Genomic DNA, 230686 nt, shown 5'->3' with positions numbered 1-230686 from the left:
ACGCGCGCCCGGCCGAGTCCGACGGGCGGGCCGGCGTGTACGTCCACCGCGCGGGCGGATACGTCGTCGAGGTGACCGACGAGCGGGGCGAGACGAGCGTCGAGCGCGTCAACCCCGGTCCGAACCAGGAGGCCGCCGAGGTCGCGAACGCCCGGACGGGCGTCGCCGGCGTGACTCGGTTCCTCGTCGACTACCTGACCGAGACCCGCGCGACCGTCGAGCGGCTGCTCCGTCGTGGCGGTGCGCGCCCGGCGGACCCGGAGGACGACCAGAGCGAATCGGAGTCGGCGGAGTCGACACCCCGGGGTGACGATGCGGCGGAGTCGACGCCGACCGAGGCACCGAGCGACGGGACGGCCGAGGCGGATGACGACGAGAGCGAGAAGACCGCCACAGGCGAGAACGCGGAGGACGAGGACGCAGACGACACCTCGACGTCGACCGCGACCGGGACACGGACTGCCACGTCGACCGCGACCGGGACACGGACTGCCACGCCGACCGCGACCGAGACACGGACGCCGACAGCCACGCCCGCGGCCGACGCGCCGGTCATCGTCGGGTCGATCGCGGAGCGACTCCGCCAGTTGTTCGACACGGCCGTCGCCCAGGCCGAGGCCGCGAACGCGGCGGCGGTCGACGGCGACCGGGCGGCGACCGAGACGGCGCTCCGGGAACTCCGCGAGACTCTCGCGACGATCGCGGCGCTCGTCGAGGAGGACGCGGTGCCACAGCCGGCGGGGCGCGTCGCCGGTCGGCGGATCGAGACGGCGGACCGGCGGGCGGCGCGTGCGCTCGGCGAGGAAGACGCGGAGTGAGCGCGACCCGCGACCGACGGACGCCGCGAGCACGTCCGCGGGGAGCGCGCAAACGCCACGGTTTTCTCGGGGCGACGCCAGGGACGAAACGATGGCTCTCGTCCCCGAGCGCTACGTGCAGGAGTACCTGGGTAACGGCCCCAGCCTCGTCACCTTCCTCGCGCTCAACGCAAGCGCCTTTCTGGTCGGTGTCAGTTTCTACGTCCACTCCGACCCCTCGCTCGCGGACCTGCCGACCTTTCTGTACCCGCTGTTCGGCGACTCCCCCACGGCGCTCGCGCTGGTGACGCTCTCGATGGCGACGCTGCTGCCGAACCTCGGTCGGCCCGTCCGCGACGCCCCGACGAACCGCCCGCTGGCGTATCTCCACACGCTCGCGTTCGTCTGGCTCGTGAAGTACGGGCTGTGGACGGGCGTGGCGCTTTCGCTCCGCCCCGATCTGTACGTCGGCTTCTCGGGGGCGGCGCTGTGGGACTACTGGGGGATCACCCTCACCCACCTCGGGTTCGTCCTCGAAGCGTTCTTGATCCCCCACTACGGGCGGACGACGCGCGGGGCGCTCGCGTTCGCGCTCGTCGCGCTCCTCGTGAACGACGTCTTCGACTACGGCTTCGGCTACTACCCGCCGCTCCGTTACGAGCCGGGGGCCGTGCTCGTCGTCGTTACCCTGGCGCTGTCGGTGTTCTCGGTCGCGGTGGCCGCCCGCGTCTTCGACCGGATCGAGGCCGTCTGAGCCGCCGATCCGGACGCTGTCGGGCGGTCGATCCGAGGGAGTCAACCTTTTGAGCGTCAGACGCGTAGCTTCGCTCAATGGACTCCGCGGTTCTTCTCGATCTCCTCGGCAACGAGAACCGGCGGCGCATCCTCCGCCTACTCGCACACAAACCGTGTTATGTGACCGAGATCAGTGAGTATCTCGGAGTCTCGCCCAAAGCGGTCATCGACCACCTCCGAAAGCTCGAAGAGGCCGGCCTCGTCGAGTCACGGACGGACGACCAGCGCCGGAAGTACTTCCACATCTCCCGGGACATCCGCCTCGAAGTGAACGTCTCGCGGTACGGCTTCGGGGCGAAGAGCGCCTATCCGGCGAGTCCGAGCCTGGACATGTCCGGGCGGTGTCCGCACGTCTCGATCGACGTCCCCTCGGAGAACGGCGACTCGCTCGCGAGCCTCGCGAGCGAACTCGCCCGACTCGAAGACCTCGAAAACGAGCTCTCGCTCGCCCAGCGGTACGTCCACGGCCGGCTCACGGACGTGCTCGACCGGTTGAACGAGCGGATCGGTGCCAACTCGGACTCGCGGTTCTACGCCGAGGTGCTCGCGGCGGTCGCCACGGGGAAGCGGACCCCGGAGGGGATCGCCGGGGAGGTCGACACCGCGGCCGACGACGTCGAGCGGGCGCTGCACGCGCTGGCCGAGCGTGGCCTCGCCGAACAGCACGGCGACGAGTGGCACGTCGTCGAGTGAGCCGCGGCGTCGCCTCCAGCGATCCGGTTACAGCTCCCGGGTGAGCCCGTCGCGGAGGTCCCGCCCGACGTAGTGGCCGACGAGCGCCGCGAGCGCGCCCACGCCGGCCCCGACCCCGGCGATCGCGATGCCGTACTCCGAGAGGAGTCGGACGGCGAACGGGAAGAACGCGGAGGTGAGCGTGCTCACGACGAAGCCGAGCCCCGAGGCGAGCGCGCCCGCGAGGCCGACTTCGAGGTAGTGGCGGTCGCTCCCGACGACGCCGACGAGGAAGGCGACGGCGAACAGGCCGACGAGACGGCCGACGAAGCCCAACAGGGGGATCGACCCGCCCACGACGACCGCCCCGACCGAGAGCACGAGCGCGATGAGGAACGTCCGGGGCGAGAAGAGGCCGCCGAGTCGGTCACGAACCGACGAGCCGCCGGGACCGCCGCGCGTCGACGTGGCGGCTGACGGCTCCGATCGCCCCCCGTCGTCGCTCACGCCGTCGGTCATGTCGTCGTCGGTCAGCCGCTCGACGTCGGCGAGTAGTTCGTCGACGGACTGTTCGGACTCGTCGCTCCGTTGCATACGAAACGATCAGAGCGCGGGGTGTATGGCTCTTGTGTCCCGAGAAGTAGCGTGTCGAGGTGTCGGGGTGGCGGGAGATATCCGACGGTGGTGGGACGGAGGACTCTCGCGTCGAGTCTGTCGACGGCCGGAGCAGCGGGCAAAGGCGGACGACGACAGCCGCCAGGGGGGAGAGCGAAGCGTTTCGCCGCACACCGGGGACTCCGGCAGGTCCGTCACTCGGCGTTCCCGCCGGTCGAGAGCGCCCACGACGAGTCGGGGACCATCGACGGTGCCGGACTGTCGGCCGATCGCGTCGCTCGGCTCGATCGGTGGGATTCAAGTCCGCCCCCACGATATCTCGGCGTATGAACCCAGGAGACCGCGTCCGCGTCACTCGCGCGGGCGTCACGGACGAGGGCGTCCTCCTTCCCTCGTCGACGCCCGAGACGCTCGTCGTCAAACTCGACGGCGGGTACAACGTGGGCGTTAGCAGGGACGACAGCGACGTCGAGGTGCTCGAACGCGGCGTCTACGACATCGAGAGCGCCCAGGACGGCGACACCTCCTCGGAGATCGAGTTCGACGACGACCTCCCCACCGTCTCGCTCATCTCGACCGGCGGGACGATCGCCTCCACGGTCGACTACCGGACGGGCGCGGTGACCGCGCAGTTCACCGCCGAGGACGTGCTCAGGGCCGTACCGGATCTCGCGGGCCGGGCGAACTACCGCGGCCGCGTCGTCGCCAACATCCTCTCGGAGAACATGGATCCGGGGATCTGGCAGGAGCTGGCGCGGGCGATCCACGAGGAGATCGACGCCGGCGCGGACGGCGTGGTCGTGATGCACGGCACGGACACGATGCAGTTCTCGGCGACGGCGATGGCGTTGATGCTCGATACGCCCGTCCCCATCGTCTTCACCGGGAGCCAGCGTTCGGCGGACCGGCCCTCGTCGGACAACGTGATGAACGCGGTGTGTGCGGTCGAGGCCGCCAAGAGCGACTGTGCTGAGGTGCTCATCTGCATGCACGCGAGCCAGTCCGACACGGCCTGTGCGCTCCACCGCGGAACAAGAGTCAGGAAGAACCACACCTCCCGGCGGGACGCCTTCGAGACCGTCGGCGCGCGCCCCCTCGGCGAGGTCGACTACGAGACCGAGGAGATCGAGTGGCGGCACTCGTACGTAGAGCGGGGCGACCGCGACCTCGCGCTCCACGACGACCTGAACGAGGACGTCGACCTGCTGAAGTTCACCCCCGGGATGGACCTCGATCGGTACGCCGACTTCCTCCGGAGCGCCGATCTGGACGGGCTCGTCGTCGAGGGGACGGGCCTCGGGCACGTCCACACCGACTTCATTCCCGTTCTGGCGGACCTCGTCGACGACGGTACCGTCGTGGCGATGACGAGCCAGTGTCTCTCCGGCCGCGTCTGCGACCGCGTCTACGACACCGGGCGCGACCTCCTCGACGCGGGCGTCGTCGAAGCCGGCGACACCCTCCCCGGCACCGCCAAGGTGAAACTGATGTGGGCGCTGGCGAACCACCCCGACCCGGCGGCCGCGATGGGTGAAGACCTCGTCGGCGAACTCCAGGCGCGGTCGGTCCCCTGGGAGTAACTCCACAGAATTCCTTACTCACTTATTTCAACCCCGAACGGAGCAATCCGCAGGCGTCGGCAGTGGGCCCGGTCGCTCCCCATGGCAACCGCTGAATCCCTGTTACGGGCGTCCAGAACCTCGAACTCGGTGACCGACGGCTCGAATCCCGTCCCACGCGGGTCTGACTCGGAGGTGACACGAGACACCGCGTCGACGTGAGCGAACCGCTCGAAGAGGCGCTCACGCCGGTGCGCCGTCGGTCGGACTCGACGGCCGAGTCGGACCGCTGGCGCGAGCGAGCGACGGGACGCGGTTGCTTCGCACTTAAATTGAGTAATGACTTTCAATAATTTCGTCAGTCGACGACCGTGATCTCCTCGACGGGCCACTGGCTGAGCAGTTCGACGCCGTCGTCGCGAACGACGACCATCTCCTCGACGCGGACGCCCTGTCGGTCGGCGGGTTCCTGGGTCTCGACGGCCATCGTCATGCCCTCCTCGATCTCGATCGGGTGGTCGGGCGAGAGCCCACGCCAGATCAGCGGCACCTCGTACAGCTGGAGGCCGAGCCCGTGCGCCCAGTGGTTCGTAGTGAGCTGCCAGTGTTCGTCCGCGCCGTACCAGTCGGCGTGTTCGCCGTCCATGTCGGGGAACTCGCGTGCGATCTCGGCGGTCGTGACGCCCGGTTCGATGGCGTCCAGGACGCGGTAGAGGTTGTCGCGGGCGGTCTCGTAGGCGTCTTTCTGGGCCCGTGTGGGCTCGCCCACCGAGAACGTCCGATAGTAACACGATCGGTACCCGAGGTACCCGATGTTGTAGAAGTCGGCGTACACTAGATCCCCCGGCCGGATCAGCCGGTCGGTGGTGTTGGCCTGGTGTTTCGGCCACGTGTTCGGCCCGGAGGTGAGATAGCCACCCTGCACCATCGCACCGTGTCGCCAGAGTTCACCCACGGCGTCGGCCCACACCTCCGACTCCCGCCTCCCGGGTCGGAGCCCGTCGACGATCGCCTGAAACCCCGCCTCGCAGATCGCCGCGACCTGTCTGAGGCACTCGATCTCGTCGCGGGTCTTGGTCTTGCGGGCGTCCTCCATCACGGCCGCACAGTCGGCGGGGCGGACCTCGACGCCGTTCGACTCGAACGTGTCGACGAGGCCGGCGTGGCCGGTGTCGATGCCCATCGGTTCGTCGGCGACGCCGTAGTCGTCGAGGGCGTCGCGGACCGTCTCGGCCATCTTCTCCAAGAGGAACGCTCGAGCGGAGTCGCGTCCGGACGCCCGAGGGACGTTGCCCAGGCCGGGACAGGCGTACCGAACGTCGGAGAGCCACGGGCAGTTGTACCGCTCGTTCGCGGCGTGGTCGGCGGTGTCCCAGTGGACGACCGTCCCGTCCTCGACCAGGAGCGAGTAGTGGTCCGCGCCCGACCCGCCGGTCATGGCCAGGCCGGTGACGTACCGGATGTTCGGATCCTCGACGAGGAGCATGCTCCCGAGCCCGGCCTCGCGCATCCGGTCGAGCGCGCGCTCGTGACGGTCGCTCCGCAGCCGCTTCACGTCGATCCGCTCCTCCCAGTCGACCGCCATCGTCCCGCGCGTCCCGCTCATGAACTCCCGCTCGTGAAAGGGCATGCTCGTACGTCGCCCGTGCGAGTAATGAAGGTACGCCCGGTCCGGGGCGTGAGAGCGGTCCGAGTGGCGGGTCGGACACCGCCGGGGATGATGGGGAGTCGATCCGACTGGAGCGGTGCTGGCGTGCCCACGGTGACGGTCCGACATCCCTCACAATTTATTGTGGTCTCCGACGACTCGCGAACGAGTCAGCATGTACAAGCACATAGCCCTGCTTGTCCGCAAGGAGGGGCTCTCACACGAGGCGTTCGTCGACTACTGGCAGACGAACCACACGCCCATCGCGCGGGAGATCGAAGGCGTCGTCCGCTATCACACCGTCCTCCCCGCGGACCCCGCCGCGGCGGAGTTCGACGGCCTCGCCGAACTGTACTTCGCGGACCTCGACGCGCTCCACGACGCGCTCGGGAGCGAGGGGTCGCGGGACTACGACCCCGCGAAGGGGACGGCCAAAGAGGCGCGGGAGGACGTGGACGAGTTCCTCGACGTCGAGCGCCGACCCCGGTTCATCGGCGAGGAGCACGTCGAGAAGGACGATGTCGGCGGCGACACCACGGGACTGTACAAACACTCGGCGTTTCTCGTCCGCAAACCGGGGATGAGCCACGACGCGTTCCTCGACCACTGGGCGACCGAGCACGTCCCGCTCGCGCGGGAGATCCCGGGCGTCGTCCGGTACACCCGGGTCGTCCCGACCGATCCCGACGCGTCGGAGTTCGACGGCGTCGCGGAACTGTACTTCGAGAGCCTCGACGCCCTGCGGGCGGGGCTCGGCCACGAGTCCTCGCGGGACTACGACCCCGACCATCCGAAGGCGCGCGCGCCGCGCGAGGACGTCGACAACTTCCTCTCGATCGGCGACCGCCCGCGGTTCGTCGGCCGCGAGACCGTCCAGAAGGACGAGACGAGATGACCGACTACCGCACCCAGGTCGAGGAGGCGTTTCCCGAACTCGACGACATCGACGAGGCGACCCTCCGCGCACAGGTGGTCGAGGCGTGGTGTCTCGGCCTCGACCGCGGCGGGTGGCGACACGTCGAGGATATCCCCTATGCCTGGAACATCGACGAAGTGTCGAACGTCGAGCACGTCCGCGGCGTGACCCGGATCGCGGTCGCGAGTGCGAGCGAGCAGCGCGATTTCCACGGCGCTAACCCCGACTTCGACGTCGTCCGGGCGGCCTGTCTCCTCCACGACGTCGGCAAGTGCTACGAGTACGTCGACGTCGTCGACGCGGAGCTGGTCGATCCCGACCCCGAGTACGCCACCGAGGAGGTGCCGCACTCCCTGTCGGGCTACGCGCTCGCCCACGAGGTCGGCTGTCCCCTGGCGGTCCAGCGGGCGATCCCGCACTTCATCGGCGAGATCCCGACCCGGACGCTCGAAGCGGAACTGGTCAAGAGCGCGAACTCGGTCTCCTCGAACGCCATCACGCAGGCGACGATGGGGATCAGCCTCCCCGAGTGGGTCGAGGAGTACTCACAGACGCAGTGACGCCACGGCCGGCGACCGAGAACACAAGACAGTTGTGCCCGACGCCGAATCCGTCGCCCGTGTCCCACGCTCGACGAGCCCTCCTCCGAACCACTGTCTCGCTGGTCGCCGTCGCGCTCGGCGGCTGTGCGGCCCCCCGAACCGACGCCGACGGATCGGGTTCCCCGGCCTCCGCGACGCAGACGGCGACCCCGATCGCGGCGTCGACCACATCGGAGACGCCGGCCTCGGCTCCCTCGCCGTCGGCGACGCCGTCACCGACCGCGACGCGCTCTCCGACCCGAACGCCGTCGCTCGCGGACCTCCCAGTGACGGAACGCGACGCCGTCACACGGAGCGTTCCGATGCTGCCGACCTCCGGCGGCGACTTCGGCGACGCCGCCCGGGCGTTCGTCGTCGGCGGGACGGAGTGGGTCGGCGACGACCACCGCCCCCACCAGGTGTGGCTCTGGAACGGCGGCGACGCGCCGCGGAGGGGACGCCTCGTGGTGACCGTGCCGGCGGGCACGGTGCTCGAAGAGTCCGTCGAGATCCCCCCCGACGACGGCGTCGCGGTCGTCTTCCGCCGCCCCGCCGCCTACACGGTCGCGTTCGAAGAGGACGGTGCCGACGCCCCGCTCGTCCAGATCGACGTCGATCCCGAGCGGTTCGACTGTAACGACTCCGCGACGGACGTGGTCGTCACGAGCGACGGCACCACGGAGCGGTCGACCGTCTCGACGGAGTTGGCGTGCCGGTGAGAACACGCCGGGTAACACCTCGCACCGAACGTGATGTCAGAGCATCATGATATAGGGGGCTGGGGGTCGTATGGCCGCACATGACGATCCCCGGCTACGACCCCGACGACCTCGAACGCGAACTCGAACTCGAACTGTCCGAGGGCGACCTCAACAGCTACCTCTCGCCCGACGAACGCGCCCGGTACGACGACGGCGAGAGCATCGTCGAACTCCTCTCGGCGGCGGAGATCTCGGAGATCCTCGACCTGTACGCGGACGAGGCCTGACGCCACCGCCAGCGGTCAGACCGGATCGAGGCCGTGTTCCGCGCGGAGCACGGTGATGTACTCCCGGAAGCCGCGTTCGAGCCCGTACTCGGGTTCGTACCCGAGGTCAGCCTGTGCCTTCGTCATGTCGAGCCGCTGTGTCCAGGGGAGCTGTCCCGCGTCGGAGACGCTGAGATCGGCGTCGGGGAGGAGTCGCTCGACGGTCTCGACGGCCTCGCGGATGGTGGCGAGTTCGCCCCGAACGTTGTAGACGCGCTGGCGCAGTTCCTCGTCGGGGGTGAACGCGGCCCGACGGAACGCCTGGGCGATGTCGCGGACGTGCTGCCAGTCGATCACCTGGTCGCCGTACTCGACCTCGAAAGACTCGCCCAGCGCGGGTTTCTCGACGATGTTCGCGAGGAACGCCGAGCCCCCGGTCTCGCGGTAGGGGCCGTACGCCACGGTGGGGCGGAGCGCGACGTGGGAGACGCCGTGTTCCTCGTGGTACACCCGCGCCTGGTGTTCGTTGTACTCCTTCGTCGCCCCGTAGAGCGTGTCGGGCGAGAGCAGGTCGTCCTCGGTGACGAACCGGTCGCCGTAGCTCGCGGGCGGGGCGTACGCCGCCGCCGAGGAGGCCCACGCGACGCGTTCGACCTGGTCGTCGAGGAGCCGGGCGGCCTCGAAGACGTTGTTCGTCCCCTCGACGTTGACCTGCATCGCCGCGCGGGGGTTCGCCTCGGCCGCCGTCGTGAGGAGCGCCGCCAGGTGGATCACGTGGGTCGCGCCCGTCTCGCGGACCGCGCGGGCGACGTCTGTCGCGTCGGTGACGTCACCGCCCCGGACCTCGACGGCGTCGGCGACGTCCAACTTCTCGAGGATCCGGGGGTCGGTCGAGCGGTCGTAGGCGACCACCTCGTGGCCGTGGTCGAGCAGGTCCGCGGCGACGTACGAGCCGATGAAGCCGGTCCCGCCCGTGACCAGGGTCGTTGCTGACATGGGGGTAGGTGCCCGGCCCGCCGGCAAAAGCCTTTCTCGCGTTCGCACGCCGACGCCCGCCGGGCGACGGGGGCCGCGCCACGGGGTCGACCCACGTTCACTCGTGGAGGCCGCCGACGGACGCGTAAAAGGAGGACTGGAGCGTCGCCGCCATGTCCTCGTCGGGGTCGATCGCCACGTCGACGACCGTGGGGACCGACGAGCGCGTCGCCGCCGCCAGCGCGTCCGCGAGGTCGTCCGGCGCGTCGACCCGGACGCCGTCTGCACCGAACGCCTCGGCGACGCGGGTGAAGTCGGTGTCGGGGAAGTCGACGCCGGCGATGTCGCCCGGTTCGGACTGCATCTGCCGGACCATCCCCAGGCTCCGGTCGTTCAGCACGACGAACGTCGGCGCGACGCCCTCCTGGACGGCCGTCTCGACGCTCGTCATCGTCATGGCGAAGCCGCCGTCGCCGGCGACCGCCACGACGTCTCGGTCGGTCGCGAGCGCCGCCGACACCGCCGCGGGGTTCGCCCAGCCCATGCCGCCGACGCCGCCGGAGCCGAAGTAGGTCCGCACCGCGGGCGTCTGGAGGTAATTGAGGAGCCAGAAGCGGTTGTTGCCCGAGTCGGCGGTGACGACCGTCTCCGCGTCGACGACCCGCTCGATCTCCGTCACCGCTCGCTGGGGGGTGATGGGGGCGGCGTCAGACTCGCACGCGGGGGCGTGGAAGTCCTCGCGGGCCTCGGCCGCGCGTTCGGCCGCCCAGGAGCCGTCGTTGCCGCCCGCGTCCGCGAGGTCGGCGAGGCTCTCGGCGGCGTCGCCGATCAGTCCGACGTCGGCGGGGTAGACCCAGCCCGCGTTGCGCGCGTCGACGTCGGCGTGGACGATCGTCTGCTCGCCCGGCCGGATGAAGTCGGGGGCGGTCCAGTTCGTGTCCATCGGGTTCAGCCGACAGCCGACGACGAGGAGCGTGTCGGCCTCGCTGACGATCCGGTTCGCCCCCTCGTGGCCGAACGAGCCGATAACGCCCCCGGCGAGTCGGTGCGTCTCGGGGATGGTCGACTTGCCGAGGTAAGAGGTGACGACGCACGCCTCGTACGCCTCGGCGACCGCCTGGAGTTCGTCGTACGCCCCCGCCGCGTGGACGCCGTTGCCGGCGACGACGACCGGGCGATCCGCCCCGGAGAGCGCCTCGGCGGCCGCGGCGACGTCGCGCGCCGTCGGCCGCGCGGTCCACGTGCGGGCCTGCGCGCGGTCGCCCCACACGGGTGGCACCGGATCGTCCGGCAGGTCGGCCGTGACGGCGTCCCCGTCGAGGATGACGGCCGTCGGGCCGGGGCGGCCGGCGACGGCGTGTTTGAACGCCAACTGGAGGCTCCTGACCGTCTCGGTCGGCGTACGCGGGAACCAGTGCTCCTTGGTGACGGCATCGAGTATGTCGGGGAGGGCGAGCCCCCCGTAGTCGCCGCGCGACTGCTGATACGGCGCGAGTGTCGAGTACTCGCCCCGTTCGGACGCCTCCGTGATCGTCACCATCGGCGAGGAGGCGAGTCGCGCTTCCATCTGGCCCATGAGTCCGAGGCTCCCGATCCAGGGACCCTGGCCGGTGAGAACTCCTGGATCGCCCGTGAGCCGGCCGTGGACCTCGGCCATGACGCTCGCCTCGCGCTCGTCGCGCGGCCGGACGAGGTCGACGCTCGACTCCGGGAGGTGGTCGAACAGTTCGATGACGCGACCGCCGGGGTAGCCGAAGACGCGCTCGACGCCCAGCGATTCCAGGCTCGTGACGAGTCGTTCGCTCGTGTTCATCGTCGGGTCACGCTCGAAGGGTGACGGACCGTGCGGCGCGGCGGATGCGCGGCGCGGTGCGATGCGGCGATCGCGCGTGCGTTCGACGGCGCGGTGGCTCCGACGACCGGTGGCGTACGGTGTGTGGCACCATCGCGCTTCCTTCTCGTGGCCGGCACTTTGCTCTATCGTCGGCCGTCCCGGACGAAGTCGTTCGAGCTACTCGAACAGATTTATGTCGATCGCCGTGCACGAGACGTCATGGCTCCGGCACAACGACGTCCGGTGAAGACCGTCGAAACGGCGTTCGCCATCCTCGAACGGCTCAAGCGCGAGGGCCCGCTCGGGCCGACCGCCCTCGCCGCCGACCTGGGGATGGCAAAGAGCACGGTCCACAGACACCTGCGGACGCTGGAACGGGAGGGGGCGGTCGTCGGGAGCGACGACGGCTACCGCGTCGGTCTGCGGTTCCTCGACTTCGGTGTCGCCGCACGGAACGCCCACGCTCTGTACGCAGTTGCCGCCCCGAAGGTCGACGAACTCGCCGGGGAGACGGGCGAGAAGGTCTGGTGTATCACGGCCGAGGCGGGACGCGCGGTCCACCTGTACGGCGCAACGGGCGAGGGATCGGTGCGGACGTACGCGCGCGAGGGCGCGAGAACCCACCTCCACCAGCACGCCGCGGGGAAGGCCATCCTCGCACACCTCCCCGACGACCGCGTCCACGAGATCTGCGACCGCCACGGGTTGCCGGCGAAGACCGAACACACGATCACCGACCGCGACGACCTGTTCGCCGACCTGCGGCGGGTCCGCGACCGCGGCTTCGCCCTCAACCGAGAGGAGTCCGTGCCGAAACTCAACGCCGTCGGGGTGCCGATCACGGACGAGTCGGGCCGGGCCATCGGTGCGATCAGCGTCTCCGGCCCCTCGAACCGTCTCGACGGCGACCGTCTCACCGACGGCCTCCCGAACCTCCTGCTCGGTGCCGCGAACGAGATCGAGATCAACCTCAGCTACGCGTGAACCGGCGCCGTCGACCTCGATTCCGCTGAACTACCCGGTCGCGCCGACTCTGTTCGAACTGTTCGAACGAGATACCGGCGGATAAATCGTGTAGAACGAGACACACGTCGACGGGTGCACCGGAATACGTTACACGAGTACGAGTGTAACGAACTCTCGGGCGGGTGGACTAATGTCCGATTCTTCGGCGTATCAACCCGCGGTGTCAGGTGCCGAGCCGTTCGAGCTGTTCGAACACACTCCGATTGGACGAGTGAGACAGCGTCGTGACGGGGACCGGGTGTCGGCCTCAGCGATCGGCCCACACCGGGTCGCGGTCCTCGAGGAAGGCGTCGATGCCCTCGTCCTTGTCCGGGTGGGCGAACAGTTGGGCGAACAGCTCCGCCTCGTAGTCGATGCCCCGGTCGAGATCCGTGCGTGAGGCGGCCTTGACGGCCTGCTTGGCGAACTCCAGCGCGACCGGGCTCTTCTCGGCCATCGACGCCGCGAGGTCGTACACGCGGTCGTCGAACGTCTCGTCACCGTGGACCTCGTCGACGAGTCCGATGTCGGCCGCCTCCGCGGCCGAGACGAGTTCGCCCGAGAGGATCAGCCGCATGGCGTGCCCCTCGCCGACGAGGCGGACCAGCCGCTGGGTGCCGCCACCGCCGGGCATGATCCCGAGGTTGATCTCGGGCTGGCCGAGCTTGGCGCGCTGGTGGGCGATGCGGACGTCGCACGCCTGGGCGAGTTCGCACCCCCCGCCGAGCGCGTGGCCGTTGAGCCGCGCGATCACCGGCTGGCGCAGGTCGTCGACGCGCTCGTACACCCGGGGTCGCTTGCTCGCCTCGCGCTGGGCGAGCATGTCGCGCTCGCGGAGCTCGTTCACGTCGGCCCCGGCAACGAACGCCCGTGCCTCGTCCGCCCCCGTGAGGACGACCACGCGGGCGTCGCTGGCTTCGATCGCGTCGAGGACGCGCCCGAGCTCCGCCCTGAGCGTGGCGTTCAGCGCGTTGCGCGCGTCGGGCCGGTTCATCGTCACCGTCGTGACGCCCGCGACGCGGTCGTCGACCGCGGCGTCGACGGTCTCGCAGTCGGCGGCGACCGACTCGACCCCGGTGTCGCCCGCGTCCGTCATCGGTCCACCTCGCCGCTGACGCCGACGGGTTCGCCGTCCTCCCAGACGTAGAACCCCTCGCCGGACTTCCTGCCGAGTTTGCCCGCCCGGACCTTCCGCTTGAGCACCTGCGGCGGCCGGAAGCGCTCGCCCAGTTCCTCGCGGAGGTACTCGAGGATGTCGAGGCGGACGTCGAGGCCGACGACGTCGCCGAGTTCGATCGGGCCCATCGGGTGGTTGTAGCCGAGTTCCATCGCGGCGTCGATGTCGGGGGGCGAGGCGACGCCCTCCTGGACCATCCGCATCGCCTCGCAGCCGAGCGCGACGCCGAGCCGCGAGGAGGCAAAGCCCGGCGAATCGTCAACCTCGACGGCGGTTCGGTCGACGTCGGCGACGAAGTCGCGGGCGAAGCGGAGAGTCTCGTCGGCGGTCTGTTCGGCGACCACGATCTCGACGAGCGCCATGATGTGGACCGGATTGAAGAAGTGGAGGCCGAGCCCCCGCTCCGGCTTCGAGAGCGCGCTCACGATCTCGGTCACGGAGAGCGACGACGTGTTCGAGGCGATGACCGTGTCGTCGGCCACCAGCCCCTCGACCTCCGCGAGCGTCTCTTTCTTCAGGTCGACGTCCTCGGGGACGGCCTCGACGACGAGGTCGGCGTCGGCGAGCGCCTCCTCCAGCGAGGTGGTCCCCGACAGCCGGTCGAGGGTCGCCTCCAGCTCCGCTTCGGTCACCTTGTCGCGTTCGACGCCACCCCGAAGGTTGGACTCGATCGCGTCGAGGCCGTCGTCGACGTACGCCTCCTCGACGTCCCGCATCGCCACCGTGTGGCCGGCCATGGCCGACACCTGTGCGATCCCGTGGCCCATCGTGCCGGCCCCGAGTACGGTTACGTGCATGGCGGAAGGGCTTCGGCGAACCGTATAACCGTTTGCCTCCGGGCCGAAGAGCGCGAGCCACGAGCCGAACCCGAACCAAGCTTCATACACCGTCCCCTCCAACCCGCGAGGCATGACAGAGACGCCCTGCCGCGCGGTCGTCGTGGACGCAGTTCGGACCCCTCAGTGCCGGAAGGACGGCGCACTGGCCGCGGTCCACCCCGAGGACCTCGTGACGACCGTACTCGACGCGCTCGTCGACCGAACGGGGGTCGACCCCGAGGAGTGGGCCGACTTCCGCCTCGGCTGTGCGAACCAGGAGGGCGAACAGGGTCGGAACCTGGCCCGGCAGTCCCTCCTCGCGGGCGGTTTCCCCGAGTCGGTCCCCGGCGCGACGCTCTCTCGGCTGTGCGGCTCGTCGCTCACCGCGCTGACCGACGCCGCCCGGGCGGTCGAGGCGGGCGACGCCGAGGTGTACCCCGTCGCGGGCGTCGAGCACATGTCGCGGGTGCACTTCTCCGACTGGCTCCACCCCGCGATCGAAGCGCGGTACGACGGCGGCGACGACCTCTCGATGGGACGGACGGCCGAGACGGTCGCCCGTCGCCACGGGATCACGAGGGAGCAACAGGACGCGTTCGCCCTCCGGTCGCACGAGCGAGCGGTCGCCGCCTGGGACGAGGGCCGTTTCGACGACGAGGTCGTCCCTGTCGAGACGCCGGACGGGGTCGCAGCGCGCGACGAGGGGCCGCGCGCGGACACCTCGATAGATGCCCTCGCGGACCTGCCGACGGTGTTCGCCGACGACGAGGCCGCGAGCGTCACGCCCGGCAACGCCTCCCCACTCACCGACGGCGCGGCGGGTCTGCTCGTCACCTCCGAGGCGTACGCCGAGCGTGAGGGCCTGCCCGTCCTCGCCCGCGTCGTCTCGCGCGCGGTCGTCGGCGTCGACCCCGAGGTGATGGGCGTCGGGCCCGTCCCGGCCACTCGCGCCGCGCTCGCCGCGGCGGATCTCGCAGTCGACGACCTCGACCTCGTCGAACTCAACGAGGCGTTCGCGGCCCAGAGCCGTTACTGCGTCCGGGAACTGGGGCTCGACGAGGACCAGCTGAACGTCAACGGCGGCGCGATCGCGCTCGGCCACCCGCTGGGCTGTTCCGGCGCGCGGATCACCACGACGCTGCTGCACGAACTCGCCCGGCGCGGCGGCCGGTACGGGCTGGCGACGATGTGTGTCGGCTTCGGCCAGGGCGTGGCAACCGTGTTCGAGCGGGTGTAGTCGGTGGTGGAGACCGAATCGGACGCAGGCCCACGACCGACCCCCACGTTTTTTATCACAAACAATCGTCGGTTTCCCTCATGGTGTACGACAGCGTCGAGACCGCACCACGGGAGGAACTCCGGGAGATCCAAGACGAGCGCCTCCGGGCGACAGTCGAGAACGCGTACGAGAACGTCGACTACTACAGGGAAGAACTCGACGAACGGGGGATCACCCCCGACGACATCGACGGCGTCGACGACATCGGGAAACTTCCCTTCACGACGAAGGAAGACTTCCGCGACGAGTACCCGACGGGGCTGTTCGCCCGCGACATGTCCGACGTGATCCGCATCCACGCGTCGTCGGGCACGACCGGCAAGCCGAAGATCGTCGGCTACACCCAGGACGATCTCGACGTCTGGAGCCAAGCGGTCGCGCGGTGTCTCGTCGCCGCCGGCGTCACCGCCGACGACATCGTCCAGAACGCCTACGGCTACGGCCTCTTTACGGGGGGGCTCGGCCTCCACCAGGGGATCGAAGAGATCGACGCGACCGTCATCCCCATCGGCGGCGGCAACACCCAGCGCCAGGTCGAACTGCTCGACGACCTCGGGAGCGACGTGCTCACCTGCACGCCGTCGTACTCGCTGTACCTCGCCGAGGTCGCCGAGGAGATGGGCACCGACGTCCACGACCTGCCCGTCCGGCTCATCCTCTTCGGGGCCGAACCCTGCACCGACCCGATGCGCTACGAGATCGAAGAGCGCCTCGGCGTGAAAGGCGTCGACATCTACGGCCTCTCGGAGATCGTCGGTCCCGGCGTCTCGATCGAGTGCATCGAGGCGCAGAACGGCCTGCACATCTGGGAAGACCTCTTTTATCCCGAGGTCGTCGATCCGAGGACGGGCGAACCCGTCGAGGAGGGCGAGGAGGGCGAACTCGTGTTGACGACACTGGCGAAGGACGCGGTGCCCGTCCTCCGGTACCGAACCGGCGATCTCACGACACTCGACTACGACACCTGCGAGTGCGGGCGCACCGCGGTCAGGATGGACAACGTCACCGGCCGGGCCGACGACCTGCTCATCGTCCGCGGCGTCAACTTCTATCCAAGCGAGGTCGAGGACGTCGTCCTGGAGTTCGACGAGGTCGCCCCCCACTACCGCATCGACCTCCACCGCGAGGGCAACCTCGATACGGTCGAACTGACGGTCGAACTCGTCGAGGGGTTCGAGGGGGCCATCGACGACCTCCACGGGCGGATCGGAACCAGGCTGAAGAACGTCCTCGGGTTCACGCCGGACGACCTCAACCTCGTCCCCTACGGCGACATCGCCCGCCAGGAGACGGGGAAGATCCAGCGGGTGTACGACCACCGGGGGCAGTGACCAGTCTCACCCGTCCAGCCGGTAGACGCGCCCGCGGAACGTCGCCACCGGGTCGCCGGCCTCGTCCGTGACGCGTACCTCGTACGCCGCGGTGCGGCCCCCCAGATGCGTCTCCTCGGCGACCGCACGGAGCGTCTCGCCCACCTCGACCGCCGCCAGATACGAGATGTTCGTCTCCAGCGCCACCGCCGTCTTCGACCCCGTGTTCGACGCCGCCGCGAACGCCGCGTCCGCCAGCGTGTACACCACGCCGCCGTGGGGGGTTCCGTGGAAGTTCAGGTGACGCTCCTCGACCGTGAGCACCGTCTCGGCGTAGCCCGGGTGCACGGAGGTGAGGTTCACGCCGACCGTCTCGCAGAAGGGGTCGCTCGCGGCGCGTTCGGCGACGGCAGCGACCGGGTTCTCGCCCGTCTCCTCTCCGCCGCCGTCCGCGTCGGCTTCATCGGCTTCGTCGGGAGCCATAGTTCCGTCTCTCGTTCGTCGGGGAAGTAGGCGTCGCCGCCTCGGGAGGCAGAGAGCGTACACTAGCCACCGCCCCAGCCGAGGCCATCGCTTCGTTCGGTCGCCCTTCGCGCGTCCACCTGCTCACGTCTGTTCGCTCGCGGCCGGACGCCGACCCGCCCGCGGTGGCGTGGCGATCGCGGCTCCGGCCGCGTTCTCCACGAGTCGCGCGAGCGCGAAGCCGCGAGACGGAGATCTCGTCACCCCCCGACGCGAGGGACGGGCGAGTGTCCGGAGAGCACGAGCGAATCGGATGGCGGGGGCCGTGGATTCACCGCTCAGACGGCTACGTCCCCGTGCGCCCCGCGTCGCTCGGTCTCGGTTCGGCCGCCGTGATGGACGAAGGCGTGCGAACGATCGAACACGGTCCGGGGTAAAGCGATTTATCCGATGCGCGAGAGGGACCGGTATGGCGTACAGTTACGAGCCGCACTACTTCGAGGACTTCGAGATCGGCACCGAGTTCGAGACCGTCGGTCGGACGATCACCGAGACGGACTTCGTGATGCACTCGGCGCTGTCGGGCGACTGGACGGAGCTACACACGAACAAGGAGTACGTGGAAGACACGCAGTTCGAGGGTCGGATCGCGCAGGGGCCGATGACGTTCGTCCAGGCCACAGGCCTCGTCTACCGGTCGGGCATCGTCGAACGCACCGCCGTCGCCTTCCTCGGGATGAACTACATGGACCTCCCGAACCCCGTCTACATCGACGACACGGTCTCCCTGGAGATGGTGGTCACCGATCGGAAGGAGCTCTCTCGGGAGGACGCCGGTCTCGTCGTCCTCGACTGTACGCTCACGAACCAGGACGGGACGGTCGTCCTCGAAGGCGACCTGAAGTTCCTGATCAAACGCCGGGACGCAGAGTGACCCGCCCGGCTCACTCGACGAGCGGTTCGCCGCGGACGAACAGCGCCTCGTCGCGGCCGCGGTCGCCGTAGTCGTCGTGGTACTCCATCAACTGGAACAGCGCGCCGGTCGGGTTGTGTGGGGAGACGAACGCCTCGGTCCAGCCGTCCTCGACGGCGTAGCCGACGACCCGCTCGCCGGCGGCCCGTAGTCGAGTGACGGCGGCGTCGACGTCGGTCACTTCGAGGGTGACGTGGTGGAGCCCCGGGCCGTGGTCGGCGAGGAACCGCGTCAGGAACGACGCACCTTCGTCGGTCTCCGTCTCGCCGGCCGCGCCGTCGACCGGAGCGATCAGTTCGATCCGCGAGGCGTCGCCGAGGCCGTACGTCGCCCACTCGAACCCGCTGCTCGCGAGGGTCTCGCGGTAGCGGGGCGTACAGCCGAGCGCGCGGAGCGTCGGTTCGGCGGCGTCGACGTCGCGGACGGCGATGCCCACGTGGTCGACGCGAGCGGGCGGCATCGGCGGCAGGTCCGCCGGGAGATCTGTCATGCGTCCCCTGTCGGCCGCCCAACGCTTAACCGCGGCGGGACAGTGTGGGGGGTATGGAACTCGGCACGGGACTGTTCACCTGCCAGCGACGACCGGACGACGACCGGTCGGGGGCCGAACTGTACGACGAGATGCTGACGCTCGGGCGCGCCATCGACGAGGCCGGCCTCGCGAGCGCGTGGGTGTCGGAGCACCACTTCACCCCGGACGACTACCTCTCGGGGACGATGCCGGCGCTGGGAGCGCTCGCCGCCGTCACAGAGGAGGTCGAGATCGGCACGTGCATCGCGCTTGCGCCGCTGTACGACCCCGTCCGACTGGCAGAGGACGTCGCCACCGTCGACCTCCTCTCGGGGGGCCGAACGACGCTGGGGCTCGCCATCGGTTCGGACCCCCGGGAGTTCGAGGCGTTCGGCGTCCCCACCGACGAGCGGGTCGACCGCCTCACCGACACCGTCGACCTCGTCCGGGCGGCGTGGTCCGACGGCCCGCTCGACACCGAGTCGCGGTTCCACGACGTCACCCCCGACGTGAACGTGACGCCGAAGCCCGCACACGACGTACCCGTGATGCTCGGCGGGTCGGCCAAGCCCGCCGTCCGCCGTGCGGCGCGGATCGGCGACGCGTGGTGTGCGCCGTCGTCGCTCTCGGTCGAGGGGGTGCGCAAGCGCGTGGCGGACATCGAACGAGTGCGCGAAGAGGAGGGAATCGACGGCGAGTTCCAGGTGTACGTCCTCCAGCACGGCTTCGTCGGCGACTCGAAAGAGGCGGCGTGGGACGCGATGCGCGACGGCTACCTCTACATCCAGCGGCGGTACGCCGAGATCTTCTCCGGCGAGACGGTTGACGAACTCCCCGACCAGCGGGTGCGAGAACTGAGAGCGCAGGCCATCTACGGGACGCCCGACGACGTCGTCGCTCGGCTGGAGGAGTACCGCGACGCGCTCGGCGACGACATCCACGTTATTTTCCGGACCTACCACCCCGGCGTCGGCACGGAGCGGATGGCCGAGTGCATCGAGCGCCTCGGGAGCGAGGTCGCACCCGAACTCGCCTGAGCTCGCCGGCGAACGGGCCGCGACTGGGACTCGGTCGGCGCCGGTCGACGTCGGTCGTCATCGCTCGGCGCCGGTCGACGCGGCGAGCGCACGACACGCGCTACCCGCCGCACTGACGCGAACATTTATTAATTATAGATACCCTGGTACGATTACCCATAGCACGTATCATGTCCAGAGACGGAGTTCCAGCGGACGCCGGCCGGGGGCCACGTCCGTCGCGACGGTCGTTCGTACAGGCTGCGGGTCTCGCCGGCGTCGCCGGTCTCGCGGGGGCGAGCGGCTGTCTCGGGGGGACGGCCGGCGGCGGGGCGACAAACAGCATCACGTACGGGGTGATCAGCCCCATGACGGGGCCGTACGGGGGGCTCGCGGTCGGCCAGCGCAACGGCGCGGAACTCGCCATCCAGCACGTCAACGAGGACGACGACCTCGACGTGGAGATCACCGGCGTGTACGAGGACACGGAGGCCGATCCGGCGACCGGACGGCGGAAGGCACAGTCGACCGTCGAGCAGGAGGGGGCCTCCTACCTCATGGGAGCCATCTCCTCGTCGACGGCGCTCGCGCTCAACGAGTTCGCCGTAGAGCAGGAAGTGATCTACAACCCCGGCGGCGCCGCGGTGCCCATCACGGGGTCGAACTGCAACGAGTACGTCTTCCGCGCCGAGACCAACACGGCGCAGATGGCCGAGGCCATCTCCGACTACACCGCGAACGAACTCGGGACGAACGTCTGGTTCCACATCGCCGACTACGCCTACGGCGAGTCGGTGATGAACCGCGTGGAGTCGCGGATGCAACAGGGCCGCGACATCAGCGTGGTCGGCCGCAGTCGCTCCCAGCTGGGCGCGCAGAACTTCAACTCGTACGTTAGCCAGATCGCCAACTCCGACGCCGACGTCGCCGTCCTCGGCATGACCGGCGGCGACCTCATCAACTTCGTCAAGCAGGCCGCCGGCCAGGGGCTGAAAGAGCAGGTCGCGCTGATGTCGCCGACGATGACGTTCGCCGTCGTGCGCAACGCGCTCGGCGAGGCCGCCTACGGCACCTACGGCGGCGTCCGGTACCTCCCGACGCTCGAAACCGGAAACAACCAGGCGTTCGTCTCCGCCTACCAGGAGGCGTACGACTCACCGCCGGACAACTTCGCCCGCGTGGCGTACATGTCGATCACGATGACCGCCCAGGGGATCGCCGAGGCGGGGACGACCGACCCCGCGGAGGTGAAAGAGACGCTGCCGGGGCTCGGGATGGACACCATCCTCGGCGCGAACGAGTTCCGCGCCTGCGACCACCAGGCGATGAACCCCGTGTGGGCAGCCGAACTCGTCCCCCCCGACGGCGGGAGCGGACCAGCGACCGTCAACACGGTAAAGCGGATCGACGGCGCGGACGCCCTGCCCGCCTGCGGCGAACTCGGCTGCGACCTGGGTTGAGATGTCCGTGGTCACGGGGCTCGCGGAGCAGGTGCTCAACGGGCTCACTGTCGGGATGGTGTACGTCCTCCTGGCGGCGGGCCTGTCGATCATCTTCGGCGTCATGGACGTCATCAACTTCGCCCACGGCGAACTGTTCGCGTTAGGGGCGTACCTCGCGTTCGCCATCGCGGGCCCGCTCGGCGGCGCGGGCTTTTGGGTCGCACTCGTCGTCGCACCCCTGCTCGTCGGCGTCGTCGGCATGGGGATCGAGCGGCTCACCGTCAAGCGGCTGTACGACCGCGACCCGCTGTACCACATCCTCCTCACCTTCGGGCTCGTCCTCATCATCAACGACCTCATCACGGCGGTGTGGGGCAAGTCGGCCCAGCCGTTCGCCATCCCCGCGCTGCTCGACCGGCCGGTCGCGCTGTTCGGCTTCAGATACTCGCTGTACAGCTACGCGATGATCTGCTTCGGCGCGCTGCTCGCCCTCGGGACGTGGCTCCTGTTGAACAGGACGCGGTTCGGCATGATCGTCCGCGCGGGGTCGCAGGACCGCGAGATGGTCCGGACCCTCGGGATCGACATCGACAGATACTACACGCTCACGTTCGGCTTCGGCGCCGCGCTCGCCGGCGTCGGGGGGATCGTCCTCGGCGCGTTCCAGAACGTCAGCCCCACGATGGGCTCCTCAGTCATCATCCCCGCGTTCGTCATCGTCGTCCTCGGCGGACTGGGTTCGTTCCGCGGGGCGGTCGTCGGCGGTCTGTTCGTCGGCCTCGTCCAGACGCTCGCGCGGACGTACACGCCGTTTTTAGAGGGGCTCGTGGTGTTCCTCCTCATGATCGGCGTCCTGGTCGTCCGCCCAACCGGGCTGTTCGGGACCGCTCACGAGGGCGGCCACGGCGGCGCGTTGCTCCACGGGGCAAAGGGCGGGGTGCTCTCGGCGGAGACCCGGACGAAGCTCGGGGCCGCCGCCGTGGGCGCGCTCGCGCTCGTCCCCCTGTTCGCCGAACTGACGGGGGCCGCCTACACCGTGACGCTGCTGGAGGACATCCTGATCTGGGCGCTGTTCGCACTCAGCCTCGATCTCGTGTTGGGGTACGCGGGGCTGGTGTCGCTGGGCCACACCCTGTTTTACGGCGCCGGGGCGTACGCCGCCGTGTTGGCGCTTTTGCACGTCTCGTCGTCGATCCCGCTGGCGCTCGTCGTGGCCGTCGGGGTGTGTGCCGCCCTCGCGTGGGGGATCGGCTTCCTCTCCATCCGCGTCTCGGGCGTCTTCTTCGCCATGATCACCCTCGCGTTCGCCGAACTGTTCTACAACGCCGTCTTCAAGTTCGAGTTCACCGGCGGCTCCGACGGGCTCTTCGGCGTCGACGGGGTCTACGGGATCGCCGGCGTCGGGGTCGACCTCTCGACGGTCGAGGTCGTGCTCGGGCCCGTCGTCGTCGACGGCGGCGTCGTCCACTACTATGTCCTCCTCGCGGTCGTCGTCGGCTCGTACCTGCTTGCGCGGCGGCTCATCCGCGCGCCCTTTGGCTCCGTCCTCCAGGCGATCCGCGAGTCCGAACAGCGCGCGTCGTTCGTCGGCTACGACGTCACCGTCTACAAGCGCCGGGCGTTCGTGGTGAGCGGCGGCCTCGCGGGACTCGCGGGCGGGCTGTTCGCGACGAACAACGGCTACGTCGCCCCGACCTTCCTCCACTGGATCAACTCGGGCGAGGTGATCGTGATGACGGTCCTCGGCGGGATGGGGACGCTCTACGGGCCGATGCTCGGAGCCGGCGTGTTCGTCGCCAGCGAGGACGTGCTGTCGTCGTACGTCGAGCAGTGGCGGCTGGTGATCGGGGTCCTCTTCGTGCTGTTCGTGGTGTTCGTGCCGCGGGGGCTGGTGTCGCTCCCGCGGACCGTCCTCGATCACCCGACCGTGCAGTCGTGGCGTCGGGAGCCCGGGACCGTGACCGACGGGGAGGCCGAGCATGAGTGAGCCGCGGTCCCGATCGATCGATGGCGACCCGGACGGCCCGGTCCTCCGCACGGTCGGGCTGACGAAGCGCTTCGGCAACCTCGTCGCCGTCGACGACGTCGATCTCGCCGTCGCTCCGGGGGAGTTCCGCAGCCTCATCGGGCCGAACGGGGCCGGCAAGACGACGACGTTCAACCTGCTGACCGGCGCGCTCGCCCCCTCGGCGGGGCGGGTGCTGCTCGCCGGGCAGGACGTCACCGACCTCGCGCCGCACGAGCGCGTCCGCCGCGGGCTCGGCCGGTCGTTCCAGCTCACGAACGTCTTCGGCGGCCTGACGGTCCACGAGAACGTCCGCCTCGCCGCCCAGGCCGCCCGGGAGGGTGGGTTCAGCCCGCGCGAGGCGTTCCTCCGCCGGGCCGCGACGTTCGACGACGTCGCGGACCACACGGCGCGCGTGCTCGAGCGCTCGGGGCTCGCCGACCGCGCGGGCGAGGTGGCCGACGCGCTCGCGTACGGCGACCGCCGCCGCCTCGAGATCGCGATTGTCCTCGCGACCGACCCCGAGGTCGTCCTGCTCGACGAACCCACCGCCGGCATGAGCGCCGACGAGACCCGGGCGACCATGGAGCTGATCGACGACGTGCTCGCCGACCGGACGCTCGTGCTCATCGAACACGACATCGATCTGGTGATGCGTGTCTCCGACCGGGTGACCGTCCTCCACCGCGGCGCGGTGCTCGCCGAGGGGACGCCGGAGGAGATCGCGGCCGACGAGGCGGTCCGCGAGGCGTACTTCGGAGGTGTCGAGGTGTGACCGATCCCCTCCTGTCGGTCCGCGACCTCGTCTCCGGCTACGGGGCGACGCGCGTCCTCCAGGGGATCGACCTCGACGTCCACCAGGGAGCCGTCGTCGCGCTCATCGGCCGCAACGGCGTCGGGAAGACGACCACGCTCCGGACGATCCTCGGCACCGTCACCCCCACGTCGGGGTCGGTCACGTTCGACGGCCAGGACGTCACGACCCTGTCGGCGGAGCGGACCGCCCAGGCCGGTATCGCGCTCGTGCCCGAAGAGCGGCGGATCTTCCCCGGGCTCACCGTCAGGGAGAACGTCCGGATCGGCCGCCTCGGCGGGCGACGCGACGCCGACAAGCCGACCGTCGACGACGTCGTCGACGAGTTCGAGAACCTCCGGCGGCACCGCGACAGCCGCGGCTCGTCGCTGTCGGGCGGCGAGCAGCAGATGCTCGCCATCGCCCGCGCGCTCGTCGCCGCGCCCGAACTGCTCATGCTGGACGAGCCCACGGAGGGGCTGGCACCGACGATCGTCCAGCAGGTCCGGCGGAAGATCGCGGAACTGAACCGGGAGGGTTCGACGGTGCTCCTGGTCGAACAGAACGTCGGCGTCGCGCTCGACGTCGCCGACTACGTCTACATCCTCGCCAAGGGGCGGGTCGTCCACGAGGGAACCGCCGCGAGCGTGGCCGAGAACGACGCGGTGTTAGACCGGTATCTGGGCGTGTCGACGGTGGAGTGATCGGTGAAGTCGCCCTGTGAGAAGTTGGCTCGTGACGGCGATGCGACGTGTCGTGCGACGTGTGGCAGTGGTACGAGTCCGCAGAAGCCGCTCCGAAGGCCGACGAGCGAGAAGCGGGGACCCGGGGGGTGGAAGCAGAGAGGCGAGAACGTGGGTGTGGAGGTCACGCGGTCGCCAGGGCAGTTGTACCACGGGCCTCCCCAGCCGACTCGCTCGTTCCCGCCGGTCACTCGCTCATCCCTCGCGCGACGGGGCGACCGGAGTAACCCACCTGCGCGACGAGCGGGGGAAACGACGAAGACCCACCGCCACGAGCGAGGGATATGGACATCGAGACGTTCTTCGAGTCGATGCCGTTCGCCCGACTGTTGGGAGTCGAACTCACCGACGTCGGCGAGGGCCACGCCGAGGGGAGGATCGAGATGCGCGAGGAACTGTCGTGGAACGCCGACCAGGTGATGGCCCACGGCGGCGTCACGTTCACCCTCGCCGACACCGTCGGCGGCGCGGCGCTCGTCTCGGAGGTGAACCAGCCCGTCCCCACAATCGACATGCGGATCGACTACCTGAGCGCGGGGACGGGCGATCTCGAAGCCGAAGCTGACGTCGTCCGGATCGGCGGCGACGTGGGGACGGTGGACGTCGACGTGTACGCTGCGGACGACGGGAGCGAACACGTCGCCACGGCGCGCGGAGTCTACAAGACGGGGTGAGCACGCCGCAGGTCGCGCGTCACCTCAACCAAACTTCTCGAACGGCTCCTGGCAGTCCTCGCAGAAGTGCATCGACCGGCAGAGCGAGGGACCTTTCGGATGATCGCGCGTCGTGTTCGTCCCCCCGCAGTAGGGACACTCGGCGCGGTCGTCGTCCCCGGACGTGGTGACGCTCGGGTCGCGGTTCCGGCGCATATCAGATGCTCAACCCGAACTCGCGGAGGTCTTCTTTCCCCTGTTCGGTGACCATCCCGACCGACCACGGCGGGTTCCACACCAGTCGGAGGTCGACGTCGTCGACTCCCTCGACCGAGGAGACGGCCTCGCGGAGGTCGTCCTGTAGCATATCGCGGGCGGGACAGCCCGTGTAGGTAAGCGTCATCTCGACGACGACGCGTCCCGCGGGATCGACGTCGACGCCGTAGATCAGCCCGAGGTCGACGATACTGATCGGCATCTCCGGGTCCTCCACGCCGTAGAGGGCGTCCCACACGTCGCGTTCGAGACCCTCCGTCCCCTCGCCCGTCGCGGGGAGGTCGGGGACGCGCTCGCCGTCGCGATACTCGGTGTAGCCGCAGTACTGCGGCTCCTCGGCGTGCTCACTCGACATCGTCGGGATCCTCCATGAGGTGTGGCGCCTCGGCGTAGTCGAGATCGTGGTACGTGAAGGTGAACTCCTCGAACAGGGCCGGCCAGTGCTCGGTGTGGTCGCCGTCGCGGCCGCGGTGGGCGGGCGGGTCGACGAGCACCTCGCCGTCGTCGACCGGCACGCGCAGGCCGAGCGAGTCGAGGTACGGGACGACCTCGTCGAGCCACCCCTCGCGGAGGTCGTCGACGGAGGCGTCTCTGAGGCCCAGATCGACGATGTCGTTCTCTTCGGCCATCGGCTCGAACAGCGTCAGCGCGTACGGGAACAGCCGGTCGAGCGCCGCCTGGACCTGCTCGCGGCCCGGCGCGTCGTCAGCGAGGTGTTCGAGCCAACTCCGCCCGTGTTCGAGGTGGTACGACTCCTCGCGGCGGATCTTCTCGACCCGGTCGGCGATGCGGGGATACCGCGAGTCCGCGAGCGCCTCCAAGAGGTGGGACTCGTGGACGTCGAACAGGTACCCCCGGAGGACGGCGTCGGCCCAGTCGCCCTCCGCGAAGGGGAGTTCGACCAGGGTCGCGTGTCTGAACTCCGACGGCTCGGCCTCCCAGATGAGCTCCTCCTCGCTGGAACCGAAGTCCTCGAGGAGGTCGTACCACAGCCGGGCGTGGCCGTACTCGTCCTGGGCGATGTTGGCGATAGCGAGGTCCGACTCGAGGGTCGGGCTCTCGACCTGCCACTCGATGTACCGCTCGGCGAGGACGAACTCGTCGTCGGCCATCGAGCGAAGCAGCGCCTCGACGGCGGCCCGTTCGCGCTCGTCGAGATCCCCCGGGGCGTCCATCGTCGTCGACATCAGTCGTCACCCTCCGCTTCTGCGCGGGCGCGGTCGGCCTGTTCCTGTTCGCGCTGTGAGTCGGCGATCTCCTGGGCGAACTCGATGTCGGTGTTGAACGTCATCGCCCAGCGGTACGCCTTGTCGGTCGTGCCGCCGAACGTCGCCTCCTCGTGGTCGACCTCGCCGATCTCCTCCTTGGGGACGACCCACAGCGAGTGCGTCGGCTTGCGTCGGGCGTGCTGGATCTGCGCGAACATGAGCGCCATCTCCCGGTCCGGCGCGTGGACGTTCCCGCAGTGGGTGTGGTAGCCGCCCTTCTTCTCCTGTCGGAACACTTCCCAGATCATGATTACTCAGTCCGCGGCCGCCGGCGCGGGGCCGCCGGCCGGCGTCTCCATCGACTCGCGGACCCACTCGACGGCCTCCTGGGCGGCCTCGCGGGCGTCGATCTGCCCGATTCCGGGCTCGTACTCGTTCTTCGCGACGGTCCAGAACTCGTCCCAGTCGAGGTCCTCTTCGACCACCTCGTACCGCCCCTCGTCTTCGTGGTGGACGATGCGCGGGGTGTCGGGGATCTCCAGCCCGTAGCGTTCGGCCTTCGGGAGGTAGGCGTTGAGGAACTGCTGGCGGAGTTCGTCGTTCGTCATCGTCTTCAGTCCCACCGAGGAAGCGAAGTCGTGGTGCGTGCTCGAGTCGTTCGTCGGGCCGAAGAACTGGAGGATGCGCGGCCACCACTCGTCGAACGCCGCCTGGAGGCGCTCCTGCTGAGCCTTCGACCCCGTGGCGAGCTCCGCCAGGATGGACTCGCCGTGTTTGATGTGAAAGCCCTCCTCGAAGCAGATCTTGTCCATCGCGTGCGCGTACGGCTCCCAGGAGGTGTTCTTCAGCGTGGCCTGCCGCCGCATCGCCGCGCCGTCGACGAAGAAGCCGATCATCGGCACCTCCTCCCACGACTCCATCGGGTAGTGGAAACAGTTGAGGAACTTCCCCCGTCCGTCGGCGAGTTCGTCCAGCATCTCCTCGCGCGTCTTCACGCCGAGGTTCTCCGCGGCCCGATACAGCAGTTGGCCGTGGCCGATCTCGTCTTGGACCTTCGCCGAGAAGGCGAGTTTGCGGTCCAGGGAGGGTGCCTGCCGGATGAACGGTTTCTCGAGGTACGCCCCCATGATCTCGCTGTTCGCGTGGAACTGGATCATCCGGGTCGCCGCCTTCCGGTACTCCTCGGGCATGTCGTCCTTCGGCGAGAACTCCCGCGGCCCCGCCCGCTGTTTGACTGTGTCGAGATCCATTTCTACTTCAATCATCACGATTTTTCCTCATACCAGTTGTCCCGTCTATAGGCGGGTTTTATACGCTCGAGACGAGAAGTCGAGCCGTGATCACGGAGTGTCTCGTCGCGGAGTTCGACGTCGAGGGCGACGACTGCCCGCTCGCGCGAGCCACCGCCGAGGTCGACGTCGCGATCGACGCCGAGCCGCCGCAGTTGCGGGGCGACGGCTACGTCCTCCTGCGCTTTTCGGCCCCCGCGACCGACGCGCTGACCGCGGCGCTGGACGAGGACGACGACCTCCGGTATCTCCACGTGACCCAAAGCGACGGGACGACCAACTACCGCTGTCTCTCGAAACATCCGTGCGTGGTGCACGAACTGGTCGATGCGGGCTTTCTCGTCGAGTCGATGCGGTACCGACGGGGCGGCGCGACGATGCGCGGGGCCGTCGTCGGCTACGACGTCCTTCGGGGGGTGATGGAGGCGGCGGGCCGGACCGTCGGCGTCACGCTCCGCCGGGTCTACCCGCTCCGCAGCGACGACCGCGAACCGATCGCACGGCGGTGGGATCTCACCGACGCGCAGGAGGAGGCCGTCCGCGTCGCCTGGGGACTGGGCTACTTCGACCTCCCCCGCGCCGTGACGGCGTCGGACGTCGCGGCGGAGCTGGGGATCAGCAAGTCGGCGTTCCTCGAACGACTCCGCCGCGCGCAGTCCTCGCTGTTCGGGTCGTTGTTCGGCGGCGACCCGGAGTGAGTTCGTCCCTCCAGCGGATTTCGTCTCCGACACCCCAGCGCGGACTGGAGGCGGGCGTGGGACAAAATCCAGCCGTGCCATCGTCGGTGGAGGTGTACGCTATTGTCCGCTTGACCCGCGCCTGAAGACGCGGGTATGCGCTCGCACTATGTATCATTAGAAATATCTTCCCAAATTTTTATCGGACAGTCTGGCGGTCAGAAGTGGGCGGGAGTCAGAGACGGCCCGGTCGACGCCACGGAGTCGGACCGTGAGGAGTCCGCCGTGTCCGGAGCAGTACGTCTCTTTCGTCGCATCCGGTCCCCGTCCGTGTGCGGCCGGGACGGAGACGACAACCGTATAGGCACCCGGACGAACGCACGAACGATGTCGTCACGCGCCGACTCCGCCCTCCGAACCCGTCGACAGCGGTGGTGTTACGCCCGCCAACGACCCCGAGATGCGCCGGGCCGTGCGGCCACACCGGCCGCGCGGTCGCCGCGCACCCACGACCGAGCGGTCGAGGTCGGCGAGACAGCGCCCGGATGGTCGCGACCGTCCTCGAATATATCGAGCAACTACTTCCGATGAATTCGACACCGACGATCAGGCACGCTCGCGACACCGACGAGGCGGCGGTCGTCTCGTTCACGCGCGACACCTGGGCCGACCGCGACGTCACCGACTACGTCCCCGACGTGTACGCCGACTGGATCGAACGCGACGGCGAGGCGCAGCGGACGTTCGTCGTCGACGTGCGCGACGACACGGAGCCACGGGCGGAGCCGGGGGACGTCGTGGCGATCGCTCAGGGTCACCGGCTCTCGTCGTGGGAGGCGTGGGCTTCGGGGATGCGGGTCGCGCCCGACTACCAAGGGAGCGGACTGTCGGCCGCGCTGACCGACGCCGTCTTCGACTGGGCGCGCGACCGCGGCTGCGTCGTCTGTCGCAACATGACGTTCTCCTGGAACGGGCCCGCGCTCGGCTCGTCCCGTCGGGTCGGGTTCGAGCCGTGTACCGAGTTACGGTGGGCACATCCGACGCCGGACGCCGACGCCCCGTCCGACGAAGTCGACGGTGACCCGGCTCCGGACGGTGCGTGGGCGTTCTGGGCCGAGAGCGCCGCCCGCGAGCGACTCCGCGGGCTCGTGATGGACGAGTCGGAGTCGTGGGCGCTGTCGGCGCTCACGCGCGACCGGCTCCACGCGGCCGCCGACGAAGGACGACTGGTGACGGTCGCCGGTGGTCGGGCGGGGTTCGCCGAGCGCGTCCGGACGTTCGAGCGTGACGCCGACGACGGACGGGGGACGGACGTGTACGCGGAGTACGCCGTGGGCGCGTGGCCGGAGACCGACGCCGACGCCGCGGCCGCGGTGCTCGCGGGCGTCGCACGCGACGCCGCGTCCGTGGACGCCGACCGAACCCGAGTGATGATCCCCGAAGGTGTGACGTGGGCGTCGGACGCGTCGGTCGCGCGCGCGGACATCGCGGACGAGCCGGCGTTCGTGCTCGCCGCACGGCTGTAGCGTTCCGGCGCGGGTCGAGGCCGACACGGAGCACCGTCGCTGGGACGGCGGACGGCCGAAGAAACGGGGTCGAAACGGCGCGGTCGTGGTCGTGGCTCAGTCCGCCAGCGCCACTTTCGTCTCGGCGTCGACCATCGCCAGCACGTCGTCGAAGAAGCCGAGCGAGTCGTGCGGCCCGGGGTTCGCCTCGGGGTGGTACTGACGCGTGATGACGTTCAGTTCGTCGCTCTCGAGCCCTTCGGCGGTGTCGTCGTTGACGTTCACCTGCGTCACGTCGAGGTCGCCGGGGTCGGCGACGGTGTAGCCGTGATTCTGGGTTGTCATGACGACCCGATTCGTCTCGAGGTCGCGAACGGGCTGGTTGACGCCGCGGTGGCCGAACGTCATCTTCTCCGTGGCTCCGCCGAGCGCGTTGGCGACGACCTGCTGGCCGAGACAGATCCCCGCGATGGGGAGTTCGCCGACGAACTGCTCGACGAGCACCTGCGCCTGAGTGAAGTTCTCTGGGTCGCCGGGCCCGTTCGAGATGAACAGGACGTCGGCGTCCGTGGCCTCGACGTCCGCGGCCGACGCGTCGTACGGGAGCAGGTGGACGTTCGCCCCGCGGGCGACGAGCGAGTCGGTGATCGAACCCTTCGCGCCGCAGTCGATCAGGGCGACCGTGGCCTCGGAGCCGCCGTCGTCACCCGGGAAGAACTGGGGTTCGGCCGTGCTGACCTGCGTGCCAATGTCGACGTGCTCGGACATGCCCTTGCACTTTTTCAGCTCCGCTTTCGCGTCCGCCGGAGTCGCGTCGTCGCCGACGGCGATACCGCACTTCATCGCGCCCTGGTCGCGGACGCTGGTGACGATCTCGCGCGTATCGAGGTGGTCGATCGCGGGGACGGACTCCGACGCGAGCCAGTCGACGACCTCGTCGGTGAACTCGCGGGCGATGGCGGCACGCGGATGGACGCGGGACGACTCGAATCGTTCGTCTCGGACGCCATAGTTGCCGATGAGCGGGTACGAGAAGGTGAGGACCTGTTCCTCGTAGGAGGGGTCGGTCAAACTCTCTTCGTAGCCGGTGTATGCGGTCGTGAACACCAGTTCGCCACGTGTGTGCCCCGGAACACGACCACGCGCTTCGATCACGCGGCCGTCTTCCAGCGCCAGGTAGGCGTCCGACATTACGAGAATCACATGTAGGAGAGGGTAATAAGCCTTGCTTTCGAAGCCGAGTTACGAATTTCGTAATCGGTAAGTCACCACGCACGCTCCCTCCCGGTATGGACGACCTCGATCACCAGATCCTCACCATCCTCCGGCGGGACGCACGGACGGCGTACACCGAGATCGCAGAGCGCGTCGGGACGTCGGAGGGGACCGTCAGGAACCGCGTCGAGCGGATGACCGACGAGGGAATCATCGAACGGTTCACCGTGGCCACCCGAACCGGGAACATCAAGGCGATGGTGGAGGTGTCGGTCGCGGTGGACGTGAACACGAGCGAGGTCTCCGAGCGGATGGCCGACTGGGGCGACGTCGACTTCGTCTGGCAGGTCTCGGGCGAACAGGACGTCGTGCTCATCGTCGACGCTGCGGACACGGCCGCGGTGAACGACCTGATCACCCGGGCTCGAGAACTGGACGAGGTGAAGAGTACGAAGACGCGGTTGATACTCGACGAACGGCTCGGGTGAGTCCTACGCGACGGCGAGGAGGACGCCCGTCGCGAGGAGGCTCACGAGGAGCAACAGCGCGGCCACGACCAGCGTCGCCCCCGGCCGCGACTCCACGAACCCCGCGCCCTCGGGCCTCGACTCGGACTCCGGCACCCGGCGGCCCGAGAGCGTGTACCGCTCCCTGGCGTACTCCCTTCCGTACGGGTGGCTGATTACCCCCCAGCGAACGAAGAGACCGGTGATCCGCTGAACGATCCGGCGGTATAGTCGCATATGCAGACGTTCTGTTATAACCACATAAATTCCCGCAGCTAGATATCAAAAAAGAGAATGAGGGCCGGTCAGGGGGACATCACACGCCCGATTGGCGGGTCAGACAGGACGGTCGGGACGGGCGGGGCGTCGCCCAATCACCCGCCCGACGCGAACAGGATGCCCGTCGCGAGGAGGCTCATGAGCAAGAGTGCGACGCCGACGAGCGCCGCCCCGGTCCGCGGACTCAACCGTCCCGAGGTCCGCGTCGATTCGATGTCCGGGGTGCGCCGGCCAGTGATCGTGTACCGTTCCCTGGCGTACTCTCTCCCGTACGGGTGCTTGACCATCCCCCAGCGGACGAAGAGGCCAGTGACCCGGTACACGAGTTGATTCCGGAGTGCCATGTTCGCTCCCTTCGCCGCCACCTAAATAAACCCTCGCCCCAAGATATCAGTATAGATATTTTCGGGTGGGTCGCGAACGCGGAGCGACGCGCCGTCGGACCGGGTCGGGCGGGGTCCGTTCGGTCCGACGGGGGGAGGTGGACCGGCACGCACCGAAGAGGACTTCACCCCCCTCCCCGCATTGACACGTATATGAGTACAGCGGAGGGTCGGTCCGCCTCCACCGAGTCGGACCCCGAAACCGAGTCGGCCGCGGAGTCCGGGGCCGCAGCCCAGGCAGAGACACCTCACAAGAACGCCAGACAGGACGTCATCGCCGTCGACGCCGACGACGAACCACAGGGACTCGTCAACCGCCTCGACGCCCACACGGGCGACGGCGTCCGCCACCGCGCGTTCACCTGTCTCGTCTTCGACGGCGAAGGACGCATCCTTCTCGCCCAGCGCGCGCCGACCAAGCGACTCTGGGACACCCACTGGGACGGGACCGTCGCCTCCCACCCGGTCGAGGGCCAGAGCCAGAAGGAAGCGACCAGACAGCGGCTCGAGGAGGAACTCGGCATCACGCCCGAGCAGTACAACGACCTGCGCGTGACCGACCGGTTCGAGTACAAGCGCTACTACGAGAACGCGGGACTGGAGTGGGAGGTGTGTGCCGTCCTGAAGGTGACGCTGGACGACACGGCGCTGGACCCCGACGAGGAGGAGATCGCGGGCATGCTCTGGGTCGACTACGACCACCTCCACGACCACCCGCAGTGGTACCGCCAGCTCCGACTGTGCCCGTGGTTCGAGATCGCGATGCGGCGTGACTTCGCCTGAACTCCGCTTCGAGCGGGCGGTCCACGATCGCCTCCTCGAGCACGCGCGTGAGGGCGCACCCGAGGAGATCTGTGGCGTTCTCGGCGGGCGGGCGGGGAGCGTAACGCACGCCGAGCGCGTCCCGAACGTCGCGTCGACCCCCGAGACGCGGTACGAACTCGCTCCGGCCGCGACGGTCGAGTCGATCGATCGGCTCGAGACGGACGCGAGCGAACACCTCGGCTTCTACCACTCCCATCCCCGGGGACCGCCTGAACCGAGCGCGATCGACGAGGCCGAGGCGACGTGGCCGGGCTACGTCTACTGCATCGTCTCGGTACCCCAGTCCACCGTGCGCGCGTGGCGGTGGACGGGCGAGGCGTTCGAGCGACTCGCCGTCGCGGTCGAAACGCCACGGTGACGGTCAGGCGAGTCCCTCCTCCTCGTCCCACGCCCAGCCCTCGTCGACCTTCTCGCGCGCGGCCCGCTGGTCGTCAAGGGCGTAGCCGCACTCACCGCACGTGTACTCCGAGCCGAACTCGTTGATGTTCCAGTCGTTCAGCACGGTCCCGCACCGCTCGCACTGATACTCCAGGTAGCCGACGTCGCCCCCGCGGGTCGGCTGAACGTCGCCGCGGGTCGACCGCGCACCCGGCTGTGACGAGGCGTCGAAGCGCCGGGTTCGCTCCGTCCCGAAGACCGTCCCCAAGAGCCAGCCGAACGCGCCGAACGCGAGGCCGAAGAGGCTGAGCAACCCGCCTAGCGACCCGGCGAGGGAGACGGCTCCACTGGTGAGCGACGCCACGGCGACGGAGACGATCAGCCCCGGTACGCTGAGTTTGCCGACCGTCGTCGCGCGGTCGTACTTTCGCTTCGCGATCTTCCACGCCATCGTGTCGGAATACGTGACCTTTTGGCCTAAATCCCGGGGCTGGGTCGAGCGTCGAGTGGCGCTCAGGGCCCTCGGTGGCGGACGCAAGCGGCGGCCAGCGCCGACCGAACGGGAACGTCTTGTGTCGCCGGATCCGACCCCCGGACGTGACGACCACCGACGAACGTGACGTCGAACTGCACGACTCGCTCGACGGGCAGGTAGCGCTCGTGACCGGCGCGAACAGGGGAATCGGCGCGGAGATCGCCCGTCGACTCCGCGACCTCGGCGCGACCGTCTACGCCGGCAGTCGGAGCATGGCGAACGAGACCCCCGACGGCACCGAGCGCGTCCTGCTCGACGTGACCCAGGAGGGCGACATCGAGGCGGCCGTCGATGGGATCTTCAACGAGGTTGGGCGGCTCGACGTCCTGGTGAACAACGCGGGGATCATCGGACCCGACGGCGACGTCGTCGCCGCGCCCACGGTCGAGACGGACCGGACGCTGGCGGTCAACCTCCGCGGGCCGATGCTCCTCTGCAAGCACGCCGTTCCGCTCTTGCTCCAGGGCGACGGCGGCCGCGTCGTCAACGTCTCGTCGGGGATGGGCGCGCTCGGCGAAGGGCAGAGCGGCGGGTCGGCAGCCTACCGGGTCTCGAAGACGGGGCTGAACGGCCTCACCGTCTACCTCGACGGCGAGTACGGCGACGACGGCCTGCTCGCTAATTCGGTCTGTCCCGGCTGGGTCCGAACGGAGATGGGCGGCGAGGACGCCGCGAAGTCGGTCGAGGAGGGTGCCGAAACCCCGGTGTGGCTCTGTCGGTTCCGGCCGGGCGCGCCGTCGGGTCGCTTCTGGCGGAACCGACGCGTCGTCGACTGGTGAGCCACGGTCGGGGGGTCACGTGACGCCGCTCGACGCCGGATACGCCTCGTAGCGGCGCTCGTCGAGGATCTCTTGCAGCCGAAAGACGACCTCCCAGACGTCCACGAACCGAGTGTACAGCGGTGCGGGGCAGACGCGGACGACGTTCGGCGGGCGGTAGTCGACGACGACACCCGCGTCGCGGAGCGCCGCCGACACGCGGTCGGCCTCGGGGTGTTCGACGGCGACGTGGCCGCCGCGTTCCTCGTGTGTGCGCGGGGTTCCGACCGAACACTCGGGCAGGCGCTCGTCCACGAGGTCGATGAGGTAGTCGGTCAGCGCGAGCGACTTCTCCCTGGCCGCCTCGACGCCGCCCGCGTCGGCGAGGACGTCGAGCGCGCCGTCGAGCGGCGCGGCCGCGAGGACGGGCACGGTGCCGATCTGGAACGCGCCGGCGTGGGGAGCAGGGTCGTACGTCATCGCCATGTCGAACTGCGTCTGCTTGTCGTTGCCCCACCAGCCCGCGAGCGCGGGCGTCGCGCCGAAGTGGCGGTCGTTGACGTACAGGCCCGCGACGGCACCCGGGCCGGCGTTGAGATACTTGTAGTGACACCAGACGGCGAAGTCCACGTCCGAGTCGGAGAGCGCGTGGGGGACGACCCCCACGGAGTGTGCGAGATCGAAGCCCGCGAGTGCGCCCGCGTCGTGAGCCGCCTCCGTGATGGTCTCGACGTCGAACAGCTGTCCCGAACGGTACAGCACCGAGGGCAGGAACACCATCCCCACGTCGTCGTCGATGGCGGCGAGGACGTCCTCGGTGGCGACGGTGCGGCCGTCGCGGCTGTCGACCACGCGGAGCGCCTCGTCGGGGTCGACTCCTCTGGACCGAAGCTGGGCGCGGATCGCGTAGTGGTCGGTCGGGAAGTCGAGCGCGTCGACGACGACTTTCGAGCCCCGGTCGCGGTCGTAGAACGTCCCGACGAGCGTGTGGATGTTCACCGTCGTGGAGTTGGCGACGACGACCTCCTCCCGCCGAGCGCCGACGAGCGGCGCGAGTCGCGCGCCGAGGCGCTCGCCGTAGGAGAACCAGTCGGGGTCGGCGTCGGTCCACCCGCGGATGGCGAGGTCGCGCCACTGGTCGACGGCGCGCTCCAGCGCGGCCTCGGCGTCCGCCGAGAGGAGCCCGAGCGAGTTGCCGTCCATGTACAGGTCGTCCGCGGGGAGGTGGAACCGCTCTCGGAGGTCCGAGAGCGGGTCCGCCGCGTCCATGCGGCGGGCGGCGTCGAGGGAGGTGTCCATGCGCCGACTCAGGGGTGGACGGCGCAAGTAGCTTTCCGCCCCCGTCGTGGCTGTTTTACCCTCGCTCGTCCCTCCGTGCGTATGGCCGACGCCGCGGACGAACTCGACGCACAGGCACAGGCAGTGGTCGACGACGTCTCCGAACGGGGCGTGCCCGAGTGGTCCGCGCTCTCCGTCGAGAGCGCCCGTCGACTCGAAGACGAACTGTTCGCAGCCAGCGGCCCACTCGCGTTCGCGCGCGTGACCGATCTGGCGATCGACGGGCCCGGCGGGGAGCTGCCGCTCAGGGTCTACCACCCCGATCCCGGAACCCGGCTGCCGGCGCTCTGCTTCTTCCACGGCGGGCTCTGGGCACTGGGAACGCTCGATTCGATCGACGGCGTCTGCCGGCGGCTCGCCCGCCGCGCCGGTCGGATCGTCGTCTCCGTCGACTACCGGCTCGCGCCCGAACAGCCGTTTCCGGCCGGGCTCGAAGACTGCGTGACTGCGGTCGAGTGGGTCGCCGAGCACGCCGCGTCGCTCGGCGCGGACGGGGGTCGGCTCGCGGTGGGCGGAACGAGCGCCGGCGGCAACCTCGCCGCGGCGACCTGCCTCTTCACCCGCGAGTTCGGCGGCCCCGGGATCGAGGGCCAACTCCTCCTCTATCCGATGGTCGACTGCTCGCTCGACTACCCCTCGTACGACGAGCAGGCGGACGGGCCGCTGCTCACCCGCCGCGACGTGGCGTGGGCGCACGAGACATACCTCCGCTCGCCGGTCGACCGGTACAACCCGTTCGCGGCGCCGATCCGCGCCGACTCGCTCGACTCGTTACCGCCGGCGCTCGTCGTCACGGCGGGGTTCGACCCGCTGCGCGACGAGGGGGCGGCCTACGCCGACGCGCTCGCCGACGCCGGCGTTCCGACCCGACACGACCACGAGCCAGCGATGCCACACGGCTTTCTGAGCCTCGCCGCGGAGGTCGACGCCGCGGACGCGGCGCTCGACCGGGTCGTCGATGTCTTAGAGAGCGGGTTCGCGGTCTGATCCGCCAGCGTCACCGAGAGCGCACCAGTGGTCGCGCTCAGTCGGTCGCCGACGCCTCCGCGAGCGCGGCGTACACTGGCCACGAGGAGTCACCCACCGGCGGGTCGACGGCGTCGCCGTCGAGCGTGACGCCGTCGCCGTCGGCCACGCGCCCGACGACGCCGGCGGGGATTCCTGCCTCCCCGAGCGCCCCGACGACGTCGCCGGTCACCGCGGGGTCAGTCGCGACGACGAGCGTCCCGGCCGTGGTCGCGGTCCAGGGGTCGAAGCCGAGCGCGTCGGCCGCCTCGCGCACCATCGGCCGCCACGGCACCGCCGAGGTGTCGACGTCGAATCGGACTCCGGCCGCGCCGGCCATCTCGAAAAAGGCCCCCAGCAGGCCGCCTTCGGTGGCGTCGTGCATCGCGCGGACGCCGCCGCGGCCGGCCTCGCTCACGACCCGGGCGTCGCGGACGGCACCGGCCTCGTCGAGCCGGGCCTGGGCCGTCGCGAGGTCGTCGCCCGACAGCGGGGCCGCGTCGGGGAACAGCGAGGTGAGGAGGCCGGTCGCCTCGACCGCGGGCCCCTTCGTGACGAGCAGGTCGTCGCCGGGGCGGGCACCGTCCGGCCGGATCACGTCGTCGTGGTCGCCCACGGCGAGGGCGGTCGCGGCACCGACCCAGGGGAACGAACAGTCGGCGTAGCGGGCGGTGTGGCCGGCGGCGATCGAGACTCCCAACTCCCGGGCCTCGTCGCTCCACGCCTCCCAGAAGGTGGCGAACTCGTCGTCGCCGAAGTCGGGCGGGAGCGACAGCGACACCGTGAGGTGCGTCGGCGCGAGCCCCGACACCGCGACGTCGGCGAGGACGATGTCGAGCGCGAAGCGGGCGGCGCGGTCGAAGCCGAGCCGAGGGAGCACCGAGACGGGGTCGGTGGCGACGACGAGCGCCCGCCCGCCGACGTCGAGGACGCCGAAGTCGACGCCGTGGGTCGGCCCCAGACGGACGTCGTCGCGGTCGGCCCCGAGGTTCGGGTAAAGGTACTCGGTGAAGAACTCGCGGTCGACTTTGCCGAGTTCCGTCTCCATGCCCCCGCTGGGGCGGCGACGCTCAAAGCCGTGGCGCTCCGAGACGAGATCAAAGGAGGTGGCCGCGACGGGTGGCTGGCGTGCGGCCGACTTCGCTCATGAAGGGCGCAGGCCTCCAGGCATCCCGTGATCCGTGCGTGGGTTCCCTTCCCTACGCCAGGCGTGACTCGTCACGCCGGGGATATGAATCTCACTAAGTTCGCTCGGTATCTCGGGTGAGCGGAGGGGAGCGGACAATAGATCCGGTGACAGGTCCGGAGTTCTCAACCCCGGGTGGCGACGACGACGGCGACCGTGCCCACGGCGGCGGCGGCGACCGCGGTCGCGACCGTCGAGAGCCGGACGGCGTCCGCAAAGCCCAGGTCGACCCGCGTCGCGGCGACGGCGGCCCCGAGGACGACCGGGGCGGCGGTGCTTCCGAGTCGGCCGACCGACTCGCCGGCGCTCACGAGGCCGCCGCGGACGTCGTCGGTGGCGACCGCGGTGAGCGTGCTCCGGTAGAGCGTGAGGACGACGCCGAAGCCGGCACCGGCGACGACGCTCGCCGCGCCCACGACGACGATCGACGGCGCGACGCCGACGAGCGCGACGCCGCCCGACAGCGCGACGAGCGAGACGAGAAGCGGTATCCGGCGGGAGTCGAAGCGGGCGGTGAGCCGGCCGACCTGCGTCGACCCGAGCGAGGAGGCGACGCTCGCGAGCGCGACGACCGCACCGGCGTGCCCGGGCGTCCCGCCGAGCACCCGAACGACGAGCAGCGAGTTGTGGGTGAGGAAGACGAACCAGAGGAACGAGGGCATGGTCCGGCCGACGAGCGTCGCCGCGACGTCCGGGCGACGGGCGAGCGCGGCGAGCGCCCGGACGTTCCACGACGCCCGACCGCCGTCGGCCGCGACCTCGGGGTCGGTGTCGACGCCGCGGGTCGGTTCCTCGAAGGCGACGAGGACGACGCCGGCGGCGACGAGCGCGACGGCGTAGAGGACGAACGGGGCCTGCCACGCGACGCCGATCAGCACGCCCGAGACGAGGGGGAACACCGTCAGCGAGACGCCGACGGTGGTAAACCGGAGCCCCTGGGCGGTGGCCTCGCGGGCCCCCTCGTAGAGGTCGCCGACGCTGGCGATGAGCACCGGGGCGACGCCCGCGTAGCCGACCCCCTGGAGGAGCCGGAGGGCGAGCACGACCGTGAAGTCGGTCGTCGCCCCGATCGCGACGCCGGCGGTCCCGAACAGCGCCAGTCCCGAGGCGAGGACGGGCTTGCGGCCGTAGCGGTCGGAGACGACGCCGACGACAGGGATGAGCACCACCGCGGGGGCGGTGAAGACGGCCATGAGGAGGCCGATTCGCGCTTCGCCGACGCCGAGTGGGGTCGTGAGCGAGTCGAGGATGGGCGAGATGACGCTCGCACCGAGCGGGGAGGCGACGCTCGCGAGCAGGAGGACCTGGAAGCTGCGGTCGTCGATGACGGAGGCGTCGTCGCCGGCGAGGCGCTCGAACACGGCCGACGTTGTCCGAGGGTGGAATTGAGCCTTGCTATCTTTCTTTGAGGAGAGAACCCCACCTTTCAGGGCGGGAGTGAATCCGACAACTCCTGCACAGACCACTGTCGATTGCAGGCCGGATATTCCACGCTAATCCACATCATTAACTAGAATTGTCTACATAGGCTATGTGTGGCGATTCAGGTCACTCGCACCTACGATGGTTCCATCCAGAACCACCGGCAGGTCTGCGATGGGCTTGATTCGCTCGGCGATTCCGCCTCGAAAATCTGGAACGTCGCACGATGGACAGCCGCCCGCATCTGGGATGTGACAGGCGAAATCCCAGGCGAGGGCGTGCTGAAATCGTATATGAAGAACCAGTCGTGCTGGAAAGACTTGAACGCACAATCTAGTCAGAAAGTCATCGAAGAACTTTCTGACGCTTTCCAGTCATGGTTTGACCTGCGACACAAGTTTGACGAGGCAAATCCGCCCAGCTACCGCAAACACGGCGACAAACGGCCACGAAGCACGGTCACGTTCAAAGCAGACGGGTTCAAACACGACCCCGAGAACGACCGCGTCCGACTCTCGAAAGGGAAGAACCTGAAAGCACACTGGTCGGACTTCCTGCTCTGTGAGTACCAGACTCGACCCGACGTTGACCTCTCGAAAGTCAACAAGGTGCAGAACGTTCGCGCCGTCTGGAACGGCGACGAGTGGGAACTGCACTTCGTCTGCAAAGTCGAACTTGAAACGAATGACTCGGCAGGCGAGGGAGTGGCAGGCATCGACCTTGGCATCAAGAACATCGCCACGGTAGCATTCCCCGAGGAATACGTTCTTTACCCCGGCAACTCGCTCAAAGAAGACAAGCACTACTTCAAACGTGCTGAGTACGAGACTGAGGGGGAGAACGGCCCGTCCGAAACATCGATGTGGGCACGTCAGAAACTCACAGAGCGCGAAACCCATTTCTACCACACGCTGACGGACACCATCATCACAGAGTGTGTCGAACGCGGGGTTGGAACGCTCGCGGTGAGTTGGCCTGAGAAGGTGCGAGAGTCTGACTGGGGCAAGACCGGGAACAAGAAATTGCATACATGCGCGTTCGATCGCATCTACCAGTACCTCGAATACAAGGGCGAGATTCGTGGCGTTGAGGTGCTGAAGGAGAACGAGTGGGATACATCGAAGACCTGCTCGAAGTGTGGTGATGACACGAAGTCGAATCGTAAGCACCGTGGGTTGTACGTCTGCTCGTCGTGTGGGTTGGTCGGGAATGCGGATTGCAACGGGGCGGAGAACATGCGCCAGAAGATAACTCCGAGTCCTCACGGTGAGGAGAGGAGTAACGGCTGTGTGGCACAGCCATCGACATACTTGTTCGACCGCGAGAGCGGGACGTTTCGCACGAGAGAACAGGTCGTGTCGTAGACCGGCAAATATCCCAACGTGCGGTACGGGAAGCCCCGGCGTTCACGCCGGGGAGGATGTCACCTCTCGGTGTCCGTCCCACAGAAGTCGATCAGTTCCTCGGCGACCGCCGTCGCCTCCTCGTGTTGGACCCAGTGGGTGGCCTCCTCGAAGTAGCGGAGCGAGCCCTCGTCGCAGAAGTCGAGGCTCTCGCGGGCCATCGACCGTTCGAGGAACTGGTCCCGTGCGCCCCACAGGATCCGGGTTGGAACGCGGACCCGCTCCTCCCGCGGCGTCGGGCGCTCGCGGACGATCGCGCGGTACCAGTTCACCATCGCCGCGTACGCGCCGGACTGAGACCACGCCGTCCGGTAGCGGTCGAGATCCGTCGCCGAGAACGTCCCCGGGCGGGCCGAGTCGCGGAGCGCTCGGGTGGGGATCGCCCAGTCGTTCAGGCGGGCGATCCGTTCCGGCAGGGAGGGAAGCTGGAAGAAGAGCACGTACCACGACTTCAGTTGTTGGCGCGGGTTCCGGCGGAGGGTTCGCTCGAACACCGTCGGGTGTGGGACGTTCAGCGCCACGACCCGGCCGAGTCGGTCGGGGTGGTGCAGCGCCGTCCACCACGCGACGGCGGCCCCCCAGTCGTGGCCCACGAGGGCGACCTCGTCGTACCCGAGTTCGGAGAGCAGACCGACGACGTCGCCCGCGAGGTAGTCGATGCCGTAGGCGTCGACGCCGCCGGGTTTCGCGCTGAGGTTGTAGCCGCGCTGGTCGGGCACGAGCACGCGGAAGCCCGCGTCGGCGAGCGGCCGGATCTGCCGGTGCCAGCCGTACCAACACTCGGGGAAGCCGTGTAGGAGGACCACGGGCGGACCGTCTTCGGGGCCGGCGACGACCGTGTGAAGCGTGACGTCGCCGACGTCGACGTAGGCGCTCTCGGCGTCGAGTTCGGCGACCGAGTCGGCGGTGAGACCGGGTGGGGCGGACCGCGAGGATCGCGACTGGCTCATACGCGAGTGTGAGGAGCCACGACGGATATACTGTCGGCTCACGGGGCACGACCGCCAACCGGCACTCGGTGGGGACGGTCGGGCCGTGCGGGAGCCGCGACGGCGGGGGAACAGAGAGGCGAACGGAGAGCAGACGGAGGGCGGACGGAGACCGGGCGTCGCGTTTCAGCCGAACAGCCGTTCGCGCAGGCTCCGGTCGCGCTTGCGTTCGGCCAGGAGGACCGAACAGTCCACCTCGTAGAGGACGTCGAGGACGAGCGAGCCGCGGACCAGCCGTCCGAGGAGGCCGCGCTCGGTCGCCCCGATGATGAGCAGCGACGCCGCTTCGGCGTGGCGTTCGATGGCCGCCTCGACGTCGCCCGACTCGACGATGAGGTTCGCGTCGGCGATGTCGTGGTCCTCGGCCCACTCGGTGAGGAACGCCTCGCCCGCCGTGACGTCGTCGGCGACGTGCAGGAGGTCGATCTCCGAGCCGTACTCGTCGCGGAGCATCCGCGCGACCCCCGCCGAGAGGTCGGAGTCGGGGCCACCCGCCGTCGGCACGAGGATGCGGGAGGGATCGAAGCCGCGGTCCTTCAGGACGAGGAAGTCACAGGGGAGCGAGTGGGCGAGTTCGTCGATGGCCGACTCGGCACGCCCGGGCGAGCCGTGGGCGCCCGGCCCCCAGCCCATGATCGTGAGGTCCGCGTCGTAGGTGCGTGCGGCGTCGAAGATCTCCTCGAACGAGCGGTGCGAGAGGACGGTGTGGGTCTCGACGGTGACGCCGAACGTCTCGGCGTCCTCGCGGGCCTGCTGGAGCAGGCCGCGGGCGGCGTCGAAGTCGTCCTGTTGCCGCGCGGATTCGAGGGCCGTCTGGTCGGGCACCTGCACGATGTTCATCGCGACGACCGTCCCGTTGCGCTGTTTGGCGATCGCGGAGGCGAGCGTGATGAGGTCTTTCTCGTGGCCGGGGTTTGCGATCGGCACCATCACGCGGTACTGGCCGCCGTCGGGCTGGACGCTCGTGGCGGCGGAGACGGCCGATTCGGGCATCTCCTCGGAGCGGCTGAGGATGTACTGGCCGAGGATGCCCTGCTTCGTCGCCCGCGACCGAGCGTAGAGTAGATACCACAGCGCCGCGAAGACGACGAACGCCATCGAGAGACCGATGACGAACGGGTTGATGAAGGCGATGAGCGCGAAGGAGATGATCGCGCCGACGATGGGGACGACCGGATAGAACGGGACCGTGTAGGCGGGTTCGTACTCCGCGGGGTCGGCCTCGCGCATCACGATGAGCGCGATGTTCAACAGGCCGTAGATGACCAGGTGCAGGGTACTGCCCATCGTCGACAGCGTCTCGATGTCGCCGAAGAGGATGAACAGTAGGATGAACACGCCCGTGAGCGCGATCGATCGATAGGGTGTCCCGAACCTGGGGTGGATGTTGTTGAGTTTCTTCGTGACGATCTGGTCGCGACCCATCGCGAAGTTGATCCGCGAGGAGGCGAGGATGGAGGCGTTCGCCGACGACGCCGTCGCGAGCAACCCACCGAACAGCAACGCGACCGCGCCGATCGGTCCCAGGAGGAACTGTGCGGCGTCGACGACTGCAGTCGGATTGTTCGCCACGAGTGAGTTGTCGACCGCCGCCAGCACCACGAGGAGGACGAGCGCGTAGACGGTCGTTACGATGAGGACGCTCCCGATGACGGCCCGCGGGAGGTTCTTGCCGGGGTCTTTGATCTCCTCGGCGACGGAGGTGATCTGGACGAAGCCGAGGTAGGAGACGAAGATGATACCCGTCACCGGAAGGAGCGCGGTGTAGCCGTCCGGCGCGAAGGGGCGAAGTGTGGCGAGGTCGGCGTTGAGCGCGCCGAACGCCGTGAACACCGCCAGGATGCCGACGAGCGTGACGACGATGTAGTTCTGGAGTTTCCCCGTCTCCTTCGCGCCGACGTAGTTGACGAAGACGAAGAAGGCCCCGCCCGCGAGCGCGATGATCTTCGCCGACGTCAGGGTGAGCGGCCCCAAGACGAGATCCGGGAAGGTGAAGAACTCGTTGACGTACTGGCCGAAGCCGAACATGTAGAACGCGGAGGCGAAGGCGAGCCCCATCCAGTTGGCCCAGCCGGCGATGGAGCCGAACAGCGGCCCGAGCGCGTGGTTGACGTAGTAGTACGCCCCGCCGGACTTCGGCATCGCCGTCCCGAGTTCGGAGGCAGACAGCGCCGTTAGCAGCGCGATCGCGCCGCCGAGGACGAACGCGCCGGCAGCGAGCGGGCCGGCCTCCGCGACCGCGACCCCGGGGAGCACGAAGATGCCGGCCCCGATCATCGTCCCCACGCCGATCGTCAGCGCGGCGAGGGGACCGAGGTCTTTCGCGAGTTCCTCGTCGCTCACGCCGCTGCACCTCCGTGTCGCGCGATCGTGAGCGGCGCGGCGTCCGAGTCGCCGTCACTCATCGGTGTCCTCCGTGTCCGTCGCGTCGCCGGCGTCGGTGTCGGCGTCGTCGGCCGCTTCCGCGGGGCTCGGCAGGACGACGACCGGCAGGTCGCTCTCGTGGACGAGCGCGTCGGCGACGTCGGCGCTGAAGAGGTCCCACCACCACCTGTGCCCGCGGGGGGTGAACACGATGGCGGTCGCGTCGACGTCGTGAGCGGCCCTCAACAGCGTCTCGGCGACGTCGGTGCCGTACAGGAGTTCGGTCTCGACCGCGACGCCCGCCGCGCTGGCACGGTCGCGGACGAGGTCGAACGCCTCCTCGGCGATCCCCTCGCGCTGTTCCACCGACGCCTTGTCGGGCGCACCGCCCGCCTTCTCGACGACGTGGGCGACCGTTATCCGCCCGTCGGCGGCCGCGATCCGGTCGAGCACCGCGTCGGCGGTGATTCGGGCGTCGTCGACGCTGGCGACGGGAACGAACGGTCTGGAGAGCAGGTTCGACGGGGGAGTGTCGTCCTCAACCACGTCCGGGACCCCCAGGGTCGGCTGTCCGTACGAACGCTCGCGGTCTGTTTCTCGACTGTGGGCTCATTGACGCCGGCTATGAGGTCAGGTGTCTTAGGTCGTTCCCCTCCCGGCGACAGTGTGCCGGGCTGTCACGGGGTCGGCGGTCGTGTCCAGCCCGCACGGGCCGCACGGGCCGCACCGTCCGATGACCGCCCGGGCGGCCGACGACTCGGATCAGATCTGCGTGACCCACGCGCGGTAGTCGTCGTCGCGGCCGTACACCTCGGTGAAGGCGCGGTCGACGAAGCCCGCGAGACGGTTGGCGTCCGACCGGGCGGTGATCCGGAGGTTCGTCCCCTCGCTCTCCTCGGGCGTGTGCACCTCCTCGATGCGGAACTCGCGGAACTCGTCGAGGAGCGCCTTCAGCCGGTCGTGTTCGTCCTCCGTGACGTCGAGGTTGAACGTCTTCTCGGCGAACTGGAGCCACGGTGCCGCGAGCGGGTCGCCGTCGTCGTCCGTGCCGTCGAGGTCGGGGTCGGCCTCGACGGTGATCGTGAGGAACGGGCTCCCGCGCTTGCGGTGGGCCGTGACGGCCTCGGCGAACAGTTTTCGGCGTTCCGCCGGGGTGTCGGCGTCGAAGCGAGTCATGCGCTCCGGTTCGTCGCGGGGGCACAAACCGGTGGCGTTCCGAGCCCGGCGGGCGCTTCGGTGTCCGTCAGTCGTCGCCAACGGCTTCGCGGGCGCTGGGGCCTGCGTCGTCGTCGTCGGGCGAGACGGGGCGGAGGAGCAGCGCCGCGACCCCGGCCGCCACGAGGAGCGCCGCCCCGAGGAGGAACGAACGCGACCAGCCGAGGGCGACGACGAGCGCGCCGGCGACCGTGCCGCCGACGACGCCGCCGGGGATCTTCGCCGTGTACACCGCGGCGTAGTTCTCCGAGGAGCGCGCCGCGCCGTAGTAGTCGGCGACGAGCGTCGGGAAGATGCCGAAGACGGGGCTGCGGAAGAAGGCCGCACAACCGACGAGCGCGACGAACGGCACGGCCAGCCCCCGGGCACCGGCGACGACGCTCCCGGCGAGCGCACAGCCACAGACGACGAGCGACACGCCCGCGGTCCGCTCGCCGCCGAACCGATCGGAGAGGCCGCTCACGATCAACACGCCGGCCCCGTCGGCGAGGGCGATCGACGAGGCGACCGTCGTCGCCACGGTCGCCGAGAGTCCGAGCCCGGTGGCGAAGCTGACAGACTGCCCGACGAGCATGAGCCCGACGCCGTTCACCACGACCAACACGGCGTAGAGCACCCAGAACTGCCACGTCCCGATCGCCGTGCGCCAGCCGACGCCGTCGTCGAACGGCGTCTCCGCGTCCCCGTCGCCGGTACTCTCGACGGCGTCGGACTCGGCCGGGGCGTCACTGTCGTCTGCTTGGTCGCCGTCCTCGCTCGGCCGGTCGCGGCCCACGCGGTCGGGATCGCGGACGAGCCACGCGCCGAGCAGGCCGCCGACGCCGACCACGCCGCCGAGAGCGACGAGCGTGGTGGTGAAGGCGTCGTCGATCGAGCCGCGGAGGAGCGGGATGAAGAGGACGCTGGTCCCGCTGTACGCCATCGTCACGAGACCGGTCGCGAGCCCGCGGCGGCCGTCCTCGGGGATCCACTTGACCGGCGTGTTCACCGCGACGGTGTAGGCGATGCCGGCACCGACGCCGCCGAGGGTGTACGCGACGGCGACCACGGGAAACGAGGTGGCGACGCCGACGCCGGCGTAGCCGACGAACAGACAGGCGGCGGCGACCAGGAGGACGTTCCGCGGGCCGTAGCGGTCGCGGATCCGGCCGGCGGGGAGTTGGGCGAGCGTCTGGGCGGCGACGAACAGCGTGAAGACGGTACCGAGCGCGGGGCCGGAGATGCCGGGGAAGCGAGCGCCGACCGCGCCGCTGATCGACGACCAGACGAACTGGTACGAGCCCGCCGTCCCCATGAGGACGGCGGCGACGCCGACGAGGAGCCAGCGGCGGGAGGGCCGAGCCATCGTTCCGGTCAAGAGCGAACGGGGACAAGTCGGTGTCGGATCGGCTGCACGTCGATCGGCTCCCGTTGGGGGGGTGAGGCTGGCGGCCGAACGGACCCGACGACTCCACACTCGCTCCGTCGTCGGCGCGTGCGGCGACGAACCGATTCTTCAACTCTTTAACCCCGGGGTGGCTCGGTGGAGATATGAGCAAGCACATCCTGCTGCTCGGCGCTCCCGGTGCCGGCAAGGGGACGCAGTCGAAGCGCCTGGCCACCGAGTTCGACCTCGAACACGTCACGACGGGCGACGCCCTGCGCGCCAACAAGGACATGGACATCTCCCACATGGACACGGAGTTCGACACGCCGCGTGCGTACATGGAGGCGGGTGAACTCGTTCCCGACGCGGTCGTCAACGAGATCGTGAAGACGGCGCTTTCGGACGCTGACGGCTACGTCCTCGACGGCTATCCACGAAACCTGGATCAGGCGGAGTTCCTCTCGGAGATCACCGACCTCGACGCGGCGGTGTTCCTCGACGTGAGCGAGGAGGAACTCGTCGAACGGCTCACCGGACGCCGGGTCTGTACGGAGTGCGGGACGAACTACCACGTCGAGTTCGCGCCGCCCGAGGAGGAGGGCGTCTGTGACGACTGTGGCGGCGAACTCGTCCAGCGGGACGACGACACCGAAGAGACCGTCCGCGAGCGGCTCCGGGTCTACTCCGAGAACACCGAACCGGTCGTCGAACACTACCGCGAGCGAGGCGAACTCGTCGAGATCGACGGCGAGGGCACCCCCGACGAGGTGTTCGAGGAGATCGGCGCGGTCGTCGACGAGTAACCGGACGCGTCGGAACGGTCGTTACGCCGCCGGGTCGGCTTGGAGTGGCGCCAGCCACCGGCCGCGGAGCAGTGAGAATCGGGCGGTTGACCTCCTCCCGCGCCTGAAGACGCGGGTATGCGCTCGCACTATGTATCAGAGCACGTCCGCCGGTGGGGAGACGTCCTCGCGGAGAACGGTCGTGCGGAGGTACCGGTCGAGTTCGCGCCGGACCGCGGCGTCGACCGCGTCCATCCGAAGCGCCATCGCTGCCCCCGCGGTGCCGTTGGCGGTCACGAGCAGGTAGCCGGCGACGTCCTCGGGGGCGACGTCGCGGAAGACGCCTTCTTCAGCCCCTTCGCGGAGTATCTCGACGAACAGGTCGATGACGGACTGTTCGTACGCCGTGAGTCGCTCGCGGAACCGGTCGTTGTGCGGGGCGTGCGAGAGCAGTTCCATCATGGCGACGTTGATCCCGCGGTCGACGTCGTCGGTCGGGTCGCCCACCAGCACGTCGAGCGCGTCGTACAGCCGCACGACGGGGTCGTCGTCGAGGCCGGCGAGTCGCTCGCGGTTGCGCTCGATGGCCCAGTCGAGGAAGGCGACGACCAGATCGTCCTTCGTGTCGTAGTGGTAGAAGAAGAACGCCTCGCTCTTGGCGGACTCCGCGGCGACGTTCTTCGTCGTCAGGCCGGCGTAGCCGTGTTTCGACAGTGCGCGCTCGACGGCCCGGACGACCTCCGCCCGGGCGGCCGAGGGGGGGCGATCACTCATCGCTCGTGTACAGCGTTCGCGATTATAAGTGCGTGTTCACTCGTCGACGTGTTGACTGAGCGTTCACTCAAAACGCTTATCACGCCGCGGATTGAGCGTTCACTCAGGATGTCATCTCGATCGATCGCTCCCCCGTCGGCCGACTCTCCCCGGAGAGGCGAGCGAGCGGAGCTCTCGGAACGGACGTCGGCCGTCGCCGGACTGACGACGCTTTCGATCCTCGCGGTCGCGTTCGGGGCGATGGCGCTCGGCGTGCCGTACTTCTGGGTCGCGTTCCCCGTCGGCTTCGGCGGGGTGTTGCCGGTCGTGGTCGCCTACACCGCCCGCCGTGACCGAGACGCCGGTCCCGCAGCGGCCGGAACGGGGCCGGAGAGAGATTCGGACGACGAGGCACTGGATGCCCTCCGGCGTCAGTACGCCCAGGGTCGGCTGACGGACGCGGCGTTCGAGCGCCGTGTCGAACGGTTGTTGGAGGCCGAGACGGTGGGCGACGCGACGACTTGGACGCGATCGACACGAGACGATTCGCTGAACGGCGACCGGATCGACGGAGACAGAACCCACGGGGACAGGATCGACGGCGACGACCCGAACAGGATGTCGGACGTGGACGACGTGACCGACGCGACGCGCGACCGCGCGTAAAAACGATCTGCTGTCTGGACGCGGCGCACCTGAGACCACGTCCAACTCTCCGATCTCGACGCTCGGATACCGCGGCAGGTGACGGGGGTCGAACGGGGAGACGTCCGGCGTCGACGGGTCGTCACGGGTGCGTCGGCCGCGCGCCAGAGTAAAAGCTTCATAACGGCTGGTTGCCTACGTCGGGGCAATGGCACGGACAGAGCAGAAGGTGCGCGACCTCGTCGGCGACGACGACGGCATGCGGGCGGCGGTCGAGACCGTCCTCTCGCACGTCGACGGCGACGCCGAGGGCGAAGTGACGTGGGTCGACGTGAAAGGCGACCTCACGAGCGGGCAGTGGGGCCGGCTCATCGAGCGCGGGATCCTCGTCGAGGGTGACGCCGGCTTCCGCCTCGCCGACACCGAGGAGGTCCGCGCGGGCCTCAACGGCTCGACCGACGCGGCGGCCGCGTCGACCACCACGTCCACCTCCTCGGGGGACGACGAGGTCGAGAGTTCCTCGTGGTCGAAGTACGACAAGGGTGCCGCCGTGGTGACCGTGGCCCTGTTCGCGGGCTACTCGTGGGCCCCGCTGCGGAACCTCATCGGCACGGCCATGGACGTCGCGCTGGGGCCGCTGGCGGAGCTCATGCCGTTTTACGCCGTGGTGATGATCCTCGCGCTGGCGACGGGACTGTACTCGACGCTCCTGCAGGCGAACCTCATGGACATGGAGAAGATGTCCAAGTATCAGGATCGGATGAAAGACATCCAGAACCGGCGGAAAAAGGCCAAAGAGGAGGGGAACGACGCGGAGCTCGACCGCATCCAAGAAGAGCAGATGGAGGCGATGGGCGACCAGATGGGCATGTTCAAAGAGCAGTTCCGCCCGATGGTGTGGATCATGTTCTTCACGATCCCGGTGTTCCTCTGGATGTACTGGGGCATCGGCATCGGCGCGAACGCCGAGGCGCACGTCCCGCTGCAGAACCTCGTGCTCCCGCTCGTGGGCGAGGTCGCCTGGACCGACCAGGTGCTCGGCCCGATCCAGGCGTGGATCGTCTGGTACTTCCTCTGCTCGATGGGCTTCACCCAGATCATCCGCAAGGGGCTCAACATCGACATGACGCCCACCGCGTCGTCGTCCTGATCGGGCGCACGGCGTTCGACGGGGCGACACGCTCGCCCCTCGTGCCGGCGGCTCCGCGTACCGACAGTGTCTTTTAGCACGCCGGGCCGACTATCGATATGTTACTCACCGTCTCCGGGCCCCCCGGCAGCGGGAAGAGCACCACCGCCGCCGCCCTGGCGAAGGCGTTCGATCTCGAGCACATCTCGGGCGGGGACATCTTCCGTTCGCTCGCCGAGGAGCGCGGGCTCTCGCCCGTCGAGTTCAACGAACTCGCCGAGGAGGACGAACAGATCGACCGCGACCTCGACCGACGGCTGTACGAGATCGCGAGCGAGCGCGACGGCGTCCTGCTCGAATCCCGGCTCGCGGGCTGGCTCGCGGGCGACGAGGCCGACATCAAGATCTGGCTCGACGCGCCGCTGAACATCCGCGCCGAGCGCATCGCCGACCGCGAGGACAAGCCGTTCGAGACGGCGTACGACGAGACCCACCGCCGCGAGCGGAGCGAGGCCAAGCGCTATCAGGAGTACTACAACATCGACATCGACGACCGGTCGATCTACGACATCGTCTACAACACCGCGCGGTGGAGTCCCGAAGGAGTGTTGGGGATGCTCACCACCGCCGTCGACTCGTACGATCCGAACTCGGACGAAGGGAAGGCTCCGGTCGACGGCGTCATCTACGAGTTTTAACGCCCGTGTCTCTCCGTGCCCCACCCGCCGATCGCCCGCGGTCGGACGTCGAGACGTTCGGCGTCGTCAACGTCGACAAGCCGCCGGGCCCCTCCGCACACCAAGTCGCCGCGTGGGTCCGCGACCTCGTCGGGGTCGACCGCGCGGCCCACGCGGGGACGCTCGACCCGAAGGTGACCGGCTGTCTGCCCGTCCTCCTGGGCGACGCGACACGCATGGCACAGGTGTTTCTCGAGGGCGTCAAGGAGTACGTCGCCGTGCTCGAACTCCACGGGCCGGCCCCCACCGATCTCGAAAGCGTGATAAAAGAGTTCGAGGGCCCGCTGTACCAGAAACCCCCGCGGAAGAGCGCCGTCACCCGCCGGCTCCGGGTTCGGGAGGTGTACGCGATCGAGGTGCTCGACACGAAGGACAGACAGGTGCTCCTCCGGCTCCGGTGTGAGTCGGGGACCTATATTCGAAAGCTCTGTCACGACCTCGGCCTCGCGCTCGGGACGGGCGCGCACATGGGCCACCTCCGCCGAACGACGACGACGCCGTTCGACGACACCTCGCTCGTGACGATGCACGACCTCGCCGACGCGGTCGCGTTCGCCGACGGGGGCGACGAGGGACCGTTCCGCGACGCCATCTCGCCCGCCGAGCGCGCACTCGTCCACCTCCCACGGGTCACGATCGCGCCCTCCGCCGCCGAGCAGGTCGCGACCGGCGCGCCCGTCTACGCGCCAGGCGTCATCGGCGTCGACCCCGCGCGCGAACCGGTCGCGGAGACCGGGACTGGCGTCGACATCGAGGCTGGCGACCTGGTCGCCTGCTACACACCCGACGGCAGTGTGGTCTGTCTCGGCCGCCTGGTCGGCGATCCCGACGCCGAACGCGGCGAGGTGGTCTCGCTGGAGCGCGTGCTGGTCTGAGGGGTGGATCGGTCTACGTTCCGCCCGGCACGCTCGGGAGGCGAGAAGGCCGGTTCCTCGAACGCGACATCGGATCGCCGAGCGACTGACCCCCGGGTGCGTCTGCGTCGCACGGCGGTAGGGAAGCGAAGCGCTTAACCCGGGGACGGGCTTTCGTCGACATACACCACGCGGGACCGTGGGGTAGTGGTATCCTCTGCGGATGGGGTCCGCAGGACCTGAGTTCGATTCTCAGCGGTCCCACTTCAGTTCTCGCGGCAACACCGACGAACAAAGTGAGGAGCGTGCGCCGCGTGTCGAGTCCACCGGTGAGAATCGGACGAACCGAGTTCGATTCTCAGCGGTCCCACTGCTTCAGCGAAGAATGGGACGGGGAGATGCCCGCCAGGGTATCTCAGCGTACCCCCCGCCCGTTCTCACGAGGCAGCACAGGTGCCGGCTCACGCGGCGCTCCCGATGGTGCTCTCTCCGGAGGGTATCGGGTGTACTGCCGTATCGCTCTCTCGGCGGCCCGAACCTCAAGGGCGAAACCAGTTCGGCGACCAGCGCGTCGTGTCAGTCGCCCGCTCCGTTCGCTCCTCCGCCGTTCTGGTCGTTCTTCCCGTTGCCCTTCTCGTCACCTCGTCCGTTCTCTCCCTTCTCGTCACCTCGTCCGTTCTCTCCCTTCTCGTCACCTCGTCCGTTCTCTCCCTTCTCGTCGTTCCGCCCCCTGCCGTTCTCCTCACCTCGTCCGTTCTCTTTCCCCTCTGGCTCGCCGCTTTCCCCCTCCCGATCGTTTTCTTCCTCGCCCTGATCGTCCGCACCGCGTTCGCCTTCCGCGTCGTCTTCCTCGGTAGATCGGTCCTCCTCGTCGCGTTCGCCCTCGTCGTTTCTCTCACCGGGCTGATCGTCTTCGTCGGCCTCACCGCTCTCACCGCGTTCGCCCTCGTCGTCTTCGGGAGCCTGTACCGTCACCCCGTCCGTTCCGACGATGCGCCTCCCGTCGGTCGTTTCTCCGACGAGTTTCGCCGTCGTCTCGCCGCCGTCGAAGCCGGTGTCAGGCGTGGGGAAGTGGAGCACGAGATCGTCGCCGCCGGTGCCGTCGACGTCTTCGAGGTGCCCGCCGTGTGCGGCTCGGGCACCGTCTCCCTCGCCGACTACGCCCGGAGGTCCGAACCGGAGTGTGCCCACTGCCACGTCCTCCGGGTCGAGCTCGTCGGTGCCGAAGAGCGCGACGGGGACGACGCCCCGGCTCTTCGGATTGATCCGCGAGCGGACGTCGATCTCGGCCTCGACGGTGCTGTCGCACGCTCGTGAACGGATCGTCACTCTCTCGTCGAGCGCGAGCGACGTCCGCTCGGGACTGCTTCGCCCGTCGGGGAACGAGAGGACCTGCCAGTCGGTCACTTCGCCGTCGTAGTAGTTGTCTCCCCAGAGGGCAGCGTCCTCGTTGTACGCGGGGTCGATCGTCAGGTCGAAGCCGTCGCCGAGCGGGCGGAGCGCACCACCGTCGGTTCCCGAGCTGCCCCAGGTCCAGTCGATAGTGTGTGTGTTCCCCGAGACGTCCCAGCGGTCGTAGTTCGAGCCCGCCGGCTCGCCGGTGTCCTGGTCGAGGTAGAAGTCGTCCTTCACGGTCCACTCACCGTCCGCGAGGCTGTCGCCGCGCAGCGTCCAGGAGACGCCCCGTCCGCCGTCGCCGCCGAACGCGCCGTGGACGACGACCAGGCTCAGCCCGTCCGGGCCGTCGTACAGGAACGTGATCGTCGTGTCCTCCTGCTGGAGGTCCTCGGTGCCGACCGAACCGTAGTAGGGTCCGGACCCCGGATCCGTCGCACCGTTGTCCCCGGTGAACCGATCGGGGATCCGCAGGTCGTACAGTTCTTCGACCGGTTGATCGCCCGACAACGGCGTCATCGGGACGCACTGATCCCCCTGGACGGCGGAGTAACCGCCGGAGTCGGCGGCCGCCCGCCCCGTCCCGACCGGGGTTGCGAGCGCGCCGGCGGCGGCCGCGCCACCGATCGTGCGGAGGACGTCCCGTCTGTCGAGGCTGAGCGGCCGATCGCGGTCGCTTCGTTCTTCTGTCATTTTGTTAACCCGTTGTCGAGAGCGAGAGTGTTTCACTTAGTTATAGCCAGTCTACACGGCAGAGTATCAGGTTACGGATACTTTTCGCCGGAGTAGACCGTGTCTAGACGAGACGTTCGGCCCTTTCCGACGGCGACGGTCGTAGTCGTCCGGTACTCCCGGTCGGTGAAGCGCTGCGTCCGTGTTCGGGCCCGACCGGGTGGCGAGCAACGGGCCACCGCGCGACGCCGACGGGGAGACGCGATGGGAACGGCTACGACAGCCGGCCGCTGCCGACGTACGCGAGCCCGAGGCTCCCGGCGAGTATCGACACACCGAAGGCGAGATCCGGGAGCGGAGCGGCCCGCTGTCCGACGGAACCCGCCAGGACGAGCGCGATTGCGGCGGCGGACGGGAGCGGATGGGCGGCCAGTTGCTGGACGAACGCCCGCACCGACCAGTAGGCCGCCTCCAGCAGTGACACGCCGACCCGTCCGACGGGACGTGTTCCGTCGGGGCGGTCGACGCGCTCGAACCCGTCGAGATCGCCGCGGGCGACCGTCCAGATCTCGCCGCTGTGGATCCGCTCGCCGTCGGCGTCCACGATCAAGAGGAGCGTGACGGTCGCGTCGGCCGTTCCGACGACGCGGTAGGCGCCGTCGGGGAGGTCGGCGTCGACCGGTCGGAGGTGATCGTGGACGGACAGGGAGGACATCACCGTACTGGATTCCGTGCACAGTCCCATAAATCCGGTCGGGACCGACAGCAGTTCGTCTCAGCCGTCGCGGTCGACGACGACGCCCGTCTCGTGCGCCGTCCGCACCGCCCCGACCGTGAGCGTGTGGTACGCCTCGGCCAGATCGGCCTCGACCACGAGGTCGTCGAACCCACCCAGGACGGCGACGTCCGAGACGAGGTCGGCGATGGCGTGTGTGACCCCCTCCCCGCCGTCGGGCGACAGGTACGGCGTCGTGCTCGTCGTCACCCGCTCGACGAGCGCGTCGTCGGCTCCTTCGAGAGGGTCGACCTCGACCACCAGCGACGCCTCGCCGTACGACGCCTCGAAGCGGATCCCCGAACCGTACTCTCGCGGGCGAAGTGTGAGCCGACCGCCCCGGGTCTCGGCAGTCACGGGTTCGGAGACGGTCGTCCGGGTCGACGGCTGCCCGACGAGGTCGATACGCCCGAGCGCCGCCGCCAGGTCGGGATTCGGCAGTCCCGCAGGGTGGCCGACGACGCTCGACGGGGGGAGCCCGGTCGAGTAACAAAAGCGGTGTTCGGGGCGGGCGAACGCCCACGTCTCGGTCAGGCCCTCGACGCGAGCGGCCGTCACCCCGTGGAGGCCGAGCGGCCCGAGGACGTGTTCGACGACGAACGCCCGGTTCGTGCCCCGATTCGATCCGTCGGCCGCCGCGAGATCGACCCGGACGTCGGCCTTGACGACGTGGGCGAGGTCGGCCGGGATCCCGTTGATCTCGATCCCCGGCGTCGCCTTCGGTTCGACCCGGACCTCGCTGCCGGCGACGGGTTCGGCGAGCGTCCGGACGTCGGCGTTCGGCGTCACGCCCGCCCCTCCCGACCCGACACGCGCTCTGTGACCCGTTCGAGGAGCGCGCGCGTGCGCTCGAAGTCGTCGCCGTCGAACCGATCGCCGGGCCGCCCGCCGCCGAACGCGACCTTTTCGGCCGAGGGAAGTCGCGAGAAGACGGTCGGCCGCGCGAGCCACTCGTACCCCGCGTCGCCGACGACCGCCCGGTGGGCCGTCTCGACGGCATCGCGGACGTCGACGCTCGGATCGGCGCGTTCGACGCCGGCCTCGAACGTGACGTCGACGCCGCTCGGTTCGAACGCACTCGTCTCGTCGCCGTCGCCGGGGTCGGAGATGGCGAGCGACGCGAATCGCTCCGTGACCTCGCTCCGCGTCGTCGCGGGCGTCGTCGACACGTCGAAGCGGACCCGAAGCAGCCCGCTCTCCCGAATCGTCTCGCGGAACGAGAACGTCGTCATCCCCGTCCGGAACACGCCTCGCTCGTCGTCGGCGACCGGGTAGTGGTCGTGCCGGGCACGGGCGGCCGCGAGCACGGCGTCGAGGCGAGCGCGAACCGGCCGGATCCGGGCCGGCTCGTCGATCGGAACCGTCACTGTCGCCGTCGCGGTGCCGGTCGCGACCGTCGCGATCAGCCCGTCGAGCGGAGCGAGGACGAGCCACGCCCCCTCGGCCGTCAGATCGACGTCGCCGTGGTGGAGCCTCACTCCGGGGGTCGCGTCAGCGACCGACAGCGCCGCGGCGAGGTGGCCACAGGCGACCGCGTCGGGACCCTCGTACCGTCCGTCTTCGAGCGTCGCGTCCCCGTCGGCCGCGGGGTCGGCGACGACGACGTGTGCGGCCGCGCCGTCCCGGTCGTCGGCGGCCGCACGGGCCGCGGCCACGACGGCGTCCGGCGGGCGGCAGAGCCCGGTCGCGTCGCTCACCTCGCGAGCACCCCCATGAGGTCCGCCGTCGAGACGGCCATCACCTTCGCCGCGGTGAGGACCTCCTCGATCGGGACGTACTCGTCGACGACGTGCGCCTGGTCGAGGAGGCCGGGGCCGTAGACGATACACTCCTCGATGCCGGCGTCGTTGACGACGAACCGCTGATCGTCCGAGCCCGGCGAGACGACGAACGCGGGATCGGCGTGGAAGTCGCGGACGTGGTCGACGTACGTCCGTGCCACGGTGCACTCCTCCGAGACGGCGGTCGGTTCGGCGTACATGATCTCGTCGTACGAGAGGTCGCTCTCGAGGGCCGACTCGGTCTCGGCCATGAGCGCGCGGATCTCCTCGCGGGCGGCCTCGACCGTCTCGCCGGGGACCAGGACTCGGTAAAAGGTCGCCCGACACCGGTCGGGGACGACGTTCTCGGAGTAGCCCGCGTCGAGCATCGTCGCCGAGACGTCCGCGTGGCGCGACTCGACGGGCGTCACCGGCAGGTCGGTCGTCCGCCCGTGAAGTTCCTCGCGGTAGGCTTCGATCCGGGTGAGGAAGTCGTTCATGACGGTGATCGCGTTGTGTCCGTCGTGCGCCATACAGCCGTGGGCCTTCGTTCCCGTCGCCGTCACGTGGAACTTGAGGACGCCACGGTGGCCGAGACAGACGCGCGAGGAGTCGAAACACTCGGTGTACACACAGAAGTCCGTGTTGTCGGGCGAGACGTACCCCTCCGCCACCAGGAAGCCAAGCCCGGTGAACCCGCCCGTCTCCTCGTCGACGGTCATGCTCTGGGTGATCGTCCCCGGGAGCGGAGGGCCGACGGCGCGGAGCGCGTCGACGGCGAAGAGGCTCGCGGCGATGCCGGATTTCATGTCCGACGCGCCGCGGCCGTAGATGCGGCCCTCGTCGACGACCGGGTCGTACGGATCGGTCGACCAGTCCTCGCCCGCGGGGACCACGTCGAAGTGGCCGGTGAAGTGAACGTGAGGCCCGTCGTTCGCGTCATCCCCGGTGTCGTGGCCCGTTTCTTCCGCACCGCCGGTCTGTCGCCCGATGACGTTCACGCGCTCGTGGTCGGTCCGGTCGGGGTAGTGACGGGCGACCACGTCGGACGGGACGCGGACCTCCTCGACGTCGTAGCCGCGCCGCTCCATCGCCCCGGCCAGGAACGCCGCCCCCTCGGCATAGTTCCGCCCCGGGGGGTTCTCGGTCTCGATGGCGAGGAAGTCGCGCATGAACGCGACGAGCTCCGCCTCGCGCTCGTCGACCGCGTCGTAGAGTTCGGCTTTCGTGATCATGGGTGGGCCCTGACTGGCCCGTGCGACCAGTCCACGCTCGGGGGGAGTCCGTCCCGCGGCAAAAACCGTTCGGACCGTACGGGTGCCGACTCGGCCGTTCACGGGTGGGAAGACTTATCAACGCGGTTCGGATACTCCGTGTACTGCCATGGGAAGCGACCACACACGAGGGTGGATGACGCCGAGTCGTCGGCGGTTCCTCGCTGGCGTCGGTGTGACCGGGCTCGCGGGGGTCGCGGGCTGTGCCGGTGGCTCGGGAGGCGGGGCGAGCGGCGACGCCGGTGACGACGGTGGCTCGGGAGGCGGGACGGCGGGATCGGCCGACACCGCCGCCGGGACGGACGAGGAGACGGTCGTCAGGATCGGCATCGCCAACGGCGGCTGGGACCTCCTCCCGCCGCGCGATACCGACTTCGACTCGAACAAGGTGTACACGCTGCTGTCCGACAACGTCGTCAATCTCGACGCCGACGCCGGGGTGGTTCCGGATCTCGCGACCGACTGGCGCCGCGAGAGCGACACCCAGTACGTCTTCGAACTCGAGGAGGGCGTCACGTTCCACAACGGCGAGCCGTTCGCCGCCGCGGACGTGAAGTACACCTACGACTGGATCCAGACCAACGAGAACCCGCGGCGGAGCGACCTCGCGGCCGTCGAGGACGTCGTCGTCGAGGACGACCGCACCGTCCGGTTCGACCTCTCCGAGCCGTTCGCGCCGCTTCTGTACAAGATCCACGCCGTGATGTGGCCGCTGTCGAAGACGGCGATCGACGAACACGGCGACGCGTACAACCAGAATCCGGTAGGGACGGGCCCGTTCGAACTCACCGAGTGGGAGTCGGGCAACCGGGCGGTCCTCGAAGCGTACGACGACTACTGGCGGGGCCGACCCGCGATCGATCGGATCGAGTTCCATATCCTCCCCGAGGACTCCTCGAAGGTCGCCCAGTTGGAGACGGGCGACGTCGACCTCGTCGACCGGATGCCGCCACAGTTCACGGAGCGCGTCGAAGCCGCCGGGAACGCGCGGGTGATCACGACGACCGGCGTGAGCGCCGGCCGCGTCGACTTCAACACCGACGTCGAACCGCTCGGCGACAGGCGGGTGCGCCGCGCGCTCGCGTGGGCCATCGACAAGGAGCGCATCGTCGAGACGGTCTTACAGGGGTTCGGGACCCCGGGAACGTCGATCCTCCCCGACTCGTTCCCGCAGTACAACGACGCGGTTTCGGACTTCAACCACCCGACGGGCGACACCGAACGGGCCCGGGCGTTGCTCGCGGATGCAGGCTACGGCGACGGCCTCTCGCTCGAGATCAAGACCTCCACGCAGTCGCGCCACCGGCGCACCGCGACGCTCGTCCAGGCGATGTGGGGAGAGATCGGCGTCGACGCGGAGATCCAGTCCCTCGACGGCAACACCTTCTGGTCGCAGGAGACGAGCGGCGACTTCGAGGTCGCCATCTCGAACTTTACCTGGTTCGGCGACCCGGACACCCTCCTGTATCTGTACCACAGCGAGGGGCTGAACGTCTGGAACGTCGCCAACGACGAGCTCGACGCCCTGCTCGACGACCAGCGCCGCGCGGTCGATCCCGAGGCGCGGGCGGCGCTGATCGACCGCATCCAGCGGCTCACGTACGAGGAGGCGTACTCGATCTACACCGACTACCCACAGCGCATCCAGGGCATCTCGACGCGGATCTCCGGCTTCGAGCAGTACCCCAACGGCTCGTTCCGGTCGCTCGACGCCGCGAGCGTGGAGTGACGAGGCCATCGGGCGGCCGGAACGCGAGGCGGCACCGCGATTTCACCGGGTTTCCATCCAGGCGTACAGGGCGGCGATCGCACAGAGGTACAGCGCCATCCCGCCGACGACCGCCCACGTCAGGGGGTTCGACGGGTCGAAGTTGTCCGGGACGCGGGCAACGCCGACGAGCACCAGTGTGAACCCCAGCAGTTGACTCTGGACCAGGATGCGGGCACCGCTCCAACGCGGATCGAGCACGGTGACGGCGTCGACGACACCGAACAGCGCGAACCACCCGGCGAGGATCCGCGCCGTCAGCGGTGAGACCGTCCACGGCCACGCGTCGATCATCGCGCCGGGGCTGACGAAGAGCACGACGGCGGTGATCGCGAGGACGACGCCCAGGCCGCCACCGAGGAGACGGACGAATCGCGGGAGAGACACCGTCTCCGCCCCGGACGCGCCGGGATCGGTCCGGCGGTTGAGCGCCCAGACGGCGGGCACGACCACCGGTGTGAGGGCGTAGAGCACGACCCAGAGGACGAACGTGTGGTGCCCGTGGTTGAAGTTCTCCCAGTGGAGCACGGTGGCGACGGCCATGAACCAGGTGAACGTCGTGATACCGAGGAAGACGGGCGCGACCGTGTGCCACGCGTCGGCGGTCGACACCCGGTAGAAGAAGTAGACGCCCGCCCCGTAGCCGGCACCCATGACGATGGGCGTCATCTCGGGCCGGATCGTCCACGCGAAGAGCTCGGTCGTCCGGGTCGGGAGGCCGTACAGAACCAGGAACGCGGCGGCGAGGAACGGGACGATGAGGCGTGCGACCCATCGGGTCACGGGAAGGACGCGGTCGTCGCGGACGGCGGGGTCCGTCCGCTGTTGTGTGACGGTCTCCATCTGAACTGCCTTCTCGTCTACTGTTCCACACTGTTCGAGGTGTGGTAACATATGTGTTCCTCCCCTGTCGGACGGTCGGAACCGTCGGTCGAGGGTCGCGAAAGCGGGCAGTCGAGGCCGGTCCCGGGCTCTGTCGACGCCGCCGGCTCGAACGGATCAGCGTGACGGTTCCGACCGCGTCGCGTCGCTGTGGAGCAGACAGGCGACCTCTCGTCCGTCGAGGTCCCCGTCGTCTTCGACCGGGACCAGGTCGGGGTCGCGGCCGTGGCACTCGTCCATCGCTTTCGGGCAGCGCGAGGCGAAGTTACAGCCCGTGGGTGGCGCTTTCGGGTCGGGGATCTCCCCGTCGAGGACGATCCGCTCGGACTCGTCTCCGCGGTCGGGCGACGAGACGGCGCTGATGAGCGCCTCGGTGTAGGGGTGCAGCGGCGTCTCGAACAGCGCCTCGGTCGCGCCGACCTCGACGATCCGCCCGAGATACATCACGGCGACGCGGTCGGACACGTGTCTCACTACTGATAAATCATGGCTCACGAACAGCATCGCCAGGCCGCGCTCGCGCTGGATCCGGTCGAGGAGGTGGAGCACCTGTCCCTGGACGCTCACGTCGAGCGCCGACGTGGGCTCGTCGGCGATGAGCACGTCGGGGTCCACCGCCAGCGCCCGGGCGACGGCGACGCGCTGTTTCTGCCCGCCCGACAGCTGGTGGGGGTACTGGTCCCGCGTCGCCGGATCGAGCCCCACCTCCTCGAGGAGTTCGACGACGCGCGCTTCGGCGTCTCCGTCGCTGTCGTCGTGTTTCTCGACCGCGTACCGGAGGATTCGGCCGACCGTCTGCCGGGGGTTGAGCGACGAGCTGGGATCCTGAAAGACGAACTGAACGCGGCCTCTGAGTTCGGCGTCGGGGACTGCGGTGAGGTCGCGTCCCGCGAAGCGGACCGCCCCGTGAGTGGGGTCGGTGAGGGCGACGAGCAGCCGTCCGAGGGTCGTCTTGCCGGAGCCGGACTCGCCGACCAGCGCCACCGTCTCGTGTTCGCGCAGCGCGAGGTCGACGCCGTCGACGGCCTGCACCGGGGGGTCGCCGCCGGGGAGGAGCCGGTCGACGAGCCCGGACGCGGCGCTGAACTCCTTTCGGAGGCCGAGTGCTTCGACGAGCGTCTCCCCCGGGTTCGCTCCCGCTCGTCGGTCGCGGGTCGCCGGCGGCGTCGGGTCGAGCGCGCCGATCGCCTCCGTTCGGACGCAGGCGACCGCGCGTGCGCCGCGTCCACCGGCGTCGCGTCCGTCGAGCCCGTCCGCGCCGAGGTCACGTTCGTCGAGGTCGTGCCCGTCGAGCGCACTCAACGGCGGGTCGTCGGCGAGACAGGCGTCGGTCGCGTGCGGACACCGCGGGGCGAAGTTACAGCCACGCGGCCGCGACTCGGGCGTGGGAACGCTCCCCGCGAGGAGTTCTGGTTCGACGTCTTCGAGCCGGGGAGTCGCCCGGAGCAGCCCCGCGGTGTAAGGATGTCTCGGCGAGCCGAACACGTCGTCGGTCGCGCCCGTCTCGACGAACCGCCCCGCGTACATGACGGCGACGCGGTCGGCCGCCGCCGCGATCACGCCGAGGTCGTGGGTGATGTGGACGACGCTCAGATCGCGCTCCCGGGCGACTTCGTCGAGGAGGTCGAGGAGTTGCGCCTCGATCGTCACGTCGAGCGCCGTCGTCGGCTCGTCGGCGATGAGCACGTCGGGGTCACAGGAGACCGCGATGGCGACGAGGACGCGCTGGCGCTGGCCGCCCGACAGCTGGTGGGGGTACGCGTCGACGACCGCCTCGGGGTCGGCAATCCGGACCGATTCGAGGAGGTCGACGGCGCGGGCGCGTGCCTCGCGTTTCGTGACGTCCTGGTGGGTCAGGATCGTCTCGACGAGCTGCGTTCCGACCGTGACCACGGGCGTCAGCGCCGCCGTCGGGTCCTGAAACACCATCGCGATTTCGGTGCCGCGGACGCGCTGGAGCCGGCGCTCGGAGAGGGTCGTGAGCTCCGTCCCGTTGAGCCGAACGGACCCGGCTGCGATCCGGCCGGTGTCGTCGAGCAGGCCCACGATCGACCGCGCTGTGACGCTCTTTCCCGATCCGGACTCGCCGACGATTCCCAAGGTCTCGCCGGGGTACAGCTCGAAACTCACGTCCTCGACCGCGCGGACGACGCCGTCGTCGGTCGCGAACTCGGTCGTCAACCCCTCGACGGCGAGCACCGGCTCCGCACCGGTGTCACCCCGTGGAGCCGGTGTCGAGGTGTCCCTGCGAGTCACGATCAGAACCTCCGTTCGGAGACGTCGCGCGGGTCGAGAGCATCTCTGAGGCCGTCGCCGACGAGGTTGAAGCCGAGCACCGACAGGAAGATGGCGCCCCCGGGGAACAGCGAGATCCACGGGGCCGAGGTGAGGTAGCCGCTGCCGGCCGACACCATCGCTCCCCACGTCGGCGTCGGCGGCTGGACGCCGAGCCCGAGGAACGACAGCGACGCCTCGGCGATGATGGCGAAGGCCATGAGCAACGATGCCTGCACCAGCAGGGGGGAGACGCTGTTGGGGAGCACCTCGCGGAAGACGATGTGCGTCCGCGAGTAGCCCAGCACGCGGGCGGCGTCGACGTACTCTTCCTCCGACACCGACAGGGCCGAACTCCGGGCAATGCGGGCGAACTGCGGGACGTACACCACCCCCAGGGCGATGACGACGTTGGTGAGGCTGAAGCCGAGCGCGGCGACCAGCCCGATGGCGAGGACGAGCGCCGGAAAGCCCAGGAGGACGTCCACGAGGCGCATCAGCACCGTCTCGACCGTGCCGCCGGCGTAGCCCGCGACGATCCCGAGGGGGGAGCCGACGACGGCGGCGACGACGACGGCAGTAAGAGCGACCTGGACAGACACTTTCGCGCCGTAGACGGTCCGCGCGAGGACGTCCCGCCCCAGGCTGTCGGTTCCGAACGGGTGGGCGGGAGAGGGCGGGGCGAGCGGGACGAACGCCGGATCGAACGGGCTGTGCCAGACGGCCGTGACGAGCGCGTTGCCCAGCAGGGCGTCGTCGACGAACGCGACGACGCCGACGACCGTGACGACCGCGACGACGGCGAGTCCGGCCACAGCGGGTGGGTGGCTCCGGAACGACCGCCAGACGCGCGTGCGGCGCGGCCGGGGCGTCACGCGGATCCCACCCGTGGGTCGAGATACGCGTACGCGAGGTCGACGACGAGGTTCACGGCCACGAACAGCGTCGCGACGACGAGGACGGTGCCCTGGAGCGTGGGGTAGTCCTGCTGGCGGACGGCGAGCCAGATGAGTCGGCCCATGCCGGGCCACGCGAACACCTGTTCGACGACGACCGTCGCCGAAAGGAGGTAGCCGAACTGCAGGCCGGCGACGGTCACGACCGGGAGGAGCGCACCCTTCAGCGCGTGGCGGACGAAGACGGTCCGCGACGGAAGCCCCTTGGACTTGGCCATCCGGACGTGCTCCGTCGAGAGGGCGTCGAGCATCGACGACCGTGTCTGTCTGGCGAGCAGCGCGGCAAAGGCCGTGCCCACCGTCACCGCGGGCATCGCGACGTGTCTGACCGCCGCGACCGGGTCGGCGAGCGGCGAGACGTAGTTGCCCGGGGGGGCGATCCCGAGGGTGCGGGCGAACACCAAGACGAGCACGAGCCCGAGCCAGAAGTTCGGGACGGAGACCCCGGCGAGCGCGCCCGCCGTCACGGCGTAGTCAGTGGGGGTTCCGTTCCTCACCGCGCTGACGACCCCCGCCGGGACCGCGATGGCGACCGCGACGAGCATCGACGCGATGGCGAGAAACAGCGTCGCCGGGAGCCGGCTGGCGATGAGGCTCGCGACGGGTCGGCTCTGGGTGATCGAGCGCCCGAGGTCGCCCTGGAGCACCCCGGCGAGCCACTCGAGGTACTGGACGTAGATCGGCTGGTCGAGGCCGTACTGCCGCCGGAGCCGGTCGACGTTCCCCTCGGTGGCCTCGATGCCGAGAAGGTTCACGATCGGATCGCCCGGAGCCGAGTGGATGATGGCGAACACGACGACCGAGACGCCGAACAACACGGGGACCGTCTGGAGGATCCGGACGCCGATGTATCTGAGCTGGTTCATGCGGGCAGGGGACGGCGAACGGCCGTCGGGGCCACGGTCGGAACCGTCCCCGCGTCGGTGATCCTCGCGGCCGTTCCGTCGAGCGTCCCGTCCATGACACGCCGATGTGCTGGGCAGTATTTGTATGTTCGTGAGTCGGTGTCCCGCCGCGGTCACCGTCCCCGACCCTCGGCCCGCGAAACGAACCGCACGGCCCACCCGACGCCGCGCCGCTCGCTCCGGGCGTCGACACGCGTGTCGACCGGACCGGCCAGGGCGGAAAACGACCGCGTGAAGACGCCGTATAGCGCCCAAAAGAATATACAGGCCGGTGTCGTCGACCAGGTAATGTCAGCTACCCCTGACGGTCGGGTCCCGACAGGGATCGCCGGTCTCGACGAGGTACTCGGTGGTGGTCTCATTGCGAATCGGAGCTACATGGTCGGCGGGGACCCGGGGACCGGAAAGACGATCCTCGGCCTGCACTTTCTCACCAGCGGTGACGGCGAGGCGCTCTACGTCAACCTCGAGGAGCCGGCGGCGGAGATCGCTCGCAACGCCGCCGCGGTCGGGATCGACACCGACGGCGTCACCTTCCTCGATCTGAGCCCGGATGCGGAGCTCTTCACCGAGGAGCGGGAGTACGACCTCTTCCTGCCGGACGAGGTCGAAGGCCCGTCGCTCCGGTCGGCGATCGTCGACGCGGTCGAAGACGTCGAGCCGACCCGGATGTTCATCGACCCGCTCTCCGAGCTCCAGCACCTCTCGCCCGACACCTACCAGCTTCGCCAGCAGGTCTCCTCGCTCCTCCGGTTTCTCCGCGATCGGGGCGTGACGCTGGTCTTTACCTCCCAGGCGACGGCGGCCGTCCCCGACGAGGATCTGCAGTATCTCAGCGACGGGACGTTCGAGATCACGAACACGGACGCGGGCCGCCGGCTCCGGGTGTCGAAGTTCCGCGGGTCGGGCACGCGAAACGGTGCCCACGCGGTCCGGATCACGGACGACGGGATGCGGGTGTATCCGGTTCTCGTGCCGGACGGACACGCGATCGACTTCACCGCCGAGGAGGTGTCGGCGGGCATCCCGGAGGTGAACCAGCTCCTCGGCGGCGGGCTCGAACGGGGGAGCGTGACGATCTTCAACGGCCCGAGCGGGGTCGGCAAGACGACACTCGGCGCGCAGTTCATGAAGGAGGCCGCCGGGCGCGGCGAGCGCTCGGTCATCTACATGTTCGAGGAGGACACGCGGACGTTCACCACGCGCTGTACGGCCGTCGACATCCCCGTCAGCAGGATGGTCGATCGGGGCACCCTCGCCATCGAGGAGGTCCAGCCCCTCACCCAGTCGCCGGCGGAGTTCGCCGCGATGGTCCGCGAAGAGGTCGAAGAGCGGGACGTCCGAGTGGTCCTCATCGACGGCATCGACGGCTACCAGCTCTCCCTGCAGAGCGACGCCGAGGACACTCTGGCGCGCGAACTCGGCGCGCTCTGTCGGTATCTCCGCTCGCGCGGCGTCACGACGCTCCTGGTCGACTCCTCGGAGACCGTCACGGGCGAGTTCCGGGCCACGCGGGGCGGCGTCAGCTACATCGCCGACAACATCGTCTTCCTCCGCTACCTCGAGATCAACGGCGAACTGCGGAAGGCCATCGGCGTCCTCAAGAAACGCACGAGCGACTTCGAGCGGACGCTCCGGAAGTTCCAGATCACCGAGTACGGCATCAAGGTCGGCGAGCCGCTCCGGTCGCTTCGGGGGATCCTCGAGGGCACGCCCGAGTACGTCGAGGGTGACGGGCCGCCCGACCGGACGGGACCGTCCTGACGTGATCCGAACGCTGCTCACCGCCCTCACGGCCACGCGAGACTAACCATGACCGACCACCCTGGCGACGCGCGACCGCCCGACAGCGACGGCAGCTACGACCAGCCAGGGGGGCTGACCGAGGCGAACGGGACGTCCGTCGGACCGCTCGGACGGCTCTTCGCGGACGGATCGACGCCGACCGTCCTGTTGCTCCTGCGGGAGTGTCGGAACCGCCGACTGCTCGCGGAGTCGCTCGACGCCGAGGCGACTGTCACGGCGACCGCCGACGTCGACGCGCTCTCGGATGACGTCGACCTCTGCATCGTCGACCGGGAGTCGCTCGACCGCCACCGCGGGGAGATCGTCGCTCGTCGGGCCGCCGCCGACCCGGCTTTCCTGCCGGTGGTGCTGGTCGACCCGTGCGACGCGGCCGCCAGACCCGAGACGTGGACGGCCGTCGACGAGGTGATCCCGGTGCCGCTGTCGAAAGCCGCGTTCCGCGCCCGCCTCCGGAACCTCCTCGTCAGGCGGCGGCAGAGCCGCCGGCTCGCCGATCGGGAGGCTGAACTCGAAACGGCGCTCATGGAGCTCCGCGTGCGCGACCGCGCGATCGCCGAGGCACCCATCGGCATCACCATCGCCGACGCGGCGGACGACCACCCGCTGGTGTACGCCAACGACGCGTTCCTCGCGCTCACCGGCTACGACTGGGAGGCGGTCGTCGGGCGGAACTGCCGGTTCCTGCAGGGCGCGGGGACCGACGGGGCGACCGTCCGGGAGATGCGGGCGGCGATCGGAGCGGCCGAGCCGGTGAGCGTCGACGTGGTGAACTACACGCGCGACGGCGAGCGCTTCTGGAACAAGGTCGACATCGCCCCCGTTCGCGACGGCGACGGCGACGTGACACACTTCGTCGGGTTCCAGACGGACATCACGCCCCGAAAGCTCCACGAGCAACGGGTGAACGTGCTCAACCGACTCCTGCGGCACAACCTCCGCAACGAGCTGAACATCATCGACGGCTACACGGCCGCGCTGGGGGAGACCGACGGGGCGGAGCGAACGGAGGCGATCGACCGCGTCCGTCGGGCGGTCGAACGGCTCGTCTCCCTGAGCGAGGAGGTCGGACACGTCGAACACGTGTTCGGCGACGACTCGCCCGACGCCGACGTCCGCACGGTCTCGGAGATCCTCGAATCGGTCCGGGCGGAGCTCAACGAGCAGTACCCCGACGTGACGGTCCGCATCGACGTTCCCGCCGATCCCGTCCACCTCAGCGCCGAATCACTGTCGCTCGGCTGTGTCGACTACGTCGCCATGCTCCTCAGCGACAACGCTCGTGAGGAGCGGTCGGTGTCGATCGTCGCGACACACGACGCGACCGCGGACGTCGTCGATATCGCCATCTCCGACAACGGCCCGGGGCTCGCCGAGTCCGACTGGGCGGTGATCGAGGCGGGCCACGAGACGCCGCTCCGACACGCCGACCGGCTCGGTCTCTGGGTGCTCCGGTGGGTGACGACGACCGCCGGCGGCGAGTTGATCCGTTCCGACGGGCACGGCGGTCGGCTGCACGTCCGGTGTCCGGTGCGTGACCCGCCGGAGCCGGACGCCGGAGACGACGCCGCAGCCTGACCACGGCCACGACGCCGCCGGTCACAGCCAGTCGTACACCCGCTCGCGCCACGCGTCGGGGACGTATCGAGCCAGCGCGCAGGCGACGCGCACACGTCGGCCGACCGGAACGCGGGCCGGTGGATCCGGCTGCGTCGCCGCGTCGAAGATGCAGTCTGCGACGTCGACAGGCGTCGTCGCGCCGAACAGCGCACCGCGAGTCGTCTCGCCGCGATGACGGTCGTAGACGGCGGCGTACGCCGGCGAGGGATCGAGCGCGTCCAGTTCCCGCTCGCGTCGGGCCCGAAAGCCGGTATCGACCGGGCCCGGCTCGACGAGGACGACGTCGACGCCCGCATCGGCCGACAGTTCGGCCCGGAGCGCGTCGTGGTGTGCCTCGACGGCCGCCTTCGACGCGCAGTACGCCCCCGCGCCGGGGAAGGACGCGTGCGCCGCGAGGCTCGACAGCGTCACGATCGTGCCCTCGCGTTCGCGCAGGTGTGACAGCGCCGCCCGGCAGAGCCTGTGGGGGCCGGCGACGTTGACGTCGAACTGTCGGGCGAGGCGGTCCGTCGGCACGTCCTCGACGGGGCCGTACTGCCCGAAGCCGGCGTTGTTGACCAGGCAGTCGAGGCCGTCGGCCGCCGCCTCGCCGACGACCCGCGAGACGGCCGCGTCGTCGGTGACGTCCAGCGCGGGCGTGTGGCAGCCGCGGTCGGCGAGCCCGGCGGCGTCGGCGGGATCGCGCGCGGTCGCGTAGACGGTCCACCCCGCGTCGCGGAAGCGACGGGCGGTTGCGCGGCCGAGCCCCGACGACGACCCGGTGACGAGCACCGTCCGGTCCGGGTCGGTCATCCGTCGTTCACCTGCGTCCGTCCTCCACTGTGTCGCACACGAGAGGGAGGGGGCAGAAAACGGCGTCGTCCGAAGTCGGCGACTCGTCGGGACAGTTGCGAGTCATCACCGGTGTCTCGTCGGCACAGTTGCGAGGCACCGAGAAACAGTCGCAACGGTCCCTCTCAGACGACGCCGTCGTCGACCAGGTCGGCGATGCGGTCGTCGGGGTGACATCCTCCTCGCGGTAGACGGCGAGGAGGATGTCACTGAACGGTATCGTTCCGCACGGGGGCGGCGCGCTCGTGTCGACAGCAGCGCAGTCCACCGGTTTCCGTTCGGTTCGTGGCCGACTCACCCGATCTGATGAACATCCCGTCACGTTCTACCGTGTGAGAACGGATCCGGCCGTTTTTTTATCGGTTCGCCTGACATCCACGCGTATGAAAGGACAGACGGTTCTGGTGACGGGCGGCGCGGGCTTCATCGGCTCGAACCTCGCGAACACGCTGGCCGCGGACAACGAGGTCATCGCGGTCGACGACGAGTATCTCGGGACGCCGGAGAACCTCGTCTCGGACGTGGAGTTCGTCGACACGAGCGTCCTCGCCGAGGACCTCCCCACCGAGGGAATCGACGTGGTGTTCCACCTCGCGGCGCTTTCCTCGTACGCGATGCACGAGGAGAACCCCCAGAAAGGGGTCAGAGTGAACATCGAGGGGTTCGTCAACACGGTCGTGCAGGCGCGCGACGACGGCTGTGACACGGTCGTGTACGCGTCGACGTCGTCGATCTACGGCGATCGGACGGAGCCTTCGCCCGAGGACATGGACGTCGAGACGCGCACGGGGTACGAGGCGTCGAAGCTGGGGCGGGAGCGCTACGCCGAGTACTTCTCACACCACTACGACATGACGATGGCGGGGATGCGCTTCTTCTCGGTGTATCAGGGGTACGGCGGCAACGAGGGACACAAAGGCGAGTACGCGAACATCCTCGCGCAGTTCGCCGACGACATCGCCAACGGGCGCTCCCCCGAGATCTACGGCGACGGGACGCAGACGCGCGACTTCACGCACGTCGACGACATCGTCCGGGGACTCGTCGCCGCCGCGGAGCACGAACTCGACGGGATCTACAACCTGGGCACCGGCAAGAGCTACGACTTCGACACGGTGGTAGAGCTGCTGAACGAGGAGCTGGGAACGGATGTCGACCCGACGTACGTCGAGAACCCGATCCCCGAGTACGTCTACGTCCACGACACGATGGCCGACATCTCGAAGATGCGGGCGGCGACCGGCTGGGAGCCGCAGATCACGTTCCGCGAGGGGCTACGTCGCATCTGCGAGCAGTACACGTAGTCGGCGTCGTCGGCAGTGAACTGCCACGTCGGCCCCGGTGTCGCTGGATCGGGTCTCTGCGTCGACGCCGTGTTCCCCGGCAGTCGTCGTCGGTCTGTCGGCAACAGTCACTATAACAATAATTTTATTTGGAACGAAACCCGGTAGACGGTCGCCGGGACTCGTTCCCCAACCCCCCGTCTTCTCCCCCCCTTCCGAGTCCCGGTCTTCGGACGTGGCCGCACCGCCATCGAGCGCCCGCGAGCCGTGGGTGTCCGCCGCCACCGGGTCACGGGAGGCGGACGACCCGGTCGGCCCCCGCCACGAGCGCGTCGAGCGCTCCCCGTTCCTGTCGCGAGACGCGGTCGTCGGTCCCGAGTTCGTCGCTCTCGAACGCGTTCACCACCGCGGCGTCCGCTCGGGCACAGTACGAGAGGAGACGGTCGGGGTCGCCCGTGGGGTGTTGGAGCGCGATAGTCGCATCGTTCACGAAAACGGCCCGGGGCGTCGACGGCGCGCGGGCGAGCAGCCGCGCAGCGCCACGGGCGTTCTCGCGGGCGAGTGTGACCGCCTCGGTCGCGGTCCCGCCCTCGGTACGGGGGGCGTGCGCGTCGAGCACGCCGTACCAGAGCCCGTCCGCCGAGCGCCGGACGGTCGTGCGGCCCGCCACGCTGATCGGTTCGGCGTCGTCGAGGAGGTCGGTGAACCGGCCGAGGCGACCGCCGAGGAGTCGTCCGTCGCGCTCGAGTTCGGGGCCGAAGTCGAAGACGACCACGCCCCTCGCGCCGCGCGCGGCGACCCACGCCTCCAGCGCGCGGGCGGTCCGCGTCGTCTTGCCGACGTTCGAGGGGCCGACGAGGAGCGTCGTCCCCGCGGGGCGAATCGAGCCGTCGGGGTCGTCGAGCCACGGTGCTCCCCGCTCGGCCCTCCGGTCCGTCCCGGTCGGCTCGTCGCCCTGATCCGCGTCGGTCTGCTCATCGCCCTGATCCGTCCCGGTCTGCTCATCGCCCTGATCCGCGTCAGTCGGCACGTCGCCCACCGTTATCCGCCCGCGGGGCTCCCGCGTGGGCGCGTGCGGTCTCGAACGAACTTGACGACGAGGCCGACCGTCGCGAGCGAGAGCACGACGGCGAAGCCGAGGACGAACAGCGTCATGGGGTCGCGCAGGCCCGCCGTGACACGGCTCTGGACGAACGACCCGGCCGTCGTCGCCGTCACGGCGAGGAGGACGACCCCGGCGAGGTTCGCGAGCCACGGGGTCGGCTCCGCCACCGCGTCGGAGTTGAGCAGCACGAGCACGACGACGAGCGCGAATGGCGTGCCGACGAGACCGAACGCGAGCACGAGCACGAGAAGCGGGAAGAACGCCCCGCCGACGAACGGCCCCGCCGCGGAGACGAGCGCGAAGCCGGCGAGAAGCCAGCGGTAGCGCGCGTCGGAGACGTCCGTCTCCCAGCCGAGTTTGTCCGCCACCAGAAACGGCGGGACGATGGTGTTGCCGCCGAGCGTGGAGACGGCCGCCCCCCAGAGGCCGAGGAGGAAGAGCCACTTCGCGGCCGGGCCGACGAGCGGGCCGAGCGTCTGGGCGGCCGACACCGCGGTGAGATCGCCGGCCGCGATCCCGGGCGCGTGGAGGACGCTCGCGGCGACGAGGAAGATGGCGAGGCTGTACAGCCCGAACGCGCCGAGCATCGAACTCGCGATGTCGAAGGTGGCGAGATCGTAGTCGTCGCGGGTCCACTCCCGCGCGCGCATCGTGTACGAGTGCATCGTCACGAGCGTGATGTGGACCGCGCCGCCGAGGACGCCCGCGGCGACGAGCGCGCCGTCGACGCCGGCGGGCACCGTCGGGACGAGCCCGGAGACGGCCGCCGCGGGGTCGATCGGGACGACGAACAACGAGGCGACGAAGGCGACGACGACGCCCGAGACGAGAAGCTTCGCGACGAGTTCGACGAAGCGGTAGCCCCGCCCCGCGAGGCCGACCGCGAGGACGAGCGCCCACGCGACGCCCCACACCCTGGCGTCGACGCCCGTGACGGTCGCGGAGACGTCCGCGAGCCCCTTCATGATCACCAGTTGGGCGAGGCCGGCCGCGAGGACGACGTCGACAACGAGCAGCCACGCCCACCCCTCTCCTAAGAAGTCCTCGACGACGCCGACGATGCCGCGCTCGGTCAGGAGGCCGAGCCGCATCGCGAGGTACTGTGCGACCGCCCCGAGGACGGCGCTCGCGACGACGACCCAGAGGAGCGCGTAGCCGAACGTCGCGCCGGCGGTGATCACGGAGGCCATCGTCGCCGGCCCCGCAGCGATCGCGCCCGCGACCCACGCGGGGCCCATCTCGCCGAGGTGCGACCGGATCCGCCCGGTCGATCGCTCGCTTGTCATAGCCGACCGTTTCCCGTCCGTGTACTAAGTTCTTTACCTAGTGTTACTACTCGATGGTACCGCGGAGGCGGCTGCCCGTTGCCGGCGTCGCGGCGTCCGAGTCGATCGTGCCGGGCGGGTGGCCGAACACGAGCACGCTTCCTCGTTCGAACCCGGAGGCGACCCGCTCAGTCCGCCGGCTCGTCCACGGCGTCGACCCGCTCCCCGGAGTGGTCGTCGAACCGCCGGACCGTGGTCGCGAGTCGATCGAAGTCGTAGGTCGCGTCCGCGACCCGAGCCGCGAGGACGGCCACGACGGCGGAGACGCCAGCCGCGCCGACGAACGCGAAGAGGAAATCCGCCGGGGGGAGTCGCGGGCCGACGACGGGGAGCGCTTCGAGCGCGGAACGGACGATCGGACTCTGGAAGAACGCCAGCCCAACGACGAGCCCCGAGAGGCTCGCGACGAGCATTCCTGGCCCAGTTGCACGCCGGGAGTACAGCCCGTAGAGCAACGGCACCATCACGGCCGCGCCGAACAGGTCGGCGAGGAGGAACAGCCGGAGGACGCTCTGAGCGCGGAGGCTGACGAGGATCGCGGCGACCGCGACGACGACGGTCAGCAGTCGGGCACCCCACGTGAGCGTCCGGTCGTCGGGGTCGTCGAGGAGCCGCGGGAGGTCAGCGGTGACGACGCTCGCCAGCGCGTTGAACAGCGTGTCGGCGGTGCTCATCACGAGCAGGAGCGCGAGCAACACGACCCCGAGGACGAGCGATTCGGGGAACGCCTCCGAGAGGAGGACGAAGAAGGCGATGCTGGCGTTGTACTCCTCGCCCGTGACCACGACGTCGGCGACGCCACGGGCGACCACGCCGAAGAGGCCGGCGAGGAGGACGACGCAGAAGTTGACGAGAGCGGCCGTCCGGAAGCCACGTCGGAGGGTCTCCGTGTCGCGGGCGGCGTAGATGCGCTGCCACCAGGTCTGGTTGATGAGCTCCGCGCCGAGGATGGCGATCGCGACCCAGACGCCGAACCGGAGGCCGGTGAAGAAGGTGGGGTCCACGAGCGTGGGGTCGGTCGCCACGACCGCGCCGTACGTCGCCGCGGGCCCGCCGAGAACGAGGACCGCGCCGACGGCGCTCACGAGCAAGAGTGGGAGGACGAGGACGGTCTGGATGGAGTCGGTGAAGATGCTCGCCGGGAGCCCGCCGTAGCTCGTGTACAGGAGGACGAACCCCCCCACGAGGACGCCCGTCTGCCACCGCGGGACGCCCGCGATGAGCTCGAAGGCGCTCGCGATCCCCGTGAGTTCGGCGGCGAGGAAGACGAACATGTAGAAGACGCTCACGAGGAGGACGAACGCGTACATCGCGGGGCCGTACCGTGCGAGGGCGTACTCGGTGAGCGAGTGGCCCTCGGGGATCAGCTCCCGAATCCGGGGACCGAGCCGAGCGTACGCGAGCATCGGGAGCGCCTCGCCGACCGCGTAGCCCAACACGGCCGAGAGGCCGCCGAACGCCGCACCGGCTTCGACGGGCGCGAGGAGAATCCACACTCCCATGACGCTCGCGACCAGCGTGGCCGTGGTCGCGCCCGTCCCGGTGGAGTTCCGCGCGCTGACGAACTCCTCGGCGTCGCGGACGCCACCTCGACGGCGGACGTACCAGAGCCCAAGCCCGGTGAAACACACCAGCGTGAGCACCGTCACCGCGAGCGTGGTCGTCGTGCTCACCATCCCGAACGCCTCCCCGCTGTCGGTTGCATGGCCCCGCCTACGGTGACGACTGTGTTAAAACTTAGTTATATAACCAACTTATACGCCCGGAAGGTGGTTTTATTCCGCGGCGGCTCGAGGTCGGATCATGTCACTCGTCCTCCCGAGCGAACTCGTCGCCGACCGGGTGGTGCCGACGCTCCGAGCGATGCTGGCCCGCCGCTTGCACGAGCGCGGAGCGACCCAGCAGGCGATCGCCGGCCACCTGGGCGTCTCACAGGCGGCGGTGAGCAACTACCTCGGCGGGTTCGACGGAGAACCGCTCGTCGCCGAGCATCCCGACGCGCAGGCGACGGTCGACCGCATCGCGCGGGGGCTCGACGACGGCGACCTCGACGGCTACGACGCCCTCGCCGAACTGATCGGCCTGGTCAGGACGCTCGAGGACCGCGGCCCCGTCTGCGAGCTCCACGAACGGGAGATGCCGGCGCTGCGCGGTCTCGGCTGTGACCTCTGCGTCCGCGGGGTCGACTCGGAGGCCGAGCGCGAGCGGGCCGTCCTCGCGAGCGTCCGGACGGCGGCGCGACGGTTGGCGGCGGGCGACGTCGCGAGCCTCGTCCCGAACGTGGGAACGAACGTCGGCGAGGCGCTCCCCGGAGCGGCCGCCGCGACGGACGTCGCGGCCATCCCCGGCCGGATCTATACGATGGCCGGTCGCGTGGAGGTGCCGGCGAACCCCGAGTTCGGTGCCTCGAAGCACGTCGCGACGGCCGTCCTCGCGGCCGCGGCGGTCGATCCGTCGGTCAGGGGTGCGGTGAACGTCGCGACCGACGACGCGTTGCTGCGCCGTGCCCGGGACCGCGGGCTCCGGACCCTGGCGTTCGACGCCGACTACGAGGAGCGCGGTGAACACCTCCGCGAGCGCTTCGGCGAGGCCGGCGTCCCGGACGTCGCGTACCACCGCGGGGCGTTCGGCGTCGAGCCGGTCGCCTACGTGTTCGGGGAGAGCGCGGTCGACGCCGCCGACCGGGTGGTCGCGCTGGTCGGGGGCGACGCCACGGAGTGACCGCTCTACGGATCCGCGATCACACCCGGTTGATCCGGTTGACCGCGGCCGTCGCGCCGGCAGCCGCGGGGTAGACGACGTCGTCGACGAAGCTCCGGTAGCCGTACGCCTGCTCGCCGTCGGCCGCGACGCGAAGGATGGTCCGAGCGTCAGGAGCCAGCTCCCGCGCCATCTCACAGATCGCGAGGTTCACCGCCGTGTCGTCCGTGAGCGCCGCGACGACGCTTGCTTCACCGGGATCAGCCTCCCGGAAGACGTCGGGGTCGGTGCCGTCGCCCTCGACGACCTGGCCGACCGTCGGGGTCAGCCGCTCGCACGTCTCCGGATTGCGCTCGACCATCGTGACGGTGTACTGTTCGTCGCCGAGCTGTTCGGCCACGTGACGGCCGACGCGCCCACCACCGACGATGACGACGTGTTCGATCATCGGCGTCGCCGACTCCGACCGGCGTGTGGCTGCGAGCGGTGAGACGCGTCCGTGTCGTTGGTTCGAGGCCTCCTGTCCGGGTACATCTACGGACCATTGGTATGGTGTGCCATCGCAAAACAGTTGTGGGCGGCGACCTCCGATCACCGAGGTGTGACGACGGGACGTCGCCGGACGCAGCCACGAGGACCGGTCACGGGGGGTGTCGTAACGGCACGTGACGACGACAGTCTACGACTCGTAGGCCGCGTCGAAGAAGGCCACTTCGAGGTCGACCGCCCGCCGGAAGTGACGGGCGACGCGTGCCTCCCGCCGGGGGGAGAGGTCGGGACCCTCCCGGTCGAGTTCCGTCCGGAGCCAGGCGACGAACGACTCGAACGCGTCGACGGCGTGGAGGTCGATCCACTCGGCGAGGTAGAACGCTTCGACGTCGCTGTTGGCGTTCGCCACCCCCCAGGTGCAGTAGGCCCACTCGACGGCGAGGAGCACCGACAGCGACTCGGCGTAGCCGCCCTCGTGGGCGGCCCTGATGAGGAGGTCCTCGAACGCCTCGGTGGTGGCCGTCTTCTCCGGTCCGTCCCGCTCTGCCTCCGGGACGGAGAGCGCGTCGAACGCCCGCTCGAAGTAGTCGTCCTCCTCGTCGGTGAGCGTGTCGAGAAAGCCCGCGAGTTCGCGTGTGGCGCCGACCGTCGGTGCCTGCCCCGCCGCGAACCCCACGAGGCCGGCGAGCGTCGTGACGAACGCATAGTCCTGGACGAGATACCGACCGAAGACGTCGTCGTCGATCGTTCCGGCCGCCAGTTCGTCGACGAACCGGTGTTCGGTGGCCCGGGTCCACGCCGGCTCCGACCGGGCGCGGAGCCAGTCGGAAAAGCGCGGCTCGTCGTGGGCGGCCGCGTACGCGGCGTACGTCTCGAACCCCTCGCCAGCGTCGGTCGAGTGTGGCGTCACACCGACACCTCCCACTCCTCCTCGCGCCAGGCGGCGTCCCAGAAGCGGTACTCGTACCGCCCGGAGGTGACGAACAGGTCGCGGTAGCGGTCTCTCGTCGCCTCGTCCGCGCCGGCCGCGACATCGTCCATCAGATCGAGACACCAGTCGGTGAGTTCGGTGAACTCGTCGCCGGCGTACATGTCGATCCACGCGGCGTACCCCTCGTGGGCGGGCCGGCCGCGCTCGGCCAAGCGGTTGGCCGTCGCGTTAAAGCCCCACATACAGGGCAAGAGCGCGGCGACGAGGTCGCCGAAGGTGCCGAGCGCCGCCGTCCGGACGAGGAAGTCCGTGTAGGCGCGCGTCGTCGGCGACGGCTCCGTCGCTTCGAGCGCCGACTCGTCGATCCCGAACTCCGCGGCGTACGACCGGTGGAGGTCCATCTCGGTGGTGACTGTGGATTCGAGCAGCTCCGCGAACGTCCCCAGCCGCCGAAGATCCGGTGCCTTCGCCGCTCCGAGGGCGAACAGCCGGCTGTACTCGACGAGGTAGACGTAGTCCTGCCGCACCCAGTACCGGAAGGGCGACTCGTCGAGCGTTCCCGCCCCCAACTGCGACACCATCGGATGGTCGACGATGGCGTCCCACAGCGGCTCGGCGACCGGTTCGAGCGTGTCGGTGAAGGACATGTCCGTCCATTTCGGGGCGACCGCAAAAGTGTTATGACGGGCTTGTATAACTAACTTATATGCGTGGAACAGAGAGACACGACGCAATCAGCGAGACCGGGAGGGAGTTGTGAGCCGACGACCAGTCCCCGACCGTCGGCCCGTGGCGCTGACGATCGCCGGCAGCGACTCGGGGGGCGGGGCGGGGATCCAGGCCGACCTGAAGACGATGGAGGCGGGCGGCGTCTTCGCGACGAGCGCGATCACGAGCACGACGGCACAACACACCCGGGGCGTCGAGTCGACGCACGTCCTCCCGATCGAGGAGGTCGACGCACAGATCGAAGCCGTGCGCGGTGACTTCGACGTCGGGGCGGTGAAGACGGGGATGTTGGCGACGACGCCGATCGTCGAACTCGTGACCGAGCACGCGCGCGAGTGGGGCGTCCCGTTCGTCGTCGATCCGGTGATGGTCGCCACCTCGGGCGACCGCCTGCTCGCGGCCGAGGCGGAGGCGGCGTACGAGGACCTCGTCGCGTCGGCGACGCTCGTGACGCCCAACGCCGACGAGGCCGCGGTCCTGACGGGGATCGAGGTCGTCGACGAGGAGACGATGCGGGCCGCGGGCGAGGCGCTCGTCGAGACGGGTGCGGCGGCCGCGCTCGTGAAGGGCGGCCACGTCGACGCCGCCGGCCGGGACGAGCGCGTGGTCGACCTCCTCGTTACCGGGGACGCGGTGCGTCGGTTCGAGAGTCCGCGCGTCGACACCGACGCGACCCACGGCTCCGGCTGTACGCTGTCGAGTGCGATCGCGGCCGGCCTCGCCCGGGAGGAGTCGCTCCCCGACGCCGTCGCGGCCGGCGTCGAGTTCATGCGTCGGGCCGTGCGCTACCCGCTGGACGTCGGCCAGGGGCCTGGATCGGTCCACCACCTCGTCGCGATCCGAGACCGCGCGGCGCGGCACGCGACCGGCGAGGCCGTCGAGGGCGTCGTCGACCGCCTGGTCGCGGGGGAGGCGACGCGAGCCATCGTGCCCGAGGTGGGGTTGAACGTCGTGGGCGCGACGCCGTACGCCGAGGAGACGGGCGACGTCGCGGCCGTCGAGGGCCGGATCACCCGGACGCTGTCGGGCGTGCGGCCGAACCGCGGGGTCCGGTTCGGCGCGTCGAGCCACGTCGCGCGCTTCCTGCTCTCCGCGCGCGAGGCCGCTCCGGCGTACCGGTTCGCCGCGAACTGCCGGTTCGACGACGGTATCGAGGCCGCCCTGGCGGACCTCGGCTGGCCGGTCGCGTCGTTCGACCGGAGCGCGGAGCCGACCGCCGACGAGGAGGCGTCGACGATGGGGTGGGGGGCCCGGCAGGCGTTCGCGGGCGCGGCGGGGGCCGAGACGCCGCCCGTCGCGGTGGTCGACGACGGCGACGTCGGGAAGGAGCCGATGACGCGGGTGCTGGCGCGGGACGCAGAGACGCTCGGGGACCGACTGCTCGCGCTCGCGTCGGCGGTCACGACCGAGCCGTAGCGGGCGGGACCGACCGTCGAGTTCCGCGAGCGCCGCCCGGCGACGCTACTGAAACAGGGTCGTGTGGGGCCGAACCGCCTCGTCGACCGACTCGTCGGACTCGATCGCCGGGAGCCGAATCGTCGCGACCGTTCCCGACGCGTCGTCCGCGTCGGTCGCGGGCCGGATCTGGAAACTCCCGCCGTAGCGGGTGACGATCCAGTTCACGAGCCACAGCCCGAGCCCGTTGCCGTGTTCGACCGCCGTCTCCCGTCCGCTCTCGATCGCCGACGCCTCGATGGAAGGGATCCCCGGTCCGTCGTCGGCGACGACGAGCTCAATGTCGTCCCCCGCGGCCCGTGCGGTGACCTGCACCGCCGAAACACCACCATCGTCACCGTCGTGCGCCAGTGCGTTGTCGACGAGCTCCTCGATCGCCCGCCCCAGCTCCATCCCCGCACAGATCCCCCGGCTCGGCGGGACATCGACGGCGACGTCGACGGTCGCGTCGGGGTACTCCCCGCCGACGTCGCCGGCGACGGAGTCGAGCAGGTCCCGAACGTCGAGCCGAGTCGGTTTGTGGTCCTGTCGGGCGATGGCCTCGAGTTCGCGGACCTGTTCGCTCACGGACGACAGCTTCGCGACGGTGTCACGGATGACGCGGCCGGCATCGACGTCGGTCCGGGCGGCCGCCTCGGGGTCGGTGAGGAGTTCGCCGTAGCCGAGCAGGACGTTCAGTTCGTTCCGGAGGTTGTGCCGGAGGACGCGGTTGAGCAGTTCGATGAGGCGCTCGGTCCGGACCCGGTCCGTGGCGTCCTCCTGGAAGCCCACGAAATACGAGAGCTCCCCGGCGTCGTCGTCGACGGGCACGACCCGGACGTTGTTCCAGAAGGGCGCGCCGTTCCGTCGGTAGTTGACGAGGTCGACGGAGACGGGTTCGGCGGCCTCGATCCCTTCGCGGAGGGTCTCGACGGTCTCCTCGTCGGTCGCCGGCCCCTGCAGGCGACGGCAGTTCCGCCCGAGCACCTCCTCGCTCGAGTAGCCCGTCAGCGTCTCGAACGCCTGGTTCAGGTAGACGAGCGGGTTGTCCGGTTCGGTCGCGTCGGCGATGGTGACGCCCACGGTGGCGTCGTCGATGGCCCGCGTCTTGAGCCGGAGTTCGGCCTCTCGCTCGCGCCGCGCTGTCACGTCGCGGGCGACACCCTGGAGCGCCACCACCGTGTCGTCCTCCTCGACGGGTGTGGCGTTGATCTCGATGGTGGCCGTCCCGCCGTCGGCCCTGTTCGCCGTCAGTTCGAGGTTCCGGACCGACTCACCGTCGAATACCTGCTCAAACGCCTCGAACGCCGCGGACAACGACGACGGGGCGATGTAGTCGGTGAAGGAGTTCCCCATCGCCTCTTCGGCCCCGTACCCCAACACCGTTCCGACCCCCGTCGAGACGTACGTGAGTTGCGCGTCGCTGTCGAGCTCGAACAGGAGGTCGAACGTCGTGTTGGCGATGCGCTGGATGCGTCGTTTCTCCGTCCGGAGGCGCTCGTTCTGCTCGCGGAACGCCTCCTCGTGCCGGCGTCGTTCGATCGCCTGCCCGACCAGTCGGGCGAGCAGTTCGACGAACAGCTGATCCGCCTCGGAAAACGGCTCCGCACGCGGCTCCGGGTCGGCGAAACAGACGGTCCCGTACGCCCCGTCGCCGACGGTGACTTTCGCGCCGATGTACGTGTCCAGCCCGAACGTCTCGTACGCGAGTTCGGAGACCTCGCGGGAGGAGGCGGCGTCCTGGACGCAGAGCGTGCTCTCTTGCTCGACGGTTCGCCGACAGTACGCGCGGTCGAGCGGGCACGTCTCGCCCGCCTCGATCGTCTCGTGGTCTCCCACGGCCTGGACGATCGTCTGTCTCTCCGGCGTGATTTCGGTGAGCACGCCGAGTTCGACCCCGAGCCGTTCGGTGCCGACCCGGAGCGCTCGGTCCGTGGCGTCCTCGACCGACCGGCTTCGGTCAGCGAACGCCTCGTAGACCGCCTGTCTGGCCGATCTGTCGTCGCCGGGCGGAACGTGTTGCAAGGGCATGAGAGTTGGCAGAGACGGGGAACTCAGCTGACAACCGGCCCTTCGACTACGGAGATATGAATGTGCGGATGGCGTTATCACTGATTGAAATGGAGGCCGAAGATGCGCGGGTCACCGCGTGAGTGTCAGCGACGACCCTCGCTGTGGTCAGAGCCGGCGTCCGCCGGATCGGTGGTCGCGTGGTGTGGACCCAGCGGGCCGTGAGTGGGACACGCCCCGACGATCGGGGTCGCGTTGAGACAGCACGCCCGCCGGCCGCTCGCGATCAGGCCCGTCCGGAGCGTCGCCCCGCAGCGCCGACACCGGAGCGTTTCGGTCGCCATACACACGCTCGGGCCGCCGCCGGCCTAACGGTCACGGTCGCGTGAGCCCGGCGATCCGTGTGACGACGGCCGACGGCGTGTGTGGGTGGCTGACAGACGGACGGTCGAGGAGTCAGTCGGCGGCGGTCGCCTGCCGCTTGGCGGTCGCTCGCGACGGGAGCCGGGCGTACAACAGGGTCGCGAGTGCGGCCAGCGCCGCGAGGACGAAGAAGGCCTCGTCGAACAGCCCCCGGTCGGCGAAGGCACCGACGAGCGTCGACCCGCCGGCGCTCACGAGGAAGAAGCCGGTACGGAGCATCCCCCAGGCGCTCCCCTGCACGCCCGGCGGGAGGATGTCGATGACGTACGCGTTCGAGACGGGCGCCATCGCGAGCCGGGTCCCGACGGCCGCGACGACGACCGCCGCGATCAGGAGGCCGTCGACGAACGGGAGCGCGGCGGCAGAGGCGGTCGCGACGGCCGCGGTCGCGGTGAGCACCCACCGCTCGCCGATACGGTCCGCGACCGTCCCGGCGAGGAGTTGCGATCCCGCCCCGGCGACGAACAGGAGGGCGAACAGCCCCGTCGCCGTCGCCTGATCGAACCCCTTGACCTCGACGAGATACGTCGGGAGAAAGGCCGTGATCCCCTGAAACGCGAACAGCAGGAGCGTCACCGCGGCGACGGCCCGGGCGACCGCGGGCGTCCTGACGGCCCTGGCGACGTCACCGACGAGCACTCGCATCTCGGGCGGCGACGCGTCCTCGTCCCCGCGACGGTCGGGGACGGCTGCCCACGCCAGTCCGGCGACGACGACGAACGGCACGACGAGCACGCCGAGCAGCAGTCGCCAGCCGACCTCGCCGACGAGCGATCCCGCGACGAACGGGAGGACGGCCGATCCGATGCTCCCAGCGGCGAGCGTCGCGCCGATGGCCGCCCCGTCGTTGTTCGGGAACGACCGCGAGATCGACGTGCCGCGGGCGGGCCCGTACAGCCCCGTCGTCAGGCCGAAGGCGGCACAGCCGACGAGGAAGACGACGTACGTCGGCGCGAACGCGACCACGACGACCGCCGCGCCGGTGAGCACGAGGCTCCCCGCGAGCAATAGCCGCTCGCCGACGCGGTCGATGAGCACGCCACCGGGGGCCTGCATCACCGCGTACGCGCCCCAGATCACCGACACCGCGAGCCCCGCGCCCGCGTTGCCGACGCCGAACGTCGTCTTCACCTGCGGGAGCACCGCGGGCAGGAGAAAGCGTGCGCCGACGACGAACAGCCAGCCGACGGCGACCGCCACGAGCACCCAGGCTCGTCGAGGAGTCAAGAGGTGCGAGCGGGACTGTCGAGGACGGTCGCTCATTGAGAGCCGTTCTCGGTACGGGGATTTGTGCCTCACGGTCCCGCGCTCGACGATCCGGACGGCTGTCAGTTCGGCCACCCGCACCGACCCGGACCGGTCCGTGCCGAGCCCTGGCGTCCGGTGTTCGTCCGACGCCGATGCCCCGCCACGCCGAACGCAGAACAAAACTACACATGCAAACGACTATTGTCCCGAATATAAATATATTCGACCAATGCGAGGAGTTTTTGGGTTGCGAACGGGGAAAGAAACTTGCCAGTACGTGCTGAATCTACAGTTAGTATGATGGAGTGTGAACGCTGCGGAGCGGACGTCGAACGCGTCCTGAGATACCGGGAGTACGGGGTTACCGTCACCCACCGGGTGACCAGATGGCTGTGTCGCGACTGTCACCCGGAGGCTCCGACGCGACGCCCATCCGCGTCGGACGCCGATGCCGACGCCGAGGAGCCGTCCGGAACCGCCGTGACCGACGGTGGCGTCGTCGCCGCCTGCCCCGAGTGCGCCGCCTCGACGACCAACGTCCACGGGATCGGTAACTGCGTCGAGTGTCGCTGGACGAACCGCTGACTGGCGACGGGAGCCGCGGGATCGTGCGCACGCGACGGGGACCAAGTCGCCGTCCGCGTTTCCAAGGGGCGCCCGGGCTCAGCCGCGTCCGGCCGCCGTCGCGGTCGGCGCGGCGGCCGTCGTCCCCGGACTCGGCTCGGTCGGGGTCGTCCCTGCGCCGTCCGTGCCGTCCGTCCCGTTCGCCTCGTCGGCGTCGTCGACGACGTACCGCTGGCCGACCATCGGATCGAGGAGGCTGTCGATCGGTGCCTTGTCGTCCCGCAGGAGCGGGACGTCGCCGGTCGCTTCGGTTCGACGATAGGTTCGGAGCTCCGTCGAGAGGTCGATCCCGATGTCACGGCGGTCGTTACGCGCCCGCAGTTGCGCCTGGGTGACGACCGTCTCGCTTTTCGTCGCGACGAGTTCGATGTTCTGGATCCCGACGCCCGCGTCGGTCGGAAAACTGTACACCTGCGGGAACGCCGCGCGCATCGTCTTGTACTCGGCGCGGTAGAACTTCGAGGCCGGCCCGCTCGGCGCGGAGATCACGTTGGCGAACAGTATTCCTTCGTCCGAGAGCCGGTCGTTCGCCAGTCGCATGAACTCGACCGTCGTGAGCTCGAACGGCACCTTGTCCTTCCGGTAGGCGTCGAGGACGATGAGGTCGTACTCGTGGTCGGTCTCGCGGAGGAACTGCCGTCCGCCCGTGTTGTGGATGTTCAACCGAGGGGACTCCTCGACGGCGAAGTACTCCTTCGCGACGTCGATGACTTCCGGGTCGATCTCGGCGACGTCGACGGTGACGTCGTACTCCTCGACGAACCGTTTCGGCCCGGTGAAGCCGCCGCCGCCGATGAACAGCACGCGGTCGATCTCCGCCTCGTCGTCGGCGAAGAGGAAGGGGAGATGGAAGTACGGCGTGTAGTCGAAGACGTGTCTGGTGGGGGCGTCGAGATCCATCGCGCTGTGGGGCTGGCCGTCGAGATACAGCGTCCGCCTGTCGCCGATGTCGATGACTTCGAGTTCCTGGTAGGCGGTCTGGGTCTGGTAGACGACCTGCCCCTCGGCGGCCACGCCGGCCGCGCCGCTTGCGACCGCGGCGACGAGCAGGAGGGTGACGGCGACGAACGAGAGCGCCTGTTCGAGGTCGATGCCGGGCCGTGAGAGCGCGACCGCCGTCCCGACCGACAACAGCCCGAAGACGAGGCCGATCTCCTCGATCCCCAGCGAGGGGATGAGGAGGTACGTCGTCGCGAACGCGCCGACGATGCTCCCGATCGTCCCGAGCGCGTAGACGTGGCCCGAGGCCGCGCCGAGCCCCTCCTTGCGCGAGAGTTCGGCCGCGTACGGACTGATGAAGCCCAGGAAGTACGTCGGCGGGCCGAACAGGAGCGTAATAGCCGGGAGCGACGCGAATCGGCTGGGGAGCGGGAACCCCGAAGTGAGCCGCAGCATGATGTCGCCCGCGAAGACGACGAGCGCGACGTACACCGCCGTCAGGAGAAAAAAGCGCGCCATCCGCTCGTTCGAGGCGTGGGCGGCCGCCTCCTGCCCGCCCCGCCAGTAGCCGTAGCTGAGCGCGGCGAGGAATACCCCGATGATGCCACCCCAGGTGTAGATGCTGCTCCCGAACTGCGGAGCGATCATCCGCCCGGCGAGGATTTCCAGCCCCATGCTGGCGACGCCGGAGACGGCGACGGCCAGTTCCGGTCGCGACAGCCGAAGCCGGTCGACGGCCTGAGTGGTGTCCACGGTGTCCGGCCTTAGGCGAGCGGTGGCTTAAAGCTTGGAACCGGCCCTGTGGTCGGAACGACCCCGCCGAGCCGCCACACGCGGGGGTCGAAAACGCCCCCGGAGGCGAACGCCAACTCCGACCAGTATCTTCAACTCAGCGGTCGACACAACGGACGGACACACACATGATCGGTGCCACACACACGCTCCCGAGCGGCGACGAGCTCCCCGCGCTCGGCCTCGGGACCTGGCGACTCGACGGCGAGACGGTCGAAGAGAGCGTTCGGACGGCGCTCGACGCCGGCTACACCCACGTCGACACCGCCGAGGGGTATCGCAACGAACGCGAGATCGGTGAGGTGCTCGCCGGCTACGACCGCGACGAGCTCTTTCTCACCTCGAAGGTGCTCCCGAAACACCTCACGTACGACTCGTTGATCGAGGCCTGTGAGGCCTCACTGGACCGGCTGGGAACGGAGTACCTCGACCTGTACCTCATCCACTGGCCCAACCCCGCGGTCTCGTTGCGCGAGTCGCTGGACGCGATGGCGACGCTCCACGACCGCGGCCTCGTCCGCAACGTCGGCGTCTCGAACTTCAGCGCCTACCAGCTGAGCTGTGCGCACCACGTCAGCGACGTCCCAATCGCGGTCAACCAGATCGAGTTCCACCCGTGGTTCCAGCGGCCCGACCTCGTCGACTACTGTCGAGACACCGACACCGTCGTCGAGGCCGCCGCGCCGCTGGCCCGTGCCGAAGTGTTCGCCGACGAGGTCGTCCAGGAACTGGCCGACCGCTACGAGCGCTCGCCCGCACAGGTCGTGCTCAACTGGGCGCTCGAACGCGACATCGTCGTCCTCCCCAAGTCCTCGTCGCCCGCACACGTCCGGGCGAACGCCGACCTGGACTGGGCGCTGGACGACGCCGACCTCCGCCGCCTCGACGACCGCGACCGCGACCGCCCGGTGTACGACACGCCCGCGCGCGACTGGTCCGGTGACGTGTACGGGATCAACGGGTAGGCGAGCGGGCCGAGCGCGACCCAGTTCGCGTGGGCGGCGGCAGGTGAAGTCAGCGGCTCGGACGCACGCCGTGACTCCTCACAACGACAAGGACACCGGACTGCCGGTCGCCGCGGACTCGTAGATAGCGTCCAGAACCCGCATGTCGGTCAGGGCGTGTCGCCCGTCGGGGTGGAACGCGGTGTCGGTGAGCAGGTGGTGACCGAAGTAGGCGGCTTCCTCTTCGAGCTGGTGGACCGGTTCGAACTCGAGGTCGGCCGCCACGCCCCCGCGGACGATGCGGGCGGCGCGCTCCTCGCGCTCGTAGAACGCCGGGTCGAGGACGAGTCGCCCCTCGGTGCCGGTGATCTCCAGGCGGCTCGCGTGCTGTGCGTTCTGACTCACCGTACAGAGCGCGTGGACGTCCTCGGGGAAGGCGAGCTGGAAGGCGGCGTGTTCGTCGACAGCGTCGAAGGCCACGTGCTCCGAGCGGGTGTGGCCGAACACGCGGGTGGGGTCGGCGTCGAGCAGGAACCGCGTGGTGTTGATCGGGTACACCCCGAGGTCCATGAGCGCACAGCCGCCCGACTGGTCGGCGTCCAGTCGCCACTGGTCGGTCGCGTCGGTGAGCTCGCCGAGCATCGTCTGCGACATGGTCGCGTGGACGTGGACGACGTCGCCGACGAACCCCTCGTCGAGGAGCGCTTTGACGCGGCGCACTGCGGGTTCCGTCTGCATCCGGTAGCCGACCATCAGCGGGACGCCCGCCGCCTCGCAGGCGGCGACCGCCCGCTCGGCCCGATCGACCGTCGCTTCGAGCGGTTTCTCGCACAGGACGGCCTTCCCCCGGTCGGCCGCGCGTTCGACGTACTCGAGATGAGCGGCGTTCGGCGTCGCGACGTACACCGCGTCGTACTGGTCGGCGGCCACACCGTCCCGGAACTCCTCGGTAGAGAGCCCGACGAGATCGTGTTCGGCCGCGACCGTGGCGACCGCCTCGGCGTCGACGTCCGTCACGACCGTCGCCTCGGTGAACGCCGACCGCTGGACGCCCGGCAGGGCCCACTCGCGGGTGAACCAGCCGAGGCCGACCAGCGCCACTCGGACGGGGTCGTCGACGGCGGCCGGGTCGAGCGTCTGCCAGTCGCGGCGGGTGAACGCGTCGAAGTAGTCGCGCAGGTGTGGCACCATGCGGCCTGGGCATCGCCGCCGCCGACAATAACTCCGCCGGAGGCTCGTCGCGGCGCGTCGCGTCCCGAACCGTCGCGGTTCGCCTGAACACCGACCGACCCGTGCTGGCTGCTCGGCTCGTCCCTCCGACCGGGATCGACTCGTCCGTCCGTCCGTCCGGAACGCTTAGGCGCGCGTGGGGCGGACGGGTACGAAGAGACGAATGCGCCTGTTTCGATCGAGCGAACTCCTCGGCATCGCCCGCGAGACGATGGAGTTCGTGCTGGGGGCGTGCGAGGAGACCCACCCGAACGAGTACATGGGCTTCCTCCGGGCCGAGGACGCGGCGAAGCTCGGACTCGACCGCTCGGGCCAGGTGATCACGGACGTGCTCGTGGTGCCGGGAACGGAGTCGAGCCCGGTGAGCGCGACAGTGAAGACGAACATGAAGCCGAACGACCTCAAGTCGGTGGGTTCGATCCACTCCCACCCCAACGGCGTGCTCCGGCCGAGCGACGCCGACCTCGCGACGTTCGGCCAGGGGGAGGTCCACGTCATCGTCGGTGCACCCTACGGCTGGGGCAACTGGAAGGCGTTCGACAACCGAGGAGAGCCGACCCACCTCGACGTGCTCGACGTCGACCTCCCCGACGACCGCTTCTTCGACTTCACGCAGGAGGAGATCGACGCCGAGCTCGAAGCGGACGACGGCGGCTTCTTCTCGTGGTTTCGGTAGCCGAAGCCGAGCGACGGACCGACCCTCCGGGCACGTGTTCGTATTCTTTCATTGACAATTATGCGGCTGGCCGACGGACGACTACGCGATGACTCCGCACCTGCGACGCCCCACGACGACTCCGCACCAGCGACGCCACGCGCGACGCACCCCACCGGCCGGCCGATCCGGTTCGGACGGGGGTGTGCGCTGATGGCCCGCGTCGCGGTCGTGTACGGGACGAGCGAGGGACAGACGGCGATCATCGCCGAGCGGGTCGCCGACACGCTCGCCGACGCCGGTCACGAGGCGACGCTCCTCCACGCCCAACACCTCCCGTCGGGGTTCGCCGTCGACGCGTTCGACGCCGTCGTCGTCGGCGCGTCCATCCACATAGGCACCCACCAGGCGTACGTCACCCGGTTCGTCCGCGAGCACGTCTCGTCGCTCGACGACCGCCCGTCGGCGTTCTTCTCGGTGAGCCTCACGGTCGCCGAGGGGACCGAAGCGGCGCGTGAGACCGCACGCGGCCTCCTCGACGAGTTCCTCGACGACACCGGCTGGGATCCCGACGTGACGGCCGTCTTCCCGGGGGCGCTCAAGTACAGCGAGTACGGCCTGCTCACGCGGTTCGTAATGAAGCGGATCGCACGGAAGTACGGAGGTGACACCGACACCTCGCGGGACTACGAGTACACCGACTGGGACGCCGTCGAGCGGTTCGCCCGCGACGTCGCCGCCCTGCTCGGGTGACGAGTGGTCGTCCCCGAGAACGTCCCGGCCGCCTCGGGACGTGGTGTGGTCGTCGCCGGCCACACCACGTTTGAAACCCGCTCGCCTCTACCGACACATATGACGACCTGGGACGAGCGGTTCCGCGAGGGCGACTACCCGCAGGCACCGGAGCCGTCACCCGTGCTCCGCGCGTACGTCGAGACGCTTCCCGCGGGGCGAGCGCTGGACGTCGCGACCGGCACGGGACGGAACGCGGTGTTCCTCGCCGACGCGGGCTACGAGGTCGAGGGGATCGACCAGTCGGCGGAGGGGCTCCGTATCACGCGCGAGCGCGCCGCCGACCGCGGCGTCGCCGACCGCCTCTCGCTCACGCGGGCCGACGCGCGGGAGTTCGACTACCCCGAAAGCGAGTACGATCTCGTGACGATTAGCTTCTTCCGGACCCTGGATCGGCTGAACGACATCAAGGCCGCCCTGAAGCCGGGTGGAGTCCTCTTCTATCAGCACCACGTCCGCTCGCCAGAGGCGACGGTCGGCCCGAGCGGGTCGCGGAACCGGTTCCGGGCGAACGAACTCCTCCACGCCTGTCTCGACCTGACGATCCTCCACTACGAGGCGTCGACGGAGCGGATCGAAGACGACGGGACGGAAGGAGACCGCGTCTCGGCGACCGCGACGATCCTCGCGCGGAACTCCCACGGCGGGTCGCAGTCGTACCCCGAGCCGAACTGGACGCGCGCGGACGGGCGGACGCGGGCGGAGCCGTCGGGCGACCGTTAGTCGAACTTCGGGAGGTACGCGTCGTTCGCCGCGAGGAGCTCCTCGGTCAGTTCGTGGATCTCGTCGAGCGTGCAGGCCGCCGCCGTGAGCGGGTCGAGCTTCATCGCCCGGTGGAGCGCGTCGCGGTCGTGGTCGAGCGCGGCCCTGACGACGAGTTCGTACACCGCGAGGTGCTGTCGGTCGAACGCGGCCAGTTCGACGGGGAGTTCGCCGACAGAGCAGGGGTGGACGCCGCTCCCGTCGACGAGACACGGCACCTCGACGCAGGCGTCGGTCGGGAAGCCCTCGATGGCGTTGGTCTCGTTCGACACGTTGAGGTTGAACCGCCGCGGGGTGTCGGTCTCGATGGAGTGGATGAGCCGCGAGGCGTACTCCTCGGAGCGCTCGACGCCCACGTCGCCGAGGTCGTCGTCGAGGGCCGTCTCGCGCTCGGCCGTGCGCTCGGTCCACCCCTGGAGGTACGAGGCGGTCTCCATCCGGCCGGCGTACCGCTCGCCGGTCAGCTCTTCGATGGTCTCGGGATCGGTCCGGAAGTAGGGGACGTACTCGCTCAGGTGGTGGCTCGATTCGGTCGGGAACGCGCCGAAGTGCTTCAGCATCTCGAACCGCACCGTGTCCTGGCGGTAGATCGCCTCCTCGTCGGCGGCCGCCCGGAGACGAGGCGTGAGATCTTCGCCCTCGTGTTCGAGTTCGAGGAGCCACGCGAGGTGGTTGATGCCCGCGACCCAGTGGTCGATCTCGTCCGCGGGGAGGTCGAGGTAGTCGGCCACCGCCTCGACGGTGTGCTGGACCGAGTGACAGAGCCCGACCGTCTCGACGTCGGTCGCCTCGAACAGCGTCCAGCAGAGGATCGTCATCGGGTTGGTGTAGTTCAGAAAGAGCGCGTCGGGACACAGTTCCTCGACGTCGGCCGCGATGTCAAGCAGCGTGGGGATCGTCCGGAGCGCCCGGAAGATCCCACCCGGTCCGATGGTGTCGCCGATGGCCTGCTCGACGCCGTAGCGGAGGGGGATCCGGATCTCGTTCTCGAACGGTTCGCGCCCGCCGACGTTGATCATGTTCAGCACGTAGTCGGCGTCGGCCAGGGCCTCACGGCGGTCGGTCGTCGCGACGACGTCGGCGTCGAGGCCCTCGTTGGCCACCATCGCGCGGGCGACTCGCTCGGTCCGGTCGAGGCGCGCCTCGTCGACGTCCATCAGGCGGAGGGTGCTGTCCGCGAGTTCGGGAAACGAGAGGATGTCGCCGACGAGCGTCCGCGCGAACACCATACTGCCTGCGCCGATGAGGGCGACCGTTGGCATGCCTCGCGGTGCTGACCGGACGGCGATAAACGTGACGGGTATGTCACGAGCGAGGAACGTTTTTCACGCCCGACTCCGAGTCGGGGACATGACGATAGGGGTCTGTTACTTCCCGGAGCACTGGCCGCGGGAGCGCTGGGAGACCGACGCGGCGGAGATGGCCGACGCGGGCATCGAGTACGTCCGCCTGGCCGAGTTCTCGTGGGCCGTCTGCGAGCCCGAGCGCGGAGCGTTCGACTTCGACTGGCTGGACGAGGCCATCGACGTGCTCGCCGCCGAGGGACTGTCGGTCGTCCTCTGCACGCCGACGGCGACCCCCCCGAAGTGGCTCGTCGACGAGCGCCCCGAGATCCTGCAGGCCGACCCCGACGGGACGCCGCGGGCGTTCGGGTCGCGACGGCACTACTGTTTCAACTCCCCCGCCTACCGGGAGGAGACGCGTCGGATCGTCGAGGCGATGGCGTCGCACTTTTCGGACACGGAGGCGGTCGTCGGCTGGCAGACCGACAACGAGTTCGGCTGTCACGAGACCGTCCGGTGTTACTGCGACGACTGCGCCGACGCCTTCTCCGAGTGGCTCCGTGACCGATACGACTCCGTCGACGACCTCAACGAGGCGTGGGGGACGACGTTCTGGAGCCAGCGGTATCCCTCGTTCGAGGCGGTCGACCCGCCGCGGCCGACGCCCGCCGAGCACCACCCCTCGCACCTGCTCGAGTACGCCCGGTTCTCGACCGAGAGCGTCGTCGACTACAACCGCCTCCACGCCGACCTCCTCCGCGAACACGACGACGAGTGGTTCGTCGCGCACAACTTCATGGGCGACTTCGAGACGCTCGACGCCCACGCGGTGAGCGACGACCTCGACCTGGTCACGTGGGACTCGTACCCGACTGGCTTCGTCCAGGATCGCCGCGCAGGGACGCCGTCGATGGACGAACTCCGCGCGGGCGACCCCGACCAGGTGGGGCTGAACCACGACCTCTACCGGGGGACGAACGACGCCCCCTTCTGGGTGATGGAACAGCAACCGGGCGACGTGAACTGGCCGCCGGACTGCCCGCAACCCGGTGCGGGTGCGATGCGGCTGTGGGCCCACCACGCGACGGCTCACGGCGCCGACGCCGTCCTGTACTTCCGGTGGCGTCGCTGCCGCGAGGGGCAAGAACAGTACCACGCGGGGCTCCGCAAACAGGACGGCGCGCCCGACAGGGGCTACACGGACGCGACGGCCGCCGCCACGGAACTCGCCGCGCTCGACGGCGGCGACCGCCCGCACGTCGACGCCCCCGTCGCGCTCCTGCACGACTACGACGACTGGTGGGCGATCAGCGCCCAGCCGCACGCGACCGCGTTCGACTACTGGGAACACCTCCGGACGTACTACCGGGCGCTCCGCGAGCGCGGCGTCCAGGTCGACGTCGTCCACCCCGACACCGACCTCTCGGGGTACGACGCGGTGGTCGCGCCGACGCTCCACCTCGCGGACGACGACCGCGCCGCCGGGCTCGGGGCGTTCGTCGACGCGGGCGGCCACCTCCTGCTCGGTGCCCGATCGGGCGCGAAAGACCCGTACAACAAGCTCCCCGACGAACTGCCACCGGGTCCGTTCGCCGAGCTCGTCGGCCTCCGCGTGGACCAACACGAGAGCTTCCCGGCCGAGTTCGACCGCCAGGTTCGGGTCGAAAGCGACGCGCTCGGGAGCGGTGGCGACGACGAGGACACCCGAGAGTGGCACGTCTGGGGCGAGTGGCTCGATCTCCACGGAGCAGACGCCGTCGCGACCCACACGGACGGCCTCGCGGGGGGCGTGCCGGCCGTCGCGCGGAACGCGGTCGGCGACGGTACGGCCACCTACTGTGGGGTGTGGCCGGACGCGGAGCTCGCCGCCGAGCTCGTCGACGACCTGCTCGGGCGCGCCGGGGTCGCGACCACCGATCGGCTCCCGCGCGGCGTGCGGGTCAACCGGCGCGGCGAGCTGACGTGGGTATCGAACTTCACGAGCACGGGGTATCGGGTCGTCACCGCGGACGAACCGTCGGTTGCGGTCGGCGACGCGAGGCTCGGCGCGTTCGACGCGTGTGCGGTCCGGACGCCGATCGAGGCGATCGAGGTCGTCCCCGAGCGACGAGCGTCAGAGTAGGGCACCGGCCACACGCGGGGGCGACCGGCCAGCCGGCACCGTCATCACTCGACGGCTGCAACGGACCGAGTGTGAGTACCAGCCACCCCATCGGGCTCGGAGACGGCCAAGAGATCGCCGCAGTCCACCACCCGCACCCGTCGGACGACTGGTTCGTCTGCTGTCACGGGTTCGTGAGCGACAAGTCGGGCAGCTACGAGAAACGGTGCGAGCGGGCCGTCGAGGAGGGGTACAACGCGGTCCGGTTCGACTTCAGGGGGTGTGGCGAGTCCGACGGCGCGTTCGTCGACCAGACGCTGGAGTCGCGGATCGAAGACCTCTGTGCGGTGCTCGACTACTTCGACGCCGACGCGTACGCCCTGTTCGGCTCCAGTTTCGGCGCGAAGACGGCGTTTCACGCGGCCGTCGACGACGACCGCGTGCGGGCCGTCGCCGGCCGGGCCCCCGTCACGGACAACCGGGCGTTCGACGACACGCGCGCCGTGGTCGAACGCGAAGGGGAGTTCCGATACGACACGGGACACGCCGTCGACCACCGGTTCTTCGACGACCTCGATCGGTACCCGTTCGACCGGGTCACGGAGGCGCTCGACGTCCCCGTCGCGCTGTTTCACGGCCGAGCGGACGACGCGGTGGCCCTCGCGGACAGCCTCGACGCGACGGCCGCGTTCGACACCGACGTGCTCCTGCAGACGTTCCGCGGCGAGGGCCATCGGTTCTCGCAGGCCGCCGAACGTCGGATGCGACGGGGATTGTTCGACTGGCTCGAACGGTGAGGCGGACGCCGCGCTCGACGGCACCGTCTCTTCCTGCGGACGCGACGGTCACCACCCAAGAACTCCGTCGCGACTGACTCGGGCAGGCACGGAGCCCTCATCGAGACTCGGACGTGTCGTCCGATACCGCATCCGACATCGCTGCTGCAACGGATCGGACACGCTGTTCGTGATCGGCGGGGAGTGCCGTCTCTCGTGCACTCTCGAGTTGTGAGTTAACGAGTTCGTTCTGTTGACTTCCCCATACTTCTGGGGGCTGTTCTCGCATGTATTCGACCCACTGTCGGATTCCATCGAGGCGCTCTTGGCGGTTCTGGTCGTGCTTCGCCGCTAGTCGATCAGATCGATTTGAGTCGCTCATACTCCTCGTCGACTCCCAACTGTCCAATCCAGCCTTCGAGTTGGTCGATGCTAACTGTTTCCCGGAAGAGCAGATACAGCTGCGCCGCGTCTTCGAAGTCCTGCTGTCCCCGCAAGTAGAGCTTGTACGCGATTTGGAGTTCGAGCGCCCCGGCCGGAATCGTCGCTCCTGCGATGTGAGCATCAATAGCGTTCGATAGTGAAGCGCGGTCGAACTCGCCGGCGGGGAATTTCACCTCTAGGTGTGGCGTCATCTGATCGACGGGAGCAACCCAGATGTACGTTCCCGAAGAGAGGTTTCCGTCCATCGAGTCGGGTGGCATCGCAGGCCCCCAGTAGCCCTATTCATCCAGCGTCACGACGAGCTGCTCGACGTGTTCTTCCGAGAGCCGTTCGATGAGGACGTCGATGTCGTCGGTAGCGCGAGCACGACCCGTCAATACCGCGAGCTATCCCGCAATGAACACGTGTTTGACGTCGAGATCGGACAACGTCCTCGAGAACGCGATCGCGACCTCGTCGAGTTCGTTTGCCGAGCGCTCCACGACGAGTTCGCCGTGGCGCAACGAATCTCCGCTCATATCGGTATTGCAACGGCTCGACTCTTGACATCCTCCCGCGCCTGAAGACGCGGGAATCCCACGGCACCGCGCCGCTGAGTTGGGATAATAACTGCACGTGAGACTCCCACTCTCCACCTCGATGACCGGAAGTGCGTGACACATACAGAGTGTGTATCTTGCAACCGATGCGCAGTGATCAGAATCCGAATTTAAATCTCTCAGAGATCGAAATCGGCGATGAATGCGGTGCGAAGCTACTGGTGTTGAGCTTTTAGCTCGGCAATCGCCTCATCGAATGCCTCCTGTATGGTCTCGTCAGATGGGTTTTCGGGATAGTTTGCCTCTAGTTCAGGGAGGACGGCCGGATCCCCAAGGCGACGGAGTGCGTCTGCCGCCCATGATGGATAGCCGAACCCATGCCCCCGGTCAAGCAACGAACAGAGTTCATCTTTCACCATCGCTTCGGGAACGGCCTCCGGAGCGTCGTCGTGGATCAGCCCGAGAATGAAGACGTAGTACTTGGGTGTCCGGTCATCAGATGCGACTGCATCAGCGATTTGATCGGCGACCGGGACGAACAGTGACGGATCCCGTTGTGCAACCCGTGCTAGCGAGTCGGCGATATAGATGACGGTGCGGAGCTCCGGCGAACTCATCATCGACTCTGGAGCAGGGATGCTGTCGACGTTTTCAGGGTAGGTATCCCCGATCTCGACAAGCTCCGCAATCACCGGTTCAAAGAGTGCAGGACGGTCATACAGGTGTTGGAGGGCTTCGGCAGCTTGCACGCGAGTGTCCACATCTGACACACGTAACAACGCAACGAGCTGCGACATCTCCTCATCCGTGATACTCTCGGGGCGGTCATCGGACTGCGACGCCAGCTTCTTTGCCAGTCTACGCCGCGCGTCGTCCTCTTCAGGGAGGTGAACGTCGGTCATTGGTGAACTACAAATCGGTGATTGATTCGACAGTGGCCTCCGCGACAGGCAACTTAGCGTCGTCAATAAACGTTGGTCCCTCTGGCTTCGTCCGATGAATGCTCTCAATGATCTCGTTGATACCGTCTTCGACTACATCTACACTCGGCGAGTCCAGACAGGCGATAGTTCCGTCACGGCTCACTACGTACAGCACTTTCGCGCCGACGTACTTCTCAAGAGTGACCATCAGCAGGAACGGGAACGTATCGGGATCGTACCCGGCCACGTCGGTACCGTACCCGACGCCGAGGCTGTTGAGATCAAACTGATCGCCTTCGTATTCTGCTTGATCTTCCGGATGGAATACGGGCGTTGTTTCGTACACCCGCATCAAGTCGTCGTAGACGACCTTGTCTCCAATCGTGAGCTTGAGATCGTCATACTTCACCGGATAAGCGAGGTCGTCCACGTCACCCAGCGTGTACTCGTTTGGCACGTCGGCGCCGATTGCTTCCATCACCTCAACGGCTCGGACGACTGGTTCACCGGTCATCTTTCGCTTCTTCGATTGCGCTGTCGAGTCGGTCACGGATCTCTTCGGCAATCTCTACGCTGTATGGCTCGTGCATCCCGCCGGTCTGGATCCAAACTTCCCCTTCTTCCGCATAGATATCGACAATGGAGAAGTCCGGATTCTTGCGGTCCTTTTCCTCACCAAAATCTGGTGCGTCGTCTGCAGTACCCTTCGTATACCCCATGTTTCCTGATTGTGTGTCATTCTATTATAAATATCGCCGACTCACATTTCCCGACCTGTGGTCTTCCAGTGGCGTTGACAGCGTGCTCCAAGTCTTCTGCCAGTGACCGTTTCTCACCTCTAGTTAACTCTGTTAGTCCCTCCGTTTGATCAGGGGCTGTCAGAATTATTCAGTTAGATTGACGTCAAGATGGAGACTGGTGAGAATATGATAATATATTTGGCATTTGTCGACACCTGTTGCAGCACAAAACTGGTCAATTTCACTTACAGTCCAATCCCTGTCGATTTCCGCCAGCAGATCATAGAACGAGGTCGAATAACGCGGAAGTTCTTCATTTGTTTGAGCGACTAGCCCCTCTGCTACGAGATCGGACAGTATTGCTTTGAAGGCTGATTCAACTCCTGGGGAATTCGATTTTTGACTATATTCAGAGTGATTGTTGAATTGGTAAAAATGATCTTCAGCCGTTCTAATCGGTGAATCTTCATTATTCTCAAGGAACTGATAGACTAGTCGATGAGTGGGAGTCAAATTGTCAATAGTCGGTTTGTCTATTGCTCCACCGTACCGCAAAAGAAGTGCCTCTATGAGTTCCGCCTCAATATTATACTCTTCAACTAGTTCTTCAGCTGTTTTTGACATACAATATGATAATCATTTTGTCTATTAAATCTACCCAATTAACAACTCCGTTGAAATACCCAATTATTTATATATTTTGGTGAGTCTTTTGCGAGTGCATCTGTTACTATATTCGACATGACTAGACATCGGGTATGAGTACAAATATTGCACTAGGGTCGGGATGTGACAATTGCTGCTGGCCACACCGCCCGTACAACCCGCAGGGGTGTGTGACCCATGCGAAACGGGTGCGAATAGCGCAACGGAGCAGATCGAGTACGATATTTCGGTAAATGCCCGCACTGCAACTACTGGAAGTTAATGGACGGATCGGGGACGACGTATCCTGCAGCTGGGTCAGACGACACGTGGGGAGAACTTCGAGGGGTAGCGGGCGACAGCTCGTTGGGCCAAGTGGAATGTCTACTCGACGAACCGGAGTAACCGCGACTTCGGGAGGGACTGCATCTGGTCAAACTATCGGGCGAACGTGGAAGCCACTGAGGATTCCAGCAGAGCCTTATAAACAAGTATACGGAAGCCGTGGATTTCATCGTCGGTGTGTAACTCGGGCCGCATTTGCATACCTGCCGCTACCCCACTCTCTGAAGATTCCAGGGAATTCCACCACCGCGTGTTATAATATCGATATTCGAGGCACAGCAGGGCACTCTCCACCGATATTATATCGATACTCTCACTGTTGATGGCGAATATCCTATTTTATGTTCTCAGGCAGACTGTGTGTTTTCGATGAACGATCCCCGCTGCATCAACAACGTAATCACGACTGACCGGATACCGAGGGCTGATGACTGACTCGGACGCGTCTCCATCGATGCTGGTCACCGGGGGGACTGGATTTCTCGGCCTCCACGTCTGCGACCACTTTGCTCGTGCGGGATGGGACGTTACCGCGCTCGATCTCAAGCCGTTCGAGGACGACGACGACATCGATGCGCGCTACGTCGAGGGCGACATCAGGGACGAGGACTTGGTCAGAGAGGTGATGGAAGACGTCGACGTCGTGGTCCACGCGGCCGCGGCGCTCGCGCTCTGGGACGACGACCGCATCCACTCGGTCACGGTCGACGGAACCCGGACGATCCTCTCGGCCGCGGCCGAGGCAAATGTCGACCAGGTGGTGTTCATCTCGTCGATCACCGTCTATGGTGACGAGGCGAGTTCACCCATCACCGAGGACGCCCCGCTTTCGGCGATCGGTGCGTACGGCCAGTCGAAGATCGACGCCGAACGCGTCTGTGAGGAGTTCCGTGACGACCTCTGTGTGACGATCTTCAGACCCCCGAGTTTCATCGGGCCGCGCCGGCTGGGCATCTTCGAGATTCTCTTCGACTGGATCGAAGATGGCGCGAGCATTCCCTTGATCGGCTGGGGCGACAACAAGTACCAGCTGTTGCACGTCGAGGACCTCGTCGACGCGATCGACTTGTTGATGGATGCCGACGAGGACGTGGCGAACGACACGTACAACGTCGGGACCGAGGAGTTCGGGACGATGCGTGAGGACTTCCGCGCGCCGATCGAATATGCGGGGACGGGCAAGCGCACGATCGGGACGCCCGTGTTGCCCGCCGTGTGGGCTCTTCGGCTGTTGGAGCGGTTCGATCTCTCGCCGCTGTACCCGTGGGTGTACGAGACCGCCCACCGGGATCATTACCTCTCTGTGGAGAAGCTCAAACGAGTGGGGTGGGAACCGCAGTACTCCAATCGTGAGGCGCTGGTCGAGACGTACCGGTGGTATCTCGAGAACTACGACGATTCGGACGTGGTCGATGACGACGACGACGCGGGTCACCTCGGCCACCGCGTCGGCTGGGATCAGGGTGCGGTCGGGTTCGTCAAGCCCGTGTTCAAACTGGTTTGAGTGTTGAGGAGCGGTGTGTTTTGCTGGAGGCGCTCAATCGTCACTCGGCATTTCGGGTGTTGCCGAGTTAGACGGCTCGTCGGACTCGTCAGTGCCCACGCTCTCGGTGAGTTCGGTCGCGAGTGACTGCGCCTCGTTTGCAGTTGTCGTCTCCACGGATTCACTATCGAACGCGCTGCGTTCGTACAGCGCCGTGAGCCGGTCGAACCCGTCGAGTCGATCGCCCATTGCGTCGCGACAGGCGTGGTAGAACTCCCAGTGGGTCGTGTTGCGTCCGTCCGCGATGTCGTACGCCTCGCTGAGTCGTTCGCGCGCCGCACCGTAGGCGAACTGGACTGCCTCGTTGGGGCGGCCGGAGTCGAGGAAACGACTGGCGACTTCGAGGAGTGAGGTGTCGGCCATGGGGTCGGGTGACTCGCCCGTCTCTGTCGACGGCGTGTTCGTGGGTGTCTCCTCGGGGCGTTCGACGCGCTGGTCGTATCGGAACCGGAGGACGACGGCGCCGCCGATAATCACGAGCGCTGCGAGGCTCTCGACGGGCGAGAAGTTCCGGCCGATGACCGAAAGGAGTTCGGCTTGGACGAGCACTGTCGCTGTGGTCTCTGTGGCTTCGAGGCCGGTGTTCTCAGCCTCGTATACGGCCGTGATCGGGACGTTCTCTTCACCACCGACGGACGTCGGGAGCAACCCCTGCGGAATCTCGATCGTCGTCTCGTAGAGGCCGGTCTCGTCCGTTCGAGCCGTGCCAACGACCCTGTCGTTGATCGTAAGCTGGATCTGCTCGCCCTTTACTACTCTATCTTCCAGGGTTGTGAGCCGTCCGCGTACGATGACTGTTCGCTGTTCGAAGGCAGAGCCGGACTGGTTGAGTTTCGTCGCGTTGAGCGAGAGCTGAGCCGGGGTGGGAGTCACAGTGACGAAGGCGGTCGCCTCCTGCCTGTCGAGTGACTGGTTCGACGCTCCGACTTGGACACGGACCGGCTGGGATCCTTCAGTGACACGCAGCGGAACCCGGAGGCTCTCGTTGATCTCACCCGTGCGGGTCGTCTCGTTCTCTATGATTGTCTGGTTCGCGAACGAGACCGACAGCGGTGCAGACGGTGCAGCGACTCCATCAGCGGTCACTGTCCCGGTAATTCGAACCGTGTCGTTGAACCGAGTCTCTTCCGGCGAGACGTCGAGCTGGACGTCGGGTTCGACTTGCGTGATCGTGGTCGTGATCGTATCGTTCGATCGCTGGAGGTTCGACTCGTTCCGCGGGACGAACTGAACGGTTATGTCCTGCTGTCCGAGTGGTTGAGCCACTGGTCGATAGTCGACAGTGAACTCGCCTGCGTTGTTCGTCTGGGTTTCCAGCGTCTGCGTGCCGATCTCCAGTTGAATAGATCGGTTGGCTATCGCTGACTCGTTCGACCGGAGCGATCCATCTATCTCGACTGACTGTACAAACGAGACCTCCGTGGATGTCGTGCTGACCTCTATCCGTGTCTGGGAGAACTGCTGGTCCTGAATCTCTCGTGTCTCTGCGAGGCGCTGAGCGAGCGTTTCGTTCAGTAGGTTCGATGCGTCAGTGAGGTTGACTCCAGTTTCGTTCGAGATGGTACTGTAGTCTCTGACGATCGTCGAGCCTGTGCGTTCGATGTCATCAGCTTGTCGGCGAAGTTGACGCGCTAGCTGCTCCGCGCGAGTATCGTTGCCTGCCTGACGTGCCTCGCGATACTCGCGCCGGGTCTCGTTGAACTCCTCTAGGCGATCAGCCAGCTGTTGCTGCTGTTGAGAGGTCTTGTTGAACTGCTCGGCTAACTGATCGTCCGACTCGGTCTCAGTCTGGGCGGCGACCTCGAAATACCGACTGAGGCCATCACGGTACTCAGGACCCACGTAATCTTTCGCTAGCTCGTACTGTTCCTGGTTGAGACTAATCGAGCTGTCTCCTAATCTGTTACTCAGCGAACTCGAAAGAAGGCGCGAGACTTGTGAGAGGTCACCCTCTTGAGTTTCGTTCGAGGGGTTCTGATGGCGGTCGACAGTGGAGTTGTTCACACTGGTCTGCTGGAAGGGTGTCGGCGAGCCGATCTGTTGGATCAGTGTCGACGAGTCGGCCTGTTGGTGCGGTGCCGCGTGGTCCACGGCAGCCGACGGCGCACTCATGCCAGCTAGGGCTGCGATAATCAGCAGTGTTGTAACGAGGAGAACTCCGAGTCGTTGGCGGATCCGTGTCGTGTTCCTCATTTCATCTATCCTCTACGTAAACCAGGCTCACTTCTTGATTTTCGGCGAGCGTCGCGTTCATCAAGACAGTTACCCCCGGTTCGATGTCCGCGAGGGATTCAGATCTGAGCACGGCATACTGGGAACCACTGGCAGCTAACTCCGACGCCGTCCCACTGTCGAGCGGCCGTTGCGCGTAGAACGAGAACGTGTGGAACGGGCGGTTCATCCGCGCTTCGATGAACACGACTGCGTCCGGCGGGGCGTGTTCATCCAGTTCGACGGCGAGTGCCTGTTGCCCAGCGTTGCCACCGGTCGCCGACGGGACTCCAACAAGTGCGGCGATGAGGACAACAGCGACTACAAGGGGAGCGATTCGCGAGAGAATAGCGTTCATTCGTGGAGTGAGGCGCGCAGTCAGTCCTCGCCGCACTGGTAGGGCCCACGTCGCGGCGACAGTTCCGATGGATAGAATGACCGATCCGTCAAATGCTACTCCCGGCTTCACTCCCAGCGAGAAGGCAGGCGAGATTGTGAGTACGATTGCGATGCCGGCTGCCAGCGAGACTATCTCCGCCCGTCGACCGTCGATTGCGGCGTTGATGGCGTATCCCACGAGCAGGGCGGCGGGCACGTACATTGGCATTATGTACCATTGCTTCTCGCCGATGAATACGAAGAGTACAAATGAGACCAGCGTCCACCAGACCAGCATCTCTGCATCGAACCCACTCCGAGCTTCGGCGACGACACGGCGATAGACGAACACGGGAATGATGAACAGTAGAACGAACACCCACGGATGGAGCATACTCGGGTCGAAGAGAATAGATTTGATATACGGATAATCCATGAACGGGAACACAGCGTTCGTGGTTGCCCCGAATTCATTTCCAGCTGCTCGATCAAGGATGTATCGTACGAAGGCCTCGCGAATGAATATTTCACCGTACTGGGAGTAAATGTAGATCGGCCACGGCAGGATCAACAGCACTGTAACCCCCACCGACCGGGCAAACTCTTTCGTCACAAACACCCGCTGGTTAAATAAGGCAATCGGGAGAACGACGAGGAGGAACACACCTGCGCCGAATCCCTTGGTGAGCACTGCGAGGCCCGCGAAGACACCCATCGGATAGAACCACCGGAAGTCGTTACGCTTCACCGCGAGCCACGCCGTGTAGACGAAGAGGGTCCCGAAGAGCACGAGGAGAGCATCGAGCCCGCCGTCACGCCCGGCATTGAATCCAGAGTGTACCCACGGCGTAGTAAGGTAAACTAAACTCGCGAAGAATCCACTTCGACGCGAAAACGAACTCCGACCAATAAAGTAGATTACAACTCCCGTGAGCAGACTTGCAGCCGCGGATGGGAGTCGGACAGCGAACTCGTTTATACCGAAAACGAGCATCGACAGCGCCTGGAGCCAGACCCCGAGCGGTGGGAGACGCAGCCACGCGTCTAACGTAGCGTCGTTGAACCCGATCGTGTAGTACATATGTGGCACGACCCAATAACCGTCCTGAATCATATGCCGCGCGAGGTTCGCGTAGAAGCCCTCGTCCCACGTCTGAAGGGGAACGTCTCCGAGTCGGTAAAAGAACACGAACACACCACAGGCTATCAGTGGGACGAGATACATCAAGTCAGTTCGAGAAACTATATTCCTGATGTCCTGACGGACCTTTCCTCCGACTTCCCGTAGTTGGGACGACAGTGATGATGTGATGATCGGCTCGGCCCCCGAACGAGGGGACGTTGACTTCGAACGGTCTGCCGCGAAGGACTCTATGCTATCTTTCGTTCCACTACCTGACGAACCGGAGGCGTCTGACGCTATGACACGGGTTCTTTTAGTCTCATCCGCCTCAGCTGCCCCCGTGTCTAGAATCCGGTTACATATCTCCTCGACCTCGCGCTTTTCGGTCTCTGAGAGTGTGGCGCTCGACGCCAATGTCTCTCTCGTCGCGAGCGTATTCAGCCGCTCACGGTCCACCTCGTCAACCCCATATATGTCATCAAGCCGATCGAAATATTCGTTATGATTCTCTTTGTGCCGGCAATCGACGTTCGTGCGTGAAGCCACCAAGTCGACCACGCCGGCTGCCCTCATCCGTATGACCCTCTCTCGACTGCTGCCGAACAGCGTCTCTCATTTGAGTAATCGAACTGGTGTGCTAATGCACGAGCGTTCGTCAGTAACGTGTGTAAAATAGTTACTTTTTCCGGCAACCACTGGCTTCGTTGAACGTCAGGGAGGTCCATCCATCTGTCTAGAAATTGTAGAGGCCTCTACTTATGTATGACTAGTAGTTTCAGAGCTCATTACCACATCCGAAATTAAATCGAACGGACCCCCTGTCGACCCTCAGCGAGCACCTCACCGTGTTCGAAACCTCATTGCTGGTCGTGTGTCTGCTATCATGTATTATTAATGATGATGATAGGGGTTTCAGTCCAGATCAATCTCTTTATTTTCTGTCGGCCACTCGTTGATATACACTCTCTGCCTGCACCGTAACCGTATCCCAGTCGAATCGTGCTGCACGTTCTGTCGGGACTGCTGGTGGTCGTTTTCCTGACAGTTGGTGGGAGCGGTGCGTCCTGGATTTGCTGGACGTCGATCCCGTTCGGGCCTACCTCGATATTCTCTCTAGTGGGACCAGGTTCCGCCAGCTTGTCGGCCGTAATGCCGAGACGGCGACTGGGTGCTGCGGGGTTCGAGCGGTGACGTGCTCAATCAACTTGCCTCCAAACGCGAGGTTCCCAAGATACTCGTCCCAGTAGTTTCCCCCCACTTCGTGCCAGGTAGTCACGAGTGGTGTGTCCGTAAGGAGGGTCCAGAGCTTCACCGAAAGAACGGGAAAATACGGGAAGACGGAAGCGACGACGAGATCGTGTTCGTCGACGTGCGGTCGGAGAGTTGGCACGAACCGTGCAGCGAAGTCGACCGCCTCGGTAATAGAGCGCTGACCGTCCTCGTTGTACGGTTCGATTCCGGGGGTGCCGCTCGGAGCGTTATTCCATCGTGGGTCGTCTCCTCAGGGGCGTCCCAGAAGTGCCGCCCGTAGATGGTCACGTCGTGGCCCTCGTTTGCGAGTCGCGCGCCAATCTCGTGGATTCGTTTCTCGGCGCCGCCCTTGACGAAGGGAAAGAAGACGTTGGAGACGATGGCGACGTCCATTCTCGATTCGGAAGTCGACGGTTCGAGTAATGTGTGTTCTGAATCTCGCTCGGCCGCCGGTACTATCTGAAAAAGTAGATATATACCACCTCGCCCTTATTACTCGAACAAGCAATGGCAGACAACTGGGAGCATATCATCCTTCTCTCGGCCGACGCCCTTCGTGCGGACCATCTCTCTTGTTACGGGTACCATCGGGAGACGTCCCCTGTCATCGACGAACTCGCCTCGGAGAGCATCCGATTCGAGAACGCTTATAGTGCAAGTTCTCACACGCGTGAGGCTGTACCTGCGCTGTTGACTGGTGAGTATCCAGACGTTGCAGTTGATGACAACTATCGACTGGCGACAGACACGATTGCGTCAACTCTCTCTGAAGAAGGCTTCGCGACTGGAGGTTTTCACTCAAACCCGTTCGTCTCACGAGCGTACGGATTCGGTCGTGGGTTTGACGAGTTCGACGACGATCTCCACCTTGGAAAGCATAAACTCATCGCGTTGGCGCAGCGAGCACTGGACAAACTCAGAAATCGACACTATGCACGGGCCGAGGAGATAAATGAGCGTTCACTAGCATGGATTGACTCGCTTGATTCGGATCAATCGTTCTTTTTATGGAACCACTATATGGATACTCATGGCCCATATGAGCCCCCGGGCAAGTTCGCGACGCTGTACACTGATACGAGGGTCTCCAACCGGGACTCGCAGTCGCTCTACCAGCGAGCGATCAAGAAGCCTCGGTCAATCTCTGAAGAAGAACGACAGTTGTTGATTGATTTGTACGATGCCGAAATCCGGTACAATGATGAACAAATTGGGATGTTTCTCAAGGCACTCCGGGAGCGAGGTTTACTGGATCAGTCTCTGCTAATTTTTACATCAGACCACGGTGATGCGTTTGGGGAACACGGATACTACGAGCACCCACGATATCTACACGAAGAACTCACACACGTACCTCTGCTTGTGCGTAATATGGATGACTGCTCTCGGCGTGTAGCGTACCCTGTAAGCACAATTGATGTTGTAGCATCAATCAAGGACTCGGCGGGATATGAGGTCGGCGACGGCAGGTCTCTATTTAACCCGTCAGCTGATAGGCGGGTATTTTCGCAAGCACGTGGTGAAAACGATTGTACTCATATTCGACGGTACGTGGTTCGCACACGAAAGGGGGAATGTTTCTGTGAACGGAACCAGAAAAACGGCAGTCTGGATGTACGAGATGCATCCCATCAGTCGCTTCGCTCCGATCTTGAAGAACATATTGACCAACGGGTATCTACTGCCAATGACAATGATGACGAGATTACGACAAATGTCGATGAGGACATAGAACGACGATTACAAGCACTCGGATATAAAGAGTAGATTCTCGGACCAACGGAAGTACCCAATGTATTTACAGCAGCCTTGTTTGTTTTTCAAAGACGCCTCCGAATGTATCTTGGGGCAGTGCTGCAGCCAATGACTGAATCTAGATCCCGAAACCAACGTCTGCGTCTGGCTTATCTTCTTCGTGCTTTGCCGTTGTTCTTCTTGATTTACGTGTGGATTCGGGGATTGACCGCCAATCCGATTGGTCCATATGCACTATCACTCTACCAAGAGATTCCCGCAGACTTACTCTTGGGGCTTGGGTTAGCAGGACTCTCGTTACTTCTTATCTCAAAACCGCACACGAATTGGGCAGCAATTCTTGTTCCGCAGTTTCTTATCGCCATAACGATACTGCCCACGCTCCAGACCAAATTCCTTCATTTAACTCCGGATGCGTACATGCATATTGGACGAGTGAACCGCATTTTAGCGACCGGATCATCGGCTGAGCGGAATCTGTACCCACTGCTACATTGGCTTTCAGCTATGATTGTTGAGATTACTGGACTCACATCGACGAAGGTAGCGATTTTGCTCACTGTAGTTTGTAGCGCGACCCTTGGATTGCTTTCTGTACTCTGTATTCATCGACTCGCCCTTCCAAAATCTGTATACCCTCTCGGAATATTCGCTGCTATGCTAATGTGTTTAAATTTCGATATATACAATTTTGCATCTTGGGGACAGTTAGGAAGGTTATTCGTTGTATTGACTGCTCTGATCCTGTTTATTGACTCTGAACAAGCATCACGCCAGCTGGAACGAAGGTCGATACTGCTGCTGATAATTGCCGCAATCGCCTTCGCGCATCCGATATTATGGGTCATAATCTCCGGCATATTGTTGATTATTCTCTCTTATCAGTTACTTAGTGGATCTTCGGTTTATCGAGTTGTGTATGGCTCTTTCATCCTACTTCCTTCGTTAATTATCGCTCTGTACTGGCTTCTAAACGCGCCTACTTTTAGTAAGATCTTATCGTCGATTCTCGGGTCAATCTTGGCCGCGTCTAGTAGTTCCTCACGATTAGCACGACGAACGGGCCAACTCTCGAGTGCCGATATCGCACCAATCGACATCGCAATCCAATTTATCGGACAGTACGGCTATCTCGTGTTCTTTCTTGGCTCATTGTTAGTCCTGATCGCACTTCGAACAATCGCTATTCGGGGACGTGATTCGCGACTCCAACCGCTCGCGATTGGCGTGGTAATCCTCTGGGCGACTGGGGCTGTCACATTCACTCTTCCCGTTCCATTCGGCCCCTCACGATTTTGGGGAATTTCGATTATTCTCGGCGTCTTCGTCGCTGCACAGGACCTTGCAGATCTAATCACTCGGCGAGGGAGTCGAAAAACCGTGATTATAGGACTTTCTCTCGTTGTTTTGATTCTCGTTTACGCAGTTGCCGCCCCAACGATTTATGGATCTACTCTAGCACGTTCGCCAAGCGAACAGATGACGAAAGCTAAATTTTCTGGTACTGAGTGGTTATTCACATACGAAGATAGTGAAGACCCGATTCGAGCCATCGGCGTAAATGTCCGAAACTTAATCGCCTATCAAGAAACCTCGGATTCGTATCGGAGTGCGCCAAAGCCCGAACCTCATTTTGCTAAAATTCGTAGTGGAGAGTTCTCGGGGTACGTATTAATCGCTCCACCTGCAGGACAGACGTATCCTACCTATTACGCGAAGTATCCGGAAACGTGGGACTATACACCGGAAGACTATTTTTGGCTTGAACACTCTACTGCCACGTCACATATATATACTTCTGGGGATACCTCCATCCGCAGGGCAAACATGAACTAGAATGTTCTGGTTTATTAACAAATGTTATGATCTGATTCTATCGACCATCTCCCGTGTAAACTTTGCAGGGCGATAGGACCATTTACCAAAGACCGTCGCAAGTGTACGGCTTATTGAGGCGACATTGGGGTTGAGAATTGCAGATCGTCGATAATGCTGATGTGCTTCGCTAAACCGGCCAGTCCGAAGAGCGGTCTCTCCTAAAGTAAGCTCCAACATGGCTTCAAATTCATCCCTGACATTATATCGAATCGCCAGGTCACCGTGCTTAGAAATCATTTCTGGCACCGTTACATCACGTTTGCCGATATAATCATCGCTAATTTGTTCTGTATGGTGGTATCGAGTTACCAATGCCTCTGTTACAGCCGCAAAGTGATATATTTTTGATGCTCGAATATATAATTCCCAGTCTTGATGATTAGGCAACTTCTCGTCAAACATGCCCACGTCGTTAAATACCTCTGTTCTCACCATGATTACTGATGTTGAGGGTAAAGGAGCACCAATCAGTAATTTTTTTGTAATATCTCCTTCGATATCAGGAATCAAGGTTTTGTATACTTTTCCGTCTTGTTTTTGCTGGATTCCTGTATAAACCACACCGGCGTCGGTTTCTAGAGCCCTACGGACCTGCTGTTCAATTTTAGTGGGGGACCATTCGTCATCATCGTCAAGAAATGCGATATATTTTCCATTGGAGTGCTCAATACCTGTATTTCGTGCTGCGTTTGCGCCTTGGTTCTCATCATGACGAATTATTCGCACAATCTCGTTTTCATCGACAAACCTACTTGCGGGCTCATCAGAAGCATCATCTACTACTATATGTTCGATATTTTTATATGTTTGTTCCTTGACCGAATTGATTGCTGTTGGAAGAAATCGGCCCCGATTATAGGTCGGGGTCACCACTGATACAAGCGGTCTACACATAATATGAATGGCAACGCCGTTCCGCATAAACCCACATAATTACGCTCAATCGCTCAAACATTAATACTTTAATATAAAAATATACATTAATATCTGTCGCTACACCTCGAGAAGCCGCCTGTTTAACAAAGATTATACCAATATGCCCTTGACGGTAAGCCGAGATGAGTCGTCCTAATATACTCTTCATTGTCATGGACACAGCGCGTGCTCGTGATACGCTTCCTTCCACGAACACTGAGTTGGTTCCGGAACTCGCTGAACTTGCAGATGAGGGGGTTGAATTTACTTCTGCGATCTCGACGGCTCCCTGGACTCTGCCTTCTCACGCATCATTGTTCACTGGGCAGTACACGTCGCAACACAGCACAAACGCCGGAAATAAGCGATTCTCCCCGACTCATAAACCACTAGCACGATTACTGAGCAATTCAGGATACTCTACTGTTGCATTCTCAAACAACAGTTGGATTGCTCCCGAATTCGGGTTTGATGATGGTTTTGATGAATTTTTTGCTGGATGGAAACTTTTTGACTCAGATGATGAACTCCCTCGCGTAATGCGTGAATTCGATGAGCCGCTCAGCCAGTTTTCTGAATTACTCAAATCAACAGAGCTGAAGCATCTTCCTACTACGGTTGCAAATGCAATATTCACAAAGTACCTCCGTAGACGCTACGACTATGGTGCCCTCTTAACAAACTGGAAAGTACGAAGATGGCTCGATAACTGGAATGGAAGCAAACCATTCTTTATGTTTATTAATTATCTTGAGCCCCATTTAAAGTATGACCCCCCCAAAAAATACTGTGATCTTCCAGAGGGTGTCTCGACATCTGAGGCGAAGCAAATTAACCAGAGTCCGTGGGAGTACGTTACTGGGGAGACCCAACTTTCCGACCGAGAGCTCACGATTCTTGAGCATTTGTACCGGTCCGAGATTGGATATCTTGATCATCGAATCGGGGAATTGCTCGATCTTCTCTCAACATACGACTCACTAGAAAATACGCTCATCGTCGTTGTAGGTGATCATGGGGAGAACATCGGAGACCACGGGTTGATGGATCACCAATACTGTCTGTACGACACTCTAATCCATGTTCCACTTATAATTCGTGGACCCAATAACTTTAAAGGTGGAAAGCAGGTGACGGATGTCGTTGAGTCTCGCTACATTTTCCCAACAATCCTAGAAGCAGCTGGCGTGGACATACCAAAACATGAATCAGTTGCGGACGAAAGTCTTTCAATATTTGTGCAAAAAGATTCAGAATCTCGTACAAACAAGCATGCTATCGCTGAGTATCTCGTCCCCCAACCGGATCTTCAAACACTCCGGTCAAGAGTAGGTGGTGGAGAGCAAATGCAACTGGGCAAGTATGATCGTGCATTGAGGTGCGTAAGGACTAATAAATGGAAATATATCGAGTACAGTGACGGCTCTCATGAATTGTACGATATTGTCAACGATTCGAGAGAAAACTCAGATATTTCGTCAGAATACTCCGAGATATCGAGGAAGTTCTGTGAAGAACTAAGAGAGACGTGTGGGACCTTACAACGAGGAGAACAAGGAACAGGTGATGTAGACACTGCTGCTCAACAGCGGTTGAAAGATTTAGGCTATATCTGAAATATATACAGAATGAGGATTCTAATCCGGTCACATACGGCTATGCGGCGCTCAGAACTCTCGGGCGGTGCAACCCGACTCATGGAGAACATCGCTCGTGCATTAATCGACTCTAACTGGACTGTTGAGATACTTTCACCGACCCCGTGTGAAGATGAGTCAGCCGGAATCCAGGGAGTGAGATACAACGAATTCAATTATACCAATCCTTCGTCGTCAGTTGAAACCATGTTGAATACCGTTCGAGGGGTTGGAACGTATCGAAAGCTAATGTCGAAGAGGGATTTCGATATCGTGCTTGATGATATCTCTCACTATCCATACTACCCTGCACATTTCTTGTGTCCAGAAGGAATAACCAATGCGGTATTCATGCACACGGCATTTTTCGGCGCCGCTCGCGAGTACGTCGGTCCGATCCGTGGATCGGTAATCGATATCATTGATAGAACACTCCCTTGGCTGAATCATCCAGCAATCATCTGCGCAGGAGAGAGTACTCGAAATCGAATTCACGATATAACGGACTACCGGAATACTCGCATCTTGCATCCCATGGTGCAGGCTGATGAATTTACTTATACATTTGATCCCGAGTCCCAAAATGTGCTCTACCTTGGACGGCTTGATGCCCGGAAGAATGTTGAATGTCTATTGCGAGCATGGCAATACGTTGAACGGTCAACTAATTGTAACATGTCACTGCTTATTGCCGGGACAGGACCAAGGGAACAAGAACTCATTGAGTTTGCATCACAGCTCCACCTAAACAATGTAGAGTTTCTAGGGTATGTTGGTGAAAAAGAAAAGAGACGATTGTTTTCTAATTCTTTATTGTATGTACTCCCGTCGAAGATGGAAGGGTACGTAACGACTGGGCTTGAAGCGATGGCGAGTGGTACCCCAGTTGTAGGATCTGACACATTTGGGATTAATGACTATGTCAAACACGCTGAGACTGGTTACCTATTTCCAGTTGACAACCACAGACACTTAGCAGAGATACTCCTTGAGCTCATATCGACTCCAGAACAGCTTGAGCCAATTGCGAAGGCAGGCCGTGATCTTGCAGAAGAACATTCATTTGAGAGTTTTAAACAGAACGCCAATTCTCTATTTCAGTCGTTAGTTATGTCTTGAATAATAGAATTACCGATTTTTGTTAAAAATAAGATGGTACTCAGTATTAATTATCCTTACTAGGAACTATAACATCATGTTATCGACGGATTGAGGCTAGAAATTACGAATGTGGTATCAAGTCACTGCATAAAAACACTTATCCTACAGACCGTGGGTAAACCTCTGCAACCTTTTGATAATTTGCAACCAAATTAAATCGGCTTCTCGCAAGTTCAATATCAACAGTAATCCTATCCCTGAGTATATGCTCGACTGCACGCTTATATTGACTCTTATCATTTGGATCAATTAACAAACATCCTGATATGTCGTGGAATGTCTCTTTTATTCCGTTGATATCTGCCGCGATACAGGGTGTATTCATTACAAGTGACTCTTGAAGAATTTTTGGAGCGCCCTCATTCTCACACGACGGAAGGAGTGCTACCGCTGAAGCAATATCTATCAGCTCAGATATATAATCATGAGCAATATACTCCGGATGAAGATGAATATTTGACGATTCTTGAACGACTGATTCGAGTTCACGCATAAATTCATCGTGGTCTCGATGAGGCGGCGCACCCACAATTAGGAGATGAGTATCTTGGCATTCCAGTGCTGAATGGTGCTTTGCTAGTGATAATACACCCTTGCTCTTGACTAGTCGACCCGCATACAGAACGAGTTCTTTCCCCGCAAATTCATTACGAAATGCTGGATCAAAAAGGTCGGTGATTAACGAACTGCTCTCCACTGTCACCTTGCTCGGAACGAACTGATCTATGTTGACTCCAGTAGGGATTATGTGTGATTTGTGATTGATATCAAACCAACAAAGGTCTTCAACAAATTGAGACTCCGACTCTGATTTGAATATTAGTTCATCAACAAAATAACAAATAACAATATAATATATCATCAACACATAGGATAGTAGGAAGGGTAGTATATCCCTATTATTTCTTGCCTCTACCCGGTATTCAGTAGTCAACTCCTTTGGAAGTCCCCTTACTGAAATGACTGACCCGATGCCAGAAAGAAGTGCTCCACTAACCGCACAAATGGGGCCAACGAAATAATCAATACTGTGTATCACATCGAAGTCCTTCCGCATTATATATCGCCAATAGAGGAAGTGAAATAGAAACACCAGTGGATAGATTGGAAATAAGCGTGTATCTCTGTTATTTGTTAGAGGTACTATTGTCACATCTGGCGGAACTTCAGATAGTTCGTTTCCCTCACCGTTAAATGCACAGAATAGTATTATTTCAGACGTATTTTTGGATAATTGTGTGAGCCGCTCCTCAAATAAATCGTACATAACTCCGAATGAAACTAGGAGCACCACCGCGTCACTGTTAACAGAATTGCAGGAATGGCCTGTCCCACTGGTATCTGGACTAAGCCCGTTCTCAGTAAACTCTTCTCCGTTGCTTGCCATTGATGAATAGGGATATAGATTCGCCCTACAAACCATTTCTGATTCATGAGATACAAAAGTTAATGGTTAGATCTCGTGCTCTATGTTTGTCACTCAATCCTTCCTGAGACGAGAGATGGCCGAGAATGAAATGATTAGAGATGTTCAATAATATATGTAGCTACGAATTGTTGGTGCTAGGTTACCTGCTGAGAAGGCGTGAGTAAATCTCGGATGTCTTATCTGCGATTTCTGTCCAACTAAATTCCCGAACAACCCGTTCGTTGTAATGACCCATGGAATCCAAGTCCCTCTTACTGGCTTCCCTCATTGCGTTTCCTAACCCCTCGTTATCCTCCACTCCGTACATCAATCCTCCCCTCTCATCCAATAATTCAGGGATGCAACCAACACGAGGGGCGATAATGGCTCTTCCGAATGACATCGCGAGTATCAAACTCCCAGAAGTTGTAATTTTATTATATGGTAATACAACAGCATCAGCAGAATTCATGAAGATCTGAATCTTGTCTCCGGGTATAAAGCCGAAGTTGGTTTTGATTCGCTCGTCATTTAAAGCCTGATTCGTTATTTCTTCTTTGATTGATTCATCTACTGGATTCCCAACGATTAACAGGTTAGCACTCGAATTTTCAAATGACTTAAACTGACGAATCAAATTCGGGATACCTTTGTAGGGACGAATTTGCCCAAAAAACAAAAACACGATTGCTTCAGGATCAAGCCCAAGACTATTCCTTGCCTCTGTGGCTGATATGGTATTCTCGTAGTTGGATATGTAATGACCGTGAGAAATCACCTGAGTTCTGTTTCTAATATGCGCATCCGCAAGCTGATACTCATCCACGATCTGTTCTGAAACCTTCTCACAATGAATAAACATGAAATCACAAATCTTCAGTCTAATAAATACATGCTTGAACCACCTCTCAAGGAGCGGATGATCTGATTGATGTGACATAACGTTATGTACCGTCCATACAATTTTCACCCCTCTTATTTGTAGGGAAACTAATTGCAAAAATGTAAGGAGTATTCTGCCAACCGTCTTGAACAATGATTCTTCTAGTATATATGGTGTAAGCCAATGAAAATGAACGATTGAAACATTCTGATTTTCTCTCACTGTCTTATGAATCGGAAGGAACCTATCCCCAGTGTCAAACACAACTGATTCCGATAACGACTCAGCAAGATTTGTCTGATACGGGTTCCCGCTCCGATTGTCCGGCAAGAAAGCAACTGTCACTGTACGCAGAAATCTCCATGGCAAAAAAACTCTATCGATATCTCCGATTAAGTGCGATTCGGAGCTTGTTTATCATTCAATAAATGCGTTTCAGCCTATTTGACTAACGGCTGATCGGATTTTCCACGCTGGGATGAAGCCTGCCATGACATTCATACCCAGAAACAGTAGAAGTCCGACCGGCGGTGAAACAATCAAGGATATCAAGGGAGGAAAATTAGACCAAGAGACAAAGGTGAAGAAACAAACAGCGAACAATGACTGAACCAATACCAACTTAATTACCCAATCTTTAGGAACCAAGTCAAATGGTGAGTGAATCCAAAGAAGAAAATTACCAACAAACATAACCACGTAGGAAGTCGCGGTCCCGATCCCGGCCCCTATGATTCCGTACATAGGTATCAAAATCAGATTCAAAGAAATATTCACGACAAGTGCACAGACTGTTATTAACTCTGTTTGCTTCACCAACCCTGTGGCTTGAAATACGGGCGCAATCACTCTCGAAATACCGAAGAAAATCGTCCCAATTATAAGTAATTGTAATACTGTTGATGAATCTGTGTATTCTGGACCAAAATATATTGCAAGAAACGGCTCGGCGAGTGAAAATAGTCCTACTCCAAACAGTGCCAGGGATAATACCGAATACTTCACTCCTATTTTAATATTTTCGTTTATTTTGTCAATTTCATCATCAGACCATAGACTTGCCGTATGCTGGAGAAATGCGAGTTGTATGGCGGATGGGACAAACCAGATCATCTCAGCTGGGATTATTGCGCTCTGATAAAGAGCCGTTGACGTAGTACCTTCATAAAACTCCACGAGCAAAATATCGGATTTGTATAATAAGAGGGCACTTATCCCACCAATCAATTGATATCCACCGAATGAGACGAGTTCATGGGTGTATGAGGTTAAATCCGCTACTTCTGGGAGGCTATATGACGAGTATCTAAACAACAAAACCAGACCGAATCCAGTAAACACGACGAAGGAGAGTACATACGCTACAAACACTCCAAAGACATCATAACCGATATACGCTAGCAACAGTGCGAGAATAGAATACACAATCCGTTGGCTTACTTTTAAGATTTCACCAATGGATTCATGTTGAAGTCCATACAATGTTCCTCTGATGATAGCGAAAATATTTCTGAATAATACGAGACCGGCCAATATCCATACGTATGGAATGTATATATCGGGGATTATACCGGTCCAGGTAATTATTATTGCGATGCTTGAAACTATTAACGCGTAAAATACGCTAAGGCATAAGGAAGTAGAAACGATTGAAGAAATCGTATCTTTATCACCAATATATTCCGAAACCATTTTTCTAGTTGCATCGAATAGGCCTCCCTTGGAGATTAGGGTTACAATGCTATAAGCCGCGAATACACTTGCATAAACTCCATACTGTGGTTGTGAAATAATACGAACAAGGATGGGTGTAAACACAAACCCAATTATGATTCCAGCTACCTTCCCAGAAAATATGGATAGCACTGAACGGAGTAGTGAGGTCATGGACAGTAGCTATTACAATATTTTAGTAGCATTTAGTCTTCTCGGAGCACTTTGTAATTTATCTGAGATACATAACAGACTCTGATTTAATCGCAACGAGCAATGAAGCAGTTTTGACTCTCTCAATGTAAAGAAGGAACAAACGGACTTGGTCTAGTCTATACAGTCGCTCGGAAACTTCCGACGTTGTATGTCCTGCACCTCCGCAGTAACCTTCTGCTGCTTAACCAGAGTGGCCACTCAACCTCCATTTCTTCAGTGAGAGGGTGTCATAGAACGATTAGCACACCAAAGAGCAGGGTGAACGCTGAGGTGGATGAGTTCAGCGACCCTGCAAGATGATCCTTCGGTAGACTCGTTCTTCAATGCCGTGGAGACAGAGACGCTAGCGCTGTTCGAGCACCTCTCTTTCGAGTTTCTCGAAGAGTTCGACGTGTTCGCCCCGGCGAAGACGGGGCGAACACGAGACCACGAACCACCAGAACTGATGCGTGGCTTTCTCCACTGCTACTACAAGGACATCTACGGCATTCGTCCCGTTGAACGAGAGCTTCGGAACACGGTCGTCTGGCTGAGCTGTGGATTCGATCGACCGCCGTCGAGAGACGCGGTCGATCGCTTTCTCACCGATCTTGAACACGTCGTTGACAAGGTGTTCGACCACCTCGTCGAGCAGGCCGCCCGGCGCGGCCTGCTCGACTTGACCTACTGTATCGATTCAACAGACGTGAGGGCGATGCCCGCCGATCCAGACGCCTCAAAGTGCTACGATCCAACCGACGACGAGTACTACTACGGCTACGGCTGTACGATCGTCTCGACCGGGCAAAAGATCCCGATCGGAGCGGAGTTCACCGAGAGTAAGCAAGCGCCAGAAGAGACGGCGATGCGCGTCACGCGTGACGCGCTCGCCGTCGCCACACCGATCTGGATGGTCGGTGACAGCGCCTACGACACGCTCGACTGGCACGACCACCTGCTGACCGCAGGGGTCGTGCCAGTCGCTCCATACAACGCCCGGAACGCTGATGACCCGAAAGACATTGAGTACAGGGTCGAAGACCGCATCACCGAACACGGCGAGGACGTTCAGTTGAAGCAGTCCACGTTGGATGAGACGTACAACCGCCGTAGTGGAGTCGAACGAACCAACGAATCAGTGAAGGACTGCGGCCTCGGGCGAACGCACGCCCGAGGCCGCGTCCACGCACGGGCGCAGGTATTTCTCGCCCTGTGCCTTCGCCTCGTCGTCGCAATCACCAACTACGAACGTGGAGACAATCCGGGAAGTACCGTGATCACGGTGTGAGAACTCTTCTATGACACCCTCTCAGTGAGTCAACTTGCACGAGCCTCACCGTTAGTTTACCCTGCCCGCAGATAGTGAATGGACTCCTCTCCCTATTGATGAACGGTTAGCTTCAACTACAGTCGGTAGTTCCCATCGGTTCTACACGCTGACTTGATTTTCCACGGCGGAAGCGACAAGTTCGATCTCGGTACGGAGACAATAGCCAGCGAAAGGCGGTCTCACGTCAGTGAGAGCGCCGAATATGTGATGGCGATGCCTAGCAACTGCTCTTCAGGGGCACTCGCTGGACGCGGGCTCGGTCAGCCCGCGTCCAGCTGACCATACGTCGCGGGAATCCCCACACCATTGGTCGGTGCTTCCCACTTCCGGTGTAGCAGTTCGTCGAGCGTGTGGTTGATCCACGCTCGGAATACCTCGAAGCGGAACCACACGGGTAGTGCTCGCCCGCCGCGCCGCGGCGTGGCGAGCACGCCCCAGCGAACGATCAGCCACAGATTCCGCAACAGGAAACTCACCAGCACGAACACCAACCGAACGACCGGGTCGGTCGTGGTTGTGCGTGCACGCGCGCTTCGCGCATGGTTCGAAAGGCTGTCTCGATGGCTGATCGTTTCCGGTAGAGAGCCTCAACCTCCTTCGGCGTGCGATCAGCCAGATCGCACGCCATGTAGGCACGAACAAGCAGTCCGTGCTTCCCCCGCTTGCCCTGTCGGTAGGAGACACAGACAGCGAGCGGGAAGCGCAGTTCCCGCTCGCTTCCCTCGTACATTGTGTACTCCGTCCAGTAGGAGATCGACGTCTCTAGTTTCTCGGCCATCCGTTGGCCGCGTCGGATGACCGGGAGAACGACCGGAGCAGTCTCACGCAACCGCTGGATGCACGCCCCGTTGTAGAACCCGCGGTCACAGAGGAGACTGGCGACATCGAAGGGAAGTGCCGCGACGTGGTCGAGCAGTCGCTCGACCGCGTCGCTTATTGGTTCGTCTCCACGAACAGCAGTGACGGCGACGACGAGTGGTTTCGCCCGACAGAGGACGAATCCAGCGAGGTAGCGATGGCACTGTGAGGTGCCATCGCGGGGCGTCGTGTGACAGAGTTCACCGGGAGAGTGGTGTGGACAGCCGTGGTAGTGGACGTCGACGAAGTCAAGACAGATGATCCTCGGGCCGGGGCCGAGGATCATCGTCGCCTGTTGTCTGAGGAGGAGGTTGACGGTGGCTTCGAGTTCTTCAGGTGGGATGGTGTGAAGCTGAGCAAGCGTGTAGTCGTCGGAGTAGGTTCCACGAGTGCTGTCGGTGACCGCCTTGATCGAGGTCTGGTCAACAGCTGCTTGGAGGAGCGTCCGTCGGATAATCCCGGAGTCGAAGCCGCAGCCTTCGACTCCGGGTATCGGTAGCTCTGCGAGGAGGCCTTCCGCTAAGATTTCAAGGTCAGAGGCCGTAAGAACAGTGTCTGGATGGTATAAACACTTCATCAACACCCATCCAGACGCTTCCTGAGAATCTAACCACGACAGTCGTAGCTATCAGCTGACGTGATGGGAACTACCGACAGTAGTTAGGCTGTCTGTCTAACTGATACTCCTATTGACACAATATGTTACTCAGTCGCCAGCTCAGACCCTTCTCGCAACCACCGTTCAGCCTCCTCCCGATCCTCTGGATACCCGATATCCATCCGCCACCCATCGAGCTGAACGGCATCAATCGTACGCCCCGACCGGATAAGCGGTTCCACGGCCTCACTAATCTCGTACTCGCCACGGTTCGACGGCTGCACCAGCTCGCACGCGTGGAAAATAGCGGGTGAGAACGTGTAGAAACCAGTCATCATCAAATTCGACGGTGGGTCCTCGGGTTTCTCGACTACCTCGACGATTTCGCCGTACTTGTTGGTGCCACAGACCCGTAGCGGGAGGCGTCCTCCAACGGGACCTCCTCGACGAGGAACGCCGCGTCAGCGCGGTCCTCACGCTGTCGGCGCACAACGTCCTCGGGGTTCGCCTCGAAGACGTTGTCACCGAGCATGAGCATGAAGTCGTCGTCGGTGTGCTCCTGTATGGTGAGTAACGCGTGCGCCAGCCCCTGCTGCTCACGCTGGTGGGCGTAGGTGATCGGAATGCCCCGATACTCGTCACCGTAGTGGTCGATGATCTCCTGTTTCAGGTAGCCGACGACGATGACGAACTCGTCAACGCCGAGATCGGCCAACTCTTCGAGACGGTGGGTCAAGATCGGCTTGCCATCGACTTTGACTATCCCCTTCGGTTTGTCCTCGGTGAGCGGTTAGAGACGCGTCCCCCTCCCCGGCAGCGAGTATGACAGTTTTCATTCGTCTCGGACTTTCCGAGCTCGCGGTGTGAATCTCCTGATTCTCCGCAGATATTAAAACTGCTCCAAGCTATCTTATGTAGAATAAAGACTGCTTCCTGACCCGGCCGCGACATCACTGTGAGAGACTCGCTAGAGAATAGTAGTTTAACATTTAGGGACTGTGACGCCGTTCCTGCGGGAGCGAAACGACGGCTAACTGGGCGCCGACGAGTACTCCAGTTGTACCGCGCGTCGGCTTTCGAGTCCCTGACGGTGTACACGTTTCACAGTAACACCCCGCGAGCCAACATCGGGGTGTCTCTACGGCCCGGTACGCATACACGAACAGGCCTCCTCCCTCATACATGCTGGTACCACACGTGTCACAGAGCGCTTCGAGCGTCGCTAACCCAAGTGGAAGTCCAATGAGTACCTGTTCCGGTGTCGTCAACACCTGCGGGCAATGGGGGTCGTACTCGTCTGGGAGGTACCATGGGTGCAGGGACTCGTTATCAACCTGATTAGACGGTTTTCTACGAGTTATCTCGCATACCGAACTCTGCACACATGACGACCGGAGGGCTTCAGCCTCGCCATCCTCACATTATGATTCATCAGAGGTATCTCATTTGTCAATACCTTAGCCATTCATCTCAACGGACCGGAACAGTAAAACACACACTAAGACATGCGCGACACGAATGCGTGTTTGCTTCGTCTCCAACGTCGTCTTTCCGTTCGTCAAGGGCGGTGCAGAAAAGCGCATACACGAAATCGGGACTCGTCTTACAAACCGAGGTCACGACGTCACGGTCTACGGGCGGCACTTCTGGGACGGCCCGAAAGAAATCACCTACGAGGGAATGACGCTCCGAGCGGCAGCCCCAGGCGTCGACCTCTACAACAACGACGGCCAGCGCTCGATCACTGAGGCCATCGACTTCTCCGCACACCTTGTTCCCACGCTCCGACCGCACATCAACGACCATGATCTCGTCGTCGCGAGTGTCTTCCCGTACTTCCCGGTTCTCTCGTCGAAACTCTGCACCCTCCTGACGAACACACCATTGGTAACCACCTGGCACGAAGTGTGGGGCGACTACTGGGACGACTACCTCGGAAACCTCGCCATCGGTGGCAAGCTCATCGAACGAGTCACCGCCCGAACCCCACAGCACCCGGTCGCCGTCTCGGGGATCACAGCCGACAGACTCGCCGTCATCGGTCCCGATAGAAACGCAATCGATGTCGTGCCGAACGGGATCGGCGTCGGGCAGATCCGAAACGCACCACTGCCGACAGACTCATACCGAGCAGACGGCCAACCTGGGTTCGACGTCCTCTTTGCGGGACGACTGATCGAGGACAAACGCGTGGACGTTCTCCTCAACGCGCTCGACCGGGTCGCCGCACGCCACGATATCACACTCGGCATCATTGGGGACGGACCGAAGTCGGACGAACTACACGCACACGCGAAGCAACTCGATCACGGGGACCGTGTCACCTTCCTCGGGTTCTTAGACGAGTATGAGGATGTCCTCGGGCACATGCGCGCTGCACGCGTCTTCGCCTCACCCTCGACTCGCGAAGGGTTCGGGATCACGTACGCCGAGGCGATGGCTGCGGACTGCACGGTGATCGCTGCGAACCACCCGAGCTCGGCTGCCGATGAAGTGCTGGGAGACGCAGGCTATCTCGTCGATCCGACTGTCGACGGCGTCGCCGAGGCGCTCGATCGGGCACTCGCAGGGGAGCGTCCACCGGTGAACCCGACGGAGCGTGCAACCCGGTTCGACTGGGATACGGTGGCCGAGCAGGCAGAGACCGTGTATCGACGCGCGATTGACCGAGCGTGACTTCCGATACTCACGATCGTGTACCGAAGCGTTGACTAACACCCCGACATCAGTACGATCTCGAGCCAGTGAGGAGCTACTATTCTCTTGTCCTACCCGGGTCATCAGAGCGTGGCACCGCCATCTCCGCGGACAGACCGATCCCTTCATCTGTCCACAGCGACGGATCAAAGTCGGCTATAATAACGACTGGGACGCCCCCCAGACGGGGCGAGGTCAACAAGTTCGTCATCGGCGAGCACAACCAACAGGTGATCCGAATTCCCGGCGATTGCTGGCACGGGTTCAAACTTATCGGCAACGAACAGGCGATTCTCCTGAGTTCCCCGACGAACGTCTACGACTACGAAGATCCCGACGAAGAACGGTTGCCTCCACACACAGACCAGATTCCACTGGACTGGGACGAACAGCCACACTAAGATGTCCGATACTACGCCACTCGCTCTACGGACCTGTACACGACCCGTCGAAGCAGCAAATCAGACTCGTCTCTCAACCAGACTTCCCCAAGCCGCTATCGATACCACACCCCATACTCCTCCCCAATCCGCTTGAGCCGAATCTCCCCTGCTTCCACGAGCGACTCAAGATGGACCAGCACCGACCGTGAGTCCGTCTCGAGCGCATCTGCTACCTCACTCGTCGTCACGGGTTCCCCAGGTACCATCACGGAAAGGACCTTCTCATCCGTCAGCTCCGTTTCGTATTTGTGATCCTCGCCGTGGAGCGAAAGTCCCAGACCCCTCCCACGCGCGACGACCGCAGGACCGTCGACCAACTCGAGATCGCCGATTCGCTCAGCCCGCTGTGTTGCATCCATAGTGAATCCGGACGTCGTGACTACTCGAACCGTCGACGCCTCAAACTCGTCGTCAACTAAGAGCCCAGCGACTCGCTGGACAGTCTCGATGCCAACGTCACTGGCCGAATACCGTTTCACCTGGATGTGGACTCGCTCGTCTCCCTTCACGGCGACGACGTCGACGCCGCTGTCTCGGCTTTGTTTCGTGAGACGACACTCATACCCACTGGCCCGCCAGAGGTCCGCAACGTACTCCTCGAAACCACGGGGTGTCAGCCCATTCAACACCTCCAATTCACCCGTAGTCCGTACGCTCGCATCATCTTCTTCGCTCGATTCAGCCCGATCTGAGAGTATGGTAGAGCCATTTTGACTCCGAACGACAGCACGATCAACAAGTAGTGCCTTCGACCGACGCCGGGTTCCAGTGATCGTCTCTACCACGTCCGACTCGCGGACCGTACATCCCGGCAACGATGTGCCCATGTCATCGATTAACTCGTACGCATAGCGTCTGGACACACTGGTACATTCTCGAATTTCGTGGGGACCGACCGAAACCGTCTCGGAATCACCGCACTTCCCGAACGCGAGTTCCAGGACAGTAGCGTACTTCTCTTCCTTACTGTTCATCTCGGCACCGACAGTCGCGAGGGCGTCCACTCGTGTTTCGAGGCTCTCGACTGTGTCCTCGAGCGCAGTCAGTCGAGCAGCCAGCGATTCTCGACTCCCCGAGTCACTCATGGTGCGGACCCTCGCGTCGGTGGTGAGAACGACCGCAGTGTCGGCGTGGACACACAGAGACTGTGACGCTGTTCGCGTGGATGCGACACGACCGCCAACTGGGCGCTGACGAGTACTTCAGTCGTCCCAAGCGTCGGCTTTCTGATCCCCGACGGCGCACACGTCTCACAGTAACACCCCGCGAGGGACCATCGCGGTGCCTCTGCGGCCCGGTACGCGTACACGAACACGTCCGCTCCCTCACCCATGCTGGTACCACATGTGTCACAGAGCACTTCGAGCGTCGCTAACCCGAGTGGAAGTCCAGTCAGTACCTGCTCCGGTGTTGTCAACACTTGAGGGCAGTCAGGGTCGTCTGGCTGGTTCCACGCGTGGACGTGGTCGTCGCTGACCGTCATCACACAGCCCCCTCAAGAGTCTCTTTCACCCCGAGTTCGAAACACGCGAAGCAGGGGAGTGGTTCAGTCTCGACACCCTCACACCACGACTTGTTACACGTGGTCTGGTCGTCAATATCCTTTTCAGGACGTGCGGTTGTAGTTGTCATTGCTTCTCTTGGCTGAGAAGTGCGAGTCGGGTGCTGCAACACCCGGCTGAATTTAAACAGCAAACTCCTCAACCAGCGATAGCACCTGTGATGTCATAAGCTTTTACAACGTAAAATACGATGTGTTTCTGAGTGCAAAGCGTATACACTATCAAGTACGTGCGCATACTATGTGATACTCAAATGGATTCTTCGGATGATTTGGACGAATTACATCGTGAAATACTGAGGGAACTAAGCCAAGGCCGTTGTACGCCGAGCTATTTGTCTGAACTCACCGGAGAAAGTAGACAATTGATATCTCAAAGACTGAGAGACTTGGTTATGGCGGGGTACGTTAAGAAGATCCACAAAGGACTGTACGAACTCAGCGAAGACCCCCGAGACGACTAATCTACGCCCGGTAGAGCATCTTCTTAATTCACAATTGAACACACCGTCTTAAGCCGGTTTGAAGAGCCGTGTGGGGTCGTCCGTGACCGGGTGACTGTGGGTTGATGTTTGGAGAATCCCCCAGCTTGATGTCAGTCATCCGACGGGGGTCCGGGCTACCAGAGTACAAATCGCTGCACTAGTGACAGGGATCGTCTGCAGTCGTGGTCCAACCAGCAGTGGACAAGAAGTCAGTTGTTAAGCACAAAGCGAAACGTACAGTGTTGAAGTTGGAGAACCCTCTGGGAGAGTGGATTTCTGTCTCTTGGAGGCCCAGGCCTGGTGACGCAAATACTAGGCAGAGTCTTTGATGTACTGAACTTCCGAAGAAGCAGGCTTGTATGAAGACGCTTAGTGATAGTTTCTAAAAGTTAGTAAAAGTGAGTATCACTATAAAGAACTAAGTAATACTAAGTGTATAGGCATCGAAGAGCAAAAGCATGGTCAAGTATCAGTTCCAGATTGATGATGAGAAGTGGGAGAAGTGGAAAAACACCGTCCCTCGCTCGAAGAGCCTCGAACAGCGAATAACCGAGTTAATTGAGGCTGACACGGAGGGGCGAGTCCAAGACCCCGACGATGGTTGAAAAGAACCAACGCTGTGAATACTGTGGGGACAAGTTTCGTGGTATTGGTGGCCTCCACAGTCACCAGTCGGCTGTCCACGACGAGGAAACCTCAATCAATATAAGATGTACCTGGTGTGGGGAGGAAATGGAAATTCGAGAGTGGGAATCAGAGGGACGACATTACTGCTCTCGGGAGTGCTCCAAGGCATGGAATCGGTTTCTGAGACAGGGCAAAAGACACCCGAATTACAATGGTGGGGTGACCACTCGTGGTCGAGATTACGACCTTATCGCGACGATAGTCCATTCCAGAGATCGTGAGTGTCGACGGTGCGGTGCCTCAGAGTGCGCCAGTGGCCGAAATCTACATATCCACCACATCATACCCGAGTCTCAGTCGGACGACCCGCATGCCTTCTCGAACTTGATTGCCGTTTGTGACGAGTGTCACAGAGTATTGGAACGAATGCCGAAAGATCAACAACTGGCTGAATGTGGGATTGAGTCGGTGGACGCGCTGGAGTTATCGATCGAACTTCGAGAGCGGTACGAATCGGTGAAGGAGAACATTTCCGAACGCCGTACCGGGCCCGACCCGTGTTTACAAATGTTCGCCGAGGCTCAAAAGGTACTGAACGAGAGAGAGTAAGAATAATTGAAGCGCAGTAAACCGCGGGATAGTAGCCGGACGCTGCCACCGGCGTTTTATATGAATCGCAAACGTGTGTCTCAGTGATGAGGACTCTTGCATCGAGTACGCTCGATGTCTGTTTCGATCTCGAGGCGCTTCAGACCGTACTCCGGGAGCATCCAATTCGGATTGCAATCCTCTTCGGTTCCCAGGCAACCGAGACGACTCACGAGCAGAGCGACATCGATATCGCGGTCGAATTTGACGACCACCAGCCCGCTGATCCGAACTACAATGACGTATTCCTCGGCCTGAGTGCCGACATCAGTGACGCACTCGAATCTAATGTGGACCTCGTCGATTTGCAGACTGTCCAGCCCCAACTCGCAGCAGCCATCTTCGCCAACGGGGTTCTCATCGTCGGTGAGGAAACCCACGCCGACGAACTCCGACGCCAGCTCACGGCGACTGAGTCGGACCTGCAGTCGCCTCGCGAACGGTTCGATGCCGCTCTCGACAGAATCGACGATCATCTCGACGACACCACGACTGACGTCCCAGCGACGGGTATGCCAGCGGACGATGGATGACAGACGGTGGACTCCCATCCGACCGTCTCAACAGGATTCTGACCGCCGTCGAAACGATCGACGAGAGTCTGGGTGTTCTCACCCGAAAACAACGCATCAGTCGTGCAGACTACAAGACTGATTCGGATACTCGCGATATCGTCGAACGGCGGTTCGTCAAGATGACTGAGGCCGCCATCGACATTGCCGAAGAACTCGTCAAATACGACCGCGGACAGCCCCCGGGGAGTGTTTCACGGTTGACGGCTATCGAATCACGGCGACGTCGAGCAGTGAGGTCACTGTGCAGCGACAGCCGACGGCCGATGGGGGCGTCACGGACGAAGGCGCGTTTCAGGTCGCGCTTGCTGGACTCCTCCAGGAAGCAGCGGCCAACGGCGTCGACGTTCGGGGCGGGTGGCCGGTCGAGAGGCACGATGCCGAGCGGGCGTGGGACGTCGAGATTGTGGGGGGTTTCGAGGCGGTCGACCGCAACGATCGACGACACTGAAGTCCCCGCGCCTGCGATCGTCGACGCAGTGGCCGAACGTGAGGGCGTAGACGAGGCCGGCCTCCATTCACTGTACGACGCGATCGGTCCAGATATCCTCGAAATCCTCCACGAGAGTGATGCCGACTCAGGCCAGAGCGTGACGTTCGAGTCTCATGGAGACAGCGTGACGGTTCGGTTAGATGGGTCGATCGTTCTCGATGGGTAAACCCCCTGGCCCGGGTCTGAGGGACACCGCTTGTCGGTCTCACGACTATCCATTGGGCAACTCGTCCTGATGGTCGGGTATCAGGCGAGGTAACGGTCCGATTTCGCCTCCGGCCACGTTTCCTCAACCTCAGTTGAGTGTTGAAAGCGGTGGTTCGCCGACGAACTATCGGGTTGTCCCACCATCGACGGTGCCGAGATCGGGCTCGTCAAACTCGAGGGCTTGCGCAACAGCATCCGGAATCTCCGGTCGAGGCGCCGATTCGTGGCGCTCGACTTTCTCGGTCTTCCGCGTGTTCTCGTAGAGGGCGCGTGCGACCGGGAGGCCACGGAGATACTTGTAGTCGTGGAGGATCTCGACGCCTCGCTCCGTGAACCCGTAGAACTGGGAAGGGAGATCACGTTTTCCCTCACTTGGGTCGTATGTGTAGCGTGCGAGGAGCCCGGCGTCGATCAACGTCTCCAGCTGATCTTTGATAGCTGCTTGGCTCTTTCCAGTCATGTACTCGAGTTCGGCGAGCGACATCAGATGTGCGGGGTGGCCCAGCAGCTCTTGGATGATGAGATGGCGCGTATCCTGGGACAGCAGCTTGAACAGCCGCTGTTGTTCCGCGAACGGCCCTGCATCGGCCGCACCAGTGTCGGTTTCGCTCATATGTGATGGTACGAGGTAGGGCGCTATAACAGTTAGGGTCATCCAAGTTGGTTAAATCAGAAAAGGCCAAAGTGATTCAGAAAGAAATAACAGGTGTGGTTTGAATCGGCAGTTAATGACAGACCCAAGCCCGCCGCCGGATGCTGGGGACATTATGACCGTTGTTCACGAGGCCGTCGGGGGCATCGAGCTTGAGCCTGCAGAGAAACGAGAGGTTTGGCGGTTCACACAGCGCGAATTGCCGTACCTCTGGAGTCAGCGGACATCGTATTTCATCCTGGGGAGCTATCGCGACCCCTATCTCCGCCGGCTCCGCGCCGTCCAGAACGAACTCACGAAGCAGCTCGGTGCCTATCCGTTCATCATGGGTGATCTCCTCGAACTCCCGACTGACCGGCTCAATACGTTCGATATTATGTTTTCGTTGCTCGCGACCTACAGCGACTACATCGTCGGGGTATTCGAGAAGGAGAGTGGTGGTGAGGCTCCTGAAGTGGGCGAGATCGATGACCCGCCGTGTTTCGACAAGTCGTACGTGTTCCCGCGCGATTACGCGTGGGTGACTGACGAGAACCTCGACTCGAAACAGCACGTCGTTCAGGCCGCTCTCGAGATTGCGTTCGCAGACGATCTGTCGGAGGATGCAGTCCAATCAACGGTTGATTCGCTTGTTGATCGCGCACGAGAGAGCGGGCTTGACATCGACGAACAGGAGGTTTGGGATGTGGTCGACGATCGGCTAAATACGGGGGCAGAGCCAGCGACGTACAGCTGGGTCCATCTCAACAAGTTCCGCAAATTCGAACTCCACAATCGGTGCTTCCCGTGGACGACAGAGGCGGAACTCCGCACTGTGGTTGGCGACCTCCCGTCCCCAACACCACGTCCTGAGTGGGAAGCACGTGGGGAACGGTGACCGAGCGTGCCCTCCTCGCTCGGCTACACACCCATCAGAGTGGGTTGATGTGGTAGGTTACCTGAATTGAGGCGCTAAGGCCCCTTCTTCAACGAGCGACCGAAGGGAGCGAGTAGGTAGGGAATACAGCGCTGCACGGTTCTCAGACACGATTCCGGTGGCAGGCCCACGCAATCGCAACAACCATACGTACAGATGCGCATAGTGCGTATGGAATGAGACGGAAGAACATCACTATCCGCGAAGACCAAGCCGAGTGGATTGAGGAGAACCACCTCAACCTCTCATCGTTCGTTCGCGGAAAACTCGACGAACTCATCGAAGAACGCTCGTGAACTACAACTACAGGTATCGACTTCGACCGTCCGACGCACTCGAAGAACAGTTAGCGTGGACTGTCGATACCTGTAGGCAGGTCTACAACCACTTCCTCCACCGTCTCAACCGCACTGACAACACCTCGGCATACAGCGAGCAGAAACTCTTGCCGAGCCTCAAGAAGTGGTGGAGTGACCTGAAAAGCGTTCACTCGAAAGTTCTTCAGAAAGTCGTTCAACGCTTGTACGACAATCTCTCGACGCTTCGTGGACGCAAAGAGAACGGCTACCGCGTCGGGACGCTCAAGTGGAAGGCACCGGGCGAGTACCGCAGTTTCACCTACAGTCAATCCGGCTTCAAGCTCAAGAACACGAGCGGTCGGACGCGACTGTGGCTCTCGAAACTCGGAGATATCCCACTCACTTTCCACCGCGACCTCCCCGACGACGCCGACATTAAGACCGTCACCGTCAAGCAGGAACCCACCGGGAAGTGGTACGCCATTCTCGGTGTCGAAACCCCGGACGACCCACCGGAGAGGCCTGAGACTCCCGAGAAGTGCGTCGGCATCGACGTGGGGATTCTCAAGTATGCTCACGACACCGACGGCACCGCCGTCGAATCCCTCGACCTGTCCGACGAGCGCGAGCGATTGGAACGCGCTCAACGGAGCCTATCGCGGAAGGAAGACGGGTCTGCGAATTGGGAGAAACAGCGCCGCGTCGTGGCCGAACGCCACGCCGACCTGAAGAACAAGCGGCGGGACTTCCTCCACAAACTCTCAACCTACTACGCCCGAGAGTACGACCTCGTGGCCGTGGAGGACTTGGACGCGAAGGGGTTGGTCGAACTGCCGGGCAACTCGCGGAACCGGGCAGGCGCGGCGTGGGGGACGTTCCTGCGGATGCTCGAATACAAGTGCGAGCGGGAAGGAACGCACTTCGTCGGCGTAAATCCGAGAGGGACGACGAAAGAGTGTGCGTCCTGCGGCGTTTCGACCGAGAAGCCGCTGTGGGTGCGTGAACACTCCTGTCCGGCGTGTGGGTTCGAGGCGGATAGAGACGCGAACGCGGCATGGAACATTCTTTTTCGCGGTATCACAAAGCGGTTAGGAGCGGGACGCTCCGAATCAACGCCTGTGGAGACTGCGCTCCCTGTGTCCTCGGTTGTGGATGCAAAGCGCGTCGTGGAAACAGGAAGCCCCACTCTCAAGCGTGAGCCGTCAGACGAGCGGTAGGGTGGGGTAGTTCACTCCGCCCGGGTCAACTCCCCCGGGGTACTCGCGCTGCCGCGCTCGTTGAGGGCGGGGCTTGCACGCCGGTTCGTCGGGTGGGACTCACCCGCTCGCAGTCGGCTTGTCGCGCAGGGCCAGACGCCAGCGGCAATTCAACTGTCGGTGTCCTCCACTCACTCTACCCCCGGTGGACACCGAGCGACGGAGGGGCACATGGCGTCACGTTCGCTTCGACGGATCCGACTTCGGGGCCGGTTGACCGCGACCCGTCCATACCGAGAAACGCACCGTGGCCTCGTTGGCACGCCAGCCCTCGTGGACTGTCTGTGGCCCGCCATGGACGGTCAGACGGCTGTCGCGCGCCCGGTTGTAACCCTTCGCACGCGCTCCTCCCCCCTACTCGCTCACTCCGTTCGCTCCGTGAGGAAAGGGACTCCGCGCCCGCGCAAGTCGACCCCACGTCTCGACGAGCCCCGTCGTCTCTCAATCATGAGCAGAACGACTATAACTTTTCCCACCTAAAGTGGGAATATGACCAAAGTGGATTCGAAGGGGCGAATCGTCCTGCCGAAGAAGATTCGGGATCGTCTCGGGATCACTCCCGGCACAGAAGTGGACATCCACGAAGAAAACGGAAAAGCAGTCGTTGAGCCAGAAGACAACCCCGAAGACGTCCTTCGTCGGATGAACGAAATGATTGCAGAGTTCTCGAAGGAGAGGGGAGACACTAAACCGCTCTCGGATACTGCCGACCCAATCAGCGAGGATTTCCGTAGAAACATCCGAAAAGGTGCGAAAGACACAATCGATGAGTGACGACACTGAGCCGTATCTGTTCGACGTGGGTGTTATCGCTCTCGCCCACGCTGACACACCAGTTCAAGAGAATGCACTTGAGTACATCCGTGATGCTGTCGCGGGAGAAATTGAGGCGATTGTTCCCCGTACCGCAGTTCTCGGAGCGCACCATGTGATGCGGAACCATCTCGGATACTCGAATAGAGAAGCATCCAAACTGCTTCAGAATTTCTTGAGTGCGAAACGAGTTCACTGGTACGATGGAGTATCAGAGGCTCTTGTCCACGAGTCTCTGTCTCATGCAGGCGACGCGAACGTTGAGGCATGGGACGGGTACTACGCTCAGGTGGCAATTGCAGAAGGTGTGAATACCGTGCTGACGATCGACGCCGACTTCGGACGATTCGATGCGTTCGACACCGAACTCATTCTCTCACCCGCCGAGTTTGACGAACTAAACCAATTTCTCGGAAACTGATTGCACAGTTAATTCTGTCGTGGCTGCGCGCGCAGCGACCACCGAGAGCGAGCACGGAGCGGTGAGTGGGGAGGGGGGTGCGGGCGGTGGCCAAAAAAAGAAGAACCAGCCGGCCCGCTCAGGCCAGCCGATCTGTCAGTACGTCCTCGATTTCGAGCGTCCCGTCTCTCGTCTCGTACGCACCGACCATCCCTGAGAGTAGCCACTCACCTTCCGCTTCGACGTCGCCAGGACCGCACTCGTCGCATCCGCGACATCCTATTGAGTTATCATATTCCCCTCTATCAGTCGATCTGCCGCGTACACTGTTGCAGCCGCGATGGTCACACCGCAACGTCCCCCCGGCTGCACACCCGTTCTGGTGCTCCGATGAACTCACTCACACCGACACTCGTGCCGCTTCGATGACTGATTCACTACGAAGTCATGGGTTTCGCTGGCCAGGGCGAACACCTTCTTTGCGCGTTCGTTCGTCGCGAGCCCGTCTTGGTAGTAGGTCTTCGCCCGGTGGCTTCGCCACAGGTCCTGGAGATTTCCAGCGACATGTTGAGAGAGGATCCCACGACGAGCGGCTTCGGTGTACACACCCGGATGTGTGCCAGGCAAATCTCGAGCGTTGACACCACCCTCGAGAAGCTTGAACTCGATCACCCGCTCGATCGCAACGAACGAGGCTTCGACGACGAGCGTATAGAATCCTTGTTCCAGGAGCGTCTCGGCCCCAGCGAGTAGTCGGCATGACTTTCGGAGCTGGAGGACATCTGCTTCGTCCGTCTCCAACCCGTCTTCGATGTCGATGGGCTGCCGGTCGAAGGCTGCCTGTACCTCGTCGATCAGCGTCTCCATCCTGTTGCTACTCACCTGACAACACCGCCGTTCGAACCCGTTGCATGGCGTCACCGCCATGGACGGTAATCCCCTCTCGGAACATCTCTTTGAGTTTCTCGTCAGCCCGACAAGCGCTCGCTTTGGTTTCGACGAACGGTTCGAAGGTGTACCGATCGCCGTCGAACGGCTCCTCGCCCAGCTCGCTCGCAACCGTCGAGACGACACGGCGTGCGACGGTCCGGTCTCCTTCGACGAGCACGAACACATCGATGTCGCTCTTCCGGTCGGCCTCCCCACGGGCAACGCTCCCGAACACGAGGACGCCGACCAGCTGTGAGACGTCGTCTGCGTCGCCGAGCGCTCCCTCGATTCGCTCGACGAAGGCCCTGAGTGGCGCGCGGTACTCGGGCTGTTCGATACCGAGGATCGGATCGTCTTTCTGCAGCGCCGAGTGACTGATCGAGACGTACTTCCGTTGTGGGGTTTCACGCATCGTGACGACCCCGAGTTCGTCGAGGAGGTTGACGGCACGCCAGACCGTCGACCGGCTATGCTCGGTGGCCGTGGCGAGCGTGTTCATGGTAAACTCCGACTCGTGCGCGTCGGCGAGCAACCGTAGCACGTCATCAGCTGCTCGGATTCTGAATATCGCCGTGTCGTCTCCCGGATTGAGTCGTAAACACACCTTTATCCCTTGTTTTATATAGTCGGACACTATTTGATTACATGCAACAACGGATAATAAACGTGACGAGGATGGAGACGAGAGCACACAAGCGTCGGGTTTGCTCATCCTCGGAGGACGGTCGTGGCTGCGCGCGCAGCGACCATCGGGAGCGAGCACGGAGCGGTGGGTGGGGAGGGGGGCTGGGACCGGGGGTGGTGGTCAAAAAAAGAGGCGCCAGCCGGCCTGCTCAGGCCAGCCGACTCGCCATCACGTCCTCGACATCGCGCGTCCCGTACGCCGTCTCGTACGCACCGACCACCTCCCGGGAGTAGCCACTCACTTTCGACTTCGAGGTCGCCACGACTGTACTCGCCGCGTCCGCGACGTCCTGTTGAGTTATCGTCTTCCCCTCAGTCAGCCGATCGGCCGCGTACACCGCCGCAGCCGCCATCGTCACACGTGCCGTGCCCGGACCGAGACACGCCCCGTCGGCCACATCGAGCAGGAACTCGCCGGCTCGTCTGAGTTGGAGACACACGTCCAGCTCTATCCCCTCGCGCTCGCCCAACACTTCGACGACCGCGTCGACCGCCCACGCCTGGGTTGGAGGCACTTCATCCATCAAGCCAAGTTCACAGCGCAGCTTCCGCGCCGCCGCGCACACCCGTTCGTGAGAGGTCTTTGCGTGCACCGCGACCTCCTCCGTCGTCCGTCTGAACCCGGACTGGCTCGTCGCCACATAGACTGCCCCGGCCGCGAGCGCCTCCCAGGCCATCCGCCCACCCGGGAGCCGCGCCTCTGACGCTTGCTTCAACAGTGCCGCCGCGTCCGCGGCCACATAGCCTGGGAGCCCGAGGTTCCCGACGATCATCTGGATGTCGCGCAACCCCTCGTTCAGCCGAATCGCTCGTTTGGACTCCATCTGGAAGCGCTTGTGTCGCATCCGCAGTCTCCCGTAGAAGTCCTTCTGCGCCGTCGATAACGTGTTCCCGTACCCATCGGTAGAGAGAAAGAACGTCGTGTGCAGGCCGCGATCGACTCGAAGCGATGTCGTCATCTCCAGACTCCACTCAACGGGTCCGCTCCCCACCTCGCCGTGTTTGTGCAGACTGGGGCTCATCCCTCGAACAAGGGCGTCCTCGTCGACGACAAGCCCACACCCCGCACACACCGTCTCGATCGCCTCTCGAACCACCCGTCCACCGCACTCCTCACACCGTCTCGTCCGCTGTTTGTGCGTCTGTTCGTCGACTCGGTCCGAACCTTCTTGTCCGATTGCGTTGGTACTAGCCATTGGTCACTTCCTGACCGAAGGCGCGCTCCACCGCGTCTTTCTGCGACACTCAGCTCCACCTGAGTTCCAACCACACACGACCAGTCATCGCCGACACTGCACCGTACTGCGCGTCTCGCTCGCGCCTTCGCGCGCCCGGAGGGCGCGAGCGAGACGGCCCTCGGAGTGAAAACACCAGCCGCGCGCGCCGAGAGCGGGGGCCTGAGCGGCCAGCGGCAAGGTGGTTCGCGGTTCGGCCCGTCAGGGGCGCAACCGCAACCACACTTGCCTGCTGGCGCACCGGGAAGGTGCGAGCGAAGCGTGGCGCGAACATCGTGAGCGCCACGAGGTGAGCGGCGTAGCCGCGAACAGGGCGAGACGTGAGCGGAGTTCCCACGAGTGCAGCGAGTGGGTGCACGGAAGACGAGTATGGCGAGTCTTCCGGAGCGAACGTCTCGAAGCGAACGGCGTCAGCCGTTCATCGGCCCCGCTCCGTGGAGGCGAGCGAAGCGCGGAACGAACGCAGTGAGTTCCGCGAAGCGAACGGCGAGAGAGCGGAACGGAGTTCCGCGGCCATTCGAGCCGTGAAGCGCGGCGAGGCGTCGACGTTGAGCGACTAGAGAGTGGAGCGACGACTGAGCGCTCAGGGGAGTCTCGATATCCACCACACCGAGACGCGCACCGACCAGCGACACGAGCAGGGGTGGGACTGAACGGGGCCGGGCGCTCGACGACGGCGGGCGAAGTCTCCGCGAACAGAGTGAGCGGAGGCTCGAAGCGACTGCGTCGCTTCGGTGTAAGCACTGGAGGCGAACGAACACCGTGAGCGAGCCGAAGCGCGCAGCGAGCCCCCCGAGTCGAGCGCTCGGGGGCGTTCAAAAAAGACTCGAGCGGGTTCATGTCGCTCAGTGCACGGACCACAGCGAGCCCACCTCGTGTCTTGGTCTTGATGGGCAATAGTGGGCACGTGTTAGGTAATGAGTCATAGTGGGTACCAAATTGAGGGTAAACGCTCGAGACCTGCGAACCAACGAGGGCGGATCTATTCACCGATCTCTGATAGTCTCGAATCACGTTGCAAGACACGCTTGACGATCGGTGCGTCCTCGAGCAGCCGATGGGTCGCGTACATCCCACGTCCTCGACCACGACCACGCCGCTCGGATTGAATCACGTTGAGAAAATCTTGTTCTTTGAGAATCTCTTGAACTCGCCGTTCAGACAGCGGTTTCACATCGAGTGTCTCGGCCAGCGTTCGATACGCCTTGAATATTTTCTTGGTCGAGAACTCGCTTTCCGAGTGTGACTCCGTGAGGTGCGTCAACGCGTACAAAATGAGCTTCGCCTGTGTTGGTGCACCATCGATGAGTTCGGCAAATCGATCAGCCTCTGTCTTCTCTTTCGCGGCATGAACGTGTTCAGCCGTGACCTGATCGTCACCGTTCCTCGTCGCCAGGCGGCCAGCGTTACGTAAGATGTCGATCGCCTTGCGAGCATCCCCGTGCTCCTGCGCTGCGAGGGCTGCGGTGAGTGGGATGACGTCATCCGTCAGCACACCTTCCTGAAACGCATCGCGGCGATGTTCGAGGATTTCGCGGAGCTGGTTCGCATCGTACGGTGGACAGACGAGCTCGTCGTGTGCGAAGCTCGATTTGACGCGCTCTGTCAGCTGCTCGGGAAAATCGATTTTGTTCGAGATACCGATGATACCGATGTTCGACGAGGATATTCGACGATTCTCACCCGCTCGAGAGAGCTTTCTGAGGACCTCGTCGTCTTGAAGCATATCGATCTCGTCGAGGATGATGATCACTACGTCGGTGCAGCTGTCGAGAACCTTCCACAATCGAGTGTAATAGTCGCCAGTGGCGAGCCCCCGCTCAGGTACGGTAAATCCCGTTCGGTTCGGATCGTTGATCCGCCGGGCAATCGTCTTGATGACCGAGGCTTCAGTGTTCTGCTCACCGCAGTCGACGAACACAGTCGAAACACGCGTGTCGCCTCGTGCCGCTTCTGTGACCACCCGCTCGCTCACACTCCGCGAAGTCAAAGTCTTTCCAGTCCCCGTCTTTCCGAACACGAACAGGTGCGTCGGTTCCTGGCCAAAGATTGCTGGGTTGAGTGCATCCGCGACTTCTTGCATGTGCTGGTCACGACCGACGATTCGCTCTGGACCAGGGATGTGGGTGATCTTGAGGAGATCCTCATCAGCAAAAATTGGCTGTTCGTATCTGAACAGCGGGTCCCGGTCGAGTTCCTCATCAGTCATAATCCATACTCTCCTCTTCATAGTATAAAAACACGGGGTAATCCCGCGTGTGTATTTGTGTTGATAACACGGTATTGGACGATTCTGTAGTCTGAAATCAAATTTGGTTCATATTAACCATACTCGCGAGTGTAAACCCGAAGTGGAGTACGGAACTGACTCAGGCAAACGAACGCTGAACGCGAGACACACCTCTATCGCGAGTGTAACTGTCGGTGGAGTGCATGCGTCGTATCCAGTCGCCTTCTACGGACCGGATCGCAGACTGGTGTGAACGCGTGTTGCTCTGCATTCTTACCCGGCCCAACGGATTTCCGTGACCTTCGGTGGGGGTAGCTGTTAACCAGCTAATCCACACCCGGATGTTACACTCGCGACGGTAGTGTGTGAGTTCCTTGCTCAGATACCGACTTCGACTGTTACACTCGCGACGGTGGTGTGTGCTTTCGTCTTCCGTCTTCATTTGAGTGATACACTCGCGACACTGGTGTCCCCCATCCTCCAGTTACTCTTCCAGGGGCACCTCAGTCAACAAAGAGCCAACTCCGATTTCGAGTGGTCGTCACCACCAACTGCACCGAACCGTTGGGACTCAGTATCCGCTCCTTGCTGATGGATTTGCTTCCCGCGGTGTATAGATCACAGCGCGTTGTCGAGCCGCACTCGGTGGACGGCGTTGGCTCGACCGGCCGAACGGGCTCGACGAGCAACTAAAACACGTCAGCATCGGGGACCCGCTGTTTGACTCCGAGCGAGACTCCCTCGAAAACGTCGTACGCGTCGACGTGCACCAGGACGGCGAAAAATAATCAAGTAGCGGAAGCTACAAGTTGCGTTAACACCCACGTTAACGTGATATGGGGAGTGCAGACGACCACATCCGAGTGAGCAAGCGGGTAAAAAAGATGCTCGATCGGCGGAAGCGAGAGGGTGAGAGCTACAACGACGTGATGGAGCGCGTTCTTTCGGACGATCGAGACCTCCTCGCAGGCTTCGGTGCGGGCAAAGGAACTGACCGTCCGGAGAAAATGCGCGAGGTGCACGAAGATGGAAAGAAGGAGTCGGCAACGAATATCGAGCAACTGGCCCAGGGCCGCTCCGAATGAGAGTTCTCGACACGACGTTTTTGATCGACTACGACGACGGCGTGATTGACACCAAAGAGTACCTGCTCGATCACGCCGACGACGAATTTATACTCCCGTCGGTAGTCCTCACCGAGTTCCTTCTTGGGGACGTCCACAGCACGGCTCCGACCGATCTGGCTGCGATGCAACGGAACGTTTCGTGGGCCGATATCTATGAGATTTGCGAACAGACGGCAGTGACGGCAGCTGAGGTCGCAGACGATATCGGTCCACGGGGACCCCAACTCACTGCGATCGATGCTCTTGTGGCGGCCGTCGCACGCGACGTCGGAGGGACCGTCGTCTCGAACGACCGGGATCTCACCCATTCCGAGACGAAGAAGGTAGTTACTGTCGACGAATACCGTTGAGCCATTAGCGGCACTGCATCAGACGTGCTCCATAATTTACTTCCCGGGGTGAATCGATCACAGGGCGTTGTCGAGCCGAACTCGGTGGACTGGCGTCGGTTCGACCGGCCGAACGGGTTCGACGAGCAGATAGAACACGTCGGCGTCGGGAACCGGATACAGGAGTTCTCCCACCCCGGACTCGTTGGGCTGAAGGGCACGGGCCTCGAGCGGATTGACCAGCGTTGTCGTCTCGTTACGGACATACTCGTTCTGACTCCCGCCAGCGGCCGACAGCGAGAACAACTCGGGGTAGATATCGAGCGCCTGCGTCGCGAGGTTCTCGAACTCCACTTCGACGAACACGAATCCATCGATAACGTTCGGCATCTGGTCCGTGTCGATGGCCAAGTTCACCCGGTATTCGATCGGGTTCGCGGAACCGACCACGAACGACTCACCGACCTCGTGCATCGTCGGCGCACGGCTCCCGAAGTCGCTACACCCCGCGAGAAGCGAGAGCAGGCCACAGCACGAAAGGTGGAGCGTCCGCCGGCGGTTCATACAGATGACAACGTGAATAGTATCAAAAAGTCATCGGAAGGTGGACGTCTATACCACCCTCATCGAGAGACTCCTGTCTCCCGTTCCAGTGACATCCACCGCCGAGGAGAACTCGCCGAGAGTTGAGCACAGGTCCCAAACCCTTTTTTCGGACGGGCAATCGAAGCGCTCTCGTTGGGCCCTCACCTGGGTCGGGAAACACGAACCGACGGAGACCCGAGCGAAGGGAGTCACCGGACATCGCGGCCGCGAACAGACCGATTCCCTCTGCGACGACGCTCCCACCGACCGCGCCACTGATCCCAGAACCGGTCGGGATGACCTCTGCACACCTGGCTCGGTCGCATTACCAATCACGCAGGGGGGTATCGTCCCACGCTTCGTTGAACAAGTTTTTTCCAAGTGACTCAAGACGGTCCGGACTCCGACCACCAAGACATCCTCTGGAGTGTACTACTGCGTGAGATACTCCGCCACGAGGCGTCCTGCGAAATCAGTTGCACCCACACGACGATGTCGTACGGTCGATCTATTGTGGACACGTAGATGTAGGTCTACTCGGGTCCCAGAATCAAAAGAACGTGTTCGCCTGGTTTTCAATGACGCGTCTGGGCACGTCATACGCGGGCAAGTGCTCGGAGTGACCCTAACCGATTGCGACCCTGAAGAGATTCACTAGATGTTCGGCGCCACACAGAAACAGAGACGCCGATCGAGAACACGCACAACGGTGATCGGTTCGATGTTCGTTCTTCTGGGATCGTTCGCACCGATGCGGAATTCGCCAAGCGCACCTGCCAGAGAATCCTCAATCGAATCGGTATTTGAGCCCTTGGAAGTAAACCATGATAATTATCTCTCACTATATTTTGGCATATTTGCCCAATAAATCTGAGACGAATACTAATCCACTAAATCCTTATTGAGCGGATAAGATGGCCGATTACGGGCTATTACGGCGTGATCTGTTCCTACTGAGACTCGGATTGTCTCGTAACAAGTAAGAAATCAATTTCAATAATTGAGACACAGTATTCAATTAGGTACTTTCTTTTTTCACTTACAATGGCACGCGAATCTCAAGACCAGTCGGACACCGAGGACAGTATCCGCGTGAGTAGACGCGACTGCCTGAAGCTCGCTGGCGCGTCTCTAGCGGTATCCACACCGATACTCAACGAGGCACGATCCCCACAGGTTCCAGAAACAACTGAGATGGCTGCGTTCGGATACGGCGGACAACAGGTGTTCGAACAGCAGGGCTCGGTGACTAGAAGCGCGTTCTCAGGATCGGTACAGCAACTGACTGCTGTCAGTGAGTCCGAACCGAACGATGAGCAGGCGACCGCGGACACGGTCGAGGTCGGATCCACGGTAACCGCCGAACTCGCCGAAGCAGAGGTCGATTGGTACGCGTTCGACGCGGACAAAGACCAGTCGGTCGTCTCGGAACTTGATCGGGAGTCGGCGGATGGCGTTACGGCGCTGATGCTGTACGACTCGGAGGGAAAGTACGTCGACCTCGAATACGTCGGAACCGACCAGCCGAGTCGTGTTGAACTCGATTCGGCTCCTTCAGCTGGGACGTACTTCGTTCAGGTGGTCGATATTCAGTCCGGCGCAGGGGCGTACACACTCGCGATCACAGAGAAGGGCAACGCCACCCCGACTTCAACGCCGACCCCAACGCCAACTGAAACACCCACACCGACGCCCACGCCAACCCCCGAACAGCGTCCGTACTATAGCACTGTCCGAGACGGCACGAACCGGATCGAAGCAGAGGAGTACGACGAGGGTGGTGAAGGGGTCGCGTACCACGATACCGACGAGACGAACACGGGTGGACAGTACAGAGAGGAGGGGGTAGATATTGAGGAGACGACCGACGACAACGGGTACAACGTCGGGTGGGTCGAAGATGGTGAGTGGCTCGAGTACACGATCACTCTCCCAGCTGGCACGTACGACTTCGAGGCCCGCGTCGCCGGGTGGACATCTGATGAAAGCCTCCGCGTGTTACTGGACGGAACAGAACTCGGGACAGTTGAGGTTCCCAATACCGGGGGATACCAGAACTGGACGACAGTGACGTTGACAGGTGTCTCGGTCGAGACCGAGGGCGAACAGATCCTTCGGATTGAGGCCCTTGGTGGTGATATGAACATCAACTGGACAAGGTTCGTTCCGCAGACGACACCGACGCCGACTCCGACTGAAACACCGTCACCGACGCCGACGGAAACTCCCACGCTGACGCCCACTCAAACACCGACCGAGACGCCGACCCCGACTGAGACGCCAACGCCAACTGAGACACCTCTTCCAACCGTAACACCCACGCCGACACCCACGAGCAAATTTGGCACTCAGGGATACGGTGAATACGGGTACGGAGGGGTAAAAAAGTAGACAACAGGAGACCGATCTTGCTTCAGGATTGGTCTGGTGGGGCAGTGCTTGATTTAGTGTCGCTGATCATCATAGCAGCCAGACTGGGTTTCACTTGCGGGGAAAGGGACTCAACACATGATCGACGAGACATCTCATACGGGAATGGGCCGTCCGAATATCTCGATCGTGAGCGTCTGGATGCCGGTCGAAGTAACCTCACACAAGGAAGCCAACGTACCAAGGCGACTGACCAGTGGTAGCCGTCGAGGACGGATGTGTCGACCCCGAAGAACGGCACTACGAATCGCTTCAGGAGGTGATGGTTCACGTGACGGAGGCGAAAGTCAGAGAACGGGTGGATGATCAACAGCTGAAACACGCGATCCGCGCCATGGACGACAGAGCACGAATACTGAAATAGTTGTTCGACGGTATTTCGTCCAAGATTCGACAGATGGCGAGCGGATTTTCGTGATCGAGTCGGCGACAAAAGTCACTTGCCAGGTAATACTAGATATATCATAGTACGTGCTATTTCGTCCGAATTCAAGTCTTGGAGACTTTCTTCGAATGCGGTCAAGTTCCAGATAAGTGAATATTAGACATAAATTCTATTGCTATTGATACTCTGTTTATAATATCTTTATTTAGGTCCTTCACAGAAGGTTGTCTTGGGAGATGGAATCAAACCGGATAATTCGGATGGGAGCACAGATCCGACGCCTGTGACGGAGGGGGTCTCGCTCAGCGAGCGGGGCTGTCTCAAGATCGGAACTGTCGGCGTCGTTGCCACTCCCGGCCCTGTATCGGTCCTTTCAATAACCTCTACCCCCAAATTAGACGGTTGCGGGTTCAGATTCGGCGGCCTGCCAGCGCTGAACGAACAGGTCGCCCCTTATTTCAGGTCGGAAAAGGATCGGTCACCGACGTGACTGCCGACGAACATCAAGTTCGGCGCTCGCTTTGGGGTCGTTGACACATGCGCTGCGCCCGTTCAGATGACGTTTGAGCTAAAATCTGGAAATTCACAGCGTTATTTATACCATCCGAAAGACTCGGTGAGGTCTTTTTTGACCGTCGTCATCATGATAAAGACCGGCGAATCCCAGTTGCCATCCTTTCAGAGTAGAATCTCGTATCCCACCACCGATCGTCGATACTATTCTGTTGTCTCCACTGCTACAGATACTTCAGAAGCTAATCGTCATCTTGGGATTGAACCACTTAGTGTGGTTGCTCCTCCCAGTCGAGAGGAATCTGATCCGTATGCGGTGGCAACCGTTCTTCATCAGGGTCATCATAATCGTAGAGGTTAGTCGGGAAGTTCAGCAGAATCGCCTGCTCGTTGCCGACGACTTTGAACCCGTGCCAGCAGTCACCAGGGATCCGTATGGCCCGCTGGTTGTGTTCGCCGATGATGAATTTGTTTACCTCTCCTTGTGTCGGCGAGTCATCTCTGTCGTCGTAGATGCCGACCTTGATGCGGCCCTGTGGACAGATGAAGTGGTCAACCTGTCCGCGAAGGTGACGGTGCCACGCCCTGATGACACCGGGGTAACTCAGCGAGTAGTACGACATAGCCGGCTCTGGATCGTACAACTCCCAGTCGTCTCGGAACACCTCGACGAGGTGACCGCGTTCGTCGGTGTTGACCTGCAAATCACGAACTTCGACGCCGTGGATTCGACTCATTAACGACTTGATACAGACGCGTGTGAATTAAAGACGTTACCCACTTCCACCGGCGATACTTGAGATGCCAGTATCATCGTGCAATCGAGAGCGGTCTTTCGACAGCTTGAGGTTACAATGTTATCTCAGAGGCAGCGTCGAGATACCGCTGAACGTACGGATGAAATCCCTCGAACGGTGGTTCGAACACTTTCAGTTGCGCGTGTTGGTCGTCAGGTGTGACTGGTTTCAGTTTCGGGGTTGATGACGAACGCATTCGCGACATAGTGTTTCGTCTCAACACCGTCGACCTCAGATGTGTCGTAGAAGTGTTCAAAGGCACCGAGCGACTCGAGTATCGTTACGTCACAGCCAAGTTCGCCTCTCGCGACGCGGTGGACGGCTTCACTCAATGTCTCGTTCTTGAATACGACACCCCCGGGGGACGAACCACTCACCTTTCGCAGGCTGGTTGGTTCGCTTTCCCAAGACGACTCCACCGTTATAGCGGACAGCGAGGTCAACCGAAACCAGCGGTACGTTCGCGACGATTGTCTTCCATTCCTTGCCATCGATATAACGGTCGTCCGTTGGCATGGCGAGCAGTTACCCCAAGTAGTATTCGACCGTCGCGTCGAGTCCTTCCTCGAACGACCACTGGGGCTCCCAGCCGAGTGCCTCGATCTTCGTCGTATCGAGCGCGTAGCGCTGGTCGTGACCTGCGCGGTCTTCGACGAACTCGATTAGGTCCTCGGAGGCTCCGACCGCTTGGATAATTGCCTTCGTCACCTCGATGTTCTGTTTCTCGATGCCGCTGCCCACGTTGTAAACTTCGCCGGCTTTGCCCTCTTCAACCACAGTGAGAAGCGCACGGCAGTTGTCCTCAACGTAGATCCACTCGCGGACGTTCGTCCCGTCGCCGTACACCGGGAGCGATTCGCCCTGGGCCGCGTTCGTGAGGAACTTCGGGATGAGCTTCTCGGGATGTTGCCGGGGGCCGAAGTTGTTCGACGAGCGTGTCACGGTGACCGGGAGACCGTGCGTCGTCTGGTAGCTACGCGCTAGCAAGTCGGCACCAGCCTTTGTCGCCGAGTAAGGGTTCCGCGGGTTCAGCCGGTCATCCTCCGAAAAAGTGCCCTCTGCAATCTCTCCGTATACCTCGTCGGTCGAGATCTGAATGAATCGGTCGACGTCAGCGTTGAGCGCCGCGTCGAGAAGGACTTGCGTTCCTTGGACGTTCGTCGATACGAAAGGTTCGGCACCGTCGATGGAGCGATCGACGTGTGACTCGGCGGCGAAGTTGACCACAACCTCAGCGTCCGAGACGAGATCGGAAACGAGGTCGACGTCGCGGATGTCACCCTCGACGAATTCGTGTCGGTCGGCGTCGAGCGTTCCGTCGAGATTTTCGATTGACCCCGCGTAGGTCAACGCGTCGAGGGTCGTGACTTCGTAGTCGGTCTCATTAAGGAGTAAGTGGACGAAGTTCGAGCCGATGAAGCCTGCACCACCGGTGACGAGTACGTGCATCGTTCGATTGGGTGGGGAGTAGATACTTATCTCTTTCAGATAACCGACGTACGAAATGCGCGTGCTCGTCCTTGGGGCGGCTGGGTTGCTCGGAAGTAACGTCGTGTCCATTGCCGAAGACCGGGGTCACGATGTCGTCGGGACGTACCACTCGACGGCTCCGTCGTTCGATCTCCCGCTATACGAGTTGGATGTCCGTGAGAACGAGCGGTTTCGTGAGTTGCTCATCGAACACGAGCTGGACGTCGTCGTGAACTGCGCCGCGCTGACCGACGTCGACAGCTGTGAGTCCGATTCGAGGCTCGCGTACGAGGTGAACGGTGAGGCACCGGGGGAGCTCGCCGCAGCCTGTGAGGGGAACGATATTGTGTTCGTCCATGCGTCGACTGATTACGTGTTCGACGGGACGAACGCCGACCCGTACACCGAGACAGATGAACCACGCCCTGTACAGGAGTACGGCGCGTCGAAGCTCGACGGCGAGCGAACGGTGCAGTCTTATCATTCGAATCCACTTATTGTCAGACTATCGTTTGTGTACGGCGTTCATCGCTCTACTGACGAACTCACCGGATTCCCTGCTTGGGTTCGAGGACAACTGGAGGGTGGCGAAGAGACACCGTTGTTCGTCGACCAGCACATCACACCGAGCAGAGCAGGTTCGACAGCTGAGGTGCTCGTTAAGGCGGCCGAACAGGAGGTCTCCGGGTTGTTTCACGTCGCGAGTCGGTCGTGCGTGACACCGTACGAGTTCGGGAGGAGGATCTGTGAGGCGATGGGTGCATCGACATCGCTATTGGACGAGGGCTCACAGGCCGGCCTCGACCGTCCAGCAACCCGACCAGAGTACACGTGTCTCGACGTCTCAAAGGTCGAAGATCGGTTGGGGCGAGCGCAACCGACGCTCGATGAGGACCTCGCGGCGATTTCGGACGCCCTTTAGTCGAGCTGGTACTGCGCCTCGTTCTCGAGGTAGTGTTCTTGGTCCCCTTCAGAAAGGTCCTCGAACCGGAGCACATCGTCGCAGTTCAGCCCTGGGCACTTCATCACCCGGTTCTCTTCGAGTTCGTTTGCTGAGACAATCGTTCCGCACGCCGTGCAGGTGTGTGTGATGATGCGCATGGTCTGGTTAGAGTTTGAGGTTCGAGTTCTCGCCGACGACGAGGCGGCGACCCTCGGGGAGGAGGTCAGCGGCGCTCCCGATCTGTGCAGCGCGCCCGATGAGGCTGTCGACGATTTTCCCTGAAGTGGTAATCTCGGAGTCGCCGATGATGACCGAGTTCTCGAGGTGGGTATTCGCGATAACGCAGTTCGCGCCGATCGACGTGTACGGACCGATATAGGTGCCGGATTCGATGGTCGTGTTCTCGGCGATGGAGACCGGTCCACGGACGACCGCGCCAGATTCGATTGTTGACGAGGCGGGCAGTTCGATACGACCAGAGACTTCCGCACAATCCGCGATCGTCCCTTCGACCGTGTGTCCGAGTCCCTCGAGGACGAGGTGGTTCGCGTGGAGGATGTCCTCCGGCTTTCCGGTGTCCTTCCACCAGCCATCGACGACGTGGGAGTCGATCGCGTTCCCGTCGTCGAGAAGTCGCTGAATCGCGTCGGTGATTTCGAGCTCTCCCCGCCAAGACGGTTCGAGCGTCTCGATGGCATCGAACACCTTCGGCGAGAAGACGTACATCCCGATGAGCGCGAAGTTAGTGGGTGGGTCATCTGGCTTCTCGATGAGGCGAGTGACGTTACCGTCATCGTCGAGGTCTGCAATGCCGAACCGCTGTGGATTGTCGACCTCCTGAAGGGCGATACCGGCGTCGTAGTCTCCACTCTCGAAGCTCTCGACGAGATTCGTGATGCCCTCCTTGAGGATGTTGTCGCCGAGGTACATCACGAAGTCATCGTCACCGACGAAGTCCTTCGCGCACCCGGCGGCATGTGCGAGACCGAGCGAGTTCCCTTGGACGATGTAAGTGATATCGACGCCGTAATTGGAGCCGTCATCAAGAAGTTTTTGGATCTCTTTTCGACCCTTATGGCCGAGAATGACACCGATTTCGGTGATACCTGCTTGTTTGAAGTCCTCTATAGCGTATTCGAGAACTGGTTTGTTTGCCACCGGGACGAGTTGCTTCGGGCCCGTGTGGGTAATGGGTCGGAGGCGAGAACCAGTGCCCCCTGAAAGAAGGACGCCTTTCATTATTCCAGCGGTCACATCCACAGTTAATATTAATTGTGGCTGATGCAAGAATTCCTTAGCTGGTCCGAATTTAACTAATATGATACTTGATCTTACGAATCGCATCTTAGGTAGGAGATCCATTCGCCAATGATTCCATGTTTTTCTCCTAAAATAAAGGAAACAAAATAAGTCAGGTCATATAATATACAGTATGGTATCCATTTGATACTACCAGAGTGAATTAAGAATGAGTACTCATCCACCACATACTCAATGCCTTCTGAAACAAACCCTCCTGATTCACCAGGTGCGAATTTTGCAAACGCTTTTCCATCTTTGTACCGTCTAGTAAATAATTCCAGTAGAGAATAATCATGAGAGTGGTATACCTTCGCTTCTGGACAATACCTGATGGTATAACCTGCGGAAGCAACTCGATACGCGAAGTCCTTATCCTCGGACATTTGAACAGAATCCTGAAATTGAAATTCATTCCAAACATCCCGGGCGATTGCTGAGTTCACATCGGAAATGAATATATTGTCGATGTAGAATTCGGGCTTGTTTGTAGTATTTTTCTCGGTGATTGTAATAGGAATTTCTGGATAAAAGTACTGGTAAAAAAATCTATCCGGGGGTTTCGAATCGATATTGGCTATTTGATTCCCATAACATACATCCGCTACACCGTTTTTTATGGGGTTTACAAGTTTAGTTAGCCACCGATTGTCTGTTGGGAGAGCGTCCTGAACAGTAAAGACAATTACATCACCTTTTGACTGATTCGCTGCTCGATTCCGGGTTTTTCCATGGTGAAATTCATTCGGCGAAATAGTTATTACCGAATTTGCATATTCATTTGCAAGTTCAACCGTGCCATCATCGGAACCAGAGTCAATGATAATGATCTCCAGTTCAGAAACATCCTGATTCCTTATCGATTTAAGAGTCTCCTCAAAATCTTTCCCGGCGTTTTTTGTAGGAATCACGACGCTAATCATATCAATTCAAGCAATTTTGCCGCATATAGCTACACTGGAACATTATCTTGGATAAGTTGAAAGTATTGATATTCATATAGAAATAATGATGCCTGACTTAAATAATTTACGCATACATTTAGTTATCTACTACAAAATTTTCAATATACAAGCAGTCCAATCGATTCCCGTCATAAATATAACAATTAACCAAAAGGCATGGCTTAGGGATTGTTGAGCCGGACGTGGTTGAGGACAAATTACTACCAGAAGCGCCCGCTTTGATAGTAATGCTCAGACGTACAGCAGTATCGTGCTATCCAAGCTTACCAGTGAACGACAAGGGCTTTAAATATATCACACCTGATTGAATACTATTGTTGACCTCGGAATCGCCATAGTAATGATAAAATAGTTGCTAGCGAGTAACCAAGTGTATGAGTATCGCAGGTCGTGATTTCAGTTTATTGTCCTTACCACAGAGGCTAGTATCAACAGGAGATGGATAGTGTATCCAATGAAAAAAGAATTCTCATTAATACACATAACCAATCAATGAGAATACTCAAAGTAATAATTTCCACTCCGGAGAACATGGAGGGAGCCGTTAGGGCCGGAATGAACTTAGCGAATCATTTGGATAGAGAGGTAACTGTTGATGTCGTTAAGATGTCCGGTGATTCGGATGAAAAGCTAGTTAATGAAGTGGGAATGAATTTTGGTATGTACAATATATCTTCAATAAAATTTATGCCTGATTTTCTTGACGTATTGAACATAGACACACAAACTAATTTCGAGAATAGTTTAATATTCACCTATCTGGACCCACCAAGTCCATTACATGACTACGATGTCGTTCATATTCATAACTCAATACCCATATTTGCACTCGTTATATGCGTTATCCAATGTCGTCTCAAAGGAGTACCATACGTATTTACTACACATGAGATTAGTAAAATATACGAGTGGCCTGAGTATCTTAATATGGGTGCTGCTGGAGAATTTTTGTTCAAGCAAGTCTATTTGAGACTATACGAGAGCGTGATTCGTGGAGCAGAACATATCATTTCACTGTCCAATAGTGACAAAGAAACCCTTAGGAAAAAGTTCCCTAATCAAGACGTATCTGTTATTCCTAATGGCGTGTCATTCGAAAAATGTGACAACGAAGTAGATGTGGAAAGCGTGACTGGTCGGCCAATACTCCTCTTTGTTGGAAAGATTATCGAAAGCAAAGGGGTTCTCGAACTGATTAATGCTGTTGACGGAATTAAACATGATTTCTCTCTATTCATTGTTGGACCGGAGTCGGATCCTTCACTGGTTGCGGAGATTGAGAACAACTGTGATGATCGTATTCGATTCGAGGGGTACGTGTCTAAGAACAGGCTCCGCCAACTATACCAATTCTCGGATATATTTGTTTTTCCAACTAAATCGGACGTTTTTCCCCTGGTGACGCTGGAAGCGATGGCTGCGGGCACGCCGGTTATCTCCACCTCTGTCGGTGGAATACCAGAGCAGATCACCCCGGAAACTGGTATTCTGATAAATCCCGGTAACACCTCTGAGCTTACAAATGCAATAAACAAACTCTTGATTGAGGAGGAAATGAGACTAGAAATGGGGAAAAACGCGCGTGATAGGGCTACTAATGAATATTCATGGCGTAGTGTTGCAAACGATACAATAAATGTCTACCGCACGGTCATCGATTAATACTTTTACAAGGGATTATATATTAACTGAACTATATACATAATGAATCTGGCTAAGTCTACCGTCTATGTGTTCCTAGCAAGAGCCTTTGGGTCAGTGATTAGCATGCTTGGGCTAGTATACTTTGCTAGGAGTTTGGGTGCAGAACAACTTGGTATCTTTTTTCTGTTCCAAGCATTGCTTGAGCTCTTCGCAATCCCCGCTGACCTAGGTTTACAAGGTGCAGTTATTAAAAGGTTAAGTGAAGAGTCGGATCCTGCTGATCGTTCTGAGATAGTGTCTACTGCAATCGTTTTATTTAGTCTCAGCCTCATATTGGTTTCTCTCATAGCATTTAATTTCAGAGGAATCATTAATTCATATTTGGGTGCTAAGTTGGCAGTAGCCCTAATAATCGTAGTTATTCTAAACGAATTTTTCAAGCTAGGAATTAATGTTCTTAAGGGAGAGCTTAGAGTGGATGAGACCGCGATGATGAGTTTCTCAAAACAGATTATTTTCAACTGTGTCGCAATAGCATTGATATTTTCAGGCTCTGATTACAGGGGTCTAGTATATGCGCTCGCCTTCAGCACAGGGGTCATTTCACTTATTTCTATTTATAAGTGGAATACGCCAATCGGTTCCCCCTCACTTAGAGCTGCTCGCTCACTTTTTAATTTTTCTAAATTTAGCGTAGTCGCTTTTGTAGATTCTTATTTATACAACTGGCTAGATATCGCTGTAATTGGATTGTTAATAGGTCAAGCTGCTGTGGGAGCTTACGAGGTTGCTTGGAGGGTGTCGGCTTTGGTTATGTTGTTTACAAGTGCAATTGAGACGACAATTCTTCCTCAAGTTAGTTCATGGGACGCATCTGGAAGCATGAAAGAAATCGAAGATTTGCTTCCAGTCGTAATTCTAATCTCATTGGCCTTCGTGATACCAGCGTTTTTTGGAAGCATCGTCTTGGGGGAAGCAATAATAAGATTGGCATTCGGTGAACAGTTCGAATCCGGATTTGTAGTATTAATTATATTAATGTCTGGGAAATTATTTGAGGCAATTGATCGAATCAATAAAAATCTACTGTCCGGTATTGACCATCCGGAGCTACGTGCCCTCGCAGTTATTGTTAGTATCATTATTAATATATCGCTGAATTTTTACCTAGTACAACAAATAGGGATGGAAGGCGCTGCTATAGCGACAGTCGTATCATTTTCATTGAGTACTGTGATTGTAACATATATGCTGTCGAAATTCATGAATATTAGGATTATGTACACCGAAATAATTATATGTGTGATATGTTCGGTCCTGATGAGCGTTTGTGTCCACCTACTTAAAGAGTTTATGAATACTGATTCGGTAGTATCTATTCTTTTCATGGTATTTATGGGCGTAATAATTTACTTTTTATTACTGGTGATAGTCCCAAATACAAGAGAACAGTTCTTTGAGATTGTATCAACATATTACTGAAAGCCCCGTAGTTCACAGTTACTTCGATTGGTTGATCAGAAAGCACTATTAGAAAAATTGGCTCTGTAGTTTCGCTAGACTGAGACGCCACGACTGCGTTATTGCCGTAGAAAACGAAGAGACAGATCGGTGTAACATCCGAAATCCGTCTCTTCACTCGTGTTACGGTCGCTAAGTCTAAATCTGTTGTTACAAACCCTGACGAACCCGCCGACCCCGAAGGGGGTCGCGGGTTCGCTGAGTGGGCGATGCTCACGCTGCATGCACTCCAATCGAGCTGGGCAAATCCTACCGCGTCGCGGTGGATTTGTTCAGTGAAATGCCCGGTGTTTTAGACGAAATCGGCCCTAACACGGCTTCCTCACTACACTGTCCTCCGGACGGTTTGCGTGGATTCCAACGAAAACGTGGCGTGCGTTCCTCGACCGACGCGTCGAGGAACGCACTGGTCACGCCGCCATCGATTCGACTGGCTTCGACCGCGACCAACCGAGCTGCCACTACGCCAACCGCACTAACTACCGCGTCCGGGCACTGAAAGTCACTGCTCTCGTGGATGTTGAAACGCTGTACATCACCGACATCCACTCGACTACCTCGAAGAAACACGATGCGAAGATCGGCCCGCAGGTCGCCCGGCGGAACGCCGGCGACCTGCGAAGCCTTGCCGCCGACCGAGGCTACGACGCGAAAGCCTTCCGCGACGAACTCCGCGAAAACGGCATCAGACCGCTGATCAAACACAGATCATGAATCCACTCGATTACGCTCATAACGCCCGTATGGACAGTGATCGGTATCACCAGCGCTCCATGTCAGAAACCGACTTCTCGTCAATCAAGCGCACGCTCGGCGCTGCCGTGCGTGCGCGTAGCTGGTGGCTGGAGTTTCGTGAAATGCTGCTGAAAGCGACCCTCTACAACCTCCGACGGAGCGTGAGATATCCGTGAAATCAACCGCCGTGTGCCGAAACTACAGAGTCGAAAAATTTTCTACTGCGCTAACTCTACCTAATTAATCTTTTCACATTTCTTCGGTAGTTCGCAGATATATCCTCCCAAGTATGGTTTTCTTCAATATATTGGTGAGAGTTGACTTGGAGTCTCGCCCTGAGGTCATGGTTATGAAATAAGCGATAAATCTCACTATGAAACGATGAAAGATCAGAAATTAATGCGTTGTTTTTGTGGACTAAGCGATATCCGCGAGAACCAAATTTCGTGGTTATGACCGGCAGCCCTCTGGACATATAATCTAAGATTTTGATGTTACTTCCGCTTCCAAATCTAATTGGATTTAATCCAAAGTCAGAAATATTATATATGGACTCTAAGTCATCCACGAAACCCAGCATATTGATGTTTTCATAACTGTCAGTGAAGTGTTCGCATACAGAACCACAAACTACTATCTGAAACTCAATATCGGTATTAGACAATTTATTTGAAATATTAATTATTTGTTCGACCGCATCAATATTCGGAGCATATCCTGATCCGATGAAAACCCCAACGAATGCATTCTCGCGTACTCCGAACTTCTCATACTTCTTTGTACCCAAATCATCATCAAAACTGTCTCGAATATTTGACTCATAAGTCCCATTTGGCACGATTACCGATGGGAAATCAAGAGAATACCTAGTTTTGAGAGCGTCCTTGTCACGTTCTGTGGTACAAATTACTAAGTCAGAGCATTTTATTGATGTTTCTTCAATACGTCGGAGTTGCCTGAGAAACATACTGTCAGTCACAGTATTGTCATCGCCAGAAAACACTTCGTATTCAGCATTATGGCTTGAGAATATTAATGGAGTGCTTTCAGGAGTATGGTGTGCTATGCCGGGCATCTGCCATGGGCCCTCTACCTGAACGATATCCGCTTTTTGTAGTTCTTTAGCAAGAATTTTTGGGAGGGTCAATCGCAATGGGATACCTTGTAATATGTTTGGTTGACCAAACAACATTGGTGCTTTGGATACGAGAGATAATATTCCACATTCTCTAATTTCCTTGTAATTATGTTTAATTTCTATCTCATCTGGGCCAACGGTCAGTGGCAGACCGGGTGATCCCTGAGCATATCTGACCACTGAATCGCATTGGTTAATAAATGATAACAACAATCCATGTGACCTGTGAGTTCCTCCCGTTGAGGGCGGATAGACCTCTGAGCTGGTGATTTGGAGTAAGTTCATGGATACCTACCTCGATATCTAACACCGAGGATTCCATCGTAGGAACCAAGTAATAAAGCAATGATACTCATCCACTCTTTCTTATGTGCTCTGTCTAAAATATTGAGTAGGATCCAAATAAGTGAGAACATATAAAACAATAGTCCTATCTTATCATCATTATCGCGGTAGAAATGCCATCGATTTCTCGCCATGTAATATGATGGAATCGTCTTTCTCGCCCCAGCGGACGAACTTGATTCTCGATGGTAAATTATAGACTTTTGACTTGTCTTCACTTCGAATCCCGCTTCCGACACGCGGCAACAATACTCCACGTCTTCAAAGTATAGGAAATAGTCCTCCGGGATTCCACCGACTTCGCGAAAGACATCCGTTCGGATTAATGCGCTGCAGAAGGGAATGTAATCGTTTTGTAATATATCTTCGCTGTAGTTCTCATTTGACCGAAATATATCAAATAAATGTTGCGACTCTGATTGATGATACGGGTAGCCAATATTCCAGTTTATTTGCCCTTTTATGAACCAGACTTTGTTTATTTCTGGATAATGGAGGACTTTCGGGGTAATGATACCGATCTTAGTGTTTTCCTCAGCATCTTGAACAAGGTTTGTTAATAGATTCTGATCAGGGAATATCACATCGTTGTTCAAGACCCACGTATAGTCATAACTATAATTTTTCACTGGCTCTACGGCCCTGTTTACAGCTGCGCCAAATCCTTTATTTGAATCAACACCAATGAAATTCACATCAGGGAATCGTACTCGCAATTTCTTAAGAGATTCGTCGGTGGATCCATTGTCAACAACTGTAATATCGAAGTTTCGGTAAGAACTTTCTTTAAGTGATTTTATACAATTTGATGTGTCTTCATAATTCTCCCAGTTAATTATAATCGCGTTTACCGAAGGGTATTTTTTACTCATTTAGTAACGAATGACTGGTTTGATTGAGATTAGTCCACAAGGCTTGATTTAGTTCATTAATTCGGTGATGTCAAACACTGACTTTTATTATTACTATTGGATTTTGAGCTTACTCGCATTTATTAATTTCCATATCTATTGTGAGCCTACGTCCTATTTAATGTTCAACCGAGAAAATAATATACAGAGTAGTAGTTAATAATTGGTTCACGATATAAGAAAATCATTTTGACCAGGGCAAATTTCAAAACTTTCATTGCCAATTTATTTTGATATATTGTGCAATTTCTCATGTGTGTTCAGAGTTTTGGACCAAAGTTTATATATTCAACAACTTGAATCCGATCCTATCAATAATTTCATATGTCCGTTCAAATTTAATTTAAAAATTAATTGAATAAACAAAACATTAGACACCTCACAGAAAGATCTTCTGGACCCTTACCACCTTGCTAAACCAGGAAAGGAGGCACTGTCTAGTGGTGTTTCAACCGTGACGTGATAGCGTAAAACAGCTGCACGGCCTCTGGAACATCCTCATGGGTGGAAGCTGTATCTTGTCGAGTTGACGGATGAAGGGCGTGCAGAACTCGAAGCGCTCGTTTCAGCAGGTAACCACAGTGCCTGTGAACTCACCCGAGCACGCATCTTGTTGAAATCCGAGGAAGGCTGGAGCGATCCGAAGATCGCTGACGCGCTGGACTGTGGCCGTGCCACCGTCAGCGCACGCGGGAGCGCTTCTCCCGCGAGCGTCTCGGCACCATCGAACGGAAGAACCCTGACCACATCTACGCGCGCAAACTTGATGGCACCGCTGAAGCTCACCTTGTTGCGTTGGCGTGCAGCGAGCAGCCCGAAGGGCGCGCTAGCTGGACACTCCACCTCCTCGCAGACAGACTTGTCACGCTCGATGAGGTCGACGTCGAGTCGATCTCACACGAGACCGTTCGACAGATTCTCAAAAAACCAACTGTAGCCTCACCGATCCTCCCAGTGGGTGATCCTCCCTACCCGGCCAGAACGCCAAGTTCGTCTGCCGCATGGAAGATGTCCTCGCCCTCTACCACGAACCGTACGACAAAGACCGTCCAGTCGTCTGCTTCGACGAAACCAACAAACAACTCCTCAGGCACGTCCGCGAACCGCTCCCGGCGAAACCGGGAGCGGTCGCTCGCACCCATTACACGTACCTGCGATCTGGAACGCGCAACCTCTTCGTAATCAGTGAACCGCTGGTCGGCTGGCGGCACGTCGATGTGACCAGGAAGCGAACCAAAGTCGAGTTCGTCGAGCAGATGCGCCAACTCGTCGATGAGCACTACCCGGATGCGGCTCGTATCCGATTGGTGCTTGACAACTTCAGCACTCACACCGAGTACGCGTTCTACGAGTTCCTCCCGCCGACTGAGGCTCGTCGACCGCTTGAGAAGTTTGAGTTTCACTTCACTCCACCACACGGAAGCTGGCTCAATATGGAGGAAATCGAACTCAGCGCACTCGCGCCTTAGTTTCTCGACCGTCGGATGTCCGACGCAGCGACCCTCCGTTCGGAGGTCGCTGCGTGGGAAAGGACCAAGAACGAGGCGGATTCGACTATCGACTGGCAGTTCACGACTGACGACGCACGCATCAAACTCCGCAGGCTCAACCCTGTCTCAGTTGATAGTTGAAGCACCACTAGTGGACCCTCCAGTAAATTCGTACGGGAATTCAATTGTTCTGGGTGAACAAGGCGAACCGGCGAAAGGAGGCTGGATTTTTCCTAGCGGGTGGAGCGTGTCATAGAAAGCCTCCCAAAGGAGGCCGCAGGGCTTGGAAACTGTGTCCAGCAGCACTAACGCCCTGCAAGACGTAGCTTCGGCCAACGACTTCTTGAATGCGGCGGCGACCGAGACAGTACCGCTGTTCAAGCATCTTAAGTTCGAGTTTTTGATTGAGTGCGACGTGTTCGCCCCCGCTTCGAGGGGGCGAACACGAGTGCATCAGCCACCAGACCTCTTCTGCGGCTTTCTGCACTGCTATTACAAGGACATCTACGGTACACGTCCGGTTACACGAAAACTCCAGCACGCACTCGTGTGGTACTACTGCGGACTCACCAAACCGCCATCCAGAGACACGATTGATCCCTTTCTCACTGACCTCCAACACGTCACCGACGATGTCTTCGACAGGCTCGTCGAGCAGGCCGTCGCCCCGCGGCCTGCTCGACTCCACGTACTCAATCGGTTTGACCCACGTCGAAGCAATCCAGTACAACGACACTGCATCGTGGAACTACGATCCAACAGCGGAGGGGTACTACTACGGTTTCGGCTGTACGATCGTCTCGACCGGCGCAAAGATCCCGATTGCAGCCGAATTTATACAGACCAAACAAACAGATCAAGAGACAGCGATGCGCGTCACGCGTGACGCGCTCACCGTTGATACACCGATCTGGATGCTTGGAGACAGCGTCTACGATATCCTCGATTAGCACGACCACCTGCTGGCCGCAGGGGTCGTGCCAATCGCCCCGTACAACGCGCGAAACACCGACGATCCACTCGGTGTCGAGTACAGGATCGAGAATTGCATCGCCGAACACAGCGAGGGCGTTCAGCTGAAGCAATCCATCTTGGACGAGAAGTATAACGACCGGACAGGAGTCGAGCGAACCAACGACGCAATTAAAGACTGCGGCCTCGGCCACGTCCGCGCCCGAGGCCGCGTCCACGCACGAACAGAAGTGTTCGTTGCGCTCTGCCTACGGCTCGTCTTTGCCGTCACCAACTACGAGCGGGGAAGCGATCCGGGCTGTGAGAAATTATGAGATGGATTCTATGACACGCTCAGCGGATGAGTTGAACGAGGGAAATCCGGACGGGATGTAATATTTGATTATTAAATATACCTCGTGTTAGCTTTAGCATCGATTCTACCAGACAGCGAAGGCTTTCAGCCATGAGTCAACTGTCGGCAACTGTGCGTTCGAGAGCGTATTTGAGAACAAAAAATTTCGTCGTTATACCCCACGAACGACACGTTTGATGGCGTTCCGATTGCCATGGCGGCTCACTCGAAATCGGAGGCCAAGTCGCCCCAGCGCGTTCTTGAGATGGTGCGAGTCATCGACGAGAAACGTCACGTCTGAGACCTGCTGTTTCTCGTGGAGTTCGCGAAGGAACAGCAGTGTGAGCTGCGTCGTGCGCGTCTGAAACAACCGTACATGGAGGAATTGATTCGTGTCGGGATCGACCGCAGCGTACAGCCAGTGACGCTGGCCGTTGACACGGATCAGTGTCTCGTCGACCGCAATCTGATCCGGTTCTACGTCCCTGTTGGGTTGTAAATCGGCATTCCGCACCCAGTCGTGAATTGCAGTTCGGCTTCGCTTGACACCCAACCTCTCAAGATATTGTTTATTATTAGAGAGCGACAAACCAGCGAGGTGGAGTTGAATACCCACTTGAATCGCGACCTCGGGTGTCCGTTCTCGCTCCACAAACTCCAAGTTGATCCAATCGGTATTTCGGTTGAGGCGGTTGAATTCGGGCATAGAACATTCGAACTTCGACCGCCTCGTCCCTAACTTAACACGAACGAAATATGTTAGAATGATTTTATAAACATTAACTCCGGGATTTATAAACACATATACACTGCTAGTTATCAATGACGCAAAAAAATAGTTTACTCATAACAATCGATTCGCTACGGTCGGATTATTCAAACGAGGACACACCATGTTTGGTGTCAGCCACTGGAGACGGAGTAAAATTCAGTAGTGCCTTTGCGACTGGTCCCGGTACCACCCCGTCTTTCCCTGCGATGCTTACGGGAACGCTACCGCTCTCGTACGAAGGGCTTGGTCCTCTCGCTGATGACCGACCGAGAGTCAGTACCTTTCTTAATGACGCCGGACTAACTACAGGTGGATTCCAGTGTAACCCCTTCCTTTCGAGCCACTTCAACTATGACGTCGGATTTGACACGTTCGAAGACTATCAGAATCCTTTGATGGGAATTGCGACAAAGGTGTTCCCGCGTGGGATAGAGATTAACAACCCTAAAATTAAGCGTGTTGACGATATGCTTCACTTCACCGATGTCATTAAGAAGTCTTACCAATTAATCAAAGGAAAACCACGTCCGTATGTCAGCGCGGACGTAATTACCGACGATACAATTGACTGGATTAAAAAGACCAGTACTCCGTTTCACGTATGGACGCATTATATGGACGTTCATCACCCGTGCTTCCCTCCTAAGCAGTACCGTCGCGAGTACGGAGTCGGGAATGTTACACAGAACGATGTATCGGAGTGGTACTCCGCCCTCTTGAAGGAACCCGAAGCGCTCTCGGATACAGAAATTTGTAACCTACGAAAGCTCTATGACGCGGCGATTGCTTACGTTGACAATCAGATTCAACGAATTATAGATACGTTACGAACTGAAGGCCTATACGATGACACACTTATTATCATCACCTCAGATCACGGTGAACTCTTTGGTAGCCACGGTCAGTACGGAAAGCCAGAGAGGATGTACGACGAACTCTTACATGTCCCTCTCATAGTCGTGAACGGACCGGACTACCTTTACGATGCGAAGGACCAAATGATAAGTTTACTTGATATACCACCACTCATTCATAAATCTCTCGGAATAAACGTTCCTAGCGAGTATGAAGGACAGATTCCTGGCTTTGACGAGGCACGCGAGTATATTATGGCAGAACACGAGGTACATGGAGAGGTTATCGTCGGTGCTCGTTCTAATGATTGGCTGTACGAGGGTGATGAGATTGCCGGCGAACATCGATTGTTTGACCTCCGTAACGGAATTGAGCAGGTCGATACCTCGACGGCAGGAGGAGAATTAGTGAGAAGTGCTGTCCTTTCACGTCTTAACGAGCTCGATGTTGAAGCTCGGTACCTCCAAGAGGACATGGACTCCGAGGTTGAGGAGCGGCTTGAAAGCTTGGGGTACAAATAAAAGGCCACCCAACTTATCACTAGTCAACACAGAACTCCTCCGACTACAGCGTAATTACAACAGACATATAATAGATTAAAAATTCTAGATTGGGATGATGACTTTATAAAAAACGAGGTTTGAACTGTATATATTGCTACTCATCTTGACTATAATCTTGTCCAAGAAAAAATCCCATAGCAGGGAGTGGAAAGAGTTTACCAGCGGCTTCCAAATTATCTAGATACTCTCAAATATTTTAATTTTTGTGATGTCATTTATTTTCTTCTTTGCAATCAAACGCGTATATCTGCCATCAAAAATCAGTACCTCACAAAGGATCCTCGGCTAGCTGTTTCTGAAGCCTGAGTTCTGTGGCGGAGCGGTTGCACTGGGGGTCTCGACGTGAGAATTTTGGGCGAACCGATGGAGAGCTGTCGCTGTCGGCGGCGGCTGCCGCCGACGCGACAGCGTCGCCACTCACACCGCTGGTTAGCCCAGTCGGAGATTACCGGCTAAATCGGTCGTCCGGTGGCCGGTTTGCGGGGACGGCCCGACGCGTCGCGAGGGCCGTCCACGCTGCGCGTCGCATCATGTTGGTGAACTCCTTGTACGACCACTCCCAGAGGCGACGCCCGCCTCGGCGGGGCATCGCCACGTACTCCCAGTGCAGATACCGCCACACGTTCTGTAACAGCAAACTCACCACGACGTATAACAGCCGTACGACCGGATTCTGTGTCGTAGTCGTCGCAATCGTTTGCTCGGAGAGCCGGTAGCTTGCCTCGATACCGAAGCGTTTCGCGTAGTGGTATCGGGCGTCTCGTGGAGTGTTGATGAACGGCGCGTCAGCGGCATAGCCGTGACGCGCCACCCCATGCCCGTCGTACCTCCCGTTCTGGTAGGTGCAGTCGATGTAGACGGGAAACTCGACGGTCCAGCTGTGACCGTCGAGTTTCGCCGTCAGGTTGTGCTGAATCACGCGACTCCAGCCTTCCGAGAGTTCTCGCTTGATCGTCCGTCCCCAGCGGACGATCGGCATGACGTACGCGTGGTTGTGCGCGTGAAGCAGTGTCAAACACTTGCTGTCGTAGAATTCGCGGTCAAGATAGACGGCCTTGACGTCGAGGTCAAGGCCGTCGAGGATCCCGAGAAACTCTGCGAGGACGCTACTGGCGGTGTCGCCGTCTTCGAGACGGCGCACCGCCAGCGTGTAGCGTTTGTTCTTCACGCGTGCGTACAGCGTCGCGTACGCGTGGAACGCGGTCGTTCCACGTTTCGCTTCCGAGTGGTAGAGGCCCTCTGTGTCGTCTTCGTCACCGTAGTAGGGTCGCAGGTGGAGGTCCGCAACGACCTCCACCTGCTCGGGGAGGACGTCGAGAACGTCCTTCTGGAGGAGCGTGTTCCCGACTTGTTCGAGCGTCTCGAGGTCGAACTTAGTGCGGAGATGGTAGAGAACCGAGTTTTCGTGGGGTGCATCTTCGCTTCTCTTACAGAGCGTCGAGACCGAGGTCCCGTCGGCGCACGCGCCGACGAGGACCTCGTAGATGTCTTCAGCGTCGATCTCAGCGTTTTCAGCGAATGTAAGAGCAACTTCCTCGTCAAGGGAGTTGACGAGGAAGTTAAGAAGCTGGTCCTCGTGAATCTCACCGTCTGCTTGCTGGGTCGTAGACACACCTTCAGCAAGCAGACGTCTCAACTAACCGGCTTTGTGATGTACTGAAAATACCATGCGCCGGATTTCTTTAGCGATGGTTATGGAATGATTGCGCCCCTCGAGCGTCCAGACAGTGATAGTTGGGCTTTTCATCTCAAAGAACGCTCTTATGGCGTAGATTGTTGGTGAGTCACAGCGCAGTTTCGAGGATCGTTTTGAGCGCTTCTTTACCGGGTTTCGGAAGACTTCACGATGGAGCTGAAACGCTCGGATATATGATGTGAGTCTATCTTTGGAGACACCTCGGTGAGGCGAGAGCCAGAGTCGCAGGAGCGACCCGTGGCTCTCGCAAATGTTGATGTGGGTCTCGTCATCGGCGTATTCGCTGTCGCTGTGAACGACGAACTCACGCTGGAACTCATCGTCGTCTTCGAGCGGGTCGTAGGCTCGAAATCCGTCGGTGTAGACGGTGAGCGACTCCTGCTCGTGATTAGCGAGCAGGAGTCGCACATTCGATTCGTCGGCGGATTTGGCTGGCACGACGTACCGTTCGTCAGTACCGCGATCGACCAGCGTGAACACGGGTGGTTTGTCGTCTTCATACGTTCCTCGCCCGCGTGTAGACAGGGCACGCGAGCGGGACGTCTGGTCCCGCTCGCGACCTTTTAGCCCAGCAAAGACGTACACCTCGTCGATCTCGACTGGCCCAGACAGCCGTACCGAAGGCGTGTCGAGCGCTCTGGCGAAGCGCTTGACACGCTGTCTCACGTCCTGTAAGAAAGCTCGAGTTCTGCTTCGATTTGTCGAATGCTTGTGTTGAACCGTAAGAAGACGTAAATCGTGAAGTAACCCTCTTTCAGCTTGAGCTTTGAGTGAGAGAAGATCGTGCCAGTCTTGTCATTGAGCGTGCGACCGCAATTCTTACACAAATACCGCTGATACACCCGATAGCTGCCGTTTCTGACCGTCAGGTCAGAACGGCAGCGAGGGCACTCAACACCATCACGCCAGCGAACCTGTTGCAGCAGGTCCGCTGGAGCCGATTCGGACACGAATCGGTTTACTGGGAACATGTCGGGCACCGCTGACGCGGTGCCCTTGCCCTCTTCGACTTTCAGCCACTGCTCTCACCGTCAACAATCTGCTTCCTAAGAGCGTTATACAATTTTGTGGCGACGCTGAAACATGTGATTGAGTCTATATGGTCGCTGCCATTTTGGGGTTAGAGTATTTCAACAACTTTCAAGAGTTGTTTGATAATTATAATTGTGGATCCTACCAGTCCGACCACGAAGCTCAATAAAAATATCTTCTTTCGCAGTAGATGTCTGTAAGATAGCATCAGAATATCGGCCGTAATAAGAAAACCGATAGTAGACGTGACGAAATACAGCTCATATGAGAATGATTCAGTCAAGATTAGCAATACAGACGTAGTTACCATCCATATAATCTGACCGAGAATCAACCGTATCTTATCAGTAGCCATGTTAGTTTATTGTAGGGCTGATACTTTGTCTTTTCCGGCACTGTCTAGTTAGGCCAGTTTGAGAAGCGAGCAGGTCTTAGAGTTTGGTTGGGCCAATTCTCGAAGACCTGCTCGGCGAGTGCTTCGCGACAGAATTAAAAGAATGTTGGGAGCGTGAGCGGACGGCGACGCCCGTCAGGGCGCTCGCCGTCCGCCTCCACGCGACCGGTTGTTCTCTCAGAGAGACAAGAGAGATTCTGCATCTCCTCGGCGCAGAACGGTCTCATCAGGCGATCTGGCAGTGGGTACATCGGCCGGCTGAAAGCGTTCCCGACCCGTCGTCGGCGCAGCCGACGCGGGTCGCGGTCGACGAGATCGCTGTCAAAATCAACGGCGAGTGGTCGTGGTTGTGTGCTGCAATAGACGTCGACTCAAAGCTCTGCTCGGCGTCGATCTCTTCAAACGGTGTGGTACCGATCCAGCAACCGAGTTCTTTCGTCAACCCACCGAGAAACGTGATCTCTCAAACGCCGAGCTTCTCGTCGACGGCTACAGCTATCTGACTGCCCTCTTTCGATTAGACTTGAGCGGTTATCTGGACTACGTGGACCGAAACCTCATCGAAAAGTGGTTTCACACCCTCAAAATGAGGATCGACCGCTTCCATAATTCGTGGATCGGCAGTCGGGCTGCCGTCGCCCAATGGCTTGCGCAGTTCGCGTACTACTATAACTTTCAGCGACCGGGCGCTAAATGATCGAACGCCAGCTGAGGCTGTTAACTAGAAAGTGCCCAGCTAATCAAAACCGTTTAACTTTTTCGTTCCATAATAATCCCACATCACCTGAGGAGTATATCTTGTTCGAGTCAATAATTGAGTGATTTATGTAACTTTCTGACATTAATATGTCTGTAGTTTTCAAATCTCCATGTTTGCTTGCACGATACTTTCCCCAACTATAACGATATAAGAAGGCTCCCTTTGGCAGAATCACATTGCCATTGGATATATTAACCTCTTGGTGAGCTGTACCTCCAGTATAGTTCACATAATAAGAAGTAATTCGGAATGTCGTAAGTGTGGTATCAAACCGGGTTGAAAAATCAGAAACATGACTCAACCTAACACTTTCTGCCTCTGAAATCACGTATTGAAACCTGTGCCCATCACTACTCTCATGAATAGGAGTGTACCCAAACGCTACAGCCGGTGAAAGCGTAATCATCGTAACGACTGAAAGAATGAGAATAATATCTGAGTACCTTGTCCTAGCCAATCCTTTGCATATTCCAATACTGAGCAATGGAATTGTCAGAAATGCCATAAAGAATCTCCCCCTTGTCAGCCCCACTATTGAGATGGGAAGTGGTAGTATAGAAAATGAACAAATAATCCCCATTAGTCCTTCTCCATGGTCTCTTTCGCGCTGCCAATAGTATAAGGAAATTAAAAGTACAACGCAAACGGCTATATAGTATACACCTCTGAGCGAAATAAGATACCATATAGTGGAGCCAATCGTCGCCTGTCCTTTTGTAGTACCTAAATAAACAACCTCGGCAGACGTAGATCCGTTCTGAGTGAAAATTTTATCGAGAAGCTCGATTGTTGCCCGTTTCAAGCTAATAACAAATTGATTGGCAAAAAATATGATATATATCGAAACAGCTCCACTTATTGGTAGCAAGGCCTTTTTCTGAAATTCAACAAAATAACTCGCAAGAAAATACAATAGTATGAACACAACCGCTGAAAGATGGTGAGTTAGTAAAAGTGAACAACAAAATATATACATTAGGATATTGATGCGTGGAGTCCGGTCACTCAGCAGGATAGAGAAAATAAGTAATCCGAAAATGGTAGCCAATGTTTGAGGGAACAGTATCGGGATGTGAAATGTAATTGGAAAAAGCGCGACTAATACCAAGACCCCAATGGTAGCTGGCTTTTCTCCTGACAATCGGAATGTGAATTGGTAAGTCACCAATATTAATGTGAATCCGAACGCAATTTGGGATAAAACCGCGCTATAGTACGTCTTCGTACCTGTTACTAGAGATGTAATCGAAATTAAGGTGAATAGATTAGGGAAATTAACATATCTAGTGTCAATTCCTGATAACCCGCCAGTTTCGATGATTGACTTTACATTGGGATAGTGCTGCCAAAGAGGATCAATGTTACCTACTATCATTCCGGAATTTAGAACCAAATGTATAAATATAATTGCAATAGCAATTGATGAACTTATCATGGCGAACACTGGGCCCGCTCCGTTGTTCAGCCCTGAGGCAGCAAAGAATGATACTACTGCCAGTGCGATAAACAATGATTGAATCGGTATATGTCCAAGGTTAGATATAGAAAAATATATCAACAGTACTGAAATCATTATTTTAAATCGTTGATTTTCGCTAAGATTATCACCTGTACCGGACGAATACGTGGATATAAGCACAATTAGACAACCGACAATTAGAAATGAGGCTTTTACAGCTAAGATAGGGTCGATGAACACAAATATATTAACCACAATAATGACCGAAATAAAGAGTGCAGCGAGCTCAAAATACTCGTGGAATATTCTCGTCTGAAAATGTCGGTTCATGAATATAACATTTAATTTAGGTTAAGTTGAGATCAACTCCAATCTTGAAGTACCTTTTGCTTTTCATGGTCATATTTTGCATTGATGTCTTCTTCACTTCCAACGACATGTGCTTCCCTTGCTTTCAGATAGCTTAAAAAAACGTACCACGCTTGGAGTATCGAAAGTATCAGTCCAGTGACCCCAGATCGGAATCCAGTTTGGATGAAGTACCTATTAACAAATTCGAGGATAGAACGTGATACCATTCCCCAATTTGTGTATTCAATCTGTTCTGACTCAATAGTAGTATATTTATTAATTCTATCAATTTTGTCATGCAGGTTGGTGTGGTTAAAATGACGGATAGCAATGTCAGGGTCCTGTTCCATTTTGATGGATGCAGTCTCCTCATCAAAATTGATGAAGTCGTGAACGTCATCGGATAGATTGGCTTGCTTCTTACGGAACAGTATTGGGCGATAGTCGGGCCAGAATCCAGCGTTATCTATCCATTCACCTAGACTAAAATTCATTCGAGGTGCATATATGACGTCGGCCTCACTATTCTTGGCGAGCCGCTCAAGCCGGTTAGCCAATTTTTTAGGAATCATCTCGTCTGCGTCCAGCATGCAAATCCATTCATTGCTCGCCTCTTCAATCGCGATTTTTCTGGCAGGATCTCCATATCCAGCGGGTTCATCCATATACACTTTGTTAGTATACTCTTTCGCAAGACTGACTGTTTGGTCATTACTATATCCGTCTACGATGATTATCTCATCACACCACTCGAGAGTCTCTAGGCAGTTTTCGATATTTTCCTCTTCATTCAGCGTCACAACCATCGCGGAGACATCATTCATGATTGAATTGTTTCCTCCGTGACGTTAAATATATCCTAGGTCTTTCAGTCTTTTCTGTGTGTCAGCATTCATCCCGGCCTGGTTTGGTTCATCATTCATTGACACATCAATTTCAAGAATTTCATCTTCTAAATGTCTCATTTCGGGAGGAATTTTGTCATAGGTCCATTCGAAATCGTCTATCAAGGACTTAATACTACAGTCATCTAAATTCTTAACGTATTTCGTATCGTTCAGCGCTATTGAGATGAACCCTTTATTGGGGATACTATCTAAATCTGAGTAACCTTCCTCATGTGCTCCGTGTGATTCGGCAGCAACGGGACTATCACCTCCAGCGATTTTCTTATTTGCAGATCTTTTCAATAAATCCGACCCAGATTGAAACTGTTCCGAAATAGATTCGAGTAAATAATATGGAACTTCTCCTATAGAGATTGTAGTGTCTCGGTCTGGCCACCTGTCAATATATTGGCTTGGTCCAGAGACTATCACTGGTATTCGTATCAGTTCGTCTGATAAGTATGTTCCGTGGCCCCAGAACCCATTTTCACCCAGTGATTGGCCGTGATCGGATAGGATAATTATAATAGACTCTTCCAATACATTCCTACTCTCGAGCCATTTCAACAATTCACCAATACATGAATCTAGGTACGTCACGGAGGCATTGTATATTGATTCAATCGCTTCTGATTGATAATCATCTATCTCGTTTTGATTGAGACTATCTAAGTTCCATGAGATAGAGCCCTGCACACCAAATTCCTCTTCGTGCAGATACTTTTCATGAATTCTGTATGGTTCGTGCACGTCCATATAATTCACAAACATGTAGAACGGCCTATCCTGCGAACCTATGTCAATTTCTTCGAATATTCTCGAATTCACATCTTCTGCACTTGCACTCGGGTGCTTCGGCTTGAGATAATTGAATATACGATTCGGCATTATCCCACGGACGAACCTCTTAATACCATCCTCAACAGATGGGAAAATACTGGTTTGATATTCTGAATTATTACGAGCGGATATTTCACACTTCATTGCGAATAATCCTGGGTGTATGTCATAAAATCGGTCAAATCCAGAGGAAAATCCGAACTCATCACTGACCCAGGGGTTAGCTGAGAATCCGACCGAGGTATAATCTAGCGATGATAATTGGCCAGCCAGCGTTCCTTCCCGTTCAATATCAAACCGTTTATTCAAGCACGTTGCAGCGTGTTCAGAAGGGTACCTTCCAGAAAAAAAGGAACCATGTGCTGGGACAGTCCAGGATCCCGTAGAATAACTGTTCGAATACGATACCCCCTGATCAGCTAATCTGTCGATATTCTTGGTATCAAGACTAAAATTATCATTCGCCGTGTCCATAACTCTGTCATATCTTAAACAGTCTGCTACAATCGTTATAATATTTGGTTTCATGTGTGATATAATGTATTTGTCTTGAATCTCTTTCTTGATTGTAATAAAGGCAGTGCTTCTATATTTGTTGATGAATCACTGAGCTAATTTTCGTTCACCCTTTGGAGGTTATTTTCAGTCAAACTGTATGCTACCGGTTTTTACCTCACCGCTTGATGTTTTAACTCTTACTAGCATTTTATCACCACTATCGTCCATACTAAATGCAGCCTCGTTCTTGTTTAAGTCGTCATCGCTAATCGTGGGCCCCCGATTCAATGGAAATACAAATTCTGTCGTGCCACCAGCAACTCGAGCGATTCTTGGAGTCAAGGTTTCTCCGCCAGCACCAATGTGAATTACATTGTGGGCTGAAGATGTTGAATTCAGACCAATAGCGATTCCCGAACCGTCTTTGGAGACTTTTGCACCTCTACCTATAGCGACCCCGAATTTTTTAGCTAAGGCCTGTTCGCCAATGGCTACACCATATTCCCCTTGAGACTTAGCATTCCGTCCGAGAACGGTACTTCCCGGGTGGGAGTTATCGGTTGAATTCCATCCGACTGATGTTGAGAAACTGCCCTTGGCGGATGCGTTTTTACCGACTGCGAAGGATGAATCACCTAAATTCGAGTCCGATTTTACTTCAAGCAGACTGTGCTCACCATCAGAAATAATGAATCTGTCAGATTTCGACAGCTGCGGAGAGTTTATGCCCGAGCCTGTGCCAGGACCCATGGCAAAAATTGCGTCATCCTGGGTGAAACGAGAGTAGTCGGTATCTAAAACAGACCATGGGTTGATTATCATTGGAGATTGCCCAAATTTTTCTCCGGTTCTAAAGAAGACTGTATTAATTTCTTCTCCAGTAGATTTCTCGCCCTTTGGGTTGGATATGCTGGATCCACCCATTGCTGCGTCCAAGTAGAAGGCAATCGCGTCATCCTTAGCGAGAAACACCGTGGGTTGATGAATAGTAGAATTCTGGACAATCCCGCGGAATCTAATACCAATATTCCTAATCAAACGCGCGGTTATTGACTGAATCTCGATTCCATCGAAGGAATCTGTCCCTTCACCACCTGATACACTACTAGGAACAAAATCTATCGCGATATCAGAACTCCAAATGTCACAAGGTCCGATTATGAGATCCTCACTAAAAGAATTGTAATTGCGAACTTCGAAGGCTTTTATTAATTTATTTGATGTTCCTTTACTAAAGTAGCGCTCTACGCGAGAGGGTGCAATTGTTGCTAAAGTAGAATCTTGAAGACGGCAGAAACCATCTAAATCACTGTTGATTTGGCCTTGTCCATTAAAGTATCCCCCAGTCATTTTAAATGCTTGACCATTGTTGACTGCATTTATTGATGACGTCGTGTTGATTATCAGTGTCCATCCGGGCACCGAGGTGTCATGTTCAATAGCTACTGTATCGTCGATGTCAATATGTATCCCAGCATATTCAGATGGGTCAATAGTCAGTGACTTATCCCAAACCCAATTTGACCCGTCATGCTTAGGTGTTATGCGTATTCGGCCCTGGCCATCCTGATTATACTTTATCCAGTTTAACGCCTCTTCAATTTTGGAAGCCAAACCCGATCCCTCAAAATTTCTTGCGTAAACAACACCATTGGTTTGGTTAGTTTCGGCCGAGACAGGATTACCTTCTGAGCCCAAATTGTTTAATTTCTTCCAAGAGTCTGATTCCCTATTAAAAATCAACCACTGGCCTATATCATGAGCGAAGAGCAACTGATTATTTAAGGGGTTATAATTATCACGATTAGAGTATTTAGCAACTATTGGTAATTTCCCATCGATTAGGTCATAATTCTTATTCAGTGGGACGTGCCAATCAAGTGATCCTTTGGTAGGTTGACTCAGGGAGAAGTTCGGAGTTTCTTCCATAACACCGCATGCTTTTCGTCGTACTTCATATATTCTATCTAAGAATCAACTGAGATAACAGTGGAATAGTAGAGACGACACAACAATCAGCTACAGTATCTAACATTAAGAGTGCTGGTGTTATAGAACGTCGTTTGATGTAGCTTGATGCCTCCATTGGCAGTCAATATTATCTTCAGGTTCAGTTTCCCGGTATTTCCTATCTCCTATCAAGATGTGGACGCATTCTCATTAGGTTCTTTATAAACTACGGGTTTCGTATAACCAAATCTTCGAGAGTGTCATAGAACGAGCAGAACACCAAAGAGCAGGGTGAACGCTGAGGTGGTATGAGCCCAACGACCCCGCAAGATCACCCTTCGGTAGACTCGTTCTTCAATGGCGTGGAGACAGAGACGCTAGCGTTGTTTGAGCATCTCTCCTTCGAATTTCTCGAAGAGTTCGACGTGGACGTGTTCAGGCTGTTCGTTCAGGATGGCCTCGTGCCGAAAGATCTCGCACTGAAGACCGGTCGGCGGGTACGAGCGAACGATCCGCGAGTGGCGGGAGTTCATACTGTCGAACGGTCGGCACCCGACGTGCTTGAACGAAGACCACGTGAAGCGGCTCGTCCTTCGTGAACTGAACGAGAAGGGTAATCCCCCGATCGTGCCCCTCTATTTGTATACGTCCACGGTGTCATCAACGAGCGCGACTCCCGCAGAGTCCGTGTCAATTTGAGTGATGCATATGCCATGCGTGTTTTATCTCAATAGAATGATTCCAGAGAGAAGATCCATCACGTCCGCCGTTCAATCGCCTCTCCGAGGCCGATGTGGCTGCACTGCGCAAGGCAGTCACAGAACCACGCCACGTCAAGGCCGAAAACTGGACTACCGGTACTGAGAAACGAACGACCCTGAGCAATAGAAGAGCGAACCAATCAACGGAAGATCGTCATACCGACCTGGGGGTGTGTCGGTGGGCTCGTACCCTGTTCACGGACTACTTTCGGGTCACTCCTCTGCCCTCCCTTGCGGGTTTGTTGCAGTTCTATGTGGTGATCGTAACTGTGTCCAGGATTGAACCGATAGCGCAACGAATGAAGCTCCGTGGGATCAATTCTACTGATGGGGATTTCGGCGCTCTCGTACTCCGTCACTGAATCAGCTTGATCGCTCTGGAACCACGTACCCGCCCTGCTGTCGGTCGCTGGACGGATGCTCTGGATAAGACGGTCAGCTCTGGATCTGGTCTGTCTCGACTCTTCGCCAGGTGCTTTCGGGGGACTATATCGATTTTGGAGACCGCTCTCGGTGTCATGCACGACAAACTCGTAGTCGCGGATGTTCCACCAATCGAACGCATCAGCGATTGTCTCATGAAGCGCAACCAGTGTTTGTGAGTCATCGATTTCGATCTCACGCCAGACATCCATGTGGGGCATGAAGCCTACTGCTGGATTCGGAAGCACCCATACACGGAAAATGTATGTTTTCATGGATGACATGCTACGAACTCTCGATTTCAGTCCAACATGTGAGGCTGATGACTGTATATACCATCCAAAAAACGACCTTGCTACTTAATATTTGACTTATTTTTGCTGTATCTGACTATTCTCATCCCAAACTCGGACCGGTCCAACCGTGCTTGTGGAGCGGAACAGCCACGATTCTCGTTTCTCTCGCGTCTCGGGGTAGGTATAGTTCAAAATGGCGTGGTCTCCGCGGGTTCGGTCGTATCTGTAGCCGTACGTCTGGAGCACTTGACGATCTCCCTGTCCGAGGAGTCCGTGACACCATGGATCAGGATTCGAACGACGGTGCGTCAGGTTTGGGTGCCGGGATATCGTCGTCACAGCCCTCGTTTGGAAGTTCGACTACCTCTCGAAGTTCGCTAACCCCTCTCGTCGGGTCGGGCCTTGGCTTGGGACGCCGGTCTCCTCGTCGTTCGCCTGTGGCCCCAGTGGTCCCCGTGCGCGTTTTCGTGATATACTTCATGATGCTAGAGGAGTAGCAACTGCGAGGTCCCTGTTTTTCTGCGAGGAGAGAACCCCGCCGATTACAGTAGTTGTCCAACCTGACTGACGACTCAAATCGTAGTCGTCGTATGATCGGACCTACTGAGGCGAAACAGGTCTGTCGTGCCGCCTCAACACTCGTTTACCCGGCACTAGACTTCGAACCAAACCGCGTGGAACCTACACGAGAGAGGACTTCGAGCATATCCTCTCTCGAATCACCTTCGATCAAGAGTGATTCTGTGGAGTATCTGTCGCGCTTGGTAGCGACTGTTCCACTGTTGAGGCTAGCGGCACCCCGAGAAATCGATTATTACGACGATCAGAGCCTGTGGGGGACAGCCCGTTCTTTCCTCGCTTATACTAACAACGACCGTTCGATGCAAAGAACCCTTCTCGAACGGTAAGACGCGGATCCAGCGTCAGACCGTGCCGCCGAATCCACCTTCGCCGTATCCGAACTCACCGAAGTCGTCATCTGGAATTGGGGTTGAGGTGGGTGTAGGCGTCTCGGTCGGCGTGGGTGTGGACGTTTCAGTCGGGGTCGGCGTGGGAGTCGGTGTATCGGTTGGCGTAGGTGTGGGTGTTTCAGTCGGCGTGGGTGTTGAGGTGGGTGTCTCGGTTGGGGTAGACGTAGGTGTCTCGGTTGGGGTAGACGTAGGTGTCTCGGTTGGGGTAGACGTAGGTGTCTCGGTTGGAGTTGAGGTGGGTGTCTCGGTTGGTGTTGGAGTAGGAGTCTCAGTCGGGGTCGGGGTGGGTGTCTCAGTCGGTGTAGTCGTAGGCGTCTTAGTTGGCGTAGAGGTGGGTGTGGACGTTTCAGTCGGGGTCGGGGTGGGTGTCTCGGTTGGAGTAGACGTAGGCGTCTCGGTCGGGGTCGGCGTGGGTGTCTCAGTTGGTGTGGGCGTCTCGGTCGAGGTTGGCGTGGGTGTCTCAGTTGGTGTGGGCGTCTCGGTCGAGGTCGGCGTGGGTGTCTTAGTTGGCGTAGGCGTCTCAGTCGGGGTCGGTGTTTCTTCAACTGGCCCACCGCCACCACCGCCTCCGCCACCACCACCACCACCGCCACCACCTCCGGCAGATGGTACTCCGGACGGTTCCGACGTTGGAGTCGCGGTTGACGTAACAGCCGACGTCGCGACCGGAGTCTTTGTCTGGGTCGGAAACGGACTCGGCGTCCGGTCGGAACTGGTAGTCCTCCCAGCTGTCGCTGTCGTGGTGGGCGTCGGCGAACTGGGCGTGTCTGTCGTTGACGTTACTGGGCCACCATACCCAAAGGACTCCGGGGTGGAAGTCGTCTGTGACGTCTGGTCATCGGTCTGTCCAAAATTGAGGACGCCGGCGGAGGCCGCACCGACAGCAGCAACGAGAGAGAGAAGTCCACGCCGACCGATTTTGAGCCGAACAGAGTCGTCGGTGTCGCCCCTCTCTGCAGAAGGGCCGTTCGCAGCGTCTTTTCGACTCATTATCTCTATCACCAGAGTTTTGATTTTTGATATAAAACGCTGTGCGTGAAAATACAGAATATGATATTCGTATAACCGGCGAAGAGGGGTACGAAAGCAATTTTACCGGATTCTATGAATTACATATCATTTCCAATAGTCTCCGAACTCTCCCCAACGGATATCGTTCGACTTTTCGACACAACGTGTGGAGAGCGATGGGTCAACCCGCGTTCGGGGGGCCTCGATCTCCCCGTAGTGACCACTAGCTGTGCGTCATCAAGAGCCCTCTCAGAGCGATCGAGAGCATATAAACTCTACTTAAATGGGGGTCGTTACAGTATAGTAGTACCCTTAAGAATAATCAGTTATAATGTATGAACACGTATGATGAGATATGCCATCAAATACGCTCTATCTCAAACTCAGGGGATTTACTGAATCGGGCTGGAGTGAAAATATACGGAATACGATATTTTATACGGACGAGTCACAGGAACGCACGGCTGGGTTAAGTCTCAACAGTGTCGAAACGTGGCTCGTCCAGTACCAGACGCTCGTTGAGCACTGGATGTGGCTCATGGTGCTTGCCACACTCGTCCTCGACGTTCACACCACGACTGTGGGACTCGAACAGGGGTTCGCCGAGTCCAATCCCCTCCTCCGTGCGGCCTTCGAGACATTTGGTGTCTCGATTCTCTGGCAGTTGAAAGCCGTCGCTGCCGTGATCGGTCTGGGCTGCTGGACGGTGTTACCGCGAGACGAGCGTGTGCTGGTTCCTGCCTCGCTTGGACTGCCGTGGGCGCTTGCCGCACTCTCGAACACGGGACTACTCGTCTTTACGTAATAAATCCAGATTAGGTTCTATGGCTCTTATTCCGACTGGTTCTCTTCGTCTTGGCTGTATTGTTCCATGAATTCCTCCATGGACAGTGGCTCAACATTCGCGTCCGATTCGGCTGAAGACATGTGCAAAAAGGATGCTCACCAATCGGCTCTTCCTCGTATTCACCGCCGACTGTTTCTTGAGTGTGGTCAAGTCTTTCGATCACGGTCGCAACCAACGCCGGCTTGACAGCGGCCTGTTGTGATTGGCGTTCCCAGAGTAGTTGGAACATTTCAGGAGGTCATCTGCGAGATATGGCCCGGGCTCAACGTTGTCTAATCATCCATGAGATAAGGGCGTCTGAGGAACCCGTTAGTTGATTCAGAACGGCTGTCCACAGCGCATCTGCTGTTTCAGTTGTGAACTCGTTTCCGTTACGGATGCCGTCTGCGATCTCCTGGACTCTTTGCTCGTATGATGTTGCTTCGGCTTCGAGAATGCGCGGCATGCCACTGAGTTACGCTCAGTGAGCACACCCCGTCAGTGTGCGCTTGCGTCAGGGACGGTGCACCTGAACGGCGATTGCACAGCCTCCGTCGGATCGACGATGAAAAAGGAGTCCACTGACATCGATCGGATGGTCCCAGCACCCATTCGCACTCTCTCGGCCGCCTGTGCAATATATGCCTGCATAGTGGACTATCCACCACCCAAACACTCCCCCGGTACGTTCTTATGTCAGACGGCCGTCTGACGAACCGATGGCAGCACGAATGAGTGTCAGGATCTGCCTCGACTGTGGCCGGGACGATCTCGCCCGACCGGGTGACGCGATCGAGCGGTGTCCCGACTGCGACTCAGTAGCGATCTGCTGACACCACCCACCGTCGCTTGCCTGCGGCCCCAGTGGTCCCTGTGCGCGTTTTCGTTGTACTCTATTGGGTCTCTTCCTCGAAAGCGCGCCTGCCACCGCGTCCTCGCCCGCATACTCGTTGATACGTGGGCTTCTACTCTGTTCGAGTGGTAGCCTAAAGGAGTTCTCTCCTCGAAGAACGATCGAGTAGTCGCTCGCTGGGAGCCACTGTCTCCGTCGGGTGGGTCGGTGTCGTCGCGACGTCGGGGTCAACAGAGACTCTGTCGGGTGTCACGCGGTCGAGTTCGCATCCTAACTCGGTACGAGAGGCACGAATCGACGGAGAGCGGGTCTTGTGAGTTCTCCGTTCGTGCCAGGGGATCCTAACTCGGTGTTTTCCTCCGCAAGGAATGCTCTCGACGGTGTTTTCGGGGTCGATGTAGGGTCGAATGGAGGCGAGTGGCTCCTGCGAACGCCGATATCTCACTCTGTCGTCGCTCTGGAGTTTCGGATGGATTCCGCCGAGTTAGGCTCGGAGCGGCTCTCTCCTCGACGTTTGGGGGAGTTCGCACTCGTGCGTGGTGGCCTGTCCGTATCCAGTCGTTTTCGACGCTTTTTCCCACCCAAAACCGCATGACTGCAACCGTGTTTGGATGATTCTCTCCCTGTGTCGAGCCCGTCGAGTTGTGACCTCGTGATCTCGGATTGCGCTGTCTCACGCTCTCTGTACCGGGATTTCGACGCCTGAGTGCGTCTCTGAACGTCCGTCCGCTCGGTCCGATCCCGTTCCCTTCCTCCGCTCACACAGCTACCTTGCGGAGGATTTCGTCGAATTAGGGTTCGGGGAGACCGATTTTGATCGGGGGACAACTGGTATCCCAGGTTGTGGGCTCGTTTCGACGGGTTTGGAATACGTGTCAGATACCGACGATCGTCGAGACACCGGCCGAAACCGATTCGTTTGATAGAGTTACGAGCGCATACCCCCGTCTTTAGGCCTGTCTCTTACCCATAAGTCTCAGGAGCGCAGTTCGTATCCCTCCGCCCAGGTCTGAAGTTTCTTGAGGCCTTTCCAAATCGTCTCCCAACCGGGCGGTGGATCGGAGCCTCGGTCAAGGTAGCCGCCGATCTTCGTAATCGCAATTGCGTACGCTTGAGCCCCGTTGTCGGTCAATTCTGGAAATTTCGTTTCCAGAATTGACCGTTCAATCTCGCTCAGAAGGACATCAGGTGAGCAGTGTGTGTCTCCCCGAGCAAGTTCCCGTAACTCCAGCACCTTCCACGCGATTACCGAATAGACACTCAACAAGACCTCCATGCGCTCCCACGTTTCCAGTCGGCGTTCCTCGATCCGGCATCCAGTCTTCAGCACCTTGTGCCAGTCTTCGATCGTCCATCGAGCGCGGTAAGATTCTATCACACTCAGCGAATCACTGAACGCAACGACCGATTCAGTGGTGAGTAACACCCACTGAATCGGGTCGTCTTGTTCTCCACGTTCGTCGATCCGCACGACGTTTACCTCGACTGGCTCGGTGTGAGTTAGATCGTTCTGCGGTGGAAGTAGCTCACACGAGCCGGCTTTGACGATCAGCTCAGCCTCTCTAGCTGCTCTTCCACTTCCTTGTTCGATCTCTATCGACGTGCGACCTTGTTCGGGGAGGTCTTCACTCCAGTCAATCAGACGCCCGTCCGTTCCGGACGGCGTCTGAATACAGCGATTCTGATTCGCCCGGACGACGAATCCAGCGTCCAGCTCGTCTGTAACTTCGCGGTAGAACGCAAATGCATCAGCTCCTCGGTCGTGGATGAATATCGGTCGAATCTCCTCGGCAAGCCAGTCGCTGGCTTGCCTGTCCCCTCGAATCCATTTTTTCTGTTCGCTCTCTAATTCGATCCGCTCACCCTTCCCATTCGCGTCGTGTTTGGTGCTGGCCTGTTGGTCCTCGATCAGCGACTGCTGATCGATGACCCCAGTCATGCGATGTGTCTGTGGATCGACTCCGATCGTCGAGTGAACCTTGACACCTTCGAGATCCGTCGTAGAGTTGCCGATGTCACCGAGTCCCTCCTTGGACGGATGTCTCGGGAACACGAGCTCAGTCGTGTCAGAGACAACGAGGAGTTCCTCGTTGTCATCGACGCGTGAGCGTTGTTCTCGCGCGTGGGCGGAGAGAATCTCGTCTGGGTCCACACGCTCGTTATCGCAAAATCGGTACGTAGCCTTTGTGGAGGCCCAGTCCTCGCAGGCGTTGGGGATCGACTCGGCAGGTGCCCTGCCGAGCCGATCGCCGACCTGCATCAATCGGTCAGTAAGCCGTTCATCACCAAACTCAGCAGACTGAAACTCCTTGCGAACCGTGCCAGAGACATCCGTCTGACACAGCTCCGCTTCGGCTAGATCAGTCCGCCGGCTTCGTGAACCGCTCTGCATCTTGGCAACACGTTCCGCGAACTACGGCGATAGGATTTGTGGGTAAGAGACAGGACTGAAGTCGTGGGTTACTGACGGCGGTGGTAAGTCGATCGGTTAACCAACACGCTCCGCGTTTCCCCATACCTGTTGGTTAACAGCTGCTCGGAACTCATGTCAGTATCGTCGAACCCAGAGGACGGTGGTCGTGGTCGGCGGGGTGTCCACGAGCGTATTCGGATCACTCACTACGGGACTGGCTTTGAGACCGGTGGGTGGTTTCCGGAAGCGAAGATCGATGACCCATGCGGAACGGATACCGTTCGAGTACGGCGACGAACTTCGTGCCCCACTGCATCGCTTCTCAACCGACGAAGTGACAGCCGACACCGAGACGGCAGCGATCGACGATCGAGTCACGAACGCAACTCGCGAGTTCGAACGCTCCTCGTTATACTTCTGCCGTATGAGCCGGGATAACCTTCTCGAAGAGCTCATCACAGCACTCCCAGAGGAGTTTCGGGGGAGACGTTGCTTCGAACACGGCCTGTTCGTAGTGTGGGTTCTCCATCGAATCCGTCTGGTATTGGAAGTGCGCCACGCCGAGGTCGGTGTGATCAGTGTCCTGATGCCAGCCGCAATGAAACCCCACGTTCGGATCGGCGTAATCGATTCTGAACTCGTCGTGGGGCGGAGTGAGTTTCCAGTGGACCTCGAGTTGAGGTGACTCAGGTCCGGTCGGTGGCACGACTCGCCGTGGGTCGACCGCAGCGGCGAGGTATCGCTTCTGGATCGCGTCCGGCTCGAACCAGACGGAGATGACCTCGGCTTGTCGCTTGAGTACATCCTTGAGCGTTCGATAGAGGGCCGGGTTGTCCGCTCCATGTGTCATGCGGACACAGAGCGTCGCTCACTGGGGAAGCGGTCGTAGAGTCGGAGTGCATCTTCGACGAGACGACGGCGTGTTTCGAGGTGGTCCCACTCGCAGGCCACTTGTCGACGTTCGCGCTCGTCCGTGACGTATTCTGTCCGGCCGAGGCTTGCACGGAGTTCGTTCGGGGTGTCGACGTCGTATTCTGCCTTCCACGTTCGAATTTGCTCGTTCATCTGTTCGAGACTCGCGGCGAGTTCGTCAGGTGAGTGTTCTTCGTAGAGCTCGCGAATCTCGGTGAGGTACTGACCGACGGGGTCGGGCTCGTACGTCGTTCGCTGGCCACGTGTATCGGCGCGCAGTTTTCCGTCGTCAGTGAGGCGTTTGAGGTACTTCGTCGCGGTTTCGTGGGCGACCTCGGCCTCTGCAGCGATCCAATTTGCCGTTCGGGGTTCACCAACAGTGAGTGCGACCGCTTCGACGCGCTCGGCCGCCGACAGACTGTCACTCCAGTTTCGGGCCGGGTCGTCGCTCATGACTCCATCTACACCTCCAATATAGAAATAATTTGAGGTAGTCCAAATTATCTCTAATCGATGTTCCTGGGGAGGCGGTGTGTGAACGAGTCGCAGGAGAGGCCCTTCGAACGCCCCCGAGCACTCGGCTCGGAGGGGGCTCGCTGTGGTCCTTGTACCAAGCGGGATGACTCTCGATAGTGGGCCGTCTCGCGAGTTGGTACGTGGTGTGCTGCGCTGTGCTGTGACTGTGATTACCACACCCTGACTAATTTTAATACAATTGCCACGATATCCGGTATTGACGTCCGAAACAACAGTTGCACACGGAGAGTCCCCCAGTATGGTCGATACCCGTTTCAAACCGCGGCGTACTCGTTCTCGCTTAGCCGCGGGTCGCGTGATCGGCGGGTACCTACAAGACCAGTGCTCGGAGAGTCCGATCGAGAATCGCTTGGCGTGTGTCACGGTCGAACACACGAGTGCGACGCGCGCCGGTGGTCTCCGGACGCTCTCACCCGCATAACCTGGCCCCCACACGGACTACCCGTCCGGGGCTGGCGAACACGGGGTTGTCGCCTGCTTTCATCCAGTGGCTCGTCTGCCTCCATGCGTCACGCGAGTGGACTGGATGAGGTTCGCGGCAGTATGGTCTGCGTTCGTTCCTGACAGTGGGCGGACGTGCGGTTCTGCGCGCGCTGAGCGCACCAGAAGCCGCTGGTACGCATCCCCGCAGCGATAGCTGCGGCTGCGTCGAGCCCCGGAGTCTCCGCTGGCGAGGGACGCCGGAGGTTGAATCCGGAGGTCGCCGGTTCGATTCCGGCCGGGGCGACTGCACACCGACGCGGTGTGATCCAACGAGCATCCGGCCCTGTCACGGCCGTGATCGTGATTCGGGGGTGAACTCCCGACGGCGGTCCAGCCACGCAGAGCGAGGCTGGGCTCCGGCGACGAGCGGCCTGAGTCTCCTGGCGTACTCGGGAGGCAAAGCCGACCGGGTGCTCGTCGGACGCATTCCGACGGTGTGGACGCGTGGTCTAGCCACGTGGGGATACTCATCGAGGGAGGCACACTCCGCCGGTTCGACCGTTCGGGGTCGCATCGGCGGTGACGGGCCCGGCAGGGTCTGCAACCTCCATGGTCCGGTGTGGTATTCCCGGGATTACCCGAAGTACGCCCCTGCGATGAGACACGCAACCGGGGCTACTTAGCCGTGGTTGCGCAGTCGGAGCCAGTCGTACAGATCGATGATCAACGAGACAGATACTCAACTGCCGAACGCTCGGTCGTCCAGCGGGCGACGCTCCGTGCCTCGTTTGCACGGGACCGAGGTTCGAATCCTCGCGGCAGCACGGCTCCTCGTGGTCTAGCGGCGACGACACCTCCGTGTAGAGGAGGAGACGCACGTTCGAGTCGTGCCGAGGAGACTGCGGGACGGCCGAAGAGCCTGGCGTTCACACTCTCGCCGGATTTTCACCGGAAACCCGGTGCGACGGCGAGAGGTTCTTCATCTCGCTGTTCCCGAGAACACGCAGGTTCGAATCCTGCCCGTCCCACTGGCCGATTTCTGGCCTGACTCCCGCGCTGCGGGATGGGGTAATGTTAGCCCACGGGGCTCATATCCCTGAGGTCCAGGTTCGACTCCTGGTCCCGCAATGGAGGACAACGATGGGTCTCTTCGACACAGTCGAACTCGCCGATGATGTCCATCTGCCGGAGTATTCCGACGTGATCACTCCGGCAGCGGACGTCGACTGGCAAACGAAAGGTATCGACCGACCACGTATGACGACGTTTCGAATCACGGCGGACGGTCGACTCCTCGAAGCGGAGTGGCACTACGAAGACGTGCCGCCCGAGGACCGACCATACGCGAACCGAGACGACGTCGACGAGGGAGATTTCCGCTATATGGCTGGATGTCGCAAACGAATCCACGATGGCTGGAACGAACGAGACGACTACCACGGCCGATTCGAGATCACTCGTTCGTTCGAGGAACTCGATTCACTGGTCACGTACCAGGTGACGTTCACGCACGGGCGACTCGAAGGATTCGAACGCCTTCGGTAAACCCGTGCTCTCTTCGACCGTGATTTGAGTACCGATGCCGGTGTCTCCCTCGTGACATCTGACTGACGAAGCTGCTCCCGGAGTCTCCGTTGGCGAGAGACGCCAGTCCTTCGAACTGGAGTTCGGGGGGTTCGATTCCCCTCGGGAGCACTCGGGAATCGACAGTGGACAGCGTCGTACCATTGAGGTAGCGACACGGATCGGTACGCGCTTGCTGTCGGTTCCCCCCAGCGGACAGTCGGCGAGACGGTGCGTTCCTTCAGCCCGCAAGGCCCACAATGGGAGTCATAGCCCATCGCACCGTCAGTTTCTCGACCGCCCGTGGCGACCGTCGAGTTGGAGCGTTGCTTCGCCAGGAACTCGCAGGTTCAAATCCTGTCGGTGGTCCCATCCATCGAGAACACCCCGGACAAAGAGAGCACGAGGGTGCTCTCGACACCGGATCCCGCTCCGACAGTTTTCCGGTCGCCGCCACTCATGCCGTGGCCGTCGAGGTGGAGCCATCCTTCGCCTCAAGAGCCGGACGTTCGGTTCGAATCCCGCCGTCCTGCCGAGCGAAAGCGAGGCAGGGCTCCGAAGACGCTTGCGTCTTCCGGTGGTGGAATCCCTCTCCTCCCGTCGTGTGATCTGGTAGCACGCTGTCCAGGCTCAAACAGTTTTCCGGCCACGTCCGTGTCCCCGTAGCTCAGGTAGGACAGAGCACCGGCCTTCGAAGCCGGGTGCCGCACGTTCGAATCGTGTCGGGGACGTTCGCTGCTCGCACGTCGTGTGAGTAGCACCGGTATCGGAGTCGCCTGTTGCGGCTCCAAATGATAGTATGGAATTCAACAAGCCAACACAAACGGTCGCGGAGGCGACGCGAACCACCAACGACGAAGGTGGGGAAGCGTTCGAGCCTGCCGACCCCCGACTCGCACTGTACAAGCGCACGATCAACCAACTGCTGGAGGGCTCGTTCTACGAGGCCGATGACGAACAACTCGCTGCTGTCGTCCGACGGTTCGATGCCGCGGCAGACGAGGACCCGGAGTTCGTCCTGAAGCTCGCTGCGTACGCGCGGCAGGAACTCCATCTACGGGACATCCCACAAGTCCTGCTCGTACTGGCAGCCAACGACGACCGGTTCAAGGACGACTCTCCCGAGTCGCTCATCCGCGAGTGGGCACCGGCGATCATCCAGCGGATGGACGAGACGGCGACTGCCCTCGCGATCCACGACCAGCTGTTCGGCGGAACTGCCCCGTGGCCGCTTCGACGCGGTATCGAGGACGCACTCGTCTCGATGGCCGACGCGTACACCCTCGGCAAGTACGAGCTGTCACGACGCGAGGTGACGCTGCACGACGTGTTCAATCGAGTCCATCCCGAGCCCGTTGATGACGAGCAGGACGTCCTGTTCGAGCGGTTCGTGTGCGGCGGCCTTGACGACTATCCCGACGTTGACCCACTGCCGTCGCCGAACACGTGGGAGACAGTCATCTCCGAGCGCGGCAACACCAGGGACGCCTGGGAAACGCTCATCGAGGACGACGCGTACACGCTGCCGATCTTCGCGTCGATCCGGAACCTTCGGAACATGCTCGAAGCCGGCGTTGACGAAGACACCGTCGTGAGCCACCTCGATCTGGAGGCGGTGCGCCACGCCCCGCTGTACCCGTTCCGGTACTACCAGGCGTACACTGCGCTTCAGGCCGCAGATGTCCACGCTCCCGCAGTCGAACGATGGCTGGAAGACGCAATCGACGTCGCGGTCGAGACGGTGCCTGATGGATTCGGCGACACGTTCGTCGCCGTCGATCTGTCGGGGTCGATGGGCCACCCACTATCCACGCACAGCACGCTCAGGCTCAAGGAGATCGGGGCATTGTTCGGTGCGATCCTCGCCGACCAGGGTGCCGAAGTCGGTGGCTTCGGTGACGACTTCCAGACCGTTCCGATGCACGTCGACACGCCAGTGCTGCAGCGCCAAGCGGCGGTGCTGGCCATCGACGAGGACGTCGGGAACTCGACGAACGGATGGAAGCCACTGGAGCACCTTCGTGAGCGGGGTGCGCCTGTCGAACGCATCGTCGTCATCACCGATATGCAGATCTGGGACAGCACGCCGTTCACGGCGCGCGATGACCAGACGGTCAAGACGGCGTTTGACGCCTATCGGGACGAGGTTGCGTCCGACACTGCGTTGTACCTCGTCGACCTCGCATCCTACGGCGACTTGGTGACGCCGGAGGGCTACGAGAACGTCTACAACGTCTCTGGCTGGTCGGAGACCGTCCTTTCGTTCATCACGCACGCCGAGAACCCGATGCAGGTCATCGACGATATCGACGCATTCGAGCCCACATAACGGTTTCTTTGTGTGTTCTTTCTCGAGCGCGAGTAGTGTAATTCGGTAACACGCGGTCGGGCCACGACCGAGACGGGCGTTCGAATCGTCCCTCGCGCACTCGGAGCACAGCCCGTGGCACACCCAGCCCGTGAAGCCCGTGAGGTGCTCCTCAACGGAGTTTAGATTATGGCGATACTCCACACCAACGACCCAGAACCGACGACAACGGCTGTCGTGACGATCCGTATCCCCTGCGGCGCGGACGGTGACCTCGTCGCCAACGCCGAGGAGCGTCTCTCACAGCCCAGGAAGATCGATGACGTATCGATCGACGAACTGCACAGTATCGAGCCACAGCTTTCGGCCACGATCATCACCGTCGGAATCACTCTTCGGTGGCTTACACCGATGGGTGATTCGGAGCTGAGAGCGCGCCTTGCCGAGGTCCCCGGGCTTGAGTCGATCGGACGGATCGGATGACCCGTCCCGAGCACCACCCGTCAGGCGATCTCTCATCGAACGGGAATCCAGCAGCTCGATTAGTAACTCGGCTGGAGGAACTGTTAAGACTATCAGCCCTGCACGGACTGACAGAACATATTGGCCGACAAATATTTTCTGGTGACTGAAGAGACGCGCAAGGAACTCCACGAACTCAAAGAGCCGGGCCAGACGTACGACGACCTCCTGAAAGAGCTGGCGCAACATCGACGGCGACAGGAACTCGAGCAGCGATTCCAGACGTTGGAGGAGGCCGATAGCGACGAGTTGACGCCACTCGAGGATGTCTGAGTACGACGTCCTGCTCGGTGAAAAGACCCGCGAGTTTCTCGATGTTGCCGACGAGAAGACCGAGCGCATTTGCACGGAGAAATTGGGCTTTTGGCAGCGAACCCGTACTCAGGGCGGGGTCGTGGGGACAAAGAGAAACTCCCGAGTGACGTGCGCTGTGACCGGTTTCGAATGCATATCTCCCGGACCTATCGTTGCACACCTCGCCCGACCACGTACACCAGTTCCGTCAGCCCATTCGAAGCACGCACCGAGCGAGATTGTCCGGACAGTCAAGAGCATCACGGCACGGGAGATGTGGGAACCGCACGAACCGTTCTTAGAGGAGTACCTGTGGGGTGGTGGGTTCTGGGAAAAATCGTACTACGTGAGGACGGCAGGCGATGTTTTGACCGACACGATTGAGCAGTATATCGAGCGAACGGAACACGTTTAGCGGAGTGTACGGTTTTCACCCTCGGGGTCAAGTGGTTCGAGAGAGCAAAGCTCTCTCGTCATCACGGAAATCATTGATTTCCGTACGACCCCGAGGCACTCGGCCTGTTCCGCCTGTAGATTTGTGCGTGGAGACTTCCGTCCTCGGGTGCTGATGAGGTTAATACCGGATGACGAGCAACGTCCTCCCTGATGACCGATCGCCATCCTCCCGATAAAATCGCCCATCTGCTTGTGACACACGTGGGGTCACCAGTCCGGATCTTCCTCGTCGACGAAGAGGCAACGATTCCGACGAGCCCCTACCGGAACCGCACGGGCGTGGAAACGGACACGATTCCGCTTTCATCTCTCGACGCAGTGATCGAACAGGCCGATATCGAAGATGGTGGCCTCACGCTCGCGAGTTTCAGCGGTATCCATGTCCCCGAATCGGAGTGGCGACGGATCGGCCTCGAAAAACACTGGCACGCGGAGGACGTGGACCTCGAATCGCCGTTCACGGACCCACAGCGCCGTCTCGAAGTCTGGGCGAGTCGCGAACACGGACTCGCAGACCTCGACAACACAAGCGACCTGTCGTATGACCACCTCGACGGCATCCCCGACGATTCGCCCCTCATCACCGAGTGGGCTGACAGTGCACCCGACGATTCTCAGGCACGGCCGCATGTGCCGTTCGAGCGGCCGACGGTGTCGGTGTACGCGCTCTGTGCAGAGGCCGCACGCGACCCCCAGGGGTTCGACCGAATCGCACTCGGCGAGATCGCTCGTGTCGAGGTACTGGACGACCTCGCTGAGTTGCCCGAAGAGCCGAACATCGACACTCGGACGCTCGATATCGACCCCACACTGCCACGACACCCCGAGATCGAATACACCGAACTCGAACCACTTCCGCACGAGGACGACGTTCTTCAGGCGGTGCACACGATTAATCGCTACGCGAAACAGTTTGGCGAGCAAGCGGATACCGCGTATCAGACTGGGCAGGGTGCAGAAGCGCGAGCCTCCTCGACACGGAAGCGGGCATTGTACCGGACGAAGACCGTCGCGATTCACCGACTCACCAAGAGCGACCCCGACGCGGTCCGGATGCGTCGTCACGAACTCAACGGCGAGTACGAGACCTACTGTTTCTTCCTCTCGCCCACAGATACCGACGACGGTCGAGCGTACTCGTTCCATCAACCCAACGATGCTGTCGACGACGACCTGCTGGAAGCAGTGACTGGGAGTGACGACCCTTCGACACTCCCGCTCGAGTCCATTTCCTTCGACGCCGAGAGCGAGACAGGCTCACTCGACTGGTCATTGGACGCAGCTATCGAGGAACTTCGGCAACACGGCCTCGATCCGAACGACTACCTCGATACCGTCGTTGTCGAAGACTACGACTGGGGCTACGAAATCTCGACGATCTTCTAGCCGCACAGAGTCAGGCTGTGCTCGCGTCAATCGGACTAGCAACCACTCGACGCCCGTGAATCGCCTCGAGGCAAGCCCCGAGGCAGTCGCCTCGAACCGCCTGTACAGGGTGTATCTGCGGGACGGGCACTCCTGGTGAAGCCACTCGTACCACTCGCCAAGGTCGACGAGTCGATTTTCGATTCCGGCCAGCCTATACTGATTGAGTACCTCATCCACTGCTCGTGCGAGGCCTTCGGGGTCGGTATTGGGAAGTCCCTGTTCGTAGTATAGAAGGATGCCCGCGTGGTCGTATTCGTGGTGCAGTGGCTCGAAGTCCTTCGCGTTGTTCGTCACCGGGAATATGTCGTGCTCACCACACTACGCGACCAGTTCCGCGTCGCTCGTTCGTTCTCCGAACTGGTCTTTGGCCTGCGTGACGTCGTGGCCTCGTTCTCGGAAGACGCGTTCGAAGACTCGGCCGACGTGTTCGTCGAGGAGAATCCGGACGCCAGTCACCGGACGGTCTCTTTCGGTTTTACCGACGACTCTCGAACACGCTCGAACGCCTCTGTGTTCTCACGTTCGAACTCGCGCAGTTCGTCGAGGTGGGCGTAGTAGTACGACAGCGCCTCATAGACACTCGCGAGCGAGACATCGATCTGATCCGCGACGTGCGCGGGCGACTGGCCACTGTCGATTACCCGCGCCGCGACGTGTCGAACCCCGACTCGTGTGCCATCGATTCGTGGCTCACCACCGAGCATATCGTCGTCGCGGGTAATGCTCATACGTTCAGTAGGGGGTTCTCGGCTGTTATACCTTCGGTGGATGGCTCGTCTTTGCCCCTTGGACCCGAAACCACGTCGCGTGTCCGTCAAGTATTCACCGTGGCGCTCAGACGAGGACTGTCAGCGGCAGCCTCGGAAACCAACGACACCACCAGAGTGCTCTGGAGACAGCGCCTACGGTGGATTGTTCGCGTCGTTGAGTGGATCGACAGTCCCGCTGTCGTACCCGGCCCGCCACAACTGATGGACAGCGCGAGCGACGAGGACAAATTCCGTCACCCTGATACAGGACGCTTTGACCTCACCGTCGTCGCTTGATGCGTTCGGCGGTGGGTGGTAGTGACCGTCACCGTTGGGGTCGGTGTAGTCGTGTGGATGCACGTCCCATCGGAGATCTCGATCCGTGTCGTCGCTGTAGTGAACGTTGTAATCGTCTCGCACTGACCACCGGACGGTGATGGTCGCACTCGTCGCCTCGCCAATCCCGTCATCTAGCTGGAGACGCAGTTCACTGGGACTCAGTGGGTCGTCCAGCACGCCGCTCGCGAGTGGGTCGAGGCGCTCGAACTCGGAGCGAAAGTCGTGGAGTGCGCCAGCGTCGATAGCGCCACGTAGTGAGTGAGATTCGGTATCTCGCATCGGTTAGCCGATGACACCGGCCGGGTCGCCCCGGCCGTCCGATCCGGCGTCGTCTCCGACAACGTCAGTCGCGTCCGCGAGCGCGAGTGCAGCCCGTGCGAGCTTCAGGTTCCGACGTGTTGTCTGCCACTCCGTCATCGTCTCCGAGTCCAGATCCGTTTCAGCGATGGCCGCGGCGCGTGGTGATTCTGCTCCTGTCTGTTCCTCGAACTCACGAACGGTTTCGCGAAGCTCCGTGACGCGTGCCGACAGTGTCTCGACATCGACCGAGTCGAGTATCTGCTGGGCACGTTCGAGGACGACCGAGCGGGGAGCACGTCTGTACCACGTCCCGCGCTTGTCCGGGGGAGTGACTGCCTCAGCGTAGCCGTCCTCGGTGAGGATGCCGAGGTGCTTGCGTGCGGTCGTCGCTGAAGTCAGCGCACGCTCGGCGATCGCAGCAACCGACTGCGGTTCGTACGTCCGCTTCATTACCGTGCGGACGCGCTCGCCGGGAGTGGTCTCGGACTTCCACTCCTCGGTAACGCGCTCGTTCACGTCGGCGGGGGCGTTGGTCATACAGTAGCTCTCTCGCATAAGCATATTAGCCTTGGGACAAATATACTGTGTCGTGTTACGTGAGGACCGAGGCGGTCGATGTTCGAATGTTCTATGCCCGAAATCGACCGCCTCGGCGAACTTACCGAGTGGATCGAGTTGGAATTTGTGGAGCGACAACAGACACCCGAGTTCGCGATTCAAGTGGGTATTCAGCGCCATCTCGTCGGTTTGTCGCTCTCGAATACCATTCGTGTTCGGTTGAGATCATGAGTGATTAATCTCCGAGCAACGAGCGCTGCTCGATCGAGCCAGAACGACCACATTCGGTACATGGACACCCCGTGCGTCGGTGACTACCGATCACAACTTCCGTGAGCCGTCGAGTGCAACGAGAACAGCGTTCGCTCTCGGCGTAGCCCGGTACTTGCGCCACTTCCCGTCCTTTCGACGGGTGAGTAACCCGGCGTCTGTGAGCTGGGAGAGGGCATGACTTATTGCGCTGTCGCTGACGTCGAGAAGTGGAGAGAACTCACAGACACAGAGTTCCTCCTCAGCCACGTGGAGAATGCGGACGATCTTGTACCGAGTTTCGTTGGCGAGTGCTGAGAGCACCCCGACATCCTCTTCGAGATTTGGGCCGCCAGCGATCTCGTCCCATTCTTCGAGTTCGGCTAGTCGTTCGGTGACCTCACCATCACCGCACTCACCCCGTTCGCTTGCGAGATATCGCTGCAGTCGCTCGGTCGATGACATGCGCTACGGTTGAACAGATACGGGATTAAGCGTTGTGGAGCGAGTTCCGAAGGTTCAGTATCTGTTCTGAAGTCATCTTAGATATTTCTAAGATATCGTCCGGACGCTGACCCAGAAGAACATCTGTGTAGAGTCGCTATCGTCCTATTTCTCGTCTTTCAGGCCGTTCCGGTCATGACAGACGAGAAGAATCCAAAGCAAAGGGCTTAACAGTTAGTTGAACAAATCTTCAGATGTACTTGAGAAAATATCTGCCCACTGTCCACTCCATGGTCCCGTCATGTATCAAAACAATTGAACGAGCGACTCACTGTCAGCAATGACCGAACTCACCCTGTACGAAGAAGCGATGTGTTGTTCCACCGGCGTCTGCGGACCCGACCCGGACGACGAACTCGTCGAAGTCAGCGCCGCCCTCGACCAGTTAGAGGCGGCGTTCGAAGACGTCGACGTCTCGCGAGCGAACATGCAACACGACATCGACCAGTTCCTCCAGACACAGCGTATCGCCGACCTCGTCGAAGCGCACGGACCGTCGATTCTCCCCATCACGGTCGTCGACGACGAAATCGTCGGAAAGTCCGAGTATCTCGGCTACGACGAACTCGAATCCATCCTCGAAGACCACACGCAGCCCCAGGAGGCCTCGCGATGACCGCCACACTGACCGACGCCCGCGCGGTCGTCGAACCGACGGACGAAGCGACTGAGTTCGTCTTCTTCAGCGGAAAAGGCGGCGTCGGCAAGAGTACCGTCAGCTGTGCGACTGCGACCTGGCTGGCCGACAACGGCTACGACACACTGCTGGTGACGACCGACCCAGCGCCGAATCTCTCCGACATCTTTGGCCAGAACATTGGTCACGAGGTTACGGGAATCGACGAGGTCGAAAACCTCTCGGCCATCGAAATCGACCCGGACGCCGCCGCAGAGGAGTACCGCCAGGAGACGATCGAGCCGATGCGGCAACTGCTCGACGACGAGCACCTCGAAACAGTCGAGGAGCAACTCAACAGTCCATGTGTCGAGGAGATCGCCGCCTTCGACAATTTCGTCGACTTCATGGACAGCCCTGAATACGATGTCGTCGTCTTCGACACTGCACCGACCGGACACACCATCCGCCTGATGGAACTCCCTTCTGACTGGAACGCGGAACTCGAAAAGGGCGGGTCGACGTGTATCGGTCCAGCAGCCTCCATGGAGGACAAGAAAGCCGATTACGAGCGTGCCATAGAGACGCTCCAAGACGAGGACCGAACCTCGTTCGCCTTCGTCGGCAAGCCCGAAGCCTCTTCGATCGACGAGGTCGAACGGAGTGCCGCAGACCTCGCCGACCTTGGAATCGAATCTCAGCTGCTCGTCGTCAACGGCTATCTTCCGGAGTCGGTCTGTGAAGACCCCTTCTTCGAGGGGAAGCGCGCGGACGAACAGTCGGTCATCGACCGCGTCGCCGCGACGTTCGACGAACAGGCCCTCGCGACCTATCCGCTCCAGCCGGGCGAGATCACCGGGCTCGACCTGCTCTCGGACGTCGGCGGTGTCCTCTACGACGGTGAGGACGCCACCGTCGATGTCGGGACAGCACCCGACGCGACGACGGACGGGCGTGCGGTGGACCTGAATAAACTCACCGACCCCGATGCCGTTGCAGAACAATTGAAACCGGTCGACGGGACACGGTACCTCTTTTTCACTGGGAAGGGCGGCGTCGGAAAGAGCACTATCGCCTCGACGACGGCGACCGCACTCGCCGAAGGAGGCTACGAGACGCTCGTCGTGACGACCGACCCGGCAGCCCACTTGGAAGATATCTTCGAGGAACCGGTCGGTCACGACCCCACGTCGGTCGGGCAGGAGAACCTCGACGCGGCCCGTATCGATCAGGAGGAGGCGCTCGAGGAGTACCGGACGAACGTTCTCGACCACGTCACCGAGATGTACGAGGAGCGAGACGACGACGCCATCGACGTCGACGCCGCAATCCAGAACGTCGAGGAAGAACTGGAGTCGCCGTGTGCCGAAGAGATGGCGGCGCTCGAGAAGTTCGTCAGCTACTTCGACGAAGACGGGTACGACGTGGTCGTCTTCGACACCGCACCAACCGGTCACACGCTCCGACTGCTCGAACTCCCGTCGGACTGGAAGGGCTTCATGGACCTCGGGTCGCTGACGAAAGGGGCTGCACCGGAGAAGGAAGGCAAGTACGACGACGTGATCGAGACGATGCAGAACCCCGACAAGAGCACGTTCGCGTTCGTCATGTACCCCGAGTATACACCGATGATGGAAGCGTACCGGGCGGCGGAAGACCTGCGCGATCAAGTCGGTATCGAGACTTCGCTAGTCGTGGCAAACTACCTCCTTCCCCAGGAGTACGGTGACAACGCCTTCTTCGAGAACCGTCGTGCCCAGCAGGAACGGTACCTCGACGAGATCAGCGACCGGTTCGACGCGCCGATGATGCTCGCACCGCTTCGACGAGACGAACCGGTTGGGCTGGACGAACTCCGCTCGTTCGGTGCGGTGATTGCTGGCTTGGCTGGCGTCCGTGAGGAGAAACACGAGGAGGTGACGGCGTCGTGAGCGAGAGTCGAACCGAAGCGCCCGCCGTCGAGACGAAGCTTCAGGCGTTCCTCGAGATGCAGTGTTGAACGCAAGATAGCGTCGGAATCAAAATTATGACATGCAATTTTCCGCCAGTAGCTACGCTCCCTCGCCAGATTTTCAGATCAATCGATTCGATTTCAGCCTGCTTGCGCGGTAATCAAAACATCAGTTTCACAAGATACCACACAAAGGATGAACTGGACGATGGCGATGCCTCTCTCGGATACATCCGGAGAAGGAGAGCAGGCGGCGAGCCCTAACTCGCCGCCTGCTCGAGGTTATGTACGATGCACTTGCGCGTGAGCTCCCGGAACTGGCCATGCCAGCTCCGGGAGCGGATCTCGTCGCCGCCGTCCTTTAGCATCGCAAACACTGTTTCACTCATCGACCGTTGGTTGTAGACCTCGTCGTCAATTCGAGCGTTGTGAGCCTTCTTGAGCGCATTTTGTTCGCAGTGTTTGATCACTGGACGCGTTGACGATTCACGACAGGCATCTCGGAGATCGCTCCATGAGTACATCTTGTCGGCCAGCAGCGTCTGCAGGTCTTCGGCGTTCCGCCGAAAGACCTGCAGCCCGATATGGCCGTCATAGGCTTTCTTTGTCGTGAAATGAGCGTCCATAACCGCAAGTGACTCCGTATCGACGAGCAGCGTAGTTTTCATCGCATTGAACGAGTAGCCGACACGATTGCGGTAGTGCGAGCTTGCTTGATCACGCTGGAAGCCACTGGCGTCGATTGATGCAGTTCCCGACAGCCCCGCCTGCTCCGCGCTTCGGCGGAGCAGGCGGCGCAGCTCTTTCATCGGAAATTCTCTGTCCCACACGCTGAACGACGTGAAATCAGGAGATCTCTCAAGGCCGAAGACGTCGAGAATACCGGGCATCTCGTTCAGGTAGTCTTCGAACTGCCTGAGGGGTTTGTTGAGTTCTTCTTTGAGCAAGAGCAGTGCGATCTTCGTGGAGTCGTCGTACCCGTCGTCGCCGTCGGCGACGTCGGGTACATCCGGTTCCTCAACGTGGCTCGTGGCGAACTCCTGAAACGTCTGTGCAAGGTTCCTGAGACGTCCCATACCGCCCGACGGCGTCCAATTCCCCTGAAATCAACGATATAATCCGCAGACAGCGTCGGCATTCAACGGAGCACCTCGAGACGCTCTGCGACTCCGAGACGTACCAGCGGTTCGTGGAGGCCCAGCAGGAACTCGAAGCAGATTCCGAGTCGATCGAGTTGCTCGAGACGTACCAACAGAAGCAGGACGCGCTGCAGGACGGCGAATTCGACCCCGCAGTCATGAGTGAGTTGCGAGACCTCCAGACCGAAATTGAAAACAACGAGACAATCCAAGAGCACCGAGACGCGCGGGCAGAACTCGTCGCCCTCCTCGAACAGACCAACGACGTCATCAGCGAACGAATCGGTCAGGAATTCGCACAGTCGCGCGGAGGTGGGTGCTGTTGAGTACTCCTGACGAGGACGTCTTGACGGCTGCCGACACCCTGGGGAAGACACTCCAGACGCTGCAGTCGGAGTCGACGCGGTCCGAGTTCGAGTCGGTCCTCGTAGAGTGCACCGAAGCCATCAACGAGGCGACCGGACTCGAGTACGGCGAGGTCTGCGACGCTGGTAGCGACTGCTGCTGAGTCGACTCACCCTCTGTATCGATCACGCCGTTACTGACAGAGACCGAGTAGTAATCGGAGACACTGGTTCATCGAGGGGGCGGCTTGAGCAGGCGAATGCGCTCGCACCCGAGGTAATCGTATCGAGACTCACAGCAGGCAAATCGATCGAGAGAGGGAGACTACGGCTCGGACGACGCCCCGACCCCGTCAGCGATCGCTTGGAGTTCGGCTTTCCGGAACGTGGAGTCGTCTGCCGTCTCCAGCGACTCCGCGATGCCGACCTGCGCCCGGATTTGTTGACGCATCCGCGTCGCTGACGGACGTCCCGCCTCGTCGACACTGATCGTGAGTGCCTCACAGATCGCCTGCAGTTCTTCCTTCGTGAACGATGCCTCGAACTCCCGTTCGAAGCGGCCCGTCGCCGCTCGAATCGCGTTCCGAACCTCGTGGACGGTCGGACTCATGATTTTCTACTCTCTTGTCGCCTCCCTCAAAGTTCCTACTCGGGAGGAATGAGACGTTTCAGAGGATGGGGAGTGGCTGTGAACTCTAACCAGTGCTGGATTTCTTCTTGACGTTCAGTACACTGTTCCTGAACAAGGTGTGAGCGCGAGAAGGTGGAACAGCGGCGAAAGTACCTCGACGACGTCTACCCAGTCGTCGTCTCTCTTGTTTCATCCTGATCGACTATCGATCATATCTATGAACGAGCGCTAATTATATTCATCAGTATTCTGTACTAGTGCTCATGAACGCCTCCGACGACGAACGTGGTCCGCCCTCCTCGGACTTCTCCGAAGACCTCGGTGAACGACTCGACAACGCTCCGGCAGACGAACGAGTGTACCGGACCGCACTCGAACTCAACACCCCAACTCGTGTTGTGGAGGTTGCAGAGCGAGCAGACTGTTCGAAGAACTCGGCCCGGCGGCATCTGCGACGACTCGCAGACATCGGCGTGTTGAGGCGGGTGACTGAAAACCCGGAGACGTTTGAGCGGAACGAGTCGTACTTCGAGTGGCGGCGACTCAATCGACTCTCGGAACTGGACGACGACGAGTACCGAAACCGACTCGGTGAACTGCTCTCCGAAGACGAAGCGTATCGGGACACGTACGATGTCGAGAAGCCCAATAAAATCGACCCGCTGGAGTACGGAGAGTATGGCGACGCCGAAACGGTCTGGTTGGACCTGAACAACTGGGCCGCGATTCGCAGAGAGATTCGTGATCTCCGGCGCTCCCGACGGGATAATCCCGTCGACGAAGGGGTCGCCTGACGGTGGACGGCCAGCGCGACCGAACACCGAACCGGGCGCTCCTCCGCGAACTCGCGTCGGTGCTGGCGTCCGAATCGTGGGTCACGAGTACGACGGTGTTTCCGGCGAACCGACCCGACTCGGCTATCGTCTCCCTCGAACGGCAGTACTACCCTCCAAAGTACATTTCGGACGCATACATCGAGGTGCAGTCGTACACGAACGGGGACTTCCACATCTCATACGTCGAAGATCATCACGGTGAGACGTGGCTGTGCCGATGGGACAGACACGACAGTGAGGACTACACGCGAGAGCATTTTCACGCACCGCCGGAGGCTCGTCACGAAGACGGTGAGAATCGGGAGTACCCGCCCGAACTGTGGGCGGTGATCTCTCGAGTCGTTGCTCCGTGGGTGTACGAACGAACGGGAGCAGTCTGGGACGAGTTCGACTCCTGAACGAATCAGCAGTCTCCTGAAGTGCGTTCGTGAGATATTCTTCGAAGCGCGCACTGGGGATGAGAGTCGGTCGTCAACGGATCAGGTTCTCCACGTACGGTGATAGACTTCAGACGTGGTGAACTAATATTCTCGAAACATATTCTCTTTATAAGTGCTCAAAACAGACTCGAACCGAACACTTACTGTAAAATTGTACACCGGCGTCGGAATCTATATCTGTATGCTTGAAGTTGTGTAGCACGAATTATGCGACGCGAAGACGTTTCTCTGACGGTTAATGGGAACGAGCACGAGATCAGCATCGAGCCGAGTCGATTGCTGGTGCATACGTTACGCGGGGAACTGGGCTACACGGGCACGAACATCGGCTGTGAAAGCGGTGTTTGCGGTGCCTGCACCGTCTTGATGGATGGGAAACCGGTGAAATCCTGCACACTCCTCACTATGCAGGCGGACGGAGCCGAGATCGAGACCGTCGAGGGACTGAAAACCAATGGAGAACTGCATCCAATTCAGGAGGGATTCAGTCAGGAACACGGTCTCCAGTGTGGCTACTGCACGCCGGGGATGATGATGACCGCAGTCGATCTCTTGAAACAAAACCCGGATCCGACTCGCGAGGAGATCCGTGACGGGCTCGAGGGTAATCTCTGTCGATGCACCGGCTATCAAAACATCGTCAACGCGGTCGAATCGGCAGCGGAAAAGATGCACTCGGGAGGCAGCCATGAGTGAGACGGCCCCCGCAGGCAAGTACTTCGGAAAAACGGTCGAGCGAAAAGAAGACCCCGAGCTAATCACGGGCGATGCGGGCTACGTCGACGACCTAGAAGAGCCGGGGATGTGCCATATCGCGATCCTTCGCAGTCAACACGGCCACGCCAAGATCAACGACATCGACACCAGTCGTGCGGAGGAAGTCGAGGGGGTCATCGATGTCCTGACCGCCGAGGATTTCGAGGCTGCAGCGCTGCCGACTCCGGGACATATACCAGTCATCTGGCACTTCACCGACTTCGAGATCCCAGAGGCGTTCTGGAAGCGCGTCATCGTGGGGGACCGAGCGCGGTATCAGGGCGAATCGATCGCGGTCGTCATCGCGGAAGACCGGTACACGGCATACAACGCACGTGACCAGATCCACGTTGACTACGAGCCGCTCGACGCCGTTGTGAGCCCCTTCGACGCCATGGAAGCGGACGCTCCGACGCTCCACGACGAAGCGCCTGATAACGTGGTCTTCGATTGGGAGGAAGGTGATGCAGAGGCGACCGATGAGCAGTTCGAGGCGGCCGACCACACATTCAGCGTCGAGCTCCCGAGCCAACGCATCCTCCCGACATCGATCGAAACCCGTGGTGCGCTCGCGACCTACTCGGGGTCAAGCGGGAAACTCGAACTGCAGATGACGAGCCAGAACCCGCACTTGCATCGGAGCCTCCTCTCACGGGTGCTGGATTATCCGGAGCACAAAATCCAGGTCGTCGCACCCGATGTCGGCGGGGGGTTCGGGAGCAAGATCTACCACTACGCCGACGAGGCGATCACCGCTTGGCTCGCGATGTACCTCGAACGGCCGGTGAAGTGGATTGCGCCACGGTCCGAAGCCAGTCAAACCGACGCTCACGGTCGGGGGTTAGCACAGGAGGGGGAACTCGCTATCGACGACGACGGGACCGTCCGGGCGGTCCGGGTGACCGGCCACGTCGACCTCGGTGCCTACGTCTCCTGTCTGCTCCCCGCACTCCCAACGGACGAGTACTGGGGCGTGTTGTCCGGGCCGTACGATCTCAATGCGGCTCACTGTCGGATTCGGGGCGTCCTCACGAACGCCGCACCCGTAGACGCGTACCGCGGGGCGAACCTCACCGACGCCACACACCTGCTCGAACGGCTCATGAAGACGGCCGCGACGGAACTGGGGATCGACCCGGTCGAAATCCGCCGACGGAACTTCATCTCGGCGGACGAGTTCCCGTTCGAGACGGTCACCGGGATGCTGTACGACAGTGGCGACTACGAGCCAGCACTGGACAGAGCGCTCGAGATGGTCGACTACGAGGCGTTACGCGGCCGGCAAGCGAAACTCCGAGAGGAAGGGCGCTATCTGGGGATCGGCGTCGCCTCGTTCATTGAAATGTCTGGGCTCGGCCCCTCGGCGATCTGCGGGATGCTCGGAGCGCAAAGTGGCTACTGGGAGAACAGCACGATTCGTGTCCATCCCTCGGGCACCGTGACGGCGTTCTGTGGGACATCCGGCCACGGACAGGGACACGAGACCACCTTCGCCCAGATCGTCGCGGACAAACTCGGGGTCCCGTACGACGACGTCGAAGTGGTCGAAGGCGATACCGATCAGATTGCACACGGGCAAGGAACCTACGCCTCCCGGAGTGGGCCGGTCGGTGGAGGCGCCGTCGCCCGGGGAGCAGACAAAGTCGTCGAGAAAGGTCGGAAGATCGCGGCACACCAACTGGAGGTCCAGCTCGAAGATATCGATTTCGAGGACGGTGCGTTCGCCGTGACTGGGGCACCGGATCGCTCGATGACTATCCAAGAGATTGCCGCGGAGGCGTATCTCGGGCACGACCTGCCCGACGAGATGGAACCGGGGCTTGAGGAGACCTCTTTTTATGATCCCGAGAACCTCACGTTCCCCTTCGGAACACACATCGCTGTCGTCGAGATCGATCCTGCGACGGGCGAACTCGAGTTCGTGCGATACGTGGGAGTCGATGACTGCGGTGAACAGATCAACCCCCAGATCGTCGAGGGGCAGGTGCAAGGCGGGGTCGCACAGGGCATCGGACAGGCGCGATCGGAGGCGGCCGTCTACGATGACCGCGGGAATATCCGAACAGCGACGCTTCTCGACTATGGGCTCCCGAAGACGAACACCGTTCCGGAACTCGAACTGGACAGTACGGTCACCCCCTCACCGCACAATCCGATCGGGGTGAAGGGGGTTGGAGAGGCTGGCACGCTCGCGGCACCGCCGGCGGTCGTGAACGCGGTTGTCGACGCTCTCGAACCGTTCGGCATCGATCACGTGAATATGCCGGTCACTGACGAGGTCATCTGGACGGCCATCCAGGAGTCCGAGACTGGACCCGGAGGTGAATCGTAATGTACCCGCCGACGTTCAGCTACGAGCGCGCCGAAAGCGTCGAGCACGCCGTCGAACTCTTGGACAAGCACGAGGACAGAGAGATCGAGGTGCTCGCGGGGGGACACAGCCTCGTTCCCCTGATGAAATCGGGACTCACGGATGTCGAGACGGTCGTCGACATCGGACGCCTCGACGAAGTCCGCGGTGTCGAGGTGGGTGACGACACGACTCGGATCGGCTCGCTCACGTCGTATGCGGAGCTCACGGACGACGAAGCGCTCTGGGATCGGGCGACCGTCATCGCGGAGGCGGCCAGTGAGATCGGTGATGTGCAGGTCCGAAGCATGGGGACGATCGGCGGTAACCTCGCACACGCAGATCCAGCCGCAGACCTCCCTGCTGCAGTCCTAGCTGCAGACGCTCGACTCCACATCCACGGATCGAGCGGCGAACGCCAGGTGGACGTGGACGACTTCTTCGAGGGGATATTCACGACTGCGCTGGAGAGCACTGAACTCCTCACGTGGATCGAGGTGCCAGACTACGGCCCGACCGATGCTGGGGCTTACGTGAAGAAACGCAGTCCGTCCTCGGGGTACGCCATGGTCGGTGTCGCGGCAGTGCTTTGGACCGATGGAGAGACGATCGAGTCTGCCCGCGTCGCCGTAAACGGGGTACTGGATCACGCGGTGAGACTCGACCCCGTTGAAGAAGCACTCGAAGGGGCACCTCTCGAGACGAGCGCGCTTGCGGACGCTGCAGAACATGCGGGCACTGATCTCGACGAGCGGCGGATCATGTCCGATGAGCAGGCCTCAAGCGAGTATCGCAAGGGTCTCCTCCCCGCGTATACCGAGCGGGCACTCTCAGCAGCACACGAACGGATCGCGTAGCTGAACAGCCTCCCGCCCGTCGACCCGTCCGGTCGTCTCGCTCACATCCGACCGATCGTTCGGGCCAACGACCACACTCTTCGTCGCTCGGGCGGTCAACGTCCGTCGGTGACCGTCGAGTTCAGCGTATTCGAGGCGGAGCCTCCGGCCTCAAGGAGCGAGCGAAGCGAGCGGGTAGGCCGGAGAGGAAGCCGACAACACCGCAATAGACCACGAACTGTTACCGCCCCTTCTGCCCAAGAGTGATAAACTACTACCCATACGTCTGACGTATGGAGGTGCGGCGCACTGTCCCGGTCAAACTCGACGTGGGCAGTGACGACGCCTCACTTCTCCGAGAGACAGTCGATGAGTTTCTGTGGGCCGCCAATTACGTTGTTGACCACGCTTGGCAGGGTGAGTACAAGACCACGAGCAAGGCCCAGTTGCAGAGGGTGTCATTTGTCTGGCTGTGCTGTGGGTTCGATCGACCGCCGTCGAGAGATGCGGTCGATCGCTTCCTCACTGACCTAGAACAGGTCGTTGATGATGTCTTCGATCACCTCGTCGAGCAGGCCGCCCGCCGCGGCCTGCTCGACTTAACCTACTGCATCGATTCAACCGACGTGAGAGCGATGCCTGCCGATCCAGACGCGTCGAAATGCTACGATCCAACCGACGACGAATACTACTACGGCTACGGCTGCACGATCGTCTCGACCGGACAAAAGATCCCGATTGCAGCCGAGTTCACCGAGAGCAAACAAGCGCCAGAAGAGACGGCGATGCGCGTCACGCGTGACGCGCTCGCCGTCGAGAAACCGATATGGATGGTCGGTGACAGCGCTTACGACACGCTCGACTGGCACGACCACCTGCTGGCCGCAGGGGTCGTGCCAGTCGCTCCGTACAACGCGCGAAACACCGACGACCCAAAAGACATCGAGTACAGAGTTGAAGACCGTATCGAGGAACATGGAGAAGACGTTCAGCTGAAGCAATCAACGTTAGATAGGACGTACAACCGCCGTACAGGAGTTGAACGAACCAACGAATCAGTGAAGGATTGCGGCCTCGGGCGTGGGTGCGCCCGAGGCCGCGTCCACGCACGGGCACAGGTGTTCCTTGCGCTGTGTCTTCGCCTTGTCGTCGCAATCACCAACTACGAACGCGGAGACAATCCGGGAAGTACCGTGATCACGGTGTGAGAACTCTTCTATAACACCCTCAAACAAGGCAACGCATTTACATACTGGACGCCTTCAACTATCGAATGGACTCTCGCTTCTTGACGTTCGTCAATAGGTACGTTCTCACAATCTTCGTCGTGCAGATCCTGGGGTGGGTCGTGATCGCGGCGATGATCGATCCCTCCCCTAGACCAGCCGTCGCATGGGTTCGGACGCTTCCCGAGTTCGTTCGGCTTCTGTTACTCCCGCTGGGCATCCTCTCGATTCCTGCAATCGGTATCTCCATCGGTGTCGAGTGGGCGCTCTCACTTGGGGGGGTTTCGCCGGAATCGATCCCTGCGATTCTAAACGCTCGCGGCGACGTACTGGTGTTCGCAAGCGCATATGCTCTCGCAGTTATCGGTGCCTGGGGGATCACTCGGATCGCAGGTTCCAAGTAACGGGCCCACCCTCTCACAGGAGACTGCGGGGGCTTCTAGGCGGAGACTGATCGACGAGCGTAGTCACCAGTGTTCCTGCGAGTGGTGGACCGTGGACGCTGAGAGTGAGCAACCCCAGTCTGGACAGACCGTCCTCGACGATCCCGAACGTGATTGGGAACCGGGACCTCCAGGATATCGCCAGCGTGAGGGCGAAAACCGCCCAGACAGGACAGCCCCGCACGTACCGGCCCGAGGAGTTCGAGCCGCGATTAGAGTGTCATAGAAAGTTCACAAGGCGGTTGTTTTCAGGAGTGTGGGGAATGAATCGGCTGTTCACTACTCGTTGCGAATCCATCAATTAGAGATCATCCCCCCTATTCCCGATTACTCAAACCAGCCCCAATTGCGGCACCAAGTGCAACGCCGAGTGCAATCCACAGTCCGAGATTATCAGTAGCAGCACCAATAGCGACGCCGATTGCGATCCCAATCGCCAATCCTGCCCCCATTCCTTTCCCGCTTACTCCTGATTCACTATCCTCACTCATCCATCATCGCCTGGCTGTTGCAGGTGATAAGTCCACCGTCTGTACCGAGCGAATCGAGGTGGTGAAGCTCAAGCATGTGGACCGTTGTATGACACCCTCCCAGTTGCAGGAAGAAACCTACGACGACGTGCGTGAACAGACGCGGTTGCACGCCAACCTCGTCCAGAACGCTCGCAACAAGGCCGCCGACGCCATCCAGGGCGTCGTCGCCCGCTGGAAACAGGGCGAATACGCTGGCAAGCCACAGTTCTCGAACCCGACCGCGGTGTACGACAAACGGTGTGCGACCTTCCACGACGAGTACGTCTCATTAGCAACTGTTGACGGACGCATTGAAGTCCAGTACGTCCTACCCGACGAGGACCGCAACACACCTCACAGCCGGTATCTCGACAACGACGACTACGAGGTGACGGGGGCAGAACTTCACCACAAGGACGGTGAGTGGTTCCTTCATCTCCGGACAAAAGCGGAGGTGGAGACTGACACGGTGGAACAGGCACCGACCGGGCACAGCACAGTCCTCGGCGTTGACCTCGGCGTGAACCAACTCGCTGTCACTTCGACGGGAAGGTTCTGGAGTGGTCACGAGTTCGACCACTGGCGACGGGAGTACGAGAAGCGGCGGGCCTTACTCCAGCAATGCGGAAGCCGTCACGCTCACGAGAACATCCAGTCGGTAGGGCGAAAAGAGTCGGGGCGGTTCAAGATGATGCTTCACCGGATTGCGAACGGCATCATCGAAGAAGTCGCCGAGAACGGCTGCACGGTCATCGCCTTCGAGGAGTTGACCGGCATCCGCGACCGACTCTCCGGTGCGTCGTGGGGGCACAAGTGGGCGTTCGAGCGGTTGTACGAATACGTCGAATACAAGGCCGAACTCCACGGTATCGACGTGGAGCAGGTGGACCCGAAGAATACGTCACGCCGTTGCTCACACTGTGGGTTCACGCACCCGGACAACCGCGACAGCGAGGACTTCGAGTGTTTGAAATGCGGTTACGAGAATCACGCCGACTACAACGCCGCGAAGAACATTGGACTGCGGTATCTCCGCCGTAACCAGACTGGGGACGGCGGAAGCGCACCCGTAGGCGTGCGCTTGAATCGCGGGATGTTGAACGCGAACGGAGGATATGAACCTCCTGCCGGGGATTCCGGCCAGAGCAGGAGTCCACGCGAAAGCCCCACCCTCAACGAAGCGAGGTCGTCAGACCGAGCGAAGTAGGGTAGGGTAGTTTACATCCATCCTGCTCCCGACCGCGAACTCGAGTCCATCCGGATGTCAGTAACCCACGACTGAACTCGTGGGCTTCCGCCTTGCACTTGTGTGAGGCGAGGTGAGATGGGATGCGGTGGATGAGAGGAGGCTCGGTGAGTGAGGCCAGGTAGGGTGAGACAGTATTAACGCTGGAAATCAACCACGCGCGAGCCCTCGCTCCGGAGTACGGTCGTCTCGCGCGGCTCCGTCTTCGCGATGGGCCTGCCGTCTTTGAGTACGAGCGTCCGCGGTGGGCGCAGTCGGAGTGTATTGAACGGATCTGGGCTGTCATAGACGACGATCGATCCCTCGTTCCCCTCTTCGAGCCCATGGTCCGTCGCTCCGAAGAGTTCCGCGTTCGCGTCGACGAGCATCTCCCACAGCGGGTCGATATCGTCACGACCGTTCATGTGGGCGAAGTGCAACAGAACGAAAGCGGCAGTCAGTGGATCACCGTCTCCGTAGTGGTACCACGGGTCCATGATGTCGTCCTGCCCGATACCGACGGGGACGCCCGCATCACGGAGTTCGCGCACGCGGGTGTGTCCCCGCCGCCGCGGATAGTCGTCATACCGCCCCTGAAGCACTTCGTTGATCGGCGGGTTCGTGACGACCTGCATCCCACTCTCGGCGAGCATTCCGATCAGTTTGGCCGCATACGCGTTCGAATACGAGTGCATCGCGGTTGCGTGACTCGCGGTCGTCCGGCGACCGAGACCTCGTTTGAGCGCCTCGCTCGCGAGGATCCCCGTGAACCGTGACTGTGGATCGTCCGTCTCGTCGATGTGGAGGTCGAGCGGCAGCCCGGTCTGCTCGGCGATGTCGACGACTGTCTCGATCTCCTTCACCCCATCTTCGCGAGTGTACTCGTTGTGCGGGATGCCGCCAACCAGATCGAGCCCCATATCGATCGCGTCCTGGAATAGCTCCACGTCGCCATCAGTCGTGAACAGCCCACTGACGGGAAACGCGACCAGCTGGAGATCGACGATGTCTTGCACTTCCTCCCTCACCTCGATCAGTGCCTCGACACCGGTGAGTTCCTCGTATGTGGTGTCGACGTGTGTCCGAACCCGGGTGACGCCGTTCGCCGCAAGCCACTCGATCGCTCGGATGGCGTTTTGCTTGATCTCCGCTTTGGTGATGTCGTGGCGGAGTTCCTCCCAGAGGCTCCAGCCTTCCGCGAGCGTCCCTGACTGGTTCCACCGCGGCCGTCCCGCACTCAGGACTGCATCGAGATGCGTATGCGGTTCGGTCAACGAGGCGGTCGCGAAGCGACCGTCAGCGTCGTACCGCCGGTCCTTGTCGAACGCCGTGACGTGGCCATCGCCGTGGGGGACGATCCTGTCGATGGTGCCGTCCCGGATTTCGATGTCGACCGAATCCTGACCTCGAATAGTGACGTTTTGGACGACGAACTCGGACATGCAACCCCTATTTTGTCGAGTGTTGTAAGCATATCTCACCTAAGGGGTAGCGCGGAGGCCCCTTTCTCAAGGAGCGAGCAACGCGAGTGAGTAGGGAAGAGAGGAAGCGCGTTCGTTTCGAGCGCAAACGTTTATGACGACGAACCGTCACCCGTGACATAGTTCCACACGGGCAGAAGTACCCCTGCGAAGGGGGCCACAGCAATCGTGGGAGGGTCCAAGCATGGTGGTTTCTCGGGTGGAACGGGCCACGGTCAACTGGCCCCAACGTCGGGAACGATGACCGCGAACGTGACGCTACGCGCCTCTGGGTACCCACACGGGTCAGAGCGTGAGAACACCGACAATTACATTGCCGCTGCTGGTCCGACCTGCCAGCAAACAAGTCCAGACGGGCGTGCAACCCACCCCCGCTGGAAGCCACGCAAGCCCCACCTTAACCGCCTACGGCGGTCAGGACGGGGGAGTTGACGTCGCTCATCTCGACCCGTCGTCACCAGTCGAGCGCTGCGCCGAAAGCTCGAGCGATGACAGACCCTCCGACCGTTCGATAGCCGTGTTACCGTTCACCGAGATGAGCGATCGAGATGACCGTCGACCGACTGTCGGTGCGGACTGCCGGGCCCTCTCCGTTTAGTACCGGGAGATACTATCTCAAGTCATGTCTATCGACAGTACTATCGAGCGCATTACCGAGGCCGAGGGCGAGGCAGGACTCCGTGACGACGACCGTGACCAGCAACACAAGGTGTACGAGAAGACCTTCCGGGCGCTGGAAGACGTTGCGCCGGACGACGACGACGAGGGGGTCACCGTCGTGGCCGACTGGATCGTCGAGGAGATTCGAACGACCGGAAAGCGCCCCACCTCCAAGTCGGTCCGTCGCCGAGCGCGGGCGTACTGCGAGCACAACGGCTACGAGGTCAGCAACAACGATTGGCTCGGGGTCTGAAGATAGCACTCGCTCGGGACGCTTCGGACGGCTGCTGGACTAGCCGGGGGAACCGGGAGTTCGATTCAACCGGGCGGCGACCGGGCCGTATCGAGGGGACGGTGGGGGTCGCTGTACGATCACGAACAGGAACACGCCGCCGACGAGTGGTGTGACCGGTTCGTCAAGGACGGGGACAGCCGTGCCGACAGCGAACAGCGGCAGCAACGTCCGGAGTGGTTCCGCCCTGCTCGCTCCGAGCCGGATGATACCGGTAGCAGCAGGCCCAGTCGAGCACCGACCCGGGGACGCCAGCGAGGGCGAGAGCCCCCAGCGCTACCGGCGTCAGTCCATCCGTGGTACCGGGGGCTAGGGCGGCGAGGGAACCGACAATGAGTAGGTCGACCGCGAGGACGCCGCTGATGGATCGACCCGTGGTACCGAGACGGACGGCGAGCGACTGCACCGGAGGTCACCGGCTGCGAGGGCGGCCAGGAGGACCCCGGCGGACGCGCTCATCGTACGGAAGCGTCGATCACCCGACCAGCCCGAGTAACCCGAGTATCCAGCGCACCGACTCGGAGAGGGCGAACAACCCACCCTCCAGTCGAGAGAGTTTCCGGCCAGTCCACAGTGCCGCCACCATTAGCACCGAGATGCCCAGCAGCCAGGCGGTAGTCTCGAGCGCGGCGGGGCCGACCGATAGTGGCCTGAGCGCCGCCGCGAAGCCGAGAATGCCGAGGATGTTGAACACGTTGCTCCCGACGACGTTCCCGACCGAGACGCCGATTCGTCCGGTTCGCATCGCTACCAGAGAGACCGCGAACTCCGGCGTGGAGGTGCCAGCGGCGACGATGGTCCCTCCGATGACCCACTCCGAGATGCCCGCACCACGGGCCAGACTGGTGGCCGCCCCGACCAGGAGGTCACCACTGACCAACACGATCAGCAGGCCGACGGTCACGAGGAGCACGTCGCGGCCACGGAACGCGACTCGTTCGGTCAGCGCCGTCGGGATGGCCTGCGTCCCGTCGGCTCCGGCCTCGCTCTCCTCCCCGGCGGCGGAGACTCCCGTTCTGTCCGTTCGCGCGGTGGGCGTTCCGGAGGGGGGCTCCCCGTCGGAGGGCTCACCACCGGTCCGGAGGAGATACGCAGTGTAAAAGGCGAACAGACCGACGAGGACCACACCTTCGAGGCGACTGACCGTCCCGTCCAACAGGACGGCTCCACCGAGGAGTGCGCTCGCGACGAGCGCGACCCCGTCGCGGTGAACCAGCGACCGCTCGATCGGGATGACCCGGACCAGCGAGACGACACCGAGAATAAACGCGAGGTTGTATATGTTCGAGCCGACGATATTGCCGACCGCGATGTCACCGAATCCACCGAGGGCCGCGTCGGTGGAGACGATCAGTTCGGGTGTGGAGGTGCCCGCAGCGACAATAGTCAAGCCGATCGTGAGTTCGGACAGGCCGACGCGGCGGGCTAGTCGGACCACCGAATCGACCAGCAGGCGAGCGCCGACCCACAGCCCGAGGACTGTCGCGACGATGACTCCGATTTGGACTACCGGACTCCCCTGTATCATGTGTCGTGTCGGCGGTCGTTGTCTCGCGCGGAATCGTTCGATACCACCGGCAGAGCGACACCCTCACAGCCCATTCGTGAGTAAGCTTACTTTCTCTATCTACATTTCTCCATCGCTCATCTCGACCCATCGTCACCTGCCGAGCGCTGCGCCGAAAGCTCGAGCGATGACAGACCCTCCGACCGCTCGATAGCCGAGTTACTGTTCATCGAGATGAGCGACCGAGATGACCGTCGACCGACTGTCGGTGCGGACTGCCGGGCCCTCTCCGATCACCGTCCGAGAACGGATTCGAAAACGAAGATCTTCGTCGTTTTACCTCACGGGACATACGTTCGACGCTGTTCCGATTTCCATGGTGGTTCACTCGAAATCGGAGGCCGAGTCGGTCGAGTGCGGCTTTCAAATGAGTCGCAGCATCGATCAAGAATGTGACGTCGGTGAGCTGCTGTTTCTCGCGGAGTTCACGAAGAAACAGCACGGTAAGTTCCGTTGTGCGCGTCTGAAACAGCCGTACGTGAAGGAACTGGTTTGTCTCGGGGCCGACCGCAGCGTACAGCCAGTGGCGCTGGCCGTTGACGCTGATCACCGGTTCGCCAACTGCAATCTGATTCGGACTCACATCGCTGTCGGGCTGTAGATCTGCCTTCCGCACCCAGTCGTGAATCGCGGTTTGACTCCGCTCGACACCCAACTTCTCAAGATATTGTTTGGTATTCGAGAGCAATAATCCCGCAATATAGAGCTGAATTCCTACTTGAATCACGAACTCGGGTACCCGCTGTCGCTCCACAAATTCCAAGTCAATCCACTCGTATTTCGACTGAGGCGGTTGATCTCGGGCATAGAACATTCGAACATCAACCGCCTCGTTCCTAAGTTAACACAGCCCGTCCGAGGAGACCTCGATTTCTTGGGTCGCGAGCTCACTGGTTATCGCGTCGATGGCAGCGTGTCTTGCACGTTCGACAAGTCTCTCGATTTCTCAATTTAACCGAACACGGGTGCTCACGCACATAATGTACGGCACGTGGTATACCGGTTAAGGTATCCCACAAGGTGTACACCAATAGGTCTTTGAATATCGATTCCAAACATTCAATTATGTCTCGTGAACGCGGCGACACTGGACGATATACGGAGACCGTCACGCTCGACGACGTTCTCGGTGTCTTTGAGGCTGTAGAGGGTCCGGTAGTCACGTCTGGTGACGTTGCTGAGACTTTCGATTGTTCCCGGGAAACGGCACGCCGGAAGCTTCGCACCTTGGAGGAACAGGGTCACGTTGCCAGTCGAAAAACAGCAGGAAGGGTTGTGTGGTGGATCGTGCACGAACAGGACCCCGCACGAGGAGTCGACCCGGATGATCCATTTTGGGAGTTTGAACCCGGCGCATCTGGCGAATCTGACGTATCTGAGAGAGTCGATGAGGTTCTGTACGGCGAAGAATCTGCATGAACAAGCCAGGTGCAACACCGATATTCGTTGATACGGGAGCATTCTACGCTCGTGCCGATGAAGATGACAAGCATCATCAGACCGCTACCCGGGTTTTTGATAACATCCGCTCAGGTGATGTCGCCTACCGCCCGATATTCACCTCACAATCCGTTCTCTCAGAACTTGCAACTCTCACTTTATACAAACTCGGACACAGAGACGCTGTTCGGGCTCTGAACGCCATTCGAAACTCGGAGAGCATCAACGTCGTTCCCATTGGTAGAGCTACCTTCGAGACTGCGGCTGAACGATTCGAAGACTACGATGACCAGGAGATCTCCTTTGTGGATCATACGACCAGTATTCTCGCCGACGAGCGGCATATTGAGCATATCTTCGCTTTCGACGGTGATTTTCGAACGCTTGGATTCACGCTTGTTCCGGAAGATGTCGGTCTCTCCGATGTATGACTGGTGGTACGCCAGACGGTGGTGACATCTTCCTCGCCGTGAACGGTGGGACTCTCTCCTTGGATCAGGTAGAAAGAGAGAACATTCTCGAGGAACCCTCCGATGAGCTTCCAGAGCATGAAAGACGGAGTTTCGTGCTCGAAACGCCGACCCAAGAAACCAGGTTCAGCAGTTTCGAGGTGGAGCCTCCGGCCTACTCGCTCCCTCCGGTCGCTCCTTGAGGCCAGAGAGAACCCGACACAGTGCGACACAACCGGCATACTTCGACCGACCGGGTCGTGTTAACTTTGACATCGATTTCACCAGACGGCGAAGGCTTGCAACCACGATTCAGCGTTTGAGAACGAAGAGGTTTGTCGTTTTACGAATCTCGGGTAGAAAAGCCGCGCCGAATCGGATAGAACGCGACGTCTACTCGAGCCGACGCCGGCCCAGCGCGAGCAGCGTCATCACGAACGCCACGATCGTCACGGTGATTCCGAGACCGGGGAACTCCGTCGACGTGGTCTCCGTCGAGCTCTCGTCACTCCCGCTGGCCTGCGGGACGTCCGTCTCCGTCTCCATCTCGGGTTCGGCCGTCGCCGTCTCCTCTTCGGCTGCGGGCGCTTCGGTCGCCGTCTCGGTGGCCGTGTCGTCGGGCGTCGCCGTCTCGGTCGGCGTCGCCGTCGTCTGCTGTTGAGCCGGTGCGCGCGAGATCACGTAGGTGCCGAAGTCCGACACGTCGGCACGGAGCGTCGCGGTCTCGTCGTCGCTCGCGACGACTTCGGTCTCGAGGGTGTCCCACGAGCCCGACGAGGTGTCGTACGCCTGGATCTGCAGCCCGTCAGCGGAGACGCCGAGCGAGTCGAGCGCGGACTGCTTCAGCTCGAACGTGACGCTGCCCGAATCGTAGCGGACGTCCGTCGGCGGTTCGAGGTCGACCACCGTCAGGATCTGGTCGTTCTCGCCCTCGTAGTCGGTGTAGCCCGCGGGGCGGTCGAACTCGCGGATGACGAGATCGCCGCTGGACTCACCGTCGAACTCCATCGAGAGGCTCTCGAGGACGTCGCTCCCCTCACCGACCGTGAAGTCGCCCGAGGAGACGCCGTCGAGCGACGTCCGGAGCAGCGCTTCGATGTCGCTGTCACTGCTGTCGCCGTCGGCCGTCACCGACTCGCTCGGCGACGATCCATCGGAGCCGTCCACCGACTCACCGAGCGCGAAGGGTGAGAAACTGGTCGTGACCGCTCTGTACGTCACGGTCGTCTCGGTCTCCGAAAGGAGGGTCGTCTCGAGCTGGACCCACTGGCCGTCCCTGTAGTTCCACAGCGAGAAGTCGTTGGGATCGAGACCGTCGAGGCTGGACTTCTGGAACGTCGCGGTGATGATCGTCTCACCTTCGCCGTTCGGCGCGGTGATGTCGAGGTAGACCGGGTCCTCGACGCCTTCCTGCGCGTTCAGCGAGTCCTCCGGTGCGCTCTCGCGCTCGGAGACCGTGACCATCCCGCTGACTTCACTGCCGAACTCCAGACCGAGTTCGGTCACACTGCCGCCGGACGGCATCTGGAACTTGGTCCCACGCTCACCTTCGAGCATCTTGCTGAGACCTGGGTTTTCTTCCTCGGCCTCGGTGATGGTCACCGTTCCCGACGTGGTCTCGATCCCGGAGTCTCCGCCCGAGGCGATGTGGACGTAAGTGTACTCACCGGGCTCCCACTCGGAGAGCGTTCCGACCCGGACCCCTTCGCCGTTGGTGTTCGGGGCCACCGTAACTGACGCGTCGAGCGTCATGGAGTCGTCCGTCGTCTCGTCGAGGGGATCCTCGGCGTTCGCTTGGTCGGCGACGAACTCGACGAGTTGTGCGCCGCTGAACACCCCCGAGACGCGGGAATCACCGAGCGCCCCGACGCCGGGAGTGTCGAGCGAGCTCTGGACCGACGCGACACCTCTGACGGATTCGATCTCGCGCCTGACCGTCACCTGGTCCGCGCTCAGATCACCGTTGAGGTTTCCGTCGATCTCCGTGATGACGTCGCGTCCCTCGAACTCCTCTTCGTCGTAGACGACGATCGCGTGCGTCGTGGCGTCTCCCTCGTCGCCGTCGACGTCGAAGGTGACGTCCGAGCCCGCGGCGTACGATTGCTGCTCGGGCGTGGCGCTGGAGGACTCCTCGTGGACCATCGCCGTGTCGAGGCCGAGCACGCGCGCGTCACCGGAGACGCTGAGGTCGCCGTTGCTCTCCTCGAAGCCACTGTCAGTGACGCCCCAGGTTCCGGCCTCCTGGTCGTAGTCCTGCACGAGGAAGAACACGTAGAAGCCGGGGCCTTGGTCCTCGTCACCGAGGTCGTACGAGCCGGTCAGCTCGCCGTTGCCGTCGAGGGTTCCGTAGTTCTCGACCAGATCGAACTCCGCGCCCTCGGCGGTCAGCAGCGAGAGCAGCTGGTTCGCCGTGGCCGGCGAGTTCGAGTCCAGCGCGTCCGTCTGACCGCTGCTGCCGTCGATGTGCGCCGCGATCAGCTGGGCGTCCTGATTGGCGAACTGGCCGGTCGACGCGAAGGTCTTGCTCTCGAACTCCAGATCGAGCGTCGCCTGATCGTCGTACACGGCGATGTCGCCCGTATCGAGCCGCGCCCGGTCGATGTTCAGCTGCTCGATACTCACCTGTTGGTCGACGTTTCCGACGACGGTGTCACCGTTGTCGGAGTCGATACGGAGTGGGAGCGCCGCGCGGTCCCACACCTCGATGTTGCTCGAAACGTCCTGGAAGCCAGCCGAGACCGCTTCGCGCGGCTCGACCGGGTTGTCAGTGTCAGTGTACGCTCCTACGGCCGCGGCCGGTATCGCCCCGGTCACGACCAGGACAGAGACGAACACGGCGATTAGTCGAAGGGGTGACCTGTCTCGCATACGGTACTGTCCTAACCAAAGTCACATATTTGTTGTGTTATTTCTCGACGCTGGGATTGATTTTACGCGCTTCGCTGGTACAATCTCTTACACGGACGCCCGTTCGACGCGAATACGGCCGTGAGCCGACGATTTGGGACCCCTATCGTCCTGAGACGCGAACCGTCCGTGAGTCGGGTAACGGAGTAGACATTAAAACCACCGTTGTGACATAATGATCGTCTAGTTACTTTCGACGTCGCCTCGGGTGAACGTGGAGTTCGTCGATAATCGTCCGTACGCGCGTAGGACCTCGGACAGGCCTCATACCGAATTTTAACCGCGTCGCTCAGCGGCCAGATATCTCGCGATCGGTCGGACCGGAACAGCCCAGCTCTGATGCGGTTCTCGAAACCTTCTTGACACTCCTCAGGAGTGTGTGTGGTACCATGTCCAGACGAGTGAATCTCGTCCTTGCGTTGACACTCGTCGTTGTCGCCGCTGGGTTGTTCCCCGCCTCGGTCGGCGCAGCGACGTACGAACTATCATCTCCGAGCGCGGTCGATACACCCGATCGGACGGTCTCGTTCGGCGGTGACTCCTTCGATATTGACGAGTCCGCCCGTGTTTCGCAGGGTGATCGCCTCGTCCTCGATGTGACCGCCCCGACCAATGCGTCGTACACCGTCGAACTCCGCGACAGTAATCGTGGATACGAGGACGACGCTGACGGGACCGGGAGCGATTCCGTGACGTTCTCGACGGGATCGCTCTCTCCGGGTACTTACTTCGCAGCGGTGTACGCCGACGGGAGTATTCAGACGCTCATGCCGGTCGTCGTCAAGGGATACGCCGTCTCCGAGCAGATCCCCGACACGGCCGAGGCGGGCACGTCGTTCGCGGTGAGCACGACGCTGACCGAAGAGGCGAGCGCGCCGTCACCGAACGACGTCGAGGTCGTCGTCGCCGAGGACGGCTCCGAGAACATCGTGGCCCAGGAGTCACTGTCGGAGAACGGATCGATGGAGTACACTGGGACCGTCTCGGTCTCCGAGACGGGTGAGTACAACGTCTACATCTTCGTCCGCGGGAACGACGAAGTGGACGGTGAGAACGTCCTCATCGGCCTGTCGGATCCACAGGAACTCGAGGTGACGATGGCCGAAGAGGAGCCGAGCAGCCCCGAACCGGGAACTGAGACGCCTGATGGAACGGACACCCCGGACGGGACGGACACGCCCGACGAGACGGAGACGCCGGAAGACGATGAGGACGCCGCAGGCGGCGGTGGGGGCGGTGGCGGTGGTGCTGGTGGTGGCGGTGCTGACGACGCGTCGACGGAGACGTCGACCGCGACGGAGACCGCGACCGAGACGGAGACCGCACCGTCGACCGATTCCCCAGGCGAGAACGGAGATTCGATGGGCGACTCGACGTCGACCGCCGAGACGATGTCGACCGACGACGAGGGCGACACCTCGACGCCGGCCGATTCGACGGACGCGAGCACGGAGACGACCGATACGCAACTTCCGGTCGGTGCGCTCCCGCTGCTCTTCGCCCTGCTCGTGGTGGGTGGACTCGCCGCCCGCGCACGGCGATAGTCCGGTCGAGCGGTTCCGCTCTTTTCGTCCCCGCGCTACCAGCGTAGACACTTGTTCGCGTTTCACAGTCGCATCAAGAAACCAGATGCTATCGAATTTAATATCAATTATCGGATTTTAATATCACTACCGTAGATATCCGGGTCTGACGGCGCTGGTGCGCTGCTCGGCCTGGTCGTCGCGAGGGTCCTTCACTAGCGCGGAGCAATGCGGGATGTCAGTCGACCGTTCTCAGAGCCGACATCGTCAGTGTCTGCCGTCTCGGTCCTCACTCACGTCGCTCGTGAACCAGCTCCCCTCGTGTGCGGTCGCAGTTCCCGTCGTCCCGCGTATCGTGTCGTGTTGTGCAACCCTCCCATCTCAGAGGAACCGCTATCGACGCGGCGACTCGGAGCCGTTCACGACCTGATGTCGTGATCGTCGACGCTCCCCGTGATCAGTGGAAGGAGGACGTCGCGGACGCCCGGATATCCGTCTCGGGCCCAGACGAAGAGTCCGAGGAGGGTGAGACCGACGCCGAAGACGAACCACCCGGAGAACTCGAGCGTGGTGAAGAAATCGATGAACGCCATGCCCTCGTCCGAAAGCGGAGCGGACGTGAGCGGCCAGAACAGGAAGCCGAACTGTGCGAACTCTCCTTCGGCGGCAGGTGCGATCCCGTCACCGAGCAGGTGCGACGCGTAGCCGATGGCGAACGCGAGCAGTTCACGCCGTCTGGACTCGCTCACGACCACGTACAGCAGGCCGCAAATCACGACCAGCGCGAACACGGAGTGGCCGAGGCTTCGACCCGATGGCAGGACACCGAACGTCCACGCGAGTGGCTTGTCGACGAGGTCCGGAAACTGGGTGCCGAAGGCGAGTGCGAGGACGGGAACGCCGGCGGGGCGGACCCCACTTTTTCCAGTAAAGAGGAGATAGCCAAACGCCGCGTGGGCCCAGGGGAGCATTCGAGACTCGATTCGCGACCAGCGCCGAAGTCCCCTTCGGTTCCCACGACACTCCAATTGCGCGGATTCGACCCGCTGAGACGCTGAACGCGACGATCGACACCACGCGTCGCAGGGGCTCGTACGATCGTCGGCACACCGTCACGAACACGCCGCCCTGACCGTCCCGTCCGATCTGGTACACTTTTATTCCTGTCACCGCGACTGTTTTCCATCGAATGGGATATCGTCAGGCGCTCGTCCTCCGCTGGTCACGGCGTGACCGACTGGCAGTCCTCGTCGTCGCCGTCACCATCGCGTTCCTGACGGGAGTCACACTGCTCGGACTCGCGATGGGCAGCCAGACGACCGCGATCGCGACCGGTCTGGGGAGCCAGGCAACGGTCGAACATTACTCGTCGGCCGACGGGGCACGGACCGCGGCAGGGGCGGACGCGTTCGTCCTCCCGACGACGACCGTCACGGTCGGCGGGAGCGAGCGAACCGTCGTCGGCGTCCCGTCGGCACTCCCGACGCTGAGCGTCCGCGAGCGCACCTTCGAGTTCCCACAGGGGCAGTCGGGGACGCTCGCCGCGGCGAACCAGCCCGGATCGGTCGAGCGGACGGTCGAGGCACCATCCGGGGCGGAGCGCGTCACCCTCACACCGCGTCCCGAGGGGCAGGTGGTCCCCGACCGGTGGTACGTCACGAGCGTCGACACCGTCGATCGCCTCGGCTCGACGGGCGCGTTCGTCGTCACGCCCACGCTCGACGCCCAGACCACGCCGCCGGGCGACGCCGTCCCCCTCCTCTCGGCGCTCGCGTTTTTCGTCCTCGGGACGCGACAACTCGTCGATCTCCTCCTCGTCATGAGCCTCGCGGGCTGTGTGCTCGTCGCGGTCACGGCCTTCAGCGTCACGCGGGTCGCTGTCGAAGACCGCCGTGAGACGATCTCCGTCGTTCGGTCGACCGGCGCGACGCCCCTCCGTGTCTACGCGCTGTTCGGCGTCCGCGCGGCGCTCCTTTCGGCCGTCGGCGTCGCGCTCGGCTACGCGGTCGGGCTCGTGCTCGTCCGGAGCGTCGTCAACGCGGCCGTCTTCGCCGGCGCGCCCACCTCGCTGACTGTCGCGGTCTCGTCGGGGGCGGCCCGGTTGCTGGTCCCCATCAGCGTCGTGCTCGTGTTCGTCGGCGGACTCGCCGGCGTCCTCGCTGCCCGCCCGGCCGTCCGACCACCGCCGGCGACCGTCGTGCGCCCGGACCGACCGACGCCCGACGACCGGTCGGGCGTCCTCAGTCGCGTGATTCCCACGGCTGTTCGCCGGCGGGTCCGGCCGACGATCCTCGGGTGGGACGCGCTCGTCCCGTCGACTGCGACGCTTGCGGTGTTCGTGTTGTTCGTCCTGCTGATCGCCGCGGCCGGGAGCGTCATCACGCCGCTGACGGCGGCCGACGAACAGACCATCACGGAGGCCGACGCCCCGCACCCGATCGCCAGTAGCGTGCCCGCCTCGTACGCCGAAACGCTCCAACAGCAGGGCGTCACCGCGAGTCCCGAACTCCTGCTGTTCGAGACGGTCGGGAACGAACCCTTCGTCGTCCGCGGTGTCGACTACCCCGCGTACGCCTCGCTCTCCGATCCGACGATCGTTCGCGGGAGAACACCCCGGGCCCCCGACGAAGCCGTGATCGGTGCGGACCTGCGCCAGACGCTCGGCGTCGAGGTCGGTGACAGGCTCACCCTCGGGGGGAGTACGGTGCCGGCGTTCACCCGAGTGCAGGTCGTCGGCGTGTTCACTGGCCGGGGGATCCAAGACGACCAGCTTCTCGTCTCGCTGGAGACGGCCAGCAGCCTCACCGGACGAGGCGACGGCGTCGTCAACTTCGTCAGAACGGAGGCGCTCTCGGAGACCGACAGCGCGGGCCCGACGATCTCCGTGCTCGACACGCAGATCCAGTCGAACGACACCCAGACGCGGGTGCAACTCAGGCTGCAGAACTACGGGCTCTCGCCCGTCGAGGGACCTGTCGCTGTTCGACTCGGCGACGACACACGGCGCGTCGATCTCGACATCGACTCGGGTCGACAACAGCGCGTCGCGGCCACGTTCCCCCCGCGCCCGGACGGTGCGTACGAACTACAGGTGGGGGGTGTCACCCAGACGGTCGAGGTCGGCCAGGCGTCGGACGACGGGCTGGCGATCGAGGTCCCCGAGCGGATCCCGATCGACGGGCAGCCGGCCGTGGTCGTGACGCGGAACGGTCAGCCGGTTTCGGGTGCGACCGTCAGCCTCGCCGGTGCGAACCAGACCTGGCAGACGAACGACGACGGCGTCGCCCGTGTTTCGTTCCCCGACACCGGGAACTACACGCTGGACGCGACGACCGGGGACTCACGGGCCCGGACGACCGTCGATGTCGACCCGCAGTTCGACCGTGAGTTGGTCGCGTCCGTCTCCATCTCGCCCGAACAGCCCTCGATCGCGACCCGACCGGCGGCCGTCGTCACGCTGAAGAACCCCTGGCGGCAACCGGTCACGCGTACCGTGACCCTCCTCCACGCCGACCGTGTCGCCGAACGCGATCTGACGGTCCCCCCAGGTGGGACCGACCGATTCCGCGTCCGCTTGCCGTACCGTCCCGCGGGCAGCTACACCGTTTCCGTGCTTCAGAACGGGCGGAACACGACTTCGACGACGTACGAAGTCCAGGGTGACGAACGGCTGGCCGCGGCGCTCGCGAGCAGCGGTCGGCAGTCGAGCGGAGGCGGCATCGCACAGGCGGTCAGCATCGTCTTCGGCAACATCCGCGTGCTCGTCGCCTCGATGGTCCTCCTGGTGAGCGTGATGACGATCGGGGCGACGACCGCGTCGTTCGCCAGGAGTATCCACGCCGCACGCGACGAGATCGGCGTGCGCCGCGCGGTCGGTGCCTCGCCGGGCGGGATCTACCGGCTCGTCCTCGGCGACGCCCTCCGCGTCGGCGGCGTGAGCACGGTGCTCGCGGTGGGACTCGCCACGGCCATCGTCTGGGGTTTGCTTACGCTCGGCGAACTGCGGCTGTTCGGCGTCGCCCTCCGTCCCACGTTCTCGCCCGCACTGCTAGTCGCGGCGGCGACCTGTGCGCTCTTGCTCGCGCTCGTCAGCGTGGCCGTCGCCACGGTCTCGCTCGTCTCCGTCTCGCCCGCGACGCTCCTGAAGCCGGTGCAGCGCCGCCCTCCCAGTCAGACCGTCGGCGGACGGTCCTCGCGTTCGGAGGCGACGGCCGATGACTGAGTACGACCGCGACCGAACCAACCCGACGCGGTCCGACACCCGGTCGTCGATGAGCAATGCCTTCGGCTCGTCGCACGGCGCCAGTCTCCGCGGCCGGCGCACGCTCGCGATCGTCGCCCTCCTCGCGCTCGCGGCCCTGGCTCGCATCGTCCCGCTGTACTGGAGCCCCCACCCCGCGACCCTCGACGGTTTCCAGTACGCGTGGTTCGCTCGGGAGGCGCTCGCGACCGGCTCGTACCCCATCAGCGAGTTCCGCGTCGACAGCTTCGTCTACACCGGCCTCATCGCCGTGGTGTCGGGCGTCCTCGGGGTGGTTCCGATTCGGCTCACCCAGCCGCTTTCGTCGCTCGTCGGCGTCGGCGGCGTATTCGTCGGGATCGCCCTCGCGCGCCACGTCGCCGGGTCGTTCGGCTGGTCGCGCCGTCGCGTGACGGTCGCGACGATCGCGACGGGGCTACTCTTGGCCGTCGACGGGATCTACCTGCGCCGGACGATGGTGGCCGACGAGGAGGTGATGGCGTACGTCCTCCTCCCGCTCGCGGTCCTCGCGATCCACTCGTGGCTCTCCGGGCGACGGGGAAGCCGCGCGTGGGGCGTGCTCTCTCTCCTCTTCCTCTTCGTCTTCCCGCCGTTTCACGTCCTGTCGACGCTCGTCCTCGGCCTGACGCTCCTCGCGCTCGTCGTGGCCCACATCGTCCGTTCACCCACGCGACGAACCGTCCTCGGCGGGGGCGTCGTGACGGTCGGCTTCTGGCTCTCCTTCGGGAGTTACTACGCGCTCGCGGAGTCCACGTCCGTGACCGTCCCGTACGTCGACCGCGTGACCGCGTTCCCCGGGTTGTTCCTCGCGTGGGGTATCATCCTCGCCGTCGGTGCCGCGTGGGTGTTGACGACGACGCGGCGCGCACGCGTCGCGGCGTTCGTCCTCCCGATCCTCGCGCTCTACGCGGTGACCGTGGTGAACGTGTTCGTCTCTGTTTACCCCGGGACGCCCCGGACGCCACTGATCGTGCTTCTCCCCGTGGTGGCGCTGTTCGTTCCGGTTCTCGTCGGCGGGCTCGGCATGAGCCAGCTCTCGCCGGGTCGCCCCTCGGGTGCGATGGTCCTCGCGCTCCTCGCCGGACCGCTCGCCATCGTCGGCTTCTCGTTGACGGCGTCGCTGACACCCGAGTACGTCAACACGGCGATCCGCGCCCAGACGTTCGGTCACCTCCCGGTCGCGATCCTGGCCGGGCTGGTGCTCTCGGGGCTGGTCTCTCGCCGCGTCGGCTCCGCCATCGACGCCCCCAGTCGCGGACGAACCGGTCGGTATCTGCTCGTGGCGCTCGTGCTCGTCGCGGCCGTCGCGAGCCTCCCCTTCGCGTATCTCGTCCTCGACACCGGTGCGTACCCCAGCACCACGTTCGACTCGGAGTTCCGCGGCGTGCAGTTCGCCTCGGAGGCGACGTCGGAGCCGTGGACGACCGACCACTCGCTCTCGCGGGTCGGGATCCTCTACTTCCGAAGCGACGTCTCGGTCGAGGCGGCCGCGAGCTTCCTCTCCGGTGGGACGAGTCCGACCTGTCCCGTCGTCTCACAGACCTCTTGGACGACGACCGGGGCGCACCTGTTCCCCTTCGCGCCCGAGACGATCTCGGAGGCGCGGTACGACGGCTGGCTCGACCGCCGGAGCGTCGTCTACGCCAACACCGGACGCGATCCCGTCACCGTCTCCGTGCCCGCGACGGCGGCCAGCGGTGGCTGCTGACCTGCCTGTTTGGTGATCGGGCGCACCGACCACAACCGATGCCGAACGCCACACGACCGAAACCCGTATTTCGCGGCTCCCATCCACAACCGCGGTCCGCACGTCAGCTGTCGGCGTCGACTCCGCAGACGAAGTATCGGCTGCGGTTGTCGGCGACGTAGCGGTAGACACGTTCACCGACCTGTTCGACAGGCGAAAGCCGCATCAGCCAGACGAAGACGGTGAACACTCTGAACTGATCGAGTAACCTGCGGAAGGCACCGTAGCCACGGTGAGCGGTACCATCGTCGAACACGTACATCGCGTCTTCGAAGTCGACGCCGTCTCGGTTCCGGTAGCGCGCTGGGGCGTCCGACTGCGTGTAGAAATTGACCGTGTCGTTGACGTCCAGCAGTTTGAACAGGTAGAGACTTCGCGCACAGAAGAAACACCGCTCGTCGAACACCAAGTCGAGTTCACGGTCGCGGACCAGTCGCTCGTAAACCACGTCCCACGTGAAGAACATCGCGACGAAGATGTAGACGTCACCGAAGAGGATGCCCATCGTGAGCCAGATCACGGTCGTCATGCCGTAGAGGCCGAGAACGAGCGGCGTGATGCTCACACCGAGGAGTGCCGCGGGCAAGAGCCCGAGTTCGACCACGAGCGTGCCAACTGTCGACGCCCAGACGAGCTCCGGATACTGCACCATCCAGACCCCGAACGGCGTTGCCACCTCGGACGAACCGATCGGAAGCGTCTGTTCGTAGAGGAAATCCTGCACGACGATGATCCGACTCAGGTTCTCGGAGCCGATCCACGCGAGCCCGCTCTGGAGCAACTTGTCGAAGCCGGAGCCGAAGTAGATCACCGCGAATATCAGGAGGTTCCACCGGAGCGTGTCCATCCGGTAGGTCTCTCGAGCCGACGACTTCAACCGCCCCACGAGCGCCGAAAGCTGTTCGTTGCGCGTCCGTCGCACCCCATCCAGCGACAGTTCGCTGCGGTGGTGGTAGAGACCGAAGAAGACGAGAAAGTACGTGGCGATGAACAGCGAGGTCACCCCACCACTCGTGTTGTACACGTATCGGACGACGCCGAGATGGCTGACCAGGAGCGCGCTTCCGAACGCCGACAGGCGCAATCTGTACCCGAGGATGAACGCGAGGAGCGTGACGACGAGGAGGTACTTCTCGACGATCAGTACCGTTGCCGACTCGGGGATGAGCAGGGAGTAGTTCTGGTAGGGGAGAAACGGTGTCTCGAGTACCTCGTTCCAGTCGTACCACACGGTCTTCCAGATCAGATATCCCCCGAGGATGAACCGGGCAACCGCGTCGTTGATCGGCGTCTCCCGAGTCGGGCGGCGAGCGTAATTGACGAATCCGAGCCTCATCTTCCCACCGCCGTTGGTGTCCCCAGATGTGCAACCTGCGGACGCGTCTCATCGGTCTCTACAATCGGAGTCCGCACCGTGGACTCGCTCGCGTCCATCTCAGTTTCGTTCAGCCTGTACTCGTAGACCGCTTCCTCGGAGTGCTCGACGATCTCGGTTCCATCCGCCGACGTCTCTATCTCCAAGCGATAGAGCCGAATCCCGACGAATCGGTCGTACGGTTCGACGTCACTGTAGCTCCATGTCCCTGCCACTCCGTGCGGCGGGAACCGAAGGAAGTGTCCCGGCGAGCGATCGCGGAGGTGCGCACGATACTCCCGCGCCTCCGAGAGCAAATATCTGGCAGCCTCGTCTCTCTCCTCCTGTGTCGCTCCCTCGAGTATCTGATCGTGAGCGAAGCGCATGCTTATTCCACCGACGCTCCATATGGCTTTGTCGTCGTACACGATCTCGTTCCCGCTCGCGTCGACGATCCGAAACTGGTAATGAGTCTGTTCGGTCGGCCGCAGTTCGGAGAACTTGTGCCACTGAGTAATCGGCGCAGGAACGGCCGGCACCAGGAGATTCGACAGTACCAGCAGCGCTATGAATCCACCAATGTAGGTGCGCCGGACGTACGTGTTCTCGCTGGCCAGGATCCCGACGAACGTCGCGACAAAGAAGCCAACAAAGAACAGTGGAACGACGAGGCCAGCGTACGGAAGCAAGAGGTCGATAAAGCCGACAGGCGAAACGAGCCCGGGCACGTCCATCCCGAATCCGATCCATCCCGGGTCCGTCGGCCCGTCCACCGGGTAGTGACCCTGTTCTACCTGCTGGGCGTCTACAGACCGGGGAACTGAGCCGGAGAACATGATGAATTTACATAGATTTAATATCATTGTTAACTTTTCGCCTTGCCGTCGTTATGTCGTAATCGGAACAGTGAGCACCGTTGGGATCGGGATCAAGAGAGGTGTCTGCGGGACGCCTCCCCCTCACCGACGAGACGAAGCGGCTGATCGGTACCGAACGTGGAGTTCCTCGAAATGACGACAGTATTAGGTACCGTGGAGAGATACCTGGGTGTATCTATGGCTGACCCGGTCCTCCAGGGTGTCGATCTCGTCGTCGAACGCACGGGCGAGCGCATCCTCGACGGCGTCTCCATCGACGTGCCCGCAGACGCGACGCTCCTCGTCCAGGGGCCGAGCGGCGCGGGGAAGACGACGCTGTTCAACGTCCTCGGCCTGCTCGACGTCCCCACGAGCGGATCGCTCTACATCGACGGCCGGGACGCGAGTTCGCTCTCCGAGCGCCAGCGAGCGGTTCTCCGACGCGACCTCGTGGGCTTCGTCTTTCAGGACTTCCAGCTCATCCCCGACCTCACCGTCCGCGAGAACGCCGGCCTCCCGCAGGAACACGCCGGCGAGCGCGACGACCAGTGGCTCGATCGGCTGTTCGACGCACTGGGCATCTCCGACCTGGCGAACCAGTACCCCCCGACGCTCTCGGGCGGGGAGAAACAGCGCGTCGCCATCGCGCGGGCGCTGTCGAACCGGCCGGCGGTCGTCCTCGCGGACGAGCCCACGGGCCAACTCGATCCCGAGACGGCAGAGGCGGTGCTCGATCTGCTGTTCACGACGAAAGAACGCGCCGGAACCGCGCTCGTCGTCATCAGCCACGACCGCCGACTCGCCGACCGGTTCCCCGAGACGTTGACGCTCGAAGACGGCACGCTCAGCCGCGAACGCCTCCGAACACCCGAGAGCTGATCTCCAGATGGTCCCCCCAGAGTCGACCGCGCGACGAACTCTCTCCCTCCCGCGGCTCTCTCCGCTCCGATGAGCTACGCACGGGTGTTCCTCCGTGGCTGGTCACGCCGCGAGTGGCTGACGGTGCTCGTCGTGGCGATCACCGCCGCGTTCCTCCTCGGGACCGCGTTCCTCCTCGCGAGCGCGGGCGCGTACACCGAGACGCTCGAGGACGACCTCTCGGGAACCGCGACAGCGACCCAGTACGACTCTCTCGCCGATGCGCGGGCGGCCGCGGCCGAGGACGATATCGTCGTCCCACTGGCCCGTGCGGAGACCGTTGGCGATGGCGAACCGGTCACGGTCGCGGGGATCCCGGCTGACGCCCCGCGCGTCCTCTCGGGGGCGTCCGTCGAGTGGCGACAGGCGCGCTTCCCGTCCGTCTCGGAGGGACCGACCGGTCCGGTGAACGAGACGCGGACGGTGACGTTCGTCGGTGCCTCGGGCCGCGTCGACACGACCGTCCGACCGGCCCCGTCCACGGTTGACGACGAGAGGGAGACGATCTTCCCCCCGTGGTGGTACGCGGTCGAGGTCTCGACGGTCGAGCGACTCGGCGTCTCGGGCGCGATCGTGTTCGACGCCGACGGCGGGAGCGGCGGTGCGGTGCCGACTGGGCGGTCCGCGTCGTCGGGCACGCCGTTGATCGCCGCGTTGCCGTTCCTCCTCGCCGGCGTCCGCGAGTTGCTGTCGGTGCTGTCGGTCGCCGCGTTCGGCGGTGGCGTCCTCGTGTTGGTCGTCGTCTACAGCGTCACGCGCATGTCGATCCGTGACCGACACGACGACATCCGCGTCGTCCGCGCGACGGGTGGGTCGCCACGACGACTGTTCGCCGTCCTCTGTGCGCGATCCGTCGGACTCGTCGTCACCGGGGTCGCCCTCGGGTACGCGCTCGGAATCGTGTTCACGAACGGGATCACGAACCTGGCGGTCGTCGCGGGACTCCCCGTCACGCTGAAAGGGACGGTCACCCCCGCGGTGGCACAGCTCCTGGCCACGCTCGCGGGGGTGTTGATCCTCTCGGGACTCGTCGCGGGGGTGCTCGCCGCCTGGCCGGCCGTGCGAACCCCGCCTGCCCGGCTCCGGTCGCGCGTCCGAACCGGGGCGACACGGGAGGAATCACGGGGATCGCGTGGAACCATCGCGCGCGCCCGCGAGCGACTCACGGACGGTGGCCGGTCGAACGGCGGGTCTGCCGGAGACCACTCGTCGGCCGACCGCTCGCCGTCTCAGACGTCCGAGACGAGTGCCGGTCTCCGACATCGGGTCGGCGAACGACTCCGGCCCACACTGCTGGAGCCACGGGCGGCTATCCCGACCACTGCGACGCTCGCGGTCTTCGTCTTCGTCGTCCTCCTCGTCGGCTCGCTCTCGGGGGCGTTCGTCCCCCTCACCCAGACCGGGAGCGGGACGATCGTCGAGTCCGGGGCGGCCCATCCGCTCAACAGCCGCGTCGACGCCACCTCGGCCGAGTTGCTCCGATCGCAGGGGATCAACGCGAGCGCGGAGGTCATCTACGCGGCCGTCACGGACGGCCAGCCGTATCTGGTGCGCGGGGCGGAGTATCCCGCCTTCGCGTCCGTCACCGACGCGCGACTCGTCGACGGGCGGGAGCCACGGACGGTCGAAGAGGCCGTCATCGGCCACCAGTTAGCGAAGACGCTCGACGTCGGCATCGGCGAGACGGTGCTCCTCGGCGGGAGCGTCACGCCCGGCGTGCGTCGGGTGACCGTCGTCGGCGTGTTCGAGGCCGACGGGACGCTCGACGACGTCATGGTCGTCCCGCTCGCGGCCACGTCTGGCCTCTCGGTCGGCGGCGAGAACCGAGCCCACCTCATTCGGACGGAGGACCTCTCGGCCGCACAGGCCGAACTGCTTTCGGGCGGTCGGGGTGGCGTCGTCGTCACCGGCGTCGACGCACCGACCGAGATCGCCCGCGGTGAACCGTTCAACGTGACCGTCTCGCTCCGGAACCTGAACGACACGCGGGAGGGGACGACGGTCGTCGCCCGGGCGAACGGGACCGACGGCGTATCCGTGGTTCATCGACAGTCGGTGACGCTCGACCCCGGTGCGGAGCGCGACGTCACGTTCTCGACCCGGCTCGACGCGACCGGCTCCCAGCGGCTCTCGGCCGGCGAGTTCACGACGACGGTTCGCGTGTTCGACCCGCAATCGCTCTCGATCCCGCAGGAACTGCCCGATCGCGCGCCACCCAGCGCGATACTACTCGTCCCGGCAGCGGCACCGAACGGCTCGTTCGTCTCCAACGCGACGGTTACGGTCGGGTCGCGGTCGGCCCAGACCGGGGTGGACGGCGTCGCCGTAGTCAGGCTTCCGGACGAGCCAGGGACCTACCAGCTTGGGGTGCAAAAGGACGGCTACGCGGGTACGACGACGCAACTGACGATCCGCGAGGGGGCCACTCGCGAACTCTCGGCCCGTCTTCGCGTCCGCCCCGAGGAAGGAAACGCGCTCACGCGGCCGCGGGTCGACATCCGAGTGGCGAACCCCTGGGATCGACCGCTCAACCGAACCCTCACGCTCGTCTCGCCCGGTGAGCGCTTCACGAGGACGGTCGAACTGGAGGCCGGCGAGATCACCCGCGTGAACGTCTCCGCGACCGAGGCCGGGCTCGACCGACGGCTCCCCCCGGGCAGCTACGGCCTGCGGCTGGAGTCGTCGACCGGTGAGCAAACACGGACGCTCGCGAACGCGACCTATCGGGTCCGCGGCGACGACCGGGTGCTGTCGGTCGTCGCGAGCGGCGGCAGCTACGCCCAGGGCACACCCGTGGGTCAGGCGATCGAGAACGTCTTCGGCAACGTGCAGGTGCTGTTCGGCGCGATCGTCGTACTCGCTGGCTTCGCGACCGTCGGCGGCACGACCGCGGCGTTCGCCCACGCGGTCCACGCCCGCGGGCGGACGATCGGGATCCGACGGGCGACCGGCGCGACCGACCGACAGATCCTCCGGATCCTCGTCGCCGACGCCTGCCGGATCGCCGTTCCATCGACCGTCGCGGCCGTCGCGCTCGCGCTCGCGGCGATGTTCCTGCTCGAAGCCGCTCGGCTGTTGGTGGTGTTCGGCATCCGACTGACTGTCCCGACGGTTCCGTGGCTGCTCGTGATGGTCGCGCTCGGCGGCGTGGCGCTGTCGGTCGTCAGCGTCGTCGTCGGGGGGCTTCAGTACCTCCGCGCGTCGCCCGTTCAGTTGCTCCGGCTCTCGGAGTGACCTCCACTGCACTCTGTCTGCCCCGCCCCGCGTCAGCCTTATTCTCCTCCCCATCCAACTATCGACGTGTCCTACTGGGGCGTCCACATCGGTGTCGCGGGCATCACGACGGCGCTCGTCCTGTTCCTGCTCGCACCCACACTTCCCGCCCGGCGGCTCGTGATCGCCGTGAGCGGTTTCTGGGCGGTGATTCCCGACTTCCATCACGTGATGGACCCAGTACCCGCGATCCAGTCCGCCTGGCTGGCGATCCTCCACGACTCGGCGCTCGCGAACGTCTTCTGGTTCCACCGCGTGATCGACCGGGCCGACCCCGGCGACCGCGTCGTCTACTCGATGACGATGTGGGCCGCCCTGCTGGTCGTTCTCGCCGCCACCGAACTCGCGATCCGTCGCCAGCGACGCGTCCTCACTCAGGAGTGAGGATCTGATGCCGCCTGCTTCCGCACTCTCGCTCAGCCGTGCTGGACGATCACGTCGAGGATCTCCTCCGCAGCGGTGCCGTCGCCGAACGGGTTCGGCCACGCACCGGACTGGTCGATCATCTGTTCGGCTCCGCCGAGGATCGCCCGTGAGTCGGTGCCCACGAGGACGTTCGCCCCGACGTCGACGGTCTCGGGACGTTCGGTCGAGTCACGCATCGTCACGCATGGCGTCCCGAGGATACAGGTCTCTTCCTGTACGCCGCCCGAGTCAGTCAACACGAGTTTGGCGGTGTCTTCGAGACGGAGGAAGTCGAGGAAGTCGAGGGGATCGACGAGTCGGACAGAGTCGGGGACGGAGATCTCGAGTTGATCGATCCGGTCTCTGGCGCGTGGGTGGATCGGATAGACCACCGGGAGGTCGAACTCGGCTCCGACCTGTGCGACGCCGGCCAGCATGTCGACGAACCGGTCGCGGTCGTCGACGTTCTCGGCCCGGTGGGCGGTCATCAGCACGAACCCCCCCTCGGAGAGCCCCAGGCGCGAGAGAACTGAACTGCGGTCGGCCGCGATCGTTCGGTTCTGTTGTACCGCGTCCACGATCGTGTTGCCGGTCACGAATACCCGCTCTTCGTCAACTCCCTCGCCGTGGAGGTTCTCCGCGGCACTCTCGGTCGGAGCGAAGAGGTAATCGCTCGCGTGATCGGTCAACACCCGGTTGACTTCCTCGGGCATGTCGCGGTCGTAGCTTCGGAGTCCCGCTTCGACGTGACCCAGCTTCGGGTCGAGTTTCGCGGTGGCGATCGCCCCCGCGAGGACGGAGTTCGTGTCGCCCTGTACCAGTACTACGTCCGCTCCGTCGTCGGTGAGCACGTCCTCGATGCCCGCGAGCATCTCCCCCGTCTGTTTTCCCTGGCTGGCAGAGCCGACTGCGAGATTGTAGTCAGGGCGAGGGAGCATGAGTTCCTCGAAGAACACTTCGTCGAGTTCCTCGGAGTAGTGCTGTCCCGTGTGGATGAGCGTGAACGGGAGGTCTCGGCTCTCGGCCGCGCGAATCACTGGGGAGAGCTTGATAATCTCCGGGCGGGTACCGAGAACGATCGCGATGTGGCTCTCACGCATCGTCTAAGCAGTGTCCATCGTGCGTATCAATGTACCGAGTACGTTCTTCACGCTGCCCCACGCCGCCTGCTCTCGCGATCGGTCGCCAGCGGCCAGCGAACGGAAACGCGGCGTTCGATCGTTATCGGCGTTAATATCGCCCGGTCGGTCGGCCTCCACGACGGCGACAGTGGGTGAATCGAAGACGTGCGCGAAGCCTTGTGCGACCGGCGCGGGCAGGTGCGCGCGGTCAGGGGCCGAAAACCAATATATAAATGTATCGTATAGTAACTCGACTGCTCGCGAGGGCCGGAATCCTCTCTCACCCAGAATAATGTATACAATTCAAAATTGAGGTAAAATTTTGTCGAGAATGCGTGTTTTAGGCCTCCGTTAAACCGCGACGATACGTCGTTACAGACATACTAACCGGCTAATACTACCAGAAATCAATAGTATTATACCGAATCGATCGATGTAGAACTCACACGAATCACGGTCTGTCGTGGGTGGGAGAGAGAAAAATGTGTGGAATAATCGGTTACATCGGCGGGGAGAACAGCGCGGGGAAACTGGCGACCGGCTTGAAGAACCTCGAATACCGGGGCTACGATTCGGCGGGGATCGCGCTGATCGAAGACGGCGTCGACGTCTACAAGCAGGAGGGCACGATCGACGACCTCCGCATCCCGAGTGCGAAGGCGCAGTTGGGCATCGGGCACACGCGCTGGTCGACGCACGGCAAACCGACCGACGAGAACGCACACCCGCACACGGACTGTACGGGGGACGTCGCCGTCGTTCACAACGGGATCATCGCCAACTATCAGGACCTGAAAGCAGAGCTCCCCGGTCACGTGTTCAAGAGCAACACCGACACGGAGGTCATTCCTCACCTCATCGAGGAGCAACTCACCACGGGTGCCGAGTTGCTCCCTGCTGTCAAGCGCGTGCTCTCCCGTCTCGAAGGGAGCTTCGCGATCGCGGTCGCACACGCCGAGACGGACGGGATCATCGTCGCTCGGCAAGACAGCCCGCTCGTCGTCGGCCACGACGTGGACGAGATGTACGTCGGGAGCGACGTCACCGCGTTCATCGACTACACGAAACGCGTGTCGTACCTCCACGACGGGGACATCGCCCACATCACCTCGGACGGGTTCGAGGTGTTCAACGACGGGGAACGCGTCGATCGCCCCGTCGAAACCGTCGACTGGGACGCCTCGTCGGCGGGCAAGGCCGGCTACGACCACTACATGCACAAGGAGATCCACGAACAGCCCAACGCGCTGCGACAGGCACTCTCCGGCCGCATCGACACGCTCGCCGGCGAGGTCGATCTCGACGTCTCTCTCGAAGACGAGGTGTTCACGCAGTGTGAACACGTCCAGGTCGTCGCCTGTGGGACCTCCTACCACGCGGGGCTGTGTGCGAAGCGGCTCATCGAATCCGTCACCGACGTCCCGGTGACGGTGACGATCGCCAGCGAGTACGAGGTACACGACGGGTTCGATCCCGACACGACGATCGCGATCGCGATCACACAGAGCGGCGAGACGGCGGACACGCTCGCGGCGATCCGGACGGCGATCGGCTACGGGATGACGACGATGGCCATCACGAACACGGTCGGCAGCACCGTCACCCGGGAAGTCGACGAGACGGTACACATCAACGCCGGGCCGGAGATCGGGGTCGCGGCGACGAAGACCTTCCTCTCGCAGGTCGCGACGGCGACGCTGTTCGCGGTCTTCCTCGGCCGGAAACGTGAGACGATCACGGCCAGCGAGGCGACCACGATCCTCGAGAGTCTCCGCTCGCTCCCGAGTGCAGTCCAGGAGATCCTCGACGACGAACGACAGATCCGCAAACTCGCACACGAGTACGCCGACGGCGACTCGTTCTTCTTCATCGGACGCAAGGCGGGGCACGCGGTCGCCTTGGAGAGCGCGCTGAAGCTCAAGGAGATCTCCTACGACCACGCCGAAGGGTTCGCCGCGGGTGAACTCAAGCACGGCCCGCTGGCGCTCGTCACACCTCGTACCCCGGTCATGGCGATACTCACCGAGGGAACCGCGCCCGCAGAGACGCTCAACAACGTGAAGGAAGTCGAGTCGCGCGGCGCGCCCGTCATCGGGCTCTCGTCGAACGGGACGGCCCAGTCGTTCTGCGATCACGTCATCGACGTCCCGGAGATCGGCCTGTTGGAGCCCTTCGCGGCGAACGTCGCCCTCCAACTCTTCGCTTACCACGTCGCGAAAACGAAGGGGCGCAACATCGACAAGCCCCGGAACCTCGCGAAGAGTGTCACGGTCGACTGACCCCACTCTGACCGATCTGTGGCTCGTTTCTCTCTTCTTTCACGGTCAGTGACCAGTACGACTATCACCGGAAGGAGCCAACGCTACTGCCAACGACATGCAAGCAGTTGTTCTCGTGGCTGGTGAAGGAAGGCGACTGCAGCCGCTCACACACAACCGGCCGAAATCTATGCTTCCGATCGGTCGGCGGCCCCTCTTAGAGCGCATCCTCGAGACGATCTCCGAGAGCGGTATCGACGACATCGTGCTCGTCGTCGGGCACAAGCGAGAGCGGATCCAGAACTACTTCGGGAACGGCTCGGACTGGGGCCTGTCCATCAGATACGTGGTGCAGGACCAGCTGCTCGGGACCGGTGACGCGCTCTTGCAGGCGGAGAACGTGATCTCCGAGGACTTCATCGTGATCAACGGGGATCGGCTGGTTGATGCGACTCTTCTCGAAGACTTACGTGAGCGCTTTCTGGAGACGGGAGACGCCTGTATCGGCGTCACCTCGGTCGACAACCCGAGCGAGTACGGCGTCGTCACGACCGAGGGGGATCGCGTCGTCGAGATTCGCGAGAAGCCGCCCGCGTACTCGGTCTCGTCGAACATGGTGAACGTCGGTGCCTACGCGTTCGGCCCGGAGATCTTCGCGGCCATCCGGCGGACGAACGCGTACGGGGAGTTGGCGCTCACGGACACGCTCGACAAGTACATCACCGATCACCCGCTTCGGGCGGTTCGGTACTACGGCCCGTGGCACGAACTCTCGTTTCCCTGGGATCTCCTGGCGTTGAACGCCAAACACCTCGCCGAGTCAGTCGTCGACGTCGACGAATCCGCCGTCGTGCACGAGACCGCGACGGTCACTGCCCCGTCCGTCGTCGGGTCCCAATCCGTCCTCCAGCCGGGAGCCCGGGCGTTGCAGAACACGGTCGTCGGACGGAACGTCTCGGTCGGGGCGAACGCGGTGGTGACGAACTCGATCGTCCTCGACGACGTGACGATCCGTCCAGGGGCCGTCGTCACCGACAGCATCGTCGGCTCCGGCGCGACCGTCGGGCAGTCCTCGTCGCTCGTCGGAGGCGAGTTGGACATCACGTACCACGGCGAGGTCATCGAGGACGTCCAGTTCGGCTGCCTCCTCGGGGATCGGACGATCGTCGGCGGCGGCGTCTTCGTGGGTGCCGGCTCGATCGTCGGCAACGGGGTGACCGTCGAAGGGGGAACGAACGTCGACGGTCACGTTCCGGACGGTGCGTACGTGTCGCGTGGATAGGCGGGATCGGACGGTGTGCTTCGTCTCTCCCGTCCCCGTCGCCCGGAGCGGCCGAGCCGCCTTCCATGCCGCCTCAGAGCGCCTGCGTCGTCAGGAACTGGTCGAACGTCGCCGCCGGGAACAGGTAGAGGATGAACAGCGCGATCAGCGCCCAGACGACCAGATTCACGAGCATCGGCTTGTCGAGGAACATCCGCTCGGGCTGTTTCATTCCCTCCTCGATCGTGAGATAGCCGTATCTGAACACGGCGTACAGCGCGAACGGGACGGTGAGCATCATCGCGTCCGATCGGACGAAGAAGGTGTACAGCGAGTACGACATCAACAGCACGCTACTCACGCTGATGAACATCACGCGCAAGAGATCCGACGAGTACTCCGAGAGGCTCTCGCGGGTTCCGTTGTCGTCCCCGACGACGCTGAGTTCGGCCTGTCGCTTTCCCATCCCGAGGAGCAGCGCCGTCAGGAACGTACAGAGGACGAGCCACGGACTGATCGGCGCCCCGACGAGGATGACGCCGGCGATCGCGCGGAGGACGAACCCCATCCCGATGATCAGGAGATCGACGAAGACGAGGTCTTTCAACCCTGCACTGTACAGGAGGTTCTGTAACACGTAAAAGCCGAGCAGACCACCGAACGCGGGCGTGAGCCACCAGCCGGCGAGCGGTCCGGCGAACAGCACGGGAACGGCGACGCCGGCCGCGACGGCGACCGGGACCTGGCCGCTCGCGATCGGGCGGTGTTTCTTCCGCGGGTGGTTGCGGTCTTCCTCCACGTCCATGATGTCGTTGATGATGTAGACGCAGCCGGCGGTGAGCGAGAACACCACTGCTCCCGTGATCACGCGGACCCAGACCGTGATGTCGAACACGTCGAAGTACTGGAACGAGAAGGCGATCGGGACGAGAATGATGAGCTGTTTGTACCACTGCCAGGGCCGCAGCGAGTACGCGAGTCCGGTCAGGACCGACGTCGTAGTCAATCGCTCTGTTCGGAGTCCGTCACTCATGCGTTACACCGTGAGTTCGCCGTGGTCGCGCGCCCACTCGATGCTCTCGCGCATCCCCGGCTCCAGTTCCGTTACGGGCTCGAACCCGAGCTGTTCTTTCGCTTTCGTGACGTCGCAGGCGATCGTCCGGCTCATCTCTCCACCGACGTGGACGTTCTGTTCGTACACCCCGACCTGCGCGAGGAGCTTGTCGCCGATCTCCAGGAGCTGCGAGAGGGGTTTCGGGATCCGACGCGGACTGAACCGGTGTTCGACGCCGAGGAGCCGCGCGATCGTCCGGTAGATGTGGTTCGTCGTGTACGGCTCCTCGTCGGCGATCCAGTACGTCTCCCCCCGTGCGGTCGACGCCTCCCTTACCAGGAGCATCGCGTCGACCAGTTCGGGGATGTACGTCATGCTCCGGAGGTTCTCGCCGTCGCCGAACATGATCGGGTTCCCTTCGGCGATCATCTCCATGAGCGTGTCCATCCGGGCGGGTTGGCCCGGGCCGTAGTACCAACACGGCCTGAGGACGGTGAAGTCGATGCCGTACTCGCGTTCGTACCCCCGGACGTGCTCCTCGGCGAGATGCTTCGAGCGGCCGTACGGGCTCTCCGGACGGCAGGGCATCCCCTCGGTCATCGGCTCGTCGCGCGAGTCGTTGAACCCCTGGGCGGCGTTCGAGGAGATGTAGACGAAGTGGTCCGCACCGTGTTTCCGCGCCCCCTCGAGCATGTTGCGGGTCCCCCGCGTGTTGATGTCGTAGAACAGCTCCACCCCGAGCAGTTTCGGCGGGTGGATGATGCCGGCGCAGTGGTAGACGGTGTCGACGCCGCCTTCGTACGCGTCGTCGAGCGTGTCGACGTCGGTGATGTCACCGTAGTAGATGTCGACGTCGTACGAGTCGATCGGCGAGGTGTCGACGCCAGGGAGAGTGAGACACCGGACTTCCTCGTCGAGAGCGTCTAGGCGAGCGACGAGTTCGTTCCCGAGCCATCCGGGAGCGCCCGTCACGAGAATCGTCATGTATCACTGACGTTATTACTGCAAACCTTATAGATAACGGATCGCCTACCGCTGTTCTATTTTCATCTTTTGTGGAAGAACGTGGAGGAGTAGACGGGTTTATTGAGGAGAGGACAGATGATCGACTCGACACGGCTCACACGCAATGACTCGCCAGTACGACCTGCAGGTGCACACCGACGCCTCCCCGTGTTCGAGCACGCCGGCAAAGCGTGTCGTCGCTGCCGCGACGGCCGCGGGACTGGACGGCATCGTCGTGACGGACCACGACACGGTGGCGAACGTCGCGGCCGTCCGTGAGCTCGCGCCGGCCACGGTCGACGTCGTTTCGGGGGTCGAAGTGACGACGACGCAGGGCCACCTCCTCGCGCTCGGCGTCGAGGACGCACCGCCGATGGCCGACCCGCTCGACGTCATCGACTGGGTCCACGACCACGGTGGCGTCGCCGTCCTCTCTCACCCCTTCGATACGTTGCGACAGTGGTACGACACCGATCTCCCCGCGATCGCCCGCGCGGTGGACGCGGTCGAGGGGATCAACTCCCGGTGCGTCCTCCCGCAGTTCAACCGCCGCGCGCGCTCGTTCGCCGTGGCGCACGGACTGCCGACGACGGGGGGAAGCGACGCACACTTTCCGATGGAAGTCGGGCGGGCGTACACCGAAGTCGAAGGAGAGGGAGGCCTCCTCGACGCGATCAGACGGGGTGACGTCCGGCCCGCTGGGCGAGGCGGCTACCTGTCGGGACACGCGGCGACGAAAGCACACCAGTTCCGGACGGCCCTCTCGCGATGAGTCCCGGAGACGACGGGCAAAAAAAGGGCGTCGACGAACCGACCCCGTCGTCCGCGCGGGCTCGAGACCGAAACGCGAGAGCCGCGTCGACTCCCCACTCCGAAGATGCTCCCGATCCAAACGCCACCACCGCCAAGCCCGAACCCGACGGCGGGACCTACCTCCACTCACGGGTCGGGAGGTTCCTCCGCGACCACGGCGTCGAACTCACGGTCGTCTTCGGGGTCACCATCTTCTTCGCGCTCGTCGTCGCCGCTGACGCCGGGGCCGTCCGTGCGGCGTTCCGACGGTTCGACTGGCGCGTCCTGCCCGTGATCATGGCCCTGACGACTGGCGGATTCGTCTTCCGTTTCTGGAAGTGGGAGTACTTCCTTCGGAAGCTGGGGATCCGTGTCCCGCTCGTCACGAGCC

General features: G+C 61.8%; 206 protein-coding genes, 6 tRNA genes and 17 pseudogenes (2 of these 229 running past the window's edge). 116 read left to right on the top strand and 113 right to left on the bottom strand.

Going from position 1 to position 230686, the window contains the following annotated elements; genetic code table 11:
* From NKJ07_RS02105 to NKJ07_RS02095, 3 genes are all read left to right on the top strand, one after another.
* Positions 1-818, top strand: partial view of a hypothetical protein gene (locus NKJ07_RS02105; protein WP_318568945.1) — the 3' end only. It extends 1780 nt beyond the left edge of the window; only the last 818 of its 2598 coding nucleotides appear in the window; its start codon lies beyond the left edge, outside the window; its stop codon occupies positions 816-818.
* Between the two features lie 91 nt (positions 819-909).
* Positions 910-1551 (top strand): DUF1405 domain-containing protein, encoded by a 642-nt coding sequence (locus NKJ07_RS02100; protein ID WP_318568944.1) that lies wholly within the window; start codon positions 910-912, stop codon positions 1549-1551.
* Between the two features lie 77 nt (positions 1552-1628).
* A complete protein-coding gene (locus tag NKJ07_RS02095) occupies positions 1629-2285 on the top strand; it encodes a metalloregulator ArsR/SmtB family transcription factor (RefSeq protein WP_318568943.1) in 657 nt (218 codons plus the stop codon).
* Positions 2286-2312: 27 nt separating this feature from the next.
* On the opposite strand, the gene NKJ07_RS02090 is transcribed toward NKJ07_RS02095, so the two are convergent.
* A complete protein-coding gene (locus NKJ07_RS02090; RefSeq protein ID WP_318568942.1) occupies positions 2313-2858 on the bottom strand; it encodes a hypothetical protein in 546 nt (181 codons plus the stop codon).
* Positions 2859-3205: 347 nt separating this feature from the next.
* Here NKJ07_RS02090 and gatD point away from each other — a divergent pair, with 347 nt between their 5' ends.
* Positions 3206-4459: a Glu-tRNA(Gln) amidotransferase subunit GatD gene (gene gatD, locus NKJ07_RS02085; RefSeq protein ID WP_318568941.1), complete on the top strand. Its 1254-nt coding sequence runs from the start codon at positions 3206-3208 to the stop codon at positions 4457-4459.
* Positions 4460-4796: 337 nt separating this feature from the next.
* Here gatD and NKJ07_RS02080 read toward each other — a convergent pair whose 3' ends face one another.
* Entirely contained in the window at positions 4797-6044 is a 1248-nt protein-coding gene (locus NKJ07_RS02080; protein WP_318570520.1) for a M24 family metallopeptidase, read from the bottom strand.
* 217 nt (positions 6045-6261) lie between these two features.
* Here NKJ07_RS02080 and NKJ07_RS02075 point away from each other — a divergent pair, with 217 nt between their 5' ends.
* The 4 genes from NKJ07_RS02075 to NKJ07_RS02060 all read left to right on the top strand — a co-directional run bounded on the left by NKJ07_RS02075 (position 6262) and on the right by NKJ07_RS02060 (position 8571).
* Positions 6262-6981, top strand: a complete 720-nt coding sequence (locus tag NKJ07_RS02075; RefSeq protein WP_318568940.1) for an EthD domain-containing protein — start codon at positions 6262-6264, stop codon at positions 6979-6981.
* Complete coding sequence (locus NKJ07_RS02070; RefSeq protein WP_318568939.1) at positions 6978-7562, top strand: HD domain-containing protein; 585 nt, start codon at positions 6978-6980, stop codon at positions 7560-7562. Before NKJ07_RS02075 ends, NKJ07_RS02070 begins: the two co-directional genes overlap by 4 nt.
* Before the next feature lie 59 nt (positions 7563-7621).
* On the top strand, positions 7622-8302 hold the full coding sequence (locus tag NKJ07_RS02065) for a hypothetical protein (protein ID WP_318568938.1): 681 nt from the start codon (positions 7622-7624) through the stop codon (positions 8300-8302).
* Positions 8303-8382: 80 nt separating this feature from the next.
* On the top strand, positions 8383-8571 hold the full coding sequence (locus NKJ07_RS02060) for a DUF8027 family protein (RefSeq protein WP_318568937.1): 189 nt from the start codon (positions 8383-8385) through the stop codon (positions 8569-8571).
* A gap of 15 nt (positions 8572-8586) precedes the next feature.
* On the opposite strand, the gene NKJ07_RS02055 is transcribed toward NKJ07_RS02060, so the two are convergent.
* Complete coding sequence (locus tag NKJ07_RS02055) at positions 8587-9531, bottom strand: NAD-dependent epimerase/dehydratase family protein (protein WP_318570519.1); 945 nt, start codon at positions 9529-9531, stop codon at positions 8587-8589.
* 112 nt (positions 9532-9643) lie between these two features.
* Positions 9644-11338 carry a thiamine pyrophosphate-binding protein gene (locus tag NKJ07_RS02050; protein WP_318568936.1) on the bottom strand — a complete coding sequence of 565 codons (1695 nt, stop codon included), beginning with the start codon at positions 11336-11338 and terminating at the stop codon, positions 9644-9646.
* A 240-nt stretch (positions 11339-11578) separates the two neighbouring features.
* On the opposite strand from NKJ07_RS02050, the gene NKJ07_RS02045 reads away from it, so the two are divergent.
* On the top strand, positions 11579-12343 hold the full coding sequence (locus NKJ07_RS02045; protein ID WP_318568935.1) for an IclR family transcriptional regulator: 765 nt from the start codon (positions 11579-11581) through the stop codon (positions 12341-12343).
* Between the two features lie 289 nt (positions 12344-12632).
* Here the strand turns inward: NKJ07_RS02045 and NKJ07_RS02040 are convergent, their stop codons facing one another.
* Together NKJ07_RS02040 and NKJ07_RS02035 are read right to left on the bottom strand one after the other, a co-directional pair.
* On the bottom strand, positions 12633-13460 hold the full coding sequence (locus NKJ07_RS02040; RefSeq protein ID WP_318568934.1) for an enoyl-CoA hydratase/isomerase family protein: 828 nt from the start codon (positions 13458-13460) through the stop codon (positions 12633-12635).
* The gene (locus NKJ07_RS02035) at positions 13457-14338 is read right to left on the bottom strand and encodes a 3-hydroxyacyl-CoA dehydrogenase family protein (RefSeq protein WP_318568933.1); all 882 of its coding nucleotides are present in this window, start codon (positions 14336-14338) and stop codon (positions 13457-13459) included. Before NKJ07_RS02035 ends, NKJ07_RS02040 begins: the two co-directional genes overlap by 4 nt.
* Before the next feature lie 112 nt (positions 14339-14450).
* Between NKJ07_RS02035 and NKJ07_RS02030 the strand changes: the two genes are divergently transcribed.
* Positions 14451-15596 carry a thiolase family protein gene (locus NKJ07_RS02030; protein ID WP_318568932.1) on the top strand — a complete coding sequence of 382 codons (1146 nt, stop codon included), beginning with the start codon at positions 14451-14453 and terminating at the stop codon, positions 15594-15596.
* A gap of 80 nt (positions 15597-15676) precedes the next feature.
* Positions 15677-16969, top strand: a complete 1293-nt coding sequence (paaK, locus tag NKJ07_RS02025) for a phenylacetate--CoA ligase PaaK (RefSeq protein ID WP_318568931.1) — start codon at positions 15677-15679, stop codon at positions 16967-16969.
* Between the two features lie 6 nt (positions 16970-16975).
* Here the strand turns inward: paaK and paaI are convergent, their stop codons facing one another.
* Positions 16976-17431 (bottom strand): hydroxyphenylacetyl-CoA thioesterase PaaI, encoded by a 456-nt coding sequence (gene paaI / locus NKJ07_RS02020; protein WP_318568930.1) that lies wholly within the window; start codon positions 17429-17431, stop codon positions 16976-16978.
* A gap of 448 nt (positions 17432-17879) precedes the next feature.
* Between paaI and NKJ07_RS02015 the strand changes: the two genes are divergently transcribed.
* Positions 17880-18344: a MaoC/PaaZ C-terminal domain-containing protein gene (locus tag NKJ07_RS02015; protein WP_318568929.1), complete on the top strand. Its 465-nt coding sequence runs from the start codon at positions 17880-17882 to the stop codon at positions 18342-18344.
* A gap of 10 nt (positions 18345-18354) precedes the next feature.
* On the opposite strand, the gene NKJ07_RS02010 is transcribed toward NKJ07_RS02015, so the two are convergent.
* Positions 18355-18873, bottom strand: a complete 519-nt coding sequence (locus tag NKJ07_RS02010; protein ID WP_318568928.1) for a VOC family protein — start codon at positions 18871-18873, stop codon at positions 18355-18357.
* Positions 18874-18926: 53 nt separating this feature from the next.
* On the opposite strand from NKJ07_RS02010, the gene NKJ07_RS02005 reads away from it, so the two are divergent.
* The 6 genes from NKJ07_RS02005 (at position 18927) to NKJ07_RS01980 (ending at position 25567) form a co-directional block, all read left to right on the top strand.
* Complete coding sequence (locus NKJ07_RS02005; RefSeq protein WP_318568927.1) at positions 18927-19931, top strand: LLM class flavin-dependent oxidoreductase; 1005 nt, start codon at positions 18927-18929, stop codon at positions 19929-19931.
* Between the two features lie 347 nt (positions 19932-20278).
* Positions 20279-21370 (top strand): ABC transporter substrate-binding protein, encoded by a 1092-nt coding sequence (locus tag NKJ07_RS02000; RefSeq protein WP_318570518.1) that lies wholly within the window; start codon positions 20279-20281, stop codon positions 21368-21370.
* Between the two features lies 1 nt (position 21371).
* Positions 21372-23339 carry an ABC transporter permease gene (locus NKJ07_RS01995; RefSeq protein WP_318568926.1) on the top strand — a complete coding sequence of 656 codons (1968 nt, stop codon included), beginning with the start codon at positions 21372-21374 and terminating at the stop codon, positions 23337-23339.
* Positions 23332-24132 (top strand): ABC transporter ATP-binding protein, encoded by an 801-nt coding sequence (locus NKJ07_RS01990; protein ID WP_318568925.1) that lies wholly within the window; start codon positions 23332-23334, stop codon positions 24130-24132. Before NKJ07_RS01995 ends, NKJ07_RS01990 begins: the two co-directional genes overlap by 8 nt.
* Positions 24129-24854 carry an ABC transporter ATP-binding protein gene (locus tag NKJ07_RS01985; protein WP_318568924.1) on the top strand — a complete coding sequence of 242 codons (726 nt, stop codon included), beginning with the start codon at positions 24129-24131 and terminating at the stop codon, positions 24852-24854. The genes NKJ07_RS01990 and NKJ07_RS01985 overlap by 4 nt, the downstream gene beginning before the upstream one ends.
* Before the next feature lie 323 nt (positions 24855-25177).
* The gene (locus NKJ07_RS01980) at positions 25178-25567 is read left to right on the top strand and encodes a PaaI family thioesterase (RefSeq protein WP_318568923.1); all 390 of its coding nucleotides are present in this window, start codon (positions 25178-25180) and stop codon (positions 25565-25567) included.
* Positions 25568-25591: 24 nt separating this feature from the next.
* On the opposite strand, the gene paaE is transcribed toward NKJ07_RS01980, so the two are convergent.
* Genes paaE through paaA form a run of 5 tightly spaced genes read right to left on the bottom strand, consistent with a single transcriptional unit; the run spans position 25592 to position 28280 of the window.
* A complete protein-coding gene (gene paaE / locus NKJ07_RS01975; protein ID WP_318568922.1) occupies positions 25592-25762 on the bottom strand; it encodes a 1,2-phenylacetyl-CoA epoxidase subunit PaaE in 171 nt (56 codons plus the stop codon).
* A gap of 1 nt (position 25763) precedes the next feature.
* Entirely contained in the window at positions 25764-26177 is a 414-nt protein-coding gene (paaD, locus tag NKJ07_RS01970; RefSeq protein ID WP_318568921.1) for a 1,2-phenylacetyl-CoA epoxidase subunit PaaD, read from the bottom strand.
* Entirely contained in the window at positions 26167-27009 is an 843-nt protein-coding gene (paaC, locus tag NKJ07_RS01965) for a 1,2-phenylacetyl-CoA epoxidase subunit PaaC (RefSeq protein WP_318568920.1), read from the bottom strand. The genes paaD and paaC overlap by 11 nt, the downstream gene beginning before the upstream one ends.
* Positions 27009-27338, bottom strand: a complete 330-nt coding sequence (paaB, locus tag NKJ07_RS01960) for a 1,2-phenylacetyl-CoA epoxidase subunit PaaB (RefSeq protein ID WP_318568919.1) — start codon at positions 27336-27338, stop codon at positions 27009-27011. The genes paaC and paaB overlap by 1 nt, the downstream gene beginning before the upstream one ends.
* Positions 27339-27344: 6 nt before the next feature.
* Positions 27345-28280 carry a 1,2-phenylacetyl-CoA epoxidase subunit PaaA gene (gene paaA, locus NKJ07_RS01955; protein WP_318568918.1) on the bottom strand — a complete coding sequence of 312 codons (936 nt, stop codon included), beginning with the start codon at positions 28278-28280 and terminating at the stop codon, positions 27345-27347.
* A gap of 86 nt (positions 28281-28366) precedes the next feature.
* Here paaA and NKJ07_RS01950 point away from each other — a divergent pair, with 86 nt between their 5' ends.
* Positions 28367-29017, top strand: coding sequence for a helix-turn-helix domain-containing protein (locus tag NKJ07_RS01950; protein ID WP_318568917.1), 651 nt, complete (start codon positions 28367-28369; stop codon positions 29015-29017).
* A gap of 524 nt (positions 29018-29541) precedes the next feature.
* Positions 29542-30522, top strand: a complete 981-nt coding sequence (locus NKJ07_RS01945; protein ID WP_318568916.1) for a GNAT family N-acetyltransferase — start codon at positions 29542-29544, stop codon at positions 30520-30522.
* Between the two features lie 96 nt (positions 30523-30618).
* Here the strand turns inward: NKJ07_RS01945 and carA are convergent, their stop codons facing one another.
* Entirely contained in the window at positions 30619-31692 is a 1074-nt protein-coding gene (gene carA / locus NKJ07_RS01940; protein WP_318568915.1) for a glutamine-hydrolyzing carbamoyl-phosphate synthase small subunit, read from the bottom strand.
* A gap of 98 nt (positions 31693-31790) precedes the next feature.
* On the opposite strand from carA, the gene NKJ07_RS01935 reads away from it, so the two are divergent.
* Entirely contained in the window at positions 31791-32204 is a 414-nt protein-coding gene (locus NKJ07_RS01935) for an Lrp/AsnC family transcriptional regulator (protein ID WP_318568914.1), read from the top strand.
* A 3-nt stretch (positions 32205-32207) separates the two neighbouring features.
* Here the strand turns inward: NKJ07_RS01935 and NKJ07_RS01930 are convergent, their stop codons facing one another.
* Together NKJ07_RS01930 and NKJ07_RS01925 are read right to left on the bottom strand one after the other, a co-directional pair.
* A complete protein-coding gene (locus NKJ07_RS01930; protein WP_318568913.1) occupies positions 32208-32459 on the bottom strand; it encodes a hypothetical protein in 252 nt (83 codons plus the stop codon).
* Positions 32460-32596: 137 nt separating this feature from the next.
* Positions 32597-32845: a hypothetical protein gene (locus tag NKJ07_RS01925; protein ID WP_318568912.1), complete on the bottom strand. Its 249-nt coding sequence runs from the start codon at positions 32843-32845 to the stop codon at positions 32597-32599.
* 192 nt (positions 32846-33037) lie between these two features.
* On the opposite strand from NKJ07_RS01925, the gene NKJ07_RS01920 reads away from it, so the two are divergent.
* A complete protein-coding gene (locus NKJ07_RS01920; protein WP_318568911.1) occupies positions 33038-33667 on the top strand; it encodes an NUDIX hydrolase in 630 nt (209 codons plus the stop codon).
* Positions 33654-34067 (top strand): desampylase, encoded by a 414-nt coding sequence (locus NKJ07_RS01915; protein WP_318568910.1) that lies wholly within the window; start codon positions 33654-33656, stop codon positions 34065-34067. Before NKJ07_RS01920 ends, NKJ07_RS01915 begins: the two co-directional genes overlap by 14 nt.
* 3 nt (positions 34068-34070) lie before the next feature.
* On the opposite strand, the gene NKJ07_RS01910 is transcribed toward NKJ07_RS01915, so the two are convergent.
* A complete protein-coding gene (locus tag NKJ07_RS01910) occupies positions 34071-34538 on the bottom strand; it encodes a DC1 domain-containing protein (protein WP_318568909.1) in 468 nt (155 codons plus the stop codon).
* A 146-nt stretch (positions 34539-34684) separates the two neighbouring features.
* Between NKJ07_RS01910 and NKJ07_RS01905 the strand changes: the two genes are divergently transcribed.
* Positions 34685-35401, top strand: a complete 717-nt coding sequence (locus NKJ07_RS01905; RefSeq protein WP_318568908.1) for an SDR family NAD(P)-dependent oxidoreductase — start codon at positions 34685-34687, stop codon at positions 35399-35401.
* Between the two features lie 15 nt (positions 35402-35416).
* Here the strand turns inward: NKJ07_RS01905 and kynU are convergent, their stop codons facing one another.
* A complete protein-coding gene (kynU, locus tag NKJ07_RS01900) occupies positions 35417-36679 on the bottom strand; it encodes a kynureninase (RefSeq protein WP_318568907.1) in 1263 nt (420 codons plus the stop codon).
* A gap of 81 nt (positions 36680-36760) precedes the next feature.
* Here kynU and NKJ07_RS01895 point away from each other — a divergent pair, with 81 nt between their 5' ends.
* Positions 36761-37705: an alpha/beta hydrolase gene (locus tag NKJ07_RS01895; RefSeq protein ID WP_318568906.1), complete on the top strand. Its 945-nt coding sequence runs from the start codon at positions 36761-36763 to the stop codon at positions 37703-37705.
* Between the two features lie 37 nt (positions 37706-37742).
* On the opposite strand, the gene NKJ07_RS01890 is transcribed toward NKJ07_RS01895, so the two are convergent.
* A complete protein-coding gene (locus NKJ07_RS01890; RefSeq protein WP_318568905.1) occupies positions 37743-38771 on the bottom strand; it encodes an AIR synthase family protein in 1029 nt (342 codons plus the stop codon).
* A 263-nt stretch (positions 38772-39034) separates the two neighbouring features.
* A complete protein-coding gene (locus tag NKJ07_RS01885; RefSeq protein WP_318568904.1) occupies positions 39035-40270 on the bottom strand; it encodes an MFS transporter in 1236 nt (411 codons plus the stop codon).
* 174 nt (positions 40271-40444) lie between these two features.
* Here NKJ07_RS01885 and NKJ07_RS01880 point away from each other — a divergent pair, with 174 nt between their 5' ends.
* Positions 40445-41695: an RNA-guided endonuclease InsQ/TnpB family protein gene (locus tag NKJ07_RS01880; RefSeq protein ID WP_318568903.1), complete on the top strand. Its 1251-nt coding sequence runs from the start codon at positions 40445-40447 to the stop codon at positions 41693-41695.
* Positions 41696-41754: 59 nt separating this feature from the next.
* On the opposite strand, the gene NKJ07_RS01875 is transcribed toward NKJ07_RS01880, so the two are convergent.
* The 5 genes from NKJ07_RS01875 to NKJ07_RS01855 form a co-directional block, all read right to left on the bottom strand.
* Positions 41755-42684 carry an alpha/beta fold hydrolase gene (locus NKJ07_RS01875; protein ID WP_318568902.1) on the bottom strand — a complete coding sequence of 310 codons (930 nt, stop codon included), beginning with the start codon at positions 42682-42684 and terminating at the stop codon, positions 41755-41757.
* A gap of 165 nt (positions 42685-42849) precedes the next feature.
* Positions 42850-45066, bottom strand: coding sequence for an amino acid permease (locus NKJ07_RS01870; protein ID WP_318568901.1), 2217 nt, complete (start codon positions 45064-45066; stop codon positions 42850-42852).
* Positions 45067-45120: 54 nt separating this feature from the next.
* Positions 45121-45633: a universal stress protein gene (locus NKJ07_RS01865; protein ID WP_318568900.1), complete on the bottom strand. Its 513-nt coding sequence runs from the start codon at positions 45631-45633 to the stop codon at positions 45121-45123.
* Between the two features lie 216 nt (positions 45634-45849).
* Positions 45850-46263, bottom strand: a complete 414-nt coding sequence (locus tag NKJ07_RS01860; protein WP_318568899.1) for a DUF7975 family protein — start codon at positions 46261-46263, stop codon at positions 45850-45852.
* A 67-nt stretch (positions 46264-46330) separates the two neighbouring features.
* Positions 46331-47647 (bottom strand): MFS transporter, encoded by a 1317-nt coding sequence (locus NKJ07_RS01855; RefSeq protein WP_318568898.1) that lies wholly within the window; start codon positions 47645-47647, stop codon positions 46331-46333.
* A 185-nt stretch (positions 47648-47832) separates the two neighbouring features.
* Here NKJ07_RS01855 and NKJ07_RS01850 point away from each other — a divergent pair, with 185 nt between their 5' ends.
* Entirely contained in the window at positions 47833-48471 is a 639-nt protein-coding gene (locus NKJ07_RS01850; RefSeq protein ID WP_318568897.1) for an adenylate kinase, read from the top strand.
* A gap of 135 nt (positions 48472-48606) precedes the next feature.
* Here the strand turns inward: NKJ07_RS01850 and NKJ07_RS01845 are convergent, their stop codons facing one another.
* Positions 48607-49224 carry a TetR/AcrR family transcriptional regulator gene (locus NKJ07_RS01845; RefSeq protein ID WP_318568896.1) on the bottom strand — a complete coding sequence of 206 codons (618 nt, stop codon included), beginning with the start codon at positions 49222-49224 and terminating at the stop codon, positions 48607-48609.
* A gap of 108 nt (positions 49225-49332) precedes the next feature.
* On the opposite strand from NKJ07_RS01845, the gene NKJ07_RS01840 reads away from it, so the two are divergent.
* The 5 genes from NKJ07_RS01840 (at position 49333) to NKJ07_RS01820 (ending at position 52832) form a co-directional block, all read left to right on the top strand.
* On the top strand, positions 49333-49869 hold the full coding sequence (locus tag NKJ07_RS01840) for a DUF1707 domain-containing protein (RefSeq protein WP_318568895.1): 537 nt from the start codon (positions 49333-49335) through the stop codon (positions 49867-49869).
* A gap of 187 nt (positions 49870-50056) precedes the next feature.
* Positions 50057-50998, top strand: a complete 942-nt coding sequence (locus NKJ07_RS01835) for a DUF106 domain-containing protein (protein WP_318568894.1) — start codon at positions 50057-50059, stop codon at positions 50996-50998.
* Positions 50999-51096: 98 nt separating this feature from the next.
* The gene (gene cmk, locus NKJ07_RS01830; protein ID WP_318568893.1) at positions 51097-51675 is read left to right on the top strand and encodes a (d)CMP kinase; all 579 of its coding nucleotides are present in this window, start codon (positions 51097-51099) and stop codon (positions 51673-51675) included.
* Positions 51676-51680: 5 nt separating this feature from the next.
* Positions 51681-52589 (top strand): RNA-guided pseudouridylation complex pseudouridine synthase subunit Cbf5, encoded by a 909-nt coding sequence (locus tag NKJ07_RS01825; protein ID WP_318568892.1) that lies wholly within the window; start codon positions 51681-51683, stop codon positions 52587-52589.
* 172 nt (positions 52590-52761) lie between these two features.
* A tRNA-Pro gene (locus tag NKJ07_RS01820) sits at positions 52762-52832 on the top strand.
* 312 nt (positions 52833-53144) lie between these two features.
* On the opposite strand, the gene NKJ07_RS01815 is transcribed toward NKJ07_RS01820, so the two are convergent.
* The 5 genes from NKJ07_RS01815 to NKJ07_RS01795 form a co-directional block, all read right to left on the bottom strand.
* The gene (locus NKJ07_RS01815) at positions 53145-54656 is read right to left on the bottom strand and encodes a hypothetical protein (RefSeq protein WP_318568891.1); all 1512 of its coding nucleotides are present in this window, start codon (positions 54654-54656) and stop codon (positions 53145-53147) included.
* Between the two features lie 253 nt (positions 54657-54909).
* Positions 54910-55350 (bottom strand): hypothetical protein, encoded by a 441-nt coding sequence (locus NKJ07_RS01810; protein ID WP_318568890.1) that lies wholly within the window; start codon positions 55348-55350, stop codon positions 54910-54912.
* Positions 55351-55410: 60 nt separating this feature from the next.
* Complete coding sequence (locus tag NKJ07_RS01805; RefSeq protein ID WP_318568889.1) at positions 55411-56199, bottom strand: hypothetical protein; 789 nt, start codon at positions 56197-56199, stop codon at positions 55411-55413.
* A complete protein-coding gene (locus tag NKJ07_RS01800; RefSeq protein WP_318568888.1) occupies positions 56196-57107 on the bottom strand; it encodes a hypothetical protein in 912 nt (303 codons plus the stop codon). The genes NKJ07_RS01805 and NKJ07_RS01800 overlap by 4 nt, the downstream gene beginning before the upstream one ends.
* Positions 57104-58405, bottom strand: a complete 1302-nt coding sequence (locus NKJ07_RS01795) for an ArgE/DapE family deacylase (protein ID WP_318568887.1) — start codon at positions 58403-58405, stop codon at positions 57104-57106. Before NKJ07_RS01795 ends, NKJ07_RS01800 begins: the two co-directional genes overlap by 4 nt.
* 148 nt (positions 58406-58553) lie before the next feature.
* Between NKJ07_RS01795 and NKJ07_RS01790 the strand changes: the two genes are divergently transcribed.
* A complete protein-coding gene (locus tag NKJ07_RS01790) occupies positions 58554-60173 on the top strand; it encodes an ABC transporter substrate-binding protein (RefSeq protein WP_318568886.1) in 1620 nt (539 codons plus the stop codon).
* A gap of 42 nt (positions 60174-60215) precedes the next feature.
* Here NKJ07_RS01790 and NKJ07_RS01785 read toward each other — a convergent pair whose 3' ends face one another.
* From NKJ07_RS01785 to NKJ07_RS01770, 4 genes are all read right to left on the bottom strand, one after another.
* The gene (locus tag NKJ07_RS01785; RefSeq protein ID WP_318568885.1) at positions 60216-61106 is read right to left on the bottom strand and encodes a hypothetical protein; all 891 of its coding nucleotides are present in this window, start codon (positions 61104-61106) and stop codon (positions 60216-60218) included.
* A gap of 105 nt (positions 61107-61211) precedes the next feature.
* A complete protein-coding gene (locus NKJ07_RS01780; RefSeq protein WP_318568884.1) occupies positions 61212-63350 on the bottom strand; it encodes an ABC transporter ATP-binding protein in 2139 nt (712 codons plus the stop codon).
* A 2-nt stretch (positions 63351-63352) separates the two neighbouring features.
* A complete protein-coding gene (locus tag NKJ07_RS01775) occupies positions 63353-64243 on the bottom strand; it encodes an ABC transporter permease (RefSeq protein ID WP_318568883.1) in 891 nt (296 codons plus the stop codon).
* Complete coding sequence (locus NKJ07_RS01770; RefSeq protein ID WP_318568882.1) at positions 64240-65190, bottom strand: ABC transporter permease; 951 nt, start codon at positions 65188-65190, stop codon at positions 64240-64242. The genes NKJ07_RS01775 and NKJ07_RS01770 overlap by 4 nt, the downstream gene beginning before the upstream one ends.
* Positions 65191-65517: 327 nt before the next feature.
* On the opposite strand from NKJ07_RS01770, the gene NKJ07_RS01765 reads away from it, so the two are divergent.
* Together NKJ07_RS01765 and NKJ07_RS01760 are read left to right on the top strand one after the other, a co-directional pair.
* Positions 65518-66993 (top strand): ATPase domain-containing protein, encoded by a 1476-nt coding sequence (locus NKJ07_RS01765; protein WP_318568881.1) that lies wholly within the window; start codon positions 65518-65520, stop codon positions 66991-66993.
* A 48-nt stretch (positions 66994-67041) separates the two neighbouring features.
* Complete coding sequence (locus NKJ07_RS01760) at positions 67042-68610, top strand: PAS domain-containing protein (RefSeq protein WP_318568880.1); 1569 nt, start codon at positions 67042-67044, stop codon at positions 68608-68610.
* A 21-nt stretch (positions 68611-68631) separates the two neighbouring features.
* Here NKJ07_RS01760 and NKJ07_RS01755 read toward each other — a convergent pair whose 3' ends face one another.
* Entirely contained in the window at positions 68632-69444 is an 813-nt protein-coding gene (locus NKJ07_RS01755) for an SDR family oxidoreductase (protein WP_318568879.1), read from the bottom strand.
* Positions 69445-69866: 422 nt separating this feature from the next.
* Here NKJ07_RS01755 and NKJ07_RS01750 point away from each other — a divergent pair, with 422 nt between their 5' ends.
* Positions 69867-70787: an NAD-dependent epimerase/dehydratase family protein gene (locus NKJ07_RS01750; RefSeq protein ID WP_318568878.1), complete on the top strand. Its 921-nt coding sequence runs from the start codon at positions 69867-69869 to the stop codon at positions 70785-70787.
* Positions 70788-71055: 268 nt separating this feature from the next.
* Here NKJ07_RS01750 and NKJ07_RS01745 read toward each other — a convergent pair whose 3' ends face one another.
* From NKJ07_RS01745 to NKJ07_RS01735, 3 genes are all read right to left on the bottom strand, one after another.
* A complete protein-coding gene (locus NKJ07_RS01745) occupies positions 71056-71649 on the bottom strand; it encodes a hypothetical protein (protein WP_425504780.1) in 594 nt (197 codons plus the stop codon).
* 158 nt (positions 71650-71807) lie between these two features.
* Positions 71808-73157 (bottom strand): NRAMP family divalent metal transporter, encoded by a 1350-nt coding sequence (locus tag NKJ07_RS01740; protein ID WP_425504709.1) that lies wholly within the window; start codon positions 73155-73157, stop codon positions 71808-71810.
* Positions 73158-73324: 167 nt separating this feature from the next.
* Positions 73325-74872, bottom strand: a complete 1548-nt coding sequence (locus tag NKJ07_RS01735; RefSeq protein WP_318568876.1) for a sodium:solute symporter family transporter — start codon at positions 74870-74872, stop codon at positions 73325-73327.
* A gap of 127 nt (positions 74873-74999) precedes the next feature.
* On the opposite strand from NKJ07_RS01735, the gene NKJ07_RS01730 reads away from it, so the two are divergent.
* On the top strand, positions 75000-75917 hold the full coding sequence (locus NKJ07_RS01730) for a thiamine-phosphate synthase family protein (protein ID WP_318568875.1): 918 nt from the start codon (positions 75000-75002) through the stop codon (positions 75915-75917).
* A 19-nt stretch (positions 75918-75936) separates the two neighbouring features.
* Here NKJ07_RS01730 and NKJ07_RS01725 read toward each other — a convergent pair whose 3' ends face one another.
* The 3 genes from NKJ07_RS01725 to tenA all read right to left on the bottom strand — a co-directional run bounded on the left by NKJ07_RS01725 (position 75937) and on the right by tenA (position 77963).
* Complete coding sequence (locus tag NKJ07_RS01725) at positions 75937-76491, bottom strand: NAD(P)-binding protein (RefSeq protein WP_318568874.1); 555 nt, start codon at positions 76489-76491, stop codon at positions 75937-75939.
* An 84-nt stretch (positions 76492-76575) separates the two neighbouring features.
* Complete coding sequence (locus NKJ07_RS01720) at positions 76576-77295, bottom strand: TenA family protein (protein ID WP_318568873.1); 720 nt, start codon at positions 77293-77295, stop codon at positions 76576-76578.
* Positions 77292-77963, bottom strand: coding sequence for a thiaminase II (tenA, locus tag NKJ07_RS01715; RefSeq protein ID WP_318568872.1), 672 nt, complete (start codon positions 77961-77963; stop codon positions 77292-77294). The genes NKJ07_RS01720 and tenA overlap by 4 nt, the downstream gene beginning before the upstream one ends.
* A gap of 109 nt (positions 77964-78072) precedes the next feature.
* Here tenA and thiD point away from each other — a divergent pair, with 109 nt between their 5' ends.
* Entirely contained in the window at positions 78073-79461 is a 1389-nt protein-coding gene (gene thiD, locus NKJ07_RS01710) for a bifunctional hydroxymethylpyrimidine kinase/phosphomethylpyrimidine kinase (RefSeq protein ID WP_318568871.1), read from the top strand.
* A gap of 45 nt (positions 79462-79506) precedes the next feature.
* Here thiD and NKJ07_RS01705 read toward each other — a convergent pair whose 3' ends face one another.
* The 3 genes from NKJ07_RS01705 to NKJ07_RS01695 all read right to left on the bottom strand — a co-directional run bounded on the left by NKJ07_RS01705 (position 79507) and on the right by NKJ07_RS01695 (position 83175).
* Positions 79507-81504: a PAS domain S-box protein gene (locus NKJ07_RS01705; RefSeq protein WP_318568870.1), complete on the bottom strand. Its 1998-nt coding sequence runs from the start codon at positions 81502-81504 to the stop codon at positions 79507-79509.
* Positions 81505-81635: 131 nt separating this feature from the next.
* On the bottom strand, positions 81636-81833 hold the full coding sequence (locus NKJ07_RS01700; protein WP_318568869.1) for a hypothetical protein: 198 nt from the start codon (positions 81831-81833) through the stop codon (positions 81636-81638).
* A gap of 112 nt (positions 81834-81945) precedes the next feature.
* Positions 81946-83175, bottom strand: coding sequence for an MFS transporter (locus NKJ07_RS01695; RefSeq protein ID WP_318568868.1), 1230 nt, complete (start codon positions 83173-83175; stop codon positions 81946-81948).
* Between the two features lie 282 nt (positions 83176-83457).
* On the opposite strand from NKJ07_RS01695, the gene NKJ07_RS01690 reads away from it, so the two are divergent.
* Complete coding sequence (locus tag NKJ07_RS01690) at positions 83458-83745, top strand: hypothetical protein (RefSeq protein ID WP_318568867.1); 288 nt, start codon at positions 83458-83460, stop codon at positions 83743-83745.
* Between the two features lie 78 nt (positions 83746-83823).
* On the opposite strand, the gene NKJ07_RS01685 is transcribed toward NKJ07_RS01690, so the two are convergent.
* A complete protein-coding gene (locus NKJ07_RS01685; protein ID WP_425504708.1) occupies positions 83824-85476 on the bottom strand; it encodes a spermidine synthase in 1653 nt (550 codons plus the stop codon).
* Positions 85477-85643: 167 nt separating this feature from the next.
* On the opposite strand from NKJ07_RS01685, the gene NKJ07_RS01680 reads away from it, so the two are divergent.
* Positions 85644-86480, top strand: coding sequence for an aldo/keto reductase (locus tag NKJ07_RS01680; protein WP_318568866.1), 837 nt, complete (start codon positions 85644-85646; stop codon positions 86478-86480).
* Between the two features lie 78 nt (positions 86481-86558).
* Here the strand turns inward: NKJ07_RS01680 and gfo6 are convergent, their stop codons facing one another.
* On the bottom strand, positions 86559-87650 hold the full coding sequence (gfo6, locus tag NKJ07_RS01675; RefSeq protein WP_318568865.1) for a D-xylose 1-dehydrogenase Gfo6: 1092 nt from the start codon (positions 87648-87650) through the stop codon (positions 86559-86561).
* Between the two features lie 202 nt (positions 87651-87852).
* Between gfo6 and NKJ07_RS01670 the strand changes: the two genes are divergently transcribed.
* The 3 genes from NKJ07_RS01670 to NKJ07_RS01660 all read left to right on the top strand — a co-directional run bounded on the left by NKJ07_RS01670 (position 87853) and on the right by NKJ07_RS01660 (position 89859).
* On the top strand, positions 87853-88365 hold the full coding sequence (locus NKJ07_RS01670; RefSeq protein ID WP_318568864.1) for a Mov34/MPN/PAD-1 family protein: 513 nt from the start codon (positions 87853-87855) through the stop codon (positions 88363-88365).
* 192 nt (positions 88366-88557) lie between these two features.
* Positions 88558-89097, top strand: a complete 540-nt coding sequence (locus NKJ07_RS01665; protein WP_318568863.1) for a flavodoxin domain-containing protein — start codon at positions 88558-88560, stop codon at positions 89095-89097.
* Positions 89098-89196: 99 nt separating this feature from the next.
* On the top strand, positions 89197-89859 hold the full coding sequence (locus tag NKJ07_RS01660) for a class I SAM-dependent methyltransferase (protein ID WP_318568862.1): 663 nt from the start codon (positions 89197-89199) through the stop codon (positions 89857-89859).
* Here the strand turns inward: NKJ07_RS01660 and melA are convergent.
* Positions 89856-91160, bottom strand: a complete 1305-nt coding sequence (gene melA / locus NKJ07_RS01655; RefSeq protein WP_318568861.1) for an alpha-galactosidase — start codon at positions 91158-91160, stop codon at positions 89856-89858. The genes NKJ07_RS01660 and melA overlap by 4 nt on opposite strands.
* 88 nt (positions 91161-91248) lie before the next feature.
* Between melA and NKJ07_RS01650 the strand changes: the two genes are divergently transcribed.
* Together NKJ07_RS01650 and NKJ07_RS01645 are read left to right on the top strand one after the other, a co-directional pair.
* Positions 91249-93303 carry a beta-galactosidase gene (locus tag NKJ07_RS01650; protein WP_318568860.1) on the top strand — a complete coding sequence of 685 codons (2055 nt, stop codon included), beginning with the start codon at positions 91249-91251 and terminating at the stop codon, positions 93301-93303.
* Positions 93304-93374: 71 nt separating this feature from the next.
* On the top strand, positions 93375-94079 hold the full coding sequence (locus tag NKJ07_RS01645) for an alpha/beta hydrolase family protein (protein WP_318568859.1): 705 nt from the start codon (positions 93375-93377) through the stop codon (positions 94077-94079).
* Positions 94080-94176: 97 nt separating this feature from the next.
* On the opposite strand, the gene NKJ07_RS24570 is transcribed toward NKJ07_RS01645, so the two are convergent.
* From NKJ07_RS24570 to NKJ07_RS01615, 7 genes are all read right to left on the bottom strand, one after another.
* A complete protein-coding gene (locus NKJ07_RS24570; protein ID WP_484593989.1) occupies positions 94177-94440 on the bottom strand; it encodes a DUF8150 family protein in 264 nt (87 codons plus the stop codon).
* On the bottom strand, positions 94418-94747 hold the full coding sequence (locus NKJ07_RS01640; protein WP_318568858.1) for a hypothetical protein: 330 nt from the start codon (positions 94745-94747) through the stop codon (positions 94418-94420). The genes NKJ07_RS24570 and NKJ07_RS01640 overlap by 23 nt, the downstream gene beginning before the upstream one ends.
* Positions 94748-94888: 141 nt before the next feature.
* Positions 94889-95020, bottom strand: a complete 132-nt coding sequence (locus NKJ07_RS01635) for a hypothetical protein (RefSeq protein ID WP_318568857.1) — start codon at positions 95018-95020, stop codon at positions 94889-94891.
* 236 nt (positions 95021-95256) lie between these two features.
* Positions 95257-95943: a hypothetical protein gene (locus tag NKJ07_RS01630; protein WP_318568856.1), complete on the bottom strand. Its 687-nt coding sequence runs from the start codon at positions 95941-95943 to the stop codon at positions 95257-95259.
* A gap of 7 nt (positions 95944-95950) precedes the next feature.
* Complete coding sequence (locus NKJ07_RS01625; RefSeq protein ID WP_318568855.1) at positions 95951-96478, bottom strand: hypothetical protein; 528 nt, start codon at positions 96476-96478, stop codon at positions 95951-95953.
* Positions 96468-96683, bottom strand: a complete 216-nt coding sequence (locus tag NKJ07_RS01620) for a hypothetical protein (protein ID WP_318568854.1) — start codon at positions 96681-96683, stop codon at positions 96468-96470. The genes NKJ07_RS01625 and NKJ07_RS01620 overlap by 11 nt, the downstream gene beginning before the upstream one ends.
* 165 nt (positions 96684-96848) lie before the next feature.
* Complete coding sequence (locus NKJ07_RS01615) at positions 96849-97328, bottom strand: hypothetical protein (RefSeq protein WP_318568853.1); 480 nt, start codon at positions 97326-97328, stop codon at positions 96849-96851.
* Between the two features lie 793 nt (positions 97329-98121).
* Here NKJ07_RS01615 and NKJ07_RS01610 point away from each other — a divergent pair.
* Complete coding sequence (locus NKJ07_RS01610; RefSeq protein ID WP_318568852.1) at positions 98122-99198, top strand: NAD-dependent epimerase/dehydratase family protein; 1077 nt, start codon at positions 98122-98124, stop codon at positions 99196-99198.
* Positions 99199-99231: 33 nt separating this feature from the next.
* On the opposite strand, the gene NKJ07_RS01605 is transcribed toward NKJ07_RS01610, so the two are convergent.
* From NKJ07_RS01605 to NKJ07_RS24365, 3 genes and pseudogenes are all read right to left on the bottom strand, one after another.
* Complete coding sequence (locus NKJ07_RS01605) at positions 99232-101430, bottom strand: hypothetical protein (RefSeq protein WP_318568851.1); 2199 nt, start codon at positions 101428-101430, stop codon at positions 99232-99234.
* Between the two features lies 1 nt (position 101431).
* Positions 101432-103522, bottom strand: coding sequence for an ArnT family glycosyltransferase (locus tag NKJ07_RS01600; RefSeq protein WP_318568850.1), 2091 nt, complete (start codon positions 103520-103522; stop codon positions 101432-101434).
* Between the two features lie 476 nt (positions 103523-103998).
* Positions 103999-104593: pseudogene (locus NKJ07_RS24365) on the bottom strand (glycosyltransferase family 4 protein); the annotation flags it as partial.
* Positions 104594-104707: 114 nt separating this feature from the next.
* Here NKJ07_RS24365 and NKJ07_RS01590 point away from each other — a divergent pair.
* Both NKJ07_RS01590 and NKJ07_RS01585 read left to right on the top strand, forming a co-directional pair.
* Entirely contained in the window at positions 104708-105967 is a 1260-nt protein-coding gene (locus NKJ07_RS01590; RefSeq protein WP_318568848.1) for a sulfatase, read from the top strand.
* Between the two features lie 69 nt (positions 105968-106036).
* A complete protein-coding gene (locus tag NKJ07_RS01585) occupies positions 106037-107791 on the top strand; it encodes a hypothetical protein (protein ID WP_318568847.1) in 1755 nt (584 codons plus the stop codon).
* A gap of 24 nt (positions 107792-107815) precedes the next feature.
* Here NKJ07_RS01585 and NKJ07_RS01580 read toward each other — a convergent pair whose 3' ends face one another.
* Complete coding sequence (locus tag NKJ07_RS01580) at positions 107816-108703, bottom strand: glycosyltransferase (protein WP_318568846.1); 888 nt, start codon at positions 108701-108703, stop codon at positions 107816-107818.
* A gap of 188 nt (positions 108704-108891) precedes the next feature.
* On the opposite strand from NKJ07_RS01580, the gene NKJ07_RS01575 reads away from it, so the two are divergent.
* Positions 108892-110364, top strand: a complete 1473-nt coding sequence (locus NKJ07_RS01575; protein ID WP_318568845.1) for a sulfatase family protein — start codon at positions 108892-108894, stop codon at positions 110362-110364.
* 81 nt (positions 110365-110445) lie between these two features.
* Positions 110446-111504 (top strand): glycosyltransferase family 4 protein, encoded by a 1059-nt coding sequence (locus tag NKJ07_RS01570; protein ID WP_318568844.1) that lies wholly within the window; start codon positions 110446-110448, stop codon positions 111502-111504.
* A 139-nt stretch (positions 111505-111643) separates the two neighbouring features.
* On the opposite strand, the gene NKJ07_RS01565 is transcribed toward NKJ07_RS01570, so the two are convergent.
* The 3 genes from NKJ07_RS01565 to NKJ07_RS01555 all read right to left on the bottom strand — a co-directional run bounded on the left by NKJ07_RS01565 (position 111644) and on the right by NKJ07_RS01555 (position 115724).
* Positions 111644-112933, bottom strand: a complete 1290-nt coding sequence (locus tag NKJ07_RS01565; protein ID WP_318568843.1) for a glycosyltransferase family 4 protein — start codon at positions 112931-112933, stop codon at positions 111644-111646.
* 181 nt (positions 112934-113114) lie between these two features.
* Positions 113115-114182, bottom strand: coding sequence for a glycosyltransferase family 4 protein (locus NKJ07_RS01560; RefSeq protein WP_318568842.1), 1068 nt, complete (start codon positions 114180-114182; stop codon positions 113115-113117).
* A gap of 90 nt (positions 114183-114272) precedes the next feature.
* Positions 114273-115724, bottom strand: coding sequence for a flippase (locus NKJ07_RS01555; protein ID WP_318568841.1), 1452 nt, complete (start codon positions 115722-115724; stop codon positions 114273-114275).
* A gap of 316 nt (positions 115725-116040) precedes the next feature.
* Between NKJ07_RS01555 and NKJ07_RS01550 the strand changes: the two genes are divergently transcribed.
* Positions 116041-117033 (top strand): transposase, encoded by a 993-nt coding sequence (locus NKJ07_RS01550; protein ID WP_318566693.1) that lies wholly within the window; start codon positions 116041-116043, stop codon positions 117031-117033.
* A 302-nt stretch (positions 117034-117335) separates the two neighbouring features.
* On the opposite strand, the pseudogene NKJ07_RS01545 reads toward NKJ07_RS01550, so the two are convergent.
* From NKJ07_RS01545 to NKJ07_RS24565, 3 genes and pseudogenes are all read right to left on the bottom strand, one after another.
* A pseudogene (locus NKJ07_RS01545) lies at positions 117336-118510 on the bottom strand (ISH3 family transposase).
* Positions 118511-118635: 125 nt separating this feature from the next.
* Positions 118636-119367: pseudogene (locus NKJ07_RS01540) on the bottom strand (sugar phosphate nucleotidyltransferase).
* Positions 119368-119520: 153 nt separating this feature from the next.
* Positions 119521-119802 (bottom strand): DUF8112 family protein, encoded by a 282-nt coding sequence (locus NKJ07_RS24565; protein ID WP_484593992.1) that lies wholly within the window; start codon positions 119800-119802, stop codon positions 119521-119523.
* Positions 119803-120049: 247 nt separating this feature from the next.
* Between NKJ07_RS24565 and NKJ07_RS01535 the strand changes: the two genes are divergently transcribed.
* Together NKJ07_RS01535 and NKJ07_RS01530 are read left to right on the top strand one after the other, a co-directional pair.
* Positions 120050-121207, top strand: a complete 1158-nt coding sequence (locus tag NKJ07_RS01535) for a glycosyltransferase family 4 protein (protein WP_318568840.1) — start codon at positions 120050-120052, stop codon at positions 121205-121207.
* A 50-nt stretch (positions 121208-121257) separates the two neighbouring features.
* Positions 121258-121629, top strand: a pseudogene (locus NKJ07_RS01530) (dTDP-4-dehydrorhamnose 3,5-epimerase family protein); the annotation flags it as partial.
* 95 nt (positions 121630-121724) lie between these two features.
* On the opposite strand, the gene NKJ07_RS01525 reads toward NKJ07_RS01530, so the two are convergent.
* Together NKJ07_RS01525 and NKJ07_RS24560 are read right to left on the bottom strand one after the other, a co-directional pair.
* The gene (locus NKJ07_RS01525; RefSeq protein WP_318568839.1) at positions 121725-122756 is read right to left on the bottom strand and encodes a restriction endonuclease; all 1032 of its coding nucleotides are present in this window, start codon (positions 122754-122756) and stop codon (positions 121725-121727) included.
* A complete protein-coding gene (locus NKJ07_RS24560) occupies positions 122753-123154 on the bottom strand; it encodes a DUF8112 family protein (protein ID WP_484593988.1) in 402 nt (133 codons plus the stop codon). The genes NKJ07_RS01525 and NKJ07_RS24560 overlap by 4 nt, the downstream gene beginning before the upstream one ends.
* 332 nt (positions 123155-123486) lie before the next feature.
* Between NKJ07_RS24560 and NKJ07_RS01520 the strand changes: the two genes are divergently transcribed.
* From NKJ07_RS01520 to NKJ07_RS01505, 5 genes are all read left to right on the top strand, one after another.
* Entirely contained in the window at positions 123487-123696 is a 210-nt protein-coding gene (locus NKJ07_RS01520; RefSeq protein WP_318568838.1) for a winged helix-turn-helix domain-containing protein, read from the top strand.
* Between the two features lie 479 nt (positions 123697-124175).
* Positions 124176-124322, top strand: coding sequence for a hypothetical protein (locus NKJ07_RS01515; protein WP_318568837.1), 147 nt, complete (start codon positions 124176-124178; stop codon positions 124320-124322).
* Complete coding sequence (locus NKJ07_RS24360) at positions 124315-124953, top strand: HNH endonuclease (protein WP_425504707.1); 639 nt, start codon at positions 124315-124317, stop codon at positions 124951-124953. Before NKJ07_RS01515 ends, NKJ07_RS24360 begins: the two co-directional genes overlap by 8 nt.
* Positions 124954-125039: 86 nt before the next feature.
* Positions 125040-125525, top strand: coding sequence for a type VII toxin-antitoxin system MntA family adenylyltransferase antitoxin (mntA, locus tag NKJ07_RS01510; protein WP_318568836.1), 486 nt, complete (start codon positions 125040-125042; stop codon positions 125523-125525).
* Positions 125522-126223, top strand: coding sequence for a HalOD1 output domain-containing protein (locus tag NKJ07_RS01505; RefSeq protein ID WP_318568835.1), 702 nt, complete (start codon positions 125522-125524; stop codon positions 126221-126223). Before mntA ends, NKJ07_RS01505 begins: the two co-directional genes overlap by 4 nt.
* Before the next feature lie 165 nt (positions 126224-126388).
* Here NKJ07_RS01505 and NKJ07_RS01500 read toward each other — a convergent pair whose 3' ends face one another.
* On the bottom strand, positions 126389-126877 hold the full coding sequence (locus NKJ07_RS01500) for a winged helix-turn-helix domain-containing protein (protein WP_318568834.1): 489 nt from the start codon (positions 126875-126877) through the stop codon (positions 126389-126391).
* 115 nt (positions 126878-126992) lie between these two features.
* Between NKJ07_RS01500 and NKJ07_RS01495 the strand changes: the two genes are divergently transcribed.
* The 4 genes from NKJ07_RS01495 (at position 126993) to NKJ07_RS01480 (ending at position 130621) form a co-directional block, all read left to right on the top strand.
* Entirely contained in the window at positions 126993-127793 is an 801-nt protein-coding gene (locus tag NKJ07_RS01495) for a DUF8170 family protein (protein WP_318568833.1), read from the top strand.
* A gap of 331 nt (positions 127794-128124) precedes the next feature.
* Positions 128125-129348 (top strand): RNA-guided endonuclease InsQ/TnpB family protein, encoded by a 1224-nt coding sequence (locus tag NKJ07_RS01490; RefSeq protein ID WP_318568832.1) that lies wholly within the window; start codon positions 128125-128127, stop codon positions 129346-129348.
* 528 nt (positions 129349-129876) lie between these two features.
* The gene (locus tag NKJ07_RS01485) at positions 129877-130161 is read left to right on the top strand and encodes an AbrB/MazE/SpoVT family DNA-binding domain-containing protein (protein WP_318568831.1); all 285 of its coding nucleotides are present in this window, start codon (positions 129877-129879) and stop codon (positions 130159-130161) included.
* Positions 130154-130621, top strand: a complete 468-nt coding sequence (locus NKJ07_RS01480; protein ID WP_318568830.1) for a hypothetical protein — start codon at positions 130154-130156, stop codon at positions 130619-130621. The genes NKJ07_RS01485 and NKJ07_RS01480 overlap by 8 nt, the downstream gene beginning before the upstream one ends.
* A 375-nt stretch (positions 130622-130996) precedes the next feature.
* Here the strand turns inward: NKJ07_RS01480 and NKJ07_RS01475 are convergent, their stop codons facing one another.
* From NKJ07_RS01475 to NKJ07_RS01460, 4 genes are all read right to left on the bottom strand, one after another.
* Positions 130997-131482, bottom strand: a complete 486-nt coding sequence (locus NKJ07_RS01475) for a DUF8154 family protein (RefSeq protein ID WP_318568829.1) — start codon at positions 131480-131482, stop codon at positions 130997-130999.
* Positions 131475-132164 carry a nucleotidyltransferase domain-containing protein gene (locus NKJ07_RS01470; protein ID WP_318568828.1) on the bottom strand — a complete coding sequence of 230 codons (690 nt, stop codon included), beginning with the start codon at positions 132162-132164 and terminating at the stop codon, positions 131475-131477. The genes NKJ07_RS01475 and NKJ07_RS01470 overlap by 8 nt, the downstream gene beginning before the upstream one ends.
* 199 nt (positions 132165-132363) lie before the next feature.
* On the bottom strand, positions 132364-133410 hold the full coding sequence (locus NKJ07_RS01465) for a transcription initiation factor IIB family protein (RefSeq protein WP_318568827.1): 1047 nt from the start codon (positions 133408-133410) through the stop codon (positions 132364-132366).
* A gap of 1021 nt (positions 133411-134431) precedes the next feature.
* A complete protein-coding gene (locus NKJ07_RS01460; protein ID WP_318568826.1) occupies positions 134432-135658 on the bottom strand; it encodes a Cdc6/Cdc18 family protein in 1227 nt (408 codons plus the stop codon).
* A gap of 857 nt (positions 135659-136515) precedes the next feature.
* On the opposite strand from NKJ07_RS01460, the gene NKJ07_RS01455 reads away from it, so the two are divergent.
* Both NKJ07_RS01455 and NKJ07_RS01450 read left to right on the top strand, forming a co-directional pair.
* Positions 136516-136764 (top strand): antitoxin VapB family protein, encoded by a 249-nt coding sequence (locus NKJ07_RS01455; RefSeq protein WP_318568825.1) that lies wholly within the window; start codon positions 136516-136518, stop codon positions 136762-136764.
* Entirely contained in the window at positions 136761-137156 is a 396-nt protein-coding gene (locus NKJ07_RS01450) for a PIN domain-containing protein (protein ID WP_318568824.1), read from the top strand. The genes NKJ07_RS01455 and NKJ07_RS01450 overlap by 4 nt, the downstream gene beginning before the upstream one ends.
* Before the next feature lie 57 nt (positions 137157-137213).
* On the opposite strand, the gene NKJ07_RS01445 is transcribed toward NKJ07_RS01450, so the two are convergent.
* Positions 137214-137699 (bottom strand): DUF4352 domain-containing protein, encoded by a 486-nt coding sequence (locus tag NKJ07_RS01445; protein ID WP_318568823.1) that lies wholly within the window; start codon positions 137697-137699, stop codon positions 137214-137216.
* Between the two features lie 169 nt (positions 137700-137868).
* A pseudogene (locus tag NKJ07_RS01440) lies at positions 137869-138033 on the bottom strand (oxidoreductase); the annotation flags it as partial.
* A gap of 731 nt (positions 138034-138764) precedes the next feature.
* Here NKJ07_RS01440 and NKJ07_RS01435 point away from each other — a divergent pair.
* Together NKJ07_RS01435 and NKJ07_RS01430 are read left to right on the top strand one after the other, a co-directional pair.
* Positions 138765-140111 carry a carbohydrate-binding protein gene (locus NKJ07_RS01435; protein WP_318568822.1) on the top strand — a complete coding sequence of 449 codons (1347 nt, stop codon included), beginning with the start codon at positions 138765-138767 and terminating at the stop codon, positions 140109-140111.
* A 235-nt stretch (positions 140112-140346) separates the two neighbouring features.
* Complete coding sequence (locus NKJ07_RS01430; protein WP_318568821.1) at positions 140347-140514, top strand: hypothetical protein; 168 nt, start codon at positions 140347-140349, stop codon at positions 140512-140514.
* Positions 140515-141317: 803 nt separating this feature from the next.
* Here NKJ07_RS01430 and NKJ07_RS01425 read toward each other — a convergent pair.
* The 3 genes and pseudogenes from NKJ07_RS01425 to rfbB form a co-directional block, all read right to left on the bottom strand.
* Complete coding sequence (locus NKJ07_RS01425) at positions 141318-141785, bottom strand: dTDP-4-dehydrorhamnose 3,5-epimerase family protein (RefSeq protein ID WP_318568820.1); 468 nt, start codon at positions 141783-141785, stop codon at positions 141318-141320.
* 112 nt (positions 141786-141897) lie between these two features.
* Positions 141898-142361, bottom strand: a pseudogene (locus NKJ07_RS24355) (GDP-mannose mannosyl hydrolase).
* A 9-nt stretch (positions 142362-142370) separates the two neighbouring features.
* On the bottom strand, positions 142371-143294 hold the full coding sequence (rfbB, locus tag NKJ07_RS01415) for a dTDP-glucose 4,6-dehydratase (RefSeq protein ID WP_318570515.1): 924 nt from the start codon (positions 143292-143294) through the stop codon (positions 142371-142373).
* 55 nt (positions 143295-143349) lie between these two features.
* Between rfbB and NKJ07_RS01410 the strand changes: the two genes are divergently transcribed.
* Positions 143350-144237, top strand: coding sequence for an SDR family oxidoreductase (locus NKJ07_RS01410; RefSeq protein WP_318568818.1), 888 nt, complete (start codon positions 143350-143352; stop codon positions 144235-144237).
* Here NKJ07_RS01410 and NKJ07_RS01405 read toward each other — a convergent pair.
* The 3 genes from NKJ07_RS01405 to NKJ07_RS01395 all read right to left on the bottom strand — a co-directional run bounded on the left by NKJ07_RS01405 (position 144234) and on the right by NKJ07_RS01395 (position 146480).
* Positions 144234-144416 (bottom strand): hypothetical protein, encoded by a 183-nt coding sequence (locus NKJ07_RS01405; RefSeq protein ID WP_318568817.1) that lies wholly within the window; start codon positions 144414-144416, stop codon positions 144234-144236. The two genes, NKJ07_RS01410 and NKJ07_RS01405, sit on opposite strands and share 4 nt — an antisense overlap.
* 7 nt (positions 144417-144423) lie before the next feature.
* Positions 144424-145497 (bottom strand): glucose-1-phosphate thymidylyltransferase, encoded by a 1074-nt coding sequence (locus NKJ07_RS01400; protein WP_318570514.1) that lies wholly within the window; start codon positions 145495-145497, stop codon positions 144424-144426.
* 92 nt (positions 145498-145589) lie between these two features.
* The gene (locus NKJ07_RS01395) at positions 145590-146480 is read right to left on the bottom strand and encodes a glycosyltransferase family 2 protein (RefSeq protein ID WP_318568816.1); all 891 of its coding nucleotides are present in this window, start codon (positions 146478-146480) and stop codon (positions 145590-145592) included.
* 534 nt (positions 146481-147014) lie between these two features.
* On the opposite strand from NKJ07_RS01395, the gene NKJ07_RS01390 reads away from it, so the two are divergent.
* From NKJ07_RS01390 to NKJ07_RS01380, 3 genes and pseudogenes are all read left to right on the top strand, one after another.
* Positions 147015-148184 carry a glycosyltransferase family 4 protein gene (locus tag NKJ07_RS01390; protein WP_318568815.1) on the top strand — a complete coding sequence of 390 codons (1170 nt, stop codon included), beginning with the start codon at positions 147015-147017 and terminating at the stop codon, positions 148182-148184.
* A gap of 42 nt (positions 148185-148226) precedes the next feature.
* A complete protein-coding gene (locus NKJ07_RS01385; protein WP_318568814.1) occupies positions 148227-149648 on the top strand; it encodes an oligosaccharide flippase family protein in 1422 nt (473 codons plus the stop codon).
* A 125-nt stretch (positions 149649-149773) separates the two neighbouring features.
* Positions 149774-150598, top strand: a pseudogene (locus tag NKJ07_RS01380) (IS5 family transposase).
* A 56-nt stretch (positions 150599-150654) separates the two neighbouring features.
* Here the strand turns inward: NKJ07_RS01380 and NKJ07_RS01375 are convergent.
* Positions 150655-151845, bottom strand: a complete 1191-nt coding sequence (locus NKJ07_RS01375; protein ID WP_318568813.1) for a glycosyltransferase family 4 protein — start codon at positions 151843-151845, stop codon at positions 150655-150657.
* Positions 151842-152777: a glycosyltransferase family 2 protein gene (locus NKJ07_RS01370; RefSeq protein ID WP_318568812.1), complete on the bottom strand. Its 936-nt coding sequence runs from the start codon at positions 152775-152777 to the stop codon at positions 151842-151844. Before NKJ07_RS01370 ends, NKJ07_RS01375 begins: the two co-directional genes overlap by 4 nt.
* A gap of 565 nt (positions 152778-153342) precedes the next feature.
* Between NKJ07_RS01370 and NKJ07_RS01365 the strand changes: the two are divergent.
* The 4 genes and pseudogenes from NKJ07_RS01365 to NKJ07_RS01350 form a co-directional block, all read left to right on the top strand.
* A pseudogene (locus tag NKJ07_RS01365) lies at positions 153343-153456 on the top strand (hypothetical protein); the annotation flags it as partial.
* Positions 153457-153479: 23 nt separating this feature from the next.
* Positions 153480-153677 (top strand): annotated as a pseudogene (locus NKJ07_RS01360) (IS630 family transposase); the annotation flags it as partial.
* A gap of 140 nt (positions 153678-153817) precedes the next feature.
* Positions 153818-154285 (top strand): IS630 family transposase, encoded by a 468-nt coding sequence (locus NKJ07_RS01355; RefSeq protein ID WP_318568811.1) that lies wholly within the window; start codon positions 153818-153820, stop codon positions 154283-154285.
* Positions 154286-154598: 313 nt separating this feature from the next.
* Positions 154599-155592: pseudogene (locus NKJ07_RS01350) on the top strand (transposase).
* Positions 155593-155697: 105 nt separating this feature from the next.
* Here NKJ07_RS01350 and NKJ07_RS01345 read toward each other — a convergent pair.
* Positions 155698-156318, bottom strand: a pseudogene (locus NKJ07_RS01345) (IS6 family transposase).
* A gap of 116 nt (positions 156319-156434) precedes the next feature.
* On the opposite strand from NKJ07_RS01345, the gene NKJ07_RS01340 reads away from it, so the two are divergent.
* The gene (locus NKJ07_RS01340; protein WP_318568810.1) at positions 156435-157760 is read left to right on the top strand and encodes a sulfatase; all 1326 of its coding nucleotides are present in this window, start codon (positions 156435-156437) and stop codon (positions 157758-157760) included.
* A 487-nt stretch (positions 157761-158247) separates the two neighbouring features.
* Here NKJ07_RS01340 and NKJ07_RS01335 read toward each other — a convergent pair whose 3' ends face one another.
* From NKJ07_RS01335 to NKJ07_RS24555, 3 genes and pseudogenes are all read right to left on the bottom strand, one after another.
* Entirely contained in the window at positions 158248-159414 is a 1167-nt protein-coding gene (locus tag NKJ07_RS01335; protein ID WP_318568674.1) for an ISH3 family transposase, read from the bottom strand.
* Between the two features lie 172 nt (positions 159415-159586).
* Positions 159587-160469: pseudogene (locus tag NKJ07_RS01330) on the bottom strand (IS1595 family transposase).
* 149 nt (positions 160470-160618) lie between these two features.
* Positions 160619-160885, bottom strand: a complete 267-nt coding sequence (locus tag NKJ07_RS24555) for a DUF8044 family membrane protein (protein WP_484593987.1) — start codon at positions 160883-160885, stop codon at positions 160619-160621.
* A 95-nt stretch (positions 160886-160980) separates the two neighbouring features.
* On the opposite strand from NKJ07_RS24555, the pseudogene NKJ07_RS01325 reads away from it, so the two are divergent.
* Positions 160981-161649, top strand: a pseudogene (locus tag NKJ07_RS01325) (IS6 family transposase).
* Between the two features lie 15 nt (positions 161650-161664).
* Here the strand turns inward: NKJ07_RS01325 and NKJ07_RS01320 are convergent.
* From NKJ07_RS01320 to NKJ07_RS01305, 4 genes are all read right to left on the bottom strand, one after another.
* Positions 161665-162486, bottom strand: coding sequence for a hypothetical protein (locus NKJ07_RS01320; protein WP_318568809.1), 822 nt, complete (start codon positions 162484-162486; stop codon positions 161665-161667).
* A 1019-nt stretch (positions 162487-163505) separates the two neighbouring features.
* A complete protein-coding gene (locus NKJ07_RS01315; protein WP_318568808.1) occupies positions 163506-164318 on the bottom strand; it encodes a glycosyltransferase family 2 protein in 813 nt (270 codons plus the stop codon).
* 24 nt (positions 164319-164342) lie between these two features.
* Entirely contained in the window at positions 164343-165749 is a 1407-nt protein-coding gene (locus tag NKJ07_RS01310) for a sulfatase (protein ID WP_318568807.1), read from the bottom strand.
* Between the two features lie 114 nt (positions 165750-165863).
* Entirely contained in the window at positions 165864-167648 is a 1785-nt protein-coding gene (locus NKJ07_RS01305) for a hypothetical protein (RefSeq protein WP_318568806.1), read from the bottom strand.
* 329 nt (positions 167649-167977) lie between these two features.
* Here NKJ07_RS01305 and NKJ07_RS01300 point away from each other — a divergent pair.
* Positions 167978-168097, top strand: a pseudogene (locus NKJ07_RS01300) (IS5/IS1182 family transposase); the annotation flags it as partial.
* A gap of 473 nt (positions 168098-168570) precedes the next feature.
* Here the strand turns inward: NKJ07_RS01300 and NKJ07_RS01295 are convergent.
* The gene (locus NKJ07_RS01295; protein WP_318568805.1) at positions 168571-169128 is read right to left on the bottom strand and encodes an IS1096 element passenger TnpR family protein; all 558 of its coding nucleotides are present in this window, start codon (positions 169126-169128) and stop codon (positions 168571-168573) included.
* A 1017-nt stretch (positions 169129-170145) separates the two neighbouring features.
* Here NKJ07_RS01295 and NKJ07_RS01290 point away from each other — a divergent pair.
* On the top strand, positions 170146-171159 hold the full coding sequence (locus NKJ07_RS01290) for a hypothetical protein (protein ID WP_318568804.1): 1014 nt from the start codon (positions 170146-170148) through the stop codon (positions 171157-171159).
* A gap of 327 nt (positions 171160-171486) precedes the next feature.
* Positions 171487-171936, top strand: a complete 450-nt coding sequence (locus tag NKJ07_RS01285) for a DUF5658 family protein (protein WP_318568803.1) — start codon at positions 171487-171489, stop codon at positions 171934-171936.
* 1850 nt (positions 171937-173786) lie between these two features.
* Here the strand turns inward: NKJ07_RS01285 and NKJ07_RS01280 are convergent.
* From NKJ07_RS01280 to NKJ07_RS01270, 3 genes are all read right to left on the bottom strand, one after another.
* Positions 173787-175202, bottom strand: coding sequence for an IS4 family transposase (locus NKJ07_RS01280; RefSeq protein WP_318568802.1), 1416 nt, complete (start codon positions 175200-175202; stop codon positions 173787-173789).
* 430 nt (positions 175203-175632) lie between these two features.
* Positions 175633-176073 (bottom strand): hypothetical protein, encoded by a 441-nt coding sequence (locus NKJ07_RS01275; RefSeq protein ID WP_318568801.1) that lies wholly within the window; start codon positions 176071-176073, stop codon positions 175633-175635.
* A complete protein-coding gene (locus tag NKJ07_RS01270; protein WP_318568800.1) occupies positions 176070-176588 on the bottom strand; it encodes a DUF7342 family protein in 519 nt (172 codons plus the stop codon). The genes NKJ07_RS01275 and NKJ07_RS01270 overlap by 4 nt, the downstream gene beginning before the upstream one ends.
* A gap of 735 nt (positions 176589-177323) precedes the next feature.
* Here NKJ07_RS01270 and NKJ07_RS01265 point away from each other — a divergent pair.
* The 11 genes and pseudogenes from NKJ07_RS01265 to NKJ07_RS01215 all read left to right on the top strand — a co-directional run bounded on the left by NKJ07_RS01265 (position 177324) and on the right by NKJ07_RS01215 (position 183624).
* Positions 177324-177399 (top strand) — tRNA-Gln (locus tag NKJ07_RS01265).
* Between the two features lie 599 nt (positions 177400-177998).
* Positions 177999-178123, top strand: a tRNA-Glu gene (locus NKJ07_RS01260).
* A gap of 29 nt (positions 178124-178152) precedes the next feature.
* A tRNA-Met gene (locus NKJ07_RS01255) sits at positions 178153-178223 on the top strand.
* 129 nt (positions 178224-178352) lie between these two features.
* Entirely contained in the window at positions 178353-178640 is a 288-nt protein-coding gene (locus NKJ07_RS01250) for a hypothetical protein (RefSeq protein ID WP_318568799.1), read from the top strand.
* A 674-nt stretch (positions 178641-179314) separates the two neighbouring features.
* Positions 179315-179389, top strand: a tRNA-Arg gene (locus NKJ07_RS01245).
* 68 nt (positions 179390-179457) lie between these two features.
* Positions 179458-180987 carry a TROVE domain-containing protein gene (locus tag NKJ07_RS01240; RefSeq protein WP_318568798.1) on the top strand — a complete coding sequence of 510 codons (1530 nt, stop codon included), beginning with the start codon at positions 179458-179460 and terminating at the stop codon, positions 180985-180987.
* 26 nt (positions 180988-181013) lie between these two features.
* A tRNA-OTHER gene (locus tag NKJ07_RS01235) sits at positions 181014-181086 on the top strand.
* 69 nt (positions 181087-181155) lie between these two features.
* Positions 181156-181449, top strand: coding sequence for a hypothetical protein (locus NKJ07_RS01230; RefSeq protein ID WP_318568797.1), 294 nt, complete (start codon positions 181156-181158; stop codon positions 181447-181449).
* Between the two features lie 117 nt (positions 181450-181566).
* Positions 181567-181761 carry a hypothetical protein gene (locus NKJ07_RS01225; RefSeq protein ID WP_318570513.1) on the top strand — a complete coding sequence of 65 codons (195 nt, stop codon included), beginning with the start codon at positions 181567-181569 and terminating at the stop codon, positions 181759-181761.
* A gap of 188 nt (positions 181762-181949) precedes the next feature.
* A pseudogene (gene tnpA, locus NKJ07_RS01220) lies at positions 181950-182197 on the top strand (IS200/IS605 family transposase); the annotation flags it as partial.
* A gap of 242 nt (positions 182198-182439) precedes the next feature.
* Positions 182440-183624: a hypothetical protein gene (locus NKJ07_RS01215; RefSeq protein ID WP_318568796.1), complete on the top strand. Its 1185-nt coding sequence runs from the start codon at positions 182440-182442 to the stop codon at positions 183622-183624.
* 360 nt (positions 183625-183984) lie between these two features.
* On the opposite strand, the gene NKJ07_RS01210 is transcribed toward NKJ07_RS01215, so the two are convergent.
* The 5 genes from NKJ07_RS01210 to NKJ07_RS01190 all read right to left on the bottom strand — a co-directional run bounded on the left by NKJ07_RS01210 (position 183985) and on the right by NKJ07_RS01190 (position 186326).
* Positions 183985-184122: a hypothetical protein gene (locus NKJ07_RS01210; protein WP_318568795.1), complete on the bottom strand. Its 138-nt coding sequence runs from the start codon at positions 184120-184122 to the stop codon at positions 183985-183987.
* A complete protein-coding gene (locus tag NKJ07_RS01205) occupies positions 184119-184394 on the bottom strand; it encodes a DUF433 domain-containing protein (RefSeq protein ID WP_318568794.1) in 276 nt (91 codons plus the stop codon). The genes NKJ07_RS01210 and NKJ07_RS01205 overlap by 4 nt, the downstream gene beginning before the upstream one ends.
* A 174-nt stretch (positions 184395-184568) precedes the next feature.
* Entirely contained in the window at positions 184569-185033 is a 465-nt protein-coding gene (locus tag NKJ07_RS01200) for a toxin-antitoxin system TumE family protein (protein WP_318568793.1), read from the bottom strand.
* Positions 185034-185036: 3 nt separating this feature from the next.
* Positions 185037-185591, bottom strand: coding sequence for a winged helix-turn-helix domain-containing protein (locus NKJ07_RS01195; RefSeq protein WP_318568792.1), 555 nt, complete (start codon positions 185589-185591; stop codon positions 185037-185039).
* A 342-nt stretch (positions 185592-185933) separates the two neighbouring features.
* On the bottom strand, positions 185934-186326 hold the full coding sequence (locus NKJ07_RS01190) for an ArsR/SmtB family transcription factor (RefSeq protein ID WP_318568791.1): 393 nt from the start codon (positions 186324-186326) through the stop codon (positions 185934-185936).
* Between the two features lie 319 nt (positions 186327-186645).
* On the opposite strand from NKJ07_RS01190, the gene arsD reads away from it, so the two are divergent.
* Positions 186646-186981 (top strand): arsenite efflux transporter metallochaperone ArsD, encoded by a 336-nt coding sequence (arsD, locus tag NKJ07_RS01185; RefSeq protein ID WP_318568790.1) that lies wholly within the window; start codon positions 186646-186648, stop codon positions 186979-186981.
* Positions 186978-188912: an arsenical pump-driving ATPase gene (gene arsA, locus NKJ07_RS01180; RefSeq protein WP_318568789.1), complete on the top strand. Its 1935-nt coding sequence runs from the start codon at positions 186978-186980 to the stop codon at positions 188910-188912. Before arsD ends, arsA begins: the two co-directional genes overlap by 4 nt.
* Positions 188913-189192: 280 nt before the next feature.
* Here the strand turns inward: arsA and NKJ07_RS01175 are convergent, their stop codons facing one another.
* Positions 189193-190008, bottom strand: a complete 816-nt coding sequence (locus NKJ07_RS01175) for an IS5 family transposase (RefSeq protein ID WP_318568788.1) — start codon at positions 190006-190008, stop codon at positions 189193-189195.
* A gap of 29 nt (positions 190009-190037) precedes the next feature.
* Between NKJ07_RS01175 and hcsL the strand changes: the two genes are divergently transcribed.
* The gene (gene hcsL / locus NKJ07_RS01170; protein ID WP_425504779.1) at positions 190038-190397 is read left to right on the top strand and encodes a halo-CC-star protein HcsL; all 360 of its coding nucleotides are present in this window, start codon (positions 190038-190040) and stop codon (positions 190395-190397) included.
* Entirely contained in the window at positions 190388-190579 is a 192-nt protein-coding gene (gene hcsS, locus NKJ07_RS01165; protein WP_318568786.1) for a halo-CC-star protein HcsS, read from the top strand. Before hcsL ends, hcsS begins: the two co-directional genes overlap by 10 nt.
* A 161-nt stretch (positions 190580-190740) precedes the next feature.
* Here hcsS and NKJ07_RS01160 read toward each other — a convergent pair whose 3' ends face one another.
* Positions 190741-191025 carry a hypothetical protein gene (locus tag NKJ07_RS01160; RefSeq protein ID WP_318568785.1) on the bottom strand — a complete coding sequence of 95 codons (285 nt, stop codon included), beginning with the start codon at positions 191023-191025 and terminating at the stop codon, positions 190741-190743.
* A 284-nt stretch (positions 191026-191309) separates the two neighbouring features.
* Here NKJ07_RS01160 and NKJ07_RS01155 point away from each other — a divergent pair, with 284 nt between their 5' ends.
* From NKJ07_RS01155 to NKJ07_RS01125, 7 genes are all read left to right on the top strand, one after another.
* Complete coding sequence (locus NKJ07_RS01155; protein ID WP_318568784.1) at positions 191310-191840, top strand: DUF7342 family protein; 531 nt, start codon at positions 191310-191312, stop codon at positions 191838-191840.
* A gap of 2 nt (positions 191841-191842) precedes the next feature.
* The gene (locus NKJ07_RS01150) at positions 191843-192280 is read left to right on the top strand and encodes a toxin-antitoxin system TumE family protein (protein WP_318568783.1); all 438 of its coding nucleotides are present in this window, start codon (positions 191843-191845) and stop codon (positions 192278-192280) included.
* A gap of 249 nt (positions 192281-192529) precedes the next feature.
* Positions 192530-193018, top strand: coding sequence for a (2Fe-2S)-binding protein (locus tag NKJ07_RS01145; RefSeq protein WP_318568782.1), 489 nt, complete (start codon positions 192530-192532; stop codon positions 193016-193018).
* Positions 193011-195410, top strand: coding sequence for a xanthine dehydrogenase family protein molybdopterin-binding subunit (locus tag NKJ07_RS01140; RefSeq protein ID WP_318568781.1), 2400 nt, complete (start codon positions 193011-193013; stop codon positions 195408-195410). The genes NKJ07_RS01145 and NKJ07_RS01140 overlap by 8 nt, the downstream gene beginning before the upstream one ends.
* Entirely contained in the window at positions 195410-196285 is an 876-nt protein-coding gene (locus tag NKJ07_RS01135; protein WP_318568780.1) for an FAD binding domain-containing protein, read from the top strand. Before NKJ07_RS01140 ends, NKJ07_RS01135 begins: the two co-directional genes overlap by 1 nt.
* Positions 196286-196557: 272 nt before the next feature.
* Positions 196558-197472, top strand: coding sequence for a transposase (locus NKJ07_RS01130; RefSeq protein WP_425504706.1), 915 nt, complete (start codon positions 196558-196560; stop codon positions 197470-197472).
* A gap of 65 nt (positions 197473-197537) precedes the next feature.
* Complete coding sequence (locus NKJ07_RS01125) at positions 197538-197894, top strand: hypothetical protein (RefSeq protein WP_318568779.1); 357 nt, start codon at positions 197538-197540, stop codon at positions 197892-197894.
* A 356-nt stretch (positions 197895-198250) separates the two neighbouring features.
* On the opposite strand, the gene NKJ07_RS24550 is transcribed toward NKJ07_RS01125, so the two are convergent.
* Positions 198251-198385, bottom strand: coding sequence for a glycine zipper domain-containing protein (locus tag NKJ07_RS24550; protein WP_484593991.1), 135 nt, complete (start codon positions 198383-198385; stop codon positions 198251-198253).
* Between the two features lie 127 nt (positions 198386-198512).
* On the opposite strand from NKJ07_RS24550, the gene NKJ07_RS01120 reads away from it, so the two are divergent.
* Entirely contained in the window at positions 198513-199652 is a 1140-nt protein-coding gene (locus NKJ07_RS01120) for an RNA-guided endonuclease InsQ/TnpB family protein (protein ID WP_318568778.1), read from the top strand.
* A 176-nt stretch (positions 199653-199828) separates the two neighbouring features.
* Here the strand turns inward: NKJ07_RS01120 and NKJ07_RS01115 are convergent, their stop codons facing one another.
* Positions 199829-201112 (bottom strand): amidohydrolase family protein, encoded by a 1284-nt coding sequence (locus NKJ07_RS01115; RefSeq protein ID WP_318568777.1) that lies wholly within the window; start codon positions 201110-201112, stop codon positions 199829-199831.
* 661 nt (positions 201113-201773) lie between these two features.
* Between NKJ07_RS01115 and NKJ07_RS01110 the strand changes: the two genes are divergently transcribed.
* Positions 201774-202064, top strand: a complete 291-nt coding sequence (locus tag NKJ07_RS01110; RefSeq protein WP_318568776.1) for a hypothetical protein — start codon at positions 201774-201776, stop codon at positions 202062-202064.
* A 514-nt stretch (positions 202065-202578) separates the two neighbouring features.
* On the opposite strand, the gene NKJ07_RS01105 is transcribed toward NKJ07_RS01110, so the two are convergent.
* Together NKJ07_RS01105 and NKJ07_RS01100 are read right to left on the bottom strand one after the other, a co-directional pair.
* The gene (locus tag NKJ07_RS01105) at positions 202579-203631 is read right to left on the bottom strand and encodes a calcium/sodium antiporter (protein ID WP_318568775.1); all 1053 of its coding nucleotides are present in this window, start codon (positions 203629-203631) and stop codon (positions 202579-202581) included.
* 205 nt (positions 203632-203836) lie between these two features.
* Positions 203837-204477: pseudogene (locus NKJ07_RS01100) on the bottom strand (IS6 family transposase).
* A 258-nt stretch (positions 204478-204735) separates the two neighbouring features.
* Between NKJ07_RS01100 and NKJ07_RS01095 the strand changes: the two are divergent.
* The 3 genes from NKJ07_RS01095 to NKJ07_RS01085 are packed head-to-tail and all read left to right on the top strand — an operon-like array spanning position 204736 to position 205762.
* Positions 204736-205089, top strand: a complete 354-nt coding sequence (locus NKJ07_RS01095) for a DeoR family transcriptional regulator (RefSeq protein ID WP_318568774.1) — start codon at positions 204736-204738, stop codon at positions 205087-205089.
* The gene (locus NKJ07_RS01090; RefSeq protein ID WP_318568773.1) at positions 205086-205541 is read left to right on the top strand and encodes a type II toxin-antitoxin system VapC family toxin; all 456 of its coding nucleotides are present in this window, start codon (positions 205086-205088) and stop codon (positions 205539-205541) included. The genes NKJ07_RS01095 and NKJ07_RS01090 overlap by 4 nt, the downstream gene beginning before the upstream one ends.
* Positions 205538-205762 carry a hypothetical protein gene (locus NKJ07_RS01085; protein ID WP_318568772.1) on the top strand — a complete coding sequence of 75 codons (225 nt, stop codon included), beginning with the start codon at positions 205538-205540 and terminating at the stop codon, positions 205760-205762. The genes NKJ07_RS01090 and NKJ07_RS01085 overlap by 4 nt, the downstream gene beginning before the upstream one ends.
* 78 nt (positions 205763-205840) lie before the next feature.
* On the opposite strand, the pseudogene NKJ07_RS24350 reads toward NKJ07_RS01085, so the two are convergent.
* Positions 205841-205912, bottom strand: a pseudogene (locus tag NKJ07_RS24350) (IS6 family transposase); the annotation flags it as partial.
* Positions 205913-205952: 40 nt separating this feature from the next.
* Complete coding sequence (locus tag NKJ07_RS01080) at positions 205953-208427, bottom strand: PGF-pre-PGF domain-containing protein (protein ID WP_318568771.1); 2475 nt, start codon at positions 208425-208427, stop codon at positions 205953-205955.
* Positions 208428-208855: 428 nt separating this feature from the next.
* Between NKJ07_RS01080 and NKJ07_RS01075 the strand changes: the two genes are divergently transcribed.
* Positions 208856-210010: a hypothetical protein gene (locus NKJ07_RS01075; RefSeq protein WP_318568770.1), complete on the top strand. Its 1155-nt coding sequence runs from the start codon at positions 208856-208858 to the stop codon at positions 210008-210010.
* A 398-nt stretch (positions 210011-210408) separates the two neighbouring features.
* Here NKJ07_RS01075 and NKJ07_RS01070 read toward each other — a convergent pair whose 3' ends face one another.
* Complete coding sequence (locus NKJ07_RS01070) at positions 210409-210960, bottom strand: metal-dependent hydrolase (protein WP_318568769.1); 552 nt, start codon at positions 210958-210960, stop codon at positions 210409-210411.
* Positions 210961-211178: 218 nt separating this feature from the next.
* Here NKJ07_RS01070 and NKJ07_RS01065 point away from each other — a divergent pair, with 218 nt between their 5' ends.
* Both NKJ07_RS01065 and NKJ07_RS01060 read left to right on the top strand, forming a co-directional pair.
* Positions 211179-214211, top strand: a complete 3033-nt coding sequence (locus tag NKJ07_RS01065) for an FtsX-like permease family protein (RefSeq protein WP_318568768.1) — start codon at positions 211179-211181, stop codon at positions 214209-214211.
* Positions 214204-215958: a hypothetical protein gene (locus NKJ07_RS01060; RefSeq protein WP_318568767.1), complete on the top strand. Its 1755-nt coding sequence runs from the start codon at positions 214204-214206 to the stop codon at positions 215956-215958. Before NKJ07_RS01065 ends, NKJ07_RS01060 begins: the two co-directional genes overlap by 8 nt.
* A gap of 103 nt (positions 215959-216061) precedes the next feature.
* On the opposite strand, the gene NKJ07_RS01055 is transcribed toward NKJ07_RS01060, so the two are convergent.
* Positions 216062-217333, bottom strand: a complete 1272-nt coding sequence (locus NKJ07_RS01055; RefSeq protein WP_318568766.1) for a thiol-disulfide oxidoreductase DCC family protein — start codon at positions 217331-217333, stop codon at positions 216062-216064.
* Entirely contained in the window at positions 217330-218187 is an 858-nt protein-coding gene (locus NKJ07_RS01050) for a hypothetical protein (RefSeq protein WP_318568765.1), read from the bottom strand. The genes NKJ07_RS01055 and NKJ07_RS01050 overlap by 4 nt, the downstream gene beginning before the upstream one ends.
* A 219-nt stretch (positions 218188-218406) precedes the next feature.
* Here NKJ07_RS01050 and NKJ07_RS01045 point away from each other — a divergent pair, with 219 nt between their 5' ends.
* The 3 genes from NKJ07_RS01045 to NKJ07_RS01035 all read left to right on the top strand — a co-directional run bounded on the left by NKJ07_RS01045 (position 218407) and on the right by NKJ07_RS01035 (position 222783).
* Positions 218407-219087 carry an ABC transporter ATP-binding protein gene (locus tag NKJ07_RS01045; RefSeq protein WP_318568764.1) on the top strand — a complete coding sequence of 227 codons (681 nt, stop codon included), beginning with the start codon at positions 218407-218409 and terminating at the stop codon, positions 219085-219087.
* 69 nt (positions 219088-219156) lie between these two features.
* A complete protein-coding gene (locus tag NKJ07_RS01040; protein WP_318568763.1) occupies positions 219157-222360 on the top strand; it encodes an ABC transporter permease in 3204 nt (1067 codons plus the stop codon).
* Between the two features lie 66 nt (positions 222361-222426).
* Positions 222427-222783 (top strand): hypothetical protein, encoded by a 357-nt coding sequence (locus tag NKJ07_RS01035; protein ID WP_318568762.1) that lies wholly within the window; start codon positions 222427-222429, stop codon positions 222781-222783.
* Positions 222784-222815: 32 nt separating this feature from the next.
* Here NKJ07_RS01035 and wecB read toward each other — a convergent pair whose 3' ends face one another.
* Entirely contained in the window at positions 222816-223904 is a 1089-nt protein-coding gene (wecB, locus tag NKJ07_RS01030) for a non-hydrolyzing UDP-N-acetylglucosamine 2-epimerase (RefSeq protein ID WP_318568761.1), read from the bottom strand.
* 503 nt (positions 223905-224407) lie between these two features.
* Between wecB and glmS the strand changes: the two genes are divergently transcribed.
* Together glmS and NKJ07_RS01020 are read left to right on the top strand one after the other, a co-directional pair.
* Complete coding sequence (gene glmS / locus NKJ07_RS01025; RefSeq protein ID WP_318568760.1) at positions 224408-226204, top strand: glutamine--fructose-6-phosphate transaminase (isomerizing); 1797 nt, start codon at positions 224408-224410, stop codon at positions 226202-226204.
* 97 nt (positions 226205-226301) lie between these two features.
* Positions 226302-227465, top strand: a complete 1164-nt coding sequence (locus tag NKJ07_RS01020; protein WP_318568759.1) for a sugar phosphate nucleotidyltransferase — start codon at positions 226302-226304, stop codon at positions 227463-227465.
* 73 nt (positions 227466-227538) lie between these two features.
* On the opposite strand, the gene NKJ07_RS01015 is transcribed toward NKJ07_RS01020, so the two are convergent.
* Entirely contained in the window at positions 227539-228477 is a 939-nt protein-coding gene (locus tag NKJ07_RS01015; protein ID WP_318568758.1) for a decaprenyl-phosphate phosphoribosyltransferase, read from the bottom strand.
* 3 nt (positions 228478-228480) lie between these two features.
* Positions 228481-229482: an NAD-dependent epimerase/dehydratase family protein gene (locus NKJ07_RS01010; RefSeq protein WP_318568757.1), complete on the bottom strand. Its 1002-nt coding sequence runs from the start codon at positions 229480-229482 to the stop codon at positions 228481-228483.
* Positions 229483-229627: 145 nt separating this feature from the next.
* On the opposite strand from NKJ07_RS01010, the gene NKJ07_RS01005 reads away from it, so the two are divergent.
* The gene (locus NKJ07_RS01005; protein ID WP_318568756.1) at positions 229628-230275 is read left to right on the top strand and encodes a PHP domain-containing protein; all 648 of its coding nucleotides are present in this window, start codon (positions 229628-229630) and stop codon (positions 230273-230275) included.
* Positions 230272-230686: the start of a lysylphosphatidylglycerol synthase transmembrane domain-containing protein gene (locus NKJ07_RS01000; protein ID WP_318568755.1), read on the top strand. The gene runs 722 nt beyond the window's last position; 415 of the gene's 1137 nt are visible here — the first part of the coding sequence; the start codon lies at positions 230272-230274; its stop codon lies off the right edge, out of view. Before NKJ07_RS01005 ends, NKJ07_RS01000 begins: the two co-directional genes overlap by 4 nt.

Origin of the sequence: Salinigranum marinum (assembly GCF_024228675.1) — an archaeon.
GTDB classification, from domain to species: Archaea; Halobacteriota; Halobacteria; order Halobacteriales; family Haloferacaceae; genus Salinigranum; species Salinigranum marinum.
Note: the sequence above shows the minus strand (reverse complement) of the source record. Positions and strands in the feature narration are given on the sequence as shown.

Excerpts from the sequence above, each read along its gene's own strand:
- NKJ07_RS02100 (WP_318568944.1), top strand. The coding sequence starts at position 910 with ATGGCTCTCGTCCCCGAGCGCTACGTGCAGGAGTACCTGGGTAACGGC.
- NKJ07_RS02095 (WP_318568943.1), top strand. The coding sequence starts at position 1,629 with ATGGACTCCGCGGTTCTTCTCGATCTCCTCGGCAACGAGAACCGGCGG.
- NKJ07_RS02090 (WP_318568942.1), bottom strand. The coding sequence starts at position 2,858 with ATGCAACGGAGCGACGAGTCCGAACAGTCCGTCGACGAACTACTCGCC.
- gatD (WP_318568941.1), top strand. The coding sequence starts at position 3,206 with ATGAACCCAGGAGACCGCGTCCGCGTCACTCGCGCGGGCGTCACGGAC.
- NKJ07_RS02080 (WP_318570520.1), bottom strand. The coding sequence starts at position 6,044 with ATGAGCGGGACGCGCGGGACGATGGCGGTCGACTGGGAGGAGCGGATC.
- NKJ07_RS02075 (WP_318568940.1), top strand. The coding sequence starts at position 6,262 with ATGTACAAGCACATAGCCCTGCTTGTCCGCAAGGAGGGGCTCTCACAC.
- NKJ07_RS02070 (WP_318568939.1), top strand. The coding sequence starts at position 6,978 with ATGACCGACTACCGCACCCAGGTCGAGGAGGCGTTTCCCGAACTCGAC.
- NKJ07_RS02060 (WP_318568937.1), top strand. The coding sequence starts at position 8,383 with ATGACGATCCCCGGCTACGACCCCGACGACCTCGAACGCGAACTCGAA.
- NKJ07_RS02050 (WP_318568936.1), bottom strand. The coding sequence starts at position 11,338 with ATGAACACGAGCGAACGACTCGTCACGAGCCTGGAATCGCTGGGCGTC.
- NKJ07_RS02045 (WP_318568935.1), top strand. The coding sequence starts at position 11,579 with ATGGCTCCGGCACAACGACGTCCGGTGAAGACCGTCGAAACGGCGTTC.
- NKJ07_RS02040 (WP_318568934.1), bottom strand. The coding sequence starts at position 13,460 with ATGACGGACGCGGGCGACACCGGGGTCGAGTCGGTCGCCGCCGACTGC.
- NKJ07_RS02035 (WP_318568933.1), bottom strand. The coding sequence starts at position 14,338 with ATGCACGTAACCGTACTCGGGGCCGGCACGATGGGCCACGGGATCGCA.
- NKJ07_RS02030 (WP_318568932.1), top strand. The coding sequence starts at position 14,451 with ATGACAGAGACGCCCTGCCGCGCGGTCGTCGTGGACGCAGTTCGGACC.
- paaK (WP_318568931.1), top strand. The coding sequence starts at position 15,677 with ATGGTGTACGACAGCGTCGAGACCGCACCACGGGAGGAACTCCGGGAG.
- paaI (WP_318568930.1), bottom strand. The coding sequence starts at position 17,431 with ATGGCTCCCGACGAAGCCGATGAAGCCGACGCGGACGGCGGCGGAGAG.
- NKJ07_RS02015 (WP_318568929.1), top strand. The coding sequence starts at position 17,880 with ATGGCGTACAGTTACGAGCCGCACTACTTCGAGGACTTCGAGATCGGC.
- NKJ07_RS02010 (WP_318568928.1), bottom strand. The coding sequence starts at position 18,873 with ATGACAGATCTCCCGGCGGACCTGCCGCCGATGCCGCCCGCTCGCGTC.
- NKJ07_RS02005 (WP_318568927.1), top strand. The coding sequence starts at position 18,927 with ATGGAACTCGGCACGGGACTGTTCACCTGCCAGCGACGACCGGACGAC.
- NKJ07_RS02000 (WP_318570518.1), top strand. The coding sequence starts at position 20,279 with ATGACGGGGCCGTACGGGGGGCTCGCGGTCGGCCAGCGCAACGGCGCG.
- NKJ07_RS01995 (WP_318568926.1), top strand. The coding sequence starts at position 21,372 with ATGTCCGTGGTCACGGGGCTCGCGGAGCAGGTGCTCAACGGGCTCACT.
- NKJ07_RS01990 (WP_318568925.1), top strand. The coding sequence starts at position 23,332 with ATGAGTGAGCCGCGGTCCCGATCGATCGATGGCGACCCGGACGGCCCG.
- NKJ07_RS01980 (WP_318568923.1), top strand. The coding sequence starts at position 25,178 with ATGGACATCGAGACGTTCTTCGAGTCGATGCCGTTCGCCCGACTGTTG.
- paaE (WP_318568922.1), bottom strand. The coding sequence starts at position 25,762 with ATGCGCCGGAACCGCGACCCGAGCGTCACCACGTCCGGGGACGACGAC.
- paaD (WP_318568921.1), bottom strand. The coding sequence starts at position 26,177 with ATGTCGAGTGAGCACGCCGAGGAGCCGCAGTACTGCGGCTACACCGAG.
- paaC (WP_318568920.1), bottom strand. The coding sequence starts at position 27,009 with ATGTCGACGACGATGGACGCCCCGGGGGATCTCGACGAGCGCGAACGG.
- paaB (WP_318568919.1), bottom strand. The coding sequence starts at position 27,338 with ATGATCTGGGAAGTGTTCCGACAGGAGAAGAAGGGCGGCTACCACACC.
- paaA (WP_318568918.1), bottom strand. The coding sequence starts at position 28,280 with ATGGATCTCGACACAGTCAAACAGCGGGCGGGGCCGCGGGAGTTCTCG.
- NKJ07_RS01945 (WP_318568916.1), top strand. The coding sequence starts at position 29,542 with ATGGTCGCGACCGTCCTCGAATATATCGAGCAACTACTTCCGATGAAT.
- carA (WP_318568915.1), bottom strand. The coding sequence starts at position 31,692 with ATGTCGGACGCCTACCTGGCGCTGGAAGACGGCCGCGTGATCGAAGCG.
- NKJ07_RS01935 (WP_318568914.1), top strand. The coding sequence starts at position 31,791 with ATGGACGACCTCGATCACCAGATCCTCACCATCCTCCGGCGGGACGCA.
- NKJ07_RS01930 (WP_318568913.1), bottom strand. The coding sequence starts at position 32,459 with ATGCGACTATACCGCCGGATCGTTCAGCGGATCACCGGTCTCTTCGTT.
- NKJ07_RS01925 (WP_318568912.1), bottom strand. The coding sequence starts at position 32,845 with ATGGCACTCCGGAATCAACTCGTGTACCGGGTCACTGGCCTCTTCGTC.
- NKJ07_RS01920 (WP_318568911.1), top strand. The coding sequence starts at position 33,038 with ATGAGTACAGCGGAGGGTCGGTCCGCCTCCACCGAGTCGGACCCCGAA.
- NKJ07_RS01910 (WP_318568909.1), bottom strand. The coding sequence starts at position 34,538 with ATGGCGTGGAAGATCGCGAAGCGAAAGTACGACCGCGCGACGACGGTC.
- kynU (WP_318568907.1), bottom strand. The coding sequence starts at position 36,679 with ATGGACACCTCCCTCGACGCCGCCCGCCGCATGGACGCGGCGGACCCG.
- NKJ07_RS01895 (WP_318568906.1), top strand. The coding sequence starts at position 36,761 with ATGGCCGACGCCGCGGACGAACTCGACGCACAGGCACAGGCAGTGGTC.
- NKJ07_RS01890 (WP_318568905.1), bottom strand. The coding sequence starts at position 38,771 with ATGGAGACGGAACTCGGCAAAGTCGACCGCGAGTTCTTCACCGAGTAC.
- NKJ07_RS01875 (WP_318568902.1), bottom strand. The coding sequence starts at position 42,684 with ATGAGCCAGTCGCGATCCTCGCGGTCCGCCCCACCCGGTCTCACCGCC.
- NKJ07_RS01860 (WP_318568899.1), bottom strand. The coding sequence starts at position 46,263 with ATGACTCGCTTCGACGCCGACACCCCGGCGGAACGCCGAAAACTGTTC.
- NKJ07_RS01855 (WP_318568898.1), bottom strand. The coding sequence starts at position 47,647 with ATGGCTCGGCCCTCCCGCCGCTGGCTCCTCGTCGGCGTCGCCGCCGTC.
- NKJ07_RS01850 (WP_318568897.1), top strand. The coding sequence starts at position 47,833 with ATGAGCAAGCACATCCTGCTGCTCGGCGCTCCCGGTGCCGGCAAGGGG.
- NKJ07_RS01845 (WP_318568896.1), bottom strand. The coding sequence starts at position 49,224 with ATGAGTGATCGCCCCCCCTCGGCCGCCCGGGCGGAGGTCGTCCGGGCC.
- NKJ07_RS01840 (WP_318568895.1), top strand. The coding sequence starts at position 49,333 with ATGTCATCTCGATCGATCGCTCCCCCGTCGGCCGACTCTCCCCGGAGA.
- NKJ07_RS01835 (WP_318568894.1), top strand. The coding sequence starts at position 50,057 with ATGGCACGGACAGAGCAGAAGGTGCGCGACCTCGTCGGCGACGACGAC.
- cmk (WP_318568893.1), top strand. The coding sequence starts at position 51,097 with ATGTTACTCACCGTCTCCGGGCCCCCCGGCAGCGGGAAGAGCACCACC.
- NKJ07_RS01815 (WP_318568891.1), bottom strand. The coding sequence starts at position 54,656 with ATGACAGAAGAACGAAGCGACCGCGATCGGCCGCTCAGCCTCGACAGA.
- NKJ07_RS01810 (WP_318568890.1), bottom strand. The coding sequence starts at position 55,350 with ATGTCCTCCCTGTCCGTCCACGATCACCTCCGACCGGTCGACGCCGAC.
- NKJ07_RS01795 (WP_318568887.1), bottom strand. The coding sequence starts at position 58,405 with ATGATCACGAAAGCCGAACTCTACGACGCGGTCGACGAGCGCGAGGCG.
- NKJ07_RS01790 (WP_318568886.1), top strand. The coding sequence starts at position 58,554 with ATGGGAAGCGACCACACACGAGGGTGGATGACGCCGAGTCGTCGGCGG.
- NKJ07_RS01785 (WP_318568885.1), bottom strand. The coding sequence starts at position 61,106 with ATGTTACCACACCTCGAACAGTGTGGAACAGTAGACGAGAAGGCAGTT.
- NKJ07_RS01770 (WP_318568882.1), bottom strand. The coding sequence starts at position 65,190 with ATGAACCAGCTCAGATACATCGGCGTCCGGATCCTCCAGACGGTCCCC.
- NKJ07_RS01765 (WP_318568881.1), top strand. The coding sequence starts at position 65,518 with ATGTCAGCTACCCCTGACGGTCGGGTCCCGACAGGGATCGCCGGTCTC.
- NKJ07_RS01760 (WP_318568880.1), top strand. The coding sequence starts at position 67,042 with ATGACCGACCACCCTGGCGACGCGCGACCGCCCGACAGCGACGGCAGC.
- NKJ07_RS01755 (WP_318568879.1), bottom strand. The coding sequence starts at position 69,444 with ATGACCGACCCGGACCGGACGGTGCTCGTCACCGGGTCGTCGTCGGGG.
- NKJ07_RS01750 (WP_318568878.1), top strand. The coding sequence starts at position 69,867 with ATGAAAGGACAGACGGTTCTGGTGACGGGCGGCGCGGGCTTCATCGGC.
- NKJ07_RS01740 (WP_425504709.1), bottom strand. The coding sequence starts at position 73,157 with ATGACAAGCGAGCGATCGACCGGGCGGATCCGGTCGCACCTCGGCGAG.
- NKJ07_RS01735 (WP_318568876.1), bottom strand. The coding sequence starts at position 74,872 with ATGGTGAGCACGACGACCACGCTCGCGGTGACGGTGCTCACGCTGGTG.
- NKJ07_RS01730 (WP_318568875.1), top strand. The coding sequence starts at position 75,000 with ATGTCACTCGTCCTCCCGAGCGAACTCGTCGCCGACCGGGTGGTGCCG.
- tenA (WP_318568872.1), bottom strand. The coding sequence starts at position 77,963 with ATGTCCTTCACCGACACGCTCGAACCGGTCGCCGAGCCGCTGTGGGAC.
- NKJ07_RS01700 (WP_318568869.1), bottom strand. The coding sequence starts at position 81,833 with ATGGCGACCGAAACGCTCCGGTGTCGGCGCTGCGGGGCGACGCTCCGG.
- NKJ07_RS01695 (WP_318568868.1), bottom strand. The coding sequence starts at position 83,175 with ATGAGCGACCGTCCTCGACAGTCCCGCTCGCACCTCTTGACTCCTCGA.
- NKJ07_RS01690 (WP_318568867.1), top strand. The coding sequence starts at position 83,458 with ATGATGGAGTGTGAACGCTGCGGAGCGGACGTCGAACGCGTCCTGAGA.
- NKJ07_RS01680 (WP_318568866.1), top strand. The coding sequence starts at position 85,644 with ATGATCGGTGCCACACACACGCTCCCGAGCGGCGACGAGCTCCCCGCG.
- gfo6 (WP_318568865.1), bottom strand. The coding sequence starts at position 87,650 with ATGGTGCCACACCTGCGCGACTACTTCGACGCGTTCACCCGCCGCGAC.
- NKJ07_RS01670 (WP_318568864.1), top strand. The coding sequence starts at position 87,853 with ATGCGCCTGTTTCGATCGAGCGAACTCCTCGGCATCGCCCGCGAGACG.
- NKJ07_RS01665 (WP_318568863.1), top strand. The coding sequence starts at position 88,558 with ATGGCCCGCGTCGCGGTCGTGTACGGGACGAGCGAGGGACAGACGGCG.
- NKJ07_RS01660 (WP_318568862.1), top strand. The coding sequence starts at position 89,197 with ATGACGACCTGGGACGAGCGGTTCCGCGAGGGCGACTACCCGCAGGCA.
- melA (WP_318568861.1), bottom strand. The coding sequence starts at position 91,160 with ATGCCAACGGTCGCCCTCATCGGCGCAGGCAGTATGGTGTTCGCGCGG.
- NKJ07_RS01650 (WP_318568860.1), top strand. The coding sequence starts at position 91,249 with ATGACGATAGGGGTCTGTTACTTCCCGGAGCACTGGCCGCGGGAGCGC.
- NKJ07_RS24570 (WP_484593989.1), bottom strand. The coding sequence starts at position 94,440 with ATGAGCGACTCAAATCGATCTGATCGACTAGCGGCGAAGCACGACCAG.
- NKJ07_RS01640 (WP_318568858.1), bottom strand. The coding sequence starts at position 94,747 with ATGGACGGAAACCTCTCTTCGGGAACGTACATCTGGGTTGCTCCCGTC.
- NKJ07_RS01635 (WP_318568857.1), bottom strand. The coding sequence starts at position 95,020 with ATGAGCGGAGATTCGTTGCGCCACGGCGAACTCGTCGTGGAGCGCTCG.
- NKJ07_RS01630 (WP_318568856.1), bottom strand. The coding sequence starts at position 95,943 with ATGACCGACGTTCACCTCCCTGAAGAGGACGACGCGCGGCGTAGACTG.
- NKJ07_RS01625 (WP_318568855.1), bottom strand. The coding sequence starts at position 96,478 with ATGACCGGTGAACCAGTCGTCCGAGCCGTTGAGGTGATGGAAGCAATC.
- NKJ07_RS01620 (WP_318568854.1), bottom strand. The coding sequence starts at position 96,683 with ATGGGGTATACGAAGGGTACTGCAGACGACGCACCAGATTTTGGTGAG.
- NKJ07_RS01615 (WP_318568853.1), bottom strand. The coding sequence starts at position 97,328 with ATGTCAAAAACAGCTGAAGAACTAGTTGAAGAGTATAATATTGAGGCG.
- NKJ07_RS01610 (WP_318568852.1), top strand. The coding sequence starts at position 98,122 with ATGACTGACTCGGACGCGTCTCCATCGATGCTGGTCACCGGGGGGACT.
- NKJ07_RS01605 (WP_318568851.1), bottom strand. The coding sequence starts at position 101,430 with ATGAGGAACACGACACGGATCCGCCAACGACTCGGAGTTCTCCTCGTT.
- NKJ07_RS01600 (WP_318568850.1), bottom strand. The coding sequence starts at position 103,522 with ATGAGGGCAGCCGGCGTGGTCGACTTGGTGGCTTCACGCACGAACGTC.
- NKJ07_RS01590 (WP_318568848.1), top strand. The coding sequence starts at position 104,708 with ATGGCAGACAACTGGGAGCATATCATCCTTCTCTCGGCCGACGCCCTT.
- NKJ07_RS01585 (WP_318568847.1), top strand. The coding sequence starts at position 106,037 with ATGTATCTTGGGGCAGTGCTGCAGCCAATGACTGAATCTAGATCCCGA.
- NKJ07_RS01575 (WP_318568845.1), top strand. The coding sequence starts at position 108,892 with ATGAGTCGTCCTAATATACTCTTCATTGTCATGGACACAGCGCGTGCT.
- NKJ07_RS01570 (WP_318568844.1), top strand. The coding sequence starts at position 110,446 with ATGGAGAACATCGCTCGTGCATTAATCGACTCTAACTGGACTGTTGAG.
- NKJ07_RS01565 (WP_318568843.1), bottom strand. The coding sequence starts at position 112,933 with ATGGCAAGCAACGGAGAAGAGTTTACTGAGAACGGGCTTAGTCCAGAT.
- NKJ07_RS01555 (WP_318568841.1), bottom strand. The coding sequence starts at position 115,724 with ATGACCTCACTACTCCGTTCAGTGCTATCCATATTTTCTGGGAAGGTA.
- NKJ07_RS01550 (WP_318566693.1), top strand. The coding sequence starts at position 116,041 with ATGAGTTCAGCGACCCTGCAAGATGATCCTTCGGTAGACTCGTTCTTC.
- NKJ07_RS01535 (WP_318568840.1), top strand. The coding sequence starts at position 120,050 with ATGCGTGTTTGCTTCGTCTCCAACGTCGTCTTTCCGTTCGTCAAGGGC.
- NKJ07_RS01525 (WP_318568839.1), bottom strand. The coding sequence starts at position 122,756 with ATGAGTGACTCGGGGAGTCGAGAATCGCTGGCTGCTCGACTGACTGCG.
- NKJ07_RS24560 (WP_484593988.1), bottom strand. The coding sequence starts at position 123,154 with ATGACGGTCAGCGACGACCACGTCCACGCGTGGAACCAGCCAGACGAC.
- NKJ07_RS01520 (WP_318568838.1), top strand. The coding sequence starts at position 123,487 with ATGGATTCTTCGGATGATTTGGACGAATTACATCGTGAAATACTGAGG.
- NKJ07_RS01515 (WP_318568837.1), top strand. The coding sequence starts at position 124,176 with ATGGTCAAGTATCAGTTCCAGATTGATGATGAGAAGTGGGAGAAGTGG.
- NKJ07_RS24360 (WP_425504707.1), top strand. The coding sequence starts at position 124,315 with ATGGTTGAAAAGAACCAACGCTGTGAATACTGTGGGGACAAGTTTCGT.
- mntA (WP_318568836.1), top strand. The coding sequence starts at position 125,040 with ATGAGGACTCTTGCATCGAGTACGCTCGATGTCTGTTTCGATCTCGAG.
- NKJ07_RS01505 (WP_318568835.1), top strand. The coding sequence starts at position 125,522 with ATGACAGACGGTGGACTCCCATCCGACCGTCTCAACAGGATTCTGACC.
- NKJ07_RS01500 (WP_318568834.1), bottom strand. The coding sequence starts at position 126,877 with ATGAGCGAAACCGACACTGGTGCGGCCGATGCAGGGCCGTTCGCGGAA.
- NKJ07_RS01495 (WP_318568833.1), top strand. The coding sequence starts at position 126,993 with ATGACAGACCCAAGCCCGCCGCCGGATGCTGGGGACATTATGACCGTT.
- NKJ07_RS01485 (WP_318568831.1), top strand. The coding sequence starts at position 129,877 with ATGACCAAAGTGGATTCGAAGGGGCGAATCGTCCTGCCGAAGAAGATT.
- NKJ07_RS01480 (WP_318568830.1), top strand. The coding sequence starts at position 130,154 with ATGAGTGACGACACTGAGCCGTATCTGTTCGACGTGGGTGTTATCGCT.
- NKJ07_RS01465 (WP_318568827.1), bottom strand. The coding sequence starts at position 133,410 with ATGGCTAGTACCAACGCAATCGGACAAGAAGGTTCGGACCGAGTCGAC.
- NKJ07_RS01460 (WP_318568826.1), bottom strand. The coding sequence starts at position 135,658 with ATGACTGATGAGGAACTCGACCGGGACCCGCTGTTCAGATACGAACAG.
- NKJ07_RS01455 (WP_318568825.1), top strand. The coding sequence starts at position 136,516 with ATGGGGAGTGCAGACGACCACATCCGAGTGAGCAAGCGGGTAAAAAAG.
- NKJ07_RS01450 (WP_318568824.1), top strand. The coding sequence starts at position 136,761 with ATGAGAGTTCTCGACACGACGTTTTTGATCGACTACGACGACGGCGTG.
- NKJ07_RS01445 (WP_318568823.1), bottom strand. The coding sequence starts at position 137,699 with ATGAACCGCCGGCGGACGCTCCACCTTTCGTGCTGTGGCCTGCTCTCG.
- NKJ07_RS01435 (WP_318568822.1), top strand. The coding sequence starts at position 138,765 with ATGGCACGCGAATCTCAAGACCAGTCGGACACCGAGGACAGTATCCGC.
- NKJ07_RS01425 (WP_318568820.1), bottom strand. The coding sequence starts at position 141,785 with ATGAGTCGAATCCACGGCGTCGAAGTTCGTGATTTGCAGGTCAACACC.
- rfbB (WP_318570515.1), bottom strand. The coding sequence starts at position 143,294 with ATGCACGTACTCGTCACCGGTGGTGCAGGCTTCATCGGCTCGAACTTC.
- NKJ07_RS01410 (WP_318568818.1), top strand. The coding sequence starts at position 143,350 with ATGCGCGTGCTCGTCCTTGGGGCGGCTGGGTTGCTCGGAAGTAACGTC.
- NKJ07_RS01405 (WP_318568817.1), bottom strand. The coding sequence starts at position 144,416 with ATGCGCATCATCACACACACCTGCACGGCGTGCGGAACGATTGTCTCA.
- NKJ07_RS01400 (WP_318570514.1), bottom strand. The coding sequence starts at position 145,497 with ATGAAAGGCGTCCTTCTTTCAGGGGGCACTGGTTCTCGCCTCCGACCC.
- NKJ07_RS01395 (WP_318568816.1), bottom strand. The coding sequence starts at position 146,480 with ATGATTAGCGTCGTGATTCCTACAAAAAACGCCGGGAAAGATTTTGAG.
- NKJ07_RS01390 (WP_318568815.1), top strand. The coding sequence starts at position 147,015 with ATGAGAATACTCAAAGTAATAATTTCCACTCCGGAGAACATGGAGGGA.
- NKJ07_RS01385 (WP_318568814.1), top strand. The coding sequence starts at position 148,227 with ATGAATCTGGCTAAGTCTACCGTCTATGTGTTCCTAGCAAGAGCCTTT.
- NKJ07_RS01375 (WP_318568813.1), bottom strand. The coding sequence starts at position 151,845 with ATGAACTTACTCCAAATCACCAGCTCAGAGGTCTATCCGCCCTCAACG.
- NKJ07_RS01370 (WP_318568812.1), bottom strand. The coding sequence starts at position 152,777 with ATGAGTAAAAAATACCCTTCGGTAAACGCGATTATAATTAACTGGGAG.
- NKJ07_RS01355 (WP_318568811.1), top strand. The coding sequence starts at position 153,818 with ATGGAAGATGTCCTCGCCCTCTACCACGAACCGTACGACAAAGACCGT.
- NKJ07_RS01340 (WP_318568810.1), top strand. The coding sequence starts at position 156,435 with ATGACGCAAAAAAATAGTTTACTCATAACAATCGATTCGCTACGGTCG.
- NKJ07_RS24555 (WP_484593987.1), bottom strand. The coding sequence starts at position 160,885 with ATGGCTACTGATAAGATACGGTTGATTCTCGGTCAGATTATATGGATG.
- NKJ07_RS01315 (WP_318568808.1), bottom strand. The coding sequence starts at position 164,318 with ATGAATGATGTCTCCGCGATGGTTGTGACGCTGAATGAAGAGGAAAAT.
- NKJ07_RS01310 (WP_318568807.1), bottom strand. The coding sequence starts at position 165,749 with ATGAAACCAAATATTATAACGATTGTAGCAGACTGTTTAAGATATGAC.
- NKJ07_RS01305 (WP_318568806.1), bottom strand. The coding sequence starts at position 167,648 with ATGGAAGAAACTCCGAACTTCTCCCTGAGTCAACCTACCAAAGGATCA.
- NKJ07_RS01295 (WP_318568805.1), bottom strand. The coding sequence starts at position 169,128 with ATGAAAACATACATTTTCCGTGTATGGGTGCTTCCGAATCCAGCAGTA.
- NKJ07_RS01285 (WP_318568803.1), top strand. The coding sequence starts at position 171,487 with ATGCCATCAAATACGCTCTATCTCAAACTCAGGGGATTTACTGAATCG.
- NKJ07_RS01280 (WP_318568802.1), bottom strand. The coding sequence starts at position 175,202 with ATGCAGAGCGGTTCACGAAGCCGGCGGACTGATCTAGCCGAAGCGGAG.
- NKJ07_RS01275 (WP_318568801.1), bottom strand. The coding sequence starts at position 176,073 with ATGACACATGGAGCGGACAACCCGGCCCTCTATCGAACGCTCAAGGAT.
- NKJ07_RS01270 (WP_318568800.1), bottom strand. The coding sequence starts at position 176,588 with ATGAGCGACGACCCGGCCCGAAACTGGAGTGACAGTCTGTCGGCGGCC.
- NKJ07_RS01250 (WP_318568799.1), top strand. The coding sequence starts at position 178,353 with ATGACGACGTTTCGAATCACGGCGGACGGTCGACTCCTCGAAGCGGAG.
- NKJ07_RS01240 (WP_318568798.1), top strand. The coding sequence starts at position 179,458 with ATGGAATTCAACAAGCCAACACAAACGGTCGCGGAGGCGACGCGAACC.
- NKJ07_RS01230 (WP_318568797.1), top strand. The coding sequence starts at position 181,156 with ATGGCGATACTCCACACCAACGACCCAGAACCGACGACAACGGCTGTC.
- NKJ07_RS01205 (WP_318568794.1), bottom strand. The coding sequence starts at position 184,394 with ATGAGCATTACCCGCGACGACGATATGCTCGGTGGTGAGCCACGAATC.
- NKJ07_RS01200 (WP_318568793.1), bottom strand. The coding sequence starts at position 185,033 with ATGCGAGATACCGAATCTCACTCACTACGTGGCGCTATCGACGCTGGC.
- NKJ07_RS01195 (WP_318568792.1), bottom strand. The coding sequence starts at position 185,591 with ATGACCAACGCCCCCGCCGACGTGAACGAGCGCGTTACCGAGGAGTGG.
- NKJ07_RS01190 (WP_318568791.1), bottom strand. The coding sequence starts at position 186,326 with ATGTCATCGACCGAGCGACTGCAGCGATATCTCGCAAGCGAACGGGGT.
- arsD (WP_318568790.1), top strand. The coding sequence starts at position 186,646 with ATGACCGAACTCACCCTGTACGAAGAAGCGATGTGTTGTTCCACCGGC.
- arsA (WP_318568789.1), top strand. The coding sequence starts at position 186,978 with ATGACCGCCACACTGACCGACGCCCGCGCGGTCGTCGAACCGACGGAC.
- NKJ07_RS01175 (WP_318568788.1), bottom strand. The coding sequence starts at position 190,008 with ATGGGACGTCTCAGGAACCTTGCACAGACGTTTCAGGAGTTCGCCACG.
- NKJ07_RS01160 (WP_318568785.1), bottom strand. The coding sequence starts at position 191,025 with ATGAGTCCGACCGTCCACGAGGTTCGGAACGCGATTCGAGCGGCGACG.
- NKJ07_RS01155 (WP_318568784.1), top strand. The coding sequence starts at position 191,310 with ATGAACGCCTCCGACGACGAACGTGGTCCGCCCTCCTCGGACTTCTCC.
- NKJ07_RS01145 (WP_318568782.1), top strand. The coding sequence starts at position 192,530 with ATGCGACGCGAAGACGTTTCTCTGACGGTTAATGGGAACGAGCACGAG.
- NKJ07_RS01140 (WP_318568781.1), top strand. The coding sequence starts at position 193,011 with ATGAGTGAGACGGCCCCCGCAGGCAAGTACTTCGGAAAAACGGTCGAG.
- NKJ07_RS01135 (WP_318568780.1), top strand. The coding sequence starts at position 195,410 with ATGTACCCGCCGACGTTCAGCTACGAGCGCGCCGAAAGCGTCGAGCAC.
- NKJ07_RS01130 (WP_425504706.1), top strand. The coding sequence starts at position 196,558 with ATGGAGGTGCGGCGCACTGTCCCGGTCAAACTCGACGTGGGCAGTGAC.
- NKJ07_RS01125 (WP_318568779.1), top strand. The coding sequence starts at position 197,538 with ATGGACTCTCGCTTCTTGACGTTCGTCAATAGGTACGTTCTCACAATC.
- NKJ07_RS24550 (WP_484593991.1), bottom strand. The coding sequence starts at position 198,385 with ATGGGGGCAGGATTGGCGATTGGGATCGCAATCGGCGTCGCTATTGGT.
- NKJ07_RS01120 (WP_318568778.1), top strand. The coding sequence starts at position 198,513 with ATGACACCCTCCCAGTTGCAGGAAGAAACCTACGACGACGTGCGTGAA.
- NKJ07_RS01115 (WP_318568777.1), bottom strand. The coding sequence starts at position 201,112 with ATGTCCGAGTTCGTCGTCCAAAACGTCACTATTCGAGGTCAGGATTCG.
- NKJ07_RS01110 (WP_318568776.1), top strand. The coding sequence starts at position 201,774 with ATGTCTATCGACAGTACTATCGAGCGCATTACCGAGGCCGAGGGCGAG.
- NKJ07_RS01105 (WP_318568775.1), bottom strand. The coding sequence starts at position 203,631 with ATGATACAGGGGAGTCCGGTAGTCCAAATCGGAGTCATCGTCGCGACA.
- NKJ07_RS01095 (WP_318568774.1), top strand. The coding sequence starts at position 204,736 with ATGTCTCGTGAACGCGGCGACACTGGACGATATACGGAGACCGTCACG.
- NKJ07_RS01090 (WP_318568773.1), top strand. The coding sequence starts at position 205,086 with ATGAACAAGCCAGGTGCAACACCGATATTCGTTGATACGGGAGCATTC.
- NKJ07_RS01085 (WP_318568772.1), top strand. The coding sequence starts at position 205,538 with ATGACTGGTGGTACGCCAGACGGTGGTGACATCTTCCTCGCCGTGAAC.
- NKJ07_RS01080 (WP_318568771.1), bottom strand. The coding sequence starts at position 208,427 with ATGCGAGACAGGTCACCCCTTCGACTAATCGCCGTGTTCGTCTCTGTC.
- NKJ07_RS01075 (WP_318568770.1), top strand. The coding sequence starts at position 208,856 with ATGTCCAGACGAGTGAATCTCGTCCTTGCGTTGACACTCGTCGTTGTC.
- NKJ07_RS01070 (WP_318568769.1), bottom strand. The coding sequence starts at position 210,960 with ATGCTCCCCTGGGCCCACGCGGCGTTTGGCTATCTCCTCTTTACTGGA.
- NKJ07_RS01065 (WP_318568768.1), top strand. The coding sequence starts at position 211,179 with ATGGGATATCGTCAGGCGCTCGTCCTCCGCTGGTCACGGCGTGACCGA.
- NKJ07_RS01060 (WP_318568767.1), top strand. The coding sequence starts at position 214,204 with ATGACTGAGTACGACCGCGACCGAACCAACCCGACGCGGTCCGACACC.
- NKJ07_RS01055 (WP_318568766.1), bottom strand. The coding sequence starts at position 217,333 with ATGAGGCTCGGATTCGTCAATTACGCTCGCCGCCCGACTCGGGAGACG.
- NKJ07_RS01050 (WP_318568765.1), bottom strand. The coding sequence starts at position 218,187 with ATGTTCTCCGGCTCAGTTCCCCGGTCTGTAGACGCCCAGCAGGTAGAA.
- NKJ07_RS01045 (WP_318568764.1), top strand. The coding sequence starts at position 218,407 with ATGGCTGACCCGGTCCTCCAGGGTGTCGATCTCGTCGTCGAACGCACG.
- NKJ07_RS01040 (WP_318568763.1), top strand. The coding sequence starts at position 219,157 with ATGAGCTACGCACGGGTGTTCCTCCGTGGCTGGTCACGCCGCGAGTGG.
- wecB (WP_318568761.1), bottom strand. The coding sequence starts at position 223,904 with ATGCGTGAGAGCCACATCGCGATCGTTCTCGGTACCCGCCCGGAGATT.
- glmS (WP_318568760.1), top strand. The coding sequence starts at position 224,408 with ATGTGTGGAATAATCGGTTACATCGGCGGGGAGAACAGCGCGGGGAAA.
- NKJ07_RS01020 (WP_318568759.1), top strand. The coding sequence starts at position 226,302 with ATGCAAGCAGTTGTTCTCGTGGCTGGTGAAGGAAGGCGACTGCAGCCG.
- NKJ07_RS01015 (WP_318568758.1), bottom strand. The coding sequence starts at position 228,477 with ATGAGTGACGGACTCCGAACAGAGCGATTGACTACGACGTCGGTCCTG.
- NKJ07_RS01010 (WP_318568757.1), bottom strand. The coding sequence starts at position 229,482 with ATGACGATTCTCGTGACGGGCGCTCCCGGATGGCTCGGGAACGAACTC.
- NKJ07_RS01005 (WP_318568756.1), top strand. The coding sequence starts at position 229,628 with ATGACTCGCCAGTACGACCTGCAGGTGCACACCGACGCCTCCCCGTGT.